Source organism: Novosphingobium sp. Leaf2 (genome assembly GCF_001421325.1).
GTDB lineage: Bacteria > Pseudomonadota > Alphaproteobacteria > Sphingomonadales > Sphingomonadaceae > Novosphingobium.
Genome location: NZ_LMJY01000016.1, coordinates 55,677 through 277,418, shown reverse-complemented (window position 1 = coordinate 277,418; position 221,742 = coordinate 55,677). Strand labels below are relative to the sequence as shown.

Annotated in this window: 218 protein-coding genes, 6 tRNA genes, 1 other RNA gene, 1 pseudogene and 1 riboswitch (2 of these 227 running past the window's edge); of the genes and pseudogenes, 129 read left to right on the top strand and 97 right to left on the bottom strand. The window is 64.5% G+C overall.

From position 1 onward, the window contains the following. Window positions 1-6, top strand: partial view of a hypothetical protein gene (locus tag ASE49_RS10715; RefSeq protein WP_056771731.1) — the 3' portion only. The gene continues 276 nt to the left of window position 1, outside the view; the window shows 6 of its 282 coding nt (coding positions 277-282); its start codon lies off the left edge, out of view; it ends in the stop codon at window positions 4-6. Between the two features lie 272 nt (window positions 7-278). Next, on the top strand, window positions 279-881 hold the full coding sequence (locus ASE49_RS10710) for a superoxide dismutase (protein WP_056771728.1): 603 nt from the start codon (window positions 279-281) through the stop codon (window positions 879-881). Window positions 882-968: 87 nt separating this feature from the next. Here ASE49_RS10710 and ASE49_RS10705 read toward each other — a convergent pair whose 3' ends face one another. After that, a complete protein-coding gene (locus ASE49_RS10705; RefSeq protein ID WP_056771725.1) occupies window positions 969-1,520 on the bottom strand; it encodes a sigma-70 family RNA polymerase sigma factor in 552 nt (183 codons plus the stop codon). Continuing rightward, window positions 1,513-1,713: a NepR family anti-sigma factor gene (locus ASE49_RS18460; RefSeq protein ID WP_235522941.1), complete on the bottom strand. Its 201-nt coding sequence runs from the start codon at window positions 1,711-1,713 to the stop codon at window positions 1,513-1,515. Before ASE49_RS18460 ends, ASE49_RS10705 begins: the two co-directional genes overlap by 8 nt. Before the next feature lie 275 nt (window positions 1,714-1,988). On the opposite strand from ASE49_RS18460, the gene ASE49_RS10700 reads away from it, so the two are divergent. After that, window positions 1,989-3,650 (top strand): CHASE domain-containing protein, encoded by a 1,662-nt coding sequence (locus ASE49_RS10700; protein ID WP_056771722.1) that lies wholly within the window; start codon window positions 1,989-1,991, stop codon window positions 3,648-3,650. Between the two features lie 136 nt (window positions 3,651-3,786). Here ASE49_RS10700 and ASE49_RS10695 read toward each other — a convergent pair whose 3' ends face one another. Continuing rightward, complete coding sequence (locus tag ASE49_RS10695; RefSeq protein ID WP_056771720.1) at window positions 3,787-4,578, bottom strand: response regulator; 792 nt, start codon at window positions 4,576-4,578, stop codon at window positions 3,787-3,789. 371 nt (window positions 4,579-4,949) lie between these two features. Between ASE49_RS10695 and ASE49_RS10690 the strand changes: the two genes are divergently transcribed. Together ASE49_RS10690 and ASE49_RS10685 are read left to right on the top strand one after the other, a co-directional pair. Then, on the top strand, window positions 4,950-5,606 hold the full coding sequence (locus tag ASE49_RS10690) for a sigma-70 family RNA polymerase sigma factor (protein ID WP_056771718.1): 657 nt from the start codon (window positions 4,950-4,952) through the stop codon (window positions 5,604-5,606). Between the two features lie 25 nt (window positions 5,607-5,631). Further along, window positions 5,632-6,051: a response regulator gene (locus tag ASE49_RS10685; protein ID WP_156370269.1), complete on the top strand. Its 420-nt coding sequence runs from the start codon at window positions 5,632-5,634 to the stop codon at window positions 6,049-6,051. 90 nt (window positions 6,052-6,141) lie between these two features. Here ASE49_RS10685 and ASE49_RS10680 read toward each other — a convergent pair whose 3' ends face one another. Both ASE49_RS10680 and ASE49_RS10675 read right to left on the bottom strand, forming a co-directional pair. Beyond that, a complete protein-coding gene (locus ASE49_RS10680) occupies window positions 6,142-6,606 on the bottom strand; it encodes a pyridoxamine 5'-phosphate oxidase family protein (RefSeq protein ID WP_056771717.1) in 465 nt (154 codons plus the stop codon). Between the two features lie 48 nt (window positions 6,607-6,654). Beyond that, window positions 6,655-7,137, bottom strand: a complete 483-nt coding sequence (locus ASE49_RS10675) for a hemerythrin domain-containing protein (RefSeq protein ID WP_056771714.1) — start codon at window positions 7,135-7,137, stop codon at window positions 6,655-6,657. A 137-nt stretch (window positions 7,138-7,274) separates the two neighbouring features. Between ASE49_RS10675 and ASE49_RS10670 the strand changes: the two genes are divergently transcribed. From ASE49_RS10670 to ASE49_RS10650, 5 genes are all read left to right on the top strand, one after another. Next, window positions 7,275-8,270 carry a DNA topoisomerase IB gene (locus ASE49_RS10670; protein WP_056771712.1) on the top strand — a complete coding sequence of 332 codons (996 nt, stop codon included), beginning with the start codon at window positions 7,275-7,277 and terminating at the stop codon, window positions 8,268-8,270. A gap of 48 nt (window positions 8,271-8,318) precedes the next feature. Next, on the top strand, window positions 8,319-8,810 hold the full coding sequence (locus tag ASE49_RS10665) for an asparaginase domain-containing protein (RefSeq protein WP_056771709.1): 492 nt from the start codon (window positions 8,319-8,321) through the stop codon (window positions 8,808-8,810). 175 nt (window positions 8,811-8,985) lie between these two features. Beyond that, on the top strand, window positions 8,986-10,455 hold the full coding sequence (locus tag ASE49_RS10660; protein WP_235522940.1) for a sensor histidine kinase: 1,470 nt from the start codon (window positions 8,986-8,988) through the stop codon (window positions 10,453-10,455). Beyond that, entirely contained in the window at window positions 10,448-10,924 is a 477-nt protein-coding gene (locus ASE49_RS10655) for a response regulator (protein ID WP_235522939.1), read from the top strand. The genes ASE49_RS10660 and ASE49_RS10655 overlap by 8 nt, the downstream gene beginning before the upstream one ends. Before the next feature lie 38 nt (window positions 10,925-10,962). Continuing rightward, the gene (locus ASE49_RS10650; protein WP_056771703.1) at window positions 10,963-12,729 is read left to right on the top strand and encodes a putative bifunctional diguanylate cyclase/phosphodiesterase; all 1,767 of its coding nucleotides are present in this window, start codon (window positions 10,963-10,965) and stop codon (window positions 12,727-12,729) included. 9 nt (window positions 12,730-12,738) lie between these two features. Here the strand turns inward: ASE49_RS10650 and ASE49_RS10645 are convergent, their stop codons facing one another. Further along, complete coding sequence (locus ASE49_RS10645) at window positions 12,739-13,182, bottom strand: Lrp/AsnC family transcriptional regulator (protein WP_056771700.1); 444 nt, start codon at window positions 13,180-13,182, stop codon at window positions 12,739-12,741. Window positions 13,183-13,318: 136 nt separating this feature from the next. On the opposite strand from ASE49_RS10645, the gene uxaC reads away from it, so the two are divergent. Both uxaC and ASE49_RS10635 read left to right on the top strand, forming a co-directional pair. Continuing rightward, complete coding sequence (gene uxaC, locus ASE49_RS10640; protein WP_056771696.1) at window positions 13,319-14,761, top strand: glucuronate isomerase; 1,443 nt, start codon at window positions 13,319-13,321, stop codon at window positions 14,759-14,761. Further along, window positions 14,758-16,188: a mannitol dehydrogenase family protein gene (locus ASE49_RS10635; RefSeq protein ID WP_056771693.1), complete on the top strand. Its 1,431-nt coding sequence runs from the start codon at window positions 14,758-14,760 to the stop codon at window positions 16,186-16,188. The genes uxaC and ASE49_RS10635 overlap by 4 nt, the downstream gene beginning before the upstream one ends. 9 nt (window positions 16,189-16,197) lie before the next feature. On the opposite strand, the gene ASE49_RS10630 is transcribed toward ASE49_RS10635, so the two are convergent. After that, complete coding sequence (locus ASE49_RS10630) at window positions 16,198-17,232, bottom strand: LacI family DNA-binding transcriptional regulator (protein WP_056771689.1); 1,035 nt, start codon at window positions 17,230-17,232, stop codon at window positions 16,198-16,200. A 52-nt stretch (window positions 17,233-17,284) separates the two neighbouring features. Then, complete coding sequence (locus ASE49_RS10625) at window positions 17,285-17,839, bottom strand: hypothetical protein (RefSeq protein WP_056771686.1); 555 nt, start codon at window positions 17,837-17,839, stop codon at window positions 17,285-17,287. 49 nt (window positions 17,840-17,888) lie between these two features. On the opposite strand from ASE49_RS10625, the gene ASE49_RS10620 reads away from it, so the two are divergent. From ASE49_RS10620 to ASE49_RS10590, 7 genes are all read left to right on the top strand, one after another. Continuing rightward, a complete protein-coding gene (locus ASE49_RS10620) occupies window positions 17,889-18,677 on the top strand; it encodes a TlyA family RNA methyltransferase (RefSeq protein WP_056771684.1) in 789 nt (262 codons plus the stop codon). A gap of 80 nt (window positions 18,678-18,757) precedes the next feature. Next, the gene (locus ASE49_RS10615) at window positions 18,758-19,312 is read left to right on the top strand and encodes a TspO/MBR family protein (RefSeq protein WP_056771681.1); all 555 of its coding nucleotides are present in this window, start codon (window positions 18,758-18,760) and stop codon (window positions 19,310-19,312) included. 41 nt (window positions 19,313-19,353) lie between these two features. Continuing rightward, window positions 19,354-19,605: an accessory factor UbiK family protein gene (locus tag ASE49_RS10610; RefSeq protein WP_056771678.1), complete on the top strand. Its 252-nt coding sequence runs from the start codon at window positions 19,354-19,356 to the stop codon at window positions 19,603-19,605. A gap of 63 nt (window positions 19,606-19,668) precedes the next feature. Continuing rightward, on the top strand, window positions 19,669-19,956 hold the full coding sequence (locus ASE49_RS10605; RefSeq protein WP_056771673.1) for a hypothetical protein: 288 nt from the start codon (window positions 19,669-19,671) through the stop codon (window positions 19,954-19,956). A 27-nt stretch (window positions 19,957-19,983) separates the two neighbouring features. After that, window positions 19,984-20,589, top strand: coding sequence for a DNA repair protein RecO (recO, locus tag ASE49_RS10600; protein WP_056771670.1), 606 nt, complete (start codon window positions 19,984-19,986; stop codon window positions 20,587-20,589). An 11-nt stretch (window positions 20,590-20,600) separates the two neighbouring features. After that, a complete protein-coding gene (gene leuB / locus ASE49_RS10595; RefSeq protein ID WP_056771667.1) occupies window positions 20,601-21,644 on the top strand; it encodes a 3-isopropylmalate dehydrogenase in 1,044 nt (347 codons plus the stop codon). 55 nt (window positions 21,645-21,699) lie between these two features. Then, on the top strand, window positions 21,700-22,893 hold the full coding sequence (locus ASE49_RS10590) for a glycosyltransferase (protein WP_056771663.1): 1,194 nt from the start codon (window positions 21,700-21,702) through the stop codon (window positions 22,891-22,893). Between the two features lie 37 nt (window positions 22,894-22,930). Here the strand turns inward: ASE49_RS10590 and ASE49_RS10585 are convergent, their stop codons facing one another. After that, window positions 22,931-24,181, bottom strand: a complete 1,251-nt coding sequence (locus ASE49_RS10585) for a phospholipid carrier-dependent glycosyltransferase (RefSeq protein ID WP_235522938.1) — start codon at window positions 24,179-24,181, stop codon at window positions 22,931-22,933. Window positions 24,182-24,312: 131 nt separating this feature from the next. On the opposite strand from ASE49_RS10585, the gene ASE49_RS10580 reads away from it, so the two are divergent. The 3 genes from ASE49_RS10580 (at window position 24,313) to ASE49_RS10570 (ending at window position 26,874) form a co-directional block, all read left to right on the top strand. Then, entirely contained in the window at window positions 24,313-25,521 is a 1,209-nt protein-coding gene (locus ASE49_RS10580) for a trans-sulfuration enzyme family protein (RefSeq protein WP_056771656.1), read from the top strand. 77 nt (window positions 25,522-25,598) lie between these two features. Further along, complete coding sequence (apaG, locus tag ASE49_RS10575; RefSeq protein ID WP_056771652.1) at window positions 25,599-25,997, top strand: Co2+/Mg2+ efflux protein ApaG; 399 nt, start codon at window positions 25,599-25,601, stop codon at window positions 25,995-25,997. Window positions 25,998-26,067: 70 nt separating this feature from the next. Beyond that, window positions 26,068-26,874: a LysR family transcriptional regulator gene (locus ASE49_RS10570; RefSeq protein WP_056771649.1), complete on the top strand. Its 807-nt coding sequence runs from the start codon at window positions 26,068-26,070 to the stop codon at window positions 26,872-26,874. 34 nt (window positions 26,875-26,908) lie between these two features. On the opposite strand, the gene rlmN is transcribed toward ASE49_RS10570, so the two are convergent. The 5 genes from rlmN to ASE49_RS10545 form a co-directional block, all read right to left on the bottom strand. Next, window positions 26,909-28,246: a 23S rRNA (adenine(2503)-C(2))-methyltransferase RlmN gene (gene rlmN, locus ASE49_RS10565; RefSeq protein ID WP_056771645.1), complete on the bottom strand. Its 1,338-nt coding sequence runs from the start codon at window positions 28,244-28,246 to the stop codon at window positions 26,909-26,911. 61 nt (window positions 28,247-28,307) lie between these two features. Continuing rightward, entirely contained in the window at window positions 28,308-28,772 is a 465-nt protein-coding gene (locus tag ASE49_RS10560) for a hypothetical protein (RefSeq protein WP_056772369.1), read from the bottom strand. A 32-nt stretch (window positions 28,773-28,804) separates the two neighbouring features. Then, on the bottom strand, window positions 28,805-29,611 hold the full coding sequence (locus ASE49_RS10555) for a TSUP family transporter (protein WP_235522937.1): 807 nt from the start codon (window positions 29,609-29,611) through the stop codon (window positions 28,805-28,807). Continuing rightward, window positions 29,578-30,060 carry a transcription elongation factor GreB gene (greB, locus tag ASE49_RS10550; protein ID WP_056771637.1) on the bottom strand — a complete coding sequence of 161 codons (483 nt, stop codon included), beginning with the start codon at window positions 30,058-30,060 and terminating at the stop codon, window positions 29,578-29,580. The genes ASE49_RS10555 and greB overlap by 34 nt, the downstream gene beginning before the upstream one ends. Window positions 30,061-30,132: 72 nt before the next feature. Further along, on the bottom strand, window positions 30,133-32,181 hold the full coding sequence (locus tag ASE49_RS10545) for a lytic transglycosylase domain-containing protein (RefSeq protein ID WP_056771635.1): 2,049 nt from the start codon (window positions 32,179-32,181) through the stop codon (window positions 30,133-30,135). Window positions 32,182-32,283: 102 nt separating this feature from the next. Between ASE49_RS10545 and dapA the strand changes: the two genes are divergently transcribed. From dapA to ASE49_RS10505, 8 genes are all read left to right on the top strand, one after another. Next, complete coding sequence (dapA, locus tag ASE49_RS10540; RefSeq protein ID WP_056771630.1) at window positions 32,284-33,165, top strand: 4-hydroxy-tetrahydrodipicolinate synthase; 882 nt, start codon at window positions 32,284-32,286, stop codon at window positions 33,163-33,165. Window positions 33,166-33,246: 81 nt separating this feature from the next. After that, window positions 33,247-33,729 (top strand): SsrA-binding protein SmpB, encoded by a 483-nt coding sequence (gene smpB / locus ASE49_RS10535; protein WP_056771628.1) that lies wholly within the window; start codon window positions 33,247-33,249, stop codon window positions 33,727-33,729. A gap of 7 nt (window positions 33,730-33,736) precedes the next feature. After that, window positions 33,737-34,327, top strand: coding sequence for a DUF2062 domain-containing protein (locus ASE49_RS10530; protein WP_082456401.1), 591 nt, complete (start codon window positions 33,737-33,739; stop codon window positions 34,325-34,327). After that, window positions 34,324-36,756, top strand: a complete 2,433-nt coding sequence (locus ASE49_RS10525) for a hybrid sensor histidine kinase/response regulator (protein WP_056771623.1) — start codon at window positions 34,324-34,326, stop codon at window positions 36,754-36,756. Before ASE49_RS10530 ends, ASE49_RS10525 begins: the two co-directional genes overlap by 4 nt. A gap of 111 nt (window positions 36,757-36,867) precedes the next feature. Then, window positions 36,868-37,941 (top strand): recombinase RecA, encoded by a 1,074-nt coding sequence (recA, locus tag ASE49_RS10520; RefSeq protein WP_056772363.1) that lies wholly within the window; start codon window positions 36,868-36,870, stop codon window positions 37,939-37,941. Between the two features lie 239 nt (window positions 37,942-38,180). Continuing rightward, window positions 38,181-40,841, top strand: coding sequence for an alanine--tRNA ligase (gene alaS / locus ASE49_RS10515; protein ID WP_056771619.1), 2,661 nt, complete (start codon window positions 38,181-38,183; stop codon window positions 40,839-40,841). A gap of 49 nt (window positions 40,842-40,890) precedes the next feature. Continuing rightward, window positions 40,891-41,823, top strand: coding sequence for a glutaminase (locus ASE49_RS10510; protein WP_056771616.1), 933 nt, complete (start codon window positions 40,891-40,893; stop codon window positions 41,821-41,823). Between the two features lie 89 nt (window positions 41,824-41,912). After that, window positions 41,913-42,107: a hypothetical protein gene (locus ASE49_RS10505; protein ID WP_056771612.1), complete on the top strand. Its 195-nt coding sequence runs from the start codon at window positions 41,913-41,915 to the stop codon at window positions 42,105-42,107. Between the two features lie 3 nt (window positions 42,108-42,110). Here the strand turns inward: ASE49_RS10505 and ASE49_RS10500 are convergent, their stop codons facing one another. Beyond that, entirely contained in the window at window positions 42,111-43,898 is a 1,788-nt protein-coding gene (locus ASE49_RS10500; protein WP_056771608.1) for a cation:proton antiporter domain-containing protein, read from the bottom strand. Between the two features lie 100 nt (window positions 43,899-43,998). Between ASE49_RS10500 and ASE49_RS10495 the strand changes: the two genes are divergently transcribed. From ASE49_RS10495 to recN, 4 genes are all read left to right on the top strand, one after another. Beyond that, window positions 43,999-44,793, top strand: a complete 795-nt coding sequence (locus ASE49_RS10495; protein ID WP_056771605.1) for an outer membrane protein assembly factor BamD — start codon at window positions 43,999-44,001, stop codon at window positions 44,791-44,793. A gap of 675 nt (window positions 44,794-45,468) precedes the next feature. Continuing rightward, entirely contained in the window at window positions 45,469-47,958 is a 2,490-nt protein-coding gene (locus ASE49_RS10490) for a TonB-dependent receptor (RefSeq protein ID WP_056772351.1), read from the top strand. A 165-nt stretch (window positions 47,959-48,123) separates the two neighbouring features. Continuing rightward, window positions 48,124-48,285: a hypothetical protein gene (locus ASE49_RS18230; protein ID WP_156370267.1), complete on the top strand. Its 162-nt coding sequence runs from the start codon at window positions 48,124-48,126 to the stop codon at window positions 48,283-48,285. 67 nt (window positions 48,286-48,352) lie between these two features. Then, window positions 48,353-50,017, top strand: coding sequence for a DNA repair protein RecN (recN, locus tag ASE49_RS10485; protein ID WP_056771604.1), 1,665 nt, complete (start codon window positions 48,353-48,355; stop codon window positions 50,015-50,017). 54 nt (window positions 50,018-50,071) lie between these two features. Here recN and ASE49_RS18455 read toward each other — a convergent pair whose 3' ends face one another. Beyond that, on the bottom strand, window positions 50,072-50,407 hold the full coding sequence (locus ASE49_RS18455) for a hypothetical protein (RefSeq protein ID WP_162234242.1): 336 nt from the start codon (window positions 50,405-50,407) through the stop codon (window positions 50,072-50,074). A 20-nt stretch (window positions 50,408-50,427) separates the two neighbouring features. Between ASE49_RS18455 and ligA the strand changes: the two genes are divergently transcribed. Continuing rightward, a complete protein-coding gene (gene ligA / locus ASE49_RS10475; RefSeq protein ID WP_056771597.1) occupies window positions 50,428-52,578 on the top strand; it encodes an NAD-dependent DNA ligase LigA in 2,151 nt (716 codons plus the stop codon). A 6-nt stretch (window positions 52,579-52,584) separates the two neighbouring features. On the opposite strand, the gene sciP is transcribed toward ligA, so the two are convergent. Next, window positions 52,585-52,887, bottom strand: coding sequence for a CtrA inhibitor SciP (sciP, locus tag ASE49_RS10470; RefSeq protein WP_056771593.1), 303 nt, complete (start codon window positions 52,885-52,887; stop codon window positions 52,585-52,587). Between the two features lie 196 nt (window positions 52,888-53,083). Between sciP and ASE49_RS10465 the strand changes: the two genes are divergently transcribed. After that, window positions 53,084-53,392, top strand: coding sequence for a PilZ domain-containing protein (locus ASE49_RS10465; protein WP_235522936.1), 309 nt, complete (start codon window positions 53,084-53,086; stop codon window positions 53,390-53,392). On the opposite strand, the gene ASE49_RS10460 is transcribed toward ASE49_RS10465, so the two are convergent. Continuing rightward, the gene (locus ASE49_RS10460; protein WP_056771590.1) at window positions 53,389-54,309 is read right to left on the bottom strand and encodes a 50S ribosomal protein L11 methyltransferase; all 921 of its coding nucleotides are present in this window, start codon (window positions 54,307-54,309) and stop codon (window positions 53,389-53,391) included. The genes ASE49_RS10465 and ASE49_RS10460 overlap by 4 nt on opposite strands. Beyond that, complete coding sequence (gene bla / locus ASE49_RS10455; RefSeq protein WP_056771586.1) at window positions 54,306-55,226, bottom strand: subclass B3 metallo-beta-lactamase; 921 nt, start codon at window positions 55,224-55,226, stop codon at window positions 54,306-54,308. Before bla ends, ASE49_RS10460 begins: the two co-directional genes overlap by 4 nt. Before the next feature lie 165 nt (window positions 55,227-55,391). Between bla and sdhC the strand changes: the two genes are divergently transcribed. From sdhC to ASE49_RS10425, 6 genes are all read left to right on the top strand, one after another. Then, the gene (gene sdhC, locus ASE49_RS10450) at window positions 55,392-55,787 is read left to right on the top strand and encodes a succinate dehydrogenase, cytochrome b556 subunit (protein ID WP_056772345.1); all 396 of its coding nucleotides are present in this window, start codon (window positions 55,392-55,394) and stop codon (window positions 55,785-55,787) included. A 12-nt stretch (window positions 55,788-55,799) separates the two neighbouring features. Next, window positions 55,800-56,183: a succinate dehydrogenase, hydrophobic membrane anchor protein gene (gene sdhD, locus ASE49_RS10445; RefSeq protein ID WP_056771583.1), complete on the top strand. Its 384-nt coding sequence runs from the start codon at window positions 55,800-55,802 to the stop codon at window positions 56,181-56,183. Then, window positions 56,183-57,991 (top strand): succinate dehydrogenase flavoprotein subunit, encoded by a 1,809-nt coding sequence (gene sdhA / locus ASE49_RS10440; RefSeq protein ID WP_056771580.1) that lies wholly within the window; start codon window positions 56,183-56,185, stop codon window positions 57,989-57,991. The genes sdhD and sdhA overlap by 1 nt, the downstream gene beginning before the upstream one ends. Window positions 57,992-58,125: 134 nt before the next feature. Continuing rightward, window positions 58,126-58,713 (top strand): HdeD family acid-resistance protein, encoded by a 588-nt coding sequence (locus ASE49_RS10435; RefSeq protein ID WP_056771577.1) that lies wholly within the window; start codon window positions 58,126-58,128, stop codon window positions 58,711-58,713. A 98-nt stretch (window positions 58,714-58,811) separates the two neighbouring features. Further along, window positions 58,812-59,198, top strand: coding sequence for a BlaI/MecI/CopY family transcriptional regulator (locus tag ASE49_RS10430; protein ID WP_156370265.1), 387 nt, complete (start codon window positions 58,812-58,814; stop codon window positions 59,196-59,198). Continuing rightward, the gene (locus tag ASE49_RS10425; RefSeq protein WP_056771574.1) at window positions 59,195-60,856 is read left to right on the top strand and encodes a M56 family metallopeptidase; all 1,662 of its coding nucleotides are present in this window, start codon (window positions 59,195-59,197) and stop codon (window positions 60,854-60,856) included. The genes ASE49_RS10430 and ASE49_RS10425 overlap by 4 nt, the downstream gene beginning before the upstream one ends. A 7-nt stretch (window positions 60,857-60,863) precedes the next feature. Here ASE49_RS10425 and ASE49_RS10420 read toward each other — a convergent pair whose 3' ends face one another. The 3 genes from ASE49_RS10420 to ypfJ form a co-directional block, all read right to left on the bottom strand. Then, window positions 60,864-61,658, bottom strand: a complete 795-nt coding sequence (locus ASE49_RS10420; RefSeq protein WP_235522935.1) for a hypothetical protein — start codon at window positions 61,656-61,658, stop codon at window positions 60,864-60,866. Beyond that, window positions 61,655-62,254, bottom strand: coding sequence for a hypothetical protein (locus tag ASE49_RS10415; RefSeq protein ID WP_235522934.1), 600 nt, complete (start codon window positions 62,252-62,254; stop codon window positions 61,655-61,657). Before ASE49_RS10415 ends, ASE49_RS10420 begins: the two co-directional genes overlap by 4 nt. Before the next feature lie 95 nt (window positions 62,255-62,349). After that, the gene (gene ypfJ, locus ASE49_RS10410) at window positions 62,350-63,219 is read right to left on the bottom strand and encodes a KPN_02809 family neutral zinc metallopeptidase (protein ID WP_056771568.1); all 870 of its coding nucleotides are present in this window, start codon (window positions 63,217-63,219) and stop codon (window positions 62,350-62,352) included. 197 nt (window positions 63,220-63,416) lie between these two features. On the opposite strand from ypfJ, the gene ASE49_RS10405 reads away from it, so the two are divergent. The 6 genes from ASE49_RS10405 to ASE49_RS10385 all read left to right on the top strand — a co-directional run bounded on the left by ASE49_RS10405 (window position 63,417) and on the right by ASE49_RS10385 (window position 69,219). Further along, window positions 63,417-64,946 (top strand): M28 family peptidase, encoded by a 1,530-nt coding sequence (locus ASE49_RS10405; RefSeq protein WP_056771566.1) that lies wholly within the window; start codon window positions 63,417-63,419, stop codon window positions 64,944-64,946. A gap of 119 nt (window positions 64,947-65,065) precedes the next feature. Continuing rightward, on the top strand, window positions 65,066-66,523 hold the full coding sequence (gene guaB / locus ASE49_RS10400; protein WP_056772335.1) for an IMP dehydrogenase: 1,458 nt from the start codon (window positions 65,066-65,068) through the stop codon (window positions 66,521-66,523). 36 nt (window positions 66,524-66,559) lie between these two features. After that, window positions 66,560-67,732: an RsmB/NOP family class I SAM-dependent RNA methyltransferase gene (locus tag ASE49_RS10395; protein WP_056771564.1), complete on the top strand. Its 1,173-nt coding sequence runs from the start codon at window positions 66,560-66,562 to the stop codon at window positions 67,730-67,732. Window positions 67,733-67,781: 49 nt separating this feature from the next. Further along, a complete protein-coding gene (locus ASE49_RS10390; RefSeq protein WP_235522933.1) occupies window positions 67,782-68,294 on the top strand; it encodes a tetratricopeptide repeat protein in 513 nt (170 codons plus the stop codon). A gap of 81 nt (window positions 68,295-68,375) precedes the next feature. Beyond that, window positions 68,376-68,582 carry a hypothetical protein gene (locus ASE49_RS18225; protein ID WP_156370263.1) on the top strand — a complete coding sequence of 69 codons (207 nt, stop codon included), beginning with the start codon at window positions 68,376-68,378 and terminating at the stop codon, window positions 68,580-68,582. A gap of 10 nt (window positions 68,583-68,592) precedes the next feature. Then, a complete protein-coding gene (locus tag ASE49_RS10385) occupies window positions 68,593-69,219 on the top strand; it encodes a hypothetical protein (protein ID WP_156370261.1) in 627 nt (208 codons plus the stop codon). A 197-nt stretch (window positions 69,220-69,416) separates the two neighbouring features. Here the strand turns inward: ASE49_RS10385 and ASE49_RS10380 are convergent, their stop codons facing one another. Further along, window positions 69,417-69,899: an RNA pyrophosphohydrolase gene (locus tag ASE49_RS10380; RefSeq protein WP_056771554.1), complete on the bottom strand. Its 483-nt coding sequence runs from the start codon at window positions 69,897-69,899 to the stop codon at window positions 69,417-69,419. A 273-nt stretch (window positions 69,900-70,172) separates the two neighbouring features. Between ASE49_RS10380 and ASE49_RS10375 the strand changes: the two genes are divergently transcribed. Further along, window positions 70,173-71,117 carry a metal-dependent hydrolase gene (locus tag ASE49_RS10375; RefSeq protein ID WP_056771551.1) on the top strand — a complete coding sequence of 315 codons (945 nt, stop codon included), beginning with the start codon at window positions 70,173-70,175 and terminating at the stop codon, window positions 71,115-71,117. Here ASE49_RS10375 and ASE49_RS10370 read toward each other — a convergent pair. Next, window positions 71,089-71,799: a phosphatase PAP2 family protein gene (locus tag ASE49_RS10370; protein ID WP_056771548.1), complete on the bottom strand. Its 711-nt coding sequence runs from the start codon at window positions 71,797-71,799 to the stop codon at window positions 71,089-71,091. The two genes, ASE49_RS10375 and ASE49_RS10370, sit on opposite strands and share 29 nt — an antisense overlap. Window positions 71,800-71,839: 40 nt before the next feature. Here ASE49_RS10370 and ASE49_RS10365 point away from each other — a divergent pair, with 40 nt between their 5' ends. Continuing rightward, a complete protein-coding gene (locus tag ASE49_RS10365; RefSeq protein WP_056771546.1) occupies window positions 71,840-73,207 on the top strand; it encodes a cryptochrome/photolyase family protein in 1,368 nt (455 codons plus the stop codon). A gap of 50 nt (window positions 73,208-73,257) precedes the next feature. After that, a complete protein-coding gene (locus ASE49_RS10360) occupies window positions 73,258-74,556 on the top strand; it encodes an SAM-dependent methyltransferase (protein WP_056771543.1) in 1,299 nt (432 codons plus the stop codon). 18 nt (window positions 74,557-74,574) lie between these two features. On the opposite strand, the gene ASE49_RS10355 is transcribed toward ASE49_RS10360, so the two are convergent. The 3 genes from ASE49_RS10355 to purF all read right to left on the bottom strand — a co-directional run bounded on the left by ASE49_RS10355 (window position 74,575) and on the right by purF (window position 77,160). Further along, complete coding sequence (locus ASE49_RS10355) at window positions 74,575-74,922, bottom strand: PilZ domain-containing protein (RefSeq protein ID WP_056771540.1); 348 nt, start codon at window positions 74,920-74,922, stop codon at window positions 74,575-74,577. A gap of 76 nt (window positions 74,923-74,998) precedes the next feature. Beyond that, complete coding sequence (locus ASE49_RS10350) at window positions 74,999-75,715, bottom strand: SDR family NAD(P)-dependent oxidoreductase (protein ID WP_056771537.1); 717 nt, start codon at window positions 75,713-75,715, stop codon at window positions 74,999-75,001. Continuing rightward, window positions 75,712-77,160: an amidophosphoribosyltransferase gene (purF, locus tag ASE49_RS10345; protein WP_056771534.1), complete on the bottom strand. Its 1,449-nt coding sequence runs from the start codon at window positions 77,158-77,160 to the stop codon at window positions 75,712-75,714. The genes ASE49_RS10350 and purF overlap by 4 nt, the downstream gene beginning before the upstream one ends. Before the next feature lie 797 nt (window positions 77,161-77,957). Here purF and ASE49_RS10340 point away from each other — a divergent pair. From ASE49_RS10340 to ASE49_RS10320, 5 genes are all read left to right on the top strand, one after another. Then, window positions 77,958-79,199 carry a lipoprotein-releasing ABC transporter permease subunit gene (locus tag ASE49_RS10340; protein ID WP_056771532.1) on the top strand — a complete coding sequence of 414 codons (1,242 nt, stop codon included), beginning with the start codon at window positions 77,958-77,960 and terminating at the stop codon, window positions 79,197-79,199. Further along, window positions 79,192-79,881 carry an ABC transporter ATP-binding protein gene (locus tag ASE49_RS10335; RefSeq protein WP_056771529.1) on the top strand — a complete coding sequence of 230 codons (690 nt, stop codon included), beginning with the start codon at window positions 79,192-79,194 and terminating at the stop codon, window positions 79,879-79,881. Before ASE49_RS10340 ends, ASE49_RS10335 begins: the two co-directional genes overlap by 8 nt. A gap of 84 nt (window positions 79,882-79,965) precedes the next feature. Then, entirely contained in the window at window positions 79,966-80,244 is a 279-nt protein-coding gene (locus ASE49_RS10330) for a hypothetical protein (protein WP_056771526.1), read from the top strand. Next, window positions 80,241-80,765 carry a glutathione peroxidase gene (locus ASE49_RS10325; protein ID WP_056771523.1) on the top strand — a complete coding sequence of 175 codons (525 nt, stop codon included), beginning with the start codon at window positions 80,241-80,243 and terminating at the stop codon, window positions 80,763-80,765. Before ASE49_RS10330 ends, ASE49_RS10325 begins: the two co-directional genes overlap by 4 nt. Before the next feature lie 141 nt (window positions 80,766-80,906). After that, on the top strand, window positions 80,907-82,301 hold the full coding sequence (locus ASE49_RS10320; RefSeq protein WP_082456399.1) for a carboxylesterase/lipase family protein: 1,395 nt from the start codon (window positions 80,907-80,909) through the stop codon (window positions 82,299-82,301). A 13-nt stretch (window positions 82,302-82,314) separates the two neighbouring features. On the opposite strand, the gene ASE49_RS10315 is transcribed toward ASE49_RS10320, so the two are convergent. Then, on the bottom strand, window positions 82,315-83,316 hold the full coding sequence (locus ASE49_RS10315; protein WP_056771521.1) for a sensor histidine kinase: 1,002 nt from the start codon (window positions 83,314-83,316) through the stop codon (window positions 82,315-82,317). Between the two features lie 154 nt (window positions 83,317-83,470). Here ASE49_RS10315 and ASE49_RS10310 point away from each other — a divergent pair, with 154 nt between their 5' ends. Both ASE49_RS10310 and ASE49_RS10305 read left to right on the top strand, forming a co-directional pair. Beyond that, window positions 83,471-84,541: a PA0069 family radical SAM protein gene (locus tag ASE49_RS10310; RefSeq protein WP_056771519.1), complete on the top strand. Its 1,071-nt coding sequence runs from the start codon at window positions 83,471-83,473 to the stop codon at window positions 84,539-84,541. Between the two features lie 84 nt (window positions 84,542-84,625). Next, window positions 84,626-84,901: a hypothetical protein gene (locus tag ASE49_RS10305; protein ID WP_056771516.1), complete on the top strand. Its 276-nt coding sequence runs from the start codon at window positions 84,626-84,628 to the stop codon at window positions 84,899-84,901. A 60-nt stretch (window positions 84,902-84,961) separates the two neighbouring features. Here ASE49_RS10305 and dnaE read toward each other — a convergent pair whose 3' ends face one another. The 4 genes from dnaE to cpdR form a co-directional block, all read right to left on the bottom strand. After that, complete coding sequence (gene dnaE / locus ASE49_RS10300) at window positions 84,962-88,561, bottom strand: DNA polymerase III subunit alpha (RefSeq protein WP_056771513.1); 3,600 nt, start codon at window positions 88,559-88,561, stop codon at window positions 84,962-84,964. Window positions 88,562-88,691: 130 nt separating this feature from the next. Next, a complete protein-coding gene (locus ASE49_RS10295; RefSeq protein WP_056771511.1) occupies window positions 88,692-89,915 on the bottom strand; it encodes an NADP-dependent isocitrate dehydrogenase in 1,224 nt (407 codons plus the stop codon). Between the two features lie 160 nt (window positions 89,916-90,075). Further along, window positions 90,076-90,150 (bottom strand) — tRNA-Val (locus tag ASE49_RS10290). A gap of 97 nt (window positions 90,151-90,247) precedes the next feature. After that, a complete protein-coding gene (gene cpdR / locus ASE49_RS10285) occupies window positions 90,248-90,622 on the bottom strand; it encodes a cell cycle two-component system response regulator CpdR (RefSeq protein WP_056771508.1) in 375 nt (124 codons plus the stop codon). A 162-nt stretch (window positions 90,623-90,784) separates the two neighbouring features. Here cpdR and ASE49_RS10280 point away from each other — a divergent pair, with 162 nt between their 5' ends. After that, entirely contained in the window at window positions 90,785-91,735 is a 951-nt protein-coding gene (locus ASE49_RS10280; RefSeq protein ID WP_082456398.1) for an N-formylglutamate amidohydrolase, read from the top strand. A gap of 278 nt (window positions 91,736-92,013) precedes the next feature. Here the strand turns inward: ASE49_RS10280 and ASE49_RS10275 are convergent, their stop codons facing one another. Both ASE49_RS10275 and ASE49_RS10270 read right to left on the bottom strand, forming a co-directional pair. Further along, on the bottom strand, window positions 92,014-92,799 hold the full coding sequence (locus tag ASE49_RS10275) for a SapC family protein (protein ID WP_056771505.1): 786 nt from the start codon (window positions 92,797-92,799) through the stop codon (window positions 92,014-92,016). 96 nt (window positions 92,800-92,895) lie between these two features. Further along, window positions 92,896-94,332 carry an FAD-binding oxidoreductase gene (locus tag ASE49_RS10270; RefSeq protein ID WP_056771501.1) on the bottom strand — a complete coding sequence of 479 codons (1,437 nt, stop codon included), beginning with the start codon at window positions 94,330-94,332 and terminating at the stop codon, window positions 92,896-92,898. Window positions 94,333-94,483: 151 nt separating this feature from the next. On the opposite strand from ASE49_RS10270, the gene ASE49_RS10265 reads away from it, so the two are divergent. Next, complete coding sequence (locus tag ASE49_RS10265) at window positions 94,484-95,083, top strand: hypothetical protein (RefSeq protein ID WP_056771499.1); 600 nt, start codon at window positions 94,484-94,486, stop codon at window positions 95,081-95,083. Between the two features lie 148 nt (window positions 95,084-95,231). Then, entirely contained in the window at window positions 95,232-96,707 is a 1,476-nt protein-coding gene (locus ASE49_RS10260; protein WP_056771496.1) for a DEAD/DEAH box helicase, read from the top strand. A gap of 44 nt (window positions 96,708-96,751) precedes the next feature. On the opposite strand, the gene ASE49_RS10255 is transcribed toward ASE49_RS10260, so the two are convergent. Beyond that, complete coding sequence (locus ASE49_RS10255) at window positions 96,752-99,025, bottom strand: ATP-dependent helicase (protein ID WP_056771492.1); 2,274 nt, start codon at window positions 99,023-99,025, stop codon at window positions 96,752-96,754. 139 nt (window positions 99,026-99,164) lie between these two features. Here ASE49_RS10255 and ASE49_RS10250 point away from each other — a divergent pair, with 139 nt between their 5' ends. Further along, a complete protein-coding gene (locus ASE49_RS10250) occupies window positions 99,165-99,746 on the top strand; it encodes a hypothetical protein (RefSeq protein ID WP_056771489.1) in 582 nt (193 codons plus the stop codon). A gap of 61 nt (window positions 99,747-99,807) precedes the next feature. Here ASE49_RS10250 and rsmD read toward each other — a convergent pair whose 3' ends face one another. Further along, a complete protein-coding gene (gene rsmD, locus ASE49_RS10245; RefSeq protein WP_235522932.1) occupies window positions 99,808-100,371 on the bottom strand; it encodes a 16S rRNA (guanine(966)-N(2))-methyltransferase RsmD in 564 nt (187 codons plus the stop codon). Beyond that, window positions 100,368-101,783: a pseudouridine synthase gene (locus tag ASE49_RS10240; protein ID WP_056771486.1), complete on the bottom strand. Its 1,416-nt coding sequence runs from the start codon at window positions 101,781-101,783 to the stop codon at window positions 100,368-100,370. Before ASE49_RS10240 ends, rsmD begins: the two co-directional genes overlap by 4 nt. A 96-nt stretch (window positions 101,784-101,879) precedes the next feature. Here ASE49_RS10240 and ASE49_RS10235 point away from each other — a divergent pair, with 96 nt between their 5' ends. Next, on the top strand, window positions 101,880-103,211 hold the full coding sequence (locus ASE49_RS10235; protein ID WP_056772323.1) for an AmpG family muropeptide MFS transporter: 1,332 nt from the start codon (window positions 101,880-101,882) through the stop codon (window positions 103,209-103,211). A gap of 3 nt (window positions 103,212-103,214) precedes the next feature. On the opposite strand, the gene ASE49_RS10230 is transcribed toward ASE49_RS10235, so the two are convergent. The 4 genes from ASE49_RS10230 to ASE49_RS10215 are packed head-to-tail and all read right to left on the bottom strand — an operon-like array spanning window position 103,215 to window position 107,256. Further along, the gene (locus tag ASE49_RS10230; protein WP_056771484.1) at window positions 103,215-104,531 is read right to left on the bottom strand and encodes a bifunctional folylpolyglutamate synthase/dihydrofolate synthase; all 1,317 of its coding nucleotides are present in this window, start codon (window positions 104,529-104,531) and stop codon (window positions 103,215-103,217) included. Window positions 104,532-104,533: 2 nt separating this feature from the next. After that, a complete protein-coding gene (gene trpA / locus ASE49_RS10225; RefSeq protein WP_056771480.1) occupies window positions 104,534-105,313 on the bottom strand; it encodes a tryptophan synthase subunit alpha in 780 nt (259 codons plus the stop codon). A 1-nt stretch (window position 105,314) separates the two neighbouring features. Next, on the bottom strand, window positions 105,315-106,556 hold the full coding sequence (gene trpB / locus ASE49_RS10220; protein WP_056771478.1) for a tryptophan synthase subunit beta: 1,242 nt from the start codon (window positions 106,554-106,556) through the stop codon (window positions 105,315-105,317). 55 nt (window positions 106,557-106,611) lie between these two features. Next, window positions 106,612-107,256 carry a phosphoribosylanthranilate isomerase gene (locus tag ASE49_RS10215; RefSeq protein ID WP_056771475.1) on the bottom strand — a complete coding sequence of 215 codons (645 nt, stop codon included), beginning with the start codon at window positions 107,254-107,256 and terminating at the stop codon, window positions 106,612-106,614. Window positions 107,257-107,401: 145 nt separating this feature from the next. Between ASE49_RS10215 and ASE49_RS10210 the strand changes: the two genes are divergently transcribed. After that, on the top strand, window positions 107,402-107,824 hold the full coding sequence (locus tag ASE49_RS10210; RefSeq protein ID WP_056771472.1) for a DUF4019 domain-containing protein: 423 nt from the start codon (window positions 107,402-107,404) through the stop codon (window positions 107,822-107,824). A 7-nt stretch (window positions 107,825-107,831) separates the two neighbouring features. Here the strand turns inward: ASE49_RS10210 and ASE49_RS10205 are convergent, their stop codons facing one another. The 5 genes from ASE49_RS10205 to radC all read right to left on the bottom strand — a co-directional run bounded on the left by ASE49_RS10205 (window position 107,832) and on the right by radC (window position 111,924). Further along, window positions 107,832-108,581: an SIMPL domain-containing protein gene (locus ASE49_RS10205; protein ID WP_056771469.1), complete on the bottom strand. Its 750-nt coding sequence runs from the start codon at window positions 108,579-108,581 to the stop codon at window positions 107,832-107,834. A gap of 127 nt (window positions 108,582-108,708) precedes the next feature. Next, window positions 108,709-109,386 carry an orotidine-5'-phosphate decarboxylase gene (pyrF, locus tag ASE49_RS10200; RefSeq protein WP_056771464.1) on the bottom strand — a complete coding sequence of 226 codons (678 nt, stop codon included), beginning with the start codon at window positions 109,384-109,386 and terminating at the stop codon, window positions 108,709-108,711. After that, window positions 109,383-109,721, bottom strand: a complete 339-nt coding sequence (locus tag ASE49_RS10195; protein WP_156370259.1) for a LapA family protein — start codon at window positions 109,719-109,721, stop codon at window positions 109,383-109,385. Before ASE49_RS10195 ends, pyrF begins: the two co-directional genes overlap by 4 nt. A gap of 78 nt (window positions 109,722-109,799) precedes the next feature. Continuing rightward, window positions 109,800-111,110 (bottom strand): adenylosuccinate lyase, encoded by a 1,311-nt coding sequence (gene purB, locus ASE49_RS10190; RefSeq protein ID WP_056771461.1) that lies wholly within the window; start codon window positions 111,108-111,110, stop codon window positions 109,800-109,802. Between the two features lie 76 nt (window positions 111,111-111,186). Then, window positions 111,187-111,924, bottom strand: coding sequence for a RadC family protein (gene radC / locus ASE49_RS10185; protein ID WP_056772320.1), 738 nt, complete (start codon window positions 111,922-111,924; stop codon window positions 111,187-111,189). 54 nt (window positions 111,925-111,978) lie between these two features. On the opposite strand from radC, the gene ASE49_RS10180 reads away from it, so the two are divergent. The 10 genes from ASE49_RS10180 to ASE49_RS10135 all read left to right on the top strand — a co-directional run bounded on the left by ASE49_RS10180 (window position 111,979) and on the right by ASE49_RS10135 (window position 119,953). Continuing rightward, the gene (locus ASE49_RS10180; protein ID WP_056772317.1) at window positions 111,979-115,194 is read left to right on the top strand and encodes an intermembrane phospholipid transport protein YdbH family protein; all 3,216 of its coding nucleotides are present in this window, start codon (window positions 111,979-111,981) and stop codon (window positions 115,192-115,194) included. Window positions 115,195-115,229: 35 nt separating this feature from the next. Beyond that, window positions 115,230-115,487, top strand: coding sequence for a YnbE family lipoprotein (locus tag ASE49_RS10175; protein ID WP_056771458.1), 258 nt, complete (start codon window positions 115,230-115,232; stop codon window positions 115,485-115,487). Further along, entirely contained in the window at window positions 115,487-115,867 is a 381-nt protein-coding gene (locus ASE49_RS10170) for a YdbL family protein (protein ID WP_056771456.1), read from the top strand. The genes ASE49_RS10175 and ASE49_RS10170 overlap by 1 nt, the downstream gene beginning before the upstream one ends. A 210-nt stretch (window positions 115,868-116,077) precedes the next feature. After that, window positions 116,078-116,398: an AtpZ/AtpI family protein gene (locus tag ASE49_RS10165; RefSeq protein WP_056771454.1), complete on the top strand. Its 321-nt coding sequence runs from the start codon at window positions 116,078-116,080 to the stop codon at window positions 116,396-116,398. 57 nt (window positions 116,399-116,455) lie between these two features. Then, the gene (locus tag ASE49_RS10160) at window positions 116,456-117,238 is read left to right on the top strand and encodes a F0F1 ATP synthase subunit A (protein WP_056771450.1); all 783 of its coding nucleotides are present in this window, start codon (window positions 116,456-116,458) and stop codon (window positions 117,236-117,238) included. Window positions 117,239-117,278: 40 nt separating this feature from the next. Next, window positions 117,279-117,503, top strand: coding sequence for a F0F1 ATP synthase subunit C (locus ASE49_RS10155; protein WP_007678253.1), 225 nt, complete (start codon window positions 117,279-117,281; stop codon window positions 117,501-117,503). Window positions 117,504-117,610: 107 nt separating this feature from the next. After that, window positions 117,611-118,105 (top strand): F0F1 ATP synthase subunit B family protein, encoded by a 495-nt coding sequence (locus ASE49_RS10150; protein WP_056771444.1) that lies wholly within the window; start codon window positions 117,611-117,613, stop codon window positions 118,103-118,105. Continuing rightward, complete coding sequence (locus ASE49_RS10145) at window positions 118,098-118,682, top strand: F0F1 ATP synthase subunit B family protein (protein ID WP_082456396.1); 585 nt, start codon at window positions 118,098-118,100, stop codon at window positions 118,680-118,682. Before ASE49_RS10150 ends, ASE49_RS10145 begins: the two co-directional genes overlap by 8 nt. 141 nt (window positions 118,683-118,823) lie before the next feature. Next, window positions 118,824-119,009: a hypothetical protein gene (locus tag ASE49_RS10140; protein WP_056771442.1), complete on the top strand. Its 186-nt coding sequence runs from the start codon at window positions 118,824-118,826 to the stop codon at window positions 119,007-119,009. Window positions 119,010-119,104: 95 nt separating this feature from the next. Then, window positions 119,105-119,953: a hypothetical protein gene (locus ASE49_RS10135; RefSeq protein WP_235522931.1), complete on the top strand. Its 849-nt coding sequence runs from the start codon at window positions 119,105-119,107 to the stop codon at window positions 119,951-119,953. Window positions 119,954-119,996: 43 nt separating this feature from the next. Here the strand turns inward: ASE49_RS10135 and gloB are convergent, their stop codons facing one another. From gloB to aroA, 4 genes are all read right to left on the bottom strand, one after another. Continuing rightward, window positions 119,997-120,758, bottom strand: a complete 762-nt coding sequence (gene gloB / locus ASE49_RS10130; protein ID WP_056771434.1) for a hydroxyacylglutathione hydrolase — start codon at window positions 120,756-120,758, stop codon at window positions 119,997-119,999. Between the two features lie 137 nt (window positions 120,759-120,895). Continuing rightward, window positions 120,896-122,617, bottom strand: a complete 1,722-nt coding sequence (gene rpsA / locus ASE49_RS10125; protein WP_056771431.1) for a 30S ribosomal protein S1 — start codon at window positions 122,615-122,617, stop codon at window positions 120,896-120,898. Window positions 122,618-122,852: 235 nt separating this feature from the next. Continuing rightward, a complete protein-coding gene (locus ASE49_RS10120) occupies window positions 122,853-123,473 on the bottom strand; it encodes a (d)CMP kinase (protein WP_056771429.1) in 621 nt (206 codons plus the stop codon). Next, window positions 123,470-124,786: a 3-phosphoshikimate 1-carboxyvinyltransferase gene (aroA, locus tag ASE49_RS10115; RefSeq protein ID WP_056772308.1), complete on the bottom strand. Its 1,317-nt coding sequence runs from the start codon at window positions 124,784-124,786 to the stop codon at window positions 123,470-123,472. Before aroA ends, ASE49_RS10120 begins: the two co-directional genes overlap by 4 nt. A 236-nt stretch (window positions 124,787-125,022) precedes the next feature. Between aroA and ASE49_RS10110 the strand changes: the two genes are divergently transcribed. The 8 genes from ASE49_RS10110 (at window position 125,023) to ASE49_RS10075 (ending at window position 129,948) form a co-directional block, all read left to right on the top strand. Further along, the gene (locus ASE49_RS10110) at window positions 125,023-125,343 is read left to right on the top strand and encodes a TIGR02300 family protein (protein WP_056771426.1); all 321 of its coding nucleotides are present in this window, start codon (window positions 125,023-125,025) and stop codon (window positions 125,341-125,343) included. Between the two features lie 168 nt (window positions 125,344-125,511). Further along, window positions 125,512-125,587 (top strand) — tRNA-Ala (locus ASE49_RS10105). Window positions 125,588-125,761: 174 nt separating this feature from the next. Beyond that, window positions 125,762-127,225: a signal recognition particle protein gene (gene ffh / locus ASE49_RS10100; protein ID WP_056771423.1), complete on the top strand. Its 1,464-nt coding sequence runs from the start codon at window positions 125,762-125,764 to the stop codon at window positions 127,223-127,225. 38 nt (window positions 127,226-127,263) lie between these two features. Then, entirely contained in the window at window positions 127,264-127,701 is a 438-nt protein-coding gene (gene rpsP, locus ASE49_RS10095) for a 30S ribosomal protein S16 (protein ID WP_056771420.1), read from the top strand. A gap of 3 nt (window positions 127,702-127,704) precedes the next feature. Further along, entirely contained in the window at window positions 127,705-128,232 is a 528-nt protein-coding gene (rimM, locus tag ASE49_RS10090) for a ribosome maturation factor RimM (RefSeq protein WP_056771417.1), read from the top strand. A 7-nt stretch (window positions 128,233-128,239) separates the two neighbouring features. Continuing rightward, window positions 128,240-128,986, top strand: a complete 747-nt coding sequence (trmD, locus tag ASE49_RS10085; RefSeq protein WP_056771414.1) for a tRNA (guanosine(37)-N1)-methyltransferase TrmD — start codon at window positions 128,240-128,242, stop codon at window positions 128,984-128,986. Next, entirely contained in the window at window positions 128,983-129,351 is a 369-nt protein-coding gene (gene rplS, locus ASE49_RS10080; RefSeq protein ID WP_056771410.1) for a 50S ribosomal protein L19, read from the top strand. Before trmD ends, rplS begins: the two co-directional genes overlap by 4 nt. A 324-nt stretch (window positions 129,352-129,675) precedes the next feature. Then, entirely contained in the window at window positions 129,676-129,948 is a 273-nt protein-coding gene (locus ASE49_RS10075) for an HU family DNA-binding protein (RefSeq protein WP_056771407.1), read from the top strand. Window positions 129,949-130,020: 72 nt separating this feature from the next. Here the strand turns inward: ASE49_RS10075 and ASE49_RS10070 are convergent, their stop codons facing one another. After that, window positions 130,021-130,866, bottom strand: a complete 846-nt coding sequence (locus ASE49_RS10070; RefSeq protein WP_056771404.1) for a TrmH family RNA methyltransferase — start codon at window positions 130,864-130,866, stop codon at window positions 130,021-130,023. A gap of 188 nt (window positions 130,867-131,054) precedes the next feature. On the opposite strand from ASE49_RS10070, the gene ASE49_RS10065 reads away from it, so the two are divergent. Further along, window positions 131,055-131,140 (top strand) — tRNA-Tyr (locus ASE49_RS10065). Window positions 131,141-131,531: 391 nt separating this feature from the next. Here the strand turns inward: ASE49_RS10065 and ASE49_RS10060 are convergent. The 3 genes from ASE49_RS10060 to ASE49_RS10050 all read right to left on the bottom strand — a co-directional run bounded on the left by ASE49_RS10060 (window position 131,532) and on the right by ASE49_RS10050 (window position 133,452). Further along, the gene (locus tag ASE49_RS10060) at window positions 131,532-131,777 is read right to left on the bottom strand and encodes a hypothetical protein (protein WP_056771401.1); all 246 of its coding nucleotides are present in this window, start codon (window positions 131,775-131,777) and stop codon (window positions 131,532-131,534) included. A gap of 41 nt (window positions 131,778-131,818) precedes the next feature. Then, a complete protein-coding gene (locus tag ASE49_RS10055; RefSeq protein WP_056771398.1) occupies window positions 131,819-132,181 on the bottom strand; it encodes an IS5 family transposase in 363 nt (120 codons plus the stop codon). 101 nt (window positions 132,182-132,282) lie between these two features. Further along, window positions 132,283-133,452, bottom strand: coding sequence for a cell wall hydrolase (locus tag ASE49_RS10050; protein WP_235522930.1), 1,170 nt, complete (start codon window positions 133,450-133,452; stop codon window positions 132,283-132,285). Between the two features lie 188 nt (window positions 133,453-133,640). After that, window positions 133,641-133,848: riboswitch (cobalamin riboswitch) on the top strand. A 107-nt stretch (window positions 133,849-133,955) separates the two neighbouring features. On the opposite strand from ASE49_RS10050, the gene ASE49_RS10045 reads away from it, so the two are divergent. From ASE49_RS10045 to ASE49_RS10030, 4 genes are all read left to right on the top strand, one after another. After that, window positions 133,956-135,794 carry a TonB-dependent receptor plug domain-containing protein gene (locus tag ASE49_RS10045; protein ID WP_056771395.1) on the top strand — a complete coding sequence of 613 codons (1,839 nt, stop codon included), beginning with the start codon at window positions 133,956-133,958 and terminating at the stop codon, window positions 135,792-135,794. Between the two features lie 80 nt (window positions 135,795-135,874). Next, window positions 135,875-136,693 carry an ABC transporter substrate-binding protein gene (locus tag ASE49_RS10040; protein ID WP_056772303.1) on the top strand — a complete coding sequence of 273 codons (819 nt, stop codon included), beginning with the start codon at window positions 135,875-135,877 and terminating at the stop codon, window positions 136,691-136,693. Beyond that, a complete protein-coding gene (locus tag ASE49_RS10035) occupies window positions 136,690-137,658 on the top strand; it encodes a FecCD family ABC transporter permease (RefSeq protein ID WP_056771392.1) in 969 nt (322 codons plus the stop codon). The genes ASE49_RS10040 and ASE49_RS10035 overlap by 4 nt, the downstream gene beginning before the upstream one ends. Further along, window positions 137,655-138,401: an ABC transporter ATP-binding protein gene (locus ASE49_RS10030; protein WP_056771389.1), complete on the top strand. Its 747-nt coding sequence runs from the start codon at window positions 137,655-137,657 to the stop codon at window positions 138,399-138,401. Before ASE49_RS10035 ends, ASE49_RS10030 begins: the two co-directional genes overlap by 4 nt. 31 nt (window positions 138,402-138,432) lie before the next feature. On the opposite strand, the gene ASE49_RS18545 is transcribed toward ASE49_RS10030, so the two are convergent. From ASE49_RS18545 to ASE49_RS10015, 4 genes are all read right to left on the bottom strand, one after another. Beyond that, entirely contained in the window at window positions 138,433-138,591 is a 159-nt protein-coding gene (locus ASE49_RS18545) for a hypothetical protein (RefSeq protein WP_200922011.1), read from the bottom strand. Window positions 138,592-138,639: 48 nt separating this feature from the next. Continuing rightward, complete coding sequence (locus ASE49_RS10025) at window positions 138,640-139,212, bottom strand: septal ring lytic transglycosylase RlpA family protein (RefSeq protein ID WP_056771386.1); 573 nt, start codon at window positions 139,210-139,212, stop codon at window positions 138,640-138,642. A gap of 82 nt (window positions 139,213-139,294) precedes the next feature. Continuing rightward, entirely contained in the window at window positions 139,295-139,642 is a 348-nt protein-coding gene (locus ASE49_RS10020) for a hypothetical protein (protein ID WP_082456428.1), read from the bottom strand. Window positions 139,643-139,749: 107 nt separating this feature from the next. Continuing rightward, the gene (locus ASE49_RS10015; RefSeq protein WP_156370255.1) at window positions 139,750-140,232 is read right to left on the bottom strand and encodes a hypothetical protein; all 483 of its coding nucleotides are present in this window, start codon (window positions 140,230-140,232) and stop codon (window positions 139,750-139,752) included. 142 nt (window positions 140,233-140,374) lie between these two features. Here ASE49_RS10015 and ASE49_RS10010 point away from each other — a divergent pair, with 142 nt between their 5' ends. The 3 genes from ASE49_RS10010 (at window position 140,375) to uvrA (ending at window position 144,258) form a co-directional block, all read left to right on the top strand. Further along, the gene (locus ASE49_RS10010) at window positions 140,375-140,632 is read left to right on the top strand and encodes a hypothetical protein (RefSeq protein WP_235522929.1); all 258 of its coding nucleotides are present in this window, start codon (window positions 140,375-140,377) and stop codon (window positions 140,630-140,632) included. Then, window positions 140,632-141,228: a phosphatase PAP2 family protein gene (locus ASE49_RS10005; protein WP_056771374.1), complete on the top strand. Its 597-nt coding sequence runs from the start codon at window positions 140,632-140,634 to the stop codon at window positions 141,226-141,228. The genes ASE49_RS10010 and ASE49_RS10005 overlap by 1 nt, the downstream gene beginning before the upstream one ends. A 126-nt stretch (window positions 141,229-141,354) precedes the next feature. Beyond that, complete coding sequence (gene uvrA / locus ASE49_RS10000) at window positions 141,355-144,258, top strand: excinuclease ABC subunit UvrA (protein WP_056771371.1); 2,904 nt, start codon at window positions 141,355-141,357, stop codon at window positions 144,256-144,258. Window positions 144,259-144,484: 226 nt separating this feature from the next. Here uvrA and ASE49_RS17760 read toward each other — a convergent pair whose 3' ends face one another. The 6 genes from ASE49_RS17760 to ASE49_RS09970 form a co-directional block, all read right to left on the bottom strand. Then, entirely contained in the window at window positions 144,485-144,811 is a 327-nt protein-coding gene (locus ASE49_RS17760; protein ID WP_235522928.1) for a septal ring lytic transglycosylase RlpA family protein, read from the bottom strand. Between the two features lie 281 nt (window positions 144,812-145,092). Further along, the gene (locus ASE49_RS09990; protein ID WP_056771367.1) at window positions 145,093-146,313 is read right to left on the bottom strand and encodes an argininosuccinate synthase; all 1,221 of its coding nucleotides are present in this window, start codon (window positions 146,311-146,313) and stop codon (window positions 145,093-145,095) included. Between the two features lie 80 nt (window positions 146,314-146,393). Then, complete coding sequence (locus tag ASE49_RS09985; protein WP_056771363.1) at window positions 146,394-147,638, bottom strand: SAM-dependent methyltransferase; 1,245 nt, start codon at window positions 147,636-147,638, stop codon at window positions 146,394-146,396. 84 nt (window positions 147,639-147,722) lie between these two features. Beyond that, window positions 147,723-148,484, bottom strand: coding sequence for an SDR family oxidoreductase (locus ASE49_RS09980; protein ID WP_056771360.1), 762 nt, complete (start codon window positions 148,482-148,484; stop codon window positions 147,723-147,725). A gap of 181 nt (window positions 148,485-148,665) precedes the next feature. Further along, window positions 148,666-149,001 carry a glycine zipper 2TM domain-containing protein gene (locus ASE49_RS09975; RefSeq protein ID WP_056771357.1) on the bottom strand — a complete coding sequence of 112 codons (336 nt, stop codon included), beginning with the start codon at window positions 148,999-149,001 and terminating at the stop codon, window positions 148,666-148,668. 358 nt (window positions 149,002-149,359) lie between these two features. Beyond that, window positions 149,360-149,788: a glycine zipper 2TM domain-containing protein gene (locus ASE49_RS09970; RefSeq protein WP_056771354.1), complete on the bottom strand. Its 429-nt coding sequence runs from the start codon at window positions 149,786-149,788 to the stop codon at window positions 149,360-149,362. A gap of 117 nt (window positions 149,789-149,905) precedes the next feature. On the opposite strand from ASE49_RS09970, the gene ASE49_RS09965 reads away from it, so the two are divergent. Further along, on the top strand, window positions 149,906-150,751 hold the full coding sequence (locus tag ASE49_RS09965; protein ID WP_056771351.1) for a PhzF family phenazine biosynthesis protein: 846 nt from the start codon (window positions 149,906-149,908) through the stop codon (window positions 150,749-150,751). Window positions 150,752-150,755: 4 nt separating this feature from the next. Here ASE49_RS09965 and ASE49_RS09960 read toward each other — a convergent pair whose 3' ends face one another. Then, window positions 150,756-151,403, bottom strand: a complete 648-nt coding sequence (locus tag ASE49_RS09960) for a TetR/AcrR family transcriptional regulator (RefSeq protein WP_235522927.1) — start codon at window positions 151,401-151,403, stop codon at window positions 150,756-150,758. Window positions 151,404-151,435: 32 nt separating this feature from the next. On the opposite strand from ASE49_RS09960, the gene ASE49_RS09955 reads away from it, so the two are divergent. The 3 genes from ASE49_RS09955 to ASE49_RS09945 are packed head-to-tail and all read left to right on the top strand — an operon-like array spanning window position 151,436 to window position 155,630. After that, complete coding sequence (locus ASE49_RS09955; RefSeq protein ID WP_056771348.1) at window positions 151,436-152,890, top strand: efflux transporter outer membrane subunit; 1,455 nt, start codon at window positions 151,436-151,438, stop codon at window positions 152,888-152,890. Further along, the gene (locus ASE49_RS09950; RefSeq protein WP_056771344.1) at window positions 152,890-154,077 is read left to right on the top strand and encodes an HlyD family secretion protein; all 1,188 of its coding nucleotides are present in this window, start codon (window positions 152,890-152,892) and stop codon (window positions 154,075-154,077) included. The genes ASE49_RS09955 and ASE49_RS09950 overlap by 1 nt, the downstream gene beginning before the upstream one ends. Next, window positions 154,077-155,630, top strand: coding sequence for a DHA2 family efflux MFS transporter permease subunit (locus tag ASE49_RS09945; RefSeq protein ID WP_056771340.1), 1,554 nt, complete (start codon window positions 154,077-154,079; stop codon window positions 155,628-155,630). The genes ASE49_RS09950 and ASE49_RS09945 overlap by 1 nt, the downstream gene beginning before the upstream one ends. Before the next feature lie 117 nt (window positions 155,631-155,747). On the opposite strand, the gene ASE49_RS09940 is transcribed toward ASE49_RS09945, so the two are convergent. From ASE49_RS09940 to ASE49_RS09925, 5 genes are all read right to left on the bottom strand, one after another. Next, a complete protein-coding gene (locus ASE49_RS09940) occupies window positions 155,748-157,085 on the bottom strand; it encodes an MATE family efflux transporter (RefSeq protein ID WP_235522926.1) in 1,338 nt (445 codons plus the stop codon). 443 nt (window positions 157,086-157,528) lie between these two features. Beyond that, entirely contained in the window at window positions 157,529-159,625 is a 2,097-nt protein-coding gene (locus ASE49_RS09935; protein WP_056771337.1) for a putative bifunctional diguanylate cyclase/phosphodiesterase, read from the bottom strand. 43 nt (window positions 159,626-159,668) lie between these two features. Next, on the bottom strand, window positions 159,669-162,503 hold the full coding sequence (locus ASE49_RS09930) for a bifunctional diguanylate cyclase/phosphodiesterase (protein ID WP_082456392.1): 2,835 nt from the start codon (window positions 162,501-162,503) through the stop codon (window positions 159,669-159,671). A gap of 136 nt (window positions 162,504-162,639) precedes the next feature. After that, entirely contained in the window at window positions 162,640-162,813 is a 174-nt protein-coding gene (locus ASE49_RS18540) for a hypothetical protein (protein ID WP_200922009.1), read from the bottom strand. A 31-nt stretch (window positions 162,814-162,844) separates the two neighbouring features. Next, window positions 162,845-164,437, bottom strand: a complete 1,593-nt coding sequence (locus ASE49_RS09925; RefSeq protein ID WP_056772291.1) for an isocitrate lyase — start codon at window positions 164,435-164,437, stop codon at window positions 162,845-162,847. Window positions 164,438-164,586: 149 nt separating this feature from the next. Between ASE49_RS09925 and ASE49_RS09920 the strand changes: the two genes are divergently transcribed. The 6 genes from ASE49_RS09920 (at window position 164,587) to ASE49_RS09895 (ending at window position 169,897) form a co-directional block, all read left to right on the top strand. After that, a complete protein-coding gene (locus ASE49_RS09920; protein ID WP_056771334.1) occupies window positions 164,587-165,984 on the top strand; it encodes a helix-turn-helix domain-containing protein in 1,398 nt (465 codons plus the stop codon). Between the two features lie 116 nt (window positions 165,985-166,100). Next, window positions 166,101-166,571 carry a hypothetical protein gene (locus tag ASE49_RS09915; RefSeq protein WP_056771332.1) on the top strand — a complete coding sequence of 157 codons (471 nt, stop codon included), beginning with the start codon at window positions 166,101-166,103 and terminating at the stop codon, window positions 166,569-166,571. 439 nt (window positions 166,572-167,010) lie between these two features. After that, window positions 167,011-167,442 carry a TonB family protein gene (locus ASE49_RS18720; protein ID WP_235522925.1) on the top strand — a complete coding sequence of 144 codons (432 nt, stop codon included), beginning with the start codon at window positions 167,011-167,013 and terminating at the stop codon, window positions 167,440-167,442. Window positions 167,443-167,547: 105 nt separating this feature from the next. Next, entirely contained in the window at window positions 167,548-168,591 is a 1,044-nt protein-coding gene (locus ASE49_RS09905; RefSeq protein WP_056771327.1) for a mannose-1-phosphate guanylyltransferase, read from the top strand. 25 nt (window positions 168,592-168,616) lie between these two features. Continuing rightward, entirely contained in the window at window positions 168,617-169,438 is an 822-nt protein-coding gene (locus ASE49_RS09900; RefSeq protein WP_056771326.1) for a class I mannose-6-phosphate isomerase, read from the top strand. A 6-nt stretch (window positions 169,439-169,444) separates the two neighbouring features. Then, window positions 169,445-169,897 carry a DUF2721 domain-containing protein gene (locus ASE49_RS09895; RefSeq protein WP_235522924.1) on the top strand — a complete coding sequence of 151 codons (453 nt, stop codon included), beginning with the start codon at window positions 169,445-169,447 and terminating at the stop codon, window positions 169,895-169,897. A gap of 3 nt (window positions 169,898-169,900) precedes the next feature. On the opposite strand, the gene ASE49_RS09890 is transcribed toward ASE49_RS09895, so the two are convergent. Continuing rightward, window positions 169,901-171,661 carry a fatty acyl-AMP ligase gene (locus ASE49_RS09890; RefSeq protein WP_056771323.1) on the bottom strand — a complete coding sequence of 587 codons (1,761 nt, stop codon included), beginning with the start codon at window positions 171,659-171,661 and terminating at the stop codon, window positions 169,901-169,903. Window positions 171,662-171,817: 156 nt separating this feature from the next. Here ASE49_RS09890 and ASE49_RS09885 point away from each other — a divergent pair, with 156 nt between their 5' ends. From ASE49_RS09885 to ASE49_RS09870, 4 genes are read left to right on the top strand one after another with little or no spacing between them, the layout of a single operon-like run. Then, window positions 171,818-172,369 (top strand): regulatory protein RecX, encoded by a 552-nt coding sequence (locus ASE49_RS09885; protein WP_056771321.1) that lies wholly within the window; start codon window positions 171,818-171,820, stop codon window positions 172,367-172,369. Further along, on the top strand, window positions 172,370-172,861 hold the full coding sequence (locus ASE49_RS09880) for a DUF192 domain-containing protein (protein ID WP_056771319.1): 492 nt from the start codon (window positions 172,370-172,372) through the stop codon (window positions 172,859-172,861). Between the two features lie 60 nt (window positions 172,862-172,921). Further along, a complete protein-coding gene (locus ASE49_RS09875; protein WP_056771316.1) occupies window positions 172,922-173,329 on the top strand; it encodes an NADH:ubiquinone oxidoreductase subunit NDUFA12 in 408 nt (135 codons plus the stop codon). After that, entirely contained in the window at window positions 173,271-173,996 is a 726-nt protein-coding gene (locus ASE49_RS09870; protein WP_235522923.1) for a DUF2155 domain-containing protein, read from the top strand. The genes ASE49_RS09875 and ASE49_RS09870 overlap by 59 nt, the downstream gene beginning before the upstream one ends. A 68-nt stretch (window positions 173,997-174,064) precedes the next feature. On the opposite strand, the pseudogene aat reads toward ASE49_RS09870, so the two are convergent. Then, window positions 174,065-174,616 (bottom strand): annotated as a pseudogene (gene aat / locus ASE49_RS18715) (leucyl/phenylalanyl-tRNA--protein transferase); the annotation flags it as partial. A gap of 159 nt (window positions 174,617-174,775) precedes the next feature. On the opposite strand from aat, the gene ASE49_RS09860 reads away from it, so the two are divergent. The 7 genes from ASE49_RS09860 to rplA all read left to right on the top strand — a co-directional run bounded on the left by ASE49_RS09860 (window position 174,776) and on the right by rplA (window position 180,041). Beyond that, window positions 174,776-174,851 (top strand) — tRNA-Trp (locus ASE49_RS09860). 210 nt (window positions 174,852-175,061) lie between these two features. After that, window positions 175,062-176,603 (top strand): hypothetical protein, encoded by a 1,542-nt coding sequence (locus ASE49_RS09855; protein WP_082456390.1) that lies wholly within the window; start codon window positions 175,062-175,064, stop codon window positions 176,601-176,603. Window positions 176,604-176,729: 126 nt separating this feature from the next. After that, entirely contained in the window at window positions 176,730-176,924 is a 195-nt protein-coding gene (secE, locus tag ASE49_RS09850) for a preprotein translocase subunit SecE (RefSeq protein ID WP_056771310.1), read from the top strand. A 25-nt stretch (window positions 176,925-176,949) separates the two neighbouring features. Then, window positions 176,950-177,486: a transcription termination/antitermination protein NusG gene (nusG, locus tag ASE49_RS09845; RefSeq protein ID WP_056771307.1), complete on the top strand. Its 537-nt coding sequence runs from the start codon at window positions 176,950-176,952 to the stop codon at window positions 177,484-177,486. A 159-nt stretch (window positions 177,487-177,645) separates the two neighbouring features. After that, window positions 177,646-178,722, top strand: a complete 1,077-nt coding sequence (locus tag ASE49_RS09840) for an acyltransferase family protein (protein ID WP_056771305.1) — start codon at window positions 177,646-177,648, stop codon at window positions 178,720-178,722. A 181-nt stretch (window positions 178,723-178,903) separates the two neighbouring features. After that, window positions 178,904-179,335 (top strand): 50S ribosomal protein L11, encoded by a 432-nt coding sequence (rplK, locus tag ASE49_RS09835; protein ID WP_056771302.1) that lies wholly within the window; start codon window positions 178,904-178,906, stop codon window positions 179,333-179,335. A 4-nt stretch (window positions 179,336-179,339) separates the two neighbouring features. Then, window positions 179,340-180,041, top strand: coding sequence for a 50S ribosomal protein L1 (gene rplA, locus ASE49_RS09830; protein WP_056771299.1), 702 nt, complete (start codon window positions 179,340-179,342; stop codon window positions 180,039-180,041). A gap of 65 nt (window positions 180,042-180,106) precedes the next feature. Here the strand turns inward: rplA and ASE49_RS09825 are convergent, their stop codons facing one another. From ASE49_RS09825 to rimO, 3 genes are all read right to left on the bottom strand, one after another. Then, a complete protein-coding gene (locus ASE49_RS09825) occupies window positions 180,107-180,658 on the bottom strand; it encodes a hypothetical protein (protein WP_056771297.1) in 552 nt (183 codons plus the stop codon). Then, a complete protein-coding gene (locus ASE49_RS09820; RefSeq protein ID WP_056771294.1) occupies window positions 180,648-181,409 on the bottom strand; it encodes a competence/damage-inducible protein A in 762 nt (253 codons plus the stop codon). Before ASE49_RS09820 ends, ASE49_RS09825 begins: the two co-directional genes overlap by 11 nt. A 219-nt stretch (window positions 181,410-181,628) precedes the next feature. Beyond that, complete coding sequence (rimO, locus tag ASE49_RS09815; protein ID WP_056771292.1) at window positions 181,629-183,011, bottom strand: 30S ribosomal protein S12 methylthiotransferase RimO; 1,383 nt, start codon at window positions 183,009-183,011, stop codon at window positions 181,629-181,631. A gap of 129 nt (window positions 183,012-183,140) precedes the next feature. On the opposite strand from rimO, the gene ASE49_RS09810 reads away from it, so the two are divergent. Beyond that, the gene (locus ASE49_RS09810) at window positions 183,141-183,533 is read left to right on the top strand and encodes a DUF1761 domain-containing protein (RefSeq protein WP_056771290.1); all 393 of its coding nucleotides are present in this window, start codon (window positions 183,141-183,143) and stop codon (window positions 183,531-183,533) included. Here ASE49_RS09810 and ASE49_RS09805 read toward each other — a convergent pair. From ASE49_RS09805 to ASE49_RS09785, 5 genes are all read right to left on the bottom strand, one after another. Beyond that, window positions 183,525-184,577, bottom strand: a complete 1,053-nt coding sequence (locus tag ASE49_RS09805) for a potassium channel family protein (RefSeq protein ID WP_056771287.1) — start codon at window positions 184,575-184,577, stop codon at window positions 183,525-183,527. The two genes, ASE49_RS09810 and ASE49_RS09805, sit on opposite strands and share 9 nt — an antisense overlap. Before the next feature lie 5 nt (window positions 184,578-184,582). Then, the gene (locus tag ASE49_RS09800; protein ID WP_082456389.1) at window positions 184,583-185,788 is read right to left on the bottom strand and encodes a LysM peptidoglycan-binding domain-containing M23 family metallopeptidase; all 1,206 of its coding nucleotides are present in this window, start codon (window positions 185,786-185,788) and stop codon (window positions 184,583-184,585) included. After that, window positions 185,785-186,549, bottom strand: a complete 765-nt coding sequence (gene surE, locus ASE49_RS09795; protein WP_056771285.1) for a 5'/3'-nucleotidase SurE — start codon at window positions 186,547-186,549, stop codon at window positions 185,785-185,787. The genes ASE49_RS09800 and surE overlap by 4 nt, the downstream gene beginning before the upstream one ends. 88 nt (window positions 186,550-186,637) lie before the next feature. Beyond that, window positions 186,638-187,918, bottom strand: a complete 1,281-nt coding sequence (gene serS / locus ASE49_RS09790; RefSeq protein WP_056772279.1) for a serine--tRNA ligase — start codon at window positions 187,916-187,918, stop codon at window positions 186,638-186,640. A 98-nt stretch (window positions 187,919-188,016) separates the two neighbouring features. Continuing rightward, window positions 188,017-188,091: transfer RNA gene (locus tag ASE49_RS09785), tRNA-Val, on the bottom strand. 105 nt (window positions 188,092-188,196) lie between these two features. Here ASE49_RS09785 and ASE49_RS09780 point away from each other — a divergent pair. Next, complete coding sequence (locus tag ASE49_RS09780; protein WP_056772277.1) at window positions 188,197-188,526, top strand: DUF3297 family protein; 330 nt, start codon at window positions 188,197-188,199, stop codon at window positions 188,524-188,526. Window positions 188,527-188,569: 43 nt separating this feature from the next. Here the strand turns inward: ASE49_RS09780 and ASE49_RS09775 are convergent, their stop codons facing one another. Continuing rightward, the gene (locus ASE49_RS09775; protein ID WP_056771283.1) at window positions 188,570-189,211 is read right to left on the bottom strand and encodes a CHAP domain-containing protein; all 642 of its coding nucleotides are present in this window, start codon (window positions 189,209-189,211) and stop codon (window positions 188,570-188,572) included. 207 nt (window positions 189,212-189,418) lie between these two features. Here ASE49_RS09775 and der point away from each other — a divergent pair, with 207 nt between their 5' ends. Continuing rightward, complete coding sequence (gene der, locus ASE49_RS09770) at window positions 189,419-190,798, top strand: ribosome biogenesis GTPase Der (protein WP_056771280.1); 1,380 nt, start codon at window positions 189,419-189,421, stop codon at window positions 190,796-190,798. 40 nt (window positions 190,799-190,838) lie between these two features. Here the strand turns inward: der and ASE49_RS09765 are convergent, their stop codons facing one another. From ASE49_RS09765 to ASE49_RS09745, 5 genes are all read right to left on the bottom strand, one after another. After that, window positions 190,839-192,008 (bottom strand): AI-2E family transporter, encoded by a 1,170-nt coding sequence (locus tag ASE49_RS09765; protein WP_056772274.1) that lies wholly within the window; start codon window positions 192,006-192,008, stop codon window positions 190,839-190,841. A gap of 82 nt (window positions 192,009-192,090) precedes the next feature. Beyond that, entirely contained in the window at window positions 192,091-192,573 is a 483-nt protein-coding gene (bfr, locus tag ASE49_RS09760; RefSeq protein WP_056771277.1) for a bacterioferritin, read from the bottom strand. Between the two features lie 97 nt (window positions 192,574-192,670). After that, window positions 192,671-192,865 (bottom strand): (2Fe-2S)-binding protein, encoded by a 195-nt coding sequence (locus tag ASE49_RS09755; protein WP_056771276.1) that lies wholly within the window; start codon window positions 192,863-192,865, stop codon window positions 192,671-192,673. A gap of 67 nt (window positions 192,866-192,932) precedes the next feature. Further along, on the bottom strand, window positions 192,933-194,114 hold the full coding sequence (locus tag ASE49_RS09750) for a DUF418 domain-containing protein (protein ID WP_235522922.1): 1,182 nt from the start codon (window positions 194,112-194,114) through the stop codon (window positions 192,933-192,935). 95 nt (window positions 194,115-194,209) lie between these two features. Beyond that, window positions 194,210-195,319, bottom strand: coding sequence for an SPOR domain-containing protein (locus ASE49_RS09745; RefSeq protein ID WP_235522921.1), 1,110 nt, complete (start codon window positions 195,317-195,319; stop codon window positions 194,210-194,212). 244 nt (window positions 195,320-195,563) lie between these two features. Between ASE49_RS09745 and ASE49_RS09740 the strand changes: the two genes are divergently transcribed. After that, on the top strand, window positions 195,564-196,283 hold the full coding sequence (locus tag ASE49_RS09740) for a ParA family protein (protein WP_056771272.1): 720 nt from the start codon (window positions 195,564-195,566) through the stop codon (window positions 196,281-196,283). A gap of 14 nt (window positions 196,284-196,297) precedes the next feature. Next, window positions 196,298-197,578: an SPOR domain-containing protein gene (locus ASE49_RS09735; protein WP_056771269.1), complete on the top strand. Its 1,281-nt coding sequence runs from the start codon at window positions 196,298-196,300 to the stop codon at window positions 197,576-197,578. Between the two features lie 21 nt (window positions 197,579-197,599). Here the strand turns inward: ASE49_RS09735 and ASE49_RS09730 are convergent, their stop codons facing one another. Together ASE49_RS09730 and ASE49_RS09725 are read right to left on the bottom strand one after the other, a co-directional pair. Continuing rightward, on the bottom strand, window positions 197,600-198,841 hold the full coding sequence (locus tag ASE49_RS09730) for a dihydroorotase (protein ID WP_056771266.1): 1,242 nt from the start codon (window positions 198,839-198,841) through the stop codon (window positions 197,600-197,602). Further along, a complete protein-coding gene (locus ASE49_RS09725) occupies window positions 198,838-199,818 on the bottom strand; it encodes an aspartate carbamoyltransferase catalytic subunit (RefSeq protein WP_056771263.1) in 981 nt (326 codons plus the stop codon). The genes ASE49_RS09730 and ASE49_RS09725 overlap by 4 nt, the downstream gene beginning before the upstream one ends. 145 nt (window positions 199,819-199,963) lie before the next feature. Here ASE49_RS09725 and sppA point away from each other — a divergent pair, with 145 nt between their 5' ends. After that, complete coding sequence (gene sppA, locus ASE49_RS09720) at window positions 199,964-201,865, top strand: signal peptide peptidase SppA (protein WP_056771260.1); 1,902 nt, start codon at window positions 199,964-199,966, stop codon at window positions 201,863-201,865. A gap of 92 nt (window positions 201,866-201,957) precedes the next feature. Here sppA and ASE49_RS18535 read toward each other — a convergent pair whose 3' ends face one another. Then, window positions 201,958-202,122, bottom strand: a complete 165-nt coding sequence (locus ASE49_RS18535; protein WP_200922005.1) for a hypothetical protein — start codon at window positions 202,120-202,122, stop codon at window positions 201,958-201,960. Between the two features lie 144 nt (window positions 202,123-202,266). On the opposite strand from ASE49_RS18535, the gene ASE49_RS09715 reads away from it, so the two are divergent. Further along, window positions 202,267-202,351 (top strand) — tRNA-Leu (locus ASE49_RS09715). Between the two features lie 79 nt (window positions 202,352-202,430). Continuing rightward, on the top strand, window positions 202,431-204,020 hold the full coding sequence (tig, locus tag ASE49_RS09710; protein ID WP_056771258.1) for a trigger factor: 1,590 nt from the start codon (window positions 202,431-202,433) through the stop codon (window positions 204,018-204,020). Window positions 204,021-204,102: 82 nt separating this feature from the next. Here tig and ASE49_RS09705 read toward each other — a convergent pair whose 3' ends face one another. Both ASE49_RS09705 and ASE49_RS09700 read right to left on the bottom strand, forming a co-directional pair. After that, entirely contained in the window at window positions 204,103-204,750 is a 648-nt protein-coding gene (locus ASE49_RS09705; protein WP_056771255.1) for a hypothetical protein, read from the bottom strand. A 167-nt stretch (window positions 204,751-204,917) separates the two neighbouring features. Beyond that, on the bottom strand, window positions 204,918-206,378 hold the full coding sequence (locus tag ASE49_RS09700) for an amidase (protein WP_056771252.1): 1,461 nt from the start codon (window positions 206,376-206,378) through the stop codon (window positions 204,918-204,920). A 222-nt stretch (window positions 206,379-206,600) separates the two neighbouring features. On the opposite strand from ASE49_RS09700, the gene clpP reads away from it, so the two are divergent. After that, entirely contained in the window at window positions 206,601-207,266 is a 666-nt protein-coding gene (gene clpP, locus ASE49_RS09695) for an ATP-dependent Clp endopeptidase proteolytic subunit ClpP (RefSeq protein ID WP_056771249.1), read from the top strand. 120 nt (window positions 207,267-207,386) lie between these two features. Continuing rightward, complete coding sequence (gene clpX, locus ASE49_RS09690) at window positions 207,387-208,649, top strand: ATP-dependent Clp protease ATP-binding subunit ClpX (protein ID WP_056771246.1); 1,263 nt, start codon at window positions 207,387-207,389, stop codon at window positions 208,647-208,649. Between the two features lie 62 nt (window positions 208,650-208,711). Here clpX and ASE49_RS09685 read toward each other — a convergent pair whose 3' ends face one another. Both ASE49_RS09685 and ASE49_RS09680 read right to left on the bottom strand, forming a co-directional pair. After that, window positions 208,712-209,485 (bottom strand): aspartyl/asparaginyl beta-hydroxylase domain-containing protein, encoded by a 774-nt coding sequence (locus ASE49_RS09685; protein WP_056771244.1) that lies wholly within the window; start codon window positions 209,483-209,485, stop codon window positions 208,712-208,714. A gap of 112 nt (window positions 209,486-209,597) precedes the next feature. Beyond that, window positions 209,598-210,557, bottom strand: a complete 960-nt coding sequence (locus ASE49_RS09680) for a cation diffusion facilitator family transporter (RefSeq protein WP_056771241.1) — start codon at window positions 210,555-210,557, stop codon at window positions 209,598-209,600. A gap of 356 nt (window positions 210,558-210,913) precedes the next feature. Between ASE49_RS09680 and ASE49_RS09675 the strand changes: the two genes are divergently transcribed. Further along, window positions 210,914-213,556: a TonB-dependent receptor gene (locus ASE49_RS09675; protein ID WP_056771238.1), complete on the top strand. Its 2,643-nt coding sequence runs from the start codon at window positions 210,914-210,916 to the stop codon at window positions 213,554-213,556. Window positions 213,557-213,642: 86 nt separating this feature from the next. Here the strand turns inward: ASE49_RS09675 and mtgA are convergent, their stop codons facing one another. From mtgA to ASE49_RS09660, 3 genes are all read right to left on the bottom strand, one after another. Then, complete coding sequence (mtgA, locus tag ASE49_RS09670) at window positions 213,643-214,311, bottom strand: monofunctional biosynthetic peptidoglycan transglycosylase (protein ID WP_056771235.1); 669 nt, start codon at window positions 214,309-214,311, stop codon at window positions 213,643-213,645. A gap of 158 nt (window positions 214,312-214,469) precedes the next feature. Next, window positions 214,470-215,366, bottom strand: coding sequence for an RNA polymerase sigma factor RpoH (gene rpoH / locus ASE49_RS09665; protein WP_056772263.1), 897 nt, complete (start codon window positions 215,364-215,366; stop codon window positions 214,470-214,472). A gap of 95 nt (window positions 215,367-215,461) precedes the next feature. Next, the gene (locus ASE49_RS09660; protein WP_056771232.1) at window positions 215,462-216,403 is read right to left on the bottom strand and encodes an RluA family pseudouridine synthase; all 942 of its coding nucleotides are present in this window, start codon (window positions 216,401-216,403) and stop codon (window positions 215,462-215,464) included. An 18-nt stretch (window positions 216,404-216,421) separates the two neighbouring features. On the opposite strand from ASE49_RS09660, the gene ASE49_RS09655 reads away from it, so the two are divergent. The 4 genes from ASE49_RS09655 (at window position 216,422) to rnpB (ending at window position 218,676) form a co-directional block, all read left to right on the top strand. Continuing rightward, the gene (locus tag ASE49_RS09655; RefSeq protein ID WP_056771229.1) at window positions 216,422-216,814 is read left to right on the top strand and encodes a Mov34/MPN/PAD-1 family protein; all 393 of its coding nucleotides are present in this window, start codon (window positions 216,422-216,424) and stop codon (window positions 216,812-216,814) included. A 38-nt stretch (window positions 216,815-216,852) separates the two neighbouring features. Continuing rightward, window positions 216,853-217,494: a histidine phosphotransferase family protein gene (locus ASE49_RS09650; protein ID WP_056771226.1), complete on the top strand. Its 642-nt coding sequence runs from the start codon at window positions 216,853-216,855 to the stop codon at window positions 217,492-217,494. 22 nt (window positions 217,495-217,516) lie between these two features. Beyond that, window positions 217,517-218,221, top strand: a complete 705-nt coding sequence (locus ASE49_RS09645) for an N-acetylmuramoyl-L-alanine amidase (protein ID WP_056771224.1) — start codon at window positions 217,517-217,519, stop codon at window positions 218,219-218,221. Window positions 218,222-218,229: 8 nt separating this feature from the next. Continuing rightward, window positions 218,230-218,676: RNase P RNA component class A (rnpB, locus tag ASE49_RS11670), an RNA gene on the top strand. Between the two features lie 16 nt (window positions 218,677-218,692). On the opposite strand, the gene ASE49_RS09640 is transcribed toward rnpB, so the two are convergent. After that, window positions 218,693-219,478: a metallophosphoesterase gene (locus ASE49_RS09640; protein WP_056771220.1), complete on the bottom strand. Its 786-nt coding sequence runs from the start codon at window positions 219,476-219,478 to the stop codon at window positions 218,693-218,695. Window positions 219,479-219,714: 236 nt separating this feature from the next. Here ASE49_RS09640 and ASE49_RS09635 point away from each other — a divergent pair, with 236 nt between their 5' ends. From ASE49_RS09635 to ASE49_RS09625, 3 genes are all read left to right on the top strand, one after another. Then, a complete protein-coding gene (locus ASE49_RS09635; RefSeq protein ID WP_056772261.1) occupies window positions 219,715-220,479 on the top strand; it encodes a TorF family putative porin in 765 nt (254 codons plus the stop codon). Window positions 220,480-220,589: 110 nt separating this feature from the next. Further along, on the top strand, window positions 220,590-221,021 hold the full coding sequence (locus ASE49_RS09630) for a VOC family protein (RefSeq protein WP_056771218.1): 432 nt from the start codon (window positions 220,590-220,592) through the stop codon (window positions 221,019-221,021). Window positions 221,022-221,177: 156 nt separating this feature from the next. Beyond that, window positions 221,178-221,742 carry the 5' portion of a glycosyl transferase family protein gene (locus ASE49_RS09625; protein WP_235522920.1) on the top strand. Its footprint extends 845 nt past the window's final position, so the window shows 565 of its 1,410 coding nt (coding positions 1-565); the start codon lies at window positions 221,178-221,180; its stop codon lies beyond the right edge, outside the window.

Below are 221,742 nucleotides of genomic sequence, written 5' to 3'. Positions count from 1 at the left end.
AACTGATCAAGGCCGCTTGTGCCCCACGGATCGTGGTGGCCCTGACGGTCGATTGACTAACGCCCTCTCCCCTTGCAGGGCGTTGGCAATCAAGGGAGAGGATGGCGGAATGTCCGCCATCCTTTTTCGCGTTTGGGCCTGCGGTCCGCAACGCGCTTAAAATTGATCCATCATGTGCTTGAATTGTCGGCCCCAAGGCCAGACATAGGCCCAGAAAAGGGCAATCCCGTTCCAAGCGGGGCAGCCAAGTTCACTACAACAACAACAGGAACCATGCCATGACCATCGCCCTGATGCCGCTGCCTTACGCGCAAGACGCACTGGAACCGCATATTTCCGGCAAGACGCTCGAAATTCACCACGGCGCTCATCACAAGACCTATGTCGACAAGCTGAACGCTGCGATCGGTGGCACCGAAAACGAAGGCAAGCCGCTGGAAGACATCATCGCTTCCGCCTCTGGCCCGCTGTTCAATAATTCCGCCCAGACCTGGAACCACGGCTTCTACTGGCACTCGCTGTCGCCGAAGAAGACCGCACCTTCCGGTGACCTCGCCGCCGCGATCGACAAAGACTTCGGGTCGGTCGATGCGCTGCTGGAAGCCTTGTCCAACGAAGCGGTCAATCACTTCTCCAACGGCTGGGCCTGGCTGGTGTCTGACAACGGCACTCTGAAGGTCATCTCCACGCATGACGCTGACAGCGCGTTAGTGAAGGGCGTTACCCCACTGCTGACCGTCGACGTGTGGGAGCATGCATACTACATCGACCAGCTTAACAAGCGCCCCGCGTATGTGAAGGCCGTGCTGGAAAATATCCTGAACTGGGATTTCGCAGCGGAGAACTTCAGCCGCGGCACGCCTTGGGTCTATCCCGCCTGAAGCACTCTCGTTTCAGGCATTGAAAAGTCCCCGCTTCCATCTCGGAAGCGGGGGCTTTTGTTTAGCGCGAGCAGCGGTGCCGTGTGGCTAGACCGCCTTGCGGGATTTTACATCAATCGGCGGTTGCTGCTGGTCGCTGTCCAGCAAGCGGGCAAGGTCTGCACGCGCACGCGCAACGCGGCTCTTCATGGTGCCGATCGGGCATCCGGCGATTTGCGCCGCTTCTTCATAGCTGAAACCGGAGGCGCCGACGAGCAGCACCGCCTCGCGGCGCTCGGGCGCCAGCTTCTGCAAAGCGGTTTCCATGTCGCCCAAATGAAGCGGACCTTCCTGATCGGCTTCCATGACAAGCATGCGCTCCACCGCGCCGTCGTCCATATCCGTCTGGCGCTTCGATCGCCGCAGCTCAGACAGGTAATGGTTGCGCAGGATCGCAAAAGTCCAAGCCCGCATGTTAGTGCCAGCCTGATACCGCTCCCGTGCTGTCCAGGCCTTGATCGCCGCTTCCTGCACCAGATCGTCGGCAAAGTCCGACCGACCAGAGAGCCCGCGCGCGAATGCACGCAAGTGCGGCAACACCGACATCAGTTCTTTCCGAAACCCCTCGTCTGCCGGGGTATGACGGGTGCGTTCAGCCATCTTCGTCGTCGTCCAGCTTCTGGAGGAGATCCTTGAAGCTGTCCGGCAACGGCTCTTGGACGACCGAATTATAGAGTTTTCGCAAACCTCCGGCCCAGCCGGGTTCCGCTTCTCCGTTGGTTTGGGGTCGGACTTCGGGAGGCTGGCCTGACGGTCGGCCGGGATCACCACGTCCATTGGGCTGAGACAACACGAACTCCCTTTCACCGCCGCACCTGAAGGCCAATCGCCTTGCGATCAAGCCTGGCGCGCGGCCAATTTTCGGTGACCGGTTTCCTCCCCGGCGCGGGCCGACGGGAAGGGGCGCTTCACGGGCTTCGTCCGGGCTTTTGACCGAGCGAAGGTGGTTTCATCATGGAACAAACGACCTCGTTCATGGTTCCCCTAGCCGAAGTGTGTTGGCATAGCGATGTCTCTGTGGTCACAAGTGACCGCCAGTGCGGGCTTGGAGTTACGGGACTGTGAGCGTTGATTGACCAGGCGCTGCTCGACAGGGTGGGCAAGCAGGCGTGGTTTCACCGATATCCACGCGGCTGGCCATTTCTGCTTTTCATCATCGCTGGGATGACGACCGCAGTGTCGGTGATGGCGATCGAACGCGCTGACAAGCAGACGCGGGCGGTTGAACTCGATCGCAACCTTACTGAAATTTCATCGGCCTTGCAGCGCCGCGTGACCGAAAACATCGCGCTTCTGCGCGCCGGCAGCGCCTTATTCTCCACGCAGGGCGAAGTGTCCCCGGCGCAATTTACGGAGTTTGCCCGCGATCTGCAGGGCGATGGCACGCTTTACGGGTCCTTGGGGATGGGCTGGGCACCGCTGGTGCCGGTAGACAGCCTCGGGCAATTCGAACTGGACACGCAAAAGTCGGGTCGCATGGACTTTTCGGTCACGCCGCGCCCTGGCATTACCCAGAAATACGTCACGCCGGTCTATTATCTTGAGCCGCAATCGCCGCGCAATAGGTCTGTCATCGCGTACGACCTCTTCTCCGACGCCGTGCGACGGCAGGCCATGCAACGCGCCATCACGCGTCGCGGCCCGGCGGCGACAGGGCTGCTTCAGTTGACCCGCACCAGCGGCTATGGCGGTCCGACGACCGGGTTCATGATCTTCATGCCGGTGTTCGCCGAAGGGCGGGGCCGTGCGGTCAAAGGCTTCGTATTCAGCCCATTTAGGGCCCAGTCGTTCCTGACCTCGGCGAGCGAACTGTATCGCAACGAAAGCATCGACGTTGCGATATACAACGATCACGTGGCGCCCGACATGCTGCTTGCCGAACAGCGGGCAGGCGGCGCGGACGGCCCGGCGATAGAGCGCCGGATCGATGTGGCGGGCCAGGACTGGGTGGTGGAGGTAACCGATCGCAAGGGCGGGGTCCTGTCGCCGCTATCGCGCATCACGTTGTTCTTCGGCGCCCTGGCATCGCTGATGGTGATGGCGATGGGCCGGTTGATCACCAAGCGTGCGGCTGACGACCGCAGGGTGCTCGAATGGCTGACCAGCCAGGCCTCCATCCGCAATTCGCTGACGCGCGAACTCAATCACCGGGTCAAGAACACGCTTGCCAACGTATTGTCCATCGCCGCGCTGACCCGGCGGCGGGCGCGCAATATCGACGATTTTACCGAAAGCCTGACCGCGCGGATCCGTGCCTTGTCGGCCACGCACGACCTGCTTTCCCAGTCGGACTGGGGACATGCCGCGTTGGGCGATATCGTCAGCTCGGAACTCGCGCCTTACATGGAGGGGCATGAGAACCACGTGATCATGTCCGGCCCGAGCATAAAACTGGCGCCGAATGATGCCATGTCGCTCGGGCTTGCGATCCACGAACTGGCGACCAACGCGGCCAAGTACGGCGCGCTCAGCACGATCGAGGGTCGTATCCACGTCCATTGGGCGCTTTTGAGCCCGGAACTGGCGGAGCTTCACTGGCGCGAGGAAAACGGCCCGCCGGTGAGTGCGCCTGTCAAGCGTGGCTTCGGTCGGGACCTGATCGAGAAGATTGTCGCTCACGAACTCAAGTCCGAGGTGGACCTACGGTTTGAGCCTGGTGGCGTAGAATGCCGGCTCAAAGTGCCGGTACGCGTCAGCCGCGAGTTTGCACTGCGCGCGGAGAAGCGCTGAGGCGCCGGCGCGAGAAGCCCATCGTACGTCAGCGATAACCACACGAAAAGACGCCGTCGCAACCGGACTGGTCGCGACGGCGGTATATTGCTTGTCCATCTGGGAGCCTGCGGCGCCCTGTATCACAGCGCCGTGGTCAGCGCAGCGGCTTGCTCGATCCGAAGAAAAGGGCCTGGCTGATCTGGGCCCGCACGGTGGTTTCCTGGAACGGCTTGGTGACCAAATAGGTGGGTTCGGGCCGCTCGCCCGTCAGCAGGCGTTCGGGATAGGCGGTGATGAAGATCACCGGCACGTCGCCGAACTTGAGCAGATCCTCCACTGCGTCGATCCCGGAACTGCCATCGGCCAGTTGGATGTCAGCAAGCACCAGCCCAGCGGGATTGCGCTGGAAGATTTCGAGCGCCTGCGCATGTGTGGCGGCGGTTCCGACCACGGTATGGCCAAGGTCGGTGACCAGCCCTTCAAGCTGCATGGAGATGAGCGGTTCGTCCTCGATAATGAGTACGCGAGTGGCGCTTTCGCCTTCGATTTCGGCGATCGCCTGGGTTACCAGCGCGTCCACTTCCTCCACGTCCAGTCCAAGGATGCGGGCAGCTTCCTCGCGCGTGAATTCCTCCACCGTAGTCAGCAGCAGGGCCTGGCGGTGCGCGGGGGCAATCACGGACAAGCGTTCCTGCGCAGCCTGTTCGTGCAGGCCGCCGAGAGCGCCGCTGGTTTCGTCAACATGGCCGGTTGACCAGATGCGCGTGAACGCTTCGTACAGCGCCGCGCGGCTGCGGGCGATGGCATCGCGCAGGGACCGGTCGGCCAGTGCGGCTTCGAGCGTGGCCCGGACATACGCGTCGCCCGAATGCTGTGAACCGGTAAGTGCGCGCGCGTAGCGGCGCAGGTAGGGTAGCTGAATGGCGATCTGATCAGAGACGGACATCAAAATTCCTCGGGCCTGTTGGGGAAAGAGCTTCCCGATTGTGTTCTTCAAGGCGACCGTTCGCCTTTGGGCCGGCGTCGGTTGTCTGACTCCGTGCAAGGCATAGGGCAACTGGAAAATTTTTAGCGGCGAAATGCATTGCGGGGAACCAACGATAAAGCACTACGTTCCCATAGTATCACCGCTGGATCCCCCACCCCCCGCAACCAGCAGTGATCCAATCCCGAGGCCCTCGATCACTTCATTGTGATCGAGGGCCTCTTCCTTTGTGCGCAAAAACGAAGGGGTGGTCCAAATGCAAATTCAATGCCCGGGAACCAATTCGAATTGGGTGGCGTTAAGGTTGCAGTTAGATGGATGGAGGGTGTGCGATGTCAGCAGCTGTCGAGGCAGGTGTAGATGTTCAGGTTAAGCCTGAAAACAAGGTTGCTTTGAGCGACCGTGACTTTCGACGTGCCTTGGCCGAGGTTGCGCCGCATCTGCGTGCGTTCGCACGCGGCCTTTGCGGTTGCCGTGACCGCGCCGATGATCTTGCGCAAGAGGCCATGTTGCGTGCTTGGGCGGCACGTGAGCGTTATGCCGCCGGCACCAATTTCAAGGCGTGGACCTTTACGATCCTTCGAAACCACTTCTATTCCGAGGCGCGTCGTGCCCGCTTTCATGGTGAATACGATGAACTGGCGGCGGAGCGCATCCTGCGCGCCGAAGCCAGCCAGGAAAGCGCCGTCGAATTGGCAGACGTGCTCCGTGCGTTGACCGCAATCCCCGAAACGTACCGTGAAGCGCTCGTGCTGGTGGCTGCCGGAAACCTTTCTTACGAAGAGATTGCGGACATTTGCGGTATCGCGCTTGGCACCGTTAAGAGCCGAATCTGCCGTGCTCGCGCAATGCTGTGCAAGATCATCGAATCAGGTCAGCTTCCCGATTTCCGCCACAACTTCCTGCTCGATGGCGACGCGATCGATGCATTTTTCGCCGAGCTGACCAAGATCGCCAATCACAACGACCGTCCCAAGTTGGCTGCCTGAAGCAGCGCTTCCGGGGATTTTCAGATTGCAGCCGCGTATCTCACCTGTCGGAAAAGTTCTGATCGTCGAGGATGAGTTTCTCGTTGCGCTGCAATTAGAAGACATTGTGTCGGATGGGGGGCATGCCGTGATCGGTACGGCCCCCGATATGGACGCGGTAAAGCGGCTGGGTGAAGCTCCCGACGTTGCTCTCGTCGATCTGAATTTGCGTGACGGGTTGACCGGTCCCGCCATCGCGCGGGAAATTGCCGGTCGTTTTGGTGCGCGGGTAATCTACGTCACCGCGAATCCTGGCCAGATCGATATGCCCGCCTGCACCGCCGTTGGGGTAGTGCAAAAGCCATTTACGCGGCAGGCAATTCTGGCCGCAATCGCATTTGCGCTATCTGACGATGTCGAAGCTGACCGGCCTTGTGAACTTGAGCGGCTCCGTCAGTTTACCTGACGGCGCGGCCTCCCACTTACAATCGCTGATTAATAAAAAAGCGCGGTGGTTATCCCACCGCGCCCTTTTGATTTCATGCCTGGTATGCGTTCAGACAGCGCCAACAGCGTGATCGCCGGCCTCATGCCCCTGGATTGGCTTGCCGGTCAGCAGCTTGAACATGCCCTTCAGGCCCAGTTCTGCTGTCCACACTTCGCCGTCTTCAATATCGAAGCGCAGCATCTCCACCGAAGCATCGTCCTTGCCGCCGGGGAACCAGGCTTCGACGGCATTGTTCCACTGCGCTTCGCGGCGGGCCCGGTCAGTCTCCTCGACAAGAGTACCCGAAATGCAGGCAAACACATCGTGGCCCTTCGTCATCACCTGACCCATCGCCTTGCCACCGCCGGCAATGCGGTTGTCGCGCTTGGCGAAGAACCAGATCGCGTGATGCGCGTCCTTATCCAGCATCGCCGTCATCGGTTCGGCGTGGCCTGATGCGTCGTTCAACTTCATCATGATGAACGGGCTGGCGCTGAACGACTTCCAGAAAGTGTCGCTTATCTCTTTGTCCATCGTATGTCTCCTTGATCTATGTTGTGATGGTAATAGCTAGCGCTGCTTTTATTCGCGCGCGTCGCCTGGAAGTTCCTTTTCGGCGTTCGCCAGTTCCTTGGGCTTGCGAGCCTCGAAGATCTTGGCGAGCCGGGCTTCGTCTTCGGCGGAAAGCTTCTCGGAAGCCTCGGGGAACATGTCCTCCTCTTCCTCGTCGATGTGATGGAGGTAGCGGTGGCGCATTTCCTTGAACTTGGTCATCCAGGCAGAGGAGCTCATGTCCATTTCATACAGTTCCCCAAGAAAATCATCGATTTCCTTGTGTTCCGAAACTGAATGGCGCGCGTCCTCGCGCAGATCTTCCCGGCCCAGCATGGTCGCATACAGCGACTCTTCCTCGGCGGCTGCGTGCGCCTGCAATTCCTTGCGCAACGTTTCGAACAAGCTCTTGCGCTCGTCACTGGCACCCTTGGTGTCGCCCAGCTTTTCCAACAATTCACGGTGTTTGTCGTGATCGTTCTTCAAATCCTGGAAGATCTGCGCGTCTGCCATGGTCGTCTCCTGCGATGTTCTTGTCCGAGTGCTGGTCAAGGAACGGTCGCGGACGCATCCGGTTTCATTAGCGTGCGACAACTTCGCTTGCCGTCGCGCGTTGATGAAGACAATCACGTAACGGAAAACGCGCAACAATGCTGATGACGCGCATCGAAACATCGCTCAAGTTCGCTGAGGAAAGCGCGCCCGGAATTACGCGCAAGCGCGTCCGGGGCGATAAGTGGGCCTATTTCGCGCCAGACGGAGCGCGGATCAAGGGTCGCGACGAGATCGACCGGCTCAACCGCATCGCCTTGCCGCCAGCGTACGAGAATTGCTGGTTCTCCCCCGACCCGCATGTCCATCTGCTGGCCACCGGCTTCGATGCGCGCGGGCGCAAGCAGTATCGTTATCACCCCGACTGGCGTCAATCGCGCGAAGACAAGAAGTTCGAGCTTTGCCCGCGTTTCGGCGGTGCGCTGCCGGTGTTGCGGGCGCGTGTGGCGGATGACCTGCAGGGGCGGGGCCTGGGGCGGGAGCGGGCGATCGCTTCGGTCGTGGCCTTGCTCGATACCGGCGCGATCCGCATCGGCAATGAGCAGTATGCCAGGACGAACAAGAGCTTCGGGGCGACGACCTTGCGCAATCGTCACGCCCGGATCGAGCGGGGCACGTTGCGCCTGCGCTTCAAGGGCAAGTCTGGCAAGCTGCAGGAAATCGCGTGCGACGACCGCTCCTTGGTGCGGTGCGTGCGCAAGATGCAGGACCTGCCTGGTCAGCACTTGTTCCAGTACCTTGATCCTGACGGCGAGGCGGTGCCGGTGCACAGCCACGATGTGAACGCCTATCTTGCCGAAACGATGGGTGAGGGGTTTACCGCCAAGAATTTCCGTACGTGGGCGGCCAGCACGCTTGGCTTCGCGATGCTGTTTGCGCAGCCGGGTGTCTCGTTGCGCGCCATGCTGGAGGAGGTATCCGGGCGGCTCGGCAATACGCCTGCGATCGCCCGCAAATCCTATATCCATCCCGCGATCATTGCGGTGGCGAAAGGCGATACGGACGCCATAGCTCTGCCAAAGGCTCTGCCGCGCAGCACCCGGTGGATGTCGCGCGAGGAACGGGGGCTGCTGGCGTATCTGGAAAAGCTGTGAAAGGGTGGTTGTTGCGTATCGCCAGGGCATGGCGCTAAGGCACACGCCATGAGTCAGGCACCCATCCTCATCGTCACCACCGGTGGTACTATCGACAAGCAGTACTTCGATGCGCTCAGCGAATACCAGATCGTCGAAAGCGTGATCGAAAAGCTGCTCGTCACAGCCCGCGTCGCGCATCCTTTTCGCGTGGTCGAACTGTTGCGGAAAGACAGCCTGGAACTGACGGACGCCGATCGCGAATTGATCGCGCAAACCGTGACGTCCGCGCCGGAATCGCATGTGGTGATAACTCACGGCACCGATACCATGACCGACACTGCCGCCGCCCTTGCCGGGCTTACCGAAAAGACCATCGTGCTGTGCGGCGCACTGGCGCCAGCGCGGTTTGCCGAAAGCGATGCGGCGTTCAACCTGGGCATGGCGTTCGCCTGCTGCCAGGCCGCGCAACCGGGCGTTTGGATCACCATGAGCGGCTCGGTTTTTAACGGCCTGCAAGTGCGTAAGGACCGTGAAGCCGGAAAGTTTGTGCCGCGTTAACCACTGCACCTCGCATTTTTCTGCGGGTTTACGCGTGATCCCCTATCAGCTGTTCGGGTCTCGATAACAGCCGCTGTGTACCCATTGTCAAAGACAGGCGCCGAGTTTCCGGCCCTGACCGATTGGGCCATCCCCTCGCACCTATGTATGGGCTGGCCGCTGGCAAGGCGGACACGTGACACTGGCAATGCAACTCACACCCGACATCGAGGCTCCCCTGATCAAGGCGCCCGTCGCGGCGCTGACAATCGATAGCGCGGGGGTGATATCCTGGGCCAATGCAGCCGCCGCGAGTTTGCTGGCCGAGCCTGATCCGGCCGCCTTACGGCTGAGACTAATGGCATTGTGGTTCAGCGAGGAGGACGCCGCGACACTCGCGCACATGCTCGATGTGTACTTTGCCGTGCCTAACGACACGCGCGATGCCTGGACCCGCCAATTCACGCTGACCGCCACCGATGGATCGCGGCCGATAGTGGACATGACGTTGACCCCGATCCCCGGCGAGGACGGCTCCCGTGTGGTGGTCTATCTGGCGAACCACACGCGCGCCGTCACCGCCGAACGCCGCTTCACCCAGATGTTCGAAAGCCTGCCGCTCGGCATCCTCGTCATCGACGCGCGTGGCCATATCGCGCAGGCCAATGCAACGCTGGCCAACCAGTTCGGCTGGCGGGTGGAGGACATGATCGGTCGACCGCTGGGGATGCTGCTGCCCGAGCGCTACCGTACGCAGCATGTGCACCAGGTTGCCGGCTACGCCGCCGCGCCGGTTTCGCGCATGATGGGCATGGATCGTGATCTGACCGGCCTTCACAGTTCAGGCCACGAATTTCCGGTGGAGATCGCGCTGACGCGGTTCGAAAGTATCGCCCAGCCGCTGTTCATGGCGATCGTAAGCGACATCTCCCATCGCAAGCGGTCAGAAAGCGCGCTCCAGCAAACCAACGCCCAGCTGGAAGAATTCACGTATGTTGCCAGCCACGACCTGCGCTCACCCCTGCGCGGGATCGGCGATCTGGTGACCTGGGTGCGCGAAGATCTCGCCGAAGCGCTGGGCGAGGACAATGTTCCGGAAGCTGTCACGCACAATTTCGAGCGGATCACCCAGCGCATCGCCCGGTGTGAGCAGATGATCGACGACCTGCTTGATTACGCCCGCATCGGCGTGCGTGACCCGCAGGTTCATCCCATCAATCCACGCCAGCTGGTGGAAGAAGCCATCGCCCTCACCCGCATTCCAGACACGTTCCGGGTGGAGGTGGATATCCAGGGCGATGATCTGGTGGCTCCGCGCGCACCGCTCTCCACCTCGCTGCGCAACCTCATTTCCAACGCGGTCAAGCATCACGGCAAGGATGGCGGGCTGATCCGCATATCAATGCGCGAGGAGGGACGGTTCAGCGTCTTTACCGTGGAGGATGACGGGCAGGGGATCATGCCGGGCAACGAGGAGCGCATCTTCAAACTGTTCCATCGCGCCTCGCCGGGCACCGACGGCGACGGCGTTGGCCTGGCGTTCACCCGGCGCATGATCAACGCGCACGGCGGTATGGTCACCGTCCAGCGCGACGGCACGCTGGGGGGCGCCAAGTTCGAAGTGTACTGGCCACGCATCCTGCTGCGGGAGAACGATGATGATTGACGCAATGTCGCCGGCTCGCGCCCGCGCAACGGCTGCGCACAAGCCCAGCTCTACCGGCGTCACCGTGCTGCTGGTGGATGACGACGACGTGGCCATCGAGGGGGTCATGCGCAGCTTTCGCAAGCATGAGGTGCCCTGCCGTGTGGTTACTGCGGGCGAAGGGCGCGAGGCGCTTTCCGTGCTGAACGGCACGCACGCCACCAAGCATATCGAGACCCCGGTTATCGTGTTGCTGGATCTCAACATGCCGGTGATGGACGGCTTTCAGTTCCTCGATGCGCTGCGGGCCGATCCGGAGTTGAAACGCACCGTGGTGTTCGTGCTGTCTACCTCGGCGCGAGAACAGGATCGCTGCCGTGCGTACGATGGCCATGTGGCCGGCTACATGGTGAAATCGGCGGTCGGGCCCCAGTTCGCACGGCTGGCCGACTTCATCAGCAAATATACCCGCACGCAGGAACTGCCTTGAACGCGGTTTCCCACGGTTGCGCAAGGAGCCTTGTCATCATGGACCACCTGCATAACGGCACCCGCGATATTCACGCCCTGATCGTGGATGACGACGACGTAGATCGCGAAAAGCTGATGCGCATGTTGCGGCGGGGCCCGCGCAACATCACGTTCGAGCAGGCCGCCTCTCATGCGCAGGCGCTGGGCATGATCCGCCAGCCCGATGCCCATTACGACATCGTGTTCCTGGATTTCGGACTGAAGGACGGAGACGGGCGCGACCTGCTGCCCGAAATCCGGGCGGAGATTGATCCGGATTGCCCGATCGTGGCGGTCACCGGCAACGCGGACCAGCAAGTCGCCGCCGATTCCATCAAGTCCGGCATGACCGAATTCCTGACCAAGCGCACGCTGTCTCCCGAACGGGTCGCCGCTTCGGTGGAAGAAGGGATGGCATGGCGCAAATACCGCCAGGAACTGCGCCGTGCGGAGGAAGAACTCACGCACCGCTCGCTGCACGATCCACTGACAGACTTGCCCAACCGCACGCTGTTTGCCGATCGTCTGAGCCAGTCCTGCGCGCGGGCACGGCGCAGCGGCGATCCGTTCGCGGTGGTGATGATCGACCTTGATCGGTTCAAGGAGATCAACGACAGCCTTGGCCATGCCGCCGGCGATGCCGTCCTGGTGACGATCGGGCGGCGCCTTCGCGAGCATCTGCGCGAAGTGGACACGACCGCGCGTCTGGGCGGTGATGAATTTGCCGTGCTGCTGCAGAATGTGGACGGGAAGGATTCCGCGCTCGCCGTCGCGCTCAAGCTGACCGAGCTTATCGAGCAGCCGATCGTTTACGATGGCCGGCTGCTCTATGCCGGCGCATCCCTGGGCATCGCCCTGTGTCCGCAACTGGGCTACGATCCCGATGCGCTGCTGCACGCTGCCGACGAGGCGATGTACCAGGCCAAGCGCGGCCTGGAAAAGGTCGCCTTCGCCGAAGGGCGCGAACGCCGCCTGGCAGCGCCGCAGAACGAGCGCAGCCTGCTGCATGACATTGAGGACGCGTTGCAACACCGCGCATTCGACTGGCATTGGCAACCCAAAGTCGACATGCGCAGCGGCAAGGTGCTGGGCTTCGAGGCCCTGGTGCGCTGGACGCATCCCAAGACCGGACCGGTGCCCGCGGATGCCCTGATCGAAACGGTCGAGCAGTCGCATCTGCTGGAAGACTTCACCTACCTCAGCCTCGATGTCGTGTTGGAGCAGTTCGCCCGCCTGCAGCATGTGGTGGACGGCGCGGGGATCGCCATCAACGTATCGGCGCGGATGCTGGAACGGCCCGGCTTCGTGGGCCGGGTGGTCGAGGCGATTGCCCGCTACCGAGTCGATCCCGCGCGCGTGGTGCTGGAACTGACCGAAACGGCGCTGATCGCGCACCCCTCGCAAGCGAAAAGGGTGATCGAGCAACTTCACGACCACCAGATTTCCCTGTCCATCGACGATTTCGGCGCCGGCTTCACCTCGTTCGGGTATTTGCGCGAGTTTGCGGTGAGCGAGATCAAGATCGACCGGTCCTACATCTCACGTTTCACGGAAAGTCGGTTCGATCAGTCACTTGTCACCTCGCTCGTGGTGCTGTGCGAAAGCCTGGGTATCCCGCTGGTGGCGGAGGGCGTGGAAGATCCCGAGACGCAGGCGATGCTGGTGGCGATGGGCTGCATCTGCGGGCAGGGCTATGGGATCTGCCGCCCGATGCCCTATGATGACGTGCGCGGCTGGGTGAAGAGCTGGAACGCGGATCACGGCAAGCGCCGTCTCAGCGCCTGAGTTGCGCTATCATTCCTTGATCGTCTGCATCGCCACGAACGTTGAGGTGCTGGCGACATTGGGCAGCACGGAAATGCTTTCGCCCAGCGTCTGGCGAAAGTCCTTGATATCGCGCGACCGGATCTTGAGCAGGTAATCGTAACTGCCCGCGATCATGTGGCATGCCTCCACCTGGGTGATGGCGATAGCCGCCTTGTTGAAGGCATCGAGCGCCTGTTCGCGCGTGTCGGACAACTTCACTTCCACGAACGCGATGTGATCGAGGCCCAGACTGGCATGGTTGATCACGGCGCGAAACCCGCCGATCACACCGGCGTCAATCAATTTGCGCACCCGAACCTGGCACGGCGTTTTCGACAAGCCGACCTGCCGCGCCAGGTCCGTCATCGTGATGCGCCCGTCCACTGCCAGAACCGCGATGATCTTTTCGTCGAAAGCATCGATCTCGGCCATCACGACACCTCTTGCGCTACGTACCCTGCGGCTTTCGCGCCGAGGGCCGCGCATTGCAAGCACCGCGCGGAAATATGACATTGCCAGCGCTGGCACAACTTAGTAACCGGGCGCAGCGCCAAGGAGTTGCCCCGTAATGCCCAAGCTTTCGCTGCACCCCGATCGTCTGTTTCCGGCCGACCCGACAACCCGCGCAATCGCGCGTGAATTGTATGCGCAGGTGGCCGGATTGCCGATCGTCAGCCCGCACGGTCACACAGACCCGGAATGGTTCGCAACCAACGCGCCGTGGTCGAACGCCACTGAACTGCTGCTGGCGCCGGACCATTATCTGTTCCGGATGCTGTATTCGCAAGGGATCGACCTTGATGCGCTGGCGGTGCCGCGCAGCGGCGGGGTGTTCCCCGATACCGACCCGCGCGATGCATGGCGGACGTTCGCGGCGAACTGGCACCTGTTTCGCGGCACCCCGTCCAGCATGTGGCTGAACCACGTGTTTTCGGAAGTATTCGGCATCGACGTGGCGCTGGACGCCGGCTCTGCGGACCATATCTACGATGCCATCGGCGCGGCTCTGGCGACCCCGGCGTTTCGGCCGCGCGCGCTTTTCGAACGCTTCAACATCGAACTGCTGGCAACCACCGAAGGCGCGGCCGATGATCTGGCGCACCACAAGGCGATCCAGACGTCCGGCTGGTCGGGCAGGGTGGTGACCACCTACCGGCCTGATTCGGTGATCGATCCAGAACACGATTCCTTCAGCCGCGACATGGCCCGTTTCGCGCAGCTGTCTGGCGAGGATGTGAGCACGTGGCACGGCTATCTGGCCGCGCACCGCAAGCGCCGCGCCGATTTCCGCGCCTTGGGCGCCACGGCGACCGATCACGGCTTTCTCACGCCGCGCACCGCCAATCTGTCACGCGTCGAATGCGAGGCGCTGTTCGGCAAAGTGATGGGCGGCAAGGCGAGCGCGGACGAGGCGGAACTGTTCCGCGCCCAGATGCTGACGGAAATGGCCCGCATGAGCCTGGAGGATGGCATGACCATGCAGATCCATCCCGGCGCCACGCGCAACCACAACGCCCGGCTGTTCGCCAGCCACGGGCGCGACAAAGGGGCCGACATTCCGCGCGGCACCGAATATGTGGAAGCGCTGCGCCCGATGCTGGACCTGTTCGGCAACGAGCCGGACCTTACCGTGATCCTGTTCACGCTGGACGAGACCACCTACGCGCGCGAACTCGCGCCCTTGGCCGGGCACTATCCCTGCTTGCGGCTGGGACCGGCATGGTGGTTCCACGATAGCCCGGAAGGCATGCGCCGATTCCGCGAGATGACCACCGAAACCGCGGGCTTTTACAACACCGTCGGGTTCAACGACGATACCCGCGCGTTCCTGTCGATCCCCGCCCGCCACGATGTGGCCCGGCGGATCGACTGCGGGTTCCTGGCCCGTCTTGTGGCGGAACACCGCCTTGCCGATTGGGAGGCTGCCGAACTGGCGCACGAACTTACCGTGGGGCTGGTGCGCAAGGCCTACGGTCTGCAAGCCCCGGTTCGTGAAGCGGTGCCGGCATGACCCGCCTTTCGCAATCCACCCTGGGTTCCCTTCCCGCGCAGGTCGCGCGTCCGCAATACGATCGCGCGGCGGTCAAACCCGGCGTCGTGCACTTCGGGCCCGGCGCGTTTCACCGCGCGCATCAGGGGGCGTCGTTCGATATGCTGCTGGCCCAGGACCCGCGCTGGGGCATCACCGGCGTCAGCCTCAATTCGCGCGGCGTTGCCGATGCGCTGGCGCCGCAGGATGGGCTATACACGCTGGCGCTGCTGGACGCGCAAACCGAGTATCGTGTGATCGGCGCGATCGGCACGGTGCTGACGCGCGACGATCCAGCCGCCATCAAGGCCGCGCTCGCCCGTGCCGATACCCGCATCATCAGCGCGACGGTGACGGAAAAGGGCTACACGCTGGGCGCGGACGGTGGCCTCGATTTCGCGCATCCGGCCATTCGCGCCGATCTTGACGCTTCGCAGCAAGGCGATTGGACGCCGGGGTCTTTCGTGGGCTGGCTCGTGCGGGGCCTGCAGGCACGACGGCGGGCGGGCCATCATGGCGTCACCGTGCTGTCGTGCGACAACGTGACCGACAACGGCCGCAAGCTGGAAGCGGCCACTATCGCCTTCGCCCAGGCAATCGACCCCGAAACGGCGCGCTGGATCGCTGATACCACCACTTTCCCCAATGCCATGGTCGACTCGATCACGCCGGCCACCGACGATGCCCTGCGCGCCCGCATCCTGGCCGAAACCGGTCTGGAGGATGCCTGGCCGATCCAGCGTGAACAGTTCATGCAATGGGTGATCGAGGACCGCTTCGCCGGCGAACGCCCCACCCTCGAAATTGCAGGCGTGACGTTCACCACCGACGTACGCCCGTTCGAAACCGCCAAGCTGCGCTTGCTGAACGGCGCCCATTCCGCGCTGGCGTACATCGGGTTGGGGCTGGGGCTGGAAACCGTCGCAGAGGCGATGACCCATCGCGACCTGGCAGCGTTCATCGAACGGCTGATGCGTGAGGACATCGCACCCTCGGTCAACGCCCCGCCCGGGCTTGACCTGCCGGGCTACATTTCCGCCGTCTTGGGGCGTTTCACCAATCCGGCGATCCGGCATCTGCTGTCCCAGATCGCTTGGGACGGATCGCAAAAGCTGCCGTATCGCCTGCTGGGAACCGTGCGTGACGCGATGGCGGCGGGCCGTCCGATAGACCGGCTGGCGGTGCCGATCGCTGCGTGGCTGCGCTTCTTGGAGAAAGCGGAGCGGGACAACCTGCCGCTCACCGATCCGCTTTCCGATCGCCTGCTGCCGCGCGCCAAGGACTGGCAGCAGATCCTGGCGATGCGCGACATCTTCGGCGATCTGGGCGAAAACGCGCAGTTCGTGCGCGCTGTTGCCAGTGGCCTTGCGGCGCTGGAGGCAGGACGGTTGGAGCCGCTGCCCGCCTGACCTGCCCTGTTAAGGGGGCGCCGGTCCGGTGGACCCGCCTTCCACGATCTCCAGCACCGGATGGAACGGCGGCACATCATCGCCCCCCTCGATCCGGGCGATCAACTGGCTGGCGGCTGCGCCGGCCATGTCGGCAAACGGCCGCAGCACCGATGTGAGCGCCGGGGTCAGCATGCGGGTGAGCGGGCTGCCGTCGAACCCTATCACGGAGAGCGCGGCGGGCACCGCGATGCCGCGTTCGGCGGCTGCTTTCAGCACGCCTGCGGCCATGATGTCGTTCGCGGCGAAGATGGCTGTGGGGTGCGGCGGCGAGGCCAGCAGCGCCTGCGCACCCTCCACGCCCGAGGCAAAGCCATAGTCGCCGCGGGCCTCCGCAATCGTTGCGTCTTCGCACCGGCGGGCTTCATCGCAGAACCCTTCGCGCCGTTCGCGCGCCGAGGCGACCGACAGCGGGCCGTTGACGATGCCGAGCCGGCGATGGCCCCGCACAATCAGGTAGCGGGCCACTTGTGCGCCTGCCTCCCGCTCGGGGCTCACCACAACGCCATCGAAGCCGGTCGTCGGGATCGACGAGAGCGCAACGGCTGGCACCTGCACGGTGGCGAGCGCATCGGCGAGGCCGGCAAGATCGGAGATCGGCGGCAGCACGATCAGCCCGTCCACCCGCGAGCGGTCCACGAAGGCCAGCACGTCGGCGATGGCGGCATCGCGTTCCAGTGGCGTGGGGTGAACGACCAGTTCGTACCCACGTGTTGACGTGAGCGCGACGATGCCGCGCTGAATGGAATCGAGTACCAGCGCATTGCGATCATTATGCACCAGCCCGATTAGGAAGGACCGGCCCATCGCCAGCGCCCGCGCCCGCGTGCTGGGCCGGAAATGCAGCGCGGCGATAGTCGTCTCGATGCGCGCGCGGGTATTGGCGTTCACCTTGGGCGAACGGTTTAGCACGCGCGATACGGTGCGGATCGAAACACCCGCTGCGGCGGCCACATCCTCAATGGTGGGTTCGCCATCGCGGGGCCGGGTTGGGCGGGTTTCCATTGCGTAGCTGTATGCGTTGCGGCCCGCAGATCAAGCCACGGCTTGCCGCCCCTCAGCGGCAATCCTCGATTACCCGCGATACTTCGGTCCAACTGGGCACGTAAAGCGTGGGCCGGCCAGCGGAGGCTATCGCGAAGCGCCCACGGCTGAACGCCATCGCGTCCAGCAGCGGATCGCGTGCGGGGATGGTGACCACAAGGCCCGATGGGCCGGTAAAGCCCGGCACCGAACGCACCGTGGCGGCCGTGGTCAGGGTGACTGCGACCTGTCCGTTTGCGGCTCCGCCCCCTGCCGTCAAAACGATGGCCTGCCTGCCCGCGTCACACTGCAAGGTCAGCAGGCCATTGCCGAACGAGGCGAACGGGCCGGGGCCGTACGTCCACGTGCCCGGCGTTATCGCCGCGTCGCGCCAGTCGTTGGAGAGCGGCGCCATCGCCGGCGGCTGGACAGGGCCAGGCCGTGGGGGAGGCGCGGCGGTGGTCTGTCGCGGCGGGGCAGGGGCCGGGCTTGGCGCGGGCACGCAACCGGCCAGGGTTGCCGCGAGCACGAGCAGAGGGAAAATGCCGGTAAGCGGCGAGCGGGCGCGATCGCGCGAATTTGCCTTCATGACCATGGTATGGAATGAGGCGCACCCTATCTCAACCCCGCAAGCGAGCATGACCGACCCTTTCCCGCCCCGTTCCGTCGAAAAGAAGCCCGCCAAGGTGCGCGTCGATCAGTTGCTGGTCGATCGCGGGCTGGTGGAAAGCCGCACCCGGGCGCAGGCGCTGGTGTTGGCCGGGCTGGTGTTTTCCGGCGAAACCAAGATCGCCAAGCCGGGGCAAAGCGTGCGCGGCGATGCCCCGCTCGACGTGCGCGGGCGCGATCATCCGTGGGTGTCGCGCGGCGGCATCAAGCTGGCCCATGCGATCGCACATTTCGGGCTGGACCCGACGGATGCGGTGGCGATGGACATCGGCAGTTCCACCGGCGGCTTTACCGACGTGTTGCTTACGGGCGGCGCGCGGCACGTCTACGCGGTCGATTCGGGCACCAACCAGCTGGCGTGGAAACTGCGCACCGATCCGCGTGTGACGGTGCTGGAACAGACCAGCGCGCGGGTGCTGACGCGCGATCAGATTGACGCCGCGTGCAACTGGGTGGTGTGCGATGCCAGCTTCATTGGCCTTGCCAAAGTGCTGGAGGTGCCGCTGCGGCTCGCCGCACCCGTTTGCCGCGTGGTGGCGCTGATCAAGCCGCAGTTCGAGGTCGGGCGCGGAGAAGTGGGCAAAGGCGGCGTCGTGCGCGATCCTGCATTGCATGAGCGGGTCTGTGGCGAGGTGAGTGACTGGCTGGAAGGCGCCGGATGGACCGTCCAGGGCATCGTGGAAAGCCCCATCACCGGGCCGGAAGGCAACGTAGAATTTCTCGTTTCGGCACATCGCGGCATGCAGGGCGCGTCCTAACGATTGCGCAGCGGGCCGAGGCGCTCCACAAACCGCGCCACGTAAAGGTAAATTCCTGATTCGGGAGCGTTGCGCCTACAATGAACCTGCTTGCCTCGCCGGGCCAGTTGCGAGCCAGTCTGTTACGCTGGCTGCTTGTTTGCGTTCCCCTCGTTCTGGTGCTGGGCTTTGCGTCCGGCATGGTCGCGCAAAGCGGGCCGGGCAATGTCTGGTTCGATGAACTGATCAAGCCGGCTGCGTATCCGCCGCCCGCCGCCTTCGGCATCGTGTGGACGATCCTGTACGTGATGCTCGGCGTTGCCCTGGCGCTGATCTTGTCGGCGCGCGGTGCTCGGGGGCGGGGCACCGCCGTCATCGCTTTCGTGGTACAGCTGGCGCTCAACCTTGCCTGGTCGCCGGTGTTTTTCGCGGCTCACCTGATGACCGTGGCGCTGATCCTGATCGCGGTGCTGCTGCTGGCCGCCACCGTCACGGCGATGCTCTTTGCCCGCATTCGCCCCGTCGCGGGCCTGCTGATGGTCCCGTATCTGCTCTGGCTCGCCTTCGCGATGTATCTCAACTTCGCCTTTCTGGAAGCCAACCCCGCCATGGACGGCGTGCAGCGTTCCGGCGCGGTGGAGCGCTTCGACATCTAAACCCTCTTGCGCGGCGAACGCGGGCGCTCCATCTACACGCCATGCAAAGCGAAAACCCCATCATCGCCGATTTCGTCAAGCTGATGAACAGCGCCGCCGGCACGCTTGCGGGCGTTGGCCGCGAAGCGCGAGACGGCGCGCGCGAACGGTTCAAGGAATTCTTCGGCGACATGGACTTCGTCAGCCGCGAGGAGTTCGAGGCTGTGAAGGAAATGGCCGCCACCGCGCGCGCTGAGAATGAAACTCTCAAGGCCCGCATTGCTGCGCTCGAAGCGAAGCAGACTAACCTCTGAGGACCAGTGGGAACGCCGGGTGCGCCGGCGCATTGAGCGTTGCAGCGCCAAAGAAAGCACGCAATGTTCACGCAGCTCAATCCCACTATTCCGCTCCATGTTATCGGCAAAGGTGATGGCTATGCCATCGGTATGATCGATTACGGGCAGGAACATAATCTCATCTGGGTCACCGCGCTCGACGGGTCGGGCGAAATCTGGTGTGCGCCCAACCATTCCGTCCGGTTGGGCCGCAACTGGACGATGGGGCGGGGCGAAAATCCGCTCATCACCAAGGACAAGCAGGACGAACACGATGCGGCTGACAATGCCGACGATCCTGCCGCGCCAACCTCCGAAATTTGCAACTGACGCCGTTGGGCTGCACACCGGCACGCGATGAACTTTCGCGCGCCCGCCATCGTCTGTGCCGCTTTTGCGCACGGTGAAACCGCCGTCATTGCCCGCCTGCTGACAGCGGATCACGGTTTGGTCGCCGCGTATGTCGCCGGAGGCAGGGGGCGCCAGCTTCGGCCAGTCCTTATTCCCGGCAATGCGGTGGACACGGACATCAGGGCCAGGTCCGATTTGCAACTGCCCTTCGCCCGCATCGAATTGACCCGCAGCCGGGCTCCGTGGCTCAGCGAGCCGCTGCCCGCCGCCGCCATTGCCTGGACGACGGCGCTGGCGGCATCCGTGCTTCCCGAACGACAAGCGTTCCCGGCGGTCTTCGCGGCGCTGTCTGCGTTGCTGGATGCGATCTGCGTAGCGCCGTCCGCGCGGGGCTGGGCGGTGGGCCTGCTGCGCTACGAGGTCCTGGTGCTACGCGACCTGGGGTACGGCGTGCCGGTTCGCCCGCTGCCGGGCGAGGACTGGGGCGCGGTTCTCGACACCTTCGATGCCATTGGGCGCGAATTGGCCCGCTACCCGCTTGCCGATCGCCGAAGAGACGTTATGGCGTCGCGCGTCCTGTTGCGAGAGCGGCTGGGGCGGATCGGCAGCTAGGGAACACACGTATGCGCATCGCGGTTTTTGCGGGAGACGGGATCGGCCCCGAAGTTACGGAGCAAGCGGTGCGGGTTCTCGACGCCCTGGAGATCGCGGGGCTTGAACTGATCGAAGGCGACGTGGGCGGCGCGGCGTATCGCAAGCACGGCCATCCGCTGCCTCCCGTCACGCTGGACATCGCCCGCTCCGTCGATGCGATCCTGTTTGGCGCGGTCGGCGATTTCACACTCGATCACCTGGAACGCGCGCTGCGGCCCGAGCAGGCGGTGCTGGGCCTGCGCAAGGAGCTGGGGCTGTTCGCCAACTTGCGCCCCGCCACAGTGTTCAAGGGCCTTGAGGACTTATCCACGCTGCGCCCGGAAGTATCGGGCAAGATCGACCTGCTGATCGTGCGCGAACTCAACGGCGATGTTTATTTCGGCGAAAAAGGCACCCGCACGCTCGCGGATGGACAGCGTCAGGGGTGGGACATGATGTCCTACGCCGAGGACGAAGTGCGCCGCATCGCCCATGTCGGGTTCAAGGCGGCGCAGGGCCGGTCCGGCAAGTTGTGCTCGGTGGACAAGGCCAACGTGCTGGAAACATCGCAGCTGTGGCGCGACGTGGTGATCGCGGTGTCCAAGGATTATCCCGATGTCGAATTGACTCACATGTATGTGGACAACGCCGCGATGCAGCTGGTGAAGAACCCCGGCGCGTTTGACGTGATCGTTACCGGCAACTTGTTTGGCGATATCCTGTCCGACCAGGCCAGCATGTGCGTGGGTTCGATCGGGCTGCTTGCCTCGGCCAGCCTGGCCGATGGTACGCTCGGGCTGTACGAGCCGATCCACGGGTCCGCGCCGGATATTGCCGGCAAGGGTATCGCCAATCCGATGGCGACGATCCTTTCGGCCGCCATGCTGCTGCGCCATTCCTTCGGGTTGGAAGCCCAGGCGGCGCGGATCGAGGCGGCAGTCGCTGCGGCGCTGGCCGATGGCGTCAAGGGCGGCGATCTGGGCGGTAGTGCCGGGACGAAGGAAATCGGTGACGCGGTGCTCGCCCGCCTTTAAGGTGGGGCATCGACGATAACCGTATCTTGATCTTTACGACGTAGAACCGGGGCGCATGAACATTAGCAGTTCCGACATGGGGCAAGAGGCGCAGGCATCATGGTCGGTCTTGCCGAAAGGCAGGCCGCTTGAGCTTGCGGTTGTCCTGCCCACGTACAACGAGCGCAAGAATATCGCGACGATGGTCGAGCGGCTGGACAAGGCGCTCGAAGGCATCGTGTGGGAAGCGATCTATGTTGACGACAACAGCCCAGACGGCACCGGTGACGAGGCGCGGCGGCTGTCGTTGCAGGACCCCCGCGTGCGGTGCATCCAGCGGATCGGCCGGCGCGGGCTTGCCAGCGCCGCGATCGAGGGCATGTGCGCCACGGCTGCGCCGGTCGTGGCGGTCATGGATGCCGATCACCAGCATGATCCCGCGCTCCTGCCGGGAATGCTGCAGGCGATCACCTCCGGAGCCTACGACCTGGCTTATGCCTCGCGCTTTGCCGAAGGGGCCAGCACCGAGGCGTGGGGCCGGCCAGACCGGGTAAAGGCGTCCGGCTTTGCCAACCGCATCGCCAACAAGGTCACCGGGGTGGAATTGTCCGACCCGATGAGCGGCTTTTTCATGCTGCGCACGCAGACCCTGCGGGCCGACGCACACCGCCTTTCCGGCGTGGGCTTCAAGATTCTCTTGGACATTCTGGCGACGGTGGATACCCCGCTGCGCGTCAAGGAATTTCCCCTGAACTTCGCCGCTCGTGCCGAGGGCGAAAGCAAGCTGGACCAGACCGTCGTGTTTGAATTTCTTGTAGGACTTTACGACAAGTGGCTGGGGCGGATCATCCCCACCCGCTTCGCGCTGTTCGGCACGGTGGGTGCGATGGGCGTGCTGGTGCAGTTGGCTGCCTTGTGGGTGATGCTCCATCTGGTGATTGGCGAGCGTTTCGTGATGGGCAACTGGTCTGAAAGCGCCACGTTCAACATCGCCAACACTCTGGCGGCGCTGGTGGCGATGACCTTCAATTTCGTGCTGAACAACGAGCTTACGTATTCCGACAAGCGCCTGCGCGGCTTCGGACCGGTGATGCGCGGCTGGGCGCAGTTTGCGGTCACCTGCTCGCTGGGTCTTTTGACCAACGTGGGCTCGGCTGCCGTGCTGAAAACCATCGGCGTGCACAGCGCCATCGCCGTGGTCACCGGCATCGTGCTGGGTTCGGTGTGGAATTTCGCGCTGTCGTCGAAGTTCGTATGGGGCAAGTACTGATGCGGGCTGCCGGCATCGCGTCCCGCCACGGCCGGTTTCACCGCCAGCTGGGCAGCCACATCCAGAAGTTGTAGGCGTTCTTGAACGGCAGCGGCCACCCGGAAATGATCGGGTAGAACAGTACGAACATCGCGACCGATGCGATCATCACACCGCGTGCCACCAGCCGCCAGCGATCGCGCCGGTCCCACAGCGCGTCGACTAGCATCGCCAGCACCGCCATCAGGAATGCGCCGGGCAGCAGGTAGTGGTAGAAGAACTGCACCGGCTTGCCGTTGACGATCCACATGCCAAGGCAGGTGACGTACAATACGGCGAAGAACAGCGCGTCCCACCGTTTGCGCACAGGGATGGCCCACACGCTCCACCCCAGCGCGAACAGGCCCGCGATCATCGCCACCGGATTGCCGATGAGGATCACGCCGCGCTGGGCGCCATCCACATTGTCGAACAGGTACCAGATGCCCCGCCAGTCCAGCGCCCACTGGTACCAAACCGTCTTGTACGGGTGGAACTTTTTGACGCTGTCCTGCAGGTGGACCATCAGTTCGTGCTGCCCGATGAAGTCCAGCGGGGATAGCGTTCGGGTGGCGTAGAACATGGCCGGCAGATACGTGGCCCAGTAGACCGCGATCGGAAACACGCCCAGCCACAGCGCCGCTTCGACCAGGCTGATGCCCTTGATCGGCCCGGCCCCGCGCCGTCCGATGAAAACCGCGCCGGTTTCACGCACACGCAGGATCAGGAACACCAGCCCCGGCATGACGAGGGCCGGCGCGCAGCTCCACTTTGCGCCCAGCGCCAGCCCCATCGCCAGGCCGCTGGCAACAAGATGCAGTCGCGCGAAGCCCGTACGCCGGGCATGCAGGGCGGCGAAGAACTGCCACAGCCCGGTCATGCACATCCCGGCCTCGACCATGTCCAGCATGGCAATGCGGCTTTGCACGAACCACATGAAGTTGGTGGCCAGCAATACCGTGGCGAAGATTGCCACGCGGCGGCGCTGGGTCACGTGCCAGACCAGGCGCGAGAACGCGAACAGGCCAAGGCCGCCGAACAGCGCCGGACCCAGCCGCCAGCCCAGAGGACGGTCTCCCAGCAGGCGGATGAAGGCGGCGATCACTTCCTTGCCGAACAGCGGATGTTCGCGGTTGGCCGGGATCAGTTGCAGCAGCTTGAGCGCTGCGGGCACGTAATGCACTTCATCAAAGTAGTAGCGGGTGGGCAGGGTGAGCCGCCACAGCACCAGCGCCTCGAACGCCAGCGCCAGAACGATGGACCATCCCAAAGGATCGCGATTGTGTCTGGCAAGCGGGCGCATCGGAGCGGCGGGATAGGGGCGTTCGCGCCTTTGGGCAAGCGGGGAACCGCACGGGCGGCGCTTGCGCTTGGGGATGCGCGCTTATAGAGGCTGTGGCCATGAAACGCACCACCGGACAGGACCGCACCCAGACCCGCAACTGGCGCCCCGCCACCCGCGCGATCCGCGGCGGCACCTGGCGTTCGGAGATGGGTGAAACCAGCGAGGCGCTGTTCCTCACCTCCGGCTATTCTTACGACGATGCCGCCACCGTTGCCGCGCGCTTTGCGGGCGAGGACGACGGGATGACGTATTCGCGTCTGCAGAACCCCACGGTGGCGATGCTGGAGGAACGCATCGCCCTGCTCGAAGGGGCGGACGCGTGCCGTACGCAGGCCTCCGGCATGGCGGCGATGACCGCGGCGCTGCTGTGCCAGCTGTCCGCCGGCGATCATCTGGTTACCGCGCGTGCCGCCTTCGGATCGTGCCGCTGGTTGGGCGATCACCTATTGCCCCGCTTTGGGGTGGAGGTAAGTGTAGTGGACGCCGGCAACCTTGCTGAATGGGAAGCGGCGATCCGCCCGAACACCAAGGTGTTCTTCTTTGAAACGCCCGCGAACCCGACGATGGACATCGCCGACCTTGCCGCCATCGCGCAGTTGGCCAAGGCCCACGGCATCACCACCGTGGTAGACAATGCGTTCTGTTCGCCCGCGCTGCAGCGCCCGATGGAATTCGGCATCGACGTGGTGGCCTATTCCGCCACCAAGCTGATGGACGGGCAGGGCCGGGTTCTGGCCGGCGCTGTCTGCGGGTCTGAAGCGTTCATCAAAGACGTGCTGCTGCCGTTCCAGCGCAACACCGGCCCCAACCTGTCGCCGTTCAACGCGTGGGTCGTGCTCAAGGGGCTGGAGACCCTGGACTTGCGCGCCCGCAAGCAGAGCCAGAACGCGCTGGCACTGGGCAATTTCATCGAAGGCCGGGTGCCGCGCATGCTGCACCCCTGGCTCGACAGTCATCCCCAGCAGGCGCTGGCGATGAAACAGATGGATGCGTGCGGGCCGATCTTCAGCTTCGTGCTGGATGGCGGGCGGGCGCAGGCCCATGCTCTGCTCGACGCGCTGCAACTGGTCGATATTTCCAACAACATTGGCGATTCGCGATCACTGATGTGCCATCCCGCTTCGTCCACGCACCACAACATGGGTGCCGAAGCGCGCGAGGCGATGGGCATTGGCGAGGGGATGCTGCGGTTGAACGTCGGTCTGGAAGACATCGACGATCTGATCGAGGACATCGACCAGGCCCTTTCAAAAGCGGGCTTGTGACCGTTCATCACTTGGCCATCGCGGTGCGTGCAACATGGTTGTCGCCGGCTTGAATCGTCGTTAGGTTGGGTAGTGTCATGAAGGAACTGTTCCAGCATACCGCCATAACCGATGGCCTTACGGTCCGCGTGGCCGTGAACTTTCTGCCTGAGCAATCGCGGATCGAGGCGGGCAAGTGGTTCTGGGTGTATCACATCCGGATCGAGAACGGGACCGAGCGCACCTTGCAACTCATGACGCGGCACTGGCGCATCACCGATGCCACCGGCCGTGTCGATGTGATCGAGGGTGAAGGCGTGGTGGGCGAACAACCGGTGCTGAAGCCCGGCCAGAGCCATGACTATGTGTCGGGTTGCCCGTTGTCGACGGCGCAAGGCTCGATGGAAGGGCATTACATCTTCCGGGACGAAGGCGAACGCGCCTTCCAGGCCGATATTCCGTTTTTCCCCTTGGCCGCTCCGGCAACTGCTGGCTGAACGCGCGGGCGCTTACTTGCGCGCCCCCGTTGATATTGCCCTGCGCCGTTCACACGCTTAGGAACGCGCCATGAAGCGCACCCATCTGCCCCTTAACGCCTTGCGCGTGTTCGACGCTGCGGCGCGCCACCTTTCGTTTACCCGCGCGGCGGATGAACTGGCGGTAACACCGGCCGCCGTGGGCCAGCAGATCCGAGCGCTGGAGGACCTGCTGGGTGTCGTGCTGTTTCGCCGCACCAGCAAGGGCCTGGAACTGACCGAGGAGGCCGGATCGGGCCTCGCCGCGCTGCGCACCGGGTTCCTCCATTTCGAGGATGCGGTGCAGGCGATGCAGGCGGGCCAATCCAGCCACGTTTACACGATCGCCGCCCCGCGCGAATTTTTCGCCGCCTGGCTGGCGCCGCGTCTTGCCGCGTTCCGGGCCGCGAACCCGCAAGTTCAGTACGTGCTGGTGGACGGAGAGATGACCGACTTCACCGAAGCCAACCTCGACCTTGCCGTACGCTGGACGGACGGGCCGGGCGATCTGGAAGGCATCGCGCTGGGCGCAGCTGAGTGGGTGGAAGTGGGCAGCGGGGACTGGATCGGCTGGCCAGGCGATCCTTATCCCGACAATGCCGCCGGTGCGGAAGAAAGCGCCAAGCCCGCGATCATGGTGAGCGATGCCGGGCAGGCGATGGCCGCCGCGCTGGCGGGCATCGGGCGCGCGCATATCCCGGCGTTGCTGCTGGCAGGCGCAGCGACCAAAGGTATGGTGACTGGCGATCCCGAACCGTCACGCCGGGGTTACTGGCTGGTCGCGCCGCTGCCCCAATGGCGGCAGAAGAAGGTCCGGGAACTGGTTGCGGCTCTGACCGGCCACGGCGCCACAGGCTGAACGTCGGGCCATTGCTGCCGCACGTTTCGCCCCCTTAGCCCAGCGCGGCTTCCTTTTCCGCCAGCAGCCTGTCGATCTCGGCGCGGCTTTTCTTTTCCGCCGCCGTCTTCAACTGCCCGCAGGCTGCATCGATGTCGCGCCCGCGCGGGGTGCGCACCGGCGCGGAGATGCCGCCTTCGAATATGATGTTGGAAAAGGTTCTGATTCGCTCGGGCGACGAACATTCGTACGGCGCGCCGGGCCACGGGTTGAACGGGATCAGGTTGACCTTGGCGGGCAGATCGTACTTGCGCAGCAGCCGGACCAGCTCGCGCGCATCGGCGTCGCTGTCGTTCTTGTCCTTGAGCATCACGTATTCAAAGGTGATGCGCCGTGCGTTGCTGGCGCCGGGGTAATCGGCACACGCCTGCAGCAGGTCTTCGATCCCGTACTTCTTGTTCACCGGCACGATCTCGTCGCGCACGTCCTTGGTCACCGCGTGCAGAGAGACGGCCAGGTTCACGCCGATCTCCTCGCCGCACCGCGCCATCTGCGGAATCACGCCGGAGGTGGACAAGGTGATGCGTCGCTTGGACAGCGCCAGTCCGTCGCCGTCCATCACCAGTTTCAGCGCATCGCGCACGTTGTCGAAGTTATACAGCGGCTCGCCCATGCCCATCATCACGATATTGGTCAGCAGGCGCCCGTCCGGCGTATAATCGCCTCCATTTGCGTCATCGTCATCCTCATCGAGGTCAGCAGCGGCGGCGAGGCGGCGGCTGTCCTCGGCGGTCTTGGGCCACTCGCCCAGCGCGTCGCGCGCCAGCATCACCTGGCCCACGATTTCGCCCACGGTAAGGTTGCGCACCAGTCGCATCGTGCCGGTGTGACAGAACCGGCAATTGAGCGTGCAGCCCACCTGCGAGGACACACACAAGGTCCCGCGATCGGCGTCGGGGATGAACACCATCTCGAAATCGTGGGCGTCGGCGGTGCGCAGCAGCCACTTGCGCGTGCCGTCGCTGGAATGCTGCGCCTCCACGATTTCAGGCCGGCCCACCACATAGCGCTGCGCCAGCCACGGGCGCATCGTCTTGGCGATGTCGGTCATCGCGTCGAAGCCGATCACGCCGCGATGATACAGCCAATGGTAAACCTGCTTGGCGCGCAGCTTCGCGGCCTTGGCATCCAGCCCGGCGGTTTCGAACAGTTCGGCGATGCGCTTTTTGGGTAGCCCGAGCAGGTCGATGCGGCCATCCTCGCGCGGGGTGACGCCTTCGACGAGGGAAGGGCGTGGCACCGTCAGCGGGTCGATATGGCCGGGGATCGGCATGAGGCCGGCAGCGGTGGAAACCGCGTCCGCCCCGTCGAGCGTGATGTTCGTGTCTGACATGATCGGGTCCGATATACGGCATCGCGGCCCAAAACGGAAGATGCCCGCGTGTGGCAGTTTTTCAGCGCGGTCGCGCGCAGCCGATCAATGCGGCATCCATGGCGGACGCCGCACCGGCAAGTGTCCAGGTGCTGAAGAACGGACGGCGGCGGGTATCGCGTGCGTAGACCGTCATCGCTGGGGCAGAGCGCATGGCGGCGGTGATCGCGGCGTTGTCGCGCTCGTCCTTGGGCCAGGCATCGCCGCCGCCGCCGGTCAGCACGATCCGCTGGCTGCCGATGCGCAAGGTGATCGGCGTGCCCGGCGCGACAGCGCGGGACAGGCGGAAATGGACCTGACCGCGCGCGCCGCGCCGAGGCCAGATGCCGATGGCCGCGAACGGCTGATACTCGCGCCGCATCGCGTTCGGATCGGCCATGGCGATGGCATAGCAGCGCGGCACCAGCGGATCGCGAAACGCGCCCCACGTGCCATACAGGCCCAGGCTTTCACGGGCGTGGGCGGGCGGGGCCAGCATCGCTCCCATAGCGGCGGCGATCAGGAACCGCGGCCGGCTTTTCACAGCCAGTGCCACAGCGGATTCTTGGGATCGGACAGCAGCTTCACGGTCAGCGCGAAGGACACGATCACCAGCAGCGGCCTTACGCCTTTGCCGCCGTGGCGGATGGCGAGCCGCGCGCCGACCTGGTTGCCCGCGACATTGGCCACCGCCATTCCGGCGCCCAGCACCCACAGCATGTGGCCGCCCACGATCAGTGCGATCAGCGCGGACAGGTTGGTGGCAAAGTTCAGGAACTTGGTGGCCGCGATCGCGCGCACCAGTCCGAAGCCGCCCAGCGCCACCAGCGCGGTGGTGAAGAACGATCCTGTGCCCGGCCCGAAAAATCCGTCGTAGAACCCGATGCCGATTGCCAGCAGCGTCAGCCCGATGCGGTCCAGCCGGGCGTGGCGGTCGATATCGCTCATCGGCGGGGCGAGCAGGTAATACAGGCCCATCGCGATCAGCAGCACCGGCACGAAGGCGGCCAAGAACGAGGAATCGACGAACTGCACCACAGTGCCCCCGGCCAGCGACCCCAGAAACGCCCCGAGAGCGGGCAAGGCCAAGGCTTTCAGGTCGATCTTGCCGGCGCGCAGGAACGTGACGAACGCCGACCCAGTGCCGCACGCGCTTTGCAGCTTGTTCGTCGCCAATGCGGAGACCGGCGGAACGCCACAGGCGAGCAGCGCCGGGATCGTCAGCAATCCGCCGCCGCCGGCCATCGCATCGATACCGCCGGCCATGAACGCCACGGCCAGCAGGAACGCGAACGCATCGAGCGAGACTTCGATCATGACGGGTAGGTAACCGACACGACTTCCCATTCCTTTTCGCCCGAGGGCAGGCGAACCGCGCGCAGATCTCCCACGCCAGCGCCCCTGAGCGCCCGCGCGATCGGCGCACTCCATCCGATGCGGCCCGCCGAGGCGTCCTGCTCGTCATCGCCGACGATGGTGACATAGATGCGCGCATCGTTCTCGTCGACAAGTTCGACCTGGGCGCCGAAGAACACCTTGTCGCGCTCGCCTTGCGCAGACGGATCGACAACGCGCAGCGCCTTCATGCGGCGGGCGAGGTAGGACAATTCCCGGTCGATCTCGCGCATGCGCTTGCGGCCATACAGATAATCGCCGTTTTCCGACCGGTCGCCGTTGCCTGCCGCCCACGATACGATCTCGACGATGGCGGGCCGTTCGGTGCCCAGCAGGTGATCGTAGCGCGCTCGCAGGGCGGCCATGCCAGCGGGAGTGATCGGTGGGCCGGGTGGGTTCATCGCCCAGCCTTTACAGACGCGCTGCCGGTTGGGCCAGATGGCGGGCGGTTTTTCCCCGCCACCGTCAGCCGATCACCCTGGCGCGCGCTTGCCCGGCATGAGGCGGCTGAGCTTGTTGGACCCGGTGTAGTCCGACTTGTCCGGGTACATCGATTCGTAGACGACCGCGTTTTCCATGACGCGCTGGACGTAGTTCTTGGTCTCGTAAAAGGGGATCTGTTCCATCCAGTCGATCCAGTCCACGGTGCCAAGGCGCGGGTCGCCGTTGGCGCGCAGCCATTTGTTCACATTGCCGGCGCCTGCATTGTAAGCCGCGATTGCCAGCGGCAGGGCGCCCCCGAAATAGTCCTTCACGCGCTGGAAATAGGCATCGCCCAGCATCAGGTTGTAGGCGGGATCGGACAGCAGCCGGCTTTCGTCATAGGCAAGGCCAAGCTTTCCGGCCTGTTCGCGCGCGGTGGCGGGCATCAGCTGCATCAGGCCACGCGCGCCGGCGGAGCTGATCGCGTTCTGCGCGAACTGGCTTTCCTGCCGGGCCAGCGCATGGACCATTTTCCAGTCCGTGCCCGGCGGGGCGGGGACCAGCGGGAAGGCGATCCTGCCGAACTGGTCGAACCCGCCGGCATGCGCGCTTTGCCCCATGATGACGGCAAGGTCGCGCCGTCCGATCTGGCGCGCCAGATCGGCCACCAAAACATAGTCTTGCACGGTCTGCGCCTGATCGGAAATCTCGCGGTAGAACTGCACCCCGGTGCGCCAGTCCGCATCGCGGGCCACATCGCGCACGGCGCGGGTGATCGGCAGGCTGGCGAACGAGGTGCGCTCGGCCTCGCTGGGTACGGCCAGCGGGCGGGTGTCGAGGTTGGGGATCGGGCGGCCCAGCCGTTCGAGCGAAAGCTGGCCGTAGAAATACTGCGGATACTGCGCGGCCATCTCGAAATAGCGGTTGGCGCCGGCCATGTCGCCACCGATCACCGAGGCGCGGCCCGCCCAGTAAAAGCCCTTGGAGCGGGTGCCCGGCGTTTGCGCCGCCGCCCCGTAGCGATAGAACAGCGGCGCGGCGCGGCGCGCGTCTCCCATCGACCACAGCGCCTTGGTGCCGCCCAGCCATACCAGCGTGGTGTAATCATCGCGCAGGCGGAAGGACTGGCGGCTGACGTCGGTACCCGGCGCGAAGGCATCGTCGATCGAACTGGCGATGCGCACCGCGTTGGCGGCGTCTGCGCCCTTGGCCGCGTTAAGCAGTTCGCGCACCCACAACTCGGGCTGCAGGACCGGTCGCGACAGCGGCGGCCGGTTGGCGAGCAGCGCGATTTCGCCGGACAGGTTACCGGAGCGACGGGCCTGCACCGCGCGGTTGTAAACGTAGCCGGGGTCGGACGACACCTGCGGCGGCAGGACCAGCCCCATGCTACCCGGCTGCATGCCTTGGAGCAGGGACAGGCGCTCCATGAATTCCGGGCGGCGGGCGGCGGACACGAACGACACCTCGCGCTCGGCCTGCGCCGCTTGGCCCTGCCACAACAGCGCGTCCATGCGGGCATCGTGGTCTGCCGACGTGAAGCGACCAGCATACAGCGAAAGCAGCGCGGCTTCGTCCTGCGGGGTCAGGCTGCCCATGCGCCATGCGGTGACGGCGGTGCTGGTCGCCTCAGCGCGGCGCAGGGTGGACAGCGCCACCGCATAGCGCCCGGTCGCCTCGCTGGAGATCGGCGCGAACCGGTCGAAATACGCAACGATCGTGTTCGCGTCGGGCGATTCGGTGAACAGCGCCTTTTCGGCATAGCCCCGGATCTTGTCCTGCAGCGGATAGCCCGGGAAGGTCAGCAGGAACGAGGTGTAGGCCGCAAAGCCCATCCGATCGTTCGAGGACAGCATCTTCCAGCGGTCTATTGACTGGTGGACCGACATGTCGTGCGTCTGCATCAACTGCGCGCGCGCCGTATCCCATTCACGCCCGTCCGAATTGGCCGAAGGCACTGAGGCGGGCGGGTAGGCGGAGGGGTACGTCGCGGGATATTGGGCCGGATATTGCGGGGCATACTGGGCAAAAGCAGGCGGCGCGATAAGGGCGAACGAAATGCTCAGCAGAAGGTGAGAGGTGCGCAACATGCTGGACATTTTGGAAGGAGGCTCCTTATCAGGCGCTGAACGTGACGTTCGGGAGACGGGGGCGATCCCCCCGGCAGGACGATCATTGACCATCGTTACGAGGTAAAGTCCATGTTCTCCGGCTCGATTCCCGCGCTTGTTACCCCGTTCCGCGACGGGGCGTTCGACGAGCAGGCCTTCCGGCGGCTGGTGGACTGGCAGATCGAATCGGGTTCCTCGGCGCTGGTCCCGTGCGGCACCACGGGGGAAAACTCGACCCTTTCGAACGCGGAACATCACCGCGTGATCGAAGTCTGCATCGAACAAGCGGCGGGCCGGGTGCCGATCATCGCCGGGTGCGGCAGCAACGATACGATGAACGCGCTGCTGCACATGAATTTTTCCAAGAAGTGCGGCGCGGCCGCTGCGCTGCTGGTCGCCCCGTATTATAACCGGCCCAGCCAGGACGGCCTGCTTGCCCACTTCGGGTATCTGGCCGAACACAGCGACTTGCCGATCGTGCTGTACAACGTGCCGGGTCGCACCGTCACCGACCTGCTGCCCGAAACCGTGTGCGAGCTGGCGCGCCGGTATCCGGGGCGTTTCATCGCGATCAAGGACGCCAGCGGCGATCTCAGCCGCGTCACCGACCACCGCATGGGCATCGGCAAGGATTTCGTGCAATTGTGCGGCGACGATGAACTGGCGCTGCCGTTCAACGCCGCGGGCGGCGTGGGCTGCATTTCGGTCACCGCCAATGTCGCGCCGGCGCTGTGCGCACAGTTCCAGGCCGCTTGCGCCGCCAACGATCTGGAAAAGGCGCGCGAGCTGAACGACCGGCTCTATCCCCTGCACTACGCCATGTTCGAGGACAGCTCGCCGGGCCCGTGCAAGTATGCGCTGGCCCAGGTGAACGACTGGATCGCCAATGAACTGCGCCTGCCGCTGGTCCCGTGCGGCGAAAAGGCGCGCGCGGCGGTGGACGCTGCGCTGGTTCACGCCGGGCTGGTCTGACGGCGGGGCAGCAACCGATCGCGGCAAAGCGGAGCAAACGGGCGTTCCCTTTTGCCTGCGGCATGACTACATGGCTCTACCATGGCACGCCCGCAAAATTCCCTGTTCGACAAGTTCAAGACCGTCGCGGAAAACCGCAAGGCGCGGTTCGACTATTTCATCGAGGACAAGTTCGAGTGCGGCATCGCGCTGACCGGCACCGAAGTGAAATCGCTGCGGTTCGGCGAAGGCTCGATTGTGGAATCCTTTGCCGAGATTCGCGGCGGCGAATGCTGGCTGGTCAACGCCAACGTGCCCGAGTTCAGCCACGGCAATCGCTTCAATCACGTGCCCAAGCGGCCCCGCAAGCTGCTGCTGCACGAACGCGAGATCGCCCGCCTGCAGGGCGCCGTGGAGCGTAAGGGCATGACGCTCGTGCCGCTGTCGATCTACTTCAACTCGCGCGGACGCGCCAAAGTGGAACTGGCTTTGGCCAAAGGCAAGAACGCGGCGGACAAGCGCAACACCATCAAGGACCGTGAGTGGAAGCGGGACCAGGCCCGCATCATGCGCGACCACGGGTGATCCTCGTATGAGCGCGCTGCTGCATCGCCTGTCCCGCTGGCTGCACCGGCAGATGCCGACGCACGCGCAGCTTGAGGCCAATCGCTTCACCGCCCCGTTCGCACGGCGGCCGGAATTGTTCCGCTTCACCCGCCGCTCGGTGCCGCGCGGTGTGGCGGTGGGGTTGCTGGTGGGCATCTTCGCGCTGATCCCCGGCATCCAGATTGTGGGCGCGGCGCTGATGTGCGTGCCGTGCCGCGGCAACATCCCGATCGCGGCGGCGATGACTTTCCTGTCCAACCCGGCGACCACGCCGTTCATCCTGATCGCTTCGCTGTGGGTGGGCAACCTGCTGGGCTACCACGCGGACCTGGCGACCGTGAACATGCTCTATCAAGGCGGCGCGGGTATCGGCGAATGGAGTGCCTGGCTGCTGTCGGACGCCGCGCCGGCCTTGCTGGTAGGACTGTTCGTGATCTCCGTTGTCTGCGCCGCGCTGGGCTACCTGCTCTCCGCCTGGTTTTGGCGCTGGTGGATCGGGCACAAGCACCGCGCTCGTAAACTGCGGCCCATCCGCTTGCGGGCCGAGCCGCAACCCGAACCGGAATCCGCTGCATGAACGCACGCGCCGGTCTGGCTGGTACCGCACCGAAGGGGTCGAAAGAACTGCTGGCCGTCATCGGCGCGCTGGTGCTCAGCGTCCTGCTGGTATGGCTGGTTTCTGGCGATCTGCTGCTGATGGCAGTGTTTCTTGCGGCGATCGCGGTCTTTGGCACGATGGCATGGGCGCTCGCCCGGCGCCGCGCTCCTGCCGGCGAGGTGGAATTCGCCCAACCGGACTGGTCGGTTACGGTTGCCGGGATCGAGCGGCCTGACATGGCGATCGCCATCACCGACCGTGCCGGACGGCTGACATGCGCCAACGCCCGGTTCGAAAGCTGGTTCGGCGCATCCGCCGCACCGCCGCGCCTTTCGGTTACGCAGCCGTCCTCCGAACGCTTGGCCGAAGCCACTCGCCGCGCCTGGCGCGATGGCCACAGTACTGCCGAGATGACCAACGAGGACGGCGCGCATTGGCGTGCCGACGTGCGCCGCGTGGGCCGGGGCGACGATTTCCTGATCTGGCGGATCACCAGCATCGGTGCGAGCGATCCCGTCGGCGAGGTCGTCGCCGCGCTTGACGGCAAGCTGGGACGCGGTCTCGCCAAGGGTGGCATTGCGGCCGCCGTGGTTGATCCTGACGGCACCATCCGCGCCGCCAGCTCCGGCTTTGCCGCCCGCGCTACCGGCAACGCCCACTCCGATCTCACCGGCGTCGATTTCATCGGTCTGCTCAACCAGGAAGAAGGCGAACGGATCGGCTGGGCGCGCGAAGCCGGGCGCGGCGGCCCCTTGGTGCTGTATCACGTGCCGGTGGCGGACCCCGATTCGGTTGAGGATCCGGACCCGGCGATCACCCCCTCGCTGATGCTGGTGGTGGAGGCCGCGCAGGGCATCGGCTCGGGCGGCGGCGGTGTCGGCTCCGCGCCGCATCTGGAGGCGCTGCTCAGCCAGTTGCCGCTGGGCCTGGCGATGGCGGACCGCGACGGGCGACTGCTGTTTGCCAACCCCGCTTTCATGCGCGCGGCCGGCCACGAAGGCCACGAACCGCCGACGTATCCCACCGACCTGGTGGTAAAGGAGGACAAGCGCGCCTTGTCCGAGGCGATCCGCCGCTTTGCGCAAGGGCCTGCCGCCGCCGGCGATCTTGCCATCCGCCTTGCCAGCCAGTCCGATAATCCGGTGTCGCTCAGCCTTGCCGGCGTGCGCGGCCTTGGCGATGCCGCGGTGCTGCTGGGGCTGACCGACACGTCGGAGGAACTGCGGCTCAAGCGGCAGGTGGCGCAGGCCACCAAGATGCAGGCGGTCGGCCAGTTGGCGGGCGGCGTCGCGCATGATTTCAATAACGTGCTTACCGCGATTCTGGGCACCTGCGATCTGATGCTGATGCGCCATACCCCCGGCGATTCGGACTATGACGATATTCAGCAGATCCGCGCCAACTCCAACCGCGCCGCATCGCTTACCCGCCAGCTGCTCGCCTTTTCCCGCCAGCAAACCTTGCGCCCCGAAGTGATTCAGTTACCCGATGTGGTGGCGGATGTGTCGCAGATGCTGCGCCGCCTGATCGGCGAAAAGATCCAGCTCGTCGTCACCCATGACCGTGATCTTGGCCCCGTGCGCGCCGATCCCACCCAGCTGGAGCAGGTGATCGTCAACCTGGCGGTGAACGCGCGCGATGCGATGCAATCGCGCGGGGACGGCGCCGGGCGGCTGGTTCTCGCTACCCGCAAGGTCACCACCACGGACGTTCGGGCGATGCGTTCCGAGATCATCCCCGCCGGCGAATATACCGCACTCATCGTCGAGGACAGCGGCGGGGGCATCTCGCCCGAAGTGCTGGGCAAGATTTTCGAGCCGTTCTTCACCACCAAGGAGCAGGGCAAGGGCACCGGGTTGGGGCTTTCGACCGTTTACGGAATCGTTAAGCAGTCCGGCGGCTTCATTTTCGCCGAAAGCGAAGTGGGGCGCGGCGCGCGCTTCACGGTCTACCTCCCGGTTCATCACGTGGCGCCCGGCAGCGCGGCGGACCGCCCGGCCATCGCGCTCGAACCACCCCCCACGCAATGGGCCGGCGGCGGGTCCATCCTGCTGGTTGAGGATGAGGATCCAGTCCGCATCGTTGCCGAGCGCGCACTCACCCGGCAAGGCTATCAGGTAACCTGCGCGCGCGATGGCGAGGAAGGGCTGGAGCTAGTGCAGGAAGGCGGGCGCTTCGATCTCGTGGTGTCCGACGTGGTGATGCCTACTTTGGATGGTCCGGCCATGGCGCGCGAGATTCGCCGCTTCGCACCGGACCTGCCGGTCCTGTTCATGTCGGGCTACGCGGAGGAGCAATTGCGCAAGCAGATCGGCATCCCCAACGCCTGGTTCATGCCCAAACCGTTCTCCGTGCAGCAGCTGTCGGAAAAAGTCGGGGAAGTTCTGGCGCGCACGGCACGCGATTAAAAAACAGAAATCTGCTGAAGTTCCCCTCTTGTTCTGGTGGAACGAAATGCGTACATAGCGTTTCGTGACGTTGACCTTTCCGGTCAGGCAGGTAGCAGATGGGGAATGAATATGGCCGCTCAGCTCAAGCTGATCCAGGAAGGCAAGGAAAAGGAAGCAATGGACCGTCAAAAGGCGCTCGATGCGGCGCTGGCCCAGATCGACAAGGCGTTCGGCAAGGGTTCGGCAATGAAGCTGGGCTCGAAGGAGACGATGCAGGTCGAAGCGATCTCCACCGGCTCGCTGGGCTTGGATATCGCGCTTGGCGTCGGCGGCCTGCCGCGTGGCCGGGTGATCGAGATCTACGGTCCGGAAAGCTCGGGCAAGACCACGCTGGCTCTGCATGTCATCGCCGAGGCGCAGAAGGGCGGCGGCACGGCAGCGTTCATCGATGCGGAACACGCGCTCGATCCGGTCTATGCCAAAAAGCTGGGCGTCAATATTGATGAACTGATCGTATCCCAGCCTGACACCGGCGAACAGGCACTGGAAATCGTCGACACGCTGGTGCGCTCCAACGCGATCGATGTGCTGGTGGTGGACTCGGTTGCCGCACTAGTTCCGCGCGCAGAAATCGAAGGCGAAATGGGTGATAGTCACGTGGGCTTGCAGGCCCGCCTGATGAGCCAGTCCTTGCGCAAGCTGACCGGTTCGATCAGCCGCTCGCGCTGCATGGTGATCTTCATCAACCAGCTGCGCATGAAGATCGGCGTGATGTACGGCAATCCGGAAACCACGACCGGCGGCAACGCGCTCAAGTTCTACGCATCCGTCCGGCTCGACATTCGTCGGACCGGTGCGATCAAGGATCGGGACGAGGTGGTGGGCAACGCCACGCGCGTGAAAGTCGTCAAGAACAAGGTCGCGCCGCCGTTCAAGCAGGTCGAATTTGACATCATGTATGGCGAAGGTGTGTCCAAGATCGGTGAGATTCTCGATCTTGGCGTGAAGGCCGGTATCGTCGAAAAGTCCGGCGCCTGGTTCAGCTACGATTCTGTGCGCATCGGTCAGGGGCGTGAAAACTCCAAGGCCTACCTTAAGGCCAACCCCGAAATGTGCGATCGCCTGGAAAACGCGATCCGCACGAAAACGGATGGGCTCGCCGAAGAAATGATGGTCGGGCCCACCGAGGAAGACGACGCCTGATAGCTGGTTTCGAAGGTTCAAGCCCCAGCCGGGTGCCCGGCTTGAACCTTCGAAAGTCGGGGTCGTGGCTGGTTTGATTGAGCAAGCCCAAGTCGGCGCATGCTGACTATCGAACATGCGCGCTGCCCGTTAGATGCCGCACTTCGCCTTTGCAGGCCGCGCCTTATCGCATTTCCCGAACAGCCTGACCGCAGACTACGGCTTGCCGCCGCTCGCTGCGTGATTTATCGGCACAAACCATGCAGACGACCAACGAAATCCGCCGGTCCTTCCTCGACTATTTCGCGAGCACTGGTCATGAGCCGGTGCAATCCGCGCCGCTCGTGCCCTACAACGATCCGACGCTGATGTTCGTCAATGCCGGCATGGTTCCATTTAAGAACGTATTCACCGGTCTTGAAACGCGCGATCCACCGCGCGCAACCTCGTCGCAAAAGTGCGTGCGCGCCGGCGGCAAGCATAACGACCTCGATAACGTAGGCTACACCGCCCGCCACCACACCTTCTTTGAAATGCTCGGGAATTTTTCGTTCGGCGACTATTTCAAGGAGCAGGCGATCACCCATGCGTGGACCCTGCTGACCAAGGAATGGGGTCTGCCGGTCGAAAAGCTGCTCGTCACTGTCTACCATACGGACGATGAGGCGTTCGACTTGTGGAAGAAGATAGCCGGGTTGCCGGACCAGAAGATCATCCGCATCCCCACCAAGGACAATTTCTGGGCAATGGGTGATGAAGGGCCGTGCGGGCCTTGTTCGGAAATTTTCTTCGATCATGGCGATCACATCTGGGGTGGTCCTCCGGGGTCCGCCGAAGAGGATGGCGACCGCTTTATCGAGATCTGGAACCTTGTGTTCATGCAGTTCGAGCAGGCTGCAGGCGAAATCGTTGGCAACCTGCCCAAACCGTCGATCGATACCGGCATGGGACTGGAACGCATCTCGGCAGTCATGCAGGGCGTCCATGACAATTATGATATCGATACGTTCAAGGCGCTGATTGCGGCGTCCGAAAGCCTGACCGGGGTTATGGCTGAAGGCGATGCCCGTGCCAGCCACCGGGTGATTGCCGACCACTTGCGCTCCACCGGGTTCCTGCTGGCTGACGGCGTGCTGCCCTCGAATGAAGGGCGCGGCTATGTGCTGCGCCGGATCATGCGCCGGGCGATGCGCCATGCCCATCTGCTGGGCGCCAAGGATCCGCTGATGCACCGGCTGGTGCCGGCGCTGGTGGCTGAAATGGGGCAGGCTTACCCGGAGTTGGGCCGTGCGCAGCCGCTGATCGAAGAAACGCTGGAACGCGAGGAAATCCAGTTTCGCCGCACTTTGTCCAACGGCCTCAGGCTGCTTGACGAGGCCACCGCCGGTCTGGGTGAAGGCGGCGAACTTCCCGGCGATACCGCATTCCGGCTCTACGACACCTTCGGCTTTCCCTACGATCTGACCGAGGACGCACTGCGTTCGCGCGGCATCAGCGTGGACAAGGCCGGTTTCGATGCGGCAATGGCGCAGCAGAAGGCGGCTGCGCGCGCGGCATGGAAGGGCTCCGGGCAAGCGGCTGACAGCGAGGTGTGGTTCGATATCGCCGAGCGCGAAGGTGCCAGCGAGTTCACCGGCTACACCGCAACCGGCGGCGAAGGCCGGGTCGTCGCGCTGGTGAAGGATGGCATGGAAGTCTCGTCCGCAAATGCGGGCGAGCAGGTGGTGGTGCTGACCAACCAGACGCCATTCTACGGCGAGTCCGGTGGCCAGGAAGGGGATCGCGGGACGATTGCCGGCCCAGGCGGGCTGCGCATCACGGTTAACGACACGTCGAAGCCGCTGGGGCGCCTTCATGCCATGAGCGGGACGGTCGACGCCGGCACGATTACCGTGGGCGACGTGGTGCATCTTGCCGTCGATGCCGAACGGCGCGATGCGGTGCGGGCCAACCACTCGGCAACGCACTTGCTGCATGCCGCCTTGCGTGGCCGACTGGGTGAGCATGTAACGCAGAAGGGTTCGCTGGTTGCCGCCGATCGCCTGCGCTTCGATTTTTCCCATCCCAAGGCTTTGAGCGCTGACGATATTGCCGCGATCGAAGCGGAAGTTAACGCAGAAATCCGCGCGAACGAGCGCGTGCTGACCCGGTTGATGACGCCCGACGATGCTGTGGCGGCAGGTGCGATGGCGCTGTTCGGTGAAAAGTACGGCGACGAAGTGCGGGTGCTGTCGATGGGCCGCGCCTGCGGGGAGCGGACCTATTCGGTCGAGCTGTGCGGCGGCACGCACGTGAACGCCACCGGCGACATCGGCGTGTTCCGCATCGTGTCGGAAAGCGCGGTGTCATCCGGCATCCGCCGTATCGAGGCGATGACGGGCGAGGGCGCGCGCCAGTGGCTGGTTTCGCGCGAGGATGCGCTGAAAAATGCCGCCAGCCTGCTGCGCACTACGCCGGAAGACGTCGAAAACCGGGTGGCCGCGCTGCTCGAAGAACGTCGCAAGCTGGAGCGCGACCTTGCCGAGGCGAAAAAAGCGCTGGCCTTGTCCGGCGCTGCCGGCGGCGGGGCGGGCAACCCTCAAGCAGCCGACGAGGACGTGGGCGGCATCAAGTTCTCCGGCCAGGTGCTGGAAGGGCTGGACCCCAAGGATCTGCGCGGGCTTCTCGATCAGGCCAAGCAGCGCTTGGGCTCTGGCGTTGCGGCCATCGTGGCGGTGAACGAGGGCAAAGCCAGCATCGCCGCTGGGGTGACGCAAGACCTTGTCGATACCGTCAGCGCTGTGGAGCTGGTGCGGCGCGGTGTCGAGGCGCTAGGTGGCAAGGGCGGCGGTGGCCGCGCCGACATGGCGCAAGGCGGCGGACCGGATGGAACGAAAGCCGCCGACGCCATTGCCGCCGTCAAGGCAGCGCTGGCCGGGTGAGCGGAGGCCCGGCAAACCCGACGGGTGTGACCATCCGCCACCCCTTTTGATGACCGATCTTGCCGGCATCGTCGCGGCGATCGCCGATGAGATGCGGTGGGAGGGGCAGCGCGGTGTAGTCGCCAGCTACATTCCGCCGCTGGCCGCCGTGCCTGCAGACAAGTTCGGGCTGGCGCTGGTGATGGCCGATGGGGCTGTGCATCTGGCAGGTGATGCGGACGAGCCGTTTTCAGTTCAGTCGATCTCGAAGGTTTTTGCGCTTACCTTGGCGCTGGGTGCGGTGGGCGATCAGCTGTGGGCACGGGTGGGGCGCGAGCCATCGGGCACGGCTTTCAATTCCATCGTCCAGCTTGAAACCGAGCACGGCATTCCGCGCAATCCGTTCATAAACGCAGGGGCCATCGTGGTGTGCGATGTGCTGCTGGGCCGGTTGCGACCCCGCGAAGCGATCGGCCAGATGTTGCGCTTCGTGCGCGAACTGGCGGGCGACGACGCGATCGTCATCGACGACGACGTGGCGCGAGCGGAGCAGGAAACCGGGTTTCGCAACCGCGCGCTGGCCAATTACATGCGCAGCTTCGGCAACCTCAATGGCGAGGTGGAACGGGTGCTGGGCACGTATTTCCACTTCTGCGCGCTGGCGATGAGCTGCCGCCAGCTGGCGTTGGCCGGTCGATACCTGATGAACGGCGGCGCGGTGGACGGGCATCGCATCGTCACGGAAAATCGCGCCCGGCGCATCAATGCGCTGATGATGTCTTGCGGGCATTACGATAATTCCGGGGACTTTGCCTATCGCATCGGCCTGCCCGGCAAGTCCGGCGTGGGCGGCGGCATTCTGGCCATTGCGCCTGGTATCGCCAGCATCGCTGTATGGTCTCCCGGGCTCAATGCGGCGGGCAATTCGCAACTGGGCCAACTGGCATTGGAACGCCTGGCCCAGCGCACCGGCTGGTCCGTGTTCGAGCCGCGCATGCCCTAGGCGGTGCGCGCGGCGCGACAGACGCCTTTGCGCGTGTGGCGGAAGGTCGCTATCATGCGTGTCGTCCCTCCTTCAGGAGTCCGCACCGCATGTTCATGGATTTTCGCGAACCCTGGCCGCCCGAAGGCGAGACGCCGCAACCGCCAGCGCCCGGTCCGGTGATTTCCAAACGCGGCGAAAAAGTGCTGGCGATCATCATGGGCGTGAATGCGGTGCTGCTGCTGGTGGCGCCGATCGGCGGGGTGACGATGTTGCAGCCGTTGATACACTGGCTGACGAAATGATCGTCAGGTCCGCTCCGTCTCGCGCAGCTGGCCCGAACGGAGCGACGGTTTCTCGGCAAGCCCGCCGCGCTCCATGATCATTTCACGAAACTCGTCACGCTTTTCGTGGATCGAGGCGATAACCGGGCCCATCGCGACGCCGGTTTCCACCAGTGCGGCTTCGGATAGTTGCAGCGAGCTTTCCAGCGTTTCGGGTACGGCATAGCTGGCGCCAACGCGATAGAGTTGGGCCGCGTGGTCAGCGTCGCGGGCACGGGCCAGGATCGGCAAGTCGGGAAATTCGGCGCGCAGCTTCTTGACGATGCGCTGGGCGATCACGGGTTCGTCCATGGTGAGGATCACCGCCGCCGCTTCGCCCGCACCCAGACGGAGCATAGCATCGCCCCGGCCCGCATCGGCGAAGGCGACGGTGTAGCCGCCGCGCCGGCCTGCGGCGATCAGGTCGGTGTTGCTGTCCACCGCCAGATAGGGCCGATCGTGACGGGCCAGCATGTCGGCAACGAGATGACCCACCCGGCCGAAACCGACGATGATCGTGCGCGGGCGGCTCTCGTCCACCTCCGGTGCTGGCAGTTGGGGCGCATCGCCGCTATCGACCTGACGGGCCATGATCTTGCCGGCGAAGGCCATCAGCGGGGTGACGGTGAGCCCCAGCGCGGTGACGATCTGCCAGAACTGCGCGGTGCCGGGTTGGATCAACTGCGCGGTGCTGGCGGCGGTGAGCACGATCAGCGTGGTTTCCGACGGGCTGGACATCAGGATGCCGGTTTCCATCGCAGTGCCGCGCCGCGCGCCCATCATGCGCAACAGGACGCCGGTGACGACGGCTTTCAAAACGATGACGGTTGCGGTGGCGACCAGGATCGAGCCCAGGTTTTCCCACACCACCTGCAAGTCTATGCTCATGCCGATGGTGATCAGGAACACCCCCAGCGCCAAGCCCTTGAACGGTTCGATGATCTGTTCGACCTCGGTGTGGTATTCGGTCTCGGCGATGAGCAGGCCGGCTACCAGCGCGCCGACGATGGGCGACAGGCCGGTTGCGGCGGTGGCGAGCGAGGCGAGGATCACCACCAGCAGGCTGGCGGCCAGGAACAGCTCCGGGCTTTTGGTACGGGCGGCCTGCGCGAACAGGGGTGGCAGCAGATAGCGGCCCAGCACCAGCAGGGCGCCGATCGCCACCGTGCCCCACATCAGGGTGTGCAGCAGTTCACCCACACCGTCAGCGCCCGCGTGGGGGCCCAGCGCGCCCAGCAGGAAGATGATCGGCACCAGGGCGATATCCTCGAATAACAGCATGGCGAGCGCGGCGCGGCCCACCGGGGTGGTGGTGTCGGTGATCTTGAGCACCAGCGCGGTGGAGGACAGCGCGAGCGCGAGGCCCAGTGCCAGCGCGCCGGAAAACGTCTGCCCGATCGCGGCGAGGATGAACGTCAGCGAGGCGCCGATGAAGATGAGCTCCAGCGAGCCGAGCCCGAATACCATGCGGCGCATCTGCCACAGGCGTTGGAACGACAGTTCCAGCCCGATCGAAAACAGCAGCAGGATGATGCCGAATTCGGCGAACACCTCCAGCCCGTCAGGATCGGTGATCGTGAAGTAGGACAGCCAGGGATAATCGAACACATGCCGGCCAAGGCCAAAGGGGCCGACCAGCAGGCCCACCAGGATGAAACCGATCACCGGCGTGATGCGAAAGCGGTTGAACACCGGGATCACGATGCCGGCGGCGCCCAGGATCACCAGGGCATCGGAAAGGACGGGGGAATAAAGATCGCTGCTGCCTGCCATGCCGGGCAGGGTAGGGCACGCAAGGGCTTGCGACAATTGCATTGCGCACGGAATGCAACTTCACTTGGCGTTCAGCCCGGTGCTGGCTATAGACCCACCCATGTTCGCACGCTCGCCCTTGAAATCCGCCGTTCTCCTTGCCACCACGGGGGCGATCCTGCTCACCGCAGGATGCGGGGGGCGCGCCAAGAACAAGGACACCGCCTACGTCGCACGTGATGTCAACACGCTCTATGCCGCTGCGCAGGAACGGCTGGAAACAGGCCGAACCAAGCAGGCCGCCGCCCTGTTCGATGAGGTTGAGCGCCAGCATCCTTACTCGCCGTGGGCCCGCCGCGCCCAGTTGATGAGCGCGTTCAGCTATTACGCCGCGCGCGATTACAACAAGGCGATCCAGTCCGCGCAGCGCTTCCTGTCGATCCACCCGGGCAACAAGGACGCGCCTTACGCGTATTACCTGATCGCGATGTGCTATTACGAGCAGATCAGCGACGTGACGCGTGACCAGAAAACCACCGCGCAGGCCAAGCAGGCGCTGACGGACATCATGCGCCGCTATCCCGGTACGGTCTATGCGCGCGATGCGCAGCTCAAGATCGATCTGGTGAACGATCACCTGGCCGGTAAGGAAATGACCATCGGAAGGTCATACGAAAGCAGCGGCAAGTGGCTGGCGGCAACGCTGCGCTTCCGCACCGTGGTGGACGAATTCCAGACCACCAGCCACACACCCGAGGCGCTGTATCGCCTGGTCGAAGGCTATCTGGCGCTTGGCGTGCCGGACGAGGCGCAGAAGGCGGCGGCGGTGCTGGAGCACAACTATCCGCAAAGCCCTTGGTATCAACGCGCCTACAAGCTGATGCGCAAGCACGCGCCGCAGGATGTTGCCGCCTGACCGGTGGGCCGTCGGTGGACGATTCCCGTTTGAAAGCAAAGGTCTGACCGGGAGCTGCCGTCACGGCACACCCCGGCACCCGCTGGCGAATGCGGGATAACGCCGGGGATTTGCCTAACAACCCAAAGGAACATCGGGTCGGCGCCAAGGCGTCCTTTGCGGGACGCGAGGGGGGTGCATGCACGCGCGAATGGCCGGGTAGGAGCGTTCGCAGCCCGGCTCGGCCTTGGGGGAAAGCGGTTCCGGTCCGGCGGCGCAGGCTCGCAATCAGCGCCGGTCCGAGGCTTGGGGGCACAAGCGCCCCGCCACCGTGGTGTGAAGCGCGCAAGCCCGCTTTGTTACGCTCGCGTGCCGCCAGGGCGCCGACCCGAAACACCGTTCCCGGCGCGGCCGCGCCAGGTCAGGATGCTGCGGCGTATAACCTAAATGGTTCGTAAAGTCAAGGTGGGTCCGCGGGGCTGTCCGCAGCGTAGAGTCTGGCTTTATACCCTGATAGTCGAACTGTATTGTCCACTAAAATAGTTGACATTAGGCCGCCTCCAACGACACAAGTCTTCAGGGGGCAGCATCATGACATCCGCCGTATCGCGCACCAATGCCGCGCTCGACCATACTGCCCGCCGGCAACCGGCCGGGCCTGACGCGCTCAATACCCTTACGAAAGGATTTGACCACATGAACGGCCTTTTGCGCGGCGCCCTGCTGGGCACCACGATCCTCACCACGGCGCTGATCGGCTTGCCGGCAGCCCATGCGGAAACGGCGGATGCGCCCGCAGCCGATACCGTTGCCGCTGATGCAGCCGCGCCAGCCCAGGATTCGCAGACGTCGGTGGGCACCGGTGCGCGCGATCGTGGCAGCGATATTGTCGTCACCGCCCGTCGCCGCCAGGAATCGAGCCAGAGCGTGCCGCTGGCGATCTCGGTGGTGGGCGGCGATCACATCGATTCGACCGGGGCGTTCAACGTTGGCCGCCTCCAGCAGTTGACCCCCACGCTGCAGTATTATTCGTCCAACCCGCGCAATACCGCCGTCAATATCCGCGGCCTGGGTGCGCCATTCGGCCTGACCAACGACGGTATCGAGCAGGGCGTGGGCATCTATGTGGACGATGTCTACAATTCGCGCGTGGCGTCGGCCACGTTCGACTTTCTGGACGTGAAGCAGGTGGAAGTGCTGCGCGGCCCGCAAGGCACCCTGTACGGCAAGAACACCACCGCCGGCGCGATCAACATCACCACCAACCAGCCCACGTTCGATTTCGAGGGCAAGGCCGAGGTGTCGGTCGGCAATTACAACTTCAAGCAGGCCAAGGCGGCGGTGTCCGGCCCGCTGTCCGATACGCTGGCGGTGCGCGTGGCGATGTCCACAACCAGCCGGCGCGGCACGATCTATAATGTCACGACCGACCAGTGGATCCAGAGCCAGGATAACCTGGGCCTTCGCGGGCAGCTGCTGTGGAAGCCCATCGATACGCTGGAAGTTACCTTAGCCGGCGATTTCAGCAACCAGGACGCGAACTGCTGCGGTTCGGTCTATGTGCGTACCGGCGCCACCCAGCGCCCGCTCAACCGCCAGTTCGCCGCGTTGGCCGCCGCGCAAGGGTATGCGCCGCCCAGCACCAATGCGTTCGATCGGCTGACTGACCTCGATACCCCGCTGCAGGCCAAGAACAAGATCGGCGGCGCGTCGCTGCGGGTGAAGTGGGATGTGGGCGGCGGCACGCTGACGTCCGTCACCGCCTGGCGTTTCTGGGACTGGAACCCGTCCAACGACCGTGACTTTACCGGGCTGCCGATCGTCGCGCTCTCGCAGAACCCCTCGCAGCAGGACCAGTACACGCAGGAACTGCGCTACAACTACAGCAGCGACAAGATCGACTTCGTGGTCGGTGCGTTCGGCTTTTACCAGCGCATTGATACGCAGGGCACCGAATCGCAGGGTTCCGCGTCCAGCCTGTGGAATATCGCGCCGTCCAATGCGCTGTCGAAAGATCCCTCGGTCCTGAACGGTCTGGTGGCGTACAACACGCAGTACCTGAAGAATTCCAGCGCCGCACTGTACGGGCAGCTCAGCTGGCACATCACGCCTGAATTGACCATCCAGCCCGGCGTGCGCCTGAACTACGACAAGAAGGAAGGCTTTTACCAGCGCACGGTGTTCGACGGCCAAGGCAATCCGGTGCTGCTGACCGGCCCGACGAGCGCACGCAAGACCGCGCAGCTGGCCATTTATACGCCGCAGCAGATCGCGCCGGAATTCAGCGACTGGAACTTCAGCTACGATTTCAACGCCAGCTACAAGATCACACCTGACGTGCTGGTTTACGCCACGTACGCCAAGTCGTTCAAGTCTGGCGGCATCAACCTCAACGGCGTGCCTACCGACGCCAGCAACAATCCGATCCTGGCTGCAGCCACGGTAAAGCCCGAATCGGTCCACAACTACGAAGCGGGGATCAAGACCCAGTTCTGGGACCGCAAGGCCACCTTCAACCTGTCGATCTACCGCACCGATATCGGCAACTATCAGGCCAACGTGAACAACGGCCAGTACGGGGTGCTGCGCGGCTATCTGGCGAATGCGCAGAAGGTGCGCGTGCAGGGCGTGGAAGCGGACTTCTCGATCCGGCCGAGCGAGCGGTTCAACGCCTATGCCAACGGCGCCTACACCGATGCCAAGTACAAGAAGTTCGTAGACGCGCCGTGCCCGCCAGAATTGTCGGGTGGCACCGTGGCCACCGGCACCCAGACCCCGGCTGCGGCGGGTACGCCCGGCCTCAGCCCGGCCAACTGCGACATTTCCGGCCAGCGCCTGCCGGGCGTGTCGAAATGGTCGCTCTCGTTCGGTGCGGAGGCCAACACCCCGGTCAAGTTGCTGGGCAAGGACGGCCAGGTCTACGTGGGCTATGACGGCAGCTATCGCTCCAACTTCTCGTCCAACCCGTCGCCATCCGCCTATACCTGGGTGGCCGGCTACAGCCTGCACAACTTCCGCGCGGGCTTCCGGACGGATGACGGGTTCAACCTCTACGGCTGGGTCCGCAATGCGTTCGACCAGCACTACTTCGAGCAGCTGTTCGTTGGCCCCGGTAACACTGGCCTGATCGCCGGCCTGCCTGGCGATCCGCGCACCTGGGGCTTCACGGTCTCGTCCAGCTTCTGATCGGGAAAATTGCAGAAGCGATTGCTGAATGAACTTTTAGTAATTTCCCGATTTTTCGGAACAGCCTTAACGCTTGATGCACCAATAACGGTGCAGACCGGTCTGCTGGCGGCGCGCGCGATAAGCGGCGCCGCCGGATAGTATCGGCAGGAGAGGGCTGGTCGCATGGATATGAATCACGATTTCGCGCCGCGCCCCGATCTCCGGGCCGATCCGCGCTCTGGCAGTGCGAGGTCACGCATCTGGGTGCCCGAACGCATGGCGATTGCCGGCATTCTGGCGCTGGGCTGGCTGACCTTCATGGCACACCTCTTTTCCGGTTCGTGAAGCCGGCCTGACGTTGCGCGAAGCGGGGTGACGCGCGACTTAGCTTGGGCTAGAACGCCTCGCGAACATGCTGAGCCGGCTTTCCATCCGCAACATCGTCCTGATCGACGCGCTCGACCTTGATTTCGCGCGAGGACTTGGCGTGCTCACCGGGGAAACCGGCGCGGGCAAGTCGATCCTCCTCGATGCGCTGGGATTGGTGCTGGGCAACCGGGCGGACAGCGGCCTGGTGCGCGGCGGAGAAGACCGGGCCAGCGTTACCGCCAGCTTCGATTTCGCCGCATTGCCCGCCTCCGTGCGCGCCGCGATAGACGACGCCGGGCTTGAGGTGGAACCGGGCGAACCGCTGATCCTCAAGCGCCAGCTGCGGGTGGACGGAGGCTCGAAGGCCTTCCTCAACGATCAGCCGGTCGGTGTGGCGCTGCTGCGCGAAATCGCCCCGGCGCTGGTCGAGATCCACGGCCAGCACGACGATCGCGGACTGGTGAATGCGCGCGGCCACCGCGCCTTGCTGGACCGCTTTGCCGGCGGTGAGGTTGCAGGGGTGGAAGCCGCCTGGAAAGCGTGGCGCGCCGCGCAGGACGCGCTGGACAATGCCCGCGCGCAAGTGGCCCGCGCCGCCGAGGATCAGGATCTGCTGCTCGCCCATCTGGCCGAACTGGCCGCGCTGGCGCCCGAGGATGGCGAGGAAGCGCAGCTGGCGTCTGCCCGCGCGGACATGCAGAAGGGCGAAAAGCTGGCTGACGATCTGTCCGCCCTGCAACACGTGTGGACCGGGTCGGACTCGGCGATCGCGCGCCTGCGCGCAGCTTCGCGCCGGCTGGACCGGATCGCCGGCGAACACGACCTGCTGGCCGAGGCGCTGGCCGCGCTGGACCGCGCGGTGATCGAGGCGGACGAAGCCGAGGCTGCGCTGGACCGTGCCGCCGATGCGCTGGCGTTCGAGCCTGCCGAACTGGACCGGGTGGAAACCCGCCTGTTCGACCTGCGCGCCGCCGGCCGCAAGCATGGCTGCCAGGTGGATGACCTGCCCGCCAGGATGGCCGAAATGCGCGCCGCGCTCGACGCGATCGAGGGCGGGAGCGAGCATGTGGCGGCATTGGAACAGGCGGCACAAAAAGCCGCGTTGGCCTATCGCGACAAGGCGGGTGCGCTGCACGATCTGCGCCGCGCGGCGGCCAAGCGCCTGGATGCAGCGGTGGCCGCCGAACTTGCGCCGCTGAAGCTGGACGCGGCGCGGTTCCAGACCTCGGTGGTGCGCCTGCCCGAAGAGCGGTGGGGACCATCGGGCATGGACGCGGTGGAGTTTCTGATCAGCACCAACCCCGGCGCGGATTTTGCGCCGCTCGCCAAGATCGCCAGCGGCGGCGAACTGTCGCGCTTCATCCTCGCGCTCAAGGTCGCGCTGGCGGAAGAGGGCGGCGCGGCCACGGTGATCTTCGACGAGATCGACCGGGGCGTGGGCGGCGCGGTGGCCGATGCGATCGGCGAACGGCTGGCGCGGCTGGCCTCGGGCGGTCAGTTGCTCGCCGTCACGCACTCCCCCCAGGTCGCCGCGCGCGGGGACCGGCATTACATGATCGCCAAGTCCAGCCAGGGCACCGTCACGCGCACATCCGTCACCCCGCTCACCCCGGCGGACCGCAAGGAGGAAATCGCCCGCATGCTGTCCGGCGCGGAAGTGACCGACGAGGCACGGGCGCAGGCCGACCGCCTGCTGGAGCGGGTTTGAATGCAACGACGCAGTGGTGCGATAGCTGGCTTGCTGGCTTTGCTGAGTGGCTGTTCAACGCCCGTCATGTTCGCGATCTTCGTCGATGAAAAAGTTGAGGGCGGAACGCTCACTCTGAATGGAAAATCTGCGCGCCTGATGCAAAACGTCGATGGTGCGTATTGGGGTAGGTGGGATGGTTCCGATGCAAGCGGCAGCATTGAAATACGCTACCCGGATGGTGCGGTTTCCCGTTGCCCGGTGGGCTATGTCACCCACGATATGGGCGTTCAGCGGTTCTCGATCCAACATCGTAAATGTGCTCAAATCGGCATCTGATCCGTCAGGCACCTGCGCCTCGTCTTGTAGCCAGCGGGCAGGCGCGCAATGGAAACCCAGCGTGATGCTCATGCCGCACTTGAACAGAAACGATGACTGAAAAAACGCCTTCCAACGACGCCGCTGGCGAAGCCGAAGCCGCCAACGAACTGATGCGTCTGGCGCGCCAGATCAACCGGGCCAATCGCCTGTATCACGCGGATGATGCGCCCGAGATCACAGACGCGGAATATGATGCGCTGGTGCGGCGCAATGCCGCGCTGGAGGCGGCCTATCCCCTTCTGGTCCGCGCCGATTCGCCCGCTGCCAAAGTGGGGCACGACGTCGGCGCCTCGCCGCTGGGCAAAGTGGTGCACGAGGTGCGGATGATGAGCCTCGACAATGCCTTTGCCGACGAGGAAGTGGCCGAGTTTTTAGGCCGCATCCGCCGGTTCCTGTCTTTGCCTGCCGATGCGCCGCTGGCGATGACGGCAGAGGACAAGATCGACGGCTTGTCTTGCTCGCTACGCTATGAACACGGGCGGCTGGTGCGCGCCGCCACGCGCGGGGACGGGCAGGTGGGCGAGGACGTGACGCCCAACGTGGCCCACATTCCCGACATCGTGCAGCAACTTGCTGGCGATGATGTGCCAGAGATTTTCGAGGTCCGCGGCGAAGTCTACATGGAAAAGGCTGCGTTCCTGGCCCTGAACGCGCAGCTGATGGACGAGGCGCGCGGTTTGGCAGAGGCGCGCGGCGAGGCGTTCGACGATGCGAAAGTGCGCCAGTTCGCCAACCCGCGCAACGCCGCCGCCGGATCGCTGCGGCAGAAGGATGCGTCGGTCACTGCGCGCCGCCCCTTGCGGTTCTGGGCGCATGGCTGGGGCGCAGCCAGCGCGCTGCCCGGCGCCAGCCAGCACGAGGTGATCCGGCGCATCGAAAGCTGGGGCCTGCCGGTCTCCCCGCAATTCCGCCGCTGCGAAACGCTGGATGATATGCTGGAGGCTTACCGCGCCATTCGCGACGGACGCGCCGCGCTGCCGTTCGAGATCGACGGGGTGGTCTACAAGGTCGACCGACTGGACTTGCAGCAACGGCTGGGCTTCGTCGCCAAGTCGCCGCGCTGGGCGCTGGCGCACAAGTTTCCGGCTGAACGCGCCGAGACGACGCTGGAATCGATCGATATCCAGGTGGGCCGCACCGGCAAGCTGACGCCGGTGGGCCGCCTTCGCCCGGTGCTGGTGGGCGGGGTGACGGTGACCAACGTGACCCTGCACAACCGCGACGAGATCGCGCGGCTGGGGGTGCGCCCCGGCGATCGTCTGGTGCTGCAACGCGCGGGCGACGTGATCCCGCAAGTGGTGGACAACCTTACTCGGGATGCGGCGCGCCCCGCCTTCGTCTTTCCCGATCATTGCCCGCAATGCGGTTCGGAAGCGGTGGCCGAGGAGGGCGAGGTGGACGTGCGGTGCACAGGCGGGCTGATCTGCCCCGCCCAGCGGACCGAGCGGCTGAAGCACTTCGTCAGCCGTGCGGCGCTCGATATCGAGGGGCTGGGCGAAAAGACCATCGATGAGTTTTTCGCGCACGGCTGGCTGGAAAGCCCCGCCGACATCTTCCGCCTGCGCAAGCGCCGGTCCGAGATCCTGGCGCTGGAGGGATGGAAGGACAAGTCTGTGGACAACCTGTTGGCGGCAGTGGAAAACAAGCGTGCGCCCGATGCCGCGCGGCTGCTATTCGGACTGGGGATCCGCCATGTCGGCGCGGTGACGGCGCGCGATCTGATGAAGCGCTTCACCACCCTGCCGGCGCTGCGCGCGCTGGCCGAGCAGGCGCCTGTCAAGGACGGGGAGGCGGCCGGGCAAGCGGCTACGGACGCCTACGCCGAACTGGTGTCGATCGACGGGGTCGGGCCGGTGGTCATCGAGGCGCTGGGCGACTTCTTCCATGAAGAGCACAACCGCGCGGTGTGGGACGATCTGCTGTCCGAAGTGTCGCCCCCGCCTTACATCGTCGAGACGACGCAGAGCGAAGTCTCGGGCAAAACCGTGGTGTTCACCGGCAAGCTGGAGACGATGAGCCGCGACGAGGCCAAGGCGCAGGCCGAGCGGCTTGGCGCCAAGGCGGCGGGTTCGGTATCGCCCAAGACCGACATCGTGGTGGCGGGGCCGGGCGCGGGTTCGAAGCTGAAGAAGGCGGCGGAACTGGGGATCACCGTCCTGACCGAAGAGGAATGGGCGGCGATCGTCAAGGCTGCCGGATAGGGTGCGTCAGCTGTAGCGGCCGCGCCGCTCGTGGACCTGACGATAGTGCTGGACGCGCGTGGCGCGCAGGCCCGCCATCCCTTCACGCTCGATCGAGCGTTGCCACGAGGCCAGCTCCTCCAGCGTCAGGCCATAGCGTTCGCACGCTTCGGCGAAGGTCAGTAGCCCGCCGTTCACGGCGGCAACCACTTCGGCCTTGCGGCGCACTACCCAGCGCGATGTATTGGGCGGTGGCAGTGTGTCCTTGCTGAGCGGCTCGCCCAGTGGCCCGGTGACCACGGCCGGCCGGGCGGTATCGACGTCATCCATGACTGGTTTTCCGTTTCTGCGCCAAACCCCTGTCGCCCAAGTAGTATTGCGTAGAAGCGTTAATTTGCGGCAATCACGAAAGGTTAACGGGTATTTACGATATTTCCCCTAAGTGCCTGTAGAAACTGTGTAAAATGTACGCATTCGATCGCAGGAAGCATTTACAACCGATTCACCACTGTTAATGACCTTGCGGATGACCACCGACTCCGTTGCCATGACGGGCGCCAACGCCTCCACGCTGCAGGCCCAGCCTGCGCACGCATCGGCAATGGCACGTCACATCTCGGAGGACGGGTGCCAGCTGGTGCTGGAGGCTGAAAGCCTGGCGCAGGGCCAGCGCGTCAGCTTTGCGCTGGAAGGGGGCTGCGTGCGCGCAACCGTGCGCTGGATCGTGCAGGACCGCGCCGGTGTTGCCTTTGACGCACCGCTATCAGCCGCGCAGCAGGCGCTGATGGTCGGCAGCAGCCGCGCGCTTCAGCGGCTGGACCTTTACGCCGCCTAGTCCTGCCAACGGCGGCGCTTGCGTAGCCACAGGATCGACCAGTCTCCACTCACCATGCGTGCGGCCAAGCGCAGCCCGGCCCGCGCGCACGCGGCGCGCACCGCCGCTTCCTGCGTTTCCAGCAGACCGGCCAGCAGCAGATGGCCGCCGGGCACCAGCGCCTTGCCAAAATCGGGGGCGAGCGACACCAGTGGGCCGGCCAGGATATTCGCCAGTACCAGATCATAAGGCCCGCGCGCCGCGATCAGCGGGTTGTCCATTCCCGCCGCCACCGTCATCGTCAGCTGGCCCCGACCGGCTCCCAGGGCGATGCCGTTGGCGGCTGCGTTGTCTTCCACCACGCCTACGCACACCCCATCGATATCGCTGGCGATGGCCAGCGTATGCGGCCACAATTTGAGCGCGGCAAAGGCGAGCAGGCCGGTGCCGGTGCCGATATCGGCGCAGTTGCGCACGATCACGCCGTGCGCCTTCATGTGCGTCAGCATCGCCAGGCACCCCGCTGTGGTGGCGTGGTGGCCGGTGCCGAACGCCTGGCTGGCGGGGATCGTGAAATCGAACAGCCCCGGCTCATTGCTGGCGGGATGATCGGGCGTATGGACGTGGAACACCCCGGCGCGGATCGGCTCCAGGCCGTCCTGGCTGGCCACCAGCCAGTCGGTGTCGGGCAGCTGCTCGACACTCAGCTTGGGAGCAGGCGCAGTGCTACCGGCGAACAGGCGCGCAATCGCGGCCTTGTCAGCCCGGGTGGGTTTGCGATCAAGCCAGGCTTCCAGCTGCCAGTCGTCCGGCTGGTCTTCCGCTACTTCGCGGCCTGAGAGGACGATATCATGATCCCAGTCCCACGCGTCTTCGTGAGCGACCAGCGCGCCCTCGATCATGGGGCGCGGGGCAAAGGCGGTGACTTTCCAGCTCATCGCGGCTTCTGCTCTTCCTTGGCGAGCCGCGCCTCCAGCCGGACGCGCGCAGCATCGGCATAGGCGCGGCAGGCGCCGGGATCGACGAGCGGCTTATCACCGGCAAAGCGTTCCATCAGGTCGCTTTGCGAGGGGTGGGGCGTGATCAGGATATCGCACGGTAATTTGGCGATCTTGGGCAACGCGCCGCGGATGGCGCGGATGCGGTCGGCGTGGTCGCTGAAGCGGTAGTCGCCTTCCGAGATGGTCGAGGCGCTGTCGGCATAGGCGATGGTGCGGCATTGGCCGGGCGCTACGCATGATTGCCAGGTCCAGCTGGTGGACCCGAGCGCGTGGACAGGCGTGGCATGAGCGGTGACGATCACGGTGCCGGCCACGACTTTGCCGCCATCGGCCAGCGTCCGCGTCACCTTGAGCGGGCTGATCGGCTTCAGGCCCGCTGCCTGGGGGTCTTGGGCGGAGGCATGGCCCGCTTCCAGCGCGGTCTTCTGGGCGGGCAGCGCGGCCAGTAGCGCGCCGGTCGCGCGCTGGATCGTGGCCAGGGCGCCGGCATGGTCGTCATGTTCGTGAGTGGCGACGATCCAGTGCACGTCGCGCGGGTTGAACCCGGCGCGCCGGATGTTGGCCAGCACCAGCGGCGCCGCCGCAGCCGGGCCGCCGTCGATGAGAATGTGCGAACCGCGTCCCTCGTTCTGGCTGGTGATGAGGATCACGGTGATGCCGCACGTGCCCACATACCAGGTATTGCCGTAAACGCGGGCGGGCGGCGCGGGGTCGGTCCACCCATCCTTGCCCGCGCAGGCCTTGGCCAGAGCGGCGGGGGTGAATTGATCGGCGGCAGGGCGCGCGGCATGGGCGGCAGCAGGCAGCAGGGCCAGCGCAAAAGACAACGCCGCAGCTTTCAAACTAGGTTTCATATCCCCTGCTTTATGATCTTGCAGGCATTGCCGCTACCCTCTCCAGCACATTGGATAGGCGTAGTTTTGCGCCGCCGATGCTTGCACCGCGCTTCGATTTGTCTAAGGGGCATGCAACAGGGCGGCGTTGTCGCGCCGCCGCAGGCAAGGGGATTCGCAAGCGCCATGGCCAATGCCGGGACCAAGAACCGTCCGCTTTCGCCGCACCTCCAGATCTGGAAGTGGGGCCCGCACATGTTCGTGTCGATCCTGCACCGCGTCACCGGCGATGGCATGGCCTTTGCCGCGCTGGGCGTGCTGCTGTGGTGGCTGGGCGCGCTTGCCGGAGGGCCCGCGTCCTACGCGACCTTCGTAAGCGTGATGACCTCGCCGATCGGCTATCTCGTGCTGGTGGGCATCACGTGGGCGTTCTTCTCGCACATGAGCAGCGGCCTGCGCCATCTGGTGCTGGATACCGGCGCCGGCTATGAATTGTCGGTCAACAAGACCTGGGCGCTGATCTGCCCCATCGTGGGCGTGCTGCTCACCGTCGCCTTCTGGGCGATCGTGCTGCTTCGCTGAGGGTTGTGAATCATGGGTAACGGAACCTCCATCGGCCGCGTGCGCGGCCTCGGCTCGGCCAAGGGCGGCGTGCATCACTGGTTGGTGCATCGCTTCACCGCCATCAGCAACCTGCTGACGGTGCTGTTCCTGGTTGTATCGCTGCTGCTGCTACCGGACTTGTCCTACGCCACCGTGGTGGAATGGATCGCCCGGCCGGTGCCGGCGGTCATGATGCTGCTGCTGGTCGTCTCCACGTTCTGGCACGCGCGCCTCGGCCTGCAGGTGCTGATCGAGGATTACGTCCATGATGCCAACAAGCTCGTCCTGATGATTGCGCTGAACCTGGCCGCCATCGGCGGCGCCGTGTTCGGCGTGTTCTGCATCGTTCGCCTCGCGCTCGGAGCCCACGCCTGATGTCCGCCCCTTCCTACAAGATCATCGACCATACGTATGACACCATCGTCGTCGGCGCGGGCGGCTCGGGCCTGCGCGCCACGATGGGCGCGGCCGAAGCGGGCCTGCGCACAGCGTGCATCACCAAGGTGTTCCCCACCCGCTCACACACCGTGGCAGCGCAGGGCGGTATCGCGGCCAGCCTCAAGAACAACACGCCCGATCACTGGACCTGGCACATGTACGACACCGTCAAGGGGTCTGACTGGCTGGGCGATCAGGACGCCATCGAATACATGGTGCGCGAAGCGCCGCAGGCCGTGTACGAACTAGAACACGCCGGCGTGCCGTTCAGCCGCAACCCGGACGGCACGATCTACCAGCGCCCGTTCGGCGGCCACATGCAGAACATGGGCGAAGGCCCGCCGGTGCAGCGTACCTGCGCCGCCGCTGACCGTACCGGCCACGCGATGCTCCACGCTCTGTACCAGCAGAGCCTGAAGTATGCGGCGGACTTCTTCATCGAATACTTCGCCATCGACCTCATCATGGAAGGCGGCAAGTGCGTGGGCGTGATCGCGCTGTGCATGGATGACGGCACGATCCACCGCTTCCGCTCGCAGGCCGTGGTGCTGGCGACGGGCGGCTACGGGCGCTGCTACTACACCGCCACGTCGGCCCATACCTGCACCGGCGATGGTGGCGGCATGGTGCTTCGCGCCGGCCTGCCGCTGCAGGACATGGAATTCGTGCAGTTCCACCCTACCGGCATCTACGGCGCGGGCGTGCTCATCACCGAAGGCGCGCGCGGCGAGGGCGGTTACCTCACGAATTCCGAAGGTGAACGCTTCATGGAGCGGTATGCGCCGTCCGCCAAGGACCTGGCCAGCCGCGATGTCGTGTCGCGCTCGATGGCGCTGGAAATCCGCGAGGGCCGGGGTGTGGGTCCGCACAAGGACCATATCTACCTGCACCTCGATCACATCGATCCCAAGGTGCTGGGCGAACGTCTGCCGGGCATCACCGAAAGCGGCAAGATCTTTGCTGGCGTCGACCTGACCCGCCAGCCGCTGCCCGTGGTGCCCACCGTGCATTACAACATGGGCGGCATCCCGTGCGACTATAATGGCCGCGTGATGACCATCGGCCCCGATGGCGATCCCGAAACCGTGGTGCCGGGCTTGTTCGCGGTGGGCGAGGCGGCGTGCGTTTCGGTCCACGGCGCCAACCGTCTGGGCTCCAACTCGCTGATCGACCTTGTGGTGTTCGGTCGTGCGACCGGCCTGTATCTCAAGGAAAACCTGACGCCCAACGGCACCCAGCCGGAACTTCCCAAGGATTCGGCGGATCTGGCCCTCACCCGTCTGGATCACTTCCGCAACGCCAACGGCAGTTCGACCACGGCGGAAATCCGCACCGAGATGCAGCGCACGATGTCGCTGCACGCCGCAGTGTTCCGGACCGACGAACTGATGGTCGAAGGCAAGGAAAAGCTGGCCGCCACGTATCAGAAGATGAACGATATCAAGGTCACCGATCGCGGCCTGATCTGGAACTCCGACCTGGTGGAAACCATGGAACTGGACAACCTGATCGCACAGGCCACGGTGACGCTGCACGGCGCGCAGAACCGCCAGGAAAGCCGCGGCGCCCATGCGCACGAGGATTTCCCCAACCGCAACGATGCCGAGTGGATGAAGCACACCGCAACCTGGTTCAACGGCTGGGGCGGCAAGGGCGGCGACGTGAAGATCGGCTACCGTCCGGTGCACGAATTCACGCTTACCGACGACGTTGAGTACATCAAGCCCAAAGCCCGCGTGTACTGATCGCCCGCATCGACGGACACTTCGAAAAGGGCGGCGGGCCGGCAAGGCGCGCCGCCCTTTTTCGTGCGCGCAACCGGCGCGGGCCTTGTGCATTGTTCCGATGAAACCGACCGCTGCCGCACAGGACGCCTTGCATGGAACGCTCTACCATCGACCCGCTGCTCGAACCGCAGGTGGAGGCTGACCCGCTGGTCCGCCAGATGACCCGCGCGCCCGGCAACAGCTGGGGCTGGGTGCTGGGCTACGGCATCCTGCTGCTGGTGGTGGCGCTGGTGGTGCTGGTGAACCCGCTGGTCGCGGGCGTTGCCACCGGCCTGCTGCTAGGCGTCGTGTTGCTGGTGTACGGCGTGGCGGCGATCGCGGCAGGATGGACGTCGCTGTCGACACGCGCGCGGTGGGTGGAGATCCTGCTGGGTGTGCTGGCAGTGGTTGCCGGCATCTTCGCTATCGTTAATCCGGTGGCCGGTGCGCTGTCGCTGGTGTGGGCGATGGGCGCGTGGCTGCTGGTGTCGGGCGGATTCCAGATCGCGTTTGCGCTCAAGGCCCGGCACGATCGCGGCTGGCGTCTGCTGCTGGGCGCTCTTGACGTGGTGCTGGGCCTGGTGCTGCTGTTCGCGATGCCGGCAACCGCGCTGGCGTTTCTGGCGCTAATTGTCGCCATCAGCCTGACCGTGCGCGCGGTATTTCTGATCCAGCTCGGCATGGCGCTCAAGAAAGCCTGACCTGCAGGGCCTTCCGCTGCCGTACAGCGCCCGTTTCATTCATCGAGCGTTCATGTTTACAGACGTAATCGGTTACGTCTGTAAACGAGGACTCTTTAGTGCCGAAACTGCCCGAACAGACCGAGCGGATTTCCGAGGCGGAACAGGCCGTTATGGAAGCCTTGTGGCATCGCAGCCCGTTGACCGCACAGGAAGTGTGCGAGGAAGTGTGTGGCCCGCGCGGATGGACGCTGGCGACCGTCAAGACGCTGCTCTCGCGCCTTGTCACCAAGCAGGCCGTCACCACCGAGCCGGACGGCAAGCGGTTTCTCTATTCCCCGCGCATCGAGCGCGACACGTATGTCGGCGGTGAAAGCCGCCGGCTCGTCGACCGGCTGTTCGGCGGCCGGGCCGCGCCGCTGTTCGCCCATCTGGCGCAGGCCGAAAAACTCTCCGACGACGACATCGCCGAGATCGAAGCCCTGCTCAAGGAGCTGAAGTCATGATCGAATGGCTGACCGATACGCTGGTGTACACCGGCGCGCTGATGGCGCTGGTGCTGGCGGTGCGCCGCCCGGTTTCGCGCTGGTTCGGCGCGGGCGCGGCGTATGCCTTATGGGCGCTGCCGATGATCCGGCTGGTGCTGCCACCGCTCGCGCTACCGCGCGGGCTCTTGCCGCACCTGACCGTCGGGGTGCAGTCGCTGACCGCGTCGGCCGCCGATGTGCCCTCCGTCGAAACCATGCACACGGTTACTGGCGGTGCTGCGCTGCCATCGGCGGTCCCGCTGGCGCACGCTGCCCCACCCGTTACGGATGCGCCCGGCCTGCTGTCGCAGGTTCCCTGGATGAGCGTGGCGCTGACCGTATGGCTAACCGGCGCGCTGCTTTTTCTGGCCTGGCGCTTCGTCACCTATCGCTGGATGCGCCGGGATCTGCTGGCCGATGCGCGGCTGGTAGCGCGGTCCGGCGCCGTGCGCATCGTGGAAACGCGCGCGATCACCGCACCGCTGGCCTTCGGGGTGTTCGACAAGGTGATCGCCTTGCCGTGGAATTTCCTGGCCGAGGCGGACAGTGAAACCTCGGACTTCGTCATCACCCACGAGATGGAGCATCACAATGGCAGCGATCTGCTGGCGCTGATCGTGATGCAGCCGCTGTTTGCGCTGCACTGGTTCAATCCCTTGGGCTGGGCGGCATGGCGGGCGGTGCGCGCGGATCAGGAATCGTTCTGCGATGCGCGCGTGATGGCGGGACGCACCCGCGCCGAGCGCGCCAGCTACGGCCAGTTGATCGCATCGATGGCCGGCGGCACCCGGCTGGGCCTGGCGGCACCCATGGCCGGACCGCTGTCCGGCGCAAAACCGATCGTGCAACGCCTGAAGGCGCTGTCCGCGCATGATATCACGCCCGCACGGCGCGTGCTGGGGCGCAGCCTGTTCGCACTGGCCATCGTCGCCGTGCCGGCCACCGCCACGATCAGCTATGCCGCGATGGATGATGCCGGCGGCGTGCAGGTTCGCCCTACCGCCCCGGCGGTGCCAGCGCCGCGTGCGTATCGGGCGGTGCCGCAGGACGAGGCACCGATGGCCGACGTGCCGGACGTATCCGATGCCAGCGATCCTGTTGAGTCAGACGGGCGCGCCCCGCCGATGGACAGCAGTTATTCCGCAGCGCCTGTCGCCCCGCTTCCGCCCATGCCGCCACTCGCCCCGCTCACGACCGTTCCACCGATGCCGCCTGTGCCGCCTGTTGCGCCAACTGCCGCTGCATTGCGTGCCAGCGCGGAACGGGCCGCGTATGGCGCCAGAATGGCAGCGCGGGCACAGGCGCGCACGCCGCAAGTGCAGGACACTACGTCTGCCGACGGTACGCTGCGCACGATCCGCATCGTCCAACGCGAAGGCGGATCGGTGACGGCGCGAACGATGGTGCTGGATTCGCGCTGCCCGGCGGACAGATCGCCACCGCCCAGAAATGCGAACACGCGGGTGATTTGCACCGGGGAGCCCGAAGCGGCCAAACATGCCGCGCTGGATGCGCTGGGCGCCGCCCGGAATTCCATTGCCGCCAACACGGCCCTGGATGCGCATATCAAGGCGCAGACGCTGGCCGAACTCGACAGTGAAATCGCCGACGCCCGGCGCGAGGCTGCTGGTAGCTGACCTCGCGTCAGGCCGGGCGCAGCGCGGCGGATGCGATGTGCCAGCCTTGCGACAAGCCCATGCCCCGGTTGACCTGCCGCAGCGTGTAGGTACCGGCGAAGCGCTGACGGGTGCCATCGGTGCGTTGCGCATCGATCTTGACCGGCACCGTCACGTACAGCGAACCCGCCGCACCCTCGACCGGCGATACGGCACCGACTGTCACGTTCGTGCGCACTGTCTGCGCGAAACCGGCGGAGAATTGTGGCAGGGTCTTGCCGCTGGCCCCACCGTTCGGTCCCCACAATTCGTAGGCGGATGCGTAGTCATGCGCGTTGATGGCGGCATAATAGCGCTGGACCATGTCGGCGGCAGCGGCCCGACTGGTTGGCTCATAGCGGCACTGCGCGGTGTTTTTGGCATCGTCACCGATGAGCGCGCAACTGCGGGCGATCTCGTTGCGGATCATCGCGCAGGAATTGGCGGCGTTGCATGGTGGATGCGTGGCGGGAGACACCGCCACGCATTGCGACACCAGCGCCGCAGCGGCGGATTCGCCGATGTCGGACGAGCAGGCGATGGGCGCGGAGGCTGCGGGGACAGGCGCAGTGTCTGCTTGCGGCGGCGCACTGGCAAGGGTCTGGTCAGCCGGCACAGGGGCTTGCGACGCATTGCTCTGGATCGGCGCTTGCGAAGAACTTGACGATGCGCCCGCGATGCCCGCCTTGGCGGTGGTGGGCGACGCAGCCGGGTCGCCTTGTCCACAACCGGTTACCATCAGCGCCAGCGCGATGCCGGCGCTGCGCACGTATGACGCGGTCACGGCTGGGGGCTGGTCTGCTTGACGTCAGGCTCGGACTTGAACGCCAGTTCGCCATTATGCCCGGCGCCTTTGGCATCCCCCTTTTCCAGCTTTTCAAGCCGCGCCTGAACGACGCTGGCCGGGGCCGGGGCGGCGGGATAGCGGCACCCCTTCGCCTCGCCCACGCCCTTCAAAAAGCCGCGACGGGTGAGGCCCGCCTGGATCGCGGCGTTGACCTTGCGGTCCTGCGCGTTGGCGCCGGACACTTCGCGGATCAGGCCGCGAAACGGGATCAGCGAGGCGACGACCCACTTGCCCACGCGTCCGGCGCTGATCCGCTCGCGCTCGGCGGCGGGCAGGTCGATATCGGGGCCAAGCACCTCGTCCAGTTGCTGGATCGCGCCTGCCAGCTGGCGGCACTTGCCCAGATTCGCGAGTGAATAGGGGTGGTCTGTCGCCCGAATCAGCAAGGCCGGGATTTCCTTGTCCCGTCCGACGTTCAGATCGGTCATGGGCGTCTTGGCGATGTCTACCGCGTTCGGGTCCCGGTCGGTGATCGGTTTGTCCTGCGCCAGTGCCGGCGCGGCGATCAACGCCACGGCGCCCCAAACAGCCATTGCCCCCAAAGCCTTGCGGCGCATCGTCGTTCTCCCTGCAGGTCCATGTGAAACCGTGCCCGCTGTCGCCAGCCGCCTCAAAGGGCACCTTTCATTCAGCTGAACGTATCGCAGGCATCCTCGTTCCCGCTGTCGAGCCCGCGCTTGAGCCAGCTGACGCGCTCGGCGCTGGAGCCGTGGGTGAAGCTTTCGCGGTTCACTGCCTCGCCCGCGTTCTTCATCAAGGTATCGTCACCGATGGCGCTGGCAGCGGTCAAGCCTTCCTCCATGTCGCCCGGCTCGATCAGGTTGCGGTTCTTGCCTGCCCATACGCCGGCATAGCAATCGGCCTGCAGCTCCATCTTCACCTGCAGCGCGTTGGCCTGCGAGGGATTTTGCTGCTGGGCCTGCCGCACTTGCGCGTCAACGCCGGTCAGGTGCTGGACATGGTGCCCGTATTCATGCGCGATCACGTAATACCGGGCGAAATCGCCCTTGGCGCCAAGCTGCTTGTCCAGCTGGTCGTAAAAGCTGGTGTCGATGTAGATGCCCTGGTCCGCCGGGCAGTAGAACGGCCCCATCGCGCTTTGCGCCGCGCCGCAGCCGCTGTTGGTACCGCCGGAATAGAACGTCAGCGTGGGCTGCTGAAACGCGATGCCCGCCTTCTGAAATTGCGGCTGCCAGGTCTTGTTGAGAGAGCTGAGGGCGTTGCACGATTCCAGCGCATAGGCGTTGGCGCGGCACAGCTGTTCGGCATTCTGCGGCCCTTGCGCCGGGGCGGTAACCGGCGCCTGCTGCGTTTGCACGCCTTCCAGCGAGCCGAGCATCTGGCCGGGATCGACCCCGAACACCAGCGCCCCGATCAGCACGATCACCAGCCCGCCGCAGCCCAGTTTGCCGCCGCCGCCGAACGGAAACCCGCCGCCTCCGCCGCTGCCGCCCTGCGTAACCCGGATATTGTCGGGGTCGAAATCGTCTAGCCGCATCGCGGTATCCCTCCCTGTTGCGCGAAAGCGCCGTGTGCCCTGCCGCGATCAATGCGCCAAGCCGGCGCGTGTTCCGGCAAGGGCACAGTGTGGCTGTGCTGCGCCAGATCGGGAGCGATCGGCAAAAACGGTATGATCGGAGCGATAAGCGAAGAATTCCAATTGCGAGCGCAAGCGCGTCGTATAGGTGTCAAACCATGCAGGCGGGCGTTTGGGCAACACGGGCAAGGATGATCGGGGCGGCGGTGCTGTGCGCCATGCTGGCCGTTCCCGCGATCCCGGCCGGAGCCATCAGCCGTGCCGACCGCGATCTGGAACAGCAGTTGCGCCAGCATATCGAGGTGCTGGCGAGCGACGCCTTCGATGGCCGCAAGCCGGGGACGGACGGCGAGGCCAGGACCTTGCGGTATCTGGCGCGTCAGTGGTTCGACATCGGGCTGGTGTCCGGCACCAACGATCCCGGCAACGAGTGGTTTGCCCCCGTGAACATCGTCGCGCGCGAACCGGCGCAAGGCTCCGCGCAGTTCACGCGGCGCGGGCAGCGGATGCTGGTGGCGCCGGGCGATGTGCTGGTGCTGACTTCGGGGAAGCGCAGCATGGTGCGCAATGCCCCGCTGCTGTTCGTGGGCAAGGCGCGCCGTCAGGATTTCAGCCGCACCGAACTGGCGGGCCGGGTGGCCGTGGTGCTGGATGGCGATACGCCTGACAGCGCGCGCCAGAACGATCTGCTGACCCAAGGCGCGTCCGCTGTGCTAACCGTGCTGGACGGGCCGCGCACGCTGGAGGACGTGGTGCGCAAGCGCCGCCGGGCGGGCTATGCCTTGTCCGAGGATTCGCTTGGCGGCGATCTTGAGGCGTTCATCGGGCGCGCTACGATGGAAACGTTGCTGAAGGGCACCGGGCAGACCCTGGCGTCGCTGGAAGACGCCGCTGCGCAAGTCGATTTTACGCCGATCGTGCTGGACGTGAACGCCACGCTGGAGGCGACGACCCACGAAACCACGATCCGCACGCACAATCTGATCGGCAAGCTGCCGGGCCGCAACCGTCAGGCCGGCGCGGTGCTGTTCGTTGCGCACTGGGATCATTTCGGGGAGTGCGGGCAGGCCCCAGCCGCCGAAGTGATCTGTCATGGCGCGGTTGACAACGCCAGCGGCGTGGCGGCGCTGACCGAAGTGGCGCGCCGCTTGTCACGCGGTCCGCAGATGGACCGCGACGTGTATTTCCTGGCCACCACCGCAGAAGAACTCGGCCTGCTGGGCGCGCATGCCTTTGCCGACAATCCGCCGCTCCCGCCCGAGCGGATCGTCGCCGCGTTCAACATCGATTCGGTCGCCATCGCGCCTGCCGGCACGCCGATCGCCATTGTCGGGCGGGGGCTGACCGGGCTGGACAAGGACATTACCCGCGTTGCCCGGCAGAACGGTTTCCGCATGGCGCAGGACGGCGACGCGCAGGACTATGTGAAGCGCCAGGACGGCTGGGCGCTGCTGCAGCACGATATTCCCACGGTAATGGTCACCACCGCCTATGGCGACATGGGGCGCATGCGCGCGTTCTTCGCCGGCCCGTATCACAAGCCGGCAGACGATCTGGCCCAGCCGATGGAACTGGGCGGCGCAGCGGATGACGTGCGCCTGCTCACCGCGCTGGGGCGCTGGTTCGCCGATACCCGCGCGGTGCCGGTTGCGGCGAAATCCGCGCGCAAATCCACGGTGCCCCGCTGAGCGCTCCGGGCGTCTACCAGCCTCATATGAAATTGATGCACATCAGGCCCTAGCCCTTGCGGCCCCCTTTGATTACATGGGCCGCCACGAATCTCCCCTTGAAGGCATCGGTGGCGCACATGGACATCCAACTCGGACTCACTTTCGACGACGTCCTCCTGCGCCCGGCGAAGTCCGATATCGTGCCCACGCAGGCCGACACCTCCTCGATGCTCACCCGCTCGATCCGGCTGAACATCCCGGTCATATCCTCGGCGATGGATACCGTCACCGAAGCGGACATGGCGATCGTCATGGCGCAGATGGGCGGCATCGGCGTGCTGCACCGCAACCTCACGATCGAGGAGCAGGTGGCCGCCGTGCGGCAGGTCAAGCGCTTCGAAAGCGGCATGGTCGTCAATCCCATCACCATTTCGCCTGACGCCACGCTGGGCGAGGCCCGGGCGCTGATGATGGCCAACAAGATCAGCGGCATCCCGGTGGTTGAGGCGTCCGGCAAGCTGGTGGGCATCCTCACCAACCGCGACGTGCGCTTTGCCGACAATGCCGCCCAGCCGGTGCGCGAACTGATGACACACGAAGATCTGGCCACGGTGAAGGTCGGCGTCGGGTCTGACGAGGCGCGCCGCCTGCTGCACCAGCGGCGCATCGAAAAGCTGCTGGTGGTGGACAACAGCTTCCGCTGCGTGGGCCTGATCACCGTCAAGGACATCGAAAAGGCCGTCACCTACCCCAATGCCACCAAGGACGAAGCCGGGCGCCTGCGCGTTGCGGCGGCGACCACGGTGGGCGACAAGGGGTTCGAGCGTACCGAGGCGCTGCTGGCTGCCGAATGCGACGTGGTGGTGATCGATACCGCCCACGGCCACAACCGCGATGTCGCGCTGGCGGTGGAGCGGGTGAAGAAGCTGTCCAACTCCGCCCAGGTGGTGGCGGGCAACATCGCCACGGCAGAGGCGGCGCGTGCGCTGATCGATGCCGGCGCGGATTGCTTGAAGGTGGGCATCGGGCCCGGCTCCATCTGCACCACGCGCATCGTTGCCGGCGTTGGCGTGCCGCAGCTCACCGCCGTGATGGAAGCGGCAGAGGAAGCGGAAAAATCCGGCATTCCGGTGATCGCCGATGGCGGCCTGCGCACTTCGGGCGATGCGGCCAAGGCGCTGGCCGCCGGGGCCTCCACCATCATGGTCGGCTCTATGCTGGCCGGCACCGAGGAAGCGCCGGGCGAAACGTTCCTGTATCAGGGCCGGGCCTACAAGTCGTACCGGGGCATGGGCTCGGTCGGCGCGATGGGTCGCGGGTCGGCAGACCGCTATTTCCAGGGTGACATCAAGGACCAGATGAAGCTGGTGCCTGAAGGCATCGAAGGCCAGGTGGCATACAAGGGCCCGGCCAAGGACGTGATCCACCAGCTGGTCGGCGGCATCAAGGCGGCGATGGGCTACACCGGCTCGCCCACGATCGAGGATCTGCGCAAGAACTCGAAGTTCATCCGCATCACCGGCGCAGGCCTGCGCGAAAGCCATGTTCACGACGTGACGATCACGCGCGAGGCGCCGAACTATCCTACACGCTAAGCGCTTGGGCTGGCCTGCGGCAAAGGCGCCCGCACGATGACGCCGGCTGCGCGCGTGCAGGCTGCGATCGAGGTACTGGACCTCATCATCGCGGCTGCGCGCACCAACGGCGCGCCCGCCGATCGCCTGATTGCCGACTGGTTCCGCACCCGCCGCTGGGCGGGCAGCTCGGATCGCCGGGCGGTGCGCGAACTGGCCTACCGCGCAATCCGCGCCTGCGGGGAAATCCCGGAAAGCGGCCGCGCCGCGATGCTCCGGGTCGCGGCGGACGATGCCGATTTGGCCGCCTTGTTCGATGGTTCGCGCCACGCGCCTGCGCCCATTGCCTCGGACGAGACGGTTGCGTCAGGCGGCATCGCGCCGCGCTGGCTGATGGCGCGTCTGGCCGATAGCGGCATCGACGACACCCAGGCCGCCGCACTGCTGGACCGCGCGCCTTTGGACGTGCGCGTGAACACGCTCAAGGCGGCGAACGTGGAACTGCCGGAGGGGGGCGAGCGCACGGTCGCTGCGCACGGATGGCGGTTCGCACCCGAAACCCGCATCGAACAGTGCGCCGCCTATGCCGCTGGCGCGATCGAGGTGCAGGATACCGGCTCGCAGCTGACATGCGAGGCATTGCACGCGCAGCCGGGCGAAACCGTGATCGATTTGTGCGCCGGGGCCGGCGGCAAGACGCTGGCGCTGGCCGCCGCGATGGGCAACCGGGGCACGCTTATCGCCAGTGATGCGGACCGCGCGCGGCTTTCCCGGTTGCCGCCGCGCGCGCAGCGTGCCGGGGCCACCATCATCGAGACCGTGCTGCTCGATGCCAACCGCGAGAGGGAGGCGCTTGCCCGCTTCACAGGCAAGGCGGATGCCGTGCTGGTCGATGCGCCGTGTTCGGGCACCGGCACCTGGCGGCGCAACCCCGAAGCGCGCTGGCGGCTGACCGGGCCGATCCTCGATCGCTACGTCGCCATCCAGTCCCGCCTGCTGGACATTGCTGCATCGCTGGTGCGGCCCGGCGGGCGGCTGGTGTTCGTCACCTGCTCGCTGCTGGACGAAGAGGGCGCAGGCCAGGCCGATGCGTTTCTGGCGCGCCACCCGGATTTCCGCGCGCAGGCGCCCGCGCTGCCTGCCGGGATCCCGCGCGGGCCGGGCTGGCGGCTGTCTCCGCATCACGATGGAACGGACGGATTTTTCGTCGCGCGGTTCAATCGGCTGTGATAGCGTTACCGGCATGATGAGGACGAAGACCTCGGCCAAGGACCTGTTGATGCGTTATACGCCTGTTGCCGTTGCCCTTTCCCTTTTTGCCGCCACGTCTTCCAGTGTCCTGCTTTCGCAACCGCCCGAACAGCTTGATCCGCGCACCGTCGCGCTGCTGGAGCAGGGCCGCGCGGCGCAATCGGCGGGCAACCTGAACGCCGCGATCGACGCGTACGAATCCGCGCTGACGGTCGATCCCGGCAGCGTTACCGTGGTGCTCGCGCTGGCCGACGCTACGCGGCGCGAAGGGCTGCAGGGCAAGGCGCTGCATTACTATCGCGTCGCCCTTGCCAGTGATCCGCGCAACCTGGCGGCTGTGACGGGCGAAGGCCTGGCACTGGCCGAAAAGGGCGCGACCGAAAAGGCCGGCCGCAGCCTGGCGCGGCTGGAATCGCTATGCGGCAAGGACTGCGCCGAAACGCGCACCCTGGCCAGCGCCATCGCCGCCCGCCCGGCCCCCCGCGTTGCCACCGCAGAAGCCCCGCCGCAACAGCCCAAGCCGGCAACGTCGGAAAACTGATACACGGCGATTGGGTTTGGGTGCGCGGGTCGGTCAGGCAGGGCTGGACGGGCGGCAGAAACGGGTTTGCCCAAGGGTTCCGTGAGCGGCGCTTTTGGCGGGGAGCGGCTCGGCGGCGTTCGAGACATCACCACGGAAAAGCCGACACCGGATGCCAGCGTAAAAACGCATCAGATTTTTGCATCGGCGGATAACGCAATTTTCCGTCGTTCATTGGTCGATGCGAAACCTGTGAATTTTGCATCATGGACGCGAAAAGTTCGTGGAAAGCAGGCGTTGCTGCGGTAGCAATGTCTGCATGAGCGACACGCACAGCAGGATCATCGCTGCCGCTGCGAAAACCGAGCTAGCTTCGCTCGGTTTTCGTCAGAAGGGTCAATCTCGACTGTGGCTTGCAGATCGTGGCTCGTGGCTCAACGTGGTGGAGTTTACGCCAAGCAGATGGTCCAAGAGCGTATCTCTAATGAACGCGGCTCACTGGCTCTGGGTGGATGCTGGTTTCATGAGCTTCAATGAGGCCGTCTCATCGAACTGCTATGCGGAGTTTGAGACCGAAGACCAGTTTAGAAGCGCGGCCGGCGAGATCGCCAAGACAGCGCGCGCAAATGCCCTGGCGATGGATGAGCAGTTTGCATCCTTCGAGATGATCGCCGATTTCGTCATCGAACGTGCCCGAAGTAGCCCTGAGAGGATGGCACCCAGCTGGTGGGGTTACGAAGCCGGAATCGCCTCGGGACTGATCGGCAGCTTCGAAGAAGCAGGCACCTTCCTGCATGGCCTGACTGATGACAGGGTCACCGGACGTGCCGCGCCTCTGTTGGCGCTCATTGCCAATCCCGAGGGATTCAGGGGCAAGGTGAACGATGTCGTTGCGCAAGAGCGTACAAGACTGAAGCTCAAGGCGCTGGCGCGTCCAGCGTTCTGACGCCCGTAAATTGCCGTCAGCCAATCGTCGCTGCCTGATGCAAAACTTTTGATTTTTGCATCACGAATAGCAAGTTTTGGGAGTGCTGAGTCCGGTGTGGAACGACCGGCTACGGGGTGTGAACGGAGAGTTTGTTCGGGGCTTAAGGTGCCGCACGACAGATACCTTCTACCCAAACCAAATTCTCCCTGCTGCGCTCAAATCAAAGCGCGGAATTCTTCCAGAACGGCGCGGTAGACGCGTTTCTTGAAGGGGACGATCAGCTCGGGCAGCAGTTCCGCCTCGATCCATTTCCAGTCGCAGAACTCCGCCGGCTTGTGCGCGTCCAGTCGCACATCGTCGTCCGAGCCATCGAACCGGGCGAGGAACCAGGTCTGGCGCTGGCCGCGGTATTTGCCCTTCCACAGCTTGCCAACCAGTTCCTCCGGCAGGTCGTAAAGCAGTTCCTCGCGCGTTTGCGACAGCAGCTTGACGTGCTTTTCGGTGACGCCGGTTTCCTCCCACAATTCGCGCAGCGCGGCGTCGCGCAGGTCTTCGCCTTTGTCCACGCCGCCTTGGGGCATCTGCCACCAGTCCCCCTCCCGCGTGTCGATACGCTTGCCTACGAACACCTTGCCGTCAGCATTGACCAGCATCACGCCCACGCACGGGCGATAAGGCAGGGACGTAAAATCGTTCATCGGTTCGTGAGTGTCCAGGTTGCGGGGACGGTCGCTGGTGCGACTCGCCCCGGGCGTCGTTCATGGCCCCGGTTTTAGCGGGCGGGCTTTCGGCTCCACAACAACGAAGCGCGTTTGGAGGGGCAGGTAGCAGGTCTTTCGCAGGAGAGCGTTAACGTTGCGACGGACGGAAGCGATTTCGGCGGACGGCCCGGATCGCCGTTCTGGCTGTATTGCCGCTTGCGTTGCGCGTGGCCGCTGGCGATAGGCGCGGCATGACGATCGCTGTATCCCATGGATAACATCACGCACAGCCTGGTGGGCTGGGCGCTGGCCGAAACCGGCCTGAAGCGCCGCACCCGCAAAGGGCTGGCGGCCTGCGTGCTGGCCGCCAACATGCCGGACATCGACGTGTTCTTCGGCTGGTCGCCGTGGGCGCCGCTGGCGATGCATCGCGGCTTTACGCATGGCCTTGTCGGCGGGGTGCTGCTGATGCCGCCGCTGCTGGCCGCGTTGCTGTGGCTGCTGGACCGCTGGCACATGCGGCGCGGGGCGGTGTTCAAAAGCGGGCTGCCGATGCACGCCGGCTGGCTGGTGGCGCTGTGCTATCTGGGCGCGTTGACACATCCGCTGCTCGATCTGCAGAACACCTATGCGGTGCAGCTGTTCTCGCTGGCGAGTGCGCGGTGGTTTCATACCGATGGCCTGTTCATCGTATCGCCCTGGTTGCTGGCGACGCTGGGCGCGGGGATCTGGCAGGCGCGACGGCGGCGTTCGGGCGGGCCGGCGATCGCGGCGCTGGCCGGCGTGATCGCGTTCATTGCGCTCAACATCGGAATTTCGACGCTGGCCTGGAACGCAACGCCTGGCAGGCCCGACCGCGTGTTCGCCGGCCCGGAGCCTCTTGCCTTCTGGCGCCGCGCGATGGTGTGGCGGCAGGACGGACAGATGTTCTGGGGGCGCTATGACCCGCTGCACAGCGCCGCCACCGTAACGCCAACCGGCGCTGGGCGGGCGGACAACATGGCCAACCCCGTTGTCCAGCGAGCCGCGCGCGCTACGCCGCAGGTAGAGAAATTCCTGGCGTGGTCGCAAATGCCGATGGCGCAGGTGGATCCGCGCGGATGCACTGCCACGGTCACCTTTGCCGACGCACGGTATCGCGATGTGCCCACCGCAGGCAGCTTCACCGCTTCGGCCACGGTGCCGCTCAGCCGGCCGGGCTGTCCGGCTCGGTAAGCGTTTCGATCGCGCTGGCGGTGACTTGCGCGGGCCGGTGCAGCAGCGCGCTGGCCAGCAGCGCCCAGCCGGCGCCGCCCAGCCAGCCTGCGGTCACGTCGCTTGGCCAGTGGACGCCCAGCCAAACCCGGCTCCACGCAATGACCAGGGTGAGGAGCGCCGCCACGCCGATCAGCGTATGGCGCACCGACGCGCGCGGGCTCAAGGCCGCGAACGCCAGTGCCATGGCGATATAAACCACGGCGGAATTGAAGCTGTGGCCGCTGGGAAAGCTGTTGCCGCCCGCTTCGGTCAGATGCGGCACGATCTGGGGCCGGGGCCTGGCGACCAGCGCCTTGATCGCGCTGTTGACCAGCCAGCCCGACACGATGGTCAACGCGAAAAGCGCCGCTTCCCGTCGCCGCGCCATGAACACCAGCGCCACCACCGCGCCGATCGCGAACAGGTTGCGCAGTACCACGCCGCCCAGCGCCGTCACATCGCGCACCGCTTCGAGCAGCGCGGTGGAGCCTTTGGGCGCAAGCGTATCGTTGCGCCAGAACAGCAGCCCGGTATCATCCAGAGTTTGCGCGTGACCGGTGTGCACCGCCCACGCCACGATTGCAAAGCCGAGCCAGCACAGCGCCGCAGACACAACGGCGTGGCGCGGGTTGATCCTGAATTCTGGCGGGCGTGGTGTCATCGCTGGGGAACGCGCGTGCACAAAGGACGTTGCGCACCTCATGGATTCTCCCGTCATCGTCTGGCTTCGGCGCGATCTGCGCTTGTCCGATCAACCCGCCTTCGCGCACGCCGCCGGCAAGGGCCCGGTGATCCCGGTCTACATCTGCGACGATGAAACGCCCAAGCACCGGGCGATGGGGGCGGCCTCCCGCTGGTGGCTGCACCATTCGCTCAAAGCGCTGGACACGGAGCTGTGCGCACTGGGATCGCGGCTGATCCTGCGGCGCGGTCGTACCGACGAGGAACTGGCGAAGCTTGCCCGCGAGACCGGAGCCAGCGAAGTTCACGCCGTGCACCATTACGAGCCGTGGTGGCGCAATGCCGAAAAGGCGGTCGGCAAGCGGCTGACGCTGCACCTGCATCACGGCAATTACCTTGCCCCGCCCGGGTCGGTGACAACCGGCAGCGGTGCGCCGTACAAGATCTACACCCCGTTCTGGCGCGCGCTGAAGGAACGGATGCCGCCACCCGCGCCGCATCGCCGCCCCCACAAGCTCGATGCGCCATCCCAGTGGCCAAAGTCGGACGCGCTGGAGGACTGGGGCCTGCTGCCCACCAAGCCGGACTGGGCGGGCGGCATGCGCGATACCTGGCATCCTGGCGAGGAAGGCGCGCATAAGCGCCTGCGTGCCTTTGCAGACAAGGCGTCCGCGTATGAGGCGAAGCGCAATCTGCCCAGCGTCGAGGGCACGTCGATGCTGTCGCCGCACTTGCATTTCGGGGAGATTTCGGCGGCGCAGGCATGGCATGCGGTGGCCGATGCGGGCGGCTCGGTCGATACGTTCTTGGGCGAGCTGGGCTGGCGCGATTATGCGCAGAACGTGATCCTGCAATACCCGGACTATGGCGGCACATCGGCGCGCGATCCGTTTGGCGATTTTCCGTGGCGCACCTCCGCGAAAGACTTCACGGCGTGGCAGCAGGGGCGCACCGGCTATCCCATTGTCGATGCCGGGATGCGGCAGTTGTGGCACACCGGCTGGATGCACAACCGGGTGCGCATGATCGCCGCCAGCTTCCTCATCAAGCACCTGCTGATCGACTGGCGCGCGGGCGAGCGCTGGTTCTGGGATACCCTGGTCGATGCCGATTATGGCAGCAACGCGGTGAACTGGCAGTGGACGGCGGGATCGGGCATCGATTCCAACATGTTCGTGCGGATCATGGCACCGCTAACGCAGTCGGACAAGTTTGACGCCGCAGGGTACATCCGGGAATGGGTGCCCGAACTGAAAGATCTTTCCGACGCGCAAATCCACGATCCCGCGCCAGATTGCCGGCCGGATAGCTATCCCCCCCGGATCATCGAACACCGCGAGGCGCGTGAGCGTGCACTGTCCGCCTATCGCGATGCCAAGGGCGGCTGACACACGTTTGGATGATTGCCCATGACCGGTTTCGAGTCCATATCGTCGCCATGAACGCGCAAGTACCGGGCAGGGGCGGGGAACTCGTAGAAGGTGGCCGTGCGATCGGCGTCGGGCCCCAGTGGCTGGCGCGCTTGTGGTCGGGCGGGGTGCACCGAATGCTCGATCGCATCGATCGCGGGCTGGTGCGCGGCTCCATCCTGGCGACGCTGCCGGGCGGTGAGACCCGGATGCTGGGTGGGCGGCAGCCGGGCTTCGATGCCATCGTCAACCTGCGCAGCTGGCGCGCCCTGCTGCGCCTTGCCACCTCGGGCTCGGTCGGCTGGTATCAGGCGTGGGATGCGGGCGAATGGGAAAGCCCGGACCCGGTGCCGCTGTTCGCCCTGTTCATGGACAACGCGGTGGCGCTCGGCGACGTCGCCCGTTCACGCGGGCCGTGGCGGATGATCACCCGCGCCATCCACGCCATGCGCCGCAACACCCGCTCCGGCGCGCTGCGCAACATCCATGTGCATTACGATCTGGGCAACGATTTCTACGAGCAGTGGCTGGGCGAGACGATGCTGTATTCCAGCGCGATCTACGATGCCCCCACCGATGGGCCCAGCGCGTTCACCCAGTTCGTGACGGAGCTGGACGTGGCCCAGTCGACCAAGGTGGGCGCCATTTTCGATCGCCTGGCGCTGAAACCCGGCGGGCGCGTGCTGGAAATCGGCTGCGGCTGGGGCACCCTGGCAGCCTTCATCGCCAGCAGCGCCGATGCGCATGTCGACGCGATCAGTTTGTCCGACGAACAGCTTGCCTATGCGCAAACCCGCTGGTCCACGCGCGATGCCGGTGGCGTGGCGTTCCTCAAACGCGATTACCGCGACGTTCAGGGCCAGTACGATGCCATCGCGTCGGTGGAGATGGTGGAGGCGGTTGGCCGGGCTTACTGGCCCGATTTCCTGGATTGCATCGCCCGCAACCTTAAGCCCGGTGGACGGGCGGCCTTGCAGCTGATCACGATGCCCGATGCGATCTTCGAGCAGTATGCCCGCAGCGCCGACTTCATCCAGACTTTCGTGTTCCCCGGCGGGATGCTGATCAAGGAAAGCGAATTTGCCGCACTGGCCGGCGAGCGCGGCCTGGCGTGGGAAGACCGCGTCGGCTTCGGGCAGCATTATGCCCGCACCTTGCGCGCATGGCGGGTGAACTTCGACCTTGCGGTGGAGGAAGGGCGATTGCCGGCAGGGTTCGACGAGCGGTTCGTGCGCCTGTGGCGGTACTACCTGATGTATTGCGAGGGCGGTTTTCTGGGCGGCGGGATCGATGTTGCGCAAGTCACGCTGGTTAAAGCCCCGGCGTAAACCATGCCCCACTGAAACTCAGCGCGCGCCGCGCCGGTCGCTGGCCCACCGTGTTATCACGGCATCCAGTTCGTCAGGCTCCAGCAGGCGTTCGAACGCGCAGCCCACCAGCCCGTTATCCCACCACACCACTTTGGCCTGTAGCGCCTCTTCGCGGCCCGGCAGGGTGAGCCAGCACAAAGTGCGCGGCGCGATCTGGCTCATCGCGGTGGCGGAAAACCCGGACAGGGAGAGATCGCGCACGGCAGTCTGCAGGCTTTTCGAGCCTGAGGGCCGCAGCGTGGCAGGGATCGATATGCGATTGCGCACGGCGCTGCGATCTTCCTGCGCCGCTGCCGCGTAGCGTTCCTGCTGCGTATCTACCATGGGCACCTCTTCCGCGTTATGACGTTAGCAAACGCCTGCTTGGGGCAAAGTGTCCCGCTTCGGAGTTATTTCCAGGTTACGGCAGTTGGTTAACAGTTTCCCGGTGCCCGGTTTCGAAGCTTTCGCCCAGCAGCGCGGCCAGCCGATCCGCCACCACTTCGGGCGGCTTGACCGAGGCGGGCGGCTCACCCGGATAAGCGCGGGCGCGCATCGCGGTGCGGGTGGCGCCGGGATTGACGATGGCGACCCGGATCTTTGCGATGTTGCGGGTTTCCTGCGCGTAGCAGTCCAGCAGCACTTCGAATGCGGCCTTGGTGGCGCCATACGCCCCCCAGAACGCGCGGGGCGACTGGGCGACCGTGGTGGTCATGCCGATCACGCGGGCATCGGGGCTTTTCTTCAGCAAGCCGTCGAAATTGGCGATCAGGGCCTGCGTTGCCAGCACGTTGGTGGTCAGCGCCTTGTTGAACACGCGCTGGTCGATATCGGCAATGCTGGTCAGCTCGGGCAGGATCGCCGCGTTGATGACCAGGATGTCCAGCTTGTCCCAGCGCTGCTGGATGGCGGTGGCGAGCCGGGCGATCCCATCGGGCTCCACCAGATCGACCGGCGCGATGGTGGCCGCGCCGCCGGCCTGGAAGATTGCTTCCTCCACCGCTTCCAGCGCCTTGGTATCACGCCCGGTGAGCACCACGTGGGCGCCCTTGGCCGCGAGCGCCATCGCTGTCGCCGCGCCGATACCCCGGCTGGCGCCGGTGACGAGCGCGACTTGTCCTTCGAACGCTCCGCTCATGCCGCGTTGAGCTTGACCGGGAAGCGATCGGTGAAGTCGGTCAGCTTGGTGGGATAATCGCCGGTGAAGCACGCATCGCAGAACTGCGGGCAGGTCTTGCGGCGGCTTTCCTCGCCCACCGCGCGATACAGACCATCGATCGAAACGAACGCCAGACTGTCAGCCTGGATGAACTCGGCCATCGCCTCGCAGTCCATCGTTGCGGCCAGCAGCTTCGACCGCTCGGGCGTATCGACGCCGTAGAAGCACGAATGTTCGGTCGGCGGGCTGGCGATGCGCATGTGCACTTCGGCAGCGCCCGCATCGCGCATCATCTCGACGATCTTTTTCGACGTGGTGCCACGCACGATCGAATCGTCGATGAGGACGATGCGCTTGCCTTCCACGACCGCGCGGTTGGCGTTGTGCTTGCGCTTGACGTCTGCATGGCGCGCCGCATCGCCGGGCTGGATGAAGGTGCGGCCCACATAGTGCGAGCGGATGATGCCCAGTTCGAACGGGATGCCGGACTGCTGGGCATAGCCGATCGCCGCTGGCACGCCGCTGTCCGGCACCGGGATCACCACGTCGGCATCGGCATGGGCTTCACGCGCCAGTTCGACGCCGATCTGCTTACGCACCTGATAGACCGAGCGGCCGTCCATCACCGAATCGGGCCGGGAGAAATAGACATGCTCGAAAATGCAGGGGCGCGGAGCCGGGCTGCCGAACGGGCGGTGGCTGGAAATGATGCCCTTGTGATCGACCTGCACCAGTTCGCCCGGCTCGATCGTGCGGATGAATTCCGCCCCCACGATGTCCAGCGCAACCGTTTCGCTGGCGAACACGATGGCATCGCCGATGCGGCCCATCACCAGCGGGCGGATGCCCAGCGGATCGCGGCACACCATCATGCCTTCACGGGTCATGCAGATCAGCGAGTACGCGCCTTCGACCATGCGCAGGGCATCGACGAAGCGATCCAGCATCGTGGGATAGCGGCTGGTGGCGACGAGGTGGATGATCACTTCGGTGTCGGACGTGGACTGAAAGATCGAGCCCTTCGACACCAGATCACGCTTGAGCGTCATCGCGTTCGAGATATTGCCGTTGTGGGCGATGGAAAACCCGCCATCAGCCAGGTCGGCGAACAGCGGCTGCACGTTGCGCAGGCCAGAGCCGCCGGTGGTGGCATAACGCACATGGCCCGACGCCATGAGGCCGGGCAGGGTGTCCAGTTCCTTGGGGCGGAACACTTGCGCCACGTGGCCAAGGCCGCGGTGGGAATGGAATTCGGAGCCCGAGAAGCTGGTGATGCCCACCGCCTCCTGCCCGCGATGCTGCAGCGAATGGAGACCGGCCGCCGTGATCGCCGCCGCTTCCTTGGCACCGATCACGCCGAAAATACCGCACTCTTCGTGCAGCTTGTCCCCATCGGAATCGCGAAAGGGGTGTGTCATGTTCATGGTTTCGTCCAGCCCGCTGCCGCGTCAAAACGCATCGGGCCTTTGGCTGCGATTGCGTGGAAAAGCAAGGGGCAAGGGTGGTGCTGTGCGATGGATGGAAGCGTCCATAAAATTTACAGCGCTGGCGTGACGTATCGATGACGGCGGTGGAGGCCAAAGGGTCGATGCAGCGCATGGACAGCGCGTCTTGGCTGGAACCGGAAAAAAGTGATGGATCAAAGCTGTGCAATATCCGCGCACGCCGCTTCGCTGCTGCAAGGATACCGCGTTCACAGCGCGAAGCGCGTTCGCATGCGGATCGACGCCCGCCCGTGAATGCGGGTGCGCCTCATTTTTGCAATCGACTTGCAATAATCTTGCATGATATGTGCGATAGTGATCATAGCCAATAGCTAGACAGCAACTCACAACTTCGCTTTTGTGCATGCGCTTTTATGCATGCTGGGGACATTCACGTGCGCCTTTTGACCGTCCAGCCGCTTCTGTGCCGAATCAACCGGCACGCACCCCGCCGCCGGGAGGTGAAGTGGGACGGAATTTCCTTCGTGGGGCAATGCACCTGCTGCGCGGCGCCAGTGTACCGCGTCGCGCATAATCACTGGCGCGATGTGAAGGATCGGCCCGTAAAATGATGCCTGCGCTGCGCAGGCGCTGCCTGGCCTGTCGCTCGGTTGACCGGTCAGCTGCCCGCTGACGCAAAAGAGCGCGTTTCCGCCAGGCCACCCAGCTTGCCAGCGCGCGCGCGTCATCCTAAGGCCGGGCGTGTTTTATCCCGCCTGCAGACGGACCGGTCGCCCTTGATCCTCACCCCTTTCGAATGGACGATCGCCAAGCGCTACATGCTGCCCGGCAAAGGGGAGCGGTTCATCGCGCTCGTCGCCGGCATCAGCCTGGTGGCGGTGATGCTGGGCGTTGCCGCGCTGGTCATCGTGATGAGCGTGATGAATGGCTTTCGCGCCGAGATGTTCGAGAAGATCGTGGGCCTCAACGGTCATGCGATAATCCAGGCCTACGGGGGGCGGATGGACGACTGGCAGGACGTGCTGAAGGATGCGCGGGCTACGCCGGGTGTCACCAAGGCATCGCCGCTGATCGAGCAGCCGCTGCTGGTGACGTTCAACGGCCGGGTGGAGGCGATCCTGACGCGCGGCAACACCGCGCAGGATATCGGCGCGCTGAAATCCAAGGTGAAGGCGGGCGACCTGGCACAAGTGCAGCCGGGCACCGAGAACGTGGCGATCGGATCGCAGCTGGCCGAAAACCTGGGCGCGCAAGTGGGGGATGTCATCACCATCATCAATCCGGCGGGACGCGCCACCCCGTTCGGCACGGTACCGCGCCAGATCGCTTACCGCATCGCCGCGATCTTCGAGATCGGCATCTACGATTTCGACAAGAGCTACGTCGTCATGACCATCCCGCAAGCGCAGACGCTGCTGCTGACGGGCGATTCCATCGGCATGATCGAGGTGACCACTGCCAACCCGGACCGGGTCGACGAATACCTGCGCCCGCTGGCGCGCCAGTTGTCGGGCCGTGCCACGGTGACCGACTGGAAAGCGATGAACGCCTCGCTGTTCGAGGCGCTGGCGGTGGAGCGGGTGGCGATGTTCGTGGTGCTGTCGATCATCGTGCTGGTGGCGGTGTTCAACATCCTGTCCTCGCTGATCATGCTGGTGCGTGCCAAGACCCGCGACATCGCGATCCTGCGCACGATGGGGGCTACGCGTCGATCGCTGCTCAAGGTCTTCGTGACGGCGGGCTTCTGCATCGGCGCGGCGGGCACGCTGGCGGGGCTGGCGCTGGGCTTCATCTTCCTGTTCTTCCGCCAGCCGATCGTCCACGCGGTGGAGATCGTGACCGGCCAGAACTTGTGGGACCCCTCGATCCGCTTCCTCACCGAACTGCCGTCGCGCTCCGATCCGGTGGAGATCACCATTATCAGCGTGATGGCGCTGGTGTTCAGTTTCCTTGCCACGCTCTATCCGGCCTACAAGGCGGCGAGCACCGATCCCGTGCAGGTGCTGCGTTATGAATGACATCGCCACCACCGCGCCGGTAGTGCGGTTGACCGACGTGACCCGCAGCTTCGAGCAGGGCGGGGTGCGCATCGACGTGCTGCGCGGCGTCAACCTGGATGTGCGGCCCGGCGAAATCGTGGCGCTGCTAGGCCCCTCAGGCTCCGGCAAGTCGACCATGCTGCAGGCGATCGGGCTGCTCGAAGGCGGCTTTGGCGGCCGCATCGAGATTGCCGGGATCGACGCGAGCGCGCTGGGCAAGGACAGCCGGGCCGCGGTGCGCCGCGATCACATCGGCTTCGTCTACCAGTTCCACCACTTGCTGCCCGATTTCAACGCGCTGGAAAACGTGGTGCTGCCCCAGCTCATCACCGGCAAGCAGCGGCCCGCCTGCGAAGAGCGCGCCCGCGAACTGCTCACGGCGCTGGGCCTTGGCCAGCGGCTGGAGCACCGCCCCAGCAAGCTGTCCGGCGGCGAACAGCAGCGCGTCGCAGTGGCCCGCGCGCTCGCCAATCGGCCCCATCTGGTGCTGGCGGACGAGCCCACCGGCAATCTTGACGAGGCGACGGCGGACCGGGTGTTCGGCGAGTTTCTGTCGCTGGTGCGGGGCGAAGGCAGCGCCGCGCTGGTCGCCACCCATAACGAGCGACTGGCCGCCGCGATGGACCGCGTTGTGCGGCTGCACGATGGAATTTTGAAGTAATCGCGCAAGGGAACCTGTGTTGACCTTGCGGTTTTGGCTTCCCACATCGAATGTGTAAGTTTGAACAAAGAAGGACAGCGCCCAATGAGCGAAACTCCGTCCACCATTGATTCCGGTGACACACCTGCGCAAAGCTTCGGCTGGGACGATACCGCCGAATTGCACAAGTGCGCCGATGGCGGCGGGCTGTTCCACAACCTGATGACGATCCGGCGCGGCACCGTGGCCGACCTGATCCGCTACGTCGTCAGCCTGCCCGAGGAAAAGCAGGAAGATTACGCCATCCAGAAGGACGGCGACCACACGCTGAACATCGCCGAAATCCGCCGCCTGCGCCGCCGCGACGATTTCCCCGCGCCATGACCTTTGACGCGACGTCCGGCAAGAGCTCCAGCCCCCGCACGATCGCGGACTTCACCGCTACCCTGCCCAATGGCGAGACGACCAGCTTGGCGGACCGGCTGGGTAAGGTCGTGCTGGTGGTCAACACCGCCAGCAAGTGCGGCTTCACCCCGCAATACAAGGGGCTTGAGGCGTTGTGGCAGCGCTACCGCGATCGCGGGTTCGAAGTGATCGCCTTTCCCTGCAACCAGTTTGGCCACCAGGAGCCCGGTGACGCTGACGAGATCGCCTCGTTTTGCGAAGTGAACTTCGGTTTGTCGTTCCCGCTGATGGGCAAGGTCGACGTGAACGGTGCGCATACCGCTCCGCTGTTTGACTGGCTCAAAACCGAAGCGCCCGGCGTGCTGGGGTCCAAGGCGGTCAAGTGGAACTTCACCAAGTTCCTGATCGGCCGGGATGGCAAGGTCGTGCGCCGGTTCGCGCCGACCGACAAGCCGGAAGCCATGGCCAAGGATATCGAGGCGCTGCTCCACGCCGCCTAACGTCGCATCCGGGGCGCCTGCCGGGCCGGGTGTATCCGCGTGTCGGACCCGGGCCGGCCGCTATTGGTCCACACCCGGATAGTATCATACGATCATCGCCATCACTGCCGCTGCAGCTTGCGGTCGAGTACGGGAAATTCCATGCGCCATCTGATCGTTGCCCTCTCTACCGCCGCACTCACGCTTTCGGGCTGCGGATCCGCTCTGGCCGACGTGCCGGTGGTGGCCACGACGTCCGGGAAAGTCGCGGGTCAGGTCGATCACGGCGTGGTGAGCTTCAAGGGCATCCCGTTCGCCGCGCCGCCAGTGGGCGATCTGCGCTGGCGGGCGCCGCAGCCCGCGCGGGCGTGGCAGGGCGTCCGGCAGGCCGATGCCTATGCGCATGACTGCATGCAAAAGCCGTTCGGCGGCGATGCCGCGCCGCTGGGTACGCCGCCGTCCGAAGATTGCCTCTACACCAACGTCTGGAAGCCGCAGGGCGGAGCAGCCAAACTGCCGGTGATCGTGTGGATCTATGGCGGCGGGTTTGTGAACGGCGGCTCGTCACCGCCTACGTATTCGGGCGCGCAACTCGCCAAGAAGGGGGTGATGGTCGTCAGCTTCAACTACCGCCTCGGGCGGTTCGGCACGTTCGCGCATCCCGCGCTCAGCGCCGCGAAAGGCGATGGCGGGCTGCTGGGCAATTACGGTACGCTTGACCAGATTGCCGCGCTCAAGTGGGTGCATGACAATATCGCCGCGTTCGGCGGCGACCCCGCGAACGTGACAATTGCGGGTGAAAGCGCAGGCGGCATGTCAGTGCACATGCTGATGACTTCGCCGCTGAGCCAAGGGTTGTTCAGCCGCGCCGTCGTGATGTCCGGCTCCGATGGCAACACCATGTCCGCCGGTACGATCAAGGATGCCGAAAAGACCGGTGAGGCGTTCGCCGCCTCGGTGGGGATCTCCGCAAATGATCCGCAGGCCTTGGCAAAGCTGCGGGCGCTGCCGGCAGACAAAGTCGTCGGCGACCTTAACTTGATGGCGCTGTTCGGCGGCAAGCGACCGCCGTTTTCCTCGCCCTTCGTGGATGGGCGCATCGTGATCAATCCGATCCGGGCCTACAAGGGCGGGGCGTTCGCGCACGTGCCGGTGATGATCGGAGCCACCGATGCGGACATGGGCGGCGCGCAAGGGCCGATGATCAAGGGCGGGCGCGATGTAGCCGCAGCTTTGGCGACGGCGGGCGTGCCGGTCTACGCCTATCGCTTTTCCTATGTCGCCTCGTCGCTTGACGCGAAGGGCGCGCAGCACGCCACCGACATCCCGTTCTTTTTCGACACCCAGGCCATCAAGTATGGTGACAAGACCACCGCGCGCGACAATCACGTGGGGGATATGATCAGCGATGCGCTGGTGGCGTTTGCGAAGACGGGTAAGCCGGACAATCGCAAGATGCCGCCCTGGCCGCGCTACGACGCTTCACAGGACGTGATCATGGATTTCACCGCAGACGGTGACGTCCGCGTCGGTCGAGACCCGCTGACGGCGAACTGACGCGGGCAGGGCGTCAGGTGGCCAGCCGCTTGCGATCCATCCGCAAGGTCACGACGACCCCGGTTTCTTCCCAGGCGTAGCTGATCGATCCGCCCAGCTGGCCCGCCACGCTGCGGCGCACAAGCTTGCTGCCGAAGCCTTCCTCTGCCTCTGGCATCAGGACCTTTGGACCGCCCGTCTCCACCCAGGTCAGCACGATGTCGTTGCCAGCATCTGCGGTGGAAAGGTCCAGCGTACCGCCGGGGTCGGACAGCGCGCCATACTTCATCGAATTGGTCGCCAGTTCGTGGATTACCAGCGCCAGCCCCGTTGCTGCGCCTTCGCCCACGCCCATGCGGTCCACCGCCACCCGGATGCGGCCCTTGAATGCGCCCAGATCGTCATAGGGGGCCAGCAGCACCGTCAGCAGGTCCCCCAGCAGCGCGGCCTTGCCTTGGTTGTTGGGCAGCGGGCGGACAAGATCGTGCGCCCGGCCCAGCGCGGAGAGGCGCTCGGTCAGTTCGCGCGCCATGTCCACCGTGCTGGCGGCAGCGCGCGAGGTGATCGCGGTGAGGCCGGTAGCGATGGTGATCAGGTTCTTCACCCGGTGGCTCATCTCGCCGGCCAGCAGTTCGTGCCCTTCCTCGGCATTCTTGCGCCCGGTTACGTCCAGGAAGATGCCGAACATGGTGCCATCGACCATGCCCACATCGTCTCCCTGGCCGCGCCCGGAGATCCAGCGGATTTCATCACCCACGTTGATCCGGAAATCGGTCTCGTAGCGCCCCTGGATTGCCCGCGTCGCCTCGAAGGCGGAGCGCACCCGGTCCCGGTCCGCCGGATGGATATGCGCGGACAGTTCCTCGAACGTCACCGTCTCGCGCCAGGCCAGGCCCCATAGCGCGAACCCGCGCTCGTCCATGGTGAACGCATCGGTTTCAACGTTCCAGGCCCACAGGGCAACGCCGGCGGCATTTACCGCAAGCCGCAGATGTTCCGGCTTCCAGACGTGCGCGGCGGGGACTTCGGATTCCAAGCTGATGCCTTTTCTGAGCGATGCTGTGTGCGATTCTCACCGTTGCTTGCGCATCTACCCCAAGCATGCCCGCCTACCAAGGGCGACCCGTTAACGCTTTTGACGGGAGCACGCTCGGGCTTGTGTTTATGTTCTATATATGTTCTTTTGCGGCATGGCGAATCCTTCCGGTCGCGGGGCGACGCACAATCAGGTCAGCACACGTTTCAACCTGCCGGCAAGCGAGGACGATGGCGACTGGCTGGATCATCGCGAGGCAGTGGACGGTCCGCAGGCCCGCCTGCGCACCACCGTCACCGAACTGCACCCGCGCACCATCTTGTCATTCAACACCTCACCCGATGTGCCGTTCGACCGGTCGGTCAATGCCTACGGTGGGTGCGAACATGGCTGCATCTACTGCTTTGCCCGGCCTACGCATGCCTATCATGACTTGTCGCCCGGCCTGGATTTCGAAACGAAGCTGTTCGCCAAGCCCACCGCCGCGAAAATCCTGCGCACCACGTTTGCGAAGGCCGGATACAAGCCCGCGCCGCTGGCGATGGGCACTAATACCGATCCCTACCAGCCGATCGAGGCGCGCTATCGCATCACCCGGCAGGTGCTGGAATTGTGCCTGGAGGTGGGCCACCCGGTTACCATAACCACCAAGTCCGACCGAGTGTTGCACGATCTCGATGTGCTGACGCAGCTGGCGGCGCGCAATCTGGTGCATGTCGGTATTTCGGTGACGAGCCTGGACCCGGTCCTGTCCGGCAAACTGGAGCCGCGCGCCGTGTCTCCTGCCAAGCGGATGGCGGCGCTGGGCCGCCTGGCGGAGGCAGGGGTCCCCGCGCATGTCAGTGTGGCTCCGGTGATCCCGGCGATAACCGACAGCTTCATGGAAGGCATTCTGGAGGACGCGGCGGGCAGAGGCATCCGTGCCGCCTCCTGGATCGTGGTGCGCCTGCCGCACGAAGTGGCGCCGCTGTTCCGTGCCTGGCTGGACGTGCATTTTCCCGAGCGGGCGGGGAAGGTGATGGCCACCATCCGCTCGATCCGGGGCGGGCGTGACAATGATCCCGCATTCGGCACCCGGATGAAGCCGCAGGGCGTGTGGGCGGACCTGCTGCGCCGCCGGTTTCGTGTTGCCACCACCCGGCTGGGGATGACCGGCCCGCACGTTGCGCTGGATTGCAGCCAGTTTCGCCGGCCCGCGCTGGATGGTCAGCTTTCCCTACTTTGAGCGGGGGTGTGTCGCCCGGATGTGGCAACTTGTAACCGCGCCGCGCGTTTAAGCGCCATCAATCAGGGACATGAGGAGGCAATCATGGCAGACGAAGTTTACACCACGACCGAAACGCCGCAGGCCGTACCGTCGCACACCACGGTGATCCATGAGACGCGCTCGGGCGGCAGTGGCACCGGCATCGTACTGGCGGTGGTCCTGCTGATCGCGGTGATCGGCGGCCTGTATCTGTTCAGCCAGAATTCGGCGAGTGAAGCAGCCAAGAACAACGCCGTCGCCTCTGCCGCCAAGGACGTGGGCAAGGCCGCGACCAACATCGGCGATGCCGCCAAGGATGCCGTCAACACCGACAAGTAACGCGCGCGGCGTTTTCCGGGCCTGACGCGTCGGCCCGGAAAACGCTGGCAGCCGCAAAGGTTACGCCGCCAGCGCCATGCCTTCCGGCCCGCGCTTGGCGGTGAGCGAAACGTTTTCAATGCCTGCGATGCCTGCCAGATGTTCCGCAAAGTCGCCGTCCAGCGCGAAATCGCGGCCAAGGCGCATTTTTTGCGTGCGGCCCTCGCCCAGATGCAGGGTGGCAATCACCTCGCCCGCACCCGGTGCGCCGGGGCGCATCAGCAGCGCCAGTTCCTGCACCGCTTCCACCCGGTCGATATCGAGGGTGAGGACCATGCGCGCGTTGTTCTTCACTTCGGACAGTGGCCGTCCGCCGCGCACGGTAACGCGGGGCGGCTCATCGGTGCTGGGCGAATCGAGTTCGACGTTGAGCAGAATGCACGTGCCCTCGCGCGCCCAGCGTACGAACTGTTCCACCAGGCTTTCCTCGAAGCACGAGGCGGAGAAGTTACCGGACTGGTCGGAAAATTCGGCGACGACGAAATCCTTGCCCTTGCGCGTCTTTCGTTTTTGCACGCTTTCCACCATTGCGGCCATCACCGCGCCGGCGCGCCCGCCGCCGCCGCCCGTCATCAGGCTGGCATACGTGCGCGCACCGTTGGCGGTGGCGACTACGCGGTATTGCTCCACCGGGTGCGCGGCGAAATAGAAGCCGAAATTCTCGCGCTCCTTCGCCATCTGGTCCGCCCGGCTCCACGGCTCTGCGTCAACCAGGCGCAGGCCTTGTTCCACGTGGTCCTCGCCGCCGAACAGGCCGGCCTGGCTGGACTGGCGTTCGCGCGCGGCGCGGTCAGCCTCGGCCAGCAGCGTATCGGCATTCGCGAGGACTTTGGCGCGGTTCGGCTCCAGCGTATCAAACGCGCCGGCCGCGCCCAGGCTTTCGAGCTGGCGGCGGTTCATCGCGCCCGCTGGGGCACGGCGGAACACATCGTCCAGGCTTTCGAATGGGCCGTTCGCCGCGCGTTCGGCGACGATGGCGTCCATCGCCTTTTCGCCCACGTTGCGGATACCCGCCAGCGCATAGCGCACGGCATGGCTTTCGGCGGTTTCCTCGACGATGAACTCGGCCTCGGACCGGTTGATGTCAGGCGGGGCCAGCTCGATCCCGTTGCGCCGTGCATCGTCCACGAAGATCGCCAGTTTTTCGGACTGGTGCATGTCGAAGCACATCGCGGCGGCGTAAAACTCGTGCGGGTAATGCGCCTTGAACCACGCGGTGTGGTAGGCCAGCAGGGCATAGGCGGCGGCGTGGGACTTGTTGAAGCCGTAGCCCGCGAACTTGTCGATCAAGTCGAACAGTTCGTTGGCCTTGGGCGCGGCGATGCCGGACACGGTCAGGCAGCCATCGACGAAGCGCTGGCGCTGCATGTCCATTTCGGCCTGGACCTTCTTGCCCATCGCGCGGCGCAGCAGGTCGGCGTCGCCCAGCGAATAGCCGGCCAGGATCTGCGCGGCCTGCATGACCTGTTCCTGGTAGACGAAGATGCCGTAGGTTTCGCTCAGGATGCCGGCCAGCTTTTCATGCGGGTATTCGATCGCTTCCAGCCCGTTCTTGCGGCGGCCGAACAGGGGAATATTGTCCATCGGCCCGGGGCGGTAGAGCGAGACGAGGGCGATGATGTCGCCGAAGTTGGTGGGCTTCACCGCCGCCAGGGTGCGGCGCATGCCTTCCGATTCCAGCTGGAACACACCCACGGTATCGCCGCGCTTGAGCAGTTCGTAGACCGCCGGATCGTCCCACCCCAGCGTTGCCAGGTTGATCGCGATGCCGCGCCGGGCCAGCAGCTCGCCCGCCTTGTGCAGCACCGACAGTGTTTTCAGGCCCAGAAAGTCGAATTTGACGAGGCCGGTATCCTCGACATACTTCATGTCGAACTGGGTGACCGGCATGTCCGAACGCGGATCGCGATACAGCGGCACCAGCTGCGCCAGTGGCCGATCGCCGATCACCACACCGGCGGCGTGCGTGGAGGAATTGCGCGGCAGGCCCTCCAGCCGCACCGCCAGATCGACGAGGCGGCGCACTTCGGGGTCGGTATCGTATTCCCGGCGAAATTCCGGGATCGGGCCGTCCTTGGTGACGCCGTGCGCCTTGCGGCCCTGGATCGTCTCGGTAAGCGTCCACGGATCGGTGGGATGGTTGGGCACCATCTTGCACAGCGAATCGACGCGGCCATAGCTCATCTGCAGGATGCGCCCGCAATCGCGCAGCACCGCGCGGGCCTTCATCTTGCCGAAAGTGATGATCTGCGCGACGTGATCGTGGCCGTATTTCTTCTGGACGTAGCGGATTACCTCGCCGCGCCGGGTTTCGCAAAAGTCGATGTCGAAGTCCGGCATCGACACGCGCTCGGGGTTGAGGAAGCGTTCGAACAGCAGCCCCAGCTTGAGCGGATCGAGCCCGGTGATGGTGAGCGCCCAGGCGACCACCGAACCCGCGCCCGAACCACGGCCCGGCCCCACCGGGATGCCGTTTTCGTTGGCCCACTTGATGAAGTCGGCCACGATCAGGAAGTAGCCGGGGAACCCCATGCCCACGATGATCTGCACTTCGAAATCCAGCCGCTCGGCATACTGCAGGAAATCTTCGGTGACGCCTTTTTCGCGCAAGCCCTCATAAGCGGTGAGGCGGGCGTCGCCGGTGCAGGCCATGGCGTCGGCCAGTTCCTGCTCGGTCACTTCGGGCCAGTACAGCGCCAGCCGCTGCGCCAGGCCCACCCGCGCGTCAGTGGCGAGCATGCGCGCTTCGCCTTCGCGGTCACCGGCAAGGCTGGGCAACAATGGCTTGCGGCGGGGCGGGGCAAAGGCGCACCGCTGCGCGACGACCAGCGTGTTGGCCAGTGCCTCGGGCAAATCAGCGAACAGCTGCGCCATGTCCGCCGCCGGCTTTACCCAACGCTCGGACGAGGAGCGCGGGCGGTCTGGCGCGTCGATCTGGGTGGAATTGGCGATGCACAGCAAGGCATCGTGCGCGGAATGAAACGCCTTGTCGGCGAACTGGGCGGGGTTGGACGCCACCAGCGGAATGTCACGGCTGTAGGCCAGCGCGATCAGATCCTCCTCGCTCTCGTCCTCCTCCGGCTCGCCGGTGCGGGTGATCTCGATATACAGGCGATCGCCGAACAGCGATTGCAGCGTGTCGCAATAGCGCTCTGCCTGTTCATGCCGGCCAGCGGCATAGAGCCGGGCCAGCGCGCCTTCGTTGCCGCCGGTCAGGCAGATCAGGCCGTCCGTGTAGCCACGCAGCGAATCGAGCGCGACGTGGGGATCAAGCTGCAGCGGGCGGTCCAGATGCGCGCGGCTGACGTGACGGCACAAGTTCTGCCATCCCGCCTCGTCCTGCGCGAACAGGGCCAGCCAGTCGATTGGCAGGTCGCGCGCTTGTGCTGGCGCATCGGGGCGGGCGATCGCCAGAAACGTGCCGATGATCGGCTGGACACCGGCGCTTTTCGCGGCCCCTGCGAAAATGGGGGAGCCGTACAGCCCATTGCGGTCACAGATCGCGGCGGCGGGAAATTTGCGCTCTTTCGCCAGCTTGGCGATCGCCTTCGGCTCGATCGCCCCGTCCAGCATGGTGAAGCAGGAGAAGATGCGCAGCGGAACGAAGAGAGCATGGGCCATCGCGCAGATTTAGGCCTTCGGGCACGCGGTTATCAAGGGCATGGCGCGGCAAAGCCGGTGATAGCGGCTGACACAAAAAAGCCCGCCGCTCAGCCGAGCAGCGGGCCTTGTTCGTTCCGTCAGCGCGGGATCAGGCCCAGGTGGCCATTTCCGTGTCGAGGTTTTCGACGATCGCTTCGAAGAACTGCTCTGTGGTCATCCAGTTCTGATCCGGGCCGATCAGCAGCGCGAGATCCTTGGTCATCTTGCCGCTTTCCACAGTTTCGATGCAGATCCGCTCGATCGTCTCGGCGAACTTCACCACGTCAGGCGTGTTGTCGAACTTGCCGCGATAGGCAAGGCCGCGGGTCCACGCGAAGATCGAGGCGATCGGGTTGGTCGAGGTGGCCTTGCCCTGCTGGTGCTGGCGATAGTGGCGCGTCACGGTGCCGTGCGCGGCTTCGGCTTCCACCGTCTTGCCATCGGGTGAGAGCAGGACCGAGGTCATCAGGCCGAGCGAGCCGAAGCCCTGGGCCACGGTGTCGGACTGCACGTCACCGTCGTAGTTCTTGCACGCCCACACGAACTTGCCCGACCACTTGAGCGCCGAGGCGACCATGTCGTCTATCAGGCGGTGCTCGTAGCTGATGCTGGCGGCCTTGAACTTTTCGGCGAAGCCTTCGGTGTCGAACACTTCCTGGAACAGGTCCTTGAAGCGCCCGTCATAGGCCTTGAGGATGGTGTTCTTGGTGGACAAGTATACCGGCCAGCCAAGGTTGAGGCCGTAGTTGAACGAGGCGCGCGCGAAATCGCGGATCGATTCGTCCAGGTTGTACATCGCCATGGCGACGCCGGCAGCCGGGAAGTCGAACACGTCGAGGTCGATCTTCTCGCCGTTCTCGCCGTCCCACACCAGACGCAGCTTGCCGGGGCCGGGGATCAGCGTGTCGGTGGCCTTGTACTGGTCGCCGAAGGCGTGACGGCCCACGACGATCGGGTCGGTCCAGCCGGGGACGAGGCGCGGCACGTTGGAGATCACGATGGGTTCGCGGAACACCACGCCGCCCAGGATGTTGCGGATCGTGCCGTTGGGCGACTTCCACATCTTCTTGAGGCTGAATTCCTCGACGCGCTGCTCGTCAGGGGTGATGGTCGCGCACTTGACGGCAACGCCGTACTGCTTGGTGGCGTTGGCGGCATCGACGGTGATCTGGTCGTTCGTCTCGTCACGCTTTTCGACCGACAGGTCATAGTACTTGAGATCGACGTCGAGGTAGGGGAGGATCAGACGCTCACGGATCCACTGCCAGATGATCCGCGTCATTTCATCGCCGTCCATCTCGACGATGGGGTTAGCAACCTTGATCTTTGCCATTCGAGAAATACTCCCCTGGGGTGAGAAATTGCGCCCGTCTCTAGGCAGGGGATCGGCCGATGGCAAGGCGGCAGTCGGCTTTAAGCGTGGCCAGGGCGCTAGGGAGCGTGAAAACGAAAAAGCCCGCCTGGTCACGAAGACCGGCGGGCATTTTCTGGAATGGTGGGCGTAGCAAGGATTGAACTTGCGACCCCTACGATGTCAACATAGTGCTCTACCACTGAGCTATACGCCCATTCCAATCGAGCATTCCGATGGGTCGCCCCGCCGGAGGATGGCCCTCTAGCCCCGGTCATTTGCCGTGGCAAGGGGTGTTCGCAGTAATTTTTGCGTTACAGAGTGGCGTGTTCGGCCAGCCCGAATATACGCTGCACTTCCATCACGATATCGCGCAAGTGGAACGGCTTTGACAGGATCTTCGCCTCGGGCGCCTCGCGGCTGGCGCGCAGGGTGACGGCGGCAAAGCCGGTGATGAACATGACTTTGGTGGAGGGTGAAATTTCGGCGCAGCGCTGGGCCAGTTCAATGCCGTCCATTTCGGGCATGACGATGTCGGACAGCAGCAGGTCGAAATCGTCGTTCTGCAGCAGGGGCACCGCCTTGGTGCCGCGATCGACCGCGACAACGCTGTAGCCCGCATTCTGCAGGGCCCGCGCCAGGTACGTGCGCATGGCGTCGTCGTCTTCGGCCAGGAGGATGCGGATCATCGCGGAAAGGTCCAGTCTTGAATCAGGGCGCAAGGTCTAGCTGCGGCATTTTGTTCTGTCCGTATCCTTACCGTAGCGGCGGTTAAAATTCTCGTGCCCTTTCACGGGTGACCGGTAACGGGACGCTTTGACATGCGCGCGTGAAACGCACAGCTTTATGCGATGGCCGGACGGTTGGATCACGACGAATCACAAGGGACGCCCGGCGCGTCTTCCAGCAAAAAAGCGCGCGGCGCGTTCGTGCTGGAGGCCGGCGCCCCCTCTGCGTTGCCCATCCTGATCGCGGTTCCGCATGGTGGCCGCAGCTACTCCGCCGCGCTTCTGGCTGACTTGCGCCACGGCGCATCCGCAGCCGTGCGGCTGGAAGATCGTCATGCCGATACGCTGGCCCGTGGTGTCGCTGCCGCTACCGGCGCGGACCTGCTGATCGCCCACGCGCCGCGCGCGCTGGTGGACCTGAACCGTTCGCCCGACGATGTGGACTGGGAGATGTTCACGCGTGATGCGCGTCCGGCAAGCGGGGTGCCGCCGCCGGGGGGCAGGGTGCGCAGCGGGCTCGGCCTCATCCCGCGCCGGTTGGTGGGCACGGGCGAATTGTGGCGACGCCGGTTCGGTCGGGCCGATCTGGAGTTTCGGTTGCGCAATGTGCATGAGCCGTATCACGCCGCGCTGAACGCCGCTTTGAAGGCGCTGCACGCGCGCTGGGGCGCGGCGCTGCTGATCGACCTGCATTCGATGCCGCCGTTGTCCGGACGGCCCGGCGGTCCCGGCGCACACGTGGTGGTGGGGGACCGGTTCGGCGCCAGCAGCAACGGCACGCTGGTTGCGGCAGCGTTCGCGCATTTTGCTCAGGTCGCGCGTGAGGCTGCGCACAACCGTCCTTACGCGGGCGGCTATGTGCTGGAGCGTCACGGCAATCCGCAGGCTGGCTTTAACGCGTTGCAGATCGAGATCGATCGCAGCTGCTACCTGGATGCACAACTGATGGAGCCGGGGGCGGGCATGGCGCGCATGGTGGAGGATCTTGCCGGGCTGGTGCGCCGGCTGGCGCCGATCGTGGCGGACCTTGGCGGCGAAGCGAATGCACGGGTCTGGCCACAAGCCGCCGAATGACAGGGTGCCGGAACTTTTGCTGCAGCCAATAAAAAACCACCTCGCGCGATGCGCGAGGTGGCCAAGGTTCAGGGAGGAGGTGCACGAAGTGCACCAACCCGAACGGGCCATGAGGGTAGCGCCGGCCGGGCAGGACCTACATAGGGCCACCCATTTCGACAATCAAGCGATTACTGATGCAGATCGCCCGAGAAAAGTCCAGAAAAGTGTATCGACCTTGGTACGAATCGGCGAAACTGTGACAAAAGTGTCATAACTCCGCCGATTGCCGTGGTTGATCAGGCGTTTACCGCTTCCGGGGCGGGCAAATTGGGCACTTTGCCCTGCACGGCCTGGCGGTTGAAGATGTCGCGCACCAGTTCAAGTGAGAACAGGTGAGCGTAGATCAGCGGCAGTAGCCCGCTTTGATTCCACTGGCGCAGCACATCGCCGCGCACTTCGCGCAACTTGTTTTCGTCCACCATCTGGAACCCGCGGTACGTGAACGGCTGGCCGCCGCCGGTATCGATGTTGAGCTCACCGTCCATCAGCAGCTTGTGCTTTTGCAGTTCCGCCATGAACTGCGCGGTCTTGGTGCCGGCAATCTCGAAGTTTTCGCAGAACTGGAGCATGTTGGTGGTGGCCTCGGTGGGCTGGCCATCGTCGTTGAACAGGCGCTCGCCTTCGTCCATCTCACCCACCAGGTCGCTGGTGGGATCCACGCACAGCGAAAGCTCGTCACTGTCCGGGCGCAGCTTGGCCAGCATGAACGGATAGCGGCGCACGTAGGCCGGCACATACACCGTCTCGGTCATCGTGCCTTCGTCGTCGAAGAATACGTTGGCGCCTTCGTTCATGCCCATCAGTACCAGCGGGATAGGGCTTTCGCCGGCGGTGAAGATGATTGGGAAGTTGCGCTGGGCCTGCGGAAACTCTTCGACCGTCAACGGCACCGAATTGATGCCGGCAACCCAGGTCGCCTTGTCGGTCGGGCGCGTCTTCCAACCTGCATGCTGCTGCGAATTGAGAGGAATGAGGTCCTTGTAGAACAAGGGCAGGGCAGGATCTTGAGGCGCGCTGGCCATGGGTACTCTCCGCAAGGATGGGCAGTCTTGGTGTAAGCCGCCCGCTTTAGGGCCTGCCCGCCGCCCGCGCAAGCCGGGGGCGGCACCGGTTTGGCACTACACCAGCTTGCCGGGGTTGAGCAGGCCTTGCGGATCCAGCGCCTGCTTCACGGTGCGCAGCAGGTGCAGCGCCACCGGATCGCCCAGCCGCGCCAGTTCGTCACGCTTGAGCTGGCCGATGCCGTGCTCGGCGGAGATCGAGCCGCCCCACTGCGTGACCAGATCGTGCACCCGCCGGCTGATCGCCTTGCCCGGCCCTGCGTTCCAGGCCCGCGCATCCGCCTCGCCGGGGGCGATCACGTGATAGTGCACGTTGCCATCGCCCAGATGCCCGAAGGCGATGGCCTCGGTGCCGGGAAATTCCGCCTCGATCAGCGGCGCGGTTTCTTCCACGAACGCGGGCATCATCTCCACCGGTACGGAAATGTCGTGCTGAACGGCGGGGCCGCGCGCGCGTTCGGCTGACGGCACCGTTTCACGGATCAGCCAGAACGCCTCGGCCTGCGCTTCGTTGGCGGACAGCACGGCGTCCTCCAGCAAATCCGCTTCGAAAGCGTCGGCCATCATCGTCTCGCACCGTTCGCGCAGGGTGGCAACGCTGGCGCGGTCTGCCACCACTTCGATCAGCACATGCCATGCGTGCCGGCCCGCCAGCGGCAGGCGCACCGTGGGCATATGATCGACTACCGCGTCGATGCTGGCCTGCGGCATCACCTCGAACCCTTCAAGCGCGTCGCTCACCGCATCGTCGCAATGCAGCAGCAGCGCGCGCGCGGCGGGGAGGGACGCGACGCCGGCCCAGATTACCACCCGCTCCGCCACGGCGGGAGACAGCGCCAGGGTTGCGGCGGTGACGATCCCCAGCGTGCCTTCCGAACCGATCAGCAACTGCTTGAGATCGAAACCGCGATTGTCCTTCTTCAACGGGGTCAACTGTGAGAACACCTGCCCGTCCGCCAGCACCGCTTCCAGCCCCAGCACCATCGCGCGCATCGAGCCGTGGCGCAGCACTTGGGAGCCGCCCGCGTTGGTGGAGATCAGCCCGCCGACCGTGGCCGATCCTTTGCCGCCCAGCGTGAGGGGAAAGCGCAAGCCTTGCGCCTCCGCCGCCTCGTGCAGGGTCTGCAGGATCACGCCGGCCTCGCACGTAGCGCGCCGGCCCTCGACATCCACGCTGCGGATGGCGTTCATCCGCCGCATCGAGAGCAGCAGCGCCGTGCCGCTTTCATCCGGTGTCGCCCCGCCGGACATGCCCGAATTGCCCCCTTGCGGCACGATCGGCACGCCGTGCTGCGCGCACAGGCGCACCAGCGCCGAAAGCTCTTCTACGTTGGCGGGTGAAGCCAGCGCGCAGGCCTTGCCGGTGTAGCGGCCGCGCCAGTCCGTCAGCCAGGGCTCGACGAGTTCGGGGTCGGTGGTCAACCCGCGCGGGCCAAGCAGGTCGGCGGCGGCGCTGAGAAAGGTATCGGGCGTGATGCTGGCAGGTGCGTTCATGACGGCTGATATGGCACAGCGAGCGGCAGGTTTCATCACTGAAGCGCGGTGGAAACATACTAGGCGCTGGTATTCGAGTTAAGCAAGGGTTCAAGCGATCGGGGTAAGCCGGGGCAATCTGCACGCCGATCGTCGAGGGAACGTATCGCGAATGAGTTTCACCACCGCCTTGCTGTATCCATTGCTCCTGCTGCTGCCCGCAGCGGGCGCAGGGGACGATGCGCGCATGGCACCGGTAAAGGACGAGCCGGCCACCGCTCCCGGCAAAGAGACCGAAAACGCGCCATTGTGGCCGCCGCAGGACATCGACGGCATGAATGCCGAATGGCCGTTTCCGCTCGGAATTCTGGGCGCGGTCGGCCCTGACGACGCGGCGCAGATCCGCATAGAACAGCGCATGACAATCCGCATCAGCCCGCGCGGTTCGCTGCCGATGCCCCCGATGATCGTTGGCACACCGTGGTCCGTCGATCAGTTGTCGGAGCGCAAGATCGGCAAGTGCGTTCCGATTGCCGGCATTGCCAGCGTGCGTCCCGACCGCGACAATCGCCTGCTCCTTTTCATGCGTGACCGCACGCTGGTGCGGGCCGAAGTGGGCCGGTCCTGCAGGGCGCGCGATTTCTATTCGGGGTTCTACCTGGAGCGCAGCGAAGACGGGCGGTTGTGCGCCAATCGCGACACCTTGCTGTCACGCAGCGGGATGAACTGCACCCTGACCCGGATACGCCAACTCGTGGCGCCTGACCGGTAAGGCTGCCACAGGCGGAATTCCTTGACTTTGGCGCATTTTGGCGACTAAGGGGCGCAGGCGCCCGGCAGGTGTCGCGGGCGGGGCTGCCCCCATTCGTTTTCCTGCTGCGCTGGCGATTTCAAATATTTATCGGAAAATTACACTGCCTATGAGCTTTGCCGATCTCGGCCTGTCTGACGAATTGCTGCAAGCGGTTATATCCGCGGGCTATACGGAGCCGACTCCGATCCAGGCGCAGACGATCCCGCCGGTGCTGATGATGAAGGACATCATCGGCATCGCCCAGACGGGCACCGGCAAGACCGCCGCCTTCGTCCTGCCGATGATCGACATCCTGGGTCATGGCCGTCGCCGTGCCCGCATGCCCCGCTCGCTGATCCTCGAACCGACGCGCGAACTCGCCGCGCAGGTGGCTGAGAATTTCGAGAAGTACGGCAAGAACCACAATCTCAAGATGGCGCTGCTGATCGGCGGCGTGCAGATGGGCGATCAGGTCAAGGCGCTGTCCGACGGCGTCGATGTGCTGATCGCCACGCCGGGCCGCCTGATGGACTTGTTCGAGCGTGGCAAGATCATGCTCAGCGGTTGCGAGCTGCTGGTCATCGACGAGGCGGACCGGATGCTCGACATGGGCTTCATCCCTGATATCGAGACGATCTGCTCCAAGCTTCCGGCCAATCGCCAGACGCTGCTGTTCTCGGCCACGATGCCGCCGGTAATCAAGAAGCTGGCCGACCGCTTTCTGACCAACCCCAAGTACATCGAGGTTGCGCGCCCGGCCTCCAACAATCTCAACATCGTCCAGCACAAGGTGGCCGTCACCACGCGCAAGAAGCGCGATGTGCTGCGCGAACTGCTGCGCACGGACAACGTGACCACCGCTATCGTCTTCGCCAACCGCAAGACCACCGTGCGCGAACTGGCCAAGAGCCTGAAGCAGTCCGGCTTCTCCGCCGGCGAAATTCACGGCGACATGGACCAGGCATCGCGCAACGCCGAGTTGGACCGGTTCAAGGCGGGCGAGATCAGCATCCTGTGCGCCTCCGACGTCGCGGCGCGCGGTCTGGACGTCAAGGGCGTCAGCCACGTCTTCAACTTCGACACGCCCTGGCACCCGGACGATTACGTCCACCGCATCGGCCGCACCGGTCGCGGCGGTGCAACGGGCCGCGCGTTCACCTTCGTAGCGCCGGAAGATGCCGAGGCAATTGCCAACGTCGAGAAGCTGACCGGCGGCCCGATCCCCATCTACACCATGGGTGCGGACGATACGCCGGTCGCGCAGGACGAAAAGCCTGCGCGTGCGCGCAAGACGCAGCGCGCGGACAAGCCGGCCCGCGAGGACAAGCCCGCTCGGGAAGAGCAGCCCGCACGCGAGGAACCCGCACCACGTCAGCAGCGTCGTGCGAAGGCGGAAACGCCGGTCGCTGCTGAGCCTGTTGTCGAAGATACGGTGCAGGAGGCCGCACCCGCCCCGCGTCGCGCTCGCTCCGAAAAGGCGCCATCCGTACCACGCCGCGAACCGCGCAGTGGCCAGCGCGCAAAAGAACCCGTCGCCGCTCCGGGCGATGACGACTGGAACGGGCCGGTGCCCAGTTTCCTCGGCGTATCGGCCTTAAGCTGAACTGCAGGCGTTAAACGGCGCGGCGCAACCCGGCGCCGGGCCGATCACGCCGGTTTGACGAAGCTGTCCAGCACGCGCTTGCGCCCGGCGTGCTCGAATTCGATCTCCAGCTTGTTGCCTTCCTGCTCGATCACCGCGCCATAGCCGAATTTTTCATGGAATACGCGCGCGCCCACGGCGATGTCGCCGCGCGGTTTGGCGGCGAAGCTGGCGGCGCTGCGAGTGCTTTCGGCCACGCGGCGCGGAGCGGGGTCATAGTCCTGCGCGGCAGCGCGCTGCCAGCCGGGCCCGCGCGTAGCGGTGCGCGAAGGTTGCAACCGCGCCACGTCAGCAAACGGATCGGCATGTTCCGACCATTGCGCGCGCCACAACGATGCGCCGCCGGACAGCGTGGTTTCGCTCTCAACGGGCTGATCCGGCAGTTCGGCGATGAAGCGCGAGGGGATCGAACTGGTCCACTGGCCGTAGATGCGCCGGTTCGCGGCATGCAGGATCGTGCATTTGCGCCGGGCGCGGGTGATCGCGACATACGCGAGCCGGCGTTCCTCCTCCAGACTGGCAAGCCCGCCTTCGTCCAGCGCGCGCTGCGAAGGGAACACGCCTTCCTCCCAGCCGGGCAGGAACACATTGTCGAATTCCAGGCCCTTGGCCGCATGCATGGTCATGATCGTGACCTTTTCCTCGTCCGCCGCGTTCTCGTTGTCCATCACGAGGCTGACGTGTTCGAGGAAATTGCCCAGACTGTCGTATTCCTCCATCGCGCGGGCCAGTTCGACGAGGTTTTCCAGCCGCCCGGTGGCCTCGGCGGTCTTTTCGGCCTGCAGCGCATCGGTGTAGCCGCTCTCGTCCAGCACGGTGCGCAGCAGGTCTGCCGGGCCTTCGGTGGCTGCCAGATCGCGCCACCGCGCAAAATCGCGCATGAGGGCCAGGAACGTGTTGCGCGCGCGGGCCGGCAACTCGTCAGTGTCGGCGATCTCCAGCGCGGCGTGGGATAGCGGGATGGCGCGTGCACGGGCCAGTCGGTGCAGCGCTTCCAGCGCCTTGGCGCCAAGGCCGCGCTTGGGTGCGTTGTAGATCCGCTCGAACGCCAGATCGTCCGCCGGCTGGGCGATCACCCGCAGATACGCCAGCGCGTCGCGGATTTCCGCGCGCTCGTAAAAGCGGAAACCGCCGACGATGCGGTACTTCATGCCGATCGAGATGAAGCGGTCCTCGAACTCGCGCGTCTGGTATTGCGCGCGCACCAGGATGGCGATCTGGTCCAGCGGTGCGCCTTCGCGCTCCAGCCGTTCGATCTCGTCGCCCACGCGGCGCGCTTCCTCCGGCCCGTCCCACACGCCGATGGCGCGCACTTTGTCGCCGGCGTGCCGCTCGGTCCACAACGTCTTGCCAAGGCGCTGGCTGTTCTCGTTGATGAGGCCGGAAGCGGCAGCCAGGATTTCCGGCGTGGAGCGGTAGTTCTGCTCCAGCCGGATCACCTTGGCACCCGGAAAATCCTTTTCGAAGCGCAGGATATTGGCCACTTCCGCCCCGCGCCAGGAATAGATCGACTGGTCGTCGTCGCCCACCACGCAGATGTTCTGGCGGCCTTGCGCGATCAGGCGCAGCCACAGGTACTGGACCTGATTGGTGTCCTGATATTCGTCCACCATCACGTATTTGAAACGCTGTTGGTACTGCTCCAGCACCTCGCGATGGGTGCGCAGGATGTTCAGCATGTGCAGCAGCAGATCGCCGAAATCGCAGGCGTTTACCGCTTTCAGCCGGTCCTGATACAGCTGGTAGAATTTCTGGCCCTTGCCGTTGGCATAGGCCTCGTTTTCGCCGGCATCAAGATCTGCCGGGTTGAGTCCGCGGTTCTTCCAGCGATCGATGCACCCGGCCAGCTGGCGCGCGGGCCAGCGCTTTTCGTCCACCCCTTCGGACTGGATAAGCTGTTTGAGCAGACGCAGCTGATCGTCAGTATCGATGATGGTATAGTTGGGCTGCAGGCCGACCAGTTCGGCGTGGCGGCGCAGCATCCGCGCGGCGATGGCGTGAAAGGTGCCCAGCCACGGCATGCCTTCCACCGCCGGGCCGATCAGCCGGCCCACACGTTCGCGCATTTCGCGCGCGGCGCGGTTGGTGAAGGTGACGCAAAGAATCTCGCTGGGCCAAGCCAGCCGCGCGCGCACCAGATGGGCCAGCCGCGCGGTCAGCGCCGCCGTTTTGCCGGTGCCGGCGCCGGCCAGCATCAGCACGGGCCCCTCGGTCGTCAGCACGGCTTCGCGCTGCGGGGCGTTGAGACCGTCGATCAGCGGGTCGGGCGGGGTGCCCATGCCCGGCGGGGCTTGCAGAGTGTTCACCGTGAACAACTAGGGAACGCAGCATCGTGGTGCAAGCCCGCTTCGTCGCACACACGGAACAATTCCCGCGATGGATCGTCGTTTGCTTCAACAGAACAGATGGAGAGTTTCGATGCGTAGATTTTTGATGGCGGGTTCCGCTGCGCTGGCGCTGCTGGCCATCCCGGTGATGAGCCAGGCGCAGGACGTCCCGCCGCCGCCCGCCCCGACCACCACCGCAGCGCCGATGATGACGCCCGAGCAGAAAGCCACGTATGAGGCCTGGGAAGCCAGCCAGAAGGCCGATTACGATGCGTGGCCGAACGAATACAAGGTCTATTACTGGACGCTGACGCCCGAACAACAGAAGGGCTATTGGGCGCTGACCGCTGACCAGCGCGGCCAAATCTATAAGATGACGCCCGAACAGCGTCAGATCGCGTGGAACTCGGTGATGCAGCAGATGAACGGGCAGACCCCCACCACCCCACCGGGGCAGGCGAATCCTCCGGGGGAAGGCATGCCAACCGCCGGCGTTCCTGATCCGCAGTCCGCCGCGCAGCCGGTGCCGCCGGCGATGCCGGCCGACCCCAGCTATCAGGGGGGGCCGTACAAGGGCGCGAACACCCCGCCGCCCGCCACCGAAATGAACAAGACCTACCCGGTCTGCAGCAAAACGGTGACCGACAACTGTCGCAACCGCGGCGGCAAGTAAGTCCGTTTAGCGCAAGGAAGGGTGCCGGGAAACCGGCACCCTTTTTGCGTAATTGGAGCCGTCAGGCCTCGGCGGTGCGGCGCAGCAGATGCAGGCATGCCTTGCCGACATCGCGCGTGGCGTCGGTTTCGAAGCCTTTGACGGACACCTGCTCGCCCTTGCCGGTTTCCAGGCTCACCCACGTGCCCTCGCCGATCCAGCCCAGCCGGGCCAGTTTGTCGATCGCGACAGCGCCCGCGCCGGTGGCGTACGGCGGGTCGAGCAGCACAAGATCCAGCGGTTCCTTTGCCGTCCCCAGCGACAGGACGGAGGAAGCGCGCACGTCCGAGCGTCCTTGCGCTTGCAGGTTGGCGATGTTGGTGCGGATCGCCCGGATCGCGGCGGAATCCTGCTCTACGAACAGGCAATGCGCGGCCCCGCGTGACAATGCCTCAAGCCCCAGAGCGCCCGAGCCGGCAAACAGGTCGGCGACCTTCAGTCCCTCGAAATCGCCCAGCCGGCTCACCAGCATCGAGAACAGCGTCTCGCGCGTGCGGTCGGTGGTGGGGCGGGTGCCTTCGCCTTCGGGCGCGGCAAGTTTGCGGCCGCGCCACTGGCCGGCGATGATGCGCAGGCCCGTACTCAAGCCTCGGGCTCCCCGGTCGCGCCACGGTCTGCGTTTTTCAGTGCGGGCAGGGTGCGGCGGAAGTTATCCAGATCGCGCTGGGCCACTTCGCCAGCCGCGCCCTTGGGCAGATCACCCAGCAGGAAGGGGCCGTAGGACACGCGGATTAGGCGACTTACCTGCAGGTCCAGTGCTTCGAGCACGCGGCGCACTTCGCGGTTCTTGCCTTCGGTCAGGGTCATCTCGATCCACTGGTTGCGTCCGGTGCGGCGCTCCATGTTGGCGTTGATCTTGCCATAGATCACCCCGTCAACCTCGATGCCTTCCATCAGATCCTCAAGCCGGCCTTGCGTGATGTCGCCGAAAGTGCGCGCGCGGTAGGTGCGCGGCACGCCGGTGGCGGGAAGTTCCAGCTGGCGCTTGAATTCGCCGTCGTTGGTCAGCAGCAGCAAGCCTTCGGTGCTAAGGTCAAGGCGGCCGATCGGCATGACCCGCCCGGTGCCCTCGGGAAGCGCGTTGCGCAGCGCGGCGTAGATCGTGGGCCGTCCGGCGGGATCGCGCTCGGCGGTGATCAGGCCGGCGGGCTTGTGGAACAGGAACAGGCGCGTGCCTTCGGGTTCCTGCACGGGGTTGCCGTCTACAGTGACGCCGGCCAGACTGGTGAGCACGGTGGACGGCGTCTCGATCACCTGATCGCCAAGCTTCACGCGGCCTTCGATGATGATCCGCTCCACTTCGCGGCGGCTGGCGATGCCGGCCCGGGCCAGCAGCTTGGCGATTCGCTCACCCTCGCGCGCGGGCAGGGTGGGGTCCTTGGGGGTAGGGGCTGCCGCGCGCGGAGCGGGTCCGGGCTTGTGCACAGGGCGTGGCGCATCGGCACGACCGCGTCCACTGCCACCGCCGTAACGCTGATCGCGCGGGGTGTACCGGTCGTTGCGCGCACCGTAAGGACGCTCGTCGCGGCCACGGGGACCGCGCGCGTTACTGCCGGCGCTGTTGTAGCTGCCGCGCGTGGTGTCGCTACGCGGCCGATCGTCACGCGGTGCGGTATCGCGTTCGCGCTCACCGGCGGATGCACGCAATCCACCTTCGCGCGATCCCTCGCGGGTGCCGGGCCGCTCGCCGCGTTGCGGGCGATCGCCCTGTGGCCTGTCGCCATACGGCCTGTTGCCGCGAGGCTTGTCGCTGCGCGGCCGGTCTTCACGGGGCCGGTCGCCATAAGGCTTGCCGCTGCGGGGCGCGCCATCGCGTGTGTCAGCGGAACGGGGGCCTGCCGAACGGGGGCCGGAGCGCGCAGGGCCGCGCGGGCCGTCTACGAACGACGAGCCATCGCGCGGGGTGCCGCCGGGGCGGCGGCCACGACCGGAGCCGCCGGACGTTCCGTTGAAATTGCCGCCGGATCGGCCACCGGACTTGCTGGGAGGTTTGGACATGGATCGCCCCTTACCTGTTGATCGCTGCTTCATCCAGCCTTCCCTTCACGCGCCGGGCCGCTAAAGTTGGTGGGAACGGCAATCGAGGAGACCGGCGTGGACGCCGACTACAAGGCACAGCGGCGCAGCGTCCTGGATTCCATCACACCGTATTTCGAGCGCGAGTCCATCGCCGCGTTCATGCTGGGGGTGTCTTCCGGCTTTCCGTTCGCGATGATCGGCGCCACGTTGACCACGCGGCTGGCTCAAGACGGGATCGACAAGAAGACCGTCACCGCCTTTACCCTCGCGTTCCTGGTCTACAATCTCAAGGTGTTCTGGGCCTGGATCATCGACGGGGTGCGCCTGCCGCTGCTGCATCGGCTGGGGCAGCGGGTGTCGTGGATGCTGGTGTGCGGCGTCGCGGTGATCGCGGCGGTTTGCAATCTGGCGTTGGTGGACCCCGCCGCGAACATCGGCGCCACCGTGCTGGCGGCAGTGCTGGTCGGCATCGCCGGCGCGAGTTTCGACATCGTGATCGACGCATACCGGATCGAAACGCTCAAGCCTTATCAGCTGGGCACCGGCTCGGGCATGAGCCAGTACGGCTGGCGCATCGGCTCTGCCGGCGCGGGCGCCCTGGCGCTGGTCATGGCGTCGCGCTACGGATGGAGCGCGGGGTACATGGCGTGCGCGCTGTTTGCCGTGCCGGCCATGCTCACCGCCGTGCTGCTGGGCGAGCCGGAACGGCGCAAGGTGGTCGTCCAGAAGCGCGGTGTCGCCGAAGTGTGGAGTTCCATTATCGGTCCGTTCGGCGAATTCTTTCGGCGTAACGGCGCGTTTCTGGTGCTGCTGTTCATCCTGGTGCACAAGATCGGCGACACGCTGGCGAACCTGACTTTCCGCCTGTTGTTCGACGACCTCAAGTTCACCAACGACGAAATCGCCATCTATGACATCGGGCTGGGCTTCTGGGCCTATCTGATCGGGGTATTCATCGGCGGCATCGCCTATACCCGCATGGGCCTCAAACGCTCGGTCATGCTGGCCTTGTGGCTGATGGGCATCTCCAACCTCAGCTTTGCGGCGCTGGCGGCGGCCGGGCACAGCAACTGGGGCATGGCCGGCGCGATCGGGTTCGAGAACATCGCCTCGGGTTATGGCGGCGTGGTGGTGATCGCCTATTTCTCCGCGCTGTGCGACTTGCGCTATACCGCGTCGCAGTACGCCCTGATCTCGGCGGGGGCGAGCGTGGTGGGGCGGCTGGTCACGGGCACGACCGCCGGCGCGCTGATCGAGGCGATGGGCTATGTGAATTTCTACCTGCTCACCACCGTGGCGGCATTGCCGGGCATCGCATTGTTTTGGTGGATGAGCCGCACCGGGCTGGTGGATCAGGCGATGGGATCGGCAGGCGAGCCGGAGCCGGTCGAGGATACGTTCGCCTGACGGTCAGTCCGGCAGCTCGCCGTTATCGCGCAGCACCGCGCCGGCAAGATAGAGCGAGCCTGCGATCAGCACCGCGCGGGCCTTGCGCTGCTCCAGTGCCCTCAGCGCGGTTGCCACATCGGGCGCAGTGGTGGTGTCCACCGGCCAGCCGGCGAAAGCCTCGGGTGGCAGGCAGGCATGGCCCGGCACGGGGACAAGCGTGACGCTTTCCACCTGGCGATGCAGCGGCTCCAGCAGCGCGCCGGGATCCTTGCCCTCGATCATGCCCAGGATCAGATGCGGGGCGATTTCCCGGGCGCGCAGGAACGCTTCAAGCGCCAGCCCGGCGTCGCGGTTATGGCCGCCGTCAAGCCACACCGCCGTGCCGGGCACCAGCCGGGTCAGCGGCCCATCGCCCAGCAATTGCATGCGTGCGGGCCATTGCGCGTCGCGGATGCCTTGCGCGTAGGCCTGCGGATCGATCCGCAGCACGCTTTGCCGGCGCAGCATCGCCACCGCCAGCGCGGCGTTCTCCGCCTGATGCGCGCCGGGCATGTGCGGCAGGGGCAGGGTGAGCGACCCGTCATGATCCTCGAACCAGATCGCATCGCCGGTCACCTGCGCTTTCCAGGCTTCGCCCCGCATCCACAAGGGAACCTCTTCGGCCTGCGCCAGTGCGTGCAGCACCGCTTCGACATGCGCAGGATACGCCATGGTGACGAGCGGAACGTGGGGACGGCGAATGCCGGCTTTCTCGAAGGCGATGCGCGCCAGCGGCTCTGCCGGGGTGCCATCCTCGGGCGCCAGCAGGAAGCGTTCGTGGTCGATCCCCAGTGTGGCGATGCCGCATACCAGGGGCGTGGGAACCACGTTGGTGGCATCGAAGCGCCCGCCAAGGCCCACCTCGATCACGCAGACATCAGCCGGATGCCGGGCGAACGCCAGGAAGCTGGCAGCGATGGTAACTTCGAAGAAGCTGACCTGCAGGCCACCAGCGGCATCGAGAACCTCGCTCAGCAGCGCGGCCAGTTCCTCATCGCCCACCAGTTCGCCGGCGACGCGGATGCGTTCGTTGTAGCGCACCAGATGCGGGCTGGTGATGGCGTGCACCCGGTAGCCTTGCGCCTCCAGAATGGCGCGCAGGTAAGCGCAGGTGGAACCCTTGCCATTAGTGCCGGCGACGTGGAAGACGGGCGGGATCGAAAGCTGGGGGTCGCCCAGCCGCGCCAACAGTTGCCGGATCGCATCAAGCCCGATGCGTCCCTGCGGCAGCGACAGCGCGGCGAGCCGATCAAGCTGGGCTTGCACCGCGCGCGAATCGGACACGGCGAAGTCTCGCACGCTCAGCGCGCCGCGTGCACCGCTTGGGACAATTGCGCGGTATACGCCTGCAACGCTGCCGGGGCATCTTCGCCATGCTTGGCGACCAGTTCCACCAGCGCTGAACCAACTACCACGCCGTCCGCGACCTTGGCGATGGCGGCGGCTTGTTCGGGCGTGCGCACGCCGAACCCGACGGCAACAGGCACGTTGGACGCGGCCTTGAGCCGGGCCACCGCATCCTCGATCGAGCCTTGTGCGGCCTGCTGCTTGCCGGTGACGCCCGCGACCGAGACGTAATAGAGGAACCCGGACGACCCCGCCAGCACGGCGGGCAACCGCGCGGTATCGGTGGTGGGGGTGGCAAGACGGATCAGCGACACGCCCTGTTCGCGCAGCGCGGGGCCGAGCGTGGCGTCTTCCTCGGCGGGAATGTCCACGCAGATCACGCCGTCAACCCCGGCGGCGGCGCATTCCTGCGCGAACCATTCCGGGCCGCGGATCGTCATCGGGTTGGCATAGCCCATCAGCACCAGCGGCACGGTAGGGTGGCGCTGGCGGAAATCGGCGGCGATGCGGAAGATATCGGCGGTGCGCACGCCCTTCGCCAGCGCGCGCAAGTTGGCTTGCTGGATCACCGGGCCATCCGCCATCGGATCGGTGAAAGGCATCCCCAGTTCGATCACGTCCGCGCCGCCCGCGACCAGCGCGTCGAGGTTGGCCGCGGTATCGCCGTCCCCCCCGGTTATGAAGCACACGAGCGCCGGGCCTTTGGCAAAAGTGGTTTCGAAACGCGTGGTCATATCAGAGATCGAACCCCAGCGCGTCTGCCACCGTGAATATGTCCTTGTCGCCCCGGCCGGACAGGTTGATCACCAGCAGCTTGTCGGCATCCATCTGCGCGGTCAGTTCCGGCAGCGCTGCCAGCGCGTGCGCCGTCTCCAGCGCCGGGATGATGCCTTCCAGCGCGCAGCACAGCTGAAATGCTTCCATCGCCTGATCGTCGGTGATCGGCACGTACTTTACCCGGCCATTTTCGTGCAGCCACGAATGCTCCGGCCCGAGCCCCGGATAATCGAGCCCGGCGCTGATCGAATGAGCTTCGGTGATCTGGCCGTCCTCGTCCTGCAGCAGATATGTCTTGTTGCCGTGCAGGATGCCCGGGCGCCCGCCGGTGAGCGAGGCGGCATGCTTGCCGGTTTCGACGCCATACCCCGCCGCCTCGATGCCGACCATCGCCACTTCGGGATCATCCAGGAACGGATGGAACATGCCGATCGCGTTGGACCCACCGCCCACGCACGCCACCACCATGTCCGGCAGGCGGCCTTCGACCTCAAGCATCTGCGCCTTGGTTTCGATGCCGATAACGCTCTGAAAATCGCGGACGAGTTCCGGATAGGGATGCGGGCCGGCGGCGGTGCCAATGATGTAGAACGTGTCGTGCACATTCGCCACCCAGTGGCGCAGCGCCTCGTTCATCGCGTCCTTCAGGGTTTCCGCGCCGCTGGTTACGGGCAGCACTTCAGCGCCCAGCAGCTTCATGCGGAATACGTTGGGCTTTTGCCGCTCAACGTCCTTGGCGCCCATGAAGATCGTGCAGGGCAGGCCGAAGCGCGCCGCCACGGTGGCGGTGGCCACGCCGTGCTGGCCCGCGCCGGTCTCGGCAATGATCTTGGTCTTGCCCATGCGCATGGCCAGCAGGATCTGCCCGACGCAGTTGTTGATCTTGTGCGCGCCGGTGTGGTTGAGATCTTCGCGCTTGAGGTAGATTTTCGGGCCCTTGCCTTCTGGCGCGAGCTTGCGGAAATGCTCGGTCAGGCGGGGCGCGGGATACAGCGGGGTGGGCCGGCCGACGAACGTCTTGAGCAGATCGTCCATCTCAGCGTGAAACGCCGGGTCTTCCTGCGCGCGCCGATATTCCGCCTCAAGATCGAGAATCAGCGGCATCAGCGTTTCAGCGACATACCGCCCGCCGAACTGGCCAAAGTGGCCGGTCTCGTCAGGCTGGGAGCGAAGTGAATTCACGGGCGTTTGTACGGTCATGCGTGGGCGATTGGCAGAGGGCAGGGCAGAAGTCCAGAATGCTTTGCATGGCCCATCAGGATGCCCCGCGAACGGCGGCGCAAAACGCGGCGATACGGGTGTCGTCCTTAAAGCCCGGTGCGCTCTCGACGCCTGAGGATGTGTCCACCAGCGGTGCGCCGATGAGGCGGATGGCGTCGGCCACGTTGCCGGCATCCAGCCCGCCGGCCAGCCCCCAGGCCATTGGGCCTTTCCAGTGTGCCACCAGGGTCCAGTCGAAGCTGAGGCCCATGCCGCCTGGCAGCGTGCCCTTGGGCGTCTTGGCATCAAACAGGATCAGGTCCGCCGCGCCCGCATAGGCATCGGCGCGCCGCACGTCCGCCGCGCTGGCAACCGCAAGCGCCTTCCACACCGGCACCCCGAAGCGGGCCCGTATGCTGGCCGCGCGCTCGGGCGTTTCGGCGCCGTGCAACTGGATGGCATCAAGCGGCGCGGCAGCCATCACATCGCCCAGCAGCCGGTCGTCCGCATCGACGAACAGACCCACCCGGCCAATGCGCCCACCCGCCTGCTGCGACAGCGCCGCAGCCTGCGCCGGGGTTACCGCGCGCGGGCTTTGGGGGAAGAACACCAGCCCGATGTGCGCGGCCCGGGCCCGGATGGCGGCTTCCACGGCGGTGGGCGTGCTGATGCCGCAGATCTTGATGGCGGCGGTGGGCATGGGCGAGATCCTGGTTGTGGGAGACGGGGATGTTCGGAGTCCCGGTGTATCTAGCGTCATTGTCGCGCGCTGCAATCGCGGCGCTTTGCAGATGGACATGCGAGGCGCTAAGCGTGCAATGGGGTAAACAGGAGCTTGAGCCACGATGACAATCATTGCCCGCACCGTTTTGGTCGTTCTTGCCGCAAGCGCGCTGGCGGCGTGCAACGTGCAGGAATCGATCAGAAACGCCGACGCGGAAGTGGCCCAGTTCCACCGCAGCCTGGACGCCGGATCATGGGGCGCGGTATGGGATAGCAGCGATCCCGCCCTGCGGCAGGCAACGCCGCGCGCGCAGTGGGTAAAGCTGCTGGAAGCGGTGCATCGCAAGCTGGGAAACGTGAAGTCCACCAAGCAGGTGGGCTGGAACGCCAATACCAGCACCAACGGCTCGTTCGTGACGGTCACCACCGAGACCGTATTCGAGCGGGGGAAGGGCACGGAGCAGTTCGTGTTTCATAAAGGCGAAGCCGACAAGCTTGCGCTCGTCGGCTACTCCATTCAATCGCAGGACATGATGCTGAACTGAAGGGCGGTCATGCGCCCAATTCGAACTGCACCGTGACGTTGACGTTGGTTTCCAGCTCGCCCGCTGCAACTGGCGCTGGCGCTGCGTCCATCGTCTCCTTGCGCGCGGACATCATCATCATCTGCGGGCGCGGGGTGTAGCCGCCGCTTTCGCTGATCGACACGATCCGCACCACCCGCAAGCCGGATGCACGCGCGTAAAGGTCGGCGCGGGCGCGGGCGGTCTGCATCGCGTTGGTGCGCGCCTCATCCTGTGCGGCCTGAGGCTGGGACAGCTGGAAGCTTGGGCCGTCCACTTGGTTGGCGCCGGCGGAAACCAGCGCATCGATGACCTTGCCCATGTCCGCCAGCTTGCGCTGACGCACCGCCACGGTGTTGTTGGCGGTGTAGCCCACGATGCGCTGCGGGCCGTCCTCGAGGTTGCCGTCCGGCAGGCGCTTGGGCTGCGCGTACATCGGGCTGATGCTGATGTTGCTGGTCTGGATGTCTTTGTCGGCAATTCCCGCTCGCTTCAATGCGGCGATCACCTGGTTCATCTTGGCCGAGTTGGCGGACAGCGCCTCGCTGGCAGTGGTGCCCTGCGTGGTCACGCCGGCATTGTAGCTGGCGAGATCGGGTTCGCGGGTCGAGGATCCTTCTGCGGATACCGTAAGCAGCGTGTGGCCAGCCTCGATCATGGGCATCTGTCCTTGCTGGGCAAAAGCAGGGGCGGCGCTGAGCGCCAGGGCGGTTGCGGCAAGCAGGCTGAGATGTTTCATTCGGGGTCGCACTCCCATTGTTGTCAGTGACAGGGCAACGAACTGGACGCGCGCCGGTTGCCGGCACCTGAACGGCAAGGTGTGCAAGAGTTAAGGTGAATTGAAAATCGCACCCGAGAGGCGCGATCTAAAGCGTCGCCTCGATGGCGCGGGCGGCGGCCAGCGGATCTTCGGCGCGGCTGATCGGGCGGCCGATCACCAGCACGCTGGCCCCGGCGTCCCGCGCCTCACGCGGCGTGACTACGCGCTTCTGGTCGCCGCTCGCTTTCGCACCATTGGCGGGCCGCAGGCCGGGAACCACGAAGTAACCGTCTTTCCACTGCCTGTGCACCGCGCCCACTTCATGGCCCGAGCATACGATGCCATCCAGCCCGGCCGCATGTGCCAGTTCGGCCAGGCGCAGCGCCTGGTCATGCGGATTGGCGCTGACGCCGATCGCGGCCAGATCGTCATCGTCCAGGCTGGTGAGGACGGTGACGGCCACCACCTTGCAGTTTTCGCCCGCAGCGGCCTTGGCATCTTCCATCATCGCGCGTCCACCGGCGGCATGGACGGTGACGATGGCGGGCTGCAGCACGTGGATCGCCTGCATCGCGCCGGCCACCGTGTTGGGAATGTCATGCAGTTTCAGGTCAAGGAAGATCGGCAGGCCTACCTTGTGCAGTTCGTGCACGCCGTGGTGGCCGTGGGCATAGAAGAATTCCAGCCCCAGCTTGATCCCGCCGACGTGCCCGGCAACCTTGCGCGCCAGCGCTTCGGCAGCGTCCAGACGGGGTAGGTCGAGAGCGAGATAGACCGGATTCATGGCTTTGCGACATCCGAGATAACGACATGATCGGCGGGACTTGCGCCAAGGCCCGGTGTGCCGACACCTGGCGAAGAGGTTGCCCGGAGCGAGTTTTCCAGGGTGGCGATCCGGCGTTCAAGCCGCCAGCGCACCGCGCGCAGGTAAAGCCAGACGGGCAGCATCCCAAGCCCGAAGAACAGCAGCGCAACCACGCCCACCGGCCAGTCGAAATGCAGGTAGTTGCCATCCTGCAGCGGCCAGAAGTTTATCGGTGCCTTGGTCCAGTTCATGGCGATGAACGCGACCAGCACTGCCGTAAGCAGAACCCACGTTATCGTGCGGATGATCTGCATGTATCCTCCTGTTTTCCCCGATAACGCAGGATGCTAGGCGCGAAAACGACCCAAGGGAAGCCCCGTAGCCGAAGCGTTTCAGCCAAAAACGCGCGCGAAGATCGTGTCCACGTGCTTGAAGTGATAGTCGAGGTTGAACTTGTCCCCGATCACTGCGGCGGGCAGCGCGGCGGATACTTCGGGATCGGCCTTGAGCAATTCGAGCAGCGAAAGTTCGCCGTCCGATTCCCACACCTTCATCGCGTTGCGCTGGACCAGACGGTAGCTTTCATCGCGCGACAGGCCGGCCTGGGTCAGCGCCAGCAGCACCCGCTGCGAATGAACCAGCCCGCCCATGCGGTCGAGGTTCTTCTGCATGCGGGCAGGGTAGATCAGCAGTTTGTCGATCACCCCGGTGAGCCGCGCTAGCGCGAAATCCAGGGTGATGGTGGCGTCCGGGCCGATGAAGCGCTCAACCGAAGAGTGGGAAATGTCCCGCTCGTGCCACAGCGCCACATTCTCCATCGCCGGTACTACTGCGGAGCGCACGACGCGGGCCAGGCCGGTGAGATTTTCGGTCAGCACCGGGTTGCGCTTGTGCGGCATGGCCGACGAACCCTTCTGGCCGGGCGAGAAGTATTCCTCCGCTTCCAGCACTTCGGTGCGTTGCAGGTGGCGCACCTCGATCGCCAGCCGCTCGATAGCGCTGGCGATCACGCCCAGCACCGCGAAGAACATGGCGTGCCGATCGCGCGGGATGACCTGCGTGGAAACCGGCTCCACCGCCAGACCCAGCTTGTCCGCCACGTATTGCTCCACCGCCGGGTCGGTATTGGCGAACGTGCCCACCGCGCCCGAAATCGCGCACGTGGCCACGTCCTCGCGTGCGGCGACCAGGCGCTTGCGGCAGCGTTCGAACTCGGCATAGGCCTGCGCCAGCTTGAGGCCGAAGGTCACCGGCTCGGCGTGGATGCCGTGGCTGCGCCCGATGGTGGGGGTATATTTGTGCTCCTGCGCGCGGCGTTCGAGCGCGGCGAGCAGCGCGTCGAGGTCTGCCAGCAGGATGTCGGCCGCCTTCACCAGCTGGACGTTGAGCGTGGTGTCCAGCACGTCGGAGCTGGTCATGCCCTGGTGCATGAAGCGCGCTTCCGGGCCCACCTGCTGCGCCACCCAATCGAGAAACGCGATGACATCGTGCTTGGTCACCGCCTCGATCGCGTCGATCGCGGCCACGTCGATGCGCGGGTTGGTGGCCCACCAGTCCCACAAGGCCTTGCCCGCGCTTGGCGGCACGGTGCCCATTTCGCCCATCTTCACAGCGGCATGGGCCTCGATCTCAAACCAGATGCGATAGCGCGCTTCGGGTTCCCAGATCGCGGTCATCGCGGGGCGGGCGTAGCGGGGGACCATGTTCGACTCCTGTGGCTGCGCCGGTGCCGCTAGGGGGCGGGGGCGCGAAAGGCAAGGCCGGGCATGTTGCGCGCCGTCAGATCAGGCCCTTGGCCTTCAGCGAGACATGGCCTTCGCGCCCGATCACCAGATGGTCGTGGACGCTGACGCCCAGCAGGCGGCCCGCCTCGGCGATGCGGTTGGTGATGTCGATATCGGCGCGGCTGGGCTGGGGCGAGCCGGACGGATGGTTGTGCACCAGGATCAGCGCGGTGGCGCCAAGGTCCAGCGCGCGGCGGATAACCTCGCGCGGATGGATCGCGGCTTCGTCGATCGAACCTTCGCCCACCAGATCGTCAAGGATCAGCATGTTGCGCGCGTTGAGATACAGCACGCGCACGCGCTCCACGGTAAGGTGCGCCATGTCTATCGTCAGGTAATCGATCAGCGCCTGCCATGAACCGATCACCGGCGCCTCGCGCACTTGCTGCCGGGCCATGCGGGTGGCCGCCACCGTGACGATGCGCAGCGCCGCCGCGCTGGCCTCGCCCATGCCGGGGTGCGCGGCGAGGGTGCGGGCGTCGGTTTGCAAAACCCCGGCCAGCGACCCGAACCGCTGGATCAGGGTGCGGGCCAGCGGCTTCATGTCACGGCGGGGAACCGCCTGCATCAGCAGCAGTTCGATCACCTCATGGTCGCCCAGCGCCTCCGCGCCGCCATCCAGCAACCGCTGGCGCAGGCGGGCGCGATGGCCGCTGGGGTCGGTCCCGGCGGGGGATTCGCGCGGCGGCACCGGGGCGCCGGGTTCGTCGAAAAGGGGGGGCTGGTGTGACATGGTGGTGATCAAGCAATTGCCTTTCCGCCGCGTCCAGCGCAAGTGAAGGATCGCATGTCGCAGGAACAGGACCTTTTCCCGGAGACCCGTGGGGCCGCGACCGGGACAATCCCGCGGCGTCGCCGCTGGCGCTGGCCGGTCGTGGCCGTGCTGGCGCTGCTGGTGGCCGCACTGGTCGCGCTGTGGCTGGCGCGCGTCGATATCGCCGAAGACGTGATTGCGGGGCAGCTTGAGGCGCAGGGCCTCAAGGGGCGTTACGAGATCGTCAGCATCGGCCCGGCAGAACAGGTGATCCGCAATCTATCGATCGGCGATCCGGCGCGCCCGGACCTGACCGTGCAGGAAGTGCGCGTCGCCACGCGGCTATCGTGGGGATGGCCGGGCATCGGGCGGATCACTCTGGTGAAACCCCGGCTTTACGGGACATACAACGGCGGCGTGGTCAGCTTTGGCAGTCTCGACAAGGCGCTGTTTTCCGGCAAGGGCGGGCCCTTCCAGATGCCCGACCTGGATCTTGCGATCGAGGACGGGCGCGCGCTGATCGACAGCGACCATGGTCGCGTGGGCGTGAAGCTTGAGGGCACTGGCGCTTTGCGTGGCGGCTTCTCCGGCCACCTGGCTGCGGTAGCTCCCACCGTGCAGGCTGGCGGATGCCAGACCGGGCGCACCACGATCTACGCCGCCCTGACGACCGCATCTGCCCGCCCGCGCTTTACCGGGCCGGTGCGCATGATGGACTTGTCATGCCCGGCGCGCGGCTTTGCGCTGGCGCAGGCCGGCGTGCAGATCGACGCTACCCTGGACGAGGCGCTGGACGGCGCCGCCGGCACGCTCGGTTTCCGGGCCGCAGGCGCGCGCTACGGTGCGCAGCGGCTGGCAGCGGCAAGCGGCAGTACGCGCTTCACGTATCGCAAGCAGGCGCTTAACGCCACGTACCGCATCGCCGGTGAAAAGTTGACAAGCCCGCAAGCGCGCATCGACCATATCGTTTTCGATGGCCGCGCCCGCTCGTCGCAAGGCTTTGCGCATCTCGATGTGGAGGGCGATCTTAGCGGGAAGGGCATTGGCATTGGCAGCACGGTGGACCGGGCGCTGGCGTCAGCCGAAAAGGCAGGCGTGGGAACCCTGGCTGCCCCCATCGCCTCGCGCATCCGCCAGGCGCTTGCGCTTGAGATGCAGGGCAGCACGCTCGATGCCAGCCTGATCGCCCGCACCACGCCCGATGGTTTCAGCGTGGTGATGCCGCGCGGATCGCTGCGCGGCGGCAGCGGCGAGGCGCTGGTGGCGCTGTCGCGCGTGCAGGCGCTGCTGGGCAAGGGTCCGCCACGCGTCACCGGCAATTTCAGCACCGGCGGAAAGGACTTGCCGCAGGTCTGGGGCCGGATGGAAACGGGCGCGGACCGGCATCTGGCCCTGCGCGTGTCGATGGCGGACTACCGCGCCGGCGATGCCAGCATCGGTGTGCCCCGGCTGGCGCTGATCCAGGACCGGCAAGGCGCGCTGGGCTTTACGGGTCAGGTTTTACTTAGCGGCGCGCTGCCCGGCGGCGCGGGGCGCAACGTGCTGATCCCGCTCGACGGGCGCTGGGCCGCCGATGACACGCTGGCGGTGTGGGCCAAGTGCACGCCGGTGTCCTTCGATGCCCTGCGGTTTTCCAGCCTGACGATAGACCGGCGCACCCTCACCATTTGCCCCGCGCGTGGTGGCGCGATCCTGCAAGGCCGACCCTACGCGTTGCACATCGCTGCCGGGGCGCCGTCGCTCGATGTGTCCGGCCGTCTGGGCCAGACCCCGATTCGCGTGTCCAGCGGTCCGCTGGGCTTCGCGCTCGGCGGATCGCAGCCCGGCGTGCTCAAGGCTGGCGGCGTGAAAGTCGCGCTCGGCCCTGAGCGAACCGCGTCGCATTTCACCCTCAGCCGCATCGATGCGCGGCTTGGTCGGGACATTGCCGGCACGTTCCAGGATGCCGACGTGCGGCTGGCCGCGGTGCCCCTCGATATACTGCAGGCCGCCGGGCAATGGCGCTATGCCGGCGGCGTCGCTTCGATTGCGGACGCGCATTTCACGCTGGCGGACCGTCAGCCGGTGCCCCGCTTCCAACCGCTGGTCGCCCGCGATGCCACGCTGCGGCTCGTCGCCAACCGCATAACCGCGCAGGCCCTGCTGCGTGAGCCGACCAGCGACCGCGCCATCGTGAATGCCGATATCCTCCACGACCTTTCCAGCGCCGCCGGCCATGCCGACCTGACGGTGAGTGCCATCGCGTTTGACGACAAGCTGCAGCCAGCCGCCTTGTCCAGCCTTGTGCTGGGCGTGGTGTCCGATCTCAAGGGTGCGGTGCGGGGGACGGGGCGGATCGAGTGGGACGCGCGCGGGGTGACCAGCCACGGGCGTTTCGCCAGTGACGGGCTGGACTTTGCCGCCGCGTTCGGTCCGTTGAAGGGGCTATCGGGCGAAATCGTCTTCACCGACCTGCTGGGCATGGTCACCGCGCCGCGGCAGAGAGTGCATATCGCCTCCATCAACCCCGGCATCGAGGTGACCGATGGCACGCTGACCTATCAGCTGGAACCGGGCTACGAACTCCAGATCGCCGGGGCGAAATGGCCGTTCATGGAAGGAACCCTGACGCTGGACCCGGCGCGCATGCGCATCGGCGTGGCGGAAACGCGCCATTACACCTTGCGGGTAGCTGGGTTGAACGCGGCCACCTTCGTCCAGCGGCTGCAAACCGCCAACATCAGCGCCACCGGCATCTTCGATGGCGTTGTGCCGATGGTGTTCGACCAGAACGGTGGCCGCATCGAAGCGGGGTATCTGGCTTCGCGCGATCCGGGCGGCAGCGTGTCCTACGTGGGGGAACTGACGTACAAGGACTTGTCGGCGATGGGCAATTTCGCTTTCGACGCACTGAAATCCCTAAATTACAAACACATGGAGATCGCGCTGAACGGGTCGCTTTCGGGTGAGATACTGACGCGCATCGCCTTCGACGGACTGAGTCAGGGCAAGGGCGCGAGCCGCAATTTCATCACCCGGCAGATCGCCCGGCTGCCAATCCGTTTCATTGTCAACATCAAGGCGCCGTTCTTCGGCCTGTTCGGCTCGGTGCGCTCGCTCTACGATCCCAGTTACGTCACCGATCCGCGCGTGCTGGGCTTGCTTGACGCCCAGGGCCAGCGCACGCCGAACCTGCCTGACGTGATGGTCAATCCCGCGCCGCCTCCATCCACCGACATTCAGCCTCCAGTCAGCGAGAAAGTGCCATGACGTTCTGTGAATTGACCGGAAGACCATCGCTAGCAATGATTCCCGCCAACGACAGTGCCGGCGTGATCGTGCAGCGCGGTGGTTCAAGGTCCGGCAGGCGCGCCGTATGCGCCGCAAAGGTTTCTGCGATGCTGGTGATCTGCTCAGCGTTCGGGATTTCTGGGTGCATTCAGGTTGCTGCACCGGACAAGCCGATCGTGATCGAGCTGAACATCAACATCCGGCAGGAAGTCGTTTATCGTCTTGCCGCCGATGCGGCCAAGACGGTGGAAAAGAACGAGGGCATATTCTGATGCGAAAGTTTCCAATGGCCGTCAGCGGCTTGGCCGCGATCCTGCTGGTTGCCGGCGCGCCTGCGGCTTATGCGCAGCGCAGTCCGGAATACGCCGCCGCGCGCAGCACCGGCAAAGTGGGCGAACAGCGCGATGGGTATCTCGGCGTCGTGGGCAATCAGAGCGCCGACATCGCGGCGATGGTGCGTGATATCAACAACAAGCGCCGCTCGGTTTATACCGGTGCCGCAGCTGGCAAGAGCACGATCGAGGAATTTGCCTTCACCACCGGGTGCAAGCTGATCCGCGATACCCAGCCGGGCGAGAAATATCAGGGCCTTGATGGCTCGTGGAAAACACGGGGCCCCGGCGCGCCTGAACTCGATCCACGCTGCCCCTGACGCGGGTGTTGGGGTGCCGCAGGCGTCCTGCCTTTTCATGCGCTTGACGGTAATTGGGGTGCCAAGTTCGCCTTGTTGATCAACGGTCCGTAGGGCGTGGCGGGCGTGCGATGGTTGACTCGGGAAAAGCCCCACCCTAAGGGGGCGGCGCTCTTGGCGGGTAGCTGTCGTGCGTGTTGTGTGTTCCTGTCAGAACGAGAGGAACGCAACATGACCGACGAGCCGTCCGCACGAGACCCTGTTGGTGAGGATGCGCGCATCGAATCGCTCGACGAAAGGCTGAAGGCCCTTCGTGCGCGTGAGGAAGGTCGCAGCCAGCCGAAAGCGGGAAAGGAAACCGACGCGAGTTATCGCCTCGGCAACCGGGTGCTTTCGGAATTGCTGGGCGGGGTCGCGGGCGGTCTGTTCCTGGGATGGCTTATCGGCCATTTCAGCGGATACATGGCCTTGAGCCTGATGGTGATGCTGTTCGTGGGAATAGGCGTCGCCTTCAGAAACATTATTCGAATTACGAGCCAGCGGCCCGACTGACCCGATACGTGCGGGGAAGGGGGCGCTCATGGTTCAACAGGCGACAGGGGTAATCGCGTGGCAACCGAAGCGAAGCTCGATCCGATGCACCAGTTCCAGCTCGAAAAGCTGGCGGGCGCGGACTGGAACATTGCTGGTTACAATATCGCTTTCACCAACAGCGCGTTGTGGATGGCCATCGCCACGATTGCGTTGATCGTGTTCGTCGCTGGCGGCATGAAGCGCGCCGTGGTGCCCGGTCGCTGGCAGATGGCGGTGGAAACCTTCACCGGCTTCATCGACGGTATGCTGGCCGCCAACGTGGGCAAGAACGGCAAGAAGTACGTTCCGTACATTTTCTCGCTGTTCATGTTCATCCTGTTTGCGAACTTCCTAGGCCTGATGCCGCTGGGCGTGGTGGGCGTTCATGCCTTCACGTTCACCAGCCACTTTTCGGCCACCGGCGTGCTGGCGATCCTGTCTTTCGCGATCGTTCTGATCGTTGGCTTTTCCAAGCATGGCCTGCATTTCTTCTCGCTCTTCGTGCCGCACGGCACGCCGGTGGCGATGATCCCGATCATCTTCGTGGTCGAGCTGATCTCGTTCCTGGTGCGCCCCTTCAGCCTCGGCCTGCGACTGTTCGTGGCGATGATGGCCGGGCACGTGTTGCTGGAAGTGCTGTCCAGCTTCGTGATCAGCGGCGGCAATAACGGACCCGTGATGTTCGTGATCGCCGGCGTTCCCAGCTTCGTGCTGATGATCGGCATCTGCGCGCTGGAACTGCTGGTCGCCGGTATCCAGGCTTACGTTTTCGCTCTTCTCACTTGCGTCTATCTCAACGACGCCGAGAACCTACACTGATCCTTATCGTCACCTAGATTTACCAAAGGGAGTTTTTGAAATGGACGCAGAAGCTGCAAAGATGCTTGGAGCCGGTTTTGCTGCAATCGGCGCGGGCCTCGCTTCGATCGGCGTGGGCAACGTCTTCGCGAAGTTCCTCGAAGGCGCGTTGCGCAACCCGGGCGCCGCTGACGCCCAGCAGGGTCGCCTGTTCATCGGCTTTGCCGGTGCGGAGCTTCTCGGCCTGCTGTCGTTCGTCATTGCCGCGCTGCTGATCTTCGCCTGATCGCACGCGTTTGACCGGACCCGCCCCGGCTGCCCGAACCTTTGGTCGGGCGTCCGGGGCAATCCGGTCACACAATTTCCCGGCTTCCTCGAGACAGGGCTGAACCCATGCCTCAGATTGCTCAGCTAGGCGAGTTCTACGCAAGCCAGATATTCTGGCTGCTCGTCTTCTTCGGCATCACGTTTTTCGTCGTTGGACGCGGCATGGTGCCCAAGGTCATGGACACTGTGGCCAGTCGCGACAACCAGATCGCCACTGACCTCAAGGCAGCCGAAGCCGCGCGCGCGCAAGCCGATGCGGAAGAAGCCGCCTGGCGTGCCCGTGAAAACGCCAACCGGGCGCAGGCGCATGGCTTCATCGCCGACGCGCGCGCCAAGGCCGCTGCCGCCACCGCCGAACGCATCGCCGGTACGCAGGCGCGTCTCGACGCCGAAATTGCCGCTGCGGAAACCCGCATTGCGCAGGCCCGTCGCAATGCCGCCGCCGAGATCGAGGATGTCGCAACGGACGCAACGCGCGACATTCTGAGCCGGGTCGCAGGCCTGTCGCTTGACGACACGGCGGTGCGTGGCGCTGTTAAGGAGAACCTGGTCCATGGCTGACACCGACGCCGCCGTCGCCCACGGCCTTGACCACGAAGGTGCCGAAGTGAGCGGCGCTGAAGCCCACACCGCCAGCACCGAGCATCACGCCGAGCCGCTGTTCCTCGGCTTCGCACCGCCAGTTGCGATCGTCAGCACCTCGATGATCGTGCTTCTGGCGATCCTGGCCTGGAAGGGTGTGCCCAAGCTGGTCACCGGTGGTCTCGACGCCAAGATCGCCGAGATCAAGACGCAGCTAGCCGAAGCCAAAGCCCTGCGCGCGGAAGCCGAAGCCCTGCGCAAGGAATACGCGGACAAGATCGCTGGCGCCGAGAAGGACGCCGTGTCGATGCTGGAGCATGCTCGCCACGAGGCTGAGGCGATCGTCGCCAAGGCGGAGAAGGACACCGCCGAAGCGATCGCCAGGCGTGAGAAGATGGCGCAGCAAAAGATCGCCGCCGCCGAACTCACCGCCGTCACCAGCCTGCGCAATCAGGCCGCCGCTGCCGCTGCCGCTGCGGCCACGCACCTGATTTCGGCCAACCACTCTGCCGATGCGGACAAGGTGCTCGTCGATCAGGCCATCGCCGGGATCTGACCCGCTTCCCACGTTCGCGCGACGTGTACCAAACAGCCCTCGTCCCTGCGACGGGGGCTGTTCGTTTTTGTATCGCCGCGACACTTTGACAAACGCTGGCGAGCGCTTAGGCTGGTCTTCCATAACAAGGAGAGGCGAGGCATGTTCGTGAAATTCACCGGAGCCGACCGCACTGCAACCGCCGTTAACGCCGCGCAGGTCACCTTCATTTCGCAAGTGACCGAAGGCACCCGCATCCGCTTCGGCGAAGGTCGTTCCGTAACCGTGATCGAACCGCTGGAAGAAGTGATGGAGCGGCTGAACTACACGCTCTATCCGGAAAAGTAGCGGCTACGTATGATAAGGCGGCGTGCGTAGATTTATCCGATTGACTGGGGCCGGAAAAAGTTGATGGATTGCCACGTAGGCTGCCGGGGGGCAGTTTGAGCGGGGCAATTTCAATGAAAATGGTATCTGTTGTTTGCGTCGGCTTCGCCGCGCTTTGTTTGTCGACCCCCACTGTCGCCAAGCCACTGGACAAGGCGTCCGTGCTGCAATTGACTGGCATGGGCCTTGGCGATGATGCGGTTGTCGCCAAGATCCAATCGGACAAGGTGGATTTCGACGTGTCCACCGACGACATGGTCGCGTTCAAGAAGCAGGGTCTGTCTTCGCCAGTGATTGCGGCTTTGATTACGAATCGCTACGTCGCGCGGGTTGAATCCTCGCTGGTGTCGCCAGATCCCGCAGTTCCGCACCCTGCCGGCTTCTATGCATTGCAAACCGACGGTGACCCACGCATGCAACGGATGGAACCGACGGTAACCAACCAAGCGAAGACGGGTGGTATTCTCGGTTATGCGTTGACCGGCGGCATCGCGTCGATGAGCGTCAAGGCGGCGGTTCAGAACGAAACCTCCAAAGTGCCCGTATCCGCCCAGCCGCGGTTCTATTTCTTCTCGGCCGAATCCAACGGCGATCAGGCCGGCGCATGGGCCAGCGGCACCAACACCACGGTCTCGTCACCCGCCGAATTGACGCTGGTTCGTTTGACCGCCAAATCCGGCCGCCGCGAAGCGCGGGTTGGCAGCATGAATATCGGCGGTGCCAAAACTGGCGTGATGGATAAGGACCGGATCGCGTTCAACCACACGCAGGTTCGCCCCGGTGTTTTTGTGGTGGAGCCCGTCGCGGCGCTTCCGGCGGGTGAGTATGGGTTCATCTACTCGTTGGCGGGTGGTGGCGCAGGCGGTGCGATGACCGCGCGCATCTTCGATTTTACGGTTCGCTGATCCGACTATGGGCCGAACCCGAGTTGCGGTCCGGCCCATCGCTTCAAAACCCGTCTTTGGCGCTTCTGAGCGCAGCGAATGTCGCCACGGGATCGCCGGTAGCGGCCCAGCGCGCCTGCATCTGCGGATCGTCCGCGCGCAGGAACGGGTTGGTGGCCAGTTCGCGTTCAAGCTTGGTGGGCACGGTGGGCAGGCCCTTGTCACGCCGCTGTGTGATCTCCTGCGCGTAGGCGGTCAATTCCTCGTTGTCAGGGTCGGCGTGCAGCGCGAAGCGGGCGTTCGCGGCGGTATATTCGTGCGCGCAGTAGATCATCGTTTCGCCCGGTAGCGCCTTGAGCCGCTGGAGCGAGCCCCAGAATTGATCTGGCGTGCCTTCGAACATACGCCCGCAGCCCAGCGCGAACAGCGAATCGCCCACGAATGCCATGGACGCGCCGGCAAGGTGGTAGGCGATGTGGCCCATTGTGTGGCCGCCGACATCCAATACCACAGCCTGCCGATCACCGATGGTGACGATATCGCCGTGCCGCGCTTCGCAATCGACGCCTTCGATCTTCGCAGCATCGCCGGCGGGCGCCGTCACCCGGCATCCGGTGATCGCCTTGATCGCCGCGTTGCCGCCCGCATGGTCAGGGTGCCAGTGGGTGTTCCAGATCTGCGTGATCTGCCAGCCCTTGCGCGATGCCTGCCGCAGATATTCGTCCGCATCTGGCGTATCGATGCACACCGTCTCGCCGCTATCGGTATCGTGCAGCAGGAAGCCGTAATTGTCAGACAGGCAGGGGAACTGGTGGACTTCGAGCATGCGGACCTCTCCTTGACGGCCTGAATGTAGGCGTTCGCTCGCCATCCTGAAAGGCTGGCGGCAAAGCAAAAGCCCGCCCGGATCGCTCCGGACGGGCTTTGCATTTTCGCTAGGCCGGGATCAGCCTGAAAGGGCTCTTACGAGCGGCCCTTCAGTGCCTCGCCCAGGATGTCGCCGAGCGATGCGCCCGAATCGGACGAACCGTACTGCTCCACCGCTTCCTTCTCTTCGGCCAGCTGGCGGGCCTTGACGGAGAAGTTGGGCTTCTTCGAACGGTCGAAGCCGGTAACCATCGCATCGAGCTTCTGGCCGACCTGGAAACGGTCGGGACGCTGCTCGTCACGATCGCGGCCAAGGTCCGAACGCTTGATGAAGCCGGTCGCGCCATCGTCGCCAGCCTGGACTTCCAGACCGCCGTCGCGCACTTCGAGCACGGTTACGGTGGTAACCTGGCCACGACGCAGGCCGCCTTCGCCGCCGGCTGCTGCCGCGGCAACGCCGCCCGCTGCCGGAGCGCCACGCTCAAGCTGCTTCATGCCAAGGCTGATGCGCTCCTTCTCGACGTCGACATCGAGAACCACGGCCGAGACTTCCTCGCCCTTGCGGTGCAGCGCCAGCGCGTCTTCACCGGAGATGCCCCAGGCGATGTCGGACATGTGGACCATGCCGTCCACGTCGCCATCGAGGCCGATGAACAGACCGAACTCGGTCGCGTTCTTGACTTCGCCTTCGACCTGGCTGCCGACGGGGTGCTTCTCTGCGAAGGCTTCCCACGGGTTCTGCTGGGCCTGCTTGAGACCGAGCGAGATGCGGCGCTTGTCCGAATCCACTTCGAGGACGACCACTTCGACTTCCTGCGAGGTCGAGACGATCTTGCCGGGGTGGACGTTCTTCTTGGTCCAGGACATTTCGGAAACGTGGACAAGGCCCTCGATCCCGGCTTCCAGTTCCACGAAGGCGCCGTATTCGGTGATGTTGGTGACAACGCCCGACAGCTTGGCGCCGACCGGGTACTTGACCATCGCGCCTTCCCACGGATCGCTTTCCAGCTGCTTCATGCCGAGGCTGATGCGCTGGGTTTCCGAGTTGATGCGGATGATCTGCACCTTCACGGTATCGCCGATGGCGATGACTTCGCTGGGGTGGTTGACGCGCTTGTAGCTCATGTCGGTGACGTGGAGCAGGCCATCGATGCCGCCCAGATCAACGAACGCACCGTAGTCGGTGATGTTCTTGACGACGCCGTCGATCACCTGACCTTCGGTCAGCTTGTCGATCAGTTCGCTGCGCTGTTCGGCGCGGGTTTCTTCCAGGACGGCACGGCGCGACACGACGATGTTGCCACGACGACGGTCCATCTTGAGGATCTGGAAGGGCTGCGGCACGTCCATCAGCGGGGTGACATCGCGCACGGGGCGGATATCGACCTGCGAGCCCGGGAGGAACGCCACGGCGCCGTCGAGGTCAACGGTAAAGCCGCCCTTGACGCGGCCGAAGATCACGCCTTCCACGCGCTTGCCTTCGCCGAACTCGCTCTCAAGCTTGTCCCAGGCGGCTTCGCGGCGGGCGCGGTCGCGCGACAGCATCGCTTCGCCGTCAGCGTTCTCGACGCGGTCGACATAGACTTCGACTTCGTCGCCGACCTTCAGGCCGTGGTCGTCGTCGCCACGCGCGAATTCGCGCAAGGACACGCGGCCTTCGCTCTTGAGGCCAACGTCGATGACGGCCTTGTCGTTTTCAATTGCGGTGATTGTGCCCTTGACCACGCGGCCTTCGAAGCCGTCGTCGGCGGCGCCGCCGAACTGGTCGTCGAGCATTTTCGCGAAATCGTCGCGAGTCGGATTGGCAACAGATGCCATGTAAGACGTATCCTTCGTTCGTTTTTTCCGGCCTGGCGGTTGTATCCGCCGGTCTTTTCTCCGCCCGATCCGCACCATGCGAAAAGGCGGGCCAAAGGGCCGAACTGCCGCGGCGGCCGTATGCCGGTCGCGGCGTCCTTTCAGCCGTGGCTGTCAGGACTGGCGGCCGATACGCCTGAAGGGCCTTAAACGCAAGGGAATTGGGCGACGGGGGCTCGCACGCGAACGGTCTGGTTTACGCGTTCCGTGCGTCGACCAGGGCGATGGCGGCGGCGATCGCGCCGTCACGGTTGAGCGCCGAAGTATCCAGCACCACGGCGCCTTCGGCCACGACCAGCGGCGCGTCCTTGCGGGCGGCGTCGCGCGCGTCGCGCGCGGCGAGGTCGGCGGTGATGGCATCAAGGGTAATGGCGCGGCCCTGCGCCTGCATTTCCGCATAGCGACGCTGCGCGCGTGCAGCCGTACTGGCGGTGACGAACAGCTTCACGTCAGCGTCAGGCGCGATCACGCTGGCGATATCGCGCCCGTCCAGCACCGCGCCGCCGGGCTGTGTGGCGAAGGCGCGCTGGCGTTCGTACAGCGCGCGGCGCACGGCAGGATGGACCGAGACGCGGCTGGCAAGCCCGCCGCTCGCTTCCGAGCGCAGTTCGGGGTCGGCCAGCAGGGCTTCGGGGAACGCGCAGGCGGCGAGCGCGGCCACCGGATCGTCCGGGTCGCCGCCGTCCAGCAGGCACTGGCGACCGACGGCGCGATAGAGCAGCCCGGTATCGAGGTGTGGCAGGCCGTAATGCGCGGCCAGCGCCTTGGCGATGGTGCCTTTGCCCGAGGCGGTCGGCCCGTCGACGGCGATGATCATGGGTTAAGGCCTTCCAGCAGCGCCTCGAACATCGGGAAGCTGGTGGCGATGGGGCGGGTGTCGTCCACTTCCACGCCGGCGCGGCTGGCGAGGCCGGCGATGGCCATCGCCATGGCGATGCGGTGGTCCAGGTGCGTTGCGATCGGCGCGTGCGTGCCGGGCAGCGGATCGCCGCCGGTGCCGGTGATGACCAGACCATCCGCCCGCTCTTCGACGTGCGCACCCGCCGCGCTCAGCGCCGCTGCCATAACCGCGATGCGGTCCGATTCCTTGACGCGCAACTCGTCCAGCCCGCTGGTTGTGGTGATGCCCTGCGCCAGCGCAGCAGCCACGAACAGCGCCGGAAACTCGTCTACCATGCTGGGCACAATCGCCGGATCGACATCGATCCCCGTCAGCACGGAATGGCGCACCATCAGGTCGGCGACCGGCTCGCCGCCCACCTCGCGCCGGTTCACTTCCTCGATCGAGCCGCCCATCTGGCGCAACACCTCGACGATGCCGGAGCGGGTTGGGTTGAGGCCCACGTTTTCGATCAGCACTTCGCTGCCCGGCACCACCAGCGCGGCGACGATGAAGAATGCAGCGGACGAGGGGTCGCCCGGCACCTCGATGACCTGGGGCTGCAATTCCGCCTCGCCACGAATGGAAATGACGCGCGCGCCGTCATCGTCGATGGCGACGGAGATGTCTGCGCCAAACCCGCGGAGCATGCGCTCGGAATGATCGCGCGTGGGCACCGGCTCGATCACCGTGGTGATGCCCGGCGTGTTAAGGCCGGCGAGCAGGATCGCGCTTTTCACCTGCGCCGAAGCCATTGGCAGACGGTAGCGGATCGGCACCGCAGGCGACGCGCCCTTGAGGATCAGCGGCAGGCGGGCGCCGTCACTGGCCTCGAAGCTGGCTCCCATGGTTGATAGGGGATCGATGACCCTACCCATCGGCCGCTTCGAAAGCGAGGCGTCGCCCACGAACGTGGCGGTGATCGGATGGCTGGCGACAAGGCCCATCAGCAGGCGCGTGGAGGTGCCCGAATTGCCCATGTCCAGCGCGGTTTCGGGCTGGAGCAGCGCGCCCACGCCAACGCCGTGCACCGACCATGCGCCATCGCCCGTGCGCTCCACTTGCGCGCCCATGCTGCGCATCGCGGCGGCGGTGGCCAGCACGTCCTCGCCTTCGAGCAGCCCCGTTACGCGCGTCTCCCCCACCGCCAGCGCGCCCAGCATGATCGAGCGGTGGCTGATCGACTTGTCGCCCGGCACCCGGATTCGCCCTTTGAGCGGCCCGGCAGGCAAAAAGCGGCGCGCGCGCATGGTGTCGGTATCGTGGCTCACGGCGAAAGGCTCTTTTCGATGGGACGTGGACAGGAGGTTGGGGGCGGTAAAACCGGGCGGCTTTTGACAGCGCGGGCCGGCTATGGCAAGGCGCGCGCCCTGATACGGTTCGCGTGCTTTGTCCTGTCACGCTTGATTTAACACGCGGGCCTTACCATCAAGACACGCTATTCATGCGCCTGCTCCATTGGGGAGGGGCAACACGAGGACTTTTCATGGCCAAGCCTGAATGGGGCGCCAAGCACGGCTGCCCGAAATGCGGCACCCGTTTCTATGATCTGGGCCGGGATAACCCCGTCCACTGCATCGAGTGCGGCAACGAATGGACGCCTGAGCCGGTGCTCAAGTCCAAGCAGCCGATTCCGTATGAGGAAGTGCAGAAGAAGGAAGTCGTCGAGACGGCTGACACGGATCTCGCCGAAGAGGATCTGGACATCGACGAGGATGGCGATTCGCCGGACAACGACGTTGACCTTGGCGGTGACGACGATCTGGGCATCGGCGCGGCCGACGACGATCACGAGCACGACACGTAATGGATGCGGGCGCCGGTTTTCGAAAACGCCGGCGCCCCTCAAATTTCCTCTTGCCAACATTTCAGGCCGTCCCTAGAGGGCGACCTCCCGAGCGGGGCCGCTTTTACCGGCGGCCAGATGCAAGGGAAACGGGCTGCCCCTCCCAGGGGTCGGTTCGCTGAAATGGACGGGGCCTTAGCTCAGCTGGGAGAGCGCCTGCATGGCATGCAGGAGGTCAGCGGTTCGATCCCGCTAGGCTCCACCATTTCGATATTGCAGTTTCGCATGATTGCGATCCGCGCTGGCTGACGAGGTTTCGTCCGCCGGCGTTTTTCGCATATAGTCGTGCACGCCGGTCCGCGAGGTTTCGCGCACCGGCGTTTTTGGCGTTTCGTATGGCCAGGCCTGATCAGCCCGGCCAAAGATGGAGTGAGCAGCCATGTTCGACAGCCTTTCAGATCGCCTTGGCGGTGTGTTCGACAAGCTGCGTGGGCGCGGTGCGCTCAAGGAGCAGGACGTTCTGGATGCCATGCGCGAAGTGCGCATCGCATTGCTGGAAGCCGACGTGGCGCTGCCCGTCGTGCGCCGCTTCATCGATCAGGTTACCGAAAAAGCCATTGGCCACAACGTCCTGCGCTCGGTCACGCCGGGCCAGCAGGTCGTCAAGATCGTCAACGACGCGCTGGTCGAGACGCTGGGCGGCGAAGACACCCCCGGCCTCGATCTGGAAGCGGTGCCGCCGATCGTCATCATGATGGTCGGCCTGCAGGGGTCGGGCAAGACCACCAGCACGGCCAAGATCGCCAAGCTGCTGAAGGAAAAGCAGGGCAAGAAGGTGATGATGGCCTCGCTGGACGTCAATCGTCCCGCGGCGCAGGAACAGCTTCAGGTGCTCGGCACCCAGGTCGGCGTGGCGACGCTGCCGATTATCGCCGGCCAGCAGCCCACGGAAATCGCCACCCGTGCCATGCAGGCCGCGCGCCTGCAGGCGGTGGACGTGCTGCTGCTAGACACTGCCGGACGGCTTCACGTCGACCAGCAGCTGATGGACGAGATGAAGGCGGTCGCCGCCATCTCCACCCCGCGCGAAACGCTGCTGGTGGTCGATTCGCTGACCGGTCAGGATGCGGTGAACGTGGCGCAGTCGTTCGCCGGGCAGGTGGACCTGACCGGCGTCGTGCTCACCCGGATGGACGGCGATGCGCGCGGTGGTGCGGCGCTTTCCATGCGCGCGGTCACCGGAAAGCCGATCAAGTTCGCCGGCACCGGCGAAAAGATGGACGCGCTCGAAGTCTTCCATCCCACCCGCGTGGCCAACCGTATCCTGGGCATGGGCGACATCGTCTCGATGGTCGAACGCGCCGCCGAAGCGGTGAAGGTCGAGGACGCCGAGGCGCTCGCCAAGCGCATGGAGCAGGGCAAGTTCGACATGAACGACTTGCGGATGCAGCTCAAGCAGATGCAGTCGATGGGCGGGCTGGGGATGCTGGCGGGCATGATGCCGGGTATGAAAAAGGCCAAGGCCGCGATGCAGGCGTCCGGCATGGACGACCGGGTGCTGCTGCGCATGGACGCGATCATCGGATCGATGACGCCCAAGGAACGCGGCAACCCGGCGCTGCTCAACGCCAAGCGCAAGATCCGCGTCGCCAACGGGTCGGGTACGCAAGTGCAGGACGTGAACAAACTCCTGAAAATGCATCAGGAAATGTCCAAGGCCATGAAGCAGATCAAGAAGATGGGCGGCATGAAGGGCCTTGCCGCACTGTTCGGCAAGGGTGGTCTGGATGCCGCGATGCCGGGACTTGGCGGGCAGGGCCTTGGCGGCGGCGCCGGCGGGCTCGGTGGCCTGATGGGCGGCGGCAGCGGCGGTCCGGATCTCAGCAAGTTTCTCAAGAAGTAATCGCAAGTTTTCGATAAATCACAGAAAGGTACATTCACATGGCAGTTTCCATTCGTCTTTCGCGCGGCGGTGCCAAGAAGCGCCCGTACTACAAGATCGTCATCGCCAACGCGACCGCGCCGCGTGACGGCAAGTATCTGGAGCAGGTCGGCACCTACAACCCGATCCTCGCCAAGGATGACGAGAACCGCGTGCGCCTGATCGAAGATCGCGTGCGTTACTGGCTGGGCGTTGGCGCGCAGCCGACCGACCGCGTTGCCCGCCTGCTCGACAAGGCCGGCATTAAGGAGCGCGCTGCCACCACCAACCCAAACAAGGCCGAGCCTGGCAAGAAGGCCAAGGACCGCGCTGAGGAAAAGGCCGACAAGCAGCGCGAAGCTGAAGAAGCTGCCGCTGCCGCTGCAGCCGCTGCTGCCGCTCCCGCCGAGGAAGCGCCTGCGGAAGAAGCTGCGACCGAGGAATCGACCGAGGCATAAGCCTTGGCCCAACTCGGTCAGAACAAGGCCGGTGAGGATCGCCCCGTCACGCTTGCCGCCGTCACCGGCGCGCACGGCGTGACGGGCGATGTCCGCCTCAAGCTGTTTGGAGAAGGTGTGGCGGCGCTCAAGCGCTACCGCACCTTCAACGATTCCAGCCTGACGGTCACCAAGCTGCGCGATGACGGCAAGGGCGGCGCGATCGCCCGCTTCGCCGAGGTTAACGACCGGACGGCAGCCGAAAAGCTGCGCGGCACCGCGCTCACCGTCGCCCGCTCGGAAATGCCGGCGCTGGAAGACGGCGAGTATTATCACGCCGACCTCGTCGGCCTGCCAGTCGTGTCCGACACTGGCGAGGCTGTGGGCACATGCGTGGCGGTGGACAATTTCGGTGCCGGCGACGTGATCGAGATCGAACGCCTGGCAGACGCTGATGGCAAGACCAGTCGCTTCATGGTGCCGATGAACCCCATCGCGGTGCCGCAATGGGATGACGTGCGGATCGTGATTGCCCCCGGTTTCGTGCAGTAGCTTTGCCATGACCTTCGCCGCCACCGTGCTCACCCTTTACCCCGAAATGTTTCCCGGTCCCTTGGGCGTGAGCCTGGCGGGCAGGGCGCTGGCAGAGGGTAAGTGGGCGATCGATCCCGTCCACATCCGCGACTTTGCGACTGACAAGCACCGCACGGTGGACGACACGCCTGCGGGCGGCGGTGCCGGCATGGTGCTCAAGGTCGATGTGCTGGCTGCGGCCATCGACCATGCCCGTGCCCGCAATCCCGGCGCGCCGGTGCTGGCGATGACGCCGCGCGGCAAGCCGATCTCGCAGGCGCGCATCCGCGAGCTGGCTGGCGGGCCGGGCGTCATCGTGCTGTGCGGGCGGTTCGAAGGGTTTGACGAGCGTATTTTCGCCGGTCGCGATGTCGAGGAAGTGGCGGTGGCCGACATCGTCCTTTCCGGCGGCGAATGCGCGGCGCTGATGGTGCTGGATGCTTGCATTCGCCTGCTTCCCGGCGTAATGGGCGCCCCTTCCAGCGGGACCGAGGAGTCGTTCGAGGACGGCCTTCTCGAATACCCGCACTACACCCGTCCCACCCAGTGGGAAGGGCGCGCGATCCCTGAAGTGCTGCGATCGGGGGATCACGCGAAGATCGCCGCCTGGCGGAAATACCGGGCGGACGACGATACACGGTCACGCAGGCCGGACCTCTGGGAGCGTCACAGGGACGCTCGGGTTCGACCTGCCTCTGATGCGCGGCGACAAAACGAGGACTTGGGTTCATGAACCTGATTCAGCAGATCGAGGCCGAGGAAATTGCCAAGGCCGCCAAGGAAATTCCGGCATTCCGTCCGGGCGACACCGTCCGCGTCGGCGTGAAGGTTGTCGAAGGTACCCGCACCCGCGTCCAGAACTACGAAGGTGTGTGCATCGCACGCTCCAATCGTGGCATGGGTTCCAACTTCACCGTGCGCAAGATGAGCTTCGGTGAAGGCGTGGAGCGCGTATTCCCGCTGTATTCGCCCAACATCGATTCCATCGCAGTGGTTCGCCACGGCGTGGTGCGTCGTGCGAAGCTGTATTACCTGCGTGGTCGTACCGGCAAGCGCGCGCGCATCGCCGAACGCCGCGTCAACGACACCAACGCCTAAGCGCTAAGGTGGCGTCCCTGCCACGGCGGGGAACGGCAATAGAAAGGCGGCTCGGTTTCGGGCCGCCTTTTTTCGTGTGTGCACGCCGTCTGTCCCTGTCAGGCCGCTAACCAGTTCAGGAGCTAACCGCAACACGTGCTACCCTGATAGTGCGTCGCACAATTGTCATGGTCGCTCCACACATCGCAAAAACGCGGTTAATCGCGGATTTGCAGGCACATTGGCTCTTGCCACTGGGGTGAAAAGCCGCTCAATTCCTGCGCTCTTTGCAGGCGAATCCGGTTTGGCTCGTTCGTCTGCCGAAAAATTCAGGGGGTTCCTTACATGAACAAGAACGATCTCATCAGCGCGGTCGCCGATACAAGTGGATTGACCCGGGGCGATGCCACCAAGGCGGTGGAGGCAGTGTTCGATGCGATCTCAGGCACGCTGAAGAAGGGCGACGAAGTGCGCCTCGTCGGTTTCGGCACGTTCTCCGTGGCGAAGCGCAAGGCATCGACCGGTCGCAACCCCCGCACTGGCGAGCCCATGGAAATCAAGGCGTCCTCGCAGCCCAAGTTCAAGGCCGGCAAGGGCCTGAAAGACGCGGTCAACTAAGATCGCGGCTGTACAAGGTACTATGTCCAAACCCCGCCGGTCTCAAAGGACCGGCGGGGTTTCATGCCACCATCAGTCCGCTGCCATGTCGCGCGTCGCGGCGGCGTACAAAGCGATCGCGGCGGCGTTGCTGACGTTGAGGCTTTCCATCGCGGCCTCGATCGGCAGCTTCGCCACGGCGTCGCAATGCTGGGCAATATTGTGGCGCATGCCGTCGCCTTCTGCGCCCAGCACAAGCGCCACGGGTCCCGCGGGCAGGGCATCGGCCAGCGTGCCCTCCGCCGCGCCGTCCAGCCCGATCCGCCAGTAGCCCGCTTCGGCGATCTCCTCCAGCGCACGCGCCAGGTTCACCACCCGCACCCACGGCAGCACTTCCAGCGCGCCTGACGCAGACTTTGCCAAGGTGCCGGACTCCACCGGCGCATGCCGATCCTGCGTCACGATCGCGCACGCCCCGAACGCCGCTGCCGAGCGCATGATAGCGCCCACGTTGTGCGGGTCGGTCACCTGATCGAGCACGATGACCGGCCTGGCCGGGTCGCCATCCAGCACGTCGGCCAGGAACACGTCTTCCAGCGGCGCGCATTCCAGCACCAGCCCCTGGTGCGGCGCGTCCTTCGCCACCAGCCGGCCAAGGTCCGCCGGCTGCGCCCACTCCACCGGAAAATCCGCCGGCAGCTCGCCATCGAGCGATTCGACGCCCTCACGCGTCGCCCACAGCTTGCGATGGCTGCGATCGGGGTTCTTGAGCGCGGCCTCCACCGCGTGGCGGCCCCACAGGCGCACCGCCCCGGTGCTGGCGCGCCCACTGCCACGCCCGTTCTTCATCCGGCCCGCACGCCCGCGCAGGGCCTTTGTCGGGCGCCCACCACTATCGGTGCCATCGCCAGCGTCACGTGCTCCGCCACGCTTGTTCATCCATCGTCCTTTCGCAAACTGCGTCTTATTCCGAAAATTCTGGCCCCCTGTGGCAGCGAGGGCATTGACAGGCAAGGCCCGCTTCGGCAAAGGCCCGGCTCCTCGGCAACGGGGCGCCTTCGGGAGCCTCGACCAACGCCGGACTTTCCCGCTTTTTGCGTGACTTTCCGGCAGCCAGCAACTGGTGTGGACAGGTGGCCGAGTGGTTAAAGGCAGCAGACTGTAAATCTGCCCGTGCAAGCGTACGCTGGTTCGAATCCAGCCCTGTCCACCACCACCCCTTTCGCTAGCATCCGTGAGAGATCATAGAGGTCCGGAAAACTTCCGTCCGCCGGGGCAGGGTACATATCGTGCCGCTGTCTGATGCGGCTCTGGCGGTGCTGGCAAAGGCAACGTTGCGGCTGGGGGCGGCATGTCTTTCCCGGCACCAATGGCGGGGCGACGTTCGACATGACGCTGCTGAAAGCGCTGCGCGACATGAGCGAGCCATACCACGTCCACGGCTTCCGGTCCGCATTTACCGATTGGGCAGCGAACGAGGACATCGCCGATGCAGTCGTGGAAGCCGCGTTCGCGCACAGTATACCGGACGCGCTGCAGGCGGCCTATCATACATCCTCCGTTTCCGAAGGGAGCCTGAATCACGACAATGCCGACAGCTCAACTCAATTTATGAGTTCGCGCCCTAGATTGCGTTGGCGATAGATTGCCGGATCGATGGAGCGTTTGATGATGCGACGCGAGCAACTCGGGATGCTGGCGAGCGCGCCCGAGCCGGTAATCAGTTCGAGTACGGCATTGGAGTCGTAGCCCCGGTCGGCGACGACCGCAGTCGGGATCGGCAACCCGGCGAGCAGTTGCGGGACCGCGCCCATCTCGGATGACTGACCGGGCGAGAGCAGCAGGCGCACCGGCAGCCCATCCTGATCGACGACCGCGTGGATCTTGGTGCTCAGTCCGCCACGAGAAGGGCCAATGGCGTGATCCGGCCCCCCTTTTTACCCCCGGCCGCGTGCTGGTGCGCGCGAATGATCGAGCTGTCGATCAATTGCATCCACTGAGGTGACCGAGCCGCCAACGTCTCGAACACGCCCAGCCAGATACCTGCCTTCGCCCAGCGGTTGAAGCGATTGTAGAGCGTCGTGTACGGACCGTATCGCTCCGGCAGGTCACGCCACGGCGACCCTGTTCGCAGCACATAAAAGATACCGTTGATCACCCGCCGGTCATCGACCCGCGCAACCCCGCGTGGCTTGTTCGGCAACAGCGGCGCGATCAGACGCCACTCCTCTTCGCTCAAATCGTATCGCGCCATCCCAAGGCTCCCTTCGGAAACCTTGAATCAACCTCACGCTCAATCCGCAAGCTTAATGAATACAGAACCTAGGATAATTTCCCTTGCGCCAAAGTGCCCGGCTATTGCGACGGGGGGGCGATCCAGCGACCGGAGTTGGCGTACTCCGCCTTGACGCCTTGCGTTCCTGGCAGATTTTGCGCGGTATACAGCGCATCGCCGCCACGCTGTTGAACGTCGCGCGCATAGACCGGCGCAGGGGCCGACGTCGCCGCTGCCGACGTGACGGGTACAGGAGCATTGGCCGTGGCCGGGGCGGCGTTGGCAAAAGCGCGCTGGATCGCCAGCGGATCGGCTACGGCAGCCGCTGCGGCGGCATCGCGGGTATCGTCGCGCGGGTGCGGTGCGGCCATCGGCTCCCCGCCCAGATAGGCGAAGCGGAAAGTCGCCGGATTGCCGGCAGCACCACGGAACGCATAGAACCGGTGCGCGCCGATCGTGCCCAGATACTGCAGGCTGGGCGCCCAATAGGGATTGACCTGCACCGTATGGTAGTGGGTGGCGAGGCCCACCGGCGTGTAGACATATCCGCTAAGCGCCTGGCGGGCGACATTTTCGGCACGCTCCCAGAACATGCGGTTGGGGCGGCGCGCCAGTGCGCCATCGCATGCGAACGAGAACTGGCAACCGGTCGGCTTTTCCGATCCCTGATACACAACACCGCACACGGATTTGGGGTAGGCGGGATGCGCCACGCGGTTGAGCACCACCTGCGCCACCGCGCGCTGGCCTGCGTCAGGCTCGCTGGCCGCTTCGTAGTAGATCGCCGCAGTCATGCACTGCAGGGCGCGGGTGCGATCGACGCCGGAATTGTCGACGATCATCGGGCGGGCCATCGGCAGCGGGCCGGACACCTTGTCGTCCGCGTCGGAATGGATGCCCTCACCGATCTGCAAGGGCACGCTGGCGGCGTCGAGATAATAGAACGCCGAACCCGGAAAGCTGGCGCCGGCCTGCTCGAACGGCATGGGCAGGGTAGCGTTACCTGCGTTGCCCGCATCGGCTATGGCGAAACTGCCCCAGGTTTCAGGCGCGGCCAAGGCGGGCAGGGCCACGGCAGCGAGCGCAGCCACGCCCACGCTCCAGCGTCGGCGTAGCACGATGGGCCGGCGTCCTGCGCCATGTGCGCGGCGCGCGAAGCGGCCCGTAAAATCACGCGGGCGTACAAATGCCCAGTCCCCATCGTCCGACGTAGCCGGGCTGGTGGCAGAAGGGGCAATAGGCAGGAGCACGCGTTTCCTTTTCGTGGATAGTCTTGTCAGCGCAGTGGGGCGGCACGCCCTTAGCCCGGTATGCCCTATGGCGCACCGTGCCATTGCGCGCCGTCCCGTTGCGGTACACAGCCTTTGCGATACGCTTAAAGTGCTTAAGACTTCGTCGCCGCACCACGCCGCTTGCCAATCAGCGAGGCGGGCTTTATCGGCGCGGGCACGTCATGGGTTGTCCGGTTCGCCGGACCTAAGAGGGAAGTCGGCTGCAATTGCCGGCGCTGCCCCCGCAACTGTGACCGGGGAGGCCCTTTCCACCAAGCCACTGGCTGCGTCTTTTTGCAAAAGGCAGGCCGGGAAGGCGGAAAAACAGGCCGTTGATCCGGGAGCCAGGAGACCTGCCCAGGACGGTCGTTCCGCAGCCGGACGGGGTGTTTCCGGATGCAGCGGCCCTGTGCGCCATGAGGGGTGCGCAGTGCTTCCGCCATGAACGGCGTCACGTCGTTCAAGGTTCGGAAGGAATACGCATGAAGTCTTTGTTTTTGCTGGGCACCGCGCTGGCGGTGAGCACGCCTGCGTTCGGCCAGGATGCCGCAACCGATGCAGCGCCGGTCGATCCGTCGATCGTCGTCACCGCCAATCGTGAGCCCACCCCGATCACCCAGGTCGGCCAGTCCATCAGCGTGATCACCCGCGACCAGATCGACCGCGTGCAGGCCGTCAGCGCGGTCGACGTGCTCGCACGGGTGCCGGGCGTTTCGGTGGCGCAGGCTGGCGGCTTCGGCCAGCCTGCCAGCGTGTTCATCCGCGGTGCCGACAATGCGCAAAGCCTGGTCCTGATCGACGGTGTGCGCATCAACGATCCGGGCGACGTGGGCGGCGGTTTCGATTTCGGCAATCTCACTATCGGCCAGTTCGACCGGGTGGAAGTGCTGCGCGGTTCGTCCGGCGTGCTGTGGGGCAGCCGGGCGATCGGCGGCGTCATCAACTTCATCACCGCCCGGCCGACCGAGCAGTGGACCGCGCGGGCGCAGGCTGAATATGGCTGGCGCGACCAGAAGCAGGTCAGCGCATCTGCGGCCGGCCTGGTGGGCCCGGTTGGTCTCACACTCGGCGGAAACTGGTTGAAAGGCGATGGCTTTTCCGCTTTCGACGAGAATCTGGGCGGCAAGGAGCGCGACGGCTATGAAAGCAAGAGCGCCAACGCCCGCGCCTCCGTGGATCTGGCGCAGGGCCTGTCTGCCGACATCGGCGGGTTCTACACCAAGGCCAACTACGACTATGACAACACCGGCGCCGATGCGCTGAACGTGGGCATGAAGCGCGACGCACAAGGCTATGCCAACGTGCGCTACACCGGGCTGGACGGCCGCTTGAACGCGCGTGTGGGTTATGGGCTGACCGACAACCGCCGCATTTCCGACGATGCGGTGTTCGGCCCGTACATCACCAACGGGCGAACCCAGCGTTTCGAAGGCCAGGCCAGCTTCACTCCGATTGAGGCCGCCAGCCTGCTGATCGGTGCGGAAACCGAGAAGCAGAAGTTCAACGACAACTTCGGCTCGCGCGATTCCACCAATATCGACAGTGTGTTCGGCAACCTGACCGTGCGCCCGCTCACCGGCCTGACGCTAAACGGCGGCGTGCGGTACGATGACAACTCCGACTTCGGCCACAAGACCACGTTCGCGGCGAACGGCGCGTGGGTGATCGGCCAAGGCGTTGATGCACCGGTGCTGCGCGCCAGCTACGGCGAAGGGTTCAAGGCGCCGTCGCTGTATCAGCTGTACACCAACGCTGGCTTCCGCGCGCTTGATCCGGAAACGTCCACCAGCTGGGATGCCGGGGTGGACCAGCCCTTCGCGCAAGGCATGGGCCACTTCACGGTCACCTATTTCGACCGCAAGACGAAAAACCTGATCGATTATGACCTTACGCAGTTCAACTACTATAACGTAGGCAGGGCGCGGGCCAAGGGTCTGGAAATCGGCATGCAGGTGGTGAATTGGGAAGGCTTCGACGTAAACCTTGCGTACACCTATCTCGATGCCAAGAACGAGGATACCGGCAAGCAACTGGCGCGCCGGCCCAAGAGCAACATGTACGCCAGCATCGACAAGGCGTGGGCTGTCGGCCTGAAGCTGGGCGCGGATCTGCGCGTTGGCGGCGGTCGCTACGACGATGCGGCAAACACCCAGTATGTCGACGGCAACCTCGTTGTCGGCGCCCGCGCGGCATTCGCCGTAACGCCCAAGATCGAAGTGTACGGTCGGGTCGATAACGTGTTCGACGAGCACTACGAGGTCGTGCGCCTTTATGGCACGCCGGGCCGTTCCGCCTACGCCGGCGTTCGCGTAAAACTGTGACGATACGGGCGGCTCCCTCGTCTTGCAGGCGGCGGAGCCGCCGGGTCGGCGCATGGGCATGCGTCGCCTTGCTGCTGGGCATGCCAGGCTGCCAGCGCCAGCCTGCGGCCGTGCCGGAGCCGGCGGGCGCGCCGCGCATCGTGTCGCTCAACCCGTGCACCGATGCCGTGCTGGCGCAAGTGACCGCACCGGGCCAGTTGCTGGCGATATCGCATTACAGCCACGATCCGTCCTCGAGCTCGATGGACGCCGATGTGGCGGCGCGGTTCGGTGACGTGTCGGACGCGGTGGAAGATATCGTGGCGTTGAGGCCGGACGTTGTTGTCGCCAGCAGCTTTCTGCCCCCGACCACCGCGCAGGCGCTGCGAGACCTGGGAATGCGGGTGGTGTTGGAACCGATCCCTGCCAACTTGGCGGCGGCGCGGGAGCAGGTCCGTCGGCTGGCGGTGCTGGCGAAGAATCGGTCTGCCGGCGAGGCCCTGGTTGGCCGTATCGATGCCGCGCTGGCCCGCGCCGCACCGCCGCCCGGCAGCGCGCCGATTCCAGCCGTTGTGTGGGAATCGGGCGGCATCGTGGCGGGTCGCGATACGCTTATCGCGGAGTTGATGCGCCGGGCGGGCTTCGCCAACGCTGCGGCTGCACGCGGGCTATCGCAGGCACAGTATCTGCCGCTGGAGCAGGTCCTGGCCGATCCGCCCCGCGTGATTCTGACCGTGGGCTCGCCTGCAGCGGAGGAAGACCGCATGCTGCGCCATCCCGCACTGGCGCGCGTAAAGGGCATGCACCATGCCGCGCTTGACCGTTCGCTGATCTGGTGCGGCGGCCCCACCATTCCGCGCGCGCTGGACCGCTTGGCGCAAGTGCGGCGCGCGCTGGCGCTTTTGGGAAGCGGCGCATGACCCATCGCCGCCTCGTGATCCTGCTTGTCGCTGCGCTGGCGCTGGCGGTGCCGCTGTCGTTGCTGGCTGGCCGTGTCTGGATCGATCCGCTGGCACCCGATACCCGCAATGCGGCGGTGATCCTGCTGCAACTGCGGCTGCCGCGGGCGGTGCTGGCCTTGGTGGTCGGCGCGGCGCTGGGCATGGCGGGGGCGGCGATGCAAGGATACTTGCGCAATCCGCTGGCCGATGCCGGCCTGTTCGGCGTCGCGCCCGGCGCTGCATTGGGCGCGGTGCTGAGTTTCTGGACCGGCTATGCAGCCTCGCTCTGGCTGTTGCCGGTATTCGCCTTGCTGGGCGCGGCAGGCGCGATGGCGCTGCTGGCGCTGATCGCCGGGCGCGACGGGGGCATTGCCTTGTTCACGATGGCGGGGCTGATGATCTCAAGCCTGGCCGGCGCGATCACCAGCCTGGCGATCAGCCTGTCACCCACCCCGTTCGCGATGAGCGAGATCGTGACCTGGCTGATGGGTTCGCTGGCCGATCGGTCGTGGCGCGAGGTGGAGATCGCCGCGCCGTTGTCGCTCGCGGGGATGGGCATTCTCTTGCTGGGCGGACGCGGGCTGGATGCGCTGGCGCTGGGGGATGCCGCCGCCCGTTCGCTGGGCCTTGAGCCGCGCAAGCTGCAGGCGGTTATGATCGCCGGCATCGGCCTGACCGTGGGCGCGAGTGTCGCGGTGGCGGGTGTTATCGGCTTCGTCGGGCTCATGGTGCCGCATCTGGTCCGGCCGCTCACTGACCGCAGACCGTCCATGCTGCTGGTGCCCAGCGCCTTGGCGGGGGCGTTGCTGCTTCTGGTGGCTGACATGGGCTGCCGGGTGTTGCCGCTCGCGGGCGGTGAACTGCGCCTTGGCATTGCGCTGAGCCTGCTGGGCGCGCCGTTCTTTCTGGCGCTTCTGCTACGTATGCGCGGGGGGCACATGTGACCGCGACGTTGAGCACTGTGGACCTCGCGCTTGCCCGGCGGCTGGTCGACCTGACGGTATCCGTCCATGCCGGAGAGGTCACCGCGATCTGCGGACCGAACGGGGCTGGCAAGTCCACCTTGCTGTCATGTCTTGCCGGGCTGGTGCAGCCCGATACCGGGGTAGTTGCGATCGGCGGGCGGATGATGCGCCAGATTCCGGCACGTGAACGGGCGCGGTCCATCGGCTATCTCCCGCAGTCTCCACACGTGGCGTGGGACATGACGGTGGAGGTGCTGGTGGGGCTAGGGCGTCTGCCGTGGGGAGATACGGCAACTGCGGATGGGCGCGCCGCGATAGACGAAGCGATCGGGATCATGGACCTCCATGATTTTCGCTCCCGTCGGGTCATGGGATTGTCAGGTGGCGAGCGAGCGAGGGCGCTCATGGCGCGAGTGCTGGCGACCCGCCCGGCATGGCTGCTGGCGGACGAGCCACTCGCCAACCTTGACCTTACCCATGCCTTGACGTTGATGCGCCGTTTCCGCGCGCAGGCCCGGCTCGGGCGCGGGGTGGTGCTGGTGCTGCATGATCTGGCGACGGCTATGAACTTCGCCGACCGGGTGCTTGTCATGTCCGGCGGTCGTATCGTCGCTGATGGTGAACCGGCCCACGCACTTGACCCGGCGATTATCGCCAAAGTCTGGCATTGCCCCGCGCGCTGGCTGGGGGAGCCGGGTGCGCGGGCTCTATCATTGGGATAACGTGAGTGGGATAACGTTACTGGGGTAACGCTCAGGCCGGAACAAACCGCCCGTGCGACCACACGCGCATCGCGTCTCGATCAGCGTTGGCGCCCCGCAAATATTCGCTGCGTTGACGATCGAAAATCAGCGAACCGGTGGCGCGGGCAAACCGGCTGCGGCGAAACGGAATTTCGGCTCCGATATTCATGGCTGTCTCTCCTTGCCGATCGAACGCGTCGACCGGCAGGCAGGTTCCTCAGCGCGGATCCACACCGCGCACAAACTGCGCTCGCAGACTGGAGAGGGTGGCGGGCGAAACAGGCGGCAACTGGCGCGCCGGCTTGCCCTTGCGCAGCGCCGCACGGTCTTTTTCTATCGCGTCGATTACCCGCACCCGCACCGGCGCTTTGCCCCGCGCTGCCACACCCAGCAACTGCGCCGCGCCTTTTGACAAGTCCAGGATCAACGCTGGATCGCCGTACGGCCCGCGATCGTTGATGCGCACCACGATGCGCCGCCCGGTATCCAGCGCGGTAACCTCCACGTAAGCAGGGAGAGGCAGGGTGGTATGCGCGCCGGTTATCCAGCCAGGGCGGAACCGTTCGCCGTTGGCCACGCGCGTGCCGCTCTCGGTGCCGTACCACGTGGCATAGCCCAGCATGTCGTAGCCTGGCTGCGCGGCGGGCGTATATGTCGTCCCCCGCACTTTGTACGGCGCGCCGATACGCACCGGCACGTCGCTGACCGGTCGATAGCGGCCACCTCCGCCGCACGCGGCCAGCACCGCGCACAAAGTGAGGAGGGATGCCTTGCGGATCAAACGTGCCATTCCCACCACGGTAACGCTGCCTGACGCCGCATGCCAAACGTCGGGATCGGCCTATCCACAAGCGTCTTGGCTGCATGGGTCCTTATCGATCGCAGTGGCCGTAATCGCCGGACTGGCAGGCGGCGACATCCGCGCGCCAATCGCGTATCGCCTGCTCGTATTGCTTACGCTGCCGCGCGTAATCGTTTTGCGCGGCGCGATAGCTAAGCTGGTCCGCCGGATAGGCGTTATCGTCCTGCCGCCGCGTGTCGGCGTAATCGTGCCACCCTTGCGCATATCCGGCGTCGCGGCGTTGCACGGACGCGAGTTGATCCTGGTTTAACTGGCGAATGGCAGCGCGATCCCGCGCAAGCGCGTCGGCGTTCATCCCGCTCGCCAGCGGATCGTCGGCATGCGCTAGAACCGCGCTGAAGGTGGTACAAAGCACCATCGGCGTCATCCATGCACCACGCCATCTACCCATGCAAATACCCCTCGCTCCGATCAGCGCAGTATGCCTGATCGGGCAATGGGTTCAAACGGCTTGCGACAAGCGGATCATCCACCGGACGTTTCAGGGTCCGGCGGGCAGCGAACGGGATCGCCTTTGCGGCAATAGGGATTGGCTTGTTCCCACGCCGCCCGGGCGGCGCGATAGTCGCTCTGTGCGCGCTGGTATTCGCGCAGGGACTGATGATAGGCTGCCCGTTGCTGATGCACTTCGGCGTGGTCTGTGGCCACCGTGGCATCGTAAGCGGCCTGGTTGCGGGCATCTTGAGCAAGCTGGCGCTGCGCCCTTTCAGCCTGACGGGCGTTCAGGATCTCGCGCTTTGCTACCGGGTCGCCAGGTTCCGGCGCGCTTGGCGCTGCAACCTCGTCAGACTGGGCAAAAGAAACAGCCGGGCTCGTCGCGACGAGACCGGCCAGCGAAATTGCAAAGAGGGCAGTAGTGCGCATGACGGTATTCTCCGTATCCGACCCCTGTTGATGGCCACGATAACGTCCGCTCGCAAAAGGGGTTTCCAGCGGTGGCTCACGCAAAAGTATATTCCGGAACACTGACGTAGATCAGGGTTGCGCAGATCAATGCGGGCGTTCGTGCGTTTCCCGCTTCGTCTTAGGAGAATGTACGATGGGCACGATGACATTGCAGGCTACTTTCGCAACGCGCCGCGACGCAGACATGGCGATCGAACATCTGGTGCAGGAGCACGGTATTGAGCGTACCGATATCTTCGTGGCTGCCGAAGGCGCTAGCAATACTGCCGGCGATCATGCGGCAGGCGGGGATACCCAGGCCGGAGAACCGACTCCGGAAAGTCGTGGCGATGCTGCGCTTTACGGTCGTATCGCCGTGTCGGTAGATATGGCGGACGATGCGAAGGCCAGGGCAGTGCGCGCCACCTTTGCTGATTTTGCCGGGCAAGTGGATCAAAGTTGATGACCGAATGCCGAGGCGCCCCGCAGCGGAAAAGCAACGCGACTGAAGCGGTGGAACGTACCGACATGACTGTGGCGCGGGCAACGGGCACGCAGCGCAAGACCCGCGTGGTGCGGGCAATGGGCGTAGCGAGCGACTTGGCCGATCAGCCCCCTCTGCGCGCCTGGTCGGCGCTTGCGTGCGCGATCGGGCTGCTGCGCGGCGATCGTCGTCTGGTCCGCACTGGGGTGCGCATGCTGGCAAGCCACACGCTCGCGACGCTGGGAAAGTCCTCCATCAAGCACCGCATCGATCGTACGCGCCCCTTCGTGATGCTCGATGGCGGGGATTATCACGCGCGCGAAGGGGATAGCTCCGAGACGCGCGAGAACAGCTTTCCCTCTGGCCATACCGCCGGCGCAATGGCTGTCGCCGGGGCGGTGGCCTGCGAATACCCACAACATGCGATGACGGCATACAGCATTGCCGCTGCGGCGGGCGCCATCCAGATCCCGCGTGGCAAGCATTACCTCAGCGACGTATTGGTTGGCGCCGTCATCGGACTGGCGGCGGATGTTGCGGTGCGGCTGGTGTTTCCGGCGGCGCGCGACCACTGAAAGCCCCCAGCTGGGCAATTGCGGCAACACCGCCTTGCGCCTATGCAGCCGATACCTACCTTTTGCGGCGAACCGTGGCGCATTGTCGATTGCGCATCAAGAACAAATCTGGAACACACCGCCCCCATGAGTCTCTCTCACATCACCGTGCGCGGAGCGCGCGAGCATAACCTCAAGGGGTTCGACATTCAGCTTCCGCGTGAGAAGCTGATTGTCATCACCGGGCTTTCGGGTTCAGGCAAGTCCAGCCTCGCGTTCGACACGATCTATGCCGAGGGGCAGCGCCGCTACGTGGAAAGCCTTTCCGCTTATGCGCGCCAGTTCCTGGAAATGATGCAGAAGCCCGACGTTGAGCATATTGACGGCCTGTCTCCCGCCATCTCGATCGAACAGAAGACCACCAGCCGCAACCCGCGCTCCACCGTCGCCACGGTTACCGAGATCTGGGACTACATGCGCTTGCTCTGGGCGCGCGTGGGCGTGCCCTATTCGCCTGCCACCGGGCTGCCGATCGAAGCGCAGACGGTTTCCAACATGGTGGACCGGGTGATGGCGCTACCCGAAGGCACGCGGCTGTATCTGCTGGCCCCCGTCGTGCGCGGCCGCAAGGGTGAGTACCGCAAGGAACTGGCCGAGTGGCAGAAGGCGGGCTATACCCGCGTGCGGATCGACGGCGAATTCTACCCGATCGAAGATGCCCCCGCGCTCGACAAGAAGTTCAAGCACGACATCGAGGTCGTGGTGGATCGCATCGCGGTGAAGGATGGCATCCAGACTCGCTTGGCTGATAGTTTCGAACAGGCGCTCAAGCTGGCCGAGGGGCTGGCCTATGTCGATCTCGCCGACGGCGTGGTGCCGGGGCGGGAAGATGAGGGCCAGGGCAAGAACCTGAAAGGCGCGGGGCTGGCCGCCAACCGCATCGTCTTTTCGGAAAAGTTCGCCTGCCCCGTCAGCGGTTTTACGATCGAGGAGATCGAGCCGCGCCTGTTCTCGTTCAACGCCCCGCAAGGCGCATGCCCGGCGTGCGATGGGCTTGGCGAAAAGCTGCTGTTCGATCCGCAACTGGTGGTCCCGAACGAGCATCTGACGCTCAAGCAGGGCGCCATTGTGCCTTGGGCCAAGTCTAACCCCCCAAGTCCCTATTACATGCAGGTGCTTTCCAGCCTTGCCAAGCACTACGGCTTTGACCTGACGACGCCGTGGGAAGCGCTGCCGGGCGAGGTGAAACTGGTGATCCTGTATGGCACCGGCGGCAAAGCGGTGCCGCTCACCTTCAAAGACGGGCGCAAGGAATACACGGTAAACAAGGCGTTCGAGGGGGTGATCGGCAATCTTAACCGTCGCCTGCTCCAGACCGACAGCGCCTGGATGCGCGAAGAACTGGCCAAGTTTCAGAACCCGCAGCCGTGCGAGACGTGCCACGGCAAGCGCCTCAAGCCTGAGGCCTTGTCGGTCAAGATCGCCGGATCCGACATTGCCGATGCGGCACGCTTATCGGTGTCGGACGGCTACGCGTGGTTCGGCGAACTGGAAGCGAAGCTGACGGCGCAGCAGCAGCAGATCGCCAAGGCGATCCTGAAGGAAATCAACGAGCGGCTGGGCTTCCTCAACAACGTGGGGCTCGATTACCTGAACCTTGACCGCACCAGCGGCACCCTGTCTGGCGGCGAAAGCCAGCGGATCCGGCTGGCCAGCCAGATCGGCTCGGGCCTGTCGGGCGTGCTGTACGTGCTGGACGAGCCCAGCATTGGCCTGCACCAGCGGGACAACGACATGCTGCTCGCAACGCTCAAGCGCCTGCGCGATTTGGGCAACACCGTGATCGTGGTGGAGCATGACGAAGATGCGATCCGCACCGCCGATCACATCGTCGATCTTGGCCCCGGTGCGGGCGTACATGGCGGTCAGATCGTCGCGGAGGGCACCTTGAAGCAGGTGCTCAAGAGCAAGGACAGCTTGACCGCTGCGTACCTCAACGGGACGCGGCGGATCGAGGTGCCCGCCAAGCGGCGCAAGGGCAACGGCAGCTTCGTGACAGTGGTGAACGCGCGTGCCAACAACCTGACCGGAGTTACCGCCAAGTTCCCGCTGGGTACGTTCTGCTGCGTCACCGGGGTGTCCGGCTCGGGGAAGTCTTCGCTCACTATCGACACGTTGCAGGCCGGCGCCAGTCGTCAGCTAAACGGGGCGCGGGTGATCGCGGGCGCGCATGACAAGATCACGGGTCTGGAAAAGTGCGACAAAGTCATCGAGATCGACCAGTCGCCGATCGGCCGCACGCCGCGCTCGAACCCGGCCACCTATACTGGCGCGTTCACGCAGATCCGTGACTGGTTCGCCGGCCTGCCGGAAAGCCAGGCACGCGGCTACAAGGCGGGGCGCTTCAGCTTCAACGTCAAGGGCGGTCGCTGCGAGGCGTGCCAGGGCGATGGCCTGATCAAGATCGAGATGCACTTCCTGCCGGACGTCTACGTTACGTGCGAGGAATGTCACGGCAAGCGTTACAACCGCGAAACGCTGGAGGTGAAGTTCAAGGGCCACTCTATCGCCGACGTGCTGGACATGACGATTGAGGATGCCGAGGAGTTCTTCAAGGCTGTGCCGCCTATCCGCGATCGCATGCACATGCTGAACGAGGTGGGGCTGGGCTACGTCAAGGTCGGGCAGCAGGCAACAACACTGTCCGGCGGCGAAGCGCAGCGCGTGAAGCTGGCGAAGGAACTTGCCCGCCGCTCCACTGGTCAGACGCTATACATCCTCGACGAGCCGACTACCGGTCTGCACTTCGAAGATGTGCGCAAGCTGCTGGAAGTCCTGCACCGTTTGGTGGATCAAGGCAATTCGGTGATCGTGATCGAGCATAACCTCGACGTCATCAAGACGGCGGACTGGATCATCGACATGGGTCCGGAAGGCGGCGTGCGCGGTGGCGAGATCGTGGCCGTGGGGACGCCCGAGAAAGTGGTGAAGGAACCGCGCAGCTTCACCGGACAATACCTCAAGCCGCTGCTGGGTAGCTGGGCGAAGTAGCCGCGGCGAGGGTGCTGGGGAACGACTGGCTGCAAGGCCCGCACGCGATCACCATGCAATTCGTCGATCGCAGAGAGCAAATCGACCAAACTAACGGTGGTGCTGGAACGCTTTTGCCGGCTCGCTGTTATCTCTAGTGAAGGTCGGCGCAGCGCTTCCCCCACCCCCTCCCATCGCTGCGTCGGCCGACATCTTTTCAGACATCACCAGCAGCGTGGAAACCCGGTCAGTTGTCGAGAACGGCCAGTTCGACCTTGCCGCTGCCAGCGTTGCGGATGCCGATCTGGTCGGCAGCGGCGTCGGACAAGTCCAGCACGCGGTTGGCGTGGAATGGGCCGCGATCGTTGATCGTAACGATAACCGAATTCCCATTGCGCGGGTTCGTCACTTGCAGGCGTGTGCCGAAGGGCAGGGTGCGATGTGCGGCAGTCAGCGCATCAGGTGCGTAACGTTGGCCGCTGGCAGTCCTTGCACCGGTGAACTGGCGACCGTAAAACGTTGCGATGCCCCCAGCGATCGCACGCCCCGAAGGCGTAGCAATCGGCTGTGACACAGTCTTCTCGATAAACTGGGGAACTTCTGCGGAAGCGATAGCGTTGACCGCTACGACAGGAGCAATCGGGGCGTCAGCCTGGGCGGGTCCTGCAACTGGCAGGATTGCGACGGCAGCAAACGCTGCCATCAGGCTGATCGGTCGAATGCTCAAGGTATACCCCGCTACGTCGTTGACGATGGCGGACTCGTACCCGTGGTCACATGCTAAAGCCATAGAACCAAAAGCGGCCCGTCGCGCTACCGCAACGGGCCGACCGACTCTGTTAATATCGCAGCAAGCTATTTTCGGGAATCACGCTGGGCCAGCAAGCGCAGGCGAAGCGCATTGAGCTTGATGAAACCGGCCGCGTCCTTCTGGTCATAGGCACCGGCGTCGTCTTCGAATGTGACGTGCCGTTCCGAATACAGCGAGTCCGGGCTACGCCGCCCGACCACCGAAACCGAACCCTTGTACAGCTTCAGCCGCACGGTGCCATTGACGCGGGTCTGGCTGTGATCAATCGCGGCCTGCAGCATCTCACGCTCCGGCGCGAACCAGAAGCCGTTGTAGATCAGTTCGGCATACTTGGGCATCAACTCGTCCTTGAGGTGCGCCGCCCCCCGGTCCAGCGTGATCTGCTCGATGCCCCGATGCGCCCGTGCGTAGATTTCGCCGCCGGGCGTTTCATACATGCCGCGCGATTTCATACCCACGAAGCGGTTCTCGACAAGATCGAGGCGACCGATGCCATGCTTGCGACCCAGTTCGTTGAGCTGGGTAAGCAGGCTGGCGGGGCTTAATGCCACCCCGTTGAGCGCCACGCCGTCACCTTTTTCGAAATCGACGGTGATGTATTCGGGCTGATCCGGCGCGTCTTCGGGATTTACCGTGCGCGAATAGACGTAGTCCGGCGTCTCATCCCACGGATTTTCAAGCACTTTGCCTTCGGACGAGGTGTGCAGCAGATTGGCGTCGGTCGAAAACGGACTTTCACCGCGCTTGTCCTTGGGTACCGGGATCTGATGCTGTTCGGCCCAGGCGATCAATGCGGTGCGGCTGGTAAGGTCCCACTCACGCCAAGGGGCAATGACCTTGATGCCGGGATCGAGCGCATAAGCGGACAGTTCGAAACGGACCTGGTCGTTGCCCTTGCCGGTTGCGCCGTGGGCGACGGCATCGGCGCCGGTTTCATGCGCGATCTCAATCAGGCGCTTGGAGATGAGCGGGCGGGCGATCGAGGTTCCCAGCAGGTAATCGCCTTCATAGCGGGCGTTGGCGCGCATCATCGGGAACACGAAGTCCCGCACGAATTCCTCGCGCAGATCGTCGATGTAGATGTTTTCGTCCGGCAGGCCCATAAGCTTGGCCTTGGCGCGCGCCGGCTCCAGTTCCTCGCCCTGGCCAAGGTCGGCGGTGAAAGTCACGACCTCGCAGTTATAGTTGACCTGCAGCCACTTGAGAATGACGCTGGTATCGAGACCGCCCGAATAGGCGAGAACGACCTTCTTGATGTCGGACATGGGCACGGACTTTCGCGAAGTGGAGCGTTATACGGAACGGGCGCGCGGCTAGCAGGTGCGCCCCTGCTTCGCAATGCGGATCAGGTGCCGAGCAGGCGTTGCTCGTTTTGGGCGAGATAGTCGCGAGTAATGGGCAGGGCTTCGCGCAGGCGGGCGTACTGGATCTGGTAATTGCACATCCCGCCGCTTTCGAAGGCCGCTGTCGCGCCAGAAAGGTAGAAAATCCACATGCGGTAGAAACGCTCATCCTGCATGGCGATGATCGCGTCCTTGTTGGCAATGCACCGCTTATACCATTCGCGCAGCGTCTTGGCATAATGCAGGCGCAGCGTTTCCACGTCGGTGGCGATCAGGCGGACTTTTTCGCTCGCCTCCAGCGTTTCGCTGAGCGCCGGAATGTAGCCGCCGGGGAATATGTACTTCCGGGTGAACGCGTCGGTGGAGCCTGGCCTGCCCATCCGCCCGATGGTGTGAAGCAGCATGACACCGTCGTCCTTCAGGATGGTGGCGCAATCGCGGAAGAAGCGCGCGAATTGCGCTTGTCCCACATGCTCGAACATGCCGACCGAAACGATGCGGTCGAACTTGTCGCCGCGCGCGGCAAGGTCGCGGTAATCGACCAGCTCGAAATCTATGCGCCCCGCGACGCCGGCTTCCACGGCCCGCTGACGGGCGAGGGTGAGTTGTTCTTCGCTCAGCGTAATGCCCTTGACGAACACGTCGAAGTGCTTTGCCAGGTAGATCGCCATGCCGCCCCAGCCGCAGCCGATATCCAGAACCCGCTGGCCCGGCTCGATCGCCAGCTTGGCGGCGATGTGCGCCAGCTTGGCGGTTTGCGCCTGTTCGAGAGTGATGTCATCGGATGGCCAGTACGCGCAGGAATACTGCATGTGCTCGGTATCGAGGAACAGGCGGTAGAGATCATTGCCGACGTCGTAATGGTGGGCGATATTGCGCTTGGCACTAGCGGCGCGATTGACCCCGTCGGCCAGCGTCACCAGCTTGTCGAACGCGACCTTTAGCGGCCCGGTTTCCTTCAGCTCGCCGCCCTTGTCCCAGCGGGAATTGGCGCGCAGCAGCTCGACGAGGCCCATAATGTCGCCGTCCTCGACGACCAACTGGCCATCCATGAAGGCTTCGGCGGCGCCAAGCCGCGGATCGCGCAAAATGCGGCGCTCGGCCGACTTCGTAAGGCTTATTCGGACGTTCGGAAAATCGGGGTGGGGCGTGCCGAAACGGCGAAGGGTGCCATCGGGGCGGGAGAGTTCGAGGACGCCGTGACGGACGCCGCGTTCGAGGAAGCGATCGATGATGCCTAGTGCCATGGGGCGGCTTTTGAGCGGGTGTCGTGCGTCGCGCAAGACCTTTTGTGCGCAATTATGCGCAGGTACATCCTGATGCGGATCGGCTTATTCCCGCGCCAGAAACAGGACATCGCGAGGTTGGGGCGTCAGGTGCTGGCCCGAATCGACGTACAGCGTCTCACCGCTGGCCAGCCATCCATCGGCCAGAAAAAGCGCCGCATTCGCTACATCTTCGGGAGTGGCTCGGCGACCCAAGAGGTTCATGCGGTGGGACACCTCGGCCTCAGCCTCGGACTGATCGTGGCTGGCAAGGATAGCACCCGGTGCGATCGCGTAAATGCGATCACGCGAGTCGTCACGCGCCATCGACAGCATCGGTACGGTGGCGGTGAGCGCATGTTTGCTCATCGTATAGGAGAAGAAGTCCGGGTTAGGATTGAGCAGCTTCTGGTCGGTGATGTTGATCAACCGTCGGCCCGTAGGCGCCTTGGCGTGGGCTAAGAACGTCTGCCCGATCCGGGTCGGCGTAGCGGCGTTCACTTGCATCGCGCGCTCGAAAACGGCGGGGTCGAGCTCCTGCGCTGCATCGAGATCGAACACCCCGGCGCAGTTGATCAGCACCCGCCAGTCGGCCAGTTTATGCGCCAGCGCGTGAATCATCGCAGGGCCTTGTTCCCAGTCGTCAAGTTCGCACGAGATGATTTCCGCCGACGGCAATTGCGCCGCGAGCGCCTGGGCCTGATCGTGGGACTGGTGGTAGTGGATCACGACGTGCCATCCAGCTTGGCCGAACGCGCGCGAGATGGCAGCGCCAATGCGCTTGGCACCGCCGGTCACCAGAACGGCAGGGCGGTCAATGCGAGTCATAGCGCTGCCGGGCCTTTCATCGATAGTTCGGGCTGCGAGAACATTGCCAGGATAGGAGCATAGCCGATAGGCTTAGGAAAGGGCGCAGGCTCCAAGCCTGGCAGATGCCCGACGATAAACGCCGAAGGGCGCGCCATCCTTTTGGGATGACGCGCCCTTTTCAGCGGAGCTTCTGCTGAAATCAGCGGCAGCGCGAACGCGAGCCGCCACGGTCGATTTCGCGGCCCAGCACGGCACCACCGGCAGCACCAAGAAGAGTACCGACTGTACGGTCGCCGCGGGTATCGATCGCACGCCCGGCAAGCGCCCCGCCGACGCCGCCGATCAACAGACCGGTCGTGCCGTTGTTACGCTTGCAGCGATAACGCCCGTCATTGCCGCGCCAGTAGCGCACACCATCATGTGTGCGCTGATAGCGACGTTCGTGGCGGTCACGCGCCTCAGCGGGGCCTGTAACGGCCAAGGTGGCGGGAAGGGTGATCGCCATCATGGTGGCGGCGAGAATGGCTTTACGCATGAAATTTGCCCTCAGGTTGTTGCGGTGTAAATTGATAACGCCGCTTTTCGTTCATCGATCCACAACGTCAGATGAACGGATCGTTGTGAACACAAATCCATGACGAGGCGCTCGGCGCGCGCGACGAAACGAAAGATTGTGTGGAATGAGAATATTCCGGCCGCCCTTTTGTTCCTCCGCAAAGGCGGTTTGCCGGCTAGTCTGCGCCAAAGGGCACGTCCAGGGTTTGAAATCACCGATAAAAATTTGAATATTATCGGGCCAGCGTTTGCAGAATATGCTTGCTGGCAACAAAGATGGCGCACCATCGATCGTGGCGCGCCGCTCTTAGGTCACACGTCTGGTTCGAAAATTCAGCTTATCGACACTGAATGTCGCCGCGATCAATCCGCTGGCCCAGCACGCCACCCAGGACCCCGCCAAGCACGGTGCCGAGGGTGCGATCACCTCGGCCGGCGATCTGGTTGCCGGCCAGCGCGCCAACGCCCGCGCCAATGATCAAGCCGGTCGTGCCATTGTCTCGCTTGCAGTAGTAGCGTCCGTCCCGTCCGCGCCAGACGTACGAATCGCGCGTGATCCGGCGCGGCTCGCGATAGCGACCGCGCGAATCGTACAGCTGTGCGGCGCGGTAGTCCCGTCCGCCTCGGTAATCTCGCCCGTCCTGCCTGTCGTGATCCCGGCGACCGTTTGCCGGCGCCCATGGCGGCGGGTCGCCAAGTGCGGGTGCGATAGGGACGGCGGTGATCGTCGCCGCGAAAGCTGCAAACGCCATCAAGGACTTTTTCATGGTTCCTGCTCCTGCGATACCGTTGTCTTGCGAGCGCCATCGACAGTGGTACGTCGATGAGGCAATTGCCTCATCGAAACGCGCACGCGTTCAATAGGCTGCATAACGAGGCTCATCATGTTGCTTGACCTGATCGATGTGTTCGGCTCCGGAGTGATGAACGGCAACCCGCTGGCGGTCGTGCGAGGCGCGGAAAACCTGGACCCCTCTGCGATGTTGCTGCTGACCCGCTGGCTGGGATTTTCCGAAACGACGTTCCTGCTGCCCCCGAACGACTCGGATGCCGATTACCGGGTACGCATATTCTACCCTGGTGGTGAATTGCCGTTCGCCGGCCATCCTACGCTCGGCACCGCGTGCGCATGGCTTGCCGCCGGCGGCATTCCCCGCCGGCCCGGGGTCGTGGTGCAGGAGTGCGGGATTGGCCTGGTCGATGTGCGCACGGATGATGACAAGCTGGCATTCAGAGCGCCGCCCTTGATCCGATCCGGTCCGCTGAACGATCGGGAACGGGCGCAGGTTATCGCCCTCACCGGGGCGTCGCCTGAACAGGTTGTCGCCGCCGTTCACGCGTCAAACGGGCCGGATTGGAAGCTGCTCCATCTGGATTCTGCGGACGCAGTGTTAGCGGCAGAGCCAGCAACGCACGGGCCAAAGGGGGCGGACGTCGCCTTGCTTGGCACTTACCCGCCGGGCAGCACTGCTCAATACGCGGTGAGGGCATTTTTCGTCGATGGCAATGGCAGGCTGTGCGAAGACCCGGTTACCGGTAGCTTGAACGCCGCTATCGCCCAATACCTATTCGCAAGCGGGCAGGCCAGCTGCGCTTATGTGGCGGCGCAAGGCTGCAAGGTCGGCGCAGACGGGATGGTCTACTGCTCGCAAAGTGCCGATGGCGCCGTATGGGTTGCCGGGCGGGTAACTGTCGTATCATCCGGTGGAACACTCTCCCGCGCGGAGTAGGATCCTACGCATTGCTGCGGGGTTCAGGCCACGCGATATGCCTGAGCATCGTGTCCACGAAGGCTTCGTGATCCACGCCGCTTCGATCCGGTTTCATAATCAGGTCGGAGCGATACCCGGTCACGGCCGCCACCATGAGCTGCGTGAGTGCGTGAGCGTCGTCATCGTCGAAAACGGTGGCAAAAAAGCCGGCGACACGGGTGCGCAGCTTGATTGGACCCCGCGTATAGAATGCTTCCCGCAACTCCGGGAAGCGATCGCCTTCGCTCATCACCATGCGATACAGCAGGATCGAGCTTTCGCGCAGCAGACAATCGATGAAACGCAGGCACGCGCGGCGCAGCGCAGGCACGGAAAAAGTCTGGCCGGTCAGCACCTCGTCGATACTTCTGGAAAAGGTATCGACATGCCGATCCAGTACGGCGGAAAACACATCTTCCTTTGAGGAGAAATGCGCCCAGAGCGTCGCCTTCGAACCGCCCAGCGTATCGGCGATCGCACTCATCGTGGTGGCGGCATACCCTTGCTCCAGAAACATGGAGGCGGCAACCTGCACGATCTCGGCGCGTTTGCGGGCCTTGTTGAGTTCCCGTTTACCAACCCCACATTTTTCCGTCATCATGTACTGTATGGTACAGTTTTCAATTGACATTCGCAACCCGCGAAAGGATAGAAACCGTACCAATGTGTACAGTTCCTAAATCTCGAGTCTCGGCAGTGTCGATGCTGGCCGTCACCCTTTCGCTCGCTGGGTGTGGTGCGCCGGATCTTGGCCCGCTTCCCCAGCTACGGCCACCCGCTAACCTTCAAAGCTCGGCTTCCATCGCGCCGACAGCGGCCCAGGATGCGTGGCCAGTTCAGCGATGGTGGACCGCCTATGGCGACGCGCAGCTTAATGGGTTGGTGGACGAGGCATTGCAGGGCTCCCCTGATGTGGCGACGGCCCTTGCCCGTATCCGGCAGGCGCAGGGTGCGATGGAAACATCGCGCGCTTCGCTGTTGCCGCAAATCAACGGTCAGGGTTCGGCTGACGTAGAGAAGCAAAGCTATAACAACGGCACGCCTGCTGCGGTTTTGCCGCAAGGGTGGAAGGGCTATGGATCACTGGCGCTGTCAGCCAGCCTGGACCTGGACTTGTGGGGAAAGAAACGCGCGCTGCTTGCCGCTGCGACTTCAGCAACCGAAGCCGCCATCGCCGATGAGCGGCAAGCCGAACTGACGTTGTCCTCGCAAGTCGTATCGAGCTATTTCGATCTCGCCCGTCTGCTGGAACGCCAGAAGGTGCTCGACCAGACGCTGGCTGCGCGCCAGCAATCTGCCAAGCTGGTAGGCCAGCGGGTATCGCAAGGGATTGAAAACCAAAGTCCGCTGCGTCAATCGAATGCCGAAGCTGCGCGCGCAGCAATAGATGGCGCCGCCAATCGGGAGCAGATTGAACTGCGGCGCCATGCGATCGCGGCGCTGCTGGGAGCCGGGCCGGACCGGACTCGCGACCTGGTTCCGCAGCCTATCGCTACCATCCCCACCACGCCGGTGCCGGCAGATGCCGGAATCGCGCTGGCAGGTCGCCGGCCCGACATCGTTGTGCAGCGCCGCCTGGTGGAGGCATCCGACAAGACCTTGGAATATGCCCGTAAGTCTTTCCTGCCGGACATTTCCCTTAGCGGCCTCATCGGGCTCAGTTCGCTGGGCCTTTCGCGGCTGTTCGATAGCGGATCCGACTATGGCAGTGCCGGGGCGGCGATCAGCCTGCCGATTTTCCAGGGTGGCAAGCTGTCCGGGCAATATCGGCTTTCGCGCGGCGGCTACGATACCGAGGTCGCGAGCTACAACAAGACTGTGGTGACGGCGCTTCAGGAAGTGGCGGATGCCTTGTCCACCCGCGCGTCGGCCGCCGAACAGGAACGCCACGCAATCGATGCGCGCAACCAGGCCGACGCCGCGCTCAACCTGGCGGGGCAGCGCTATCGCGGCGGTCTCAACACCTACATCGATACGCTGTCTGTCGAGGATACCGCTTATCAGGCGCGGCTGGCCGCAGTTGACGCCCATTTCTCCACCCTCGCCAGTGAAGTCGCGCTCAAGCGCGCCCTGGGCGGGGGTTACACTGACGAATCCAGTAAGAAAGCGCCTCTTTGATGACTGACACCGAGCAGGCCGCGCCGGCCGCCCACGACGACGAGGCCAACGCGGAAAACGCCAGCGCCAACACCGGTGGCGAGCGCGTTATCGCCAAGCGCAGCCGGAAAAAGCTGCTGATCGGCTTGGGCATCGCAGTGGTCGCGATTGGCATCGTGTGGTTCTTGTACGAGACGTTCATCGCAAGTCGGAGCGTTTCGACGGACAATGCGTATGTCGCCGGCGAAAACGCGCAAGTCACGCCACTGACATCGGGTCGCGTGGTGGAGGTATTGGTGACGGACACGCAGCCGGTGCGGCGTGGTCAGCTGCTGTTCCGGATCGAGTCCTCCGATCAGGAGATCGCCGTTCAACAAGCGCAGGCCAATCTTGCACAGGCCCAGCGCAAGTACGGGCAGTCGCTCGCCAACAACGCGGCGCTTGGTGCGGCAGCCGGTGCTAACGAAGCGCAGATCAGCACGGCACAGGCCAACCTTGCGTCGGCGCGCGCCACTCTTACACGGGCGCAGCAGGATTACAGCCGCCGTGCTGCGCTTGCGGGCAGCGGTGCGGTGTCGGGCGAAGAACTGACCACGGCGCGCCAGGCACTGGAGTCGGCACGCGCCGGCTACGCGCAGGCCGAAGCCGCGATTGCCCAGGCGCAGGAAAATGCGCGCAGCGCGCGCCGCCAGGAAGAGGCGGCTAAGGCGTTGACCCGTGGCACGACCGACCGGACGGCGCCCGAGATCTTGCTGGCACAGGCGCAGCTTGCCCAGGCCAAGCTCGACCTCGAACGCACCATCGTGCGCGCGCCGGTTGACGGCGTCATCTCGCGCCGCACCATCCAGGTTGGGCAACGCGTGCAGAGCGGGCAGGTGGCGATGATGATCGTGCCGGTCGGCCAATTGTACGTGGACGCCAACTTCAAGGAAAACCAGCTCGGCAAGGTCCGCACCGGTCAGAATGCCGTGCTGACGTCCGACTTTTACGGCGGCGATGTAAAGTACCATGGCAAAGTCGTGGGCTTTTCCGGCGGAACCGGCGCTGCGTTCTCGCTTATTCCGGCACAGAACGCGACCGGTAACTGGATCAAGGTGGTGCAGCGCCTTCCTGTGCGCATCCAGCTTGATCCGCGTGAACTCAAAGAGCATCCCCTGCGTGTCGGCTTGTCGATGGAAGCGGAAATCGACCTGACGAGTGAACGCTGATGGCGTCGAAGCCGGCAACCGCTGGCGGCGGGGAAAGCGCCGACAAGCCGATGACCGGCGCCAAGCTCATCCTTGCCGGCTTCGTGCTGGCGATGGCGAACTTCATCGTCGTGCTGGATACTACGATCGCCAACGTTTCGGTGCCCCATATAGCAGGGGGACTGGCCGTGGCGACGTCGAGCGGAACGTGGGTCATAACCTCGTATGCGGTCGCAGAGGCGATTTGCGTCCCGCTTACCGGCTGGCTGTCAAAGCGCTTCGGCACCTTGCGCGTGTTCATGTTTTCGCTGGTCGGCTTTGGTGTTTTTTCGACATTGTGCGGCCTTTCCCACACGCTGCCGATGCTGGTGGTATTCCGATTGGGCCAAGGGTTTTGTGGTGGTCCGCTGATGCCGCTTACGCAAACGCTGTTGGTGCGCATCTTTCCCAAGGAAATGCAGCCAAAAGCGATGGCGCTATGGGCGATGACGGTGGTCACCGCGCCGATCGCAGGTCCTATCCTTGGCGGCTACATCTCCGACAACTGGTCGTGGGAATGGATTTTCTTCATCAACGTACCCATCGTGGTGCTGATATTCATCGGGGTATTTGCCCTGTTGCGCGGTGTTAAAACCCCTATCGAAAAGCAGCCGATAGACAAGATCGGCCTCGCTTTGCTGATTGTATGGGTCGGCTCGTTCCAGATGATGCTGGACCTTGGCCGTGACGACGACTGGTTTTCATCACCAATCATCGTGGCGCTGGCTTGTATCGCCGTCGTTTTCTTCATCGCGTTCATCATCTGGGAGCTTGGCGAGGAAAACCCTGTCGTCGATCTCGCGGTATTCCGGCATCGGGGATTTTCCGCCGCTACGTTGTCCCTGACCATCGCCTTCGGCACCTATTTTGCCTCCATCGTGATCATTCCGCAGTGGCTGCAATCTTCAATGGGCTACACCGCGACTGAAGCAGGAAGGGCAATGGCGTTCAGCGGTGTGCTGGCCGTCGTTGCATCTCCCTTTGTGCCTAAGCTGATGCAAAAGTTTGATGCGCGACTGCTTGTATTCGTTGGCGTATCCTGGATCGCCGTCTGTGCATTGATGCGCATGACGTGGTCCACGGAAAGCACGTTCTGGACAATCGCCACGCCGCAGTTGCTGCAAGGCGTGGGCGTTTCCTTGATGATCGTGCCGTTGACCACGATCAGCATGAGCGCAGTGCTGCCGCGCGAAACGGCATCGGCTGCAGGCATCGCCAGTTTTGGCCGCACCCTTGCCGGCGCCATTGCCACAGCTATCGTCACCACGGTTTGGGGCGACATGTCACGCGCGCGGACCGCTGACCTGTCCGGCATATTGAACAATGCGCAGATGACCTCGCAGACCCTGCAGGCGCAGGGTTTGAGCGCCGAGCAGGCGCGCGGCACCATCGCGCAAATGGTGGAAACCCAAGGCTCTGCGGTTGCGACCGGCGAACTGTTCGTCGCCTGCGCGATTGCCCTGTTCCTTGCCGCAACGACCATATGGCTCGCTCCGCGTCCGCCCAAGAACATAAAGCCCTCAGCCGGGCATTAAGCTTTGCCATAGCCAGTTTGCCGCCTGAAATCGGCAGAATGGCACCGTCCCGCTCGGTCGGACGAATGACAGGAACGGCCCCCCAGCTCCTCACGCATTCGTTCGGCCGGGCACCGGTCAGGGATTGGCAAAGCTGCGGCGGATGAGGCGCGGCAGCATCACAGCCTGGCTGATGGCCCGCGCCGCGAACAGCGCAGCGAACGCGGCCCATAGCCCATGGTTTTTCAAAGGCTGCAACGCGCACAGCAGCGCAAGGTAGATGATGCTCGCGACCACCATCGTTCCGAGCATCGCGCGCGTCCATGCTGCGCCGACGAACACTCCATCGAACACGAAAGAGGCCACGCCCAGGATCGGCAGGAGGGCAAGCCAAGGGGCATAGTCAGCGATCGCCGCGATCACTGCGGGGTCGGCACTGAATGTCGCGGCCAGCGGTTGGCCCGCAAAGGCATACAACGCACCCAGCACAACGCCGGTAATGCCGCCCCAGATCAGGGCTGTGCGGGTGGCGGCGATGAAGCGGCTTTTTGACCGTGCACCCATCGCCTCGCCACACAGCACCTGCGCGCCGCTTTCGAACCCGTCGAGCAGAAGTGTGGAAAGCATGAACAGCTGAAACAACACGCCGTTGGCCGCCAGCGTCACCGGCCCGGCTTGCGCACCGATCCGGGCAAAGACCAGGATCGCGCCGGTCAGCAGCAGCGTGCGGATGAACAGGTCGCGGTTGAGCGCGAAGAGTTTCGCCATGTCATGACGAGCCCAGGTGTGCTGGTCTTTTGCGGCGGCAAAAGCCTGCCCGGAAGCAGGGTCGCGCAGCGCTATCGCGGCAAGCAATGCCAGCTTGAGGGATTCGGACGTCACGGTGGCGATCGCCACGCCCGCGACACCCCGGTGCACGGCCAGCACCAGCGCCAGATCCAGCGCGATATGCACGATGTTGGCCATAACTTCGACGATCAGGACATGACGCACCTTGCGCTTGCCGATCAGCCACCCCGTCAGCACGCAATTGGCAAGCCACATCGGCGCGGCCCAATAGCGGATCGCGATGTAGGCATGCGCGTCCGGGCGCACCGGACCGGTCGCCTTCAGCAGATTCAGTCCCGCCGGTATGGTCAACGGCATGGCAAGCAGCAGGATGGCCCCGATACCCAGGGCGACGGCCATCGCGCGCGCCAGCGTCTGGCCTTGTTCGTTCAATGCGCCACGGCCCGATCCCTGCGCGGTCAGCGCCACCGTGCTCATGCGCAGAAAGTTGAATACGTTCAGGAGCCCGAGCATGAATTTTGCGCCCAGTTCCACGCCGCCTTGGGCCGGCGCGTCTCCCAGACGACCGATCACCCACATGTCGGCGATGCCGAACAGCGCGGTGGCTACGTTGGTCAGCATGGCGGGCAAGGTGATGGCCCACAGCTGCGCGCTCCAGCTTTGGGCCTTGGGCGGGATGGCGTGCAAGTCAGTTACCTATGGCGTTGGATCTGGACGCCAGGCGGGCAGACGCGTCTTGACCGAGCCGGATACTGATTCGCCGGCTGTGCCTGCCTTTAAAGCACAAATGCAACAATGTTGCAGTGCAAAAACCTTGCGGTGTAAACATCAAGAACATGTATTGCATCAGGTTGGAAAGTCATGGATGATCGCAATCAAGGCAGCAAACTCATCTTGCTGCAACTGCGAGAAAATCGGCGCGCCGGGGTGATTACTCTGCCCCGGCGCGCTCTCTCCCAACGCGGGTAAGGTCAATCGACCTTTCGCACATATATTGCCGTACAAATTCGTGTTCGAAAAGAAGGAATTGCTCGTTGCGTCGTGCAATGTGCGTGATTTTGTCTCGCGGTGAAACTTCTATGCAACGCTTATGATCGCGGCGTTTCCCTTACGTGGCGAACGGTGAACGGCTACTCGTGGCGTTTGCCCGGTTGTTGCGCTGGCATCAGTGGCGCGGCTTTGGCCTTTCCGAACAGGTAGCCCTGGCCTTGCGTGCATCCTTCGTCCCGCAAGTAATCGCGCTCGATGCCGCGCTCTACACCTTCGGCGGTAACTGCAAGCCCCAAGCTGCGTCCCAGCCCGATGACCGCGCGGATGACGGCCCGCGAACTGGCTTCTTCGTGAAGGTTGAGCACGAAGGACTTGTCGATCTTTATCTTCGTGAACGGGTAGTTGAGCAGATAGCTGAGCGACGAATAGCCGGTGCCGAAGTCATCCAGCGATATGCCGATACCGAAAGCGCGCAGATTTCGGATGATCGCCGCCGGGCGCGGGCCTTTTTCCATCAGCACCGCCTCGGTGATTTCCAGTTCCAACCGTTCCGGCGCGAGGCCGGAGGTGGACAAGGCGTTGACTACGGTACTGAGCAGATTGCCGTGGCGAAACTGGAGCGGCGATACGTTGACTGACACCTTGATGTGCACCGGCCAGCGCATGGCTTGCGCGCAGGCGGAATTCAGCACGAAGCGGCCAATCTGATCGATCAGGCCGATTTCTTCCGCCAGCGGCACGAACGTGTCTGGCGGCACTGCGCCGCGTTCGGGATGGTGCCAGCGCAGTAGCGCTTCGTAACACTCGATCGCGCCGGTCTGCAGGTCCACGATGGGCTGATAATGGACCTCCAGCATGTGTTCGCGCACGGCTTCGCGCAGGTCCTTTTCCAACCGGTTCTTTTCCTGGGCGGCGGCATCCATGCCCGCTTCGAAGCGGCGGCACGTGCCGCGTCGCTCGCCTTTGGCGGCATATAGCGCCAGGTCGGCATAGCGCAGCAACGTCTGCGGATCGCTGCTGTCACCTGGGCTCGATGCAAAGCCTACCGTCGCCCCGATGTGGATGAGGTTGCCCTGGATGAAGAAAGGTTCGGACAAGGTGGAAATGATCGACTTGGCGACCAGCTCGGTCTGCGTCGCGCTGGAGCGGCGGAATATTATGGCAAATTCATCGCCGCCGATCCGGCACAGCAAGGCGTCTGCGGGCAGCAGTTCGCGCATCCGTTCGGCAGCTTCGGACAGCAGAAGGTCGCCAAAATGATGGCCGAACGTGTCGTTGACCGGCTTGAAGTGATCAAGATCGACAAGCGCCAGCGTCACCGCTTCGGGCGCAGCGGGGGATTCCAGCAAGCTGCTCAGATGCTGGCGGCAATGCGCCCGGTTGGCCAGGCCCGTCAGCTCGTCGTGACGGGCCATGTGCGCCAGACGCTTTTCGATGCGGCGACGTTCGGTAACGTCGAAGATCGAAACGATCGTTCCGGCGTAGTCGTCCAGATCGGAACGGCATGTGGAAATGACGGCGTCGATGCAGCTGCCATCGGCGCGCAACATCTGCCAGCAGTCATTTTCGTTGGTATGATCAGTGGAAAGAAGGTGGGCGGCGGCGGGTCGCACAGCCTGGGGGAAAAGCCCCGCCGCCGCCATCCCCGGGATGTCGTGCGCCGCGTACCCGAGCAGGCTGCAGGCGGCGGCGTTGGCGGCACGGATGAGGCCGGTTTCGTTATCGTGCACCAGCATCGCGAGGGGGTTGCGCTCGAACAATAGGCGGAACGTCTCTTCCTTTTGCTTGAGGTCTGTGATGTCGACGCGAATGCCGATAGTGCCGCCGCCCGCTATCCGGCGTTCCTCGATCAGGATGCACGTGCCGTTTGAAAGGCGTTGTTCGTGGCGCAAGCCCGGTTGGTGCAACTGGGCCATACGATGGGTCAGCCATTCATCTTCGTTGCCGATCGCCTCGGGATAATCACCGCGCGCGATTCCCACGCGCAATACTTCTGCAAGGCTGGCGCCCGGCTGCAAAAGGTCGGCCGACTTTTCATAGATCTGGGCGTAGCGCTTGTTCCACAGGATGTAGCGATCGTTCTCGTCCAGAAACACGATCCCTTGCGGAATCGCCTCGATAGCTTCGCGCAGGCGCTTCTCCGCAAGCGAGGCTGCCTCAAGCGCTGCCGCAAGCGTCGGCAGGTCCGCATCCGGCTCGGGGCCGCAGGTCTGTTCGTGGTCTAGCCCCAGATACACGCGCGATTCCTGTTTTGGTACGGGCGATGCTATCGGTGAGGCGTTAATTTTCCATGCTCGCCGGCAGCACTGCAAAACCGGGCGTCGGGTGTGTGCTATGGGGCGCTGCAGGGCGACCGAAATAGTACCCTTGGGCCTCGTCGCATCCTTCCGCGACCAGCAGGTCACGCTGGGCTTCGGTTTCGACGCCTTCAGCAAGCACCGGGATATCGAGGCTGCGGCCCAAGGCCAGAACCTCGCGAATGATGGCCACGGCCTGCGCGCTGGTTTCCGATCGCAGCAGAAAGGACCGGTCGATCTTGATCTTGTCGAACGGGAAAGACTGCAGCGTGTCGAGCGAGGAATATCCGGTACCAAAGTCATCGAGCGCCACGCTTACGCCCATTGCCTTGATCTGGCGCAGGCAGTGCAAGGCGCGAAGCTTGTCAGCAATGATCGCGGTTTCGGTAATCTCCAGTTCCAGCCGGCGCGGCGGTAGGCCAGTTTCCAGAAGGATCGTGCGGACCCTGTCGATCAGGTCCGGCTGCATAAACTGAACCGGAGACAAGTTGACCGCCACTTTTTCCTCGCCCGTCCAAGAACGGGCCTCAAGGCAGGCCTGTCGCAGCACCCATTCACCCAGCACGATGATCTCGCCGGTTTCCTCGGCAATGGGGATGAATTCGGCCGGCGATACCATGCCGCGCTGGGGATGCTGCCAGCGCACGAGCGCTTCGTAGCCAGACAATTCATCGGAATGCAGCGAACGTTGCGGCTGATACAGCACGCTCAATTCCCCGCGTTGCGCCGCATCGTGCAGGTCGCTTGCCAGAAGCCGCCGCTCGCGCGCGTTTTCGTCCATGCCGGGCTCGAAAAAGCACACTGTCTTGCCCAGCGTCGCCTTGGCACGATACATCGCCAGATCGGCATTGTTCAGCAGCGCCTCGCGTTCCAGTCCATCCTGTGGGTAGATCGCAACGCCCAGGCTGGCGCCCACGACCAAAGGCTGCCTGGCGTCCGCCACGGGGGTGGTTATGCATGCTTCGATGCGGGTCAGCAGATCGTCCAACTGGCTGAACGTGCAGAAACGCACGGCAGCGGCGAACTCATCCCCGCCGAGCCGCGCGATCGCCTCGCCAGGCTTCATGCCCGTCATAAATCGGCTGGCCAGCGTTTGCAGCAGATAGTCGCCCGAAGCATGGCCGAAGGTATCGTTTATCTCCTTGAAGCGGTTGAGATCGATGGCGATCACCGCAACGTTGTTTCCCCCTTGCGTTTCCTCCTGGGCGGCTAGCTCCATCATCGTGTCCAGCGACTGGTAGAAATGATTGCGGTTCGGCAGGCCCGTCAGCGCGTCATGCATGGCCATGTGCGCGATCCGTGCCTCGCTGCGGCGCTGCAACGTGATATCGTCGAATACCGTGATCCACCCGCCGCCGGGCACTGCCCGGTTGGTGACGGATACGATAAGGTTTTCACGCGCTTCCACGGTGTAGGACGGACTGTCATCCGTCTGCATCGCGTGCCTGACTGTATCGCGGATGAAACCCAGCGTCTCTGCCATTGGCGCTTCGCTGGGAAATATCCCTTTCCAAACCATCTCCTCAAGCGTCAGTCCGAGTGGGCAAGTTTCAGGCGCCACGGACCAGATGCGGAAAAATGCGCGGTTCGCCAGCACGAGTCGCTCGTCCGCGTCGAACATGCACAGGCCCTGATGCATGTGTTCGATCGCGGTATCGAACTGCTGCGTCTTTTCGGCCAAGGCGTCTTGTGCGGTCTTGATGCGTGTGATGTCGCGGGTAATTAACGAATAGCCGATCGGCGTCTCGTTTTCGTCGTACAGTTTTTCGACGGTGCCCTGCGCCCAGAAGGTTGAGCCGTCACGGCGCTGGCACAGCCACTCGCCTTTGCCGATACCATGCTCGTCCGCTTCTTGGAGGGCACGGGCAGGGCGCCCGTCCGCACGATCCTGCGGCGTGAAGAAATGCGCGAACGGCAGGCGGGCCGCTTCGTCGGCATCGTAGCCCGTGAGCGTCAGTCCACCCGCGTTCCATTGCGCAACGCGGCCATGGTTGTCGAGCATGCAAATCGCGCTGTCGGACGTGCCGCGCAACAGTTGCGCGAACTGGCGGCTGTTGAGTTGTTGCGCGCGATGTGCGCGGCGGCGCAGATAATGCGCAGTGGCACCGGCGATGATTACAGACCCGCAACCGATACATATCCATAAAGCCAGCGTGCTTTGTGACATCGGTATTCCAGGTTCGTTGATGCGTGAGGGCGTCAGCGATAGCGCGGCAGTGCCGGTAAAATGCAGCACCAAGATTGCGGTACAGATCAGGGCAGCGCCAGCGGCAACCGAAACCGAGGCGCGTTTGCATTTCGTCAGCATAAACGCTGCGTGGAACAGGGGAGCGGGAAATAGGACCGATGCAACAATCAGGTGCCAGTCGCCGTGCAATAGAGCCGGCACGTCCATCGCTGCCATGCCTACATAGTGCATTGCGGCGAGCCGAGCTGACAATAGCGCACCAGCCAAAAGGTTTCCAACTCGGCCAGAGGTTTGCAGGGAAAACCACAGCGCAGCCTGGCTGCCAAAAACGCCTATGAGCAGCGACGCTATGGTCTTCGGTGTTGAAAAACCTGCCACATACCCGCTGTCATAACCCAGCAGGATGAGGAAATGCGCAGCCCATCCGCCAAATCCGAGCATCGAGCCGGCCAGCAACCCCCATCGCCAGCGCTGAGCCCGAGGCATGCCTAAAGCATGACGGACCTGGGTCAGCGCCATGCTGGTCGTCATCACGCACACCACGGCGGCCAGCAGGACCATGCCGGGCTGATGGCGGTCCTGCGCACATGCGACGACCTGCAGGAAATGATCGATGCCAGACGAGCCCATCGCTCGGCATTAATGGAACGTCATTTATGCCAACTGATCGCTGGACTGCGGACAAATACTGTAGCGGCGCCCGAATGCGACCGGGCCGCCGCAACGCGTGCGACGGCCCGGCTTTCCTCCCCAGGAAAGGTCTTTTCTATCTGCGCCCGGCACTGCTGAGGCGATGATGGAGGTTCACGTATTTCGAGGTTGCCGGATCGTCTTCATGCGCCTTGATGTAAAAGACCACGGCCTCCTGCAGCAGTTTGAAGTCCTGGTTCGAAAGCACTGCGCGCGCGCGCGCCGGCTCTGCGGAAACGGTAGCGGTCATCGGTGATCCTTTCTTGGCAAGCAGCCGCGCGTCAGGCGGCGAACTGGTTCATGGTGTTGTGCGCGCCGCCGGCCTTGAGCGCCGCTTCGCCGGCAAAGTATTCCTTGTGATCGTCGCCAAGGTCGGAGCCGGCCATGTTCTGGTGCCTGACGCAGGCGATACCCTGCCGGATCTCCTGGCGCTGCACGCCCTTCACGTAGCCCAGCATCCCGGCATCCCCGAAGTATTCGCGCGCAAGATTGTCGGTCGACAGCGCGGCGGTATGATACGTTGGCAGCGTTATCAGGTGGTGGAAAATGCCGGCCTCGCGGGCCGAATCACGCTGGAAGGTGCGGATGCGTTCGTCCGCCTCGTCCGCCAGCGGCGTACCGTCATACTCCACGCTCATCAGCCGGGCCCGGTCGTATGCCGATACATCCTTGCCGTCCGCCGCCCAGGTATCGAAAACCTGCTGGCGAAAGTTCAGCGTCCAGTTGAAGCTGGGTGAATTGTTGTAGACCAGCTTGGCGTTCGGGATCACCTCGCGGATGCGCCGCACCATGCTGCCGATCTGGCCGATATGGGGCTTTTCGGTTTCAATCCACAGCAAGTCCGCGCCGTTCTGCAGTGCATGGATGCAGTCAAGCACGCAGCGATCCTCGCCGGTTCCGGGGCGGAACTGGAACAGATTGCTGGGCAGACGCTTGGGCCGGACCAGCGCGCCGTCGCGGCTCAGCAGAACGTCGCCGTGGCCAAGGCGCGTTGCATCGACTGCCTCGCAGTCGAGAAAGCCGTTGTACAAATCGCCGATGTCGCCCGTCGTGCGGGTGAAGGCGATCTGCTTGGTAAGGCCCGCACCCAGCGAGTCCGTGCGGGCGACGATAATGCCATCGTCCACGCCCAGTTCCATGAAGGCGTAGCGGACGGCGCGGATCTTGGCGATGAAGTCCTCATGCGGGACAGTGACCTTGCCGTCCTGGTGGCCGCACTGCTTTTCATCGGAAACCTGGTTTTCGATCTGGATGCAGCATGCGCCCGCCTCGATGAACTTGCGCGCCAGCAGGTATGTCGCCTCCGCGTTGCCGAACCCGGCGTCGATGTCGGCAATGATCGGCACCACGTGCGTTTCATAAGTGTCGATCGCGTGTTCGATGCGCTTGGCTTCCAGCGCGTCACCGGCATCGTGTGCTGCGTCGAGATCGCGGAACAGCATGCCCAGTTCGCGTGCATCTGCCTGGCGCAGGAACGTGTAAAGTTCTTCGATAAGCGCCGACACACTGGTCTTTTCGTGCATCGACTGATCGGGCAGGGGGCCAAAATCACTGCGCAGCGCTGCGACCATCCAGCCCGACAGATACAGATACCGGCCCTTCGTGGTGCCAAAGTGCTTCTTGATGCTGATCATCTTCTGCTGGCCGATGAACCCGTGCCAGCAGCCGAGGGACTGGGTGTAATTCGCCGGATCCGCATCGTAAGCGGCCATGTCCGCCCGCATGATCGCGGCGGTATAGCGGGCAATGTCGAGCCCGGTGCGGAAGCGGTTCTGCAGGCGCATGCGAGCCACGGATTGGGGTTCGATCCCGTCCCAATGGCTTTGCGCGCCGATGGTCTGGTTAGCTTCGGTGATCTTGCTCTGGTACGTCACGGCTTCAGTTTCCTTCATCGGGCCGGGCGGCTTGGATGACCTGTCGGTAACCGCAGCGGATGGATGGCAAAACCCGGCGCGAAGTACGCTTGTCAAACTTGACAGAACTTGCTTGTAAAGTTGTGTGACTGTGACAAGATGCTCGTGTCATGGCCGAAAACCGTCCCCTGTATCTTGGTCCGCGCCTGCGCCGTCTGCGCCGCGAACTGGGCCTCACGCAGCAGGCGATGGCGCATGACCTTGAAATCTCGCCAAGCTACGTCGCGCTGCTAGAGCGCAACCAACGCCCGGTCACCGCAGACATGCTGCTACGCCTGGCGCGCACGTATCGCCTCGACATCGCGGAAATCGCGGGTGACGAGGGTGAGGGCTATGCCCGGCGCCTGACGGACGTTCTGCGCGACCCGTTGTTTTCTGATATCGATCTGCCCCGGCTGGAAGTGGCCGACCTTGCCACCAGCTTCCCGGGCATCTCCGACGCTCTACTGCGCCTGCATCAGGCCTATGTCCGCGAAGCCCAGGCCTTGGCAGAGCAGCGCGTGGCAGGGCCGCTGGCGCAAGACAACGAACCTGTGCAGGAGGTGCAGCGCTTTCTGGCTGCCAACCGCAACTACTTTCACGACCTCGATACGGCGGCGGAAAGTCTGGCCGCGGAGATCGCGCAAGCCGGTGGCGGCACCGCATGGCTGGCGGCCAAAGGGGTGCGGGTGCGCTTGCTTCCGCCGGACGTCCTAGTCGATTCGCTGCGCCGGTTCGATCGCCACAACCAGCAACTGCTGATCGCCGATACGCTGCCCGCAGCCAGCCGGTCTTTCCAGATCGCCACGCATATCGCGCACACTGCGCTGCGAAGCCAGATCAAGCAGGCGATCCGCGTTCAGGGGTTCTCCAGCCCCACCACGGCTACGCTGCTGCTGCGCGCGCTCGCCGGGTATTGCGCCGGGGCGATCGTCATGCCCTACGCCCAGTTCGCGCGGGCGGCACAACAACGCGGGTATGATATCGACGCCCTGTGCGCGCTGTTCGGTGCCAGTTTCGAGCAAGTGGCCCATCGGCTGACGACCTTGCAGCGACCGGGTGAGGAAGGTGTGGGCTTTTTCTTCATCCGGGTTGATGAAGCCGGCAACGTATCGAAGCGGCTGGACGGTGCGGGCTTTCCGTTTGCGGCGCATGGCGGTGGTTGTCCGCTATGGAGTGTGCACCAGGTTTTTCGCTGCCCCGGTGAGATCATGACCCAGTGGTTGGAACTGCCGGGGGGTGAGCGGTTTTTCTCGATCGCGCGCACGGTGGTCAGCGGACAGACGGCCTACGGCGGGCGCAGGATATTACGCGCCGTCGCCCTGGCTTGCGCCGCACAGCAGGCAGACCGCGTGATCTATGCCGGGAACGGAGAGCCAGCCGCTGCCAGCGTAACGCCGATCGGGGTTACCTGCCGTCTGTGCCAGCGGGCGCAGTGCACCGCCCGGTCGCTTCCACCTATCGGCAGAGACGTGATGGCGGACGAATACCGGCGTGCAGCACAACCCTATATTTTCGCGGAAAGCTGAACGTCTGTCGGCAGGTAGGGGCTTGTGCAGGATAGGCAGCCGGAACGGTTTGTCGTTTCGATACCTTTTATCTTCGTTCTCGAAGAAACATTCGAGCGATGTGAGAAGGATAGTACATGAAAAAGGCAATGATGCTTGCCGCGGTTGCGGCACTGGCTCTGCCGTTTGCAGTGCAGGCGCAAGATAGCATAGGCGGCACTGGAACCACCACCGGGACCGGAACCACGACCAGCGGGACGGGCACGGGCACGACGACCGGTTCGTCCACCACAGGGTCCGGCACCATTGACGGAACATCGTCCTCGACCGGAACCGGGATGCGCCATCATAACAGCATGAAGAACAAGTCTATGCGCGGCTCCAAGTCATCCAGCGGCACAGTGACCGGAAGCACCTCGACGCACGGCACCGATGACACCACCCCCTCGAAACCTGCCTCGCCGAGCGATGATGGCGGCGCAAGCCTTGGCCCGTCGGGCTCAATGGGCAATCCGGCGGGGGCGCCGGGCTCGACCATGCCGGGCAACCAGTCCGGCACCGGGCTGAACAGCACTCCCGGCGGCGGCACCGCAGGCACTACGCCGTGATCCCTATCACCTTTGATAAGGGGTGACTGTGAGAACCCGGGATGTCTCTTGGGCATCTCGGGTTTTTGCGTTCACAGTCTAGTCGCCGCGTTCCGCATACTTGCTAGAGCCTTGGCGACCATGTCATGCCGAATTCATGCTTTTTGCGCGTTTTTCCCCTGCCCGTAAGCCGCAATGGAGGATCGCCGCTATTGTGCTGCTGCTTCACGTGGCTGCGATTTTGGCGCTCATTCGCGCGTTCACGCCGGATTTGCTGGATCGTGTGAGCCGGGCCATGACGAGCGTTGCTTTTACAACCCAGCGTCCGTCTCCTGCACCACCTAGTCCAGCGTCGACAATCCGGAAGCCCAAGGCAGCTCTGGCTAGCGGCTCAGCCGCACCAGCAGGGCGCAAAGATGCGACCGCCGAGAAGGCTACTGCCGCCGCGCCACAACCCCTGATGACCACCCCTGTCGCGCCGCGTGCAGATGCAGGGCACGCCGATACCGCCGGCGGCGCTGGCACGATCGGCACAGGCAGTGGGGCGGTGGGGGAAGGCCACGGGACCGGCGCGGGCTTGGGCGGGGATGGACCGGGTGCCGGTGGCGGCGCGGCGCCGACCGTAAAGATCGCGGGTGATATCAACGCCGCCAGCGATTACCCCCGCTCCGGCCGAGCACGGCGCGCCGGCGCGTCGGTGATCATCGACCTGACAGTTGGCCCGGACGGCCGCGTGGACAACTGCCGCGTTGTCCAGCCAAGCCCTGACCCGGAGGCAGATGCCATTACCTGCAGGCTGGCGACGCAGCGCTTTATCTTCCGCCCGGCGCGCGGCCCTTCCGGAGAGCCGGTGCGCGCCATATATCGCTGGCGGCAACGATGGTTTTCGTGATGTATTTCTTGAAGGCCCTGCCGTTGCATTGCAGCAAAGCGCAGCTATGACAGTTACACATCCGTCTGCCTCTGGCGGGCCGGACCGTTCGAGCGAAAGATATTCATGCCAACTATTGTCCCGGTGATTTTGTGCGGCGGCAGCGGCACCCGCCTTTGGCCGCGCAGCCGTGCCGACAAGCCCAAGCCGTTTCTCCCGCTCGTGGGCGATTCAACCCTTTTCGAAGCGGCCCTGCGGCGCTGCCCCGCTGATGGCGGGTTCGCACCGCCTGTCGTCGTGACCGGAACCAAGCACCTCGATCATGTCGAGGCGCAGCTTGGCGACATCGCCGGTGCGCAAGTCATCGTCGAGCCCGCTGCACGCAACACCGCCGCCGCTATTGCCTTGGCGGCGTATCGCCTGCCCGAGGACGCGGTAATGCTGGTGTGCCCCAGCGATCACCACATCGGCAATGCGGACGCGTTTGCTGCCGCCGCGTGCGCCGCCGCCGATCTGGCAGAGGAAGGCTGGCTGGTATCGTTCGGGATCGAGGCTACCGCGCCCGAAACCGGTTTTGGCTATCTCAAGCGTGGTGAACCGATCTCCGATACTGGCTTTCGTACCGCCCAGTTCGTTGAAAAGCCGGATATCGAGCGCGCCAAGGCATTTCTGGCCGAAGGGATATATGCCTGGAATGGTGGCATTTTCGCGTTCAGGGTGAAGGATTTCCTGGCCGAATTGTCCGCACATCGCCCGCAGATTGCTGCCGGGGTAGCCAAGGCGGTTGAACAGGGCCGGGTCGATGGTCAGCGGTTCCATCCCGATGCAGCGATCTTCGGCGCGGTCCCCAGCGATTCGGTGGACTACGCGGTGATGGAAAATACCACCCGCGCCGCCATGGTGCCCGCTGACATGAACTGGTCCGACATCGGCAACTGGCACGCCTTGCACGAAGCGCTTGAGCGCGATGCAAACGGTAACTCGATCCGCGGTAAGGGCGAGGTCGAGATGGTCGATTGCCGCAATGTGCTGGTGGACACTGACGGTCCGCGTGTCTCGGTGGTCGGGGTGGAGGACGTGATCGTCGTGGTCGATGGGAACGACATCATGATCACGACCGTTTCGGGCGTGCAGAAGGTTGGCAAGCTGTCGGGCGCAGTGAACCAGTGACCGCGCGTCCAAAGGAAATTTGCAGATGACCGCCATATTGCCGATCCGTGAGGTAGAAAAGCCCTGGGGCGTGGATACGCTGCCCAAGCCGTTCACCGCGAAGGAAGGCGAGCGGATCGGCGAAATCTGGTTCGAGCCGCCCAAGGCGCTTCCCGGTTTGCTGGTGAAATACATATTCACCAGCGAGGCGCTGTCCGTGCAGGTCCACCCGACCGATGCGCAGACCATGGCCAAGGGGCTAGGCCGGCAAGGCAAGGAAGAGTGCTGGCTCATCGTCGCAGCCGAGCCCGACGCCAAGCTGGGGATCGGCTTCGACAAGACCATTTCCCCAGACGAAATGCGCGCCGCCGCGCTCGACGGCTCCATCGAAAAGCTGATGACGTGGTTCACGGTGAAGCCCGGTGATTTCTTTTACATTCCGGCCAACACCGTCCACGCTATCGGGGCCGGGGTCAGCCTGATCGAAACGCAGCAGAACAGCGATATCACCTATCGCCTGTACGATTACGGGCGTGGCCGCGAACTGCATCTGGACGATGGCATGGCAGTCGCCAAGGGCGAGCCTTATGCGCAGGATCGCTGGCACACGCACGTGGACACGCAGGAAACCAAGACTCTGGTGGATGGGCCGCTGTTCCTGCTCGATCACGTGGCCGGCCAGCCGCCGGAGCATATCGCCGCGCGCTACACGGGTGGCTTGCTGGTGATCCCGCGCGAAGGCACCGTCACGGTTTCGGGCGAGCCCGTCGCGCCGGGCAGTTGTGCGCTCGCACCTTCACTATCCGCCGTTCATTTTGCTGACGATGCCGTCTGCCTGATCGCAGTGGCCTGTTCTGACGAGACCTGACCGTCCATGAAGGGCGACATGATCGTCCAGACCATTCAACTCGCCCTGACGCCGGTGTTCGTGCTGGTTGCGATTGGCAATATCCTGAACATCCTGTCGTCACGGCTGGGGCGCGTGGTGGATCGTGCACGCACGTTGCAGGATCGCCATCCTGCCACCGAGGGACCGGAACACGACATGATCGTGAGCGAGCTGCGGTTGGTGCATCAGCGCATGACGCTGATCACCAAGGCCGTGCGCATGATGGTGTTGTCAGGCCTGGCGATCGGCGTGACTGTGGCGATCCTGTTCCTGTCCGGGCTGGGCGGCTTCGACTGGCATCTGGCCGCCGCCCTGACATTTCTTGCCGCGATCTTGCTGCTGCTGATCGCTATGGTACTGTTCCTGCGCGAAACACAGGTTGCCGCCGAAGCCCTGCGCATTCCCACCGATTACCTCGAACTGCACCGCAAGATCTGATGGTTAAGCCGCCAGGTTGAAAGGCTCGATCTCACCGGACAGGTAGAGCTTCTTGGCCTTCGCCCGGCTCAGCTTGCCCGAGCTGGTGCGCGGCAGACTCTTGGGCGGGATCAGTTCCACCACGCAGTTCATGCCGGTGATCGAACGCACCTTGTCGCGGATCAGATCGCGCAGTTCGAGGCGCTTTTCCGGGTCGGAGACGCGGCAATGGACCAGCACCGCCGGGGTTTCCTCGCCGTTGTCCATCTCCACCGAGAACGCGGCGATATCGCCGTGGTTGAACCCGGGCAGCTGTTCCACTGCCCATTCGATATCCTGCGGCCAGTGGTTCTTGCCGTTGATGATGATCATGTCCTTGGCCCGGCCGACGATGAACAGGTAGCCGTTCGCCATGTAGCCCATGTCCCCGGTGTCCAGCCAGCCATCGACGAGGCAGGCAGCGGTCGCTTCCGGATCGCGGAAGTACGAGTGCATGACCGAGGTGCCGCGGCACCATACTTTGCCGATCTTGTGATCGCTGAGCGTATCGCCGTTTTCGCCGCGGATCACCACTTCCATGTCACGCACGGGCTTTCCGCAGTTGACGATGGCGCGGTAGCGGGCCGGGCGCGAAAGATCGCGGGGGCTACCCGACAAGCGCTCCTCCTCGACCAGTTCAACGCGGATGCCTTCGCCCGGCGGCATGATGGTGACGGCCAGCGTCGCTTCGGCAAGGCCGTAGCTGGGCAGGAACGCGCTCGCCTTGAAGCCGGCATCGGCAAAGGCGTTGACGAAGCTTTGCATGACATCGGGCCGGATCATGTCCGCGCCGTTGCCCGCCAGCCGCCAGCGCGACAGGTCGAACCGGTCGGCGACCGAGGTCTGGCTGGAAATGCGGCGCGCGCAGATATCGTAGCCGAACGTGGGCGAGTACGATGCCGACGTGCCGGGATTGCGCGAGATCAGGTCAAGCCAGGCGAGGGGGCGGCGCGCGAAATCCTCGGTCTTGAGGTAATCGCCGGAGATCTGGTTGGCGATGAGCGACAGGAAGCAGCCCACCAGGCCCATGTCGTGATACCAGGGCAGCCACGAAATGCATCGATCGCTCGGCTGCACCTGCATGCCGTGGCTATGGCTGGCAAGGTTCGAGAGCAGCGAGCGATGCGTCACGGCGACGCCATGCGGGAAACGGGTGGAGCCGCTGGAATACTGCAGATAGCAGATGTCGTCCGGGCTGGCGGGTGGCAGGTCCACCACTGGCGCATCGCCTGCCGCAAAGTCCGCCCAGGTGGCATGGGCACACCCTTGGCGCTCTGCCGCAGCCTGCGTCATCGTGGCGATCTCGTCGGGCCCGACAAGCAACACCGGATCGGAGCTGGCAAGTTGCACGCCCAACTGCTCGATGTAATTGCCCTTGCCGCCAAAGCTGGTCGGCAGCGGCAGCGGCACCGGCCAGGCGCCGGCATAGATCGCCCCGCAGAACAGCGCGGCGAAATCGGTGCCGGTTTCGGCGATCAGAGCGACGCGGTCGCCTTTGGCGACACCGCGCGCGATCAGCGCATATGCGGCCTTGAGCGCATCTTCGCGCAGTTCGGAAAACGGATAGACGCGGGTCAGCGTGCCGCGTGGATCGTGAAAATTGAAACCGCGCTGGCCGCGCGCAGCATAATCGAGCGCATCGCCGAACGTGGGAAAGTCGGCAAAGATGCGCTCCAGCGTATCTTCGTTGGGGGTAGGGACCAGTGTCCGGTCCGTGTTCGGCACCAAGTGGATGGTGTCGGTCATATGTTCTAGCCCGTTGCTGTTATACCATAACATCGTAAAATCAGGCGCTTACCTGCCGGGGCGACCCGCCTGCAGCCGCCACACTTTCCTGGCACGTCCCCAGCGGTTTCGCGCACTCTCCCCAATCCGATCCGAGTGTGGCACGAATAGGGCAGCATGTCGGACAAGCGTCGCAATCGCCCGGAAGGGCCACCGCCTATCAGCCCGTCGCGCCTGGAGGAACTGGCGCTGGCCTATGTCGCGCGCTTCGCCACGACGCAAGCCAAGTTGCGCACGTATCTGCAGCGCAAGCTGCGCGAACGCGGCTGGGGCGGCGAGGGCGCGCCACCGATCGACGATCTTGTCGAACGCTATGTCACGCTTGGCTATGTCGATGACGCATCGTGGGCGCGTATGAAAACCGGCAGCCTGCTGCGGCGCGGGTATGGCGCGCGCCGGGTGGGCGTGGCGCTGGGGCAGGCCGGGGTGGCCCAAGACCTTCAGGTTCGCCCGGCGCAGGGCGAACAGCGCCGCGCCGCGCTGGTGCTGGCGCGGCGGCGGCGGCTTGGCCCGTTCGCGTTGCAGCCACTGGATCGCCCGCTGCGCGAAAAGCATATCGCGGCGATGCTGCGGGCCGGCCACCCGCTCGACATCGCCCGCAGGATCGTCGAGAGCGATGACGCCGACGCGCTCGAAGAATGGGCCGAGTCGGATTTCGGAGACACCTGAATGCGTTTGACCCGCAGTTCGTTCGCCGCCGCTTTCCTGCTGGCCTTCGCCGCCTGTTCGCAAGGCGGCACGGACGCCACCGCCAAGCCTTCCGCCACCCAGCCCGCCGTGCATCCGATATCCGGGCTGCCGATCGTGCCGCTCACCGTCAAGACGGCGAAGGGCAAGCACGTCTTCCGGGTCGAAGTGGCGAAAACCTTTGCGCAACAGGAAAAGGGCCTGATGTTCCGCACCGCGATGGGTCCGAACGAGGGCATGATCTTCCCTGAGGAAACCCCGCGTCGCGCCGCCTTCTGGATGCGCAACACGGTGATTCCGCTCGACATCATCTTCATTGGCACCGACCACCGCATCCTCAACATCGCGGCAAACGCGGTGCCCTACGATGAAACGCCGCTGCCGTCGGCGGGGGTGGCTTCGGGCGTGCTGGAGCTCAACGGCGGGCGCGCGGCGCAGTTGGGCATCGAGGCGGGAGATCTGGTGACATGGTAAGCGCCGGTTGCCCACGTTACGCCTTGCCTTCGGGTGGCAGGAAAGGCTAACGCGCGGGCCATGGGAATCCTGTCCAATATCTTCACCTGGTGGGACGGCGCCACCATTGGCACCTCGCTCTGGAGCAGGCGCAACGGCGCGCATGTCGGCACCGACGTGTACGGCAACATGTATTTCCGCTCCAAAAGCGCGAAGGTCAGGACGACCGAGGGGTATGAGCGCCGCTGGGTGATCTACAACGGCGCCAACGATGCCAGCAAAGTGCCGGCCGAATGGCACGGGTGGCTGCACCACCAGTATGACGGCGTGCCGGAAAGTCACCTGCCGCCGCCGCGCATCTGGGAAGTGGACTACACCCCCAACGCCACCGGCACCGGCGAGGCGTATCGCCCGCAAGGCGCGCTGGAGCGTGGCGGTCGACGCGCGGCTGCTACCGGCGATTACGAAGCCTGGTCGCCGGAAGCCTGAGGGCGGGCCGGTGGTTCGCCTGAGGGTATGGACGGCGCTGCTGGTGCTGTCGGCTCTGGCCGGCTGCAAGGGCGAACCTGCGCCCGAAACGCAGGACACCGGCGTTCCCGATGCCATCGCCGGGATGCAGGCGGGGCCAGCACAGGTTGCGCGCGGCGCGCAGATCGGCACGCCCAACAAGGATCGCGTGGCCACGCTGGGCGTGCTCAACAAGCGCAACAACCTGACGCAGAACCTGGTGATGAAGCCCGGCGAATCGCGCCGCATCGGCAATCTGGTGGTGAAGCTTTCGACCTGCGAAAAAACGCTGCCGTGGGAGCATCCGCAGGAAGAAGGCGCATTCGTGCAGGTCTTCGTCGAAGAACGGCGCAGCACTGCGGAAAAGCTGGCGTGGCACAAGGTGTTTTCCGGCTGGCTGTTCAAGAACAACCCCGCCGCTAACGTCGTCGAACACCCGGTTTACGACGTGTGGGTCAAGTCCTGCGCGATGAGTTTTCCGGGTGAGGAAGCCAGCCCGCAGGATGCGGCGTCTGACAGCAGTGCGCGAAAGGCTTCGGGCAGCGGCAAAAGCCCTGAGCCGGCTGCATCGCCATCCGTATCGGCCTCGCCGTCTGCCGCGCCGGCCCCGGCGGCTCCAGAACCTGCTGATGCGCCTGCCGCCCAGTGATGTGACGCGCTGGCCAACCCGGCACGTGCATTCTCGGCCTCGGTCCCCGGCGTGTCCTGCGCCGCCTGCAGCAGCTTGAGGTAGCGTTTCTGCGGAATTTCCACCGCGCCGAGCGAGGCGAGGTGGGGGGTCATGAACTGGCAGTCCAGCAGCATCGCGCCGCCACGGCGCAAGCTGGCGACCAACCAAGCCAGCGCCACCTTGGACGCATCGCTGACGGTGGAGAACATCGATTCGCCGCAAAATGCCCGGTCGAAGCCGACGCCGTAAAGCCCGCCGACAAGGGCGTCTTGCTGCCACACTTCGATGGAGTGCGCATGGCCCAGGCTGTGCAGGTTTTCGTAGCTAGCCTGAATGCGATGGCTGATCCAGCTGCCGCCGGTTTCCTCATCATCGCCAGCGCGCACGCGGCGCGGCGCGGCGCAGGCATCCATGACCTGCGAGAACGCCCGGTTGCAGGTCACCGTGAAATGTCCGCGCCGCAGCGTGCGGGCCAGCGAGTGAGAGACGCGCAAGCCGTTCAGGGGCAGGATGGCGCGCAGGCGAGGCTCTATCCAGAAGATTTCCGGGTCCTCGCGGTCATCCGCCATCGGGAATATCCCGCTGCGGTACGCCAGCATCAGCAGTTCTGATGCGATGGGAGATGTGGATTGCCGGCCCTGCACGGTGCGTGTCCTAGCAGAAGCGCGTTGCCAGCGGTATCGCGGCTTTTGCGCAAAGGAGGCGCATTTCGCTTCTTGTAATCGGCCGCATCTGCCTTTAGAGGCCGCGCAGCCCGCAGGAGTGTAGCTCAGTTGGTAGAGCATCGGTCTCCAAAACCGAGGGCCCACGGTTCGAGTCCGTGCACTCCTGCCAGCGTCCTTTCCAGACATCGCGATGCTATAAGCCTGGCGTCAGCCGCCCGGACTCGAAGCGGCTTGCGACCGGCCGCTGGCGGCGATAGCGTTGCCCGGCTTGTCAATCGCGGTATCCGCTTTAGGACAGCGCGTCCGGCGAATCGGATGCACGGCCAAGGCCCGGCCTGCCGGTTCGCATCGCGCACATCGGGGAAAGATCCAGTCTTACATGCATGCCAGCGCGCACTCTGAACCAGATACGGGCGCTCCGGATGCCGCGCTGTCGCCGCGCAAGCGCGAAAGCTATCTGAGGATCCGCCACGAAGCGGTGTGGATGGGCTTTGTCCTGTCCTGCCTGGCGATGTTGCCTGCGATCGTCGCCTGGACCCCGCAGATGACGGACTATCCCTCGCATCTGGCGGGTTACAAGGTCATGCTGGACCATGGGCACGACCCGTTTCTGACCCGCTATTTCCTGTTCAAGTGGGAATGGACCGGCAACCTTGGCGCCGAATTGCTGATGGTGCCGCTCACCCCGATATTCGGGCTGGAAGAAGCCGGGCGGTTGATCGTGGCGATGATCCCGTTCCTTACCGGCATGGCGATCATGGCGGTGGAATGGAGCCTGCGCAAGCGCGTGGGAGTGGGCGCACTGCTGGCCTTTGCGATGATCTGGTCACCCTCGCTGCTGATGGGCTTTCTGAACTACTCCCTATCGCTCGCCTTCGCGCTGCTGGCGTTTGCGGCGTGGGTGCGGCTGGAGAACTGGCGCTGGCGTTGGGCGGTGATGATCCCCGCCGGTTTCGTGGTGTGGATCTGCCATGTGTCCGGCTGGGGCGTAATGGGCGTGCTGGTTTTCGGATACGAATGGTCCAAACGCGCCAGCTGGCGGGACTGGCGGCCTTTCGTGAAGCCATGGCCGCTGATCTTCCCGCTTATTCCGATGCTGCTGGGCATGGGTGCCAACGGGAAGGTGTCCTACGGTCGTTACGGCGTCTTCGAATACAAGTGGACGATCCTTTACAAGGCCATGCGTAGCTACGATCAGGTGTTCGACGTGACCAGCCTGTGCGTCGTGCTGGCGGTCGTGCTGGCGGCATTGGTGCTGCGCAAGTTCGATGGCCGGGTAGGGTGGGCCGCGATCATCCTGTTCCTCTTGACGCTTCTCGTCCCGCGCCAGATTTTCGGCGGCGATTATGCCGATTACCGGCTGAGCACGGCAGCGCTGCTGGTGGCATGCCTGGCGATCGACTGGGCGGTCCCGCGCTGGGGCCTGGCGCTGGCCGGGCTGCTGTTCACCGCGCGCATCGCGGTCACCACCACGGTCTGGTATCAGGATGCGCAGACCGCGCGCCAACTGATCGGCGCGCTGGACTACGTGCCCGAAGGCGCGCGGGTGGCAACCGCCGTGGCGATTCCGCGGGCGCAGTGGCTGTTCGGCCCGTTCGAACATTTCGGCAGCTTCGCGGTCGTGCGGCGCAGTGCGATGGAAAATTCCAACTTCGCGCTGCCCGATGTGCACATGCTGTCCATGCGTGAAACCCGCTACCGTTTCAACGACCCCACGCAGCGAATCCTCTATTCCCCACAGCAGCGCATTGACCTTCGCAAGTTCAAGCCCGCGCGCCATGCGGATTACTTGTGGTACATCGGCACGCGCCGGCCCGTCGCCATTCCGGATGGCGCGCGGATCGTCTACGCGACCCCCAACTCGTTCCTTGCGCGGCTGCCCGATGCGGTGGATCTTGCAAATCCTGCAGACGGAAGCTAAATCGCCACTTCTTTCCGACAAGCGGACCTCACTTGCTCCTCCCGGCCCTGGCCGGGGCGGCGATGGCCCCTAGCCGGAAGACACGACAATTTTTCCGCGGCACGCGACACGAGAGAGCGACGTAAGATGGCCAAGATCACTCCGGGCGAATTCATGCGCCAGGTTCAGGCGGAAACGCGCAAGATCCATTGGCCCACGCGCCAGGAAACGGTGACGACGGCGATCTTTGTCGGCATCATGACCGTGATCCTGGCGGTATTCTTCCTGGGCATCGACGCGCTGTTCGGCTGGGTCGTCAGCTCGCTGCTGTCGCTGCTGTGATCTGAATTAGGACGAGAAACGAAAAATGGCCCGCTGGTACATCATTCACGCCTACTCCGGCTTCGAAAGCAAGGTGAAGGAATCCATCATCTCGGAAGCCGAGCGGATGGGTCTTTCGCAGCTGGTGGAGGACGTGCAGGTCCCCTCGGAAGTGATCACCGAGGTCAAGCGCGGCAAGAAAGTGCAGACCGAGCGCAAGACCATGCCTGGTTACGTGCTGGCCAAGCTGACGCTGAACGATGACGTCTATCACCTCGTCAAGAACACGCCCAAGGTCACCGGCTTCCTGGGCTCCAGCGGCAAGCCGCAGGCGATCAGCGAGACCGAGGCCTCTCGCTATTTTGGCGCTGCCGAAGCCGCTGCCGCCACGCCGCGCAAGACCGTCAGCATCGACTACGAGATCGGCGATTCGGTCAAAGTGCTGGACGGTCCGTTCGCCAGCTTCAACGGCATCGTCGAGGAACTCGATTTCGACAAGAACCGCGTCAAGGTTGCGGTCTCGATCTTCGGTCGCGCCACGCCGGTCGAGCTCGAATTCGAGCACGTCGAACTCGCCAAGTAAGCTGCCGGCGGGGCTGCGAAGCCCTTGGCCACTGTTGCATACGCCCCGCACGCCCCCCGGCGCTGTGGGGCGTTTCGCATCCGGCGCGGGCCAGAATATTCCTCAACCCGGCCTTAACCACTGCTGTGCCATAGCCGCCACATGCGGATAGGGCGGTGGATGACGGGCGTGAAAACTGGCGAGCATGAATCGCACCCCGCGCGTCTCGCCGCATTGGATGGCTTGCGCGGTGTGGCGGCCTGCGGGGTTGCGTTTCTCTATCACCCGCTGCTGGAACTGAGCGCCCCGGTCGCAGCGTCCGCCCCTGCCGCCGTGCTGTGGTTGCGGGCATGGGCGTGGAGCTGCGTCGATCTGTTCTTCGTCATTTCGGGCTACATTTTTGCGCATGTTTATCTGGGCACGAAGCGACTGGACCGTGCGCATTTCGGATCGTTCTGGCGCGCACGTTTCGCCCGGCTGTATCCGTTGCATTTCGTGATGCTGATCGTTTGCGCATTCCTGTTCGGCGCTGCGCAAGTGAACACCAGCACGGCTTTCGTCGCACATCTTTTCATGCTTCAGGCGTTCGTGAATCCGGAAGTGCGCCACTTCAATGGGCCTGCATGGTCGGTGTCGGTAGAAATGGCGTGCTATGCGCTGTTCGCGCTGGGCGCGGTGCGCAGCGACAAGGTGATGCGCTGGATCACGGCCGTGGCGATCATTATACCCCTGATTTACCTGGCAGTGATGGGCAGACCGGGAGGGCCGTGGTTCGGCGAATGTTTCCCGCGCGGCCCGCTCGGCTTTTTCATCGGGCAGGTGCTATGGCGCTGTCGCCACCGCATCGCCCGGATTCCCCTGCCGGTGCTGGTGGCGGCGGCCCTGCTGGGGTTCAGTCTCGTGGGCGAGGGCCCTGCCAGTCCGCTGTTCGTGCTGGACCTGCTCGCCTGGCCGGCAGTGGCCTGCTTGGCCTTGCGTCTGGCGTTCCTTGAAAGCCGCGCCATGCTGTGGCTGGGGGACCGCAGCTACGCCGTTTACATGATCCACTTCCCGATCCTGTTGTATTTCCTGCCTTGGCTGCACCGCGCTGCCAGTGGTTGGGAAACCGTGCTGATCATCGCCGGGTTTGCCGCCGTGGTGCTTTTCTACGCCGACCTTGCGTATCGGTGGATCGAAGTGCCGGCGCGCAAGGCAATACGGCGGGGCTGGAAAAGGCCCGCAAGGCCCGCTGCGCTGCCAGACGTAACGGCGGCTTGATGGCCCGCGGGATGGTGCTTTCCTTTCCAAACCAATTCGTGTAGGCGCCCCCACTTCGGAGGCACGGCATTGCCGTACCCGATTCCCTGCGGGAGGGTGGCTGCTCACACGGTCGCCCGCCAAAACCGCTAGACATGAGCGCCGGGCAACTGGCGCGACAGTGTGAATAAGGAGCGGCCCCATGGCCAAGAAGATTACCGGTTACATCAAGCTGCAGGTTCCTGCAGGCAAGGCCAACCCGTCGCCGCCGATCGGTCCGGCGCTGGGTCAGCGCGGCGTGAACATCATGGAATTCTGCAAGGCGTTCAATGCCGCCACGCAGGAACTTGAAAACGGCATGCCGATCCCGACCATCATCACGGTGTACGCGGATCGCAGCTTCACGTTCGTCACCAAGACTCCGCCCGCAACCTTCCTCATCAAGAAGGCTGCCGGTCTCAAGTCCGGTTCGAAGGAACCTGGCAAGGTCACGGCCGGAAAGATCAAGCGTTCGCAACTGGCCGAAATCGCCCAGGTGAAGATGCCCGATCTCAACGCCAACGACATCGAGGCCGCAACGAAGATCATCGAAGGCTCCGCACGCGCGATGGGCCTCGAAGTGGTGGAGGGCTGAGATCATGGCCAACGTTTCCAAGAAGCAAAAGTCGCTGGCTGAAAAGCTGGGCGACAACACAAAGCTCTATGCCGTGGGCGAAGCGCTGCAGACGCTGCGCGACCTCAAGACCACCAAGTTCGACGAGACCGTGGAAGTTGCTCTGAACCTGGGCGTCGATCCGCGCCACGCAGACCAGATGGTTCGCGGCATGGTTTCGCTGCCCGCCGGCACTGGCAAGGACGTTCGCGTCGCTGTGTTCGCCAAGGGTGACAAGGCTGCCGAGGCTCTGGCTGCCGGCGCCGACAAGGTGGGCGCCGAAGACCTGATGGAAGACATGCAGGCCGGCAATCTCAACTACGACCGCGTGATCGCAACGCCCGACATGATGGGCGTCGTGGGCCGTCTGGGTAAGCTGCTGGGCCCCAAGGGCCTGATGCCGAACCCCAAGCTGGGCACGGTCACCCCGAACGTCACGCAGGCCGTGAAGGACGCCAAGGGCGGCCAGATCGAGTTCCGCGTGGAAAAGCAGGGCATCATCCACGCCGGCATCGGCAAGATGTCGTTCTCGGACGCCGACCTGCGCAGCAACTTCTCGGCCTTCGTTGACGCGATCGTCAAGGCGAAGCCCACGGGCGCCAAGGGCAAGTACCTGCGCAAGATCTCGCTGTCCTCGTCGATGGGCCCTGGCCTGAAGATCGATACGACAGAGATCACCGGCGCCTGATTCTTCAGCGCTGACGCATCAATAGAAAAAGCCGGGAGGGAAACCTTCCGGCTTTTTCGCGCATGCTATCGCCGGGCGGCGAGATTGGCGGCGGTGTAGCATTCCACCAGATAGGCCAGGGCCCGCCCGTCCGGCAGTACCAGCTTGGCCTGGTGGGTCGAGATCGTATCTGCCGGGCAATTGTTCGCGGGGCCGGCAGTGATGGAAAGCGCAACACGGCGAAAGCCGAGCGGCGCGATAACCTTGCCAAACGGCACATTGCCTTGCGCCAGCGCCGCGTTCATCTGCGGGGTCAGCAGGGCAGACGCATACCAGTTCCACGCGATTGAGAGCACCGTGCCCCCGCAGCTAAGACGGACGTGGCGAAGGCTAAGGGCTTCCTTGCCGAACACGTCAGCCAAGGCAGCCGGCGTTTGCTGTGTTGTGGGTGGCATCAGCGTGGCGGTTACTGTTGCAGGCTTGGCCAGCCTGCGCGCGTCGCACCATTCCTCCAGCGCGACGGTCGCGCTGTCATGACGGGCCAGAACCGCTTCGAATTCTTGCAGCGTCGGTGCGGAAGGGTTGGCGATCATCGAAGTAACCAGCAAAGCCAGCGCGCCCGGCATTTCAGATGCCACCAGCCACGGCTGTCCGACCCGTGGCTTCCAGCCCTTGCGTCAATGCCTGGACGCATGCCGCAAGGTCCTCGGCACTGACCGAGCGAACCACGAAGTTCGCGCCCGTGCGTCCCTCGCCCCAGAACGGGTACGAGCCGATCTGGCACGTCTCGAACGCCTTTTCGGTCTCGCGCAGCAGTTCGGCGACTTCGCTCTCGCCCACCCAGCAGCCGATCGTTTCCGATAGCAAGGGCGCGCCGCCCTCAAGCTGGCCCGAGAGGGCATCGAGCATGCCTGCCGTGATGCTGGGCACGCCCGCCATGATCATCACGTTGCCGCAGCGGATGCCAGGAGCCCCGGTGTAGCGATTGGCGATGAGCGTGGCGCCCTCTGGCGTACGGGCCATGCGCAGGCGTGCATCGGTGAGGCCACCGCGGGTCTCGTAATAGGTTTCCAGGATGGCGCGGGCTTCCGGGTGCACGATCACCGGCACGCCGAGCGCCTGCGCCACCGCGTCAACGGTGATGTCGTCGTGGGTGGGCCCGATGCCGCCGGTGGTGAACAGATAGTCGTTGCGGGCCCGCAAGGTGTTCACTGCCTCGACGATAGCGTCGGTATCGTCAGCGACCACGCGCACCTCCTTGAGGCGTATGGCCTGCACCTGCAGCCAACTGGCGACTTGCGCGATGTTCTTGTCGTGCGTGCGACCGGACAGGATTTCATCGCCGATGACGATGAGGGCGGCGGTGTAGATTCGCTGCTGGGATGCCATGCGGTATGGCTAGGGCAAAACACCGCGCGCCGCTAGCCACGCTATTGGCGCGAGCGGCGCAAAAAAAGGGCCGGTCCGAAGACCAGCCCTATGAAAGTTTTGGGAGAGGATGCCTGAAAAGGCGAGTTCGTTTTGTGCGATTGCGAACACCTTCGCAAACGCGAAAACCGAGCTGTGCATTGCGTAAAACTCAACGAACGCAAAGTTGTGCGCGGTAAGTCAACTTGACGTACACGCACCAAACAGATCGTGTTCGTCAGCATCTTCGATAAAAACGTCAACGATATCACCGACTTGCAGATCATTTCCGACATCGCGAAGGAACACGTTGCCGTCGATTTCCGGAGCATCCGCTTGCGATCGGCCAGTTGCGCCGACGTCACCTTCATCGTCGGGCTCGCCGATTTCGTCGATGATCACCGGTAGCACGCGGCCCACTTTCGCCCGCAGCTTGGCGGCGCTGATCGCGGCGGTCTTTTCCATGACCCGTGTGTAGCGGTCTTCCTTGACATCTTCCGGCACGGCGCCGGGCAGATCGTTGGCCGCCGCGCCTTGCACAGGCTCGAACCGGAAGGCGCCCACGCGATCGAGCTGGGCTTCGTCCAGCCAGTCAAGCAGATACTGAAAGTCCGCTTCTGTTTCACCGGGAAAGCCGACGACGAAACTGGAGCGAATGGCGATGTCTGGACAGATTTCACGCCAGGACCGCAAGCGGTCCAGCACTTTGGCTTCATTGGCCGGACGCTTCATGGCTTTGAGCACCGAAGGCGCAGCGTGCTGGAATGGAATGTCGAGATACGGCGTCAGCAACCCTTGGGCCATCAGCGGGATCACCGCATCGACATGCGGGTAGGGATAGACGTAGTGCAACCGCACCCACGGCTGCCGGCCTTGCGCATCGCGCAAGTGCCCCAGCTCACGCGCCAGGTCGGTCATGTGCGTGCGCACCGAATGATCTTTCCAGGACCGCTCCTCGTGTCGCACGTCCACCCCGTAAGCCGAGGTGTCCTGGCTGATCACCAGCAGTTCGCGCGTTCCGGCCTGCACCAGCTTTTCCGCTTCGCGCAATACCGCATCGATGCGCCGGCTGGCCAGCTTGCCACGCAAGGAGGGGATGATGCAGAAAGAGCAGGCGTGATTGCAGCCTTCGGAAATCTTGAGGTAGCTGTAATGGCGCGGCGTCAACTTGATGCCCGCATCATCGTAAGCCTGTGGGATCAGATCGACGTACGGCGACAGTTCGGGCGGCGCCGCTGCGTGCACGGCTTCGACCACCGCTTCGTACTGATGCGCTCCGGTCACCGCCAGTACCTGCGGGAAGCGCGCGCGGATCGCATCGGCCTCGTTGCCCATGCAGCCGGTGACGATGACGCGACCGTTTTCGGCGATCGCCTCGCCGATGGCGGCAAGGCTTTCTTCCTTGGCGGAATCGAGGAAGCCGCAGGTGTTGACCAGCACGACATCGGCGCCGGAATACTCCGCGCTCATATCGTAACCGTCTGCGCGCAGACGCGTGAGGATACGCTCTGAATCAACGAGCGCTTTGGGGCAGCCGAGGCTGACCATGCCGACTTTCGGCGGGGTGGGGATTGCTATAGCCATGGGATTGCGGGCCGATACTCCCAAATGCTGCACGAGTCACGAGAAAGGAGCGTCATGCGGTCAGGGGCGGGGTTGCATATGCCGGTGTGGCCTGCAAGACAGCTGCCTTGAACCAAAAAGGATGGCGCAATGGGTCCTGTGAACTGGCTGGCGGTGGTGATAGCCACCGTGATCGCCGTGGCTATCGGGGTTCTGTGGCACGGATCGCTGTTCCGCAGCGGCCGCAAGTTCATGCCCGATGGGTCGGAACGGGCCGGCAACACGATCGTCATGGCCGTCGTATTTCTGATCGGCGCGATCATGCTGGGGCACAACTTCGCCCGTATCGGCGCGGCGGCCCTGGCGGCCAAACCGTGGCTCTACTTCATGCAAAGCGGCGGCATCGCCATCGCCTTCGTCATCCCCGCCGTGTGGCTGACGCATCTGCGCGGACGGACCGAGCCGCTGCGCCGGGTGATCGATTGCGCCTTCTGGCTGGTGGCGTACCTTGCCATGGGGCTGGTGTTCTGGATTCTAGGCTGAGGATGCCGGGCTTTCCCTGAAGGCCGTCGGGGTAATCTCAACGATTGTGTCGCCGGCCTGCAACTGCCCAGCCTCCGGTTCCCAAAAGCCAATGGCGCGGCCCGCACGGTAAATGCGCAGGCCCTTGCCGGTGGTGATCTGGGCCAGCGGAATGCCGATTTCGCCGGCCTCCACAGCCCGCTCCACCAGTTGCACCCGCCCGCTGACCGATGCCAGATCGGCAACGTACTCGGCGATATGTTGGCCATTGGCCGAACCGGCGAGCAACCGACCGGTGAACCGCACAGGATTGATCACGTTATCGGCGCCGGCCTGCCGGGCCAGCACCTCGTTGTCATCGGCCCGGATCACGGCGGTGATCGGAACGCCGGGGGCAAGATGGCGCGCGGTCAGCACGATGAGGATCGTGGTATCGTCTCGCCCGGCAGATACCAGGATCGTGCGGGCATCGGCGATCCGCACGGCGGCCAGCGTTTCATCGCGCGTGGCATCGCCGTCCAGCACGATGCAGCCGGTCTGCTCGGCCACTTTCAACCGGTGGTCGGCAGGATCGACGACCACGATGCGCGCCGGGTCGGTGCCCCGTGCGATCAGCTCCTGCACCGCTTCCGCGCCGCTGACGCCATAGCCCAGCACCACGATGTGGCCTGCCAGGCGTTCCTGGATGCGCTTCATCCGCCATGTCTCCCAGCTGCGCTTGATGAGGAAGTTGTACGCGGTGCCTACGAATATGAAAATCACCGCAAAGCGGATGGGCGTGACGATCACCGCTTCGATCAACCGCGATCGGTCGCTGACGGGGGCGATGTCGCCGAACCCGGTCGTCGTGATCGAGATCATCGTGAAATAGAACACGTCGAGAAAGCTGACGGTGCCATCGTGCGCGTCTTTCAGCCCGTCGCGGTCGATCCAGTGGATCACCACCACGAACATCACCAGCGCGAACGCGCCGCCCAGCCGCAGCGAAAGGTCCGCCCAGACCGGCAGCCCCACCGCGCGCTTGAGCGGATGGGGCAGGGTGGGGCGAGGGCGCCGCGCCGCCACGACGGTCAGGACACCTTGGGCAATTCGCTGACGGGATCGACTGGCTTGCCTTCGCGCCGAACCTCGAAATGCAGTTCGTCGCCCTTGGCCTTGCCGGTGTTGCCGACCAGACCGACGCGTTCACCGGCGACGACGCTGGCGCCCTGTTTCACGGTTATGCGGCTCAGAAAAGCGTAGGCGGTGTGCCATCCGTCGCCGTGATCGATGACGACGAGGTTGCCGAACTGGTCCTTTTCCTTGCCCGCGAACACCACCGTGCCCGCACCAGCGGCGCGCACGGTGGTGCCTTTCGGGGCGGCAATGTCCAGCCCGTCATGATAATCGCCGGAGCTGGAAAAGCCGCGCCGCACGGGGCCGGTCAGCGGCCAGGCGAAGCGGGCGGTTTTGGTGACGGCAGGCGCTGGGGTCGGCTTTGCGGGCGACGCCGGCGCGCGTGATACGGGCGTGGGCGGATTGAGCAACGTGGGTATCAGCAAAACCTGCCCGGGTTTGACCGAAGCGGAGGGACTGAGGCTGTTGGCCAGCGCGATCTGTTCCCACGGCACCGCATAATCCATCGCAATGGAAAAGCTGCTGTCGCCTGGCTTGACCTGATGGCGACGGGTGCGCGGGATCTTGAGCGTCTGGCCCACCCGCACGGCATAGGGCGCGGGAAGGGCGTTGGCTTCGATGATCAGGACGCGCGGAACGTGTGCGCGCTCGGCGATGACGCCCAGCGTTTCACCCGGCGCCACCAGATGCTCTGTTTCGGTTTCCGGACCCGTGGTCTTGGATAGGGGCGGCTTGCCCTGGATGACCCGCACTGCGTTGGTGGCAACTTTCTTCGCGGCGGGGGCAGCCGTGGCTGCCGCCTTGTCCAGCGCGGCCTGATCGGCCTTTTCCTCCGCGTCCGCTTTGGCCTGATCTGTAGATGCTGCGGGAGCGGCTGCCTTGCTGGGCGCGGCGACTTTCGCGGGCTCGGCTGCTTTTGCAGGCTTGGTGGGTTTCGCCGGCTTGGCGACGTGCGGGATTTTCAGTGTCTGGCCGATTTTCACCACGTAAGGGGCCTTGAGACCGTTAGCAGCCATCACGGCCTGCGCGCTGACGCCGGCCCGATTGGCGATGCCGTTCAACGTCTCGCCCGACGCGACGACGTGCTCGCTTTCTTTTTCAGGCGCAGCGGTCGCAGTGACCGGCAGCATCAGGGCGGCAAGAAAGAAAAGGCGCCTCACGCCTCGAAACGCTTTGCCAGCGTCTTGAGCGAGGCATCATGGGTAAGGTCGAGATGAAGCGGCGTCACCGCAACGAAGCCGTTCGCAACCGCTTCGAGATCGGTCTCATGGCCCGGCGTCTGTTCAATGCCGTGCAACCCGAACCAGAAATACGGAAATCCGCGCGGGTCGGTGCCTTCGATTAAGGAGCCGCGCGCATAGTCGTGGAAACCCTGCCGCGCCACGCGGATACCTTTTACCGCGTCCGCCGCCAGAGCCGGGAAATTGACGTTCACCAGCGTGCGCGGCGCGAACGGCTGGTCCAGCAGCGGGCGCAGGACTTTGGCCCCCCACGCTTCCGCAGCTGCAAAATTCACCGCGTCGCCAAGACCTTCCCTGGAATAGACCTGGCTGAGCGCGATCGAGCGGATACCGGCCAGCGCGCCTTCCAGCGCGGCCGATACGGTGCCCGAATACGTCACGTCATCGCCCAGGTTCGCGCCGCGGTTGACGCCGGACAGAATGAGGTCCGGCGCGCCGGGCAGCACTTTGCGCAAGGCCATCGTCACGGAGTCCGTTGGCGTGCCGGTCACCGAAAAGCGGCGTTCAGCATGCTGGCGCAGGCGCACCGGACGATTGAGCGTCAGCGAATGGCCGGCACCCGACTGTTCCTCGCTGGGCGCGCAGATCCAGATATCGTCGGACAACTGCGCCGCGATCTTTTCCAGCACGTACAGGCCGGGAGCGTTGATGCCGTCGTCATTGGTCAGGAGAATGCGCATGATCGGTCTTTAACCATAACCTTCCAGCGTCGGCCATGAATAATGCCGACGCCGCGTTTCATTTTGGGTCTGTACGCAAACAGACCGGTCAGGGCTGCGGCGTGAGCACGTCGATCCCGCCCATCCAGGGCTTGAGCGCGTGGGGCACCAGCACCGACCCGTCAGCCTGCTGGTAATTTTCCAGCACCGCCACCAGCGTGCGTCCCACGGCAAGCCCCGACCCGTTGAGCGTATGCACGAACTCGGTTTTCTTTGCGCCTTCCGGCTTGTAGCGCGCGTTCATGCGGCGGGCCTGGTAATCGCCGCAGTTAGAGATCGAACTGATTTCGCGATAAGCGTTCTGGCCCGGCAGCCACACTTCAAGATCGAAGGTCAGCCGCGCGGTGGCGCCCATGTCGCCCGCGCACAGCAGCATCTTGCGATAGGGAAGGTTGAGCGCCTGCAGAATACCTTCGGCTGCCGCGACCATCTTGTCATGCTCGGCCTCGCTCTGATCGGGCGCGCAAACGGTCACCAGCTCGACCTTTTCGAACTGGTGCTGGCGGATGAACCCGCGCGTATCGCGCCCCGCCGCGCCGGCTTCAGACCGGAAGCACGGGGTAAGCGCAGTCATACGCAGAGGCAGTGCGTCGGGATCGAGGATGCTGCCGGCAACGGCGTTGGTCAGCGACACTTCGGCGGTGGGGATCAGCCAGCGTCCGTCCGTGGTACGAAACAGGTCCTCGGAAAACTTTGGCAGCTGGCCGGTGCCAAATACCGCCTCGTCGCGCACCAGCAGCGGCACGTTGCATTCCATGTAGCCATTGGCGGTGGTCTGCGTATCGAGCATGAACTGCGCAAGCGCACGGTGCAGCCGTGCCATCTGGCCTTTGAGGAACGTAAACCGCGCGCCGGAAATCTTTGCGCCGGTTTCAAAGTCCAGCCCCAGCGCGGGCCCTAGATCGGCGTGCTCCTTTGCCATGAAGTCGAACGTGCGCAGCGTCCCCCAGCGCGCGACCTCGACGTTCTGTGCCTCGTCCATACCGTCAGGCACGGCGTCCACCGGGATGTTCGGAAGGGCTGCGAGTGCGTCCTGCAACTGCGCCGTCAGGCTCTTTTCCTCAGCCTCCAGCGCCGGCAGCGTATCCTTGAGCAGCGCGACTTCCGCCTTCAGGGCGTCTGCCGTTGCCGTATCGCCCTGTGCCATCGCTTTGCCGATCGCCTTGGATGCTTCGTTGCGGCGGTTCTGCCCGTCCTGCATGCGGGTGGCGATTGCACGGCGCTGCTCGTCCAGCGCGACGAGCGTGGCGGCGACGGGCGCGACCCCGCGACGGGCAAGGCCGGCATCGAAGGCTGCGGGATTTTCACGGATCTGGCGGATGTCATGCATGATGCCCGCGCCTATGCCGCCTGACGCGTTCGCTCGCAAGCCGGCGCGCTGCAATATACCGTCGATGTGGAGGTGAAAACCGCCCATTCCAACCGGAATGGTGGGCGCGGCAGGGATTGAACCTGCGACCCCACCCGTGTGAAGGGTGTGCTCTACCACTGAGCTACGCGCCCGCTGCCCTTGCGGAAGCGCGCCTCTAGACAAGTGGGATCGAATTGACAAGCTGCGATCTGCATTTAAACGCAGGCGCCATGACCGACCAGAACACCCCGCCCGAAATGCCCGAAACGGATGCCGCTGCTGTGGCGGATACGTCCGCCGCTGCGCCCGCAGCCTCGGCAACCGACGTTCCGCCCGATCATCTGGCGATCAACCCGCGCAGTCCGTTCTTCGATGAGGAAAAGCTGCGGCGCGGCATCGGTATCCGTTTCAAGGGGGCGGTGCGCACCAATATTGAGGAATACTCGATCTCCGAAGGCTGGGTGCGCGTGCAGGCCGGAAAGTCCATGGATCGCAACGGTAACCCGCTGACGATTAAGCTCTCGGGCCCGGTCGAGGCCTGGTACGAAGACTTGGGCGATAATCCGCCGGTCGCAAAGAAAGACTGATGCTGGCCGCTCGCTCTCGGAACGGATCCGGAGCGAGGCTAGATCAGTACCGTCCCGAAATGATTGCGCCGATCGGGTCGCGGTGGCGGCTTGTCAGGCTTGCGGGCTTTGCCGTCGAAGGCTTCATGGCCGCCGCCTGCATCAGCCTGGCTTGTCCCAGATCGCGCATCCGCCCCGGTCTGGCGTTGTAGATGAAGCCGGACACCGGCCAGTGGGTGCCGCCCAAGCTGTGAATGGGCGCGTACCAGATGCGCACTTGCGTCCAGTCATTGTTCGGCGATACGTCCAGCGCGGTCACGTTCCGCTCGATCTGGCCGGGCGAGGACCAGTTCGCATGGCTGAGCAGCACGGTGCGCGAATCGATGATGCGGCTGACGGTGGCGACGTGGCCGAGGCGCGAGTTGTTGAACGGCTTGATCGCCATCACCGCGCCGGGCTTCGGTGTGTTTCCGGTTGCATAGCGGCCACGGGCCTGCTCCCACCAAGTATGCGCGTCACCATAGATCTGGATTCCGGACGTGGTCCTTGCAAACGGCACGCATTCCAGATGTCCGGGCGCTTTGGGCACGGTCAACGTCGATCCCGCGCCTGCATCATTGGCGCTGTCGATCACGGTTCGGGCAGACGCCGGCGCGATGCACGCGACCGCGAGCCCGATAACGATTAAGCTGTGGTGAACCCTCATGTCCGCCCTTTTGCCCGCAGAAGGTTATCGCCAATCTTCCGCGGTTGGTTAACGCCGGAGCAAGGAAAGGTTCCTGGCTTTTTCGCGATTTGATCGCAAAAATATGGGCAACGGTCCGGCAATTACGATCTCGCAGGCAAGGCTTCAGAGATGCCGCCCGCGCGCAACGCTTGCCAAAACCGCCCGAAAACCCCATGCGCTGCGGACATGCTTCCCCAAGTCATCATTATCGGTCGGCCCAACGTCGGCAAGTCCACGCTGTTCAATCGGCTCGTCGGCAAGAAGCTCGCGCTGGTGGACGACCAGCCGGGCGTCACGCGCGATCGCCGGTTCGGCGATGTCGAACTGCTCGGCCTCAAATTCCAGATCGTCGACACCGCCGGGTGGGAGGACGACGAGGTCGAAACGCTGCCCGGCCGCATGCGCAAACAGACAGAGGCGGCGCTCGATACCGCAGACGTGGCGCTGTTCGTGGTGGACGCGCGCGCCGGGCTGACGCCGCTGGACGAGGAGATCGGCAACTGGCTGCGAGCCTCGCCGGTGCCCGTGATCCTGCTGGCCAACAAGGCCGAAGGGCGTTCGGGCGAGAGCGGCGTGCTGGAGTCCTATTCGCTGGGGCTGGGTGATCCGATCGGCTTTTCGGCTGAACACGGCATCGGCATGAGCGACCTGTTTGAAGCCCTGCTGCCGCATCTCGATCCGCTGCAGCCCGAAGAGCCCGAATTCGTTGAGGAAGAAGACGAGGAAGCACGGTTGCTGGCCCCGCTCAAGCTGGCGATCGTGGGCCGGCCCAATGCCGGCAAATCTACCCTCATCAACAAGCTGCTGGGCGAAGACCGGCTGCTGACCGGGCCGGAAGCGGGCATTACACGCGATTCGATCACCGTGGCCTGGGAATGGACCGATCCGAAGACGCAGAATGTGCGCCAGGTCCATCTGATCGACACCGCCGGCATGCGCAAGCGCGCCAACGTGGTCGAAAAGCTGGAGCGCATGGCCGTTGCCGACGCGCGCCATGCGATCGACTTTGCCGAAGTGGTGGTACTGCTGCTCGATGCCACGCGCGGACTGGAGCATCAGGACCTGACCATTGCCTCCAAGGTGCTGGAGGAAGGGCGCGCCCTGATGATCGCGATCAACAAGTGGGACGTAGCCGAAAACGCCTCGGGCCTGTTCAATGGCATTCGTGCAGCGCTTGACGAAGGGCTGGCGCAAGTGCGCGGGGTGCCGCTGCTGGCGGTGTCCGCGCGCACCGGCAAGGGACTGGACGAACTGATCGGGGCCGGCTTCACGATCCGCGAAGCCTGGAGCCGGCGCGTGCCCACCGCCGCGCTCAATCGCTGGTTCGATGATGCGCTGTCCGCCAATCCGCCACCCGCGCCGGGCGGAAAACGCATCAAGCTGCGCTATATCACGCAGGCCAAGACCCGGCCGCCGGGCTTCGTGGTGTTCGGCACGCGGCTGGATCTGCTGCCGGAAAGCTATAAGCGCTATCTGGTGAACAGCATGCGGCGGGAACTGGGTTTCGATTCGGTGCCGATCCGCATCAACCTGCGCAGCGCCAAGAACCCCTTCGCCAAGGATTGATGGGGCGCCGGCCGCAGGAGTGCGGGCGATTCTTTGGCAATCAGGACGGGTGGGCCACGGTTTCCTGCGCCGCGTGCTCAGGGCTTATTCGCTCTTCCACCGACGGGGCATCGCCCGATAGCGTTTGGGTGCGGGCTTCACGCTTCTGGCGGTGCTGGTTCCACACCGCGATGAACAGTGCGGCAATGACGGGGCCGATGATGAAGCCGTTCAGGCCGAACAGTTCCAGCCCCGCGACGGTCGCGATCAGCACCACGAAGTCCGGCATGCGGGTGTCACGGCCCACCAGGACCGGGCGCAGTACGTTGTCAACCATGCCGATGATGAACACGCCGCAGAACACCATGATCCCGGCCTTCACCATGTCACCGGTGGCGAACAGGTACAGCGCCACCGGCACCCAGACGATGGCCGTGCCGACGGCCGGGAAGAGTGAGAAGAAGCCCATCATCACCCCCCAGATGAGCGCACCTTCGATGCCCAGCACCGAGAACAGCAAGCCGCCCAGAACGCCCTGCACGATCGCGACTACCACAGTGCCGCGCATGGTGGCGCGCACCACGCGCAGAAAGTTTTCGACCAGCGAATCGCGGGTATCGGTGTGCAGCGGCAGGCTGGTGACGACCATCTCGCCGTAGCGCTTGCCGTCACGCAGCAGGAAATAGCTGAGGTACAGCATGATGCCCAGCGCCGCCACGAAGCTCAGCGCGCTTTGCCCCACCAGCAGCGCACGCCCGGCCAGGGATTGCAGGCCGCTGGAGATGCTGGAGCCGAATTGACGGCGGATAGAATCGAAATCGTTCAGCCCGGATTCCGCGATGAGGTTGCGTAGCCGGGTGGGCAGGGCGTCCATCACCTGCTGGAAAATCCGCCCGAAGTCGATCTGCCCGCTGGTGATCTTGCCGTACAACGCGGTCGCCTCGTTCACGAGGCTGATGCTGAGCAGCAAGGTGGGGATCACGAATACCGCGATCAACGCCAGCAGGACGATCGACGTGGCCAGGTTCTTGCGGCCGTTCAGCCGTGTGGCCAGCTTGGCGGTCAGTGGCTGGAACATGATTGCGGCGACCACGCCCCACAGTACCGCCCCGAAATAGGGGGTCATGAGGTAGGCAGTCGCCAGCGTGATCACGACCACGAGGATGGCAAAGCCTATATCCTCGGTGGTCGGACCGGACTGGCCGGTCGGTGTGCCAGGTCGTGAATTCATGATGTCCCCCGCAGTGCCCCGACGCACGGACGCGTCGCTTCGTCCGTGCATAAATGATCGCAGGGCCCAGGGTTCCCGGCGATTACTCCTCGCCGGAGGCCTTGCTTTGCAACTGGCAGTAGTTCTGAATGCCCATGCGTTCGATCATGTCGAACTGGGTATCGAGGTAATCGACGTGCTCTTCCTCGCTTTCGAGGATGCGCGCGAAGATTTCACGGCTCACGAAATCACGCACCGCCTCGCAGTGGGCGATGGCTTCCTTGAGCATCGGAATGGCGTCGTGTTCCAGCGCGAGATCGGCGCGCAGGATTTCCTCTACCGATTCGCCGACCCGCAGTTTGCCCAGCGCCTGGAAGTTGGGAAGCCCGCCCAGGAACAGGATACGATCGGCCAGCACGTCTGCGTGCTTCATCTCGTCGATGGATTCGTGGCGCTCGTATTCGGCCAGCTTGCGGATGCCCCAGTGGTGCAGCATGCGGTAATGCAGCCAGTACTGGTTGATCGCGGTAAGCTCGTTGAACAGCGCCTTGTTCAAGAAATCGATGACTTGTGGGTCGCCATTCATCGCGCAAAAACTCCTGTGATGCAGGGGCGGCGTATAAGCGGCGTGGCCAGTCTAGGCAAGCGAGTGGCCAGAAGTGATACTTGCCGGGAGGGCGGGATCAGGCCGCTGCGGCCATCCCCGTATCGCAGCTGGAAAGTTCGTCGGCGATGATGTCTTCGGCGTCGTCAAGGCACTGGCGGCACTGCGGGGTGCGTCCCAGCGCGCCATAAATCGCCTCCGCACTGCCACGGCACCGACGGGCGGCACAGCGCAGGTCTTTTTCGCGAATGGCATTGCAGATGCACACGTACATGAGCGAATCCTCTTATCCGCGGTCAGTATATGCAAGTGAGAATGGATCGCAATAGCATAAATTCGGGTCAGGTTCGTCGGTTGGCCAGAGGCTTGCCTTCCACCAGCGAGCGCCAGGCCCATTCCAGCGGCCCGCGCCGGAAGCGGTGCAGCCAGGGCTTGCTCCACGCCAGCATGATCGCCCACCCGCCGATCACGAACACCCACTGGGTCGCGGGCCGGATCTGGCCGTACAACCCCAGACCCCAGCCGTAAAAGGTGAACGTCATCGCCAGGCTGGTCAGCGCATAATTGCTGAATGCCATCTGGCCCGCCGCCGCCAGCCGCCGTCCGAAGCTGCCGCGCGCCAGGCGAGGGGCGGCCAGAACGATCAGCCCGGCATAACCGACCCCGCCCAGCACATGCGGCATGGCAAGCCCCCACACGATGGCCGCGTCCATCGCAACGGGTGGAAAATGCCGGGACCATGCCCACCCCAGAAACAGTGCGGTCAGCACGAACGCGGCGAACGTGCAGGACAGCGCGATATCCCGCACCCGCCAGCGCGGCATGCGTCCATCGAAAAAACCCCGGCGATAGAGCACCATGCCGATCAGCATCAAAGGCAGGGTTTCCGACCATGCCCCGGTGATCATCTGGATCTGCCAGAACGGGCGCTCGACGATCTTGATGCGCACGAGTTCAAGATAGGGCAGCGTCGCTTCGTGCAGTTCCTGCGCGGCCCATTCCCGGACCGGCGCCAGGCGCCCGGCCAGAAGCTCCATGTCCGCCGGCGTGGCGAGATGGCGGCGCAAGGCGGTTTCGGCATGGATCGCGGGGGCGGCGTCCACCATCCCCCAGATGTGCCAGCCGTAATACAGCGACAGCGCGATCCACAGCAGCATACGGTCATCCAGCGGACGCATCAGCAGAACGATGATCCCGCAGGCCGCATACAGAAACAGGATGTCCCCCCACCACAGGAATACGTAGTGCAGGAAACCGAACATCAGCAGCCACGCGAGCCGCCGCATTTGCAGGACATCGCCGTCGCGCCCGGCCGCTTCGGTCCGTTCCCAGAACAGCACCAGTCCCGCCCCGAACAGCAGCGTGAACAGCGCGCGCATCTTGCCCTCGAAGACCAGAAACGAGAGCGCGAAAGCTGCCTCGTCCATAAGACGTGCGGGAGCGAGCAGGTTGGGGGTGGTGGCGGTGACCATCGGGCCGGAAAAGCCGGCGATGTTGATCGCCAGGATGCCCAGTATCGCCACGCCGCGAATGAGGTCCAGCGTCGCCAGTCGTGTCTGTGTCGCCCCCGGTGCAAGAGCGGGTTCGGCCTCCCCGGCAGACAGGGTGGCCGGATCGCTCAGTCGCGTGTCGCCAGGCAGGTGAAGCCGCCAGCCCGCAACCGGGCGCAGGCGCTTTGCGCATCCGCGCTCGATGCAAAGCCGGTGGCCTGAAGCTTGGTCAGCTTCCCGGCGGGCGCCAGCACGCGCGTGCGGCCTGACAGTTCGGAACGCCCCTTGATCCGCGCCCACAGCGCTTCGGCGTTGCCCGGCACCCCGAAGGCGCCCAACTGCACCCGCCAGGGGCCAGAGGCTGCAACCGGTGTGGGACGGGGAGCTGGCTTGGCGGATGGCGCGGGCTTGGGAGCAGGCGTGGCAGGTGGGGCGGGAGGACGCCGCTCGCGCTCCGGTCGCTCGGTCGAAGATTGCGCTGGATGCACGGTGACGGCGGGGCGCGCGCTAGCGATGACGGCGGGCTTGCGATCAGGCGTCGGTTGGCGAGCCGGCGCGGGCTCAGCCAAGGCAAGCTGCGTGCCCAGTTCGGCGGAGGCGTTGAGGCGTTGGCGATTGGCCTGCGTTTGCGCCGCGATCTGTTCGGCCAGCACTACGCTTTTCTCACGGTCCGGCAGCGGGATGTGCTGGTCCATCTGCTGCAGGGCGCTGGTGGCCTGGGGCAGTCCCGCCTGGCGGGCGAGGCTAGTGAGGGCATAGGCGCGCACCCAGTCCTTCGTCGCAATGTCGCCGTTGAAGTGCGCCACGCCCATGATGTACTGCGCACGCGGATCGCCGCGCGATGCCGCCGCCTCGATGTAGGGCAGCGCCTTTTGCCGCTCTCCGCGCTGGAACAGCAGCAGCCCGTAGGCGTCGGCAGCCTGCGTGTGCCCCTTTGCTGCCGCCCGCCCATACAGCGCTTCGGCCCTCGCCAGATCCAGCGGAACGCCGCGACCCATCTTGTAGGCTTGCGCCAGATTGAACTGCGCGTCGGGATCACCCTTGTCGGCCAGGGGCTGCCAGATGCGCACGGCGGCATCATAGTTGCCGGCAGACCAGGCATCGACGCCGGACTTCACGTCGCCCGCTGCAGGAGCCTGCGCGATGGCGGGCGCGGTCGACAGCGTCAGGCACGCCGCTGCCACCACGGCCAGGACGGCCCTTGCAGAAAGACCCTTGTGCATCGCGATTCTGCTCACTGCCCTGCCTTCACACCCCGCCCGCCTTGGTTAACCTGCGCCTTGCGCCGGCCTTACGAAGGGATGGTTGCACTTTGAACTCAGGAACGCCCTAAAGTCGAACAGTTAATGCACGGTGCACGCACAAACCGGGCTGCGCGATCCCGTTTCCGGCCGTCTAGGCAATTAACCTTAAATTAGGAGCAATTTGGCATTCGTGCGGTGTGGGGGTGACGCCCCGTCATGGACGGATCGGGGGAACGCTGTGCGCGTATTGGCATTGGCATCGCAGAAAGGCGGATCGGGCAAGACGACCCTGTCCGGCCATCTGGCGGTGCAGGCGCAACGCGCGAACGCGGGGCCGGTCGTGCTCATCGACATCGACCCCCAAGGATCGCTGACTGACTGGTGGAACGAGCGCGAGGCCGAAATGCCCGCTTTCGCGCAGACCACCGTCGCGCGGCTTGCAGCGGATCTGCAGACATTGCGCCAGCAAGGGTTCAAGCTGGCAGTCATCGACACTCCGCCCGCCATTACCATGGCGATCCAGAGCGTGATCGCGGTGGCCGAACTGATCGTCATACCCACCCGGCCCAGCCCGCATGACTTGCGCGCGGTGGGTGCGACGGTGGATTTGTGCGAGCGGGCGGGCAAGCCGCTGGTGTTCGTCGTCAACGCCGCAACGGCAACTGCGCGGATCACGGCGGAAGCTGCGATCGCCTTGTCGCAGCATGGCACCGTGGCGCCGGTCACCGTGCACCAGCGCACCGATTTTGCCGCCTCGATGATCGATGGCCGCACGGTGATGGAGGTGGACCCGCGCGGGCGCTCGTCCGCCGAAATCGCGGTGCTGTGGGATTACGTGGCCGATCGGCTGGAAAAGAATTTTCGCCGCACCGTCTTTGCCGCTCCGCCCACGGGCCAGGCAGCGCATCCCGGCGCGCTGCGGCCCACCGGTGGTTTCGGTCGGCGGGTGAACGCATGAGGATGGGAATACACATGATGGATCGCAACGCGCGCGGCGCCGGCTTCACGCTGTGCTCGGCGATGGTGGCCGCGCTGCTGGGCGGATGCTCGGGCCATGCCTCGCTGGCAAGCGCGGACAAGGCGCAAGTGTCCGGTCGGCGCGGCGGCGAGGCGGGACAGGTCACCGGCGATGTGGCCTTGGCGAAAGCGGAGGCGCGTGTCGCCAAGGCGCGCACGGATGGCGCGGCGCGGGCAGACCTCGCACAAACCTATCTGGCAGCAGGCCGCTTTGCTTCGGCGGCCACCACGTTCGAGGATGCCGTTACGCTTGGCAACACGTCGGCCCGCACCGGCCTGGGGCTGGCGCTGGCGTATATCGGATCGGGCCGTAATGCGGAGGCGCAGGCCGCGCTGGCTCGCTGGCAGGCGCAGCTTCCGGCCAGCGATTACGGGCTGGCGCTGGCGCTGGCCGGACAACCGGCAGCGGGGGTAGAGGCCTTGTCCGCCGCACTGCGCGCCGGGGCGAACACCCCCAAGATGCGCCAGAACCTGGCCTATGCCTATGCGCTGGACGGTCGCTGGGCCGAAGCGCGCGTGGTCGCCATGCAGGACGTGCCCGCCGACCAGATCGACGCCCGTCTTGCGGAATGGGCAGCGAGCGATGGCGCTGACACGGGCCGCATGCGCATTGCTGCGATGCTGGGCACGGAGGTGCGCAGCGATCCCGGCCAGCCAACGGCGCTGGCGTTGAACCGGCCGGCGGTGGCCGCGCCTGCCCTTGCTGCTGTCGAGGCTCCGATGCCGCCCCAGGCTGCCGCCGAGTTGCCTGCCGTGGCGCAAGCTCAGCCTCAGGCCGCGCCGGAGGCGGCAGTCTTGGCGCAGGCACCCGCGGTGGCGCCGAAACTCGCCGCGCGACCTGCAATGGAAGCGGCGAATTTCACGCCGCCACGCACGTCCATCGAGCGTGCGTTCGACCATGGCATCGCGAAGGCCCAGGCGCCGCGTCCGGCTGCCAAGGGCAACCATGTGGTGCAGCTGGGCTCGTTCGGGACGATGGAGGGCGCCAAGCGTGCGTGGGCGATTTTCCAGCGCCGCGATCCGTCGCTGCGCGGCCATGCCTTGCGCATCACCGAAGCGAATGTGAACGGCCGGCGGTATTTCCGGGTGGCTGCCGAAAATTTCGCGCGCGGCAGTGCGCAGTCCCTGTGTTCCGGCGTCAAGCAGCGCGGCGGGGAGTGCTTTGCCTATGAAGCACCCCATGCACAGCCGGGCACCGCGCCGAAGGGCAAGGGCCCACAACTCGCCCTGCGATGATCGCAGCGCGAGTTGGTACGCTTAGCGCGCGCGCACTGCCGTGCCGCCTTTGAACAGCGCCAGCACCCGACCTTGCACCGGCTGACGGTCGAACGGGGTATTACCGGCACTGGCCGCCATCTTGTCCGCGTTGACGATCCACGGACGCTCGGGGTCGATCACCGCGATGTCCGCCTCTGTGCCCACAGCCAGTCGCCCCGCATTCACGCCCAGCAGCCGCGCCGGGTTGCCGGCCAGCAATGCGAACGCGCGGTCCATATCGATCGCCCCATCACGCACCAGCGTGAGGGTGAGCGGCAGCAGCGTTTCCGCGCCTGACATGCCGGGCGCCGAATCGGCGAACGGTAGACGCTTGTCTTCCGGCCCGCGCGGATCATGGCCGGACGCCACGATGTCTATCGTGCCATCGGCGATGGCGGCGACGACGGCGTTGCGATCTGCCTCGCTGCGCAGCGCCGGGGAGAGGTGGGTGAACGTACGGAACGCCCCGATCGCCAGGTCCGACAGCATGAAGTAGGCTGGGCTCACCCCTGCTGTCACCTGCACCCCGCGCGCCTTGGCCGTGCGCACCAGATCGAGCCCTGCCGCTGTCGTCACGTTGCGGAAATGGATCGCGGCCCCGGCCATGTCGGCCAGTGCGATGTCGCGGGCAATGGCGATGGCCTCGGCCTGCGCCGGGGCGCAGGGAAGGCCAAGCCGTGTCGCCATCTCGCCGGCGGTGGCGACCGCGTTGCCGACGATCCCAGCGTCCTCTGCGTGCGCGATCACCACCATGCCCAGCATGCCGGTGTATTGCAGCAGCCGCAGCATGGTGCCCGAATCGCCGATCCAGCGCCGCCCCGTGGATACCGCGCGCGCCCCGGCATCGCGCATCATAGCGATCTCGGCCAGGGCCTTGCCGTCCAGCCCCTGCGTGGCGGCGGCCAGGGGGTGAACCCAGAAGTCCGGCTTGCCGGACTGGGCGGCAAAGCGCACCCGTGCCGATACGTCCAGCGGCGGGTTCTGGTCTGGCATCAGCGCGGCGCGGGTGATCCCGCCGAAGTGAAAGGCCGGCTTGTCGATCGCGAACACGCCGATATCGACGAGCCCCGGCGTCACTAGCGCGCCGCCCGCATCGTGCACGATGTCGCCGTCCCGGGGCGTCACATCGCTGCCGATGGCGGTGATGAACCCGCCTTCGCACCGCACCGCGCCAGCGGCGATGGTTCCGTCCGCCAGCAGTCCCCGGCCGCCGGTGATGGTGAGGGGGGCGTGCATGCTCATGCCCAGCCCTCCAGCTTGCGGCTCTTGCGGGTCAGCACGTCAAGGCAGGCCATGCGGATCGCCACCCCCATTTCGACCTGCCGGGTGATGAGCGAGCGATCGAGATGATCGGCCACGTTGCTGTCGATCTCGACCCCGCGGTTCATCGGGCCGGGGTGCATCACCAGCGCATCGGGCTCCGCCTTCGCCAGCCGGTCCAGCGTCAGGCCATACAAGTGGCGGTATTCGCGCGGGGAGGGGATGAACTGGCCCTCCATCCGCTCCATCTGCAGGCGCAGCATCATCACCACGTCCGCGCCTTTTAGCGCCGCATCGAAATCGTGGAACACGGTAACGCTCATCCGCTCGATATCGGCGGGCATCAGCGCGGGCGGCGCGCAGACCCGCACATCGGCGCCCAGCGCGTTGAGGCACAGGATGTTGGAGCGCGCCACGCGGCTGTGCAGGATGTCGCCGCAGATCGTCACGCGCAGGCCGTTGAACGCGCGCTTGGCGTGGCGGATCGTCAGCGCATCCAGCAGGGCCTGCGTGGGATGTTCGTGCTGCCCGTCCCCTGCGTTCAGCACCGGACAGTCCACCTTGTCGGCGATCAGTTGTACCGCACCCGAACTGGCGTGGCGGATGACGATGGCATCGGCGCGCATCGAATTGAGCGTCATCGCCGTATCGATCAGCGTTTCGCCCTTCTTCACGCTGGAATTGGCGACGGCCATGTTCACCACGTCGGCCCCAAGCCGCTTGCCGGCGATCTCGAAGCTGAGCAGCGTGCGCGTGGAGTTTTCGAAAAACGCGTTGATGATCGTGAGGCCGGAGAGCAGCTCGCGCCGTTTCTGGGCGCCCCGGTTCATCTCCACCCACTGCTCCGCCTCATCCAGCAGGAACCAGATCTCGTGCGGGGCTAGGCCGGCGATGCCCGTGAGGCCGCGATGCGGGAAGGCGAGAGCGCCATCCGGATAGGTGTATTCTGGCGGTGTCATTAAAGACCACGCCATAAGCGGCGGATCGGCGGCGGGCAAGGGGCGTGGAGCGGCGATACCCCCGGCGCGTTGCGCGCCCGCGCAAGCAACGCTTTCCTACACCGCACTGCAACAGCTAAGGCGGCAGGCGAAAGGTGATCCCCCCATGAGATTCGCGCGCAAGGTCTGGAAGCTGCTGGTTGCCGTCAAGGACGCGCTGGCGCTGCTGTTTCTGCTGGGCTTCTTCGGGATCATCTACGCCGCGCTTGCCGCGCGCCCGGCGCCCGGACGGGTGGAGGACGGCGCGCTGCTGCTCACGCTGGACGGCACCGTGGTCGAGGAAAAGAGCCGCCCCGATCCGCTGCGCCTGCTGATGAGTTCGCAAGGCCCGGCGCATGAATTTGCGGCCAGCGACGTGGAGCGCGCGCTTCGTCTGGCGGCCACGGACGATCGCATCAAGGTGGTGGTGCTCGACCTGTCGCGGTTCGTGGGCGGGCGCTACGTCCACCTGCATGACATCGGCGCGGGCATCGACGCGGTGCGCCGCGCGGGCAAGCCGGTGCTGACTTTCGCGAACGTCTATGCCGACGATGGCGTGCAGCTTGCCGCCCATGCCAGCGAAGCGTGGGTCGATCCGATGGGCGGCGCGTTCGTGGCAGGGCCGGGCGGTAACTATCAGTTCTACAAGGGCCTGTTCGACAAGTTCAAGGTGAACGCCCACGTGTTCCGGGTCGGCACGTACAAGAGCGCGGTAGAGCCGTACATGCGCGCCGATTTTTCGCCCGAGGCGCGCGAAGACCTGAAGCTGGTGCTCGATTCGCAGTGGAGTGCCTACCGCGCCGAGATCGCCAAGGCCCGCCCGCGCGCGCAGCTTGACCGGATGACCGGCGATCCGGTGGCGTTCATCAAGGCATCGGGCGGCGACATGGCCGCAGCGGCCAAGGCTGCCGGCCTGGTCGATCGCATCGGTGACAAGACCGAGTTCGAGGCGCGGGTGGAAAAGCTCGTCGGCAAAAGCACGATCGGCCACGGCGATGCGGATGACGTGCCCGATTACGCCCACACCACGCTGGCCACCTGGCTGGCGGCCAATCCGGTAAAGACCGACGGCGCCGCGATCGGCGTGGTCACCATCGCGGGTGAAATCGTCGATGGCGATGCCGGTCCCGGCACGGCAGGGGGTGACCGGATCGCCCGGCTGCTCGACGATCATGTGGACGACGGGATGAAGGCGCTGGTGGTGCGCATCGATTCGCCCGGCGGGTCGGTGATGGCATCGGAACGCATCCGCCGGGCTATCATGCGCTGGCGCAACGCGAAGATCCCGGTCGTGGTCTCGATGGGCTCGATGGCGGCGAGCGGTGGGTACTGGGTGTCAACGCCGGGCCAGCGCGTGTTTGCAGAGCCGGCCACCATCACCGGCTCCATCGGCGTATTCGCGGTCGTCACCAGCTTCGAAAAGACCCTGGCGGACTTTGGCGTCACCAGCGACGGGGTGCAGACGACCCCGCTATCCGGCCAGCCCGATGTGCTGGGGGGGCTCAGCCCGCAAGCGGAAGGTCTGCTGCAAAGCTCGGTCGAAGGCATATACGGGCAGTTCCTCGCCCGGGTGGGCGCCGCCCGTGGCAAGACCCCGGCGCAGGTAGACGCCATCGCGCAAGGCCGTGTGTGGCCGAGTTCGGACGGACAGCGGCTGGGTCTGGTGGACCAGATGGGCGGGCTGGATGCCGCGCTGGCGTATGCTGCAAAGCTGGGCGGCGTTGGCAACGGTGCGTGGCATGCTGTGCCGCTGAAGGACAAGCCCGATACCTTTGGCGCATTGCTGGCGGGGCTCGCCTCCGATTCGCAGGACGAGGCGAGCGCGTATGATTTTGCCGGGCTTCTGGCCACGCGCCAGCGGCTGCAGATGGCGCAGGCGATTACCCGGCTGGATGCGATGCTGGGCGCGCAGGGGGTGCAGGCGTATTGTCTGGAGTGCGCCGTGGCCGGCGATTACCGAGCGGGGCAAGAAAAGCCCGTCAGCGGTTCAACGCTGGCGCTGTTGGCGCGATTGGCTGGAAGAAAATAGCGCGGTTGTGAACACGCGGACCACTTGGGCCGCCATCAAAAAATAAGACCCGCCGCCGTATGGCTGCGGGTCTTATTGCGTATCAGGCCGGGTCAGTCGGGTGGGGGCAGTTCCACCGGCACGCTATCGGGCTGATCGAAATCGGGGCCTTCGGCGGGCGCTTCCTGCGGTCCGCCGGGCGCATCGGGCGAGCCGTCGGGGGTGGGGAATTCCGCCGGGGTATCACCGGGATTGTCGGCAGGGGGCTGCGATGCCATCGGTCTTGCTCCTCTCGCCCCGTCCCACAGTTCAACTTGGGGGGCAGGGGCGGTGTGCGCAACCCCTATACCGACTCGTGGCGCTTGCCCTTTTTCGCGGCGGGCTATAAGGGCCCGTCCCTTGAGTTTCAGGCTTCTCTCTTTGCGGGCGTGGCGGAATTGGTAGACGCGCTGGTTTTAGGTACCAGTATCGAAAGATGTGGGGGTTCGAGTCCCTTCGCCCGCACCAGTTTACGCCGCCCTGGGGAGGGGAGTCGCGTCGAAATCGGCCGAAGAGGCCCTTTGGATTGCACAGGAAGGCATTCGAAATGCAGATCGTCGAGACCACCAACGAGGGCCTGAAGCGCGCCTACACGGTGACTATCCCCGCCAAGACCATCACCGGCAAGATCGAGGGTGAGGTCAAGAAGATCGCGCCGCAGGTCAAGATGCCCGGCTTCCGCCCCGGCAAGGTGCCCGCCAACCTGGTGAAGAAGCTGCATGGCCCGGCCATCCATCAGGAAGCGCTGAACACCTCGATCCGCGAGGCGATGGATACGCTGATGGCCGACAAGGCGCTGCGCCCGGCGATGAACCCGGATATCGCGCTGGCTGACGGGTACGAGGAAGGCAAAGATGCCGAGCTGACCGTAAACCTGGAAGTGCTGCCGCAGATCGAAGCACCCTCGCTGGACGGCCTGAAGCTGGAAAAGCTGACGGTTCCGGTGTCGGACGATGCCGTCACCGAAGCGGTGGAGCGCATCGCCAAGCAGCAGCAGCGTTTCGAAACCAAGGATGGCGCCGCCGAAGACGGCGACCAGGTCATCATCGACTTCACCGGCAAGCTTGACGGTGTCGAGTTCGAAGGCGGCAAGGCCGAAAAGGCCCCGCTGGTGATTGGCGCGAACCGCTTCATCCCCGGCTTCGAAGAGCAGCTCACGGGTATCAAGGCCGGTGAAGAGCGCACCATCACGGTGACCTTTCCCGAGGATTACCAGGCCGAAAACCTGGCGGGCAAGGAAACCACCTTCGATATCGTCGCGCACGAAGTGAAGGCGCCTGCCGAATCGAAGCTGGATGACGATTTCGCCAAGGAACTGGGCCTTGAAAGCCTGGAGCAGCTGCAAGGCCTGCTGCGCGGCCAGCTGGAGCAAGAAACTGCCGGCCTGACCCGTACCGCCATGAAGCGCTCGCTCCTGGATCAGCTGGCCGCCGGTCATGACTTCGACGTTCCGCCCACGATGGTGGAAGCCGAGTTTTCGCAGATCTGGCAGCAGCTGACGCAGGAAGCCGCCAACGAGGAAGATCCCGCCGCCGCGCTGGCCGAGATCGAGGCCGAGAAGGACGACTACCGCAAGATCGCCGAGCGCCGGGTGCGTCTTGGCCTGTTGCTGTCCGAAATCGGCCAGGTGAACGGCGTGGAAGTGACCGCTCAGGAAATGCAGGCGCTGATGGGCCAGGCCGCGCAGCAGTACCGCCCGGAAGATCGCCAGCGCTTCTTCGAATACGTGCAGCAGGACCCGATGGTCGCCGCGCAGCTGCGCGCGCCGCTGTACGAGGACAAGGTCGTCGATTTCCTGATCGAAAAGGCTGACGTTACCGAGCGTGAAGTGACCCGCGAGGAACTGCAGGCCGCGATCGAGGCCGACGCTGACGGCGAAAAGCCTGCCAGCGAGGCCAAGCCCGCCAAGAAGGCTCCCGCGAAGAAGGCGAAGAAGGCTGACGATGCGGCCGACGAGGCTTCGCCTGAAGCCGCTGACGGCGAAGACAAGCCGAAGAAGGCCCCGCCCAAGAAGGCCAAGAAGGCCGACGATGCCGCTGAGGAGGCTACTCTTGAAGCCACTGACGGCGAGGCTGACGAGGCCAAGCCCGCCAAGAAGGCTCCCGCCAAGAAGAAGGCTGCGGCCAAGGAGGATTGATCCTTCGCGGCGCGTGCCAGATCAAACAAAAAGCCCCGGTGCATCGCTGCACCGGGGCTTTTTGTGTCTCTAAACCAGTGCTTCAGTTCATGACTTTGCCGAACGGCATGAGCTTGCGCGCCAGTGCCGCCGCCGTTTTCCCGTCGTTGGCGCGCAGTGCCGGCAGGATGGCGAGCGCCGCGCGTTTCATGATGCCGTCGATCGGGGTGGGCGTGCGGGCATTGGCGGCGGCTTCGGCCAGCCGGCGGGCCGGGGCCACATCGTCCTGATTCAGCCTTATCTGCAGCAGCGCGGCAAACCCCGGGTAAAACGCGTTGTTGCCGCCAAGCGCCACGGCGCGGCCGAGGGCCGTTTCGCCGACCTGCTCGCGGGCGCCCAGCGCGGTGCGCGCCAGGAATGTGCCAAGCTGGTCGATTGCGCCCAGATGCCATCCGGCGATGACCATCTGCGCTTCGGCATCGCGCGGGTTCTGGTCCGCCAGCTTCTGCGACATATCAAGCGAGGCGCGCACGTCGGATCGGCTGCGCGTCAGCTTGCCGCGATAGCCGATGGCGATGGCGCGCTGCAGCATGGCTTCATGATCGCCGGGGCGGCTGGTCAGGATGCGGTCAGACGCGACGATCGCCTGGTTGACCAGCGCCAGCGCCTGCGGCTTGGTAGGGGCCTGGAAAGCGGCAACGATCAGCAGGTCACGCGGCGTTTCCGCCACGGCGAGCGCAGGTGCAGCCATCGCCAATGCGCTGGCTGCTATCAATAGGGATCGGTACACGCGTTCTCCGGGCAGGTCGTTCAGGTGTATGATGGAACAGGATTTTCCATATCGCCAGCGGTTATTGCCGGCCCGTGCGACCTTCGCGTTCTGCGCCGTGTCAGTCGTCTATGGGTCTGCGGCAGCTTTCACTCGTGCCAGTTGCGCAAGTCAGGCGTTGCCAGCCGTGCGCGCCGGGCCCGCTCATACGCTGCGCCGATCCGCAGGACCTTGGCGTCATTCCACCGCCCGGCCATGAACGACAGGCCGACCGGCAATCCCTCGACCGCGCCCATCGGCACCGACAAGTGCGGATAACCGGCCACGGCGGCCAACGTGCCCGCGCCGATATCCAGGAAATGATCGCCCAGCACCGGATCGATGGGAGATGCGGGGCTGGCGGTGGGGGCGATCAGCACGTCCACCTTGTACCTGGCCAGCAGCGCGTCGATCCCTTCCGCGCCGGCAAGCCGCACCGCGTCGGCGCGGGCCTTGGCATATTCCGCGGGGTCTGTGCTGGTCAGCGCCTTCTCGAAGGTTTCCTGCCCGTACCAGCGCAATTCATCGCCTGCGTGCGCCTTGTTGAAGGCGATCAGCCCCGCAAGGTCGCGCGCTGCGGGATGCCCCGGCAGCGCGGCCAGATAAGCGTTGATCCCGGTGCGGAACTCATGCGCGAGAACGGTGAATTCGGCCTCGCCAAGCCGATCGTCCGGCTTGAAGTCGATCTCGACGACTTGCGCCCCGGCGCGCTTCATGTCGGCCACGGCCTTGTCGAACAGGGCTGTCACTGATGGCATCGAGCCCACCTGCCGCCGCAGCACACCGATGCGCACGCCCTTCAAACTGGCCTTGGCGAGGCCAGCGGTGAAATCGACCATATGCGATCCGGCCGTGGCGGTGGTCGGGTCCGCCGGATCCGCGCCGGCGATGGTGTTGAGCAGCAGGGCTGCGTCGGCAACGCTGGCGGCCATCGGCCCGGCGGTATCCTGGCTGACGCTGATCGGCACGATCAGGGCGCGGCTGACCAGCCCCACGGTCGGCTTGAAGCCGACGATGCCGTTGACGGAGGCGGGGCAGGTGATCGACCCGTCCGTCTCGGTGCCGATCGCTGCCCATGCCATGCCCGCCGCCACCGCCGCGCCGCTGCCGGCGGACGAGCCGCACGGGCTGCGATCCAGCGCAAAGGGGTTGCGTGTCTGGCCGCCGACCGCGCTCCATCCGCTGGATGAGCGGTCACCGCGAAAGTTCGCCCATTCGGACAAGTTGGTCTTGCCCAGGATGACCGCCCCCGATGCGCGCAACCGGGAAACTAGCGGCGCATCACGGCCCGTGCGGTTGTCCTTCAACGCCAGGCTGCCGGCGGTCGTGGGCATGTCGCGCGTTTCGATGTTGTCCTTGATCAGCACCGCGTGCCCGGCGAGCGGGCCTTGGCCAGTCGCTCTCAGCGATTCGTCCGGCGCGACCACCAGCACCGCGCGCAAGGTCGGGCCAGCCTTATCCATCGCCGCGATCCGCCCCAGATACGTCTGCACCGTTTCGGGCGAGGCAATGGCCGCACACGGGCCAAGGGCGAGCAGGGCCCCAAAGGTCGCAAGACTGGATTTTCGCATGAGTCGCCGTGGTCCCCCCGCGCCGCCGAAACGGCGTCGCCCTGGGGTTGTGGCCGCAGATGCGGGTGCATGCAATATGGCGGTGCGGTGGCCGGCAAGATCGCAATTACACCTGCAGCGGGGCGCGTCATCCCCGGCCCATTGCGGTCAGGCCGGGTTAACCCCCTTGAACATCGCGTGCTGCCACGCGACATAGGCGAGGCAAATCACATGAGGACTCCCATGCTCGACCTGTTCGGCGCATCCAACGCCCAAGGAAAGTTCACCACCGATCCGGTAACCGGCGCGCTCGTGCCGATGGTCGTCGAGCAGACCAGCCGGGGCGAACGCAGCTTCGACATCTATTCGCGCCTCCTTCGCGAACGCATCGTGTTCATCACCGGCCAGGTGGAAGATCACATGGCCTCGCTGATCGTGGCGCAGCTGCTGTTCCTGGAATCGGAGAATCCGTCGAAAGATATTTCGATGTACATCAACTCACCCGGCGGCGTGGTGACGGCGGGCATGGCGATCCATGACACGATGCAGTACATCAAGCCGCGCGTGTCCACCGTGTGCATCGGCCAGGCCGCTTCGATGGGCAGCTTCCTGCTCGCCGCCGGTGAGCCGGGCATGCGCATTGCGCTGCCTAATGCGCGCATCATGGTCCACCAGCCCTCGGGCGGTGCGCAGGGCATGGCCAGCGACATCGAGATCCAGGCGCGCGAGATCCTGCGGATGCGCAAGCGCCTGAACGATCTTTATGTGAAATATACCGGCAAGACGCTCGACTCGATCGAGAAGGCGATGGACCGCGATACGTTCCTTGAGGCCGAGGAGGCCTTGGCTTTCGGCTTGGTGGACAAGGTTTTCGAAACGCGTCCCGAAGCCGACAAGGCGGACGCCTGATCATCGAAACGCGGGGGCGGCGCTTCAGGCTATCGCAAGCATTTGGCGCTAGGATTGCAAAACCCGCTCCCCCCGGAGTAGAGTGAACGAGTCGCCTCAGCAGGAGGCTAAGTACGGAAAATGACGAAATTGAGCGGATCTGACGCGAAAAGCACCCTTTACTGCAGCTTCTGCGGTAAGTCGCAGCATGAAGTGCGCAAGCTGATCGCGGGACCAACGGTGTTCATCTGCGACGAATGTGTCGAGCTTTGCAATGACATCATTCGCGAAGAAACGAAGGCCGGGATCGCGGGGCGCAAGGACGGCGAAGTCGTCTCCCCCCGTGAAATCTGCGAGACGCTGAACGACTATGTGATCGGCCAGGAACGCGCCAAGCGCGTGCTGTCGGTGGCTGTCCACAACCACTACAAGCGCCTGAAGCACAGCGGCAAGCAGGGTGATGTCGAGCTTTCGAAGTCGAACATTCTGCTGGTCGGGCCAACCGGTTCGGGCAAGACGCTGCTGGCGCAGACCTTGGCCAAGACGTTCGACGTGCCCTTCACCATGGCCGACGCCACCACGCTGACCGAAGCCGGTTATGTGGGTGAGGATGTGGAGAACATCATCCTCAAGCTGCTGCAGTCTTCGGACTACAACGTCGAAAAGGCGCAGCAGGGCATTGTCTATATCGACGAGATCGACAAGATCAGCCGCAAGGCCGAAAACCCGTCGATCACCCGCGACGTGTCCGGCGAAGGTGTGCAACAGGCCTTGCTCAAGCTGATGGAAGGCACCACCGCCTCGGTGCCGCCACAGGGCGGACGCAAGCATCCTCAGCAGGAATTCCTGCAGGTGGACACCACGAACATTCTGTTCATCTGCGGCGGCGCGTTTGCCGGACTGGACAAGATCATTGCCGACCGTTTGCAGAAGCGTTCGATCGGTTTTGGTGCCCATGTCGCCGATCCGGACAAGCGCCGGGTGGGCGAACTGCTCCAAAAGGCGGAGCCTGAGGATCTGCTCAAGTTCGGCCTGATCCCCGAATTCGTCGGTCGTCTGCCAGTGATCGCCACCTTGAACGACCTCGATATCGAGGCGCTGGTGAAGATCCTTAAGGAGCCAAAGAACGCGCTGATCAAGCAGTATGCGCGTCTGTTCGATCTGGAGGACGTGGAACTCACGTTCACTGATGAGGCGCTCGAAGCGATTGCCCAGAAGGCGATCGAGCGCAAAACCGGTGCACGCGGCCTGCGTTCCATCGTGGAAAGCCTGCTGCTCGACACCATGTTCGACCTGCCGACCGAGCGCGATATCGCCGAAGTCGTGGTGGACAAGGACGTGGTCGAAGGCCGCAAGCAGCCGGTTAGGGTGCTCAAGGGCGACAAGACCGAAGCCGCCGCCTGACGGGTCCAAGTTACGCACGAAAAGCCCGGCCGGGAAACCGGTCGGGCTTTTCGTGTCCGCGCTCAGTTGACTGGCGGGCGTTCTCCGGCGCGGTCGATTGCCAGGCGGATATCTCTCACGAAGCGCGAATGCCGCACGCCGAACAGGAAGGTGTTCTGAATCAGGTTGCCAAGGCCCCGGCATGGGCGCTTGATCTGAATGAGCAGGATGTAGCGGTCCTCGTCGGTGTCGTTCCACACTTCATGATTGAACATGTCGTCGAACAGGAACGACTGGCCCTCGTCCCAGTGCAGCACGTGCAGCTTGTCCGGCCCTTCAAGGTGCATGCGGCAGTTTTCCCGATCGCGCGGGGCTTTCAGCGCCAGATGATAGGTCAGCATGCCCTTGGTCATGCCCCAGTGGCGCGGAATGTGGCCCCCGGCCTCGATCACCGAGAAGTTTGCGGTGACGAGCCCGGGCACTTTCTCGATCAGCGCGGCGGTCAGCGGTGCGCGCGCAGTGTTCGCCTTCATTCGGTAGCCATAGCCCTTGAGGAAGAACGCCCGCCAGCGCCGGTCAGCGGCGATGCGCCCGTGATCGAAGGAGATATCGCCCAGGGAGGGAATATCCTCGGCCCGGATGCGCAATGCCTCGTCGCGGATCGCCTCCCAGTGCTGTTCCAGCTTGGCGATCCACGGGAAGAACGCCTTGTCCTGCACTGCCGCGTCGGGGATCAGCGAGGTCCGCATGATCACGGCATCGATCTTGGGGCGCAGTTCCTTGCCGATCTGAAACAGCGACTTGTTGACGAAAGGCACTTTCCAGCCGCGTGCGTTGACGGTCTGGTTCCAGTTCACAGGCAATCTCCTTCAGCGCGGCAGTGCACACGCGCGTTGCGTCCGACATAATCGCAAGGCCCGGTGCCATCCAGCCCCAAGACCGGAAATTTCGGATGGAAGGGCTGGTCGTTCAGACGACGGCTTTGCTCTGCAGCGCACAGGCACTGTGCGGGTTGGTTTCGATCTGCACGGTGGGGTGGCCGATGCCGAATTCGTGGTCGAGGTCATGCGCCAGCGTGTGCAGGAAAGCGTCGCCCGGCTGCCCTGCCGGCATCACCAGATGCGCGGTCAAGGCGGTTTCCGTCGTGCTCATCGGCCAGATGTGCAGGTCGTGCACGCGGGTGACGCCGGGACGCGATTCGAGGTAGCTGCGCACTTTGGTGCTGTCGATGCGATCGGGCACGCCCAGCATACCCATGCGCAGCGAATCGCGCAGCAGACCCCAACTGGACCATGCGATCACCAGGGTGATGACGATCGACGCGATCGGATCGACCAGCACCCACCCGGTGGCCGCGATCAGGAAGCCTGCGCCCACCACGCCCACGGAAACCAGCGCGTCGGCCATCAGGTGCACGAACGCGGCCCGCAGGTTGAGGTCGGATTTGGAGCCTTTGGCGAACAGCAGGGCAGACAGAGCGTTAACCGCGATGCCGATGGCTGCCACGATGATCATGGTGGTGCCGCCCACCGGCGCCGGGTCCGCGAACCGGCGGATCGTCTCTACCAGAATCGCGCCGATGGCGACCCACAGCAACGCCGCATTGGCGATGGCGGCCAGGATCGAGGAGCTTTTCAAGCCATAGGTGAAGCGTTCGGACGGCGGGCGGGCCGACAATATGGCAGCGGCCCAGCCAAGCGAAAGGGACAGGACATCGGACAGGTTGTGCCCGGCATCCGCGATCAGCGCCATCGACCCACTGCTGAAACCCGCGATCGCCTCGCCGATAACGAACAGCAGATTGAGCGACACCGCGATCGCAAACGCCTTGCCGGCGTTTACGGACGGGGTCGGGTGGGCATGGGAGTGCCCGTGCCCGTGCGAATGTCCATGGCCGTGGTGGCTATGATTATGATGTCCAGCGCTCATTCCGGTCGCTTGGCACGAGGCCCTCCACGTCAGCAAGCTATGACGTAACATATCCTCCAAGCATTCGGATCGTGCAAGGCTCCGCAACAATCGGATTACGTTGCGTGTGGCATTTGTGCCGCATTGCCAAACGGGTGCTGGTTAGCAACACACTGATAAAAATGGGATATTTGGATATATCAATGGATATGTGACGGTAGTGTCACTAAAATCATCAATGCTGGAACCAAATGAGTCCCCATTGACAGAAAGTTGTCATATTTCGCTGCTCTTAGCGGGTGCAGCAATCCTGCGATGTTCTCGAAATATTGTCGCACATTGTCACTCGATCGTTCTGACAGGCTCAGGGGCAAACCATGAAGTTTCACGCCATCCTTTCCGCCGCGACCAGCACGCTGGCTGTAGGCACCGCTTTCATCGCAATGCCTGCGTTCGCGCAGTCCACCGGTTCCACCGCGTTCGATGACGACACGATCGTCGTCACCGGTCAGGTCAACCGTGACATCGGCGGCGTCAAGCTGCCCGATTCGACCAAGTCGAAGCAGGTGTTGACCCAGGCCATCATCGGCAATCAGCGCGCTGGCCAGTCGGTTTCGGAAATCATCAACCTGGTGCCCGGCGTCAGCTTCCAGAACCAGGATCCCTATGGATCTTCGGGCGGCACGCTCAACATCCGCGGGTTCGATGGCAGCCGCATTTCGCTGACCGTTGACGGCATTCCGCTCAACGATACGGGCAACTACGCGCAGTATTCCAACCAGCAGCTTGACCCTGAGTTGATCGAGCAGATCAACGTCAACCTGGGCACCACCGATGTCGACAGCCCCACCGCAGCGGCAACCGGTTCGACGGTGAACTACCGCACCCGTCTGCCCAAGGAAGATTTTGGCGCACGCATGGTCGGCTCGGCCGGCCAGTTCGGCTTTTTCCGCATGTTCGGCGTGATCGACACCGGTGAGTTCACCTCGATGGGTACGCGCGCGTTCTTCGCGGCCAGCCATGCCGAAGCGGAAAATCCGTATCAGCGCACGAGCAAGACCAACAAGAACCAGTACAACGCCAAGATCTACCAGCCGCTAGGTGACAACGGCGATTTCATTGCGATTGCGGGCAATTACAATGAGAACCGCAACGGCAACTTCTCGTCCGTTCCCTTGCGCACCGACCCGTACGTTTACTCGGTTACCGGAACGTCCCCGCGCCAGACGCTGGTGCAGACCCCGCGCGTTGTGGGCAGCACCTCCAGCAATCGCTTCCCCACTTCCAAGGGTGAGCGCGACTACACGTTCGGCCCCTGCCAGACCGACGCCCCGCAGGGCGGCGTTGCGGACACGCCCAACAGCTGCGGCGTCCCGTTTGACTACAGCTTCAACCCGTCGAACACCGGCAACATCCGCGTCAACTCCAAGTTCACGCTGAGCGACAGCCTGGTGCTGACCGTTGACCCGAGCTATCAGTACACCAAGGCCAACGGCGGCACCGGCGCGGTCAAGGGCAACGAAGGCTTCTACAGCCGCGCTGCTACCGGAACCTTGCGTGCGGTTACCCCGATCTATGGCTACATCGGTGGCCAGCCGTATTTCGGCGGCGTGGACCTGAACGGTGACGGCGATATCCTCGACACCCCCGGTCGCAACGCCGCTACCAACGCGCTGACCAACACCACGCAGGGCGTGGAAGTGTACGCGCCCAGCGAAACCAAGACCAACCGCTATGGCGTGATTGCCAACCTGATCTGGAATGCGGCTGATGGCCAGACCTTCCGTCTGAACTACTCGTTCGACTATGGTCGTCACCGTCAGACCGGCGAAGTCACGCTGCTCCGTCGTAACGGATACACCACCACGTATTTCCCCGAGGACAATCCGCTGCTCGACGCTTCGGGTCTTCCGATCCAGAAGCGCAACCGCAAGTCCATCGCCATGCTCAACCAGCTGTCGGCGGAATACACCGGCAAGTTCATGAACGATCGTCTTTCGGTCAACCTGGGGCTGCGTTCGCCCTGGTTCACGCGCAAGCTGAACAACCTGTGCGTCACCGAAGCTGGCGGTTCGTTCGTGGATTGCTTCAATGATGCAGCATCGCAGGCTGCATTCCTGGCAGCCAATCCGACCTACGTCGCGCCGATCAAGCGCACCTACAAGTTCCACAAGTTCCTGCCGACCGCAGGCGTGAACTTCCAGGTTGTCAACGACGTCAGTCTGTATGCCAACTACACCAAGGGCATCCAGGTTCCGGGCACCGACAACCTGTATCAGTCGCTTGGTTTCGCACCGGGCACCGCAACGCCCAAGCCCGAAACCACCGACAACGTCGACGTGGGCGCGCGCATCGTGTCAGGCAAGTTCCAGGCGCAGCTTTCGGGCTGGTACACCTGGTTCAGCAACCGTCTGGCATCCTCCTACGATCCTGAGCTGGATCTGACGATCTACCGCAACCTGGGCAAGGTGCATAAGTACGGCCTGGACGGCAGCGTCGGCTACTCGCCGATCCCGGAACTGACCATCTATGGTTTCGGTTCGGTCCTGAAGTCGAAGATCCTCGACAACGTGCAGACGGGCACCGCAGGCGGCGTTCCCGTTTACGCGCTGACCGCCGGCAAGCGTGAAGGTGGCGCGCCCACCTACATGTTCGGTGGCCGCGTGCAGGGCAACCTGGGCCCGGTCGAACTGGGTGTGCAGGCCAAGCGCACCGGTCCGCGTTACGTGAACGACCAGAACCTGCCGATCGTGTCGACGTACACCCTGAACGGCGTCGTCACGCCGTATCAGGTCTACGGCGCCAAGGCTCCGGCCTACACCGTGGTCGATCTCGATGCGAAGGTGAGCCTGGCGTTCCTGGGTCTGAACGACCAGACTTACCTGCAGGTCAACGCGACCAACATCTTCAACAAGCTGTACGTCGCAGGCTTCACCTCGAACACGGCGACCAACTCGATCCCGTTCGCATACGTCGGCGCGCCGCGCACGATCAGCGGCACGATCTCGATGGGCTTCTGATCGAAGCACGTCCGTCGTCAGACAAAAAAAGGGGGAGGGGCCGCAAGGCTCCTCCCTTTTTTTATGGGCAGAGCGGAGCGCCCGGCTTAATTGTAGACGCAGGCGTCGTAGCCCTGGCGCTTCACCATGCCGATGCGGCCGGCGATGGTGTTGCCGTAGCGGCGGGTAAAGCCAGCGGGGTTGATCACCGAGCGGGTCTTGGGGCTGGGCAGGGCGGCGGCCATGCGACCCGCCTCGGCGGGACTCAGGCTGGCGGCGGACGTGCCGAAGTATCGCTGGGCGCCGGCTTCCACGCCGTACGTGCCGATGCCGGTTTCCGCCACGTTGAGATACACTTCCATGATCCGGCGCTTGCCCCACAGGTTTTCGATCAGGAACGTGAACCACACCTCAAAACCCTTGCGCAGATACCGCGTCCATCCGTCGCCCTGCCAAAGAAACACGTTCTTGGCGGTCTGCTGGCTGATGGTGGAGCCACCGCGCACGCGCCCGCCCTTGGCGTTGCGCTCCATGGCCTTTTCGATGGCGTCAGTGTCGAAGCCGTGGTGCGAACAGAACTTGCCGTCCTCGGCGGCGATGGCGGCGGCCACCATGTTGCGATCGATCCGGCTGAGCGGCACCCAATCCTTGGTGATACCGTTGCCGTCCACCAGCATGGTTACGGTCACCGGCGGGGGCACGAAGCGATACAGCAGGGTCAGGCCAACACTGATCGCAACGAACCACACGATGACCTTGGCGATGATACGCAGCATTCGATGACAGGCTCCGCTAGGTAGGCACACAAAATGGTGGCGCACCCTGACAGGCGTAGCGGGGTTTTCGCGTCCGCTCCAGCATGGTCATGGGCTAACAAAAAACCGGAGCGTCCTTGCGAACGCCCCGGTCTTGTTTTCTTGCAGTGCGCCGTGTGTCAGGCAGGCAGCAGCTTCTTTTCGCCGGCGATGCGGTTCATCGCCTTCTGCAGCTTTTCGAACGCCCGGACCTCGATCTGGCGCACACGTTCGCGGCTGACCGAATAGACCTGGCTCAGTTCTTCAAGCGTCTTTGGATCATCCGTCAGGCGGCGTTCCATCAGGATGTCCCGCTCACGCTCGTTGAGCGAACGCATCGCTTCAAGCAGCATGTCATGCCGAACCGAGGCTTCCTCGGCGTCTGCGACGGTTTCATCCTGCAGCGGACGATCGTCCTGCAGAATGTCCTGCCACTGGCCTTCGCCTTCTTCGCGCAGGGAGACGTTAAGCGAAGCATCGCCGCCCATCATCATGCGCCGGTTCATGTTCACCACTTCCTGCTGCGAAACCCCCAGCGTGGTGGCGATCTTGGCCACGTCCTCAGGATGCAGGTCAGTGTCCTCGTACGCGTCGAGGTTCTTCTTCATGCGGCGCAGGTTGAAGAACAGCTTCTTCTGTGCAGCGGTGGTGCCCATTTTGACCAGCGACCACGAGCGCAGGATGTATTCCTGGATCGAGGCCTTGATCCACCACATCGCATATGTGGCGAGGCGGAAGCCGCGCTCCGGCTCGAACTTCTTTACGCCCTGCATCAGGCCGATGTTCCCTTCGGAAATCAGCTCGGAAACGGGCAGGCCATAGCCGCGATAACCCATCGCGATCTTGGCGACGAGGCGCAAGTGGCTGGTGACGAGTTGCGCAGCGGCCTGCGGATCCTCATGTTCCGAATAGCGCTTGGCGAGCATATATTCCTGCTCGGGAGCCAGCACGGGAAACTTGCGGATTTCGGACAGGTAGCGGTTGAGGCTCTGCTCACCGCCGAGCGCGGGCACGCTCAGATTTCGATTGTTGCTCATGGTCATCCGTCCTTTCTAGGTCGGCACACGGTCAAAGACCCTTGAAGGCATCTTAGCTTGTGGCCACCTGTTCACGATAGCACATAAAAACGATTTCAGTGTCGCAGTTCGTCGATCAGTGTCCGCATGTCGTCGGGCAGTTTGCTCACGAAATGGACGCTTTGTGAGGTAACGGGGTGAACGAAGCCAAGTTCCGCCGCGTGCAACGCCTGGCGGTGAAATGACAGCCGTTGCAGGATCGGCCGAAGAGAACTAATCGTTCGCCCATAAACAGGATCACCCAATAGCGCATGACCGATTGACGCCATGTGAACGCGCACCTGGTGGGTTCTGCCCGTTTCCAGCCGGCATTCGATGAGGGTGGCGCCCTTCAGCGGTTCCAGCGTGCGGAAATGGGTGACCGCGTGCTTGCCGCGCCCGTCTTCCACCAGCGCCATCTTCTTGCGATCGTGATTCGACCGGGCGATCGCGCCCATCACGGTGCCGGCGGCGGGGACAGGGCGCCCGCCCACTACGGCGCGATAAGCGCGGGTGATCGAGTGATCGGCGAACTGCGCCGCCAGCCCTTCGTGCGCCGCGTCGGACTTGGCAACGACCAGCAGGCCGGAGGTGTCCTTGTCGATGCGATGGACGATGCCGGGCCGGGCCACGCCGCCGATGCCGGACAACTGTCCGCGGCAATGGTGGAGCAGCGCGTTCACCAGCGTCCCATCCAGGTTGCCGGCGGCGGGATGCACCACAAGGCCGGCCGGCTTGTCTACGATAACGAGATGTTCGTCCTCGAACACGACGGTGAGGGCGATATCCTGCGCGACTGCTTCGGCAGGGATGGCTTCGGGCACGGCGATGGCAAACGCGGTGCCGGCCTCCACCTTGAGCGAGGCTTGCGCCACCGGCTTGCCGGCAAGCTGCACGCGCCCCTCGGCCATCAGCGCCTTGACGCGTTCGCGCGACAGACCGCTGGCGTCGGCAAGCGCCTTGTCGATGCGCCCGGCGGACGCGATCGTGCCTTCGATGATGTTTGCGTGTGCCCCCATTGCGGGTAGGATTTGGGGATGATCATCGAGGTGACAAGTGGCGCGCTGGCCACACTGCACCGGGAAGCCGCAAGAGCTGCGCCGGAAGAATGTTGCGGCTTGCTATTGGGCTCAGGCGCGCGGATCGAGACGGTGGACGCCACGGCGAACGTCGCGGCAGACCGGCGCGTGCGATTCGAGATTGACCCGCTGGCGCTGCTGGCCGCGCACAAGGCTGCGCGCAACGGTGGCCCACAGGTGCTCGGCTATTACCACTCGCACCCCAAGGGCCATCCCGTACCGTCGGCCACCGATTGCGAACATTCCACCGGGGATTCGCGCGTCTGGGCGATCATCGCGGACGGTGAGGTTGCTTTCTGGCGCGATAGTGCCAATGGATTCGCGCTTCTAGATTTCCGCGTCCGGGATTGAGGCGCGGCACGCAAGACGTACGGAAAGCAGCCATACCCATGACCACGAGTTCGCTCGAACTTGCCAGCCTCCTGTGTTCGCGCCTGTGCCACGATATGCTGAGCCCTGTGGGCGCGTTGTCCAACGGGCTGGAACTTCTCGCCGACGAGAAGGACCCCGAAATGCGGCAGCGCTGCTTCGAACTGCTGGACCAGAGTGCACGCATCTCTACCGACAAGCTCAAGTTCTTCCGCCTAGCGTTCGGCGCGGCTGGCGGGTTCGGGGAGATGGTGGCGGTGAGCGAGGCCAAGGTGCTGATCGAAGCGCTGGTGGCCAACAATCCGCGTGTCCGGCTGGCGTGGGCGCTGCCCAGCGAATCGCTGCCCAAGGCGGCGATCAAGACCCTGCTCAACTTCGCGCTGATCGGGCTGGAGGCGCTGCCGCGCGGCGGCACGCTGGATATCGCGGCGGAATATCGTGAGGATCACAGCGAGCTGGTGGTACGCTCATCCGGCCCGCGCATCGCGTTCGACCGGTCGGTGGGCGACGCGCTGGAAGGGACTTTGCCCGAAGGTGACTTGTCCAGTCGCACGGCCCCTGCCGCCATGCTGCATCAGCTTGCCACCGAACTGCACGGACAATTGCAGTACGTGCTGGCCGAAGACGCGCTGGTGCTCGGCGCGGTGCTGCCACGAGGCTGACGATGGGGGGAGGGCAGGGCCGATGAACCGCTGGCTCATCAACCGTACGGTTGCCTCTCCCAACTGGAACGAACGCCTGCTGCCCGTCAGCATGGTGGTGCTTCACTACACCGGCATGCGTTCGGGGGAAGAGGCGCTGGCCCGGCTGTGCGATGCGCAAGCGCAGGTTTCCGCCCATTACCTGATCGACGAGGACGGCACCGTCACCTCGCTGGTGCCGGAGGACAAGCGGGCCTGGCACGCCGGCGCCGCTTACTGGCGCGGGATCACCGATGTGAACTCCGCCAGCGTAGGGATCGAACTGGTCAATCCCGGCCACGAATGGGGATACCGCCCGTTTCCCGAACCACAGATGGATGCGCTGCTGCCGCTGCTGGCCGACATCGTCGATCGGCACGACGTGCCCCGTGCCAACGTAGTGGGCCACTCCGATGTCGCGCCGGCCCGCAAGCAGGATCCGGGCGAATACTTCGATTGGCCGCGCCTTGGCCAGCTGGGCCTGGCGCTGGAGATCCCGCGCGCGAAGATGAACCTGTTCTACGACAATCCCGGCGCGTTCTACCTAGCGCTGGAACGCTTCGGCTACGACATCACCGATGGCCGAGCCGCTGTCACCGCGTTCCAGCGGCGCTGGCGGCCCGAGATCATCGACGGCATCCTTGATGGTGAGCTTGGCGGAATCCTGTTCGAACTGCTGTTGGAGCGCGACATCGGTCGTGCTAGGTGACCTGCGCGCCGGGGAGCCGGGCAGCCGCGGGGTCCTTTCAGGATCGCGAGGAAAGTCCGGGCTCCACGAAACAAGGGTGGCGGGTAACGCCCGCCGGGCGAGCGCGGTTTTCAGGCCGTGCGAAGCCTAGGGAAAGTGCCACAGAGAGCAGACCGCCGATGTCCTTTGCGGAACAGGTAAGGGTGAAAGGGTGCGGTAAGAGCGCACCGCGCTGCCGGTAACGGTAAGCGGCATGGTAAACCCCACCCGGAGCAAGACCGAATAGGGGCTACGCGCCGGCGCTCGTGCAAACGGGTAAGATCGGCGGGTTCGTTTCGAACCCAGGTAGCCCGGGTTGGTCGCTTGAGCGGGGCAGCAATGCGTCGCCTAGAGGAATGGCTGCCGCCGCGGCGTAAGGTCCCTCGCTTGGGAGACCACGCCAGGTACAGAACCCGGCTTACAGGCTCCCCGGCGCATCCGGTGGCCCTGGCTTTAGGCCGCCACGCTGGCGTTTACGCCGTCGGTCGCTTGGAGAAACCACCGGTCGGTGCCTTGCAGGCCGATGGCGGTCAACGTGCCGTGCATAAACGCGCCGGTGTCGATACCGATGCGGTTGTCGTACACCTCCGGCTCCGGCGTGATGGTATGTCCGTGCACGACGAACGCACCGAAATCGCCGCGATGGCTGAGGAACGGTTCGCGAATCCACCGACAATCCCGGGCCATCTGATGTTCGAGCGGGGTATCGGGACGAACTCCGGCATGCACGAAGGCATAGTCCCCCACGCGCACCATCTTGCCGAAGCTCTCCAGAAAATCGAAATCCTCACGCGGGATGGCGGCATTCATCAGCCGCTGCACATCTTCGATTTCGGCATTCGCGAGCACTTGCGCGTCGATGCCGTAGGACATCAGAGTTTCCATCCCGCCGAACCGCAGGAAGCTGCGCAGGGCCTCGGTATCGTTGCGGCTTACCAGCAGCATTTCTTCGTGGTTGCCCTGGATGATGTCCACCTCGCGCGCCTGCGCCCAGCGCCGGGCGCGGTCCACCACGCCGGCGCTGTCCGGCCCCCGGTCGATCAGGTCGCCCAGCAGAACGATCTTGGTGTGCGCGGTGGGTCTCGCGGCATCGTCCGCCTCGATCTGGTCGATCAGTGCCTCGAACAAGTCCAGTCGACCGTGAATGTCGCCCACCGCGTAGGCGCGCTCACCGTGGGGCACGGAAGGGGCGCTGCGAATGTCGGTGCGGCCCATGAACTTACGGATGATGCTCAGCATTTGTTGCGCTGCAATATAACTCTTGCGGGGAGTCTACAAGCGACGACGGACCGGTTTGGTTGCAGTGGTAAAAAATCCACACTTAGTTTCTCGTTTATTGCCAGATTGAAATTTTTCTTGTGTGAATGTTTGGTGCGGTGCAGCAATAATACACCGTGACAAGGCAAGCCCGATACGAGGTTCGCAGGTGCGGTGCAGGCGGAACAGAGCATTATAAAAATCGTGAGGGAATGATTATGCTTCTGTCCATGCGCGGCGCGCTTGCCGCTACTCTGCTTGCTGGAACCGCCCTGTGCGCCGTGCCTGCCTTCGCGCAGGATGCCGCGCCTCCCAAGGATTTCACCGTCACCGGCAGCGCTGCCATCACCACGGACTATCGTTTCCGCGGCGTCTCGCAATCACAGGGCGACATCGCTGCGCAGGCCGGCATCACCGTTTCGCACAAGAGCGGCTTTTACATCGGCACTTGGGGTTCCTCGATCGACCTTGGCCCCGTCTACGGCCACACCGAGCTTGACCTGTTCGGCGGCTGGACCGGCAAGGTTACGCCCGCGCTGACCCTGGACGCTGGCCTGCTGTATTACGCCTATCCCAACGGCCACGTCGGCCACGCCGAATTCTTCGAGCCTTACGCGTCTGTGTCCGGCCAGTTCGGTCCCGCCAAGATTAAGGTGGGCGGCAACTACGCTTGGGATCAGCGGGCGCTGCCGAATTTCGCGGGCAACAAGAAGTCCGATAACCTGTATGTCTACAGCAACGTCGACATCGGCATTCCCAAGACGCCACTCACGGTTTCGGGCCACCTTGGCTACACCGACGGCGTGCTGGCTCCCAGCTATTACACCACGGTCGACCGGACCGGTTTTGACTGGTCGATCGGTGCTTCGGCCACGATCTACGGTCCGCTCTCGCTGGGTGTGTCGTACATCGGCGTCACCGGGCCTAGCGTGAAGAGCTACACCAACGACACCGTCGTGGCGACGCTGACCGCCGCGTTCTGAATTACCGGAATTTGCAGGAGGAACCCGTCTGGAGCGATCCGGGCGGGTTTTCGCGTGTCGGCAGCTTCCCTATATGGGCAGCGCTGCATCCCCATAGCCAAAGGCTCGCCATGACACGCTACCTGCATACCATGATCCGCGTAACCGATCGGGACGCGACGATCCGTTTCTTCGAGATGATCGGGCTGAAGGAAACGCGCCGTTTTTCCAGTGAGCAGGGCCGTTTCACACTGATCTATCTGGCCGCGCCGGGGCAGGAGGATGCGGAAGTGGAACTGACGCATAACTGGCCCGCCGAAGATGGCACGGCAGAGGAATACACAGGGGGCCGCAATTTCGGACATCTCGCCTTCCAGGTTTCCGACATCTACGAAACCTGCGCGCGGCTGCAGGACGCAGGGGTAATCATCAACCGCCCGCCGCGCGATGGGCACATGGCGTTCGTGCGCACGCTGGACGGCATTTCCATCGAACTGCTGCAGGATGGTCGGCTCGAACCTGCCGAGCCTTGGGTCAGCATGCCGAACGTGGGAACCTGGTAACCCACTCCGAACATCCAACGCTAACTACCTACGGACATTAACTTATTGCAATAGCGCGGATGATCGCTGGCGCATCCGCGGGTGTGCGCCATAGACTTGCCCTGTCGGTCCAGGGGTTGGACCGATCACCGGCCGTGCACGGCCAAAGGGGGCATGGTGGAAGTGTCGGACGCCTTGGCCGCCGCCGCCGCATGCCTGCGGCTGGTAGAGCGGGAACTGCTGTTGTTTGCGGCGTTCTGGTTCGTGATCGGCGCGCTGGACGAACTGGGCGTGGACGTGTGCTGGCTCTGGCTGCGCCTGACCGCGCGAGCACGCGACCAGACAATCACGGCACGCGCTGCCACCGCGCCGTTGCGTGGGTGCATGGCCGTATTCATCGCCGCCTGGCAGGAAGCCGAGGTCATCGGCCACACTGTCGTTCACGCGCTGCAGGCCTGGCGGCAGGACGATTTTACCCTCTATGTCGGCTGCTATGGCAACGATCCGGACACAGTCGCGGCGGTAATCGCCGCGACTGGCAACGATCCGCGCGTGCGCATCGTCATTTCCCGGCAATCAGGGCCCACCACCAAGGCGGATTGTCTCAACCACATCTACGCCGCGCTGCATGAGGATGAGCGCCGGCGCGGAATGTCCTTTCGCGCGATCGTGCTGCATGATGCCGAAGACATGGTGCATCCCGCCGAACTGGCGGTGATCGACAGCGGGCTGGATCACGCCG

What these genes read in the sequence shown, in the direction of transcription:
- ASE49_RS10710 (WP_056771728.1), top strand. Translation starts at nt 279, where the DNA reads ATGACCATCGCCCTGATGCCGCTGCCTTACGCGCAAGACGCACTGGAA.
- ASE49_RS10705 (WP_056771725.1), bottom strand. Translation starts at nt 1,520, where the DNA reads ATGGCTGAACGCACCCGTCATACCCCGGCAGACGAGGGGTTTCGGAAA.
- ASE49_RS10695 (WP_056771720.1), bottom strand. Translation starts at nt 4,578, where the DNA reads ATGTCCGTCTCTGATCAGATCGCCATTCAGCTACCCTACCTGCGCCGC.
- ASE49_RS10690 (WP_056771718.1), top strand. Translation starts at nt 4,950, where the DNA reads ATGTCAGCAGCTGTCGAGGCAGGTGTAGATGTTCAGGTTAAGCCTGAA.
- ASE49_RS10680 (WP_056771717.1), bottom strand. Translation starts at nt 6,606, where the DNA reads ATGGACAAAGAGATAAGCGACACTTTCTGGAAGTCGTTCAGCGCCAGC.
- ASE49_RS10675 (WP_056771714.1), bottom strand. Translation starts at nt 7,137, where the DNA reads ATGGCAGACGCGCAGATCTTCCAGGATTTGAAGAACGATCACGACAAA.
- ASE49_RS10670 (WP_056771712.1), top strand. Translation starts at nt 7,275, where the DNA reads ATGCTGATGACGCGCATCGAAACATCGCTCAAGTTCGCTGAGGAAAGC.
- ASE49_RS10665 (WP_056771709.1), top strand. Translation starts at nt 8,319, where the DNA reads ATGAGTCAGGCACCCATCCTCATCGTCACCACCGGTGGTACTATCGAC.
- ASE49_RS10655 (WP_235522939.1), top strand. Translation starts at nt 10,448, where the DNA reads ATGATTGACGCAATGTCGCCGGCTCGCGCCCGCGCAACGGCTGCGCAC.
- ASE49_RS10650 (WP_056771703.1), top strand. Translation starts at nt 10,963, where the DNA reads ATGGACCACCTGCATAACGGCACCCGCGATATTCACGCCCTGATCGTG.
- ASE49_RS10645 (WP_056771700.1), bottom strand. Translation starts at nt 13,182, where the DNA reads ATGGCCGAGATCGATGCTTTCGACGAAAAGATCATCGCGGTTCTGGCA.
- uxaC (WP_056771696.1), top strand. Translation starts at nt 13,319, where the DNA reads ATGCCCAAGCTTTCGCTGCACCCCGATCGTCTGTTTCCGGCCGACCCG.
- ASE49_RS10635 (WP_056771693.1), top strand. Translation starts at nt 14,758, where the DNA reads ATGACCCGCCTTTCGCAATCCACCCTGGGTTCCCTTCCCGCGCAGGTC.
- ASE49_RS10630 (WP_056771689.1), bottom strand. Translation starts at nt 17,232, where the DNA reads ATGGAAACCCGCCCAACCCGGCCCCGCGATGGCGAACCCACCATTGAG.
- ASE49_RS10625 (WP_056771686.1), bottom strand. Translation starts at nt 17,839, where the DNA reads ATGAAGGCAAATTCGCGCGATCGCGCCCGCTCGCCGCTTACCGGCATT.
- ASE49_RS10620 (WP_056771684.1), top strand. Translation starts at nt 17,889, where the DNA reads ATGACCGACCCTTTCCCGCCCCGTTCCGTCGAAAAGAAGCCCGCCAAG.
- ASE49_RS10615 (WP_056771681.1), top strand. Translation starts at nt 18,758, where the DNA reads ATGAACCTGCTTGCCTCGCCGGGCCAGTTGCGAGCCAGTCTGTTACGC.
- ASE49_RS10610 (WP_056771678.1), top strand. Translation starts at nt 19,354, where the DNA reads ATGCAAAGCGAAAACCCCATCATCGCCGATTTCGTCAAGCTGATGAAC.
- ASE49_RS10605 (WP_056771673.1), top strand. Translation starts at nt 19,669, where the DNA reads ATGTTCACGCAGCTCAATCCCACTATTCCGCTCCATGTTATCGGCAAA.
- recO (WP_056771670.1), top strand. Translation starts at nt 19,984, where the DNA reads ATGAACTTTCGCGCGCCCGCCATCGTCTGTGCCGCTTTTGCGCACGGT.
- leuB (WP_056771667.1), top strand. Translation starts at nt 20,601, where the DNA reads ATGCGCATCGCGGTTTTTGCGGGAGACGGGATCGGCCCCGAAGTTACG.
- ASE49_RS10590 (WP_056771663.1), top strand. Translation starts at nt 21,700, where the DNA reads ATGAACATTAGCAGTTCCGACATGGGGCAAGAGGCGCAGGCATCATGG.
- ASE49_RS10580 (WP_056771656.1), top strand. Translation starts at nt 24,313, where the DNA reads ATGAAACGCACCACCGGACAGGACCGCACCCAGACCCGCAACTGGCGC.
- apaG (WP_056771652.1), top strand. Translation starts at nt 25,599, where the DNA reads ATGAAGGAACTGTTCCAGCATACCGCCATAACCGATGGCCTTACGGTC.
- ASE49_RS10570 (WP_056771649.1), top strand. Translation starts at nt 26,068, where the DNA reads ATGAAGCGCACCCATCTGCCCCTTAACGCCTTGCGCGTGTTCGACGCT.
- rlmN (WP_056771645.1), bottom strand. Translation starts at nt 28,246, where the DNA reads ATGTCAGACACGAACATCACGCTCGACGGGGCGGACGCGGTTTCCACC.
- ASE49_RS10560 (WP_056772369.1), bottom strand. Translation starts at nt 28,772, where the DNA reads ATGGGAGCGATGCTGGCCCCGCCCGCCCACGCCCGTGAAAGCCTGGGC.
- ASE49_RS10555 (WP_235522937.1), bottom strand. Translation starts at nt 29,611, where the DNA reads ATGGGAAGTCGTGTCGGTTACCTACCCGTCATGATCGAAGTCTCGCTC.
- greB (WP_056771637.1), bottom strand. Translation starts at nt 30,060, where the DNA reads ATGAACCCACCCGGCCCACCGATCACTCCCGCTGGCATGGCCGCCCTG.
- ASE49_RS10545 (WP_056771635.1), bottom strand. Translation starts at nt 32,181, where the DNA reads ATGTCCAGCATGTTGCGCACCTCTCACCTTCTGCTGAGCATTTCGTTC.
- dapA (WP_056771630.1), top strand. Translation starts at nt 32,284, where the DNA reads ATGTTCTCCGGCTCGATTCCCGCGCTTGTTACCCCGTTCCGCGACGGG.
- smpB (WP_056771628.1), top strand. Translation starts at nt 33,247, where the DNA reads ATGGCACGCCCGCAAAATTCCCTGTTCGACAAGTTCAAGACCGTCGCG.
- ASE49_RS10530 (WP_082456401.1), top strand. Translation starts at nt 33,737, where the DNA reads ATGAGCGCGCTGCTGCATCGCCTGTCCCGCTGGCTGCACCGGCAGATG.
- ASE49_RS10525 (WP_056771623.1), top strand. Translation starts at nt 34,324, where the DNA reads ATGAACGCACGCGCCGGTCTGGCTGGTACCGCACCGAAGGGGTCGAAA.
- recA (WP_056772363.1), top strand. Translation starts at nt 36,868, where the DNA reads ATGGCCGCTCAGCTCAAGCTGATCCAGGAAGGCAAGGAAAAGGAAGCA.
- alaS (WP_056771619.1), top strand. Translation starts at nt 38,181, where the DNA reads ATGCAGACGACCAACGAAATCCGCCGGTCCTTCCTCGACTATTTCGCG.
- ASE49_RS10510 (WP_056771616.1), top strand. Translation starts at nt 40,891, where the DNA reads ATGACCGATCTTGCCGGCATCGTCGCGGCGATCGCCGATGAGATGCGG.
- ASE49_RS10505 (WP_056771612.1), top strand. Translation starts at nt 41,913, where the DNA reads ATGTTCATGGATTTTCGCGAACCCTGGCCGCCCGAAGGCGAGACGCCG.
- ASE49_RS10500 (WP_056771608.1), bottom strand. Translation starts at nt 43,898, where the DNA reads ATGGCAGGCAGCAGCGATCTTTATTCCCCCGTCCTTTCCGATGCCCTG.
- ASE49_RS10495 (WP_056771605.1), top strand. Translation starts at nt 43,999, where the DNA reads ATGTTCGCACGCTCGCCCTTGAAATCCGCCGTTCTCCTTGCCACCACG.
- ASE49_RS10490 (WP_056772351.1), top strand. Translation starts at nt 45,469, where the DNA reads ATGAACGGCCTTTTGCGCGGCGCCCTGCTGGGCACCACGATCCTCACC.
- ASE49_RS18230 (WP_156370267.1), top strand. Translation starts at nt 48,124, where the DNA reads ATGGATATGAATCACGATTTCGCGCCGCGCCCCGATCTCCGGGCCGAT.
- recN (WP_056771604.1), top strand. Translation starts at nt 48,353, where the DNA reads ATGCTGAGCCGGCTTTCCATCCGCAACATCGTCCTGATCGACGCGCTC.
- ASE49_RS18455 (WP_162234242.1), bottom strand. Translation starts at nt 50,407, where the DNA reads ATGAGCATCACGCTGGGTTTCCATTGCGCGCCTGCCCGCTGGCTACAA.
- ligA (WP_056771597.1), top strand. Translation starts at nt 50,428, where the DNA reads ATGACTGAAAAAACGCCTTCCAACGACGCCGCTGGCGAAGCCGAAGCC.
- sciP (WP_056771593.1), bottom strand. Translation starts at nt 52,887, where the DNA reads ATGGATGACGTCGATACCGCCCGGCCGGCCGTGGTCACCGGGCCACTG.
- ASE49_RS10465 (WP_235522936.1), top strand. Translation starts at nt 53,084, where the DNA reads ATGACCACCGACTCCGTTGCCATGACGGGCGCCAACGCCTCCACGCTG.
- ASE49_RS10460 (WP_056771590.1), bottom strand. Translation starts at nt 54,309, where the DNA reads ATGAGCTGGAAAGTCACCGCCTTTGCCCCGCGCCCCATGATCGAGGGC.
- bla (WP_056771586.1), bottom strand. Translation starts at nt 55,226, where the DNA reads ATGAAACCTAGTTTGAAAGCTGCGGCGTTGTCTTTTGCGCTGGCCCTG.
- sdhC (WP_056772345.1), top strand. Translation starts at nt 55,392, where the DNA reads ATGGCCAATGCCGGGACCAAGAACCGTCCGCTTTCGCCGCACCTCCAG.
- sdhD (WP_056771583.1), top strand. Translation starts at nt 55,800, where the DNA reads ATGGGTAACGGAACCTCCATCGGCCGCGTGCGCGGCCTCGGCTCGGCC.
- sdhA (WP_056771580.1), top strand. Translation starts at nt 56,183, where the DNA reads ATGTCCGCCCCTTCCTACAAGATCATCGACCATACGTATGACACCATC.
- ASE49_RS10435 (WP_056771577.1), top strand. Translation starts at nt 58,126, where the DNA reads ATGGAACGCTCTACCATCGACCCGCTGCTCGAACCGCAGGTGGAGGCT.
- ASE49_RS10425 (WP_056771574.1), top strand. Translation starts at nt 59,195, where the DNA reads ATGATCGAATGGCTGACCGATACGCTGGTGTACACCGGCGCGCTGATG.
- ASE49_RS10415 (WP_235522934.1), bottom strand. Translation starts at nt 62,254, where the DNA reads ATGGCTGTTTGGGGCGCCGTGGCGTTGATCGCCGCGCCGGCACTGGCG.
- ypfJ (WP_056771568.1), bottom strand. Translation starts at nt 63,219, where the DNA reads ATGCGGCTAGACGATTTCGACCCCGACAATATCCGGGTTACGCAGGGC.
- ASE49_RS10405 (WP_056771566.1), top strand. Translation starts at nt 63,417, where the DNA reads ATGCAGGCGGGCGTTTGGGCAACACGGGCAAGGATGATCGGGGCGGCG.
- guaB (WP_056772335.1), top strand. Translation starts at nt 65,066, where the DNA reads ATGGACATCCAACTCGGACTCACTTTCGACGACGTCCTCCTGCGCCCG.
- ASE49_RS10395 (WP_056771564.1), top strand. Translation starts at nt 66,560, where the DNA reads ATGACGCCGGCTGCGCGCGTGCAGGCTGCGATCGAGGTACTGGACCTC.
- ASE49_RS10390 (WP_235522933.1), top strand. Translation starts at nt 67,782, where the DNA reads ATGCGTTATACGCCTGTTGCCGTTGCCCTTTCCCTTTTTGCCGCCACG.
- ASE49_RS10385 (WP_156370261.1), top strand. Translation starts at nt 68,593, where the DNA reads ATGAGCGACACGCACAGCAGGATCATCGCTGCCGCTGCGAAAACCGAG.
- ASE49_RS10380 (WP_056771554.1), bottom strand. Translation starts at nt 69,899, where the DNA reads ATGAACGATTTTACGTCCCTGCCTTATCGCCCGTGCGTGGGCGTGATG.
- ASE49_RS10375 (WP_056771551.1), top strand. Translation starts at nt 70,173, where the DNA reads ATGGATAACATCACGCACAGCCTGGTGGGCTGGGCGCTGGCCGAAACC.
- ASE49_RS10370 (WP_056771548.1), bottom strand. Translation starts at nt 71,799, where the DNA reads ATGACACCACGCCCGCCAGAATTCAGGATCAACCCGCGCCACGCCGTT.
- ASE49_RS10365 (WP_056771546.1), top strand. Translation starts at nt 71,840, where the DNA reads ATGGATTCTCCCGTCATCGTCTGGCTTCGGCGCGATCTGCGCTTGTCC.
- ASE49_RS10360 (WP_056771543.1), top strand. Translation starts at nt 73,258, where the DNA reads ATGAACGCGCAAGTACCGGGCAGGGGCGGGGAACTCGTAGAAGGTGGC.
- ASE49_RS10355 (WP_056771540.1), bottom strand. Translation starts at nt 74,922, where the DNA reads ATGGTAGATACGCAGCAGGAACGCTACGCGGCAGCGGCGCAGGAAGAT.
- ASE49_RS10350 (WP_056771537.1), bottom strand. Translation starts at nt 75,715, where the DNA reads ATGAGCGGAGCGTTCGAAGGACAAGTCGCGCTCGTCACCGGCGCCAGC.
- purF (WP_056771534.1), bottom strand. Translation starts at nt 77,160, where the DNA reads ATGAACATGACACACCCCTTTCGCGATTCCGATGGGGACAAGCTGCAC.
- ASE49_RS10335 (WP_056771529.1), top strand. Translation starts at nt 79,192, where the DNA reads ATGAATGACATCGCCACCACCGCGCCGGTAGTGCGGTTGACCGACGTG.
- ASE49_RS10330 (WP_056771526.1), top strand. Translation starts at nt 79,966, where the DNA reads ATGAGCGAAACTCCGTCCACCATTGATTCCGGTGACACACCTGCGCAA.
- ASE49_RS10325 (WP_056771523.1), top strand. Translation starts at nt 80,241, where the DNA reads ATGACCTTTGACGCGACGTCCGGCAAGAGCTCCAGCCCCCGCACGATC.
- ASE49_RS10320 (WP_082456399.1), top strand. Translation starts at nt 80,907, where the DNA reads ATGCGCCATCTGATCGTTGCCCTCTCTACCGCCGCACTCACGCTTTCG.
- ASE49_RS10310 (WP_056771519.1), top strand. Translation starts at nt 83,471, where the DNA reads ATGGCGAATCCTTCCGGTCGCGGGGCGACGCACAATCAGGTCAGCACA.
- ASE49_RS10305 (WP_056771516.1), top strand. Translation starts at nt 84,626, where the DNA reads ATGGCAGACGAAGTTTACACCACGACCGAAACGCCGCAGGCCGTACCG.
- dnaE (WP_056771513.1), bottom strand. Translation starts at nt 88,561, where the DNA reads ATGGCCCATGCTCTCTTCGTTCCGCTGCGCATCTTCTCCTGCTTCACC.
- ASE49_RS10295 (WP_056771511.1), bottom strand. Translation starts at nt 89,915, where the DNA reads ATGGCAAAGATCAAGGTTGCTAACCCCATCGTCGAGATGGACGGCGAT.
- cpdR (WP_056771508.1), bottom strand. Translation starts at nt 90,622, where the DNA reads ATGATCCGCATCCTCCTGGCCGAAGACGACGACGCCATGCGCACGTAC.
- ASE49_RS10280 (WP_082456398.1), top strand. Translation starts at nt 90,785, where the DNA reads ATGGCCGGACGGTTGGATCACGACGAATCACAAGGGACGCCCGGCGCG.
- ASE49_RS10275 (WP_056771505.1), bottom strand. Translation starts at nt 92,799, where the DNA reads ATGGCCAGCGCGCCTCAAGATCCTGCCCTGCCCTTGTTCTACAAGGAC.
- ASE49_RS10270 (WP_056771501.1), bottom strand. Translation starts at nt 94,332, where the DNA reads ATGAACGCACCTGCCAGCATCACGCCCGATACCTTTCTCAGCGCCGCC.
- ASE49_RS10265 (WP_056771499.1), top strand. Translation starts at nt 94,484, where the DNA reads ATGAGTTTCACCACCGCCTTGCTGTATCCATTGCTCCTGCTGCTGCCC.
- ASE49_RS10260 (WP_056771496.1), top strand. Translation starts at nt 95,232, where the DNA reads ATGAGCTTTGCCGATCTCGGCCTGTCTGACGAATTGCTGCAAGCGGTT.
- ASE49_RS10255 (WP_056771492.1), bottom strand. Translation starts at nt 99,025, where the DNA reads ATGGGCACCCCGCCCGACCCGCTGATCGACGGTCTCAACGCCCCGCAG.
- ASE49_RS10250 (WP_056771489.1), top strand. Translation starts at nt 99,165, where the DNA reads ATGCGTAGATTTTTGATGGCGGGTTCCGCTGCGCTGGCGCTGCTGGCC.
- ASE49_RS10240 (WP_056771486.1), bottom strand. Translation starts at nt 101,783, where the DNA reads ATGTCCAAACCTCCCAGCAAGTCCGGTGGCCGATCCGGCGGCAATTTC.
- trpA (WP_056771480.1), bottom strand. Translation starts at nt 105,313, where the DNA reads ATGACCACGCGTTTCGAAACCACTTTTGCCAAAGGCCCGGCGCTCGTG.
- trpB (WP_056771478.1), bottom strand. Translation starts at nt 106,556, where the DNA reads ATGACCGTACAAACGCCCGTGAATTCACTTCGCTCCCAGCCTGACGAG.
- ASE49_RS10215 (WP_056771475.1), bottom strand. Translation starts at nt 107,256, where the DNA reads ATGCCCACCGCCGCCATCAAGATCTGCGGCATCAGCACGCCCACCGCC.
- ASE49_RS10210 (WP_056771472.1), top strand. Translation starts at nt 107,402, where the DNA reads ATGACAATCATTGCCCGCACCGTTTTGGTCGTTCTTGCCGCAAGCGCG.
- ASE49_RS10205 (WP_056771469.1), bottom strand. Translation starts at nt 108,581, where the DNA reads ATGAAACATCTCAGCCTGCTTGCCGCAACCGCCCTGGCGCTCAGCGCC.
- pyrF (WP_056771464.1), bottom strand. Translation starts at nt 109,386, where the DNA reads ATGAATCCGGTCTATCTCGCTCTCGACCTACCCCGTCTGGACGCTGCC.
- ASE49_RS10195 (WP_156370259.1), bottom strand. Translation starts at nt 109,721, where the DNA reads ATGCAGATCATCCGCACGATAACGTGGGTTCTGCTTACGGCAGTGCTG.
- purB (WP_056771461.1), bottom strand. Translation starts at nt 111,110, where the DNA reads ATGGTCCCCCGCTACGCCCGCCCCGCGATGACCGCGATCTGGGAACCC.
- radC (WP_056772320.1), bottom strand. Translation starts at nt 111,924, where the DNA reads ATGTCACACCAGCCCCCCCTTTTCGACGAACCCGGCGCCCCGGTGCCG.
- ASE49_RS10180 (WP_056772317.1), top strand. Translation starts at nt 111,979, where the DNA reads ATGTCGCAGGAACAGGACCTTTTCCCGGAGACCCGTGGGGCCGCGACC.
- ASE49_RS10175 (WP_056771458.1), top strand. Translation starts at nt 115,230, where the DNA reads ATGATTCCCGCCAACGACAGTGCCGGCGTGATCGTGCAGCGCGGTGGT.
- ASE49_RS10170 (WP_056771456.1), top strand. Translation starts at nt 115,487, where the DNA reads ATGCGAAAGTTTCCAATGGCCGTCAGCGGCTTGGCCGCGATCCTGCTG.
- ASE49_RS10165 (WP_056771454.1), top strand. Translation starts at nt 116,078, where the DNA reads ATGACCGACGAGCCGTCCGCACGAGACCCTGTTGGTGAGGATGCGCGC.
- ASE49_RS10155 (WP_007678253.1), top strand. Translation starts at nt 117,279, where the DNA reads ATGGACGCAGAAGCTGCAAAGATGCTTGGAGCCGGTTTTGCTGCAATC.
- ASE49_RS10150 (WP_056771444.1), top strand. Translation starts at nt 117,611, where the DNA reads ATGCCTCAGATTGCTCAGCTAGGCGAGTTCTACGCAAGCCAGATATTC.
- ASE49_RS10145 (WP_082456396.1), top strand. Translation starts at nt 118,098, where the DNA reads ATGGCTGACACCGACGCCGCCGTCGCCCACGGCCTTGACCACGAAGGT.
- ASE49_RS10140 (WP_056771442.1), top strand. Translation starts at nt 118,824, where the DNA reads ATGTTCGTGAAATTCACCGGAGCCGACCGCACTGCAACCGCCGTTAAC.
- gloB (WP_056771434.1), bottom strand. Translation starts at nt 120,758, where the DNA reads ATGCTCGAAGTCCACCAGTTCCCCTGCCTGTCTGACAATTACGGCTTC.
- rpsA (WP_056771431.1), bottom strand. Translation starts at nt 122,617, where the DNA reads ATGGCATCTGTTGCCAATCCGACTCGCGACGATTTCGCGAAAATGCTC.
- ASE49_RS10120 (WP_056771429.1), bottom strand. Translation starts at nt 123,473, where the DNA reads ATGATCATCGCCGTCGACGGGCCGACCGCCTCGGGCAAAGGCACCATC.
- aroA (WP_056772308.1), bottom strand. Translation starts at nt 124,786, where the DNA reads ATGCGCGCGCGCCGCTTTTTGCCTGCCGGGCCGCTCAAAGGGCGAATC.
- ASE49_RS10110 (WP_056771426.1), top strand. Translation starts at nt 125,023, where the DNA reads ATGGCCAAGCCTGAATGGGGCGCCAAGCACGGCTGCCCGAAATGCGGC.
- ffh (WP_056771423.1), top strand. Translation starts at nt 125,762, where the DNA reads ATGTTCGACAGCCTTTCAGATCGCCTTGGCGGTGTGTTCGACAAGCTG.
- rpsP (WP_056771420.1), top strand. Translation starts at nt 127,264, where the DNA reads ATGGCAGTTTCCATTCGTCTTTCGCGCGGCGGTGCCAAGAAGCGCCCG.
- trmD (WP_056771414.1), top strand. Translation starts at nt 128,240, where the DNA reads ATGACCTTCGCCGCCACCGTGCTCACCCTTTACCCCGAAATGTTTCCC.
- rplS (WP_056771410.1), top strand. Translation starts at nt 128,983, where the DNA reads ATGAACCTGATTCAGCAGATCGAGGCCGAGGAAATTGCCAAGGCCGCC.
- ASE49_RS10075 (WP_056771407.1), top strand. Translation starts at nt 129,676, where the DNA reads ATGAACAAGAACGATCTCATCAGCGCGGTCGCCGATACAAGTGGATTG.
- ASE49_RS10070 (WP_056771404.1), bottom strand. Translation starts at nt 130,866, where the DNA reads ATGAACAAGCGTGGCGGAGCACGTGACGCTGGCGATGGCACCGATAGT.
- ASE49_RS10055 (WP_056771398.1), bottom strand. Translation starts at nt 132,181, where the DNA reads ATGGCGCGATACGATTTGAGCGAAGAGGAGTGGCGTCTGATCGCGCCG.
- ASE49_RS10045 (WP_056771395.1), top strand. Translation starts at nt 133,956, where the DNA reads ATGAAGTCTTTGTTTTTGCTGGGCACCGCGCTGGCGGTGAGCACGCCT.
- ASE49_RS10040 (WP_056772303.1), top strand. Translation starts at nt 135,875, where the DNA reads ATGCCAGGCTGCCAGCGCCAGCCTGCGGCCGTGCCGGAGCCGGCGGGC.
- ASE49_RS10035 (WP_056771392.1), top strand. Translation starts at nt 136,690, where the DNA reads ATGACCCATCGCCGCCTCGTGATCCTGCTTGTCGCTGCGCTGGCGCTG.
- ASE49_RS18545 (WP_200922011.1), bottom strand. Translation starts at nt 138,591, where the DNA reads ATGAATATCGGAGCCGAAATTCCGTTTCGCCGCAGCCGGTTTGCCCGC.
- ASE49_RS10025 (WP_056771386.1), bottom strand. Translation starts at nt 139,212, where the DNA reads ATGGCACGTTTGATCCGCAAGGCATCCCTCCTCACTTTGTGCGCGGTG.
- ASE49_RS10020 (WP_082456428.1), bottom strand. Translation starts at nt 139,642, where the DNA reads ATGGTGCTTTGTACCACCTTCAGCGCGGTTCTAGCGCATGCCGACGAT.
- ASE49_RS10010 (WP_235522929.1), top strand. Translation starts at nt 140,375, where the DNA reads ATGGCGATCGAACATCTGGTGCAGGAGCACGGTATTGAGCGTACCGAT.
- ASE49_RS10005 (WP_056771374.1), top strand. Translation starts at nt 140,632, where the DNA reads ATGACCGAATGCCGAGGCGCCCCGCAGCGGAAAAGCAACGCGACTGAA.
- uvrA (WP_056771371.1), top strand. Translation starts at nt 141,355, where the DNA reads ATGAGTCTCTCTCACATCACCGTGCGCGGAGCGCGCGAGCATAACCTC.
- ASE49_RS09990 (WP_056771367.1), bottom strand. Translation starts at nt 146,313, where the DNA reads ATGTCCGACATCAAGAAGGTCGTTCTCGCCTATTCGGGCGGTCTCGAT.
- ASE49_RS09985 (WP_056771363.1), bottom strand. Translation starts at nt 147,638, where the DNA reads ATGGCACTAGGCATCATCGATCGCTTCCTCGAACGCGGCGTCCGTCAC.
- ASE49_RS09980 (WP_056771360.1), bottom strand. Translation starts at nt 148,484, where the DNA reads ATGACTCGCATTGACCGCCCTGCCGTTCTGGTGACCGGCGGTGCCAAG.
- ASE49_RS09975 (WP_056771357.1), bottom strand. Translation starts at nt 149,001, where the DNA reads ATGCGTAAAGCCATTCTCGCCGCCACCATGATGGCGATCACCCTTCCC.
- ASE49_RS09970 (WP_056771354.1), bottom strand. Translation starts at nt 149,788, where the DNA reads ATGAAAAAGTCCTTGATGGCGTTTGCAGCTTTCGCGGCGACGATCACC.
- ASE49_RS09965 (WP_056771351.1), top strand. Translation starts at nt 149,906, where the DNA reads ATGTTGCTTGACCTGATCGATGTGTTCGGCTCCGGAGTGATGAACGGC.
- ASE49_RS09960 (WP_235522927.1), bottom strand. Translation starts at nt 151,403, where the DNA reads ATGTCAATTGAAAACTGTACCATACAGTACATGATGACGGAAAAATGT.
- ASE49_RS09955 (WP_056771348.1), top strand. Translation starts at nt 151,436, where the DNA reads ATGTGTACAGTTCCTAAATCTCGAGTCTCGGCAGTGTCGATGCTGGCC.
- ASE49_RS09950 (WP_056771344.1), top strand. Translation starts at nt 152,890, where the DNA reads ATGACTGACACCGAGCAGGCCGCGCCGGCCGCCCACGACGACGAGGCC.
- ASE49_RS09945 (WP_056771340.1), top strand. Translation starts at nt 154,077, where the DNA reads ATGGCGTCGAAGCCGGCAACCGCTGGCGGCGGGGAAAGCGCCGACAAG.
- ASE49_RS09930 (WP_082456392.1), bottom strand. Translation starts at nt 162,503, where the DNA reads ATGGGCTCGTCTGGCATCGATCATTTCCTGCAGGTCGTCGCATGTGCG.
- ASE49_RS18540 (WP_200922009.1), bottom strand. Translation starts at nt 162,813, where the DNA reads ATGACCGCTACCGTTTCCGCAGAGCCGGCGCGCGCGCGCGCAGTGCTT.
- ASE49_RS09920 (WP_056771334.1), top strand. Translation starts at nt 164,587, where the DNA reads ATGGCCGAAAACCGTCCCCTGTATCTTGGTCCGCGCCTGCGCCGTCTG.
- ASE49_RS09915 (WP_056771332.1), top strand. Translation starts at nt 166,101, where the DNA reads ATGAAAAAGGCAATGATGCTTGCCGCGGTTGCGGCACTGGCTCTGCCG.
- ASE49_RS18720 (WP_235522925.1), top strand. Translation starts at nt 167,011, where the DNA reads ATGACCACCCCTGTCGCGCCGCGTGCAGATGCAGGGCACGCCGATACC.
- ASE49_RS09905 (WP_056771327.1), top strand. Translation starts at nt 167,548, where the DNA reads ATGCCAACTATTGTCCCGGTGATTTTGTGCGGCGGCAGCGGCACCCGC.
- ASE49_RS09900 (WP_056771326.1), top strand. Translation starts at nt 168,617, where the DNA reads ATGACCGCCATATTGCCGATCCGTGAGGTAGAAAAGCCCTGGGGCGTG.
- ASE49_RS09895 (WP_235522924.1), top strand. Translation starts at nt 169,445, where the DNA reads ATGAAGGGCGACATGATCGTCCAGACCATTCAACTCGCCCTGACGCCG.
- ASE49_RS09890 (WP_056771323.1), bottom strand. Translation starts at nt 171,661, where the DNA reads ATGACCGACACCATCCACTTGGTGCCGAACACGGACCGGACACTGGTC.
- ASE49_RS09885 (WP_056771321.1), top strand. Translation starts at nt 171,818, where the DNA reads ATGTCGGACAAGCGTCGCAATCGCCCGGAAGGGCCACCGCCTATCAGC.
- ASE49_RS09880 (WP_056771319.1), top strand. Translation starts at nt 172,370, where the DNA reads ATGCGTTTGACCCGCAGTTCGTTCGCCGCCGCTTTCCTGCTGGCCTTC.
- ASE49_RS09875 (WP_056771316.1), top strand. Translation starts at nt 172,922, where the DNA reads ATGGGAATCCTGTCCAATATCTTCACCTGGTGGGACGGCGCCACCATT.
- ASE49_RS09855 (WP_082456390.1), top strand. Translation starts at nt 175,062, where the DNA reads ATGCATGCCAGCGCGCACTCTGAACCAGATACGGGCGCTCCGGATGCC.
- secE (WP_056771310.1), top strand. Translation starts at nt 176,730, where the DNA reads ATGGCCAAGATCACTCCGGGCGAATTCATGCGCCAGGTTCAGGCGGAA.
- nusG (WP_056771307.1), top strand. Translation starts at nt 176,950, where the DNA reads ATGGCCCGCTGGTACATCATTCACGCCTACTCCGGCTTCGAAAGCAAG.
- ASE49_RS09840 (WP_056771305.1), top strand. Translation starts at nt 177,646, where the DNA reads ATGACGGGCGTGAAAACTGGCGAGCATGAATCGCACCCCGCGCGTCTC.
- rplK (WP_056771302.1), top strand. Translation starts at nt 178,904, where the DNA reads ATGGCCAAGAAGATTACCGGTTACATCAAGCTGCAGGTTCCTGCAGGC.
- rplA (WP_056771299.1), top strand. Translation starts at nt 179,340, where the DNA reads ATGGCCAACGTTTCCAAGAAGCAAAAGTCGCTGGCTGAAAAGCTGGGC.
- ASE49_RS09820 (WP_056771294.1), bottom strand. Translation starts at nt 181,409, where the DNA reads ATGGCATCCCAGCAGCGAATCTACACCGCCGCCCTCATCGTCATCGGC.
- rimO (WP_056771292.1), bottom strand. Translation starts at nt 183,011, where the DNA reads ATGGCTATAGCAATCCCCACCCCGCCGAAAGTCGGCATGGTCAGCCTC.
- ASE49_RS09810 (WP_056771290.1), top strand. Translation starts at nt 183,141, where the DNA reads ATGGGTCCTGTGAACTGGCTGGCGGTGGTGATAGCCACCGTGATCGCC.
- surE (WP_056771285.1), bottom strand. Translation starts at nt 186,549, where the DNA reads ATGCGCATTCTCCTGACCAATGACGACGGCATCAACGCTCCCGGCCTG.
- serS (WP_056772279.1), bottom strand. Translation starts at nt 187,918, where the DNA reads ATGCATGACATCCGCCAGATCCGTGAAAATCCCGCAGCCTTCGATGCC.
- ASE49_RS09780 (WP_056772277.1), top strand. Translation starts at nt 188,197, where the DNA reads ATGCCCGAAACGGATGCCGCTGCTGTGGCGGATACGTCCGCCGCTGCG.
- ASE49_RS09775 (WP_056771283.1), bottom strand. Translation starts at nt 189,211, where the DNA reads ATGAGGGTTCACCACAGCTTAATCGTTATCGGGCTCGCGGTCGCGTGC.
- der (WP_056771280.1), top strand. Translation starts at nt 189,419, where the DNA reads ATGCTTCCCCAAGTCATCATTATCGGTCGGCCCAACGTCGGCAAGTCC.
- ASE49_RS09765 (WP_056772274.1), bottom strand. Translation starts at nt 192,008, where the DNA reads ATGAATTCACGACCTGGCACACCGACCGGCCAGTCCGGTCCGACCACC.
- bfr (WP_056771277.1), bottom strand. Translation starts at nt 192,573, where the DNA reads ATGAATGGCGACCCACAAGTCATCGATTTCTTGAACAAGGCGCTGTTC.
- ASE49_RS09755 (WP_056771276.1), bottom strand. Translation starts at nt 192,865, where the DNA reads ATGTACGTGTGCATCTGCAATGCCATTCGCGAAAAAGACCTGCGCTGT.
- ASE49_RS09735 (WP_056771269.1), top strand. Translation starts at nt 196,298, where the DNA reads ATGATGGATCGCAACGCGCGCGGCGCCGGCTTCACGCTGTGCTCGGCG.
- ASE49_RS09730 (WP_056771266.1), bottom strand. Translation starts at nt 198,841, where the DNA reads ATGAGCATGCACGCCCCCCTCACCATCACCGGCGGCCGGGGACTGCTG.
- ASE49_RS09725 (WP_056771263.1), bottom strand. Translation starts at nt 199,818, where the DNA reads ATGACACCGCCAGAATACACCTATCCGGATGGCGCTCTCGCCTTCCCG.
- sppA (WP_056771260.1), top strand. Translation starts at nt 199,964, where the DNA reads ATGAGATTCGCGCGCAAGGTCTGGAAGCTGCTGGTTGCCGTCAAGGAC.
- ASE49_RS18535 (WP_200922005.1), bottom strand. Translation starts at nt 202,122, where the DNA reads ATGGCATCGCAGCCCCCTGCCGACAATCCCGGTGATACCCCGGCGGAA.
- tig (WP_056771258.1), top strand. Translation starts at nt 202,431, where the DNA reads ATGCAGATCGTCGAGACCACCAACGAGGGCCTGAAGCGCGCCTACACG.
- ASE49_RS09705 (WP_056771255.1), bottom strand. Translation starts at nt 204,750, where the DNA reads ATGGCTGCACCTGCGCTCGCCGTGGCGGAAACGCCGCGTGACCTGCTG.
- ASE49_RS09700 (WP_056771252.1), bottom strand. Translation starts at nt 206,378, where the DNA reads ATGCGAAAATCCAGTCTTGCGACCTTTGGGGCCCTGCTCGCCCTTGGC.
- clpP (WP_056771249.1), top strand. Translation starts at nt 206,601, where the DNA reads ATGCTCGACCTGTTCGGCGCATCCAACGCCCAAGGAAAGTTCACCACC.
- clpX (WP_056771246.1), top strand. Translation starts at nt 207,387, where the DNA reads ATGACGAAATTGAGCGGATCTGACGCGAAAAGCACCCTTTACTGCAGC.
- ASE49_RS09680 (WP_056771241.1), bottom strand. Translation starts at nt 210,557, where the DNA reads ATGAGCGCTGGACATCATAATCATAGCCACCACGGCCATGGACATTCG.
- ASE49_RS09675 (WP_056771238.1), top strand. Translation starts at nt 210,914, where the DNA reads ATGAAGTTTCACGCCATCCTTTCCGCCGCGACCAGCACGCTGGCTGTA.
- mtgA (WP_056771235.1), bottom strand. Translation starts at nt 214,311, where the DNA reads ATGCTGCGTATCATCGCCAAGGTCATCGTGTGGTTCGTTGCGATCAGT.
- rpoH (WP_056772263.1), bottom strand. Translation starts at nt 215,366, where the DNA reads ATGAGCAACAATCGAAATCTGAGCGTGCCCGCGCTCGGCGGTGAGCAG.
- ASE49_RS09660 (WP_056771232.1), bottom strand. Translation starts at nt 216,403, where the DNA reads ATGGGGGCACACGCAAACATCATCGAAGGCACGATCGCGTCCGCCGGG.
- ASE49_RS09655 (WP_056771229.1), top strand. Translation starts at nt 216,422, where the DNA reads ATGATCATCGAGGTGACAAGTGGCGCGCTGGCCACACTGCACCGGGAA.
- ASE49_RS09650 (WP_056771226.1), top strand. Translation starts at nt 216,853, where the DNA reads ATGACCACGAGTTCGCTCGAACTTGCCAGCCTCCTGTGTTCGCGCCTG.
- ASE49_RS09645 (WP_056771224.1), top strand. Translation starts at nt 217,517, where the DNA reads ATGAACCGCTGGCTCATCAACCGTACGGTTGCCTCTCCCAACTGGAAC.
- ASE49_RS09640 (WP_056771220.1), bottom strand. Translation starts at nt 219,478, where the DNA reads ATGCTGAGCATCATCCGTAAGTTCATGGGCCGCACCGACATTCGCAGC.
- ASE49_RS09635 (WP_056772261.1), top strand. Translation starts at nt 219,715, where the DNA reads ATGCTTCTGTCCATGCGCGGCGCGCTTGCCGCTACTCTGCTTGCTGGA.
- ASE49_RS09630 (WP_056771218.1), top strand. Translation starts at nt 220,590, where the DNA reads ATGACACGCTACCTGCATACCATGATCCGCGTAACCGATCGGGACGCG.